The 230,686-nt window shown below is 53.8% G+C and carries 197 protein-coding genes, 2 tRNA genes and 8 pseudogenes (1 of these 207 cut by a window edge); 101 read left to right on the top strand and 106 right to left on the bottom strand.

Annotation, left to right across the window (positions count from 1 at the left end):
* The first annotated feature begins 317 nt into the window (after positions 1-317).
* The 3 genes from glmS (at position 318) to D9980_RS20015 (ending at position 4,468) form a co-directional block, all read left to right on the top strand.
* Positions 318-2,147 carry a glutamine--fructose-6-phosphate transaminase (isomerizing) gene (gene glmS / locus D9980_RS20025; RefSeq protein WP_121608256.1) on the top strand — a complete coding sequence of 610 codons (1,830 nt, stop codon included), beginning with the start codon at positions 318-320 and terminating at the stop codon, positions 2,145-2,147.
* 121 nt (positions 2,148-2,268) lie between these two features.
* Positions 2,269-3,387 (top strand): carbamoyl-phosphate synthase large subunit, encoded by a 1,119-nt coding sequence (locus tag D9980_RS20020; RefSeq protein ID WP_121608255.1) that lies wholly within the window; start codon positions 2,269-2,271, stop codon positions 3,385-3,387.
* 1 nt (position 3,388) lies between these two features.
* Positions 3,389-4,468 carry a GNAT family N-acetyltransferase gene (locus D9980_RS20015; RefSeq protein ID WP_162304301.1) on the top strand — a complete coding sequence of 360 codons (1,080 nt, stop codon included), beginning with the start codon at positions 3,389-3,391 and terminating at the stop codon, positions 4,466-4,468.
* A gap of 99 nt (positions 4,469-4,567) precedes the next feature.
* Here D9980_RS20015 and D9980_RS20010 read toward each other — a convergent pair whose 3' ends face one another.
* Positions 4,568-4,882, bottom strand: a complete 315-nt coding sequence (locus D9980_RS20010; RefSeq protein WP_121608253.1) for a DNA-binding transcriptional regulator — start codon at positions 4,880-4,882, stop codon at positions 4,568-4,570.
* On the bottom strand, positions 4,879-5,220 hold the full coding sequence (locus D9980_RS20005; protein ID WP_121608252.1) for a toxin: 342 nt from the start codon (positions 5,218-5,220) through the stop codon (positions 4,879-4,881). The genes D9980_RS20010 and D9980_RS20005 overlap by 4 nt, the downstream gene beginning before the upstream one ends.
* A 365-nt stretch (positions 5,221-5,585) precedes the next feature.
* Between D9980_RS20005 and pstS the strand changes: the two genes are divergently transcribed.
* The 9 genes and pseudogenes from pstS (at position 5,586) to D9980_RS19960 (ending at position 13,441) form a co-directional block, all read left to right on the top strand.
* Positions 5,586-6,626 (top strand): phosphate ABC transporter substrate-binding protein PstS, encoded by a 1,041-nt coding sequence (gene pstS, locus D9980_RS20000; RefSeq protein ID WP_121608251.1) that lies wholly within the window; start codon positions 5,586-5,588, stop codon positions 6,624-6,626.
* Positions 6,627-6,716: 90 nt separating this feature from the next.
* The gene (pstC, locus tag D9980_RS19995; RefSeq protein WP_121608250.1) at positions 6,717-7,673 is read left to right on the top strand and encodes a phosphate ABC transporter permease PstC; all 957 of its coding nucleotides are present in this window, start codon (positions 6,717-6,719) and stop codon (positions 7,671-7,673) included.
* 1 nt (position 7,674) lies between these two features.
* Entirely contained in the window at positions 7,675-8,565 is an 891-nt protein-coding gene (gene pstA / locus D9980_RS19990) for a phosphate ABC transporter permease PstA (RefSeq protein WP_024484695.1), read from the top strand.
* A 53-nt stretch (positions 8,566-8,618) separates the two neighbouring features.
* Positions 8,619-9,389 (top strand): phosphate ABC transporter ATP-binding protein PstB, encoded by a 771-nt coding sequence (gene pstB / locus D9980_RS19985; RefSeq protein ID WP_370454353.1) that lies wholly within the window; start codon positions 8,619-8,621, stop codon positions 9,387-9,389.
* A 12-nt stretch (positions 9,390-9,401) separates the two neighbouring features.
* Positions 9,402-10,133: a phosphate signaling complex protein PhoU gene (phoU, locus tag D9980_RS19980; RefSeq protein WP_024484696.1), complete on the top strand. Its 732-nt coding sequence runs from the start codon at positions 9,402-9,404 to the stop codon at positions 10,131-10,133.
* A 167-nt stretch (positions 10,134-10,300) separates the two neighbouring features.
* Complete coding sequence (locus tag D9980_RS19975) at positions 10,301-11,131, top strand: ABC transporter substrate-binding protein (RefSeq protein WP_121608249.1); 831 nt, start codon at positions 10,301-10,303, stop codon at positions 11,129-11,131.
* A gap of 68 nt (positions 11,132-11,199) precedes the next feature.
* Positions 11,200-11,924, top strand: a pseudogene (locus tag D9980_RS19970) (amino acid ABC transporter permease).
* A 1-nt stretch (position 11,925) separates the two neighbouring features.
* Positions 11,926-12,666 carry an amino acid ABC transporter permease gene (locus D9980_RS19965; protein ID WP_024527369.1) on the top strand — a complete coding sequence of 247 codons (741 nt, stop codon included), beginning with the start codon at positions 11,926-11,928 and terminating at the stop codon, positions 12,664-12,666.
* 214 nt (positions 12,667-12,880) lie between these two features.
* A complete protein-coding gene (locus D9980_RS19960; protein ID WP_024484700.1) occupies positions 12,881-13,441 on the top strand; it encodes a DUF1440 domain-containing protein in 561 nt (186 codons plus the stop codon).
* 92 nt (positions 13,442-13,533) lie between these two features.
* On the opposite strand, the gene D9980_RS19955 is transcribed toward D9980_RS19960, so the two are convergent.
* The 4 genes from D9980_RS19955 to D9980_RS19940 are packed head-to-tail and all read right to left on the bottom strand — an operon-like array spanning position 13,534 to position 17,927.
* On the bottom strand, positions 13,534-14,979 hold the full coding sequence (locus D9980_RS19955; protein WP_121608248.1) for an NAD-dependent succinate-semialdehyde dehydrogenase: 1,446 nt from the start codon (positions 14,977-14,979) through the stop codon (positions 13,534-13,536).
* Positions 14,976-16,022 (bottom strand): aldo/keto reductase, encoded by a 1,047-nt coding sequence (locus D9980_RS19950; RefSeq protein WP_024527366.1) that lies wholly within the window; start codon positions 16,020-16,022, stop codon positions 14,976-14,978. The genes D9980_RS19955 and D9980_RS19950 overlap by 4 nt, the downstream gene beginning before the upstream one ends.
* 10 nt (positions 16,023-16,032) lie before the next feature.
* Entirely contained in the window at positions 16,033-16,536 is a 504-nt protein-coding gene (gene fae / locus D9980_RS19945; protein WP_121608247.1) for a formaldehyde-activating enzyme, read from the bottom strand.
* Positions 16,537-16,565: 29 nt separating this feature from the next.
* The gene (locus tag D9980_RS19940) at positions 16,566-17,927 is read right to left on the bottom strand and encodes an MFS transporter (RefSeq protein ID WP_074030819.1); all 1,362 of its coding nucleotides are present in this window, start codon (positions 17,925-17,927) and stop codon (positions 16,566-16,568) included.
* Positions 17,928-18,171: 244 nt separating this feature from the next.
* Between D9980_RS19940 and D9980_RS19935 the strand changes: the two genes are divergently transcribed.
* Positions 18,172-19,059 (top strand): LysR substrate-binding domain-containing protein, encoded by an 888-nt coding sequence (locus tag D9980_RS19935; RefSeq protein ID WP_162304300.1) that lies wholly within the window; start codon positions 18,172-18,174, stop codon positions 19,057-19,059.
* Here the strand turns inward: D9980_RS19935 and yieH are convergent.
* Positions 19,049-19,714 (bottom strand): 6-phosphogluconate phosphatase, encoded by a 666-nt coding sequence (gene yieH / locus D9980_RS19930; RefSeq protein ID WP_121608245.1) that lies wholly within the window; start codon positions 19,712-19,714, stop codon positions 19,049-19,051. The two genes, D9980_RS19935 and yieH, sit on opposite strands and share 11 nt — an antisense overlap.
* A gap of 212 nt (positions 19,715-19,926) precedes the next feature.
* On the opposite strand from yieH, the gene D9980_RS19925 reads away from it, so the two are divergent.
* Positions 19,927-21,264, top strand: a complete 1,338-nt coding sequence (locus D9980_RS19925; protein WP_121608244.1) for an NCS2 family permease — start codon at positions 19,927-19,929, stop codon at positions 21,262-21,264.
* An 85-nt stretch (positions 21,265-21,349) separates the two neighbouring features.
* Here the strand turns inward: D9980_RS19925 and D9980_RS19920 are convergent, their stop codons facing one another.
* The 8 genes and pseudogenes from D9980_RS19920 to rpmH form a co-directional block, all read right to left on the bottom strand.
* A complete protein-coding gene (locus tag D9980_RS19920) occupies positions 21,350-22,402 on the bottom strand; it encodes a hypothetical protein (RefSeq protein ID WP_121608243.1) in 1,053 nt (350 codons plus the stop codon).
* A 92-nt stretch (positions 22,403-22,494) separates the two neighbouring features.
* Positions 22,495-23,060, bottom strand: a pseudogene (locus D9980_RS19915) (NADPH-dependent FMN reductase).
* A gap of 187 nt (positions 23,061-23,247) precedes the next feature.
* Positions 23,248-23,967: a 4'-phosphopantetheinyl transferase superfamily protein gene (locus D9980_RS19910; RefSeq protein ID WP_121608242.1), complete on the bottom strand. Its 720-nt coding sequence runs from the start codon at positions 23,965-23,967 to the stop codon at positions 23,248-23,250.
* A 255-nt stretch (positions 23,968-24,222) separates the two neighbouring features.
* Positions 24,223-25,587, bottom strand: coding sequence for a tRNA uridine-5-carboxymethylaminomethyl(34) synthesis GTPase MnmE (gene mnmE, locus D9980_RS19905; RefSeq protein WP_121608241.1), 1,365 nt, complete (start codon positions 25,585-25,587; stop codon positions 24,223-24,225).
* Between the two features lie 113 nt (positions 25,588-25,700).
* Positions 25,701-27,341 (bottom strand): membrane protein insertase YidC, encoded by a 1,641-nt coding sequence (yidC, locus tag D9980_RS19900; protein ID WP_121608240.1) that lies wholly within the window; start codon positions 27,339-27,341, stop codon positions 25,701-25,703.
* A gap of 2 nt (positions 27,342-27,343) precedes the next feature.
* Positions 27,344-27,601 (bottom strand): membrane protein insertion efficiency factor YidD, encoded by a 258-nt coding sequence (yidD, locus tag D9980_RS19895; RefSeq protein WP_025120915.1) that lies wholly within the window; start codon positions 27,599-27,601, stop codon positions 27,344-27,346.
* Positions 27,565-27,924, bottom strand: coding sequence for a ribonuclease P protein component (gene rnpA / locus D9980_RS19890; protein WP_004950547.1), 360 nt, complete (start codon positions 27,922-27,924; stop codon positions 27,565-27,567). The genes yidD and rnpA overlap by 37 nt, the downstream gene beginning before the upstream one ends.
* Positions 27,925-27,942: 18 nt before the next feature.
* Entirely contained in the window at positions 27,943-28,083 is a 141-nt protein-coding gene (gene rpmH / locus D9980_RS19885) for a 50S ribosomal protein L34 (protein ID WP_004093983.1), read from the bottom strand.
* A gap of 684 nt (positions 28,084-28,767) precedes the next feature.
* Between rpmH and dnaA the strand changes: the two genes are divergently transcribed.
* From dnaA to D9980_RS19850, 7 genes are all read left to right on the top strand, one after another.
* A complete protein-coding gene (dnaA, locus tag D9980_RS19880) occupies positions 28,768-30,162 on the top strand; it encodes a chromosomal replication initiator protein DnaA (RefSeq protein ID WP_021181394.1) in 1,395 nt (464 codons plus the stop codon).
* 5 nt (positions 30,163-30,167) lie between these two features.
* On the top strand, positions 30,168-31,268 hold the full coding sequence (dnaN, locus tag D9980_RS19875) for a DNA polymerase III subunit beta (protein WP_021181393.1): 1,101 nt from the start codon (positions 30,168-30,170) through the stop codon (positions 31,266-31,268).
* A gap of 155 nt (positions 31,269-31,423) precedes the next feature.
* Entirely contained in the window at positions 31,424-32,509 is a 1,086-nt protein-coding gene (recF, locus tag D9980_RS19870; protein ID WP_024483312.1) for a DNA replication/repair protein RecF, read from the top strand.
* Between the two features lie 18 nt (positions 32,510-32,527).
* Complete coding sequence (gyrB, locus tag D9980_RS19865; RefSeq protein ID WP_121608239.1) at positions 32,528-34,942, top strand: DNA topoisomerase (ATP-hydrolyzing) subunit B; 2,415 nt, start codon at positions 32,528-32,530, stop codon at positions 34,940-34,942.
* Between the two features lie 125 nt (positions 34,943-35,067).
* The gene (gene yidA, locus D9980_RS19860) at positions 35,068-35,883 is read left to right on the top strand and encodes a sugar-phosphatase (RefSeq protein ID WP_121608238.1); all 816 of its coding nucleotides are present in this window, start codon (positions 35,068-35,070) and stop codon (positions 35,881-35,883) included.
* A gap of 330 nt (positions 35,884-36,213) precedes the next feature.
* A complete protein-coding gene (locus D9980_RS19855) occupies positions 36,214-36,954 on the top strand; it encodes a phosphatase PAP2 family protein (protein ID WP_121608237.1) in 741 nt (246 codons plus the stop codon).
* A gap of 75 nt (positions 36,955-37,029) precedes the next feature.
* Positions 37,030-38,310, top strand: a complete 1,281-nt coding sequence (locus tag D9980_RS19850) for a DUF3748 domain-containing protein (RefSeq protein WP_121608236.1) — start codon at positions 37,030-37,032, stop codon at positions 38,308-38,310.
* Here the strand turns inward: D9980_RS19850 and D9980_RS19845 are convergent, their stop codons facing one another.
* Positions 38,311-38,670 (bottom strand): YceK/YidQ family lipoprotein, encoded by a 360-nt coding sequence (locus D9980_RS19845; protein ID WP_121608235.1) that lies wholly within the window; start codon positions 38,668-38,670, stop codon positions 38,311-38,313.
* A gap of 307 nt (positions 38,671-38,977) precedes the next feature.
* On the opposite strand from D9980_RS19845, the gene ibpA reads away from it, so the two are divergent.
* The 3 genes from ibpA to D9980_RS19830 all read left to right on the top strand — a co-directional run bounded on the left by ibpA (position 38,978) and on the right by D9980_RS19830 (position 41,844).
* Entirely contained in the window at positions 38,978-39,391 is a 414-nt protein-coding gene (ibpA, locus tag D9980_RS19840) for a small heat shock chaperone IbpA (protein ID WP_024483306.1), read from the top strand.
* Positions 39,392-39,589: 198 nt separating this feature from the next.
* A complete protein-coding gene (ibpB, locus tag D9980_RS19835; RefSeq protein ID WP_024483305.1) occupies positions 39,590-40,018 on the top strand; it encodes a small heat shock chaperone IbpB in 429 nt (142 codons plus the stop codon).
* Positions 40,019-40,185: 167 nt separating this feature from the next.
* Complete coding sequence (locus D9980_RS19830) at positions 40,186-41,844, top strand: putative transporter (RefSeq protein ID WP_121608234.1); 1,659 nt, start codon at positions 40,186-40,188, stop codon at positions 41,842-41,844.
* A 151-nt stretch (positions 41,845-41,995) separates the two neighbouring features.
* On the opposite strand, the gene D9980_RS19825 is transcribed toward D9980_RS19830, so the two are convergent.
* The gene (locus tag D9980_RS19825) at positions 41,996-43,246 is read right to left on the bottom strand and encodes a valine--pyruvate transaminase (protein WP_121609056.1); all 1,251 of its coding nucleotides are present in this window, start codon (positions 43,244-43,246) and stop codon (positions 41,996-41,998) included.
* Between the two features lie 134 nt (positions 43,247-43,380).
* Positions 43,381-45,447, bottom strand: a complete 2,067-nt coding sequence (locus D9980_RS19820; RefSeq protein ID WP_121608233.1) for an alpha-amylase — start codon at positions 45,445-45,447, stop codon at positions 43,381-43,383.
* A 186-nt stretch (positions 45,448-45,633) separates the two neighbouring features.
* Between D9980_RS19820 and D9980_RS26880 the strand changes: the two genes are divergently transcribed.
* Complete coding sequence (locus D9980_RS26880; protein ID WP_158645272.1) at positions 45,634-45,804, top strand: hypothetical protein; 171 nt, start codon at positions 45,634-45,636, stop codon at positions 45,802-45,804.
* Between the two features lie 34 nt (positions 45,805-45,838).
* On the opposite strand, the gene ghrB is transcribed toward D9980_RS26880, so the two are convergent.
* From ghrB to D9980_RS19750, 14 genes are all read right to left on the bottom strand, one after another.
* Positions 45,839-46,813 (bottom strand): glyoxylate/hydroxypyruvate reductase GhrB, encoded by a 975-nt coding sequence (gene ghrB, locus D9980_RS19815; RefSeq protein ID WP_024483301.1) that lies wholly within the window; start codon positions 46,811-46,813, stop codon positions 45,839-45,841.
* An 81-nt stretch (positions 46,814-46,894) separates the two neighbouring features.
* Positions 46,895-48,163 (bottom strand): MFS transporter, encoded by a 1,269-nt coding sequence (locus tag D9980_RS19810; RefSeq protein ID WP_024483300.1) that lies wholly within the window; start codon positions 48,161-48,163, stop codon positions 46,895-46,897.
* Between the two features lie 122 nt (positions 48,164-48,285).
* Positions 48,286-49,233 carry a sugar kinase gene (locus D9980_RS19805; RefSeq protein ID WP_370454276.1) on the bottom strand — a complete coding sequence of 316 codons (948 nt, stop codon included), beginning with the start codon at positions 49,231-49,233 and terminating at the stop codon, positions 48,286-48,288.
* On the bottom strand, positions 49,230-49,988 hold the full coding sequence (locus tag D9980_RS19800; protein WP_121608231.1) for a sugar phosphate isomerase/epimerase: 759 nt from the start codon (positions 49,986-49,988) through the stop codon (positions 49,230-49,232). The genes D9980_RS19805 and D9980_RS19800 overlap by 4 nt, the downstream gene beginning before the upstream one ends.
* Positions 49,989-50,144: 156 nt before the next feature.
* Positions 50,145-51,179 carry a LacI family DNA-binding transcriptional regulator gene (locus D9980_RS19795; RefSeq protein ID WP_121608230.1) on the bottom strand — a complete coding sequence of 345 codons (1,035 nt, stop codon included), beginning with the start codon at positions 51,177-51,179 and terminating at the stop codon, positions 50,145-50,147.
* A 70-nt stretch (positions 51,180-51,249) separates the two neighbouring features.
* Positions 51,250-52,521, bottom strand: coding sequence for an MFS transporter (locus tag D9980_RS19790; protein WP_121608229.1), 1,272 nt, complete (start codon positions 52,519-52,521; stop codon positions 51,250-51,252).
* A gap of 82 nt (positions 52,522-52,603) precedes the next feature.
* Entirely contained in the window at positions 52,604-54,730 is a 2,127-nt protein-coding gene (locus D9980_RS19785; RefSeq protein WP_121608228.1) for an alpha-galactosidase, read from the bottom strand.
* Positions 54,731-54,859: 129 nt separating this feature from the next.
* Positions 54,860-55,867, bottom strand: coding sequence for a substrate-binding domain-containing protein (locus D9980_RS19780; RefSeq protein WP_121608227.1), 1,008 nt, complete (start codon positions 55,865-55,867; stop codon positions 54,860-54,862).
* A gap of 115 nt (positions 55,868-55,982) precedes the next feature.
* Positions 55,983-56,645 carry an OmpA family lipoprotein gene (locus tag D9980_RS19775; protein WP_121608226.1) on the bottom strand — a complete coding sequence of 221 codons (663 nt, stop codon included), beginning with the start codon at positions 56,643-56,645 and terminating at the stop codon, positions 55,983-55,985.
* A gap of 279 nt (positions 56,646-56,924) precedes the next feature.
* Entirely contained in the window at positions 56,925-58,364 is a 1,440-nt protein-coding gene (locus D9980_RS19770; protein WP_121608225.1) for a 6-phospho-beta-glucosidase, read from the bottom strand.
* A gap of 23 nt (positions 58,365-58,387) precedes the next feature.
* Complete coding sequence (locus D9980_RS19765; protein ID WP_024483291.1) at positions 58,388-59,896, bottom strand: PTS transporter subunit EIIC; 1,509 nt, start codon at positions 59,894-59,896, stop codon at positions 58,388-58,390.
* A 176-nt stretch (positions 59,897-60,072) separates the two neighbouring features.
* Positions 60,073-60,804, bottom strand: a complete 732-nt coding sequence (locus tag D9980_RS19760) for a MurR/RpiR family transcriptional regulator (protein ID WP_059199249.1) — start codon at positions 60,802-60,804, stop codon at positions 60,073-60,075.
* A gap of 76 nt (positions 60,805-60,880) precedes the next feature.
* A complete protein-coding gene (locus D9980_RS19755; protein WP_121608224.1) occupies positions 60,881-61,327 on the bottom strand; it encodes an N-acetyltransferase in 447 nt (148 codons plus the stop codon).
* Positions 61,324-61,896 (bottom strand): DNA-3-methyladenine glycosylase I, encoded by a 573-nt coding sequence (locus tag D9980_RS19750; RefSeq protein ID WP_121608223.1) that lies wholly within the window; start codon positions 61,894-61,896, stop codon positions 61,324-61,326. The genes D9980_RS19755 and D9980_RS19750 overlap by 4 nt, the downstream gene beginning before the upstream one ends.
* Positions 61,897-62,137: 241 nt before the next feature.
* On the opposite strand from D9980_RS19750, the gene D9980_RS19745 reads away from it, so the two are divergent.
* The 10 genes from D9980_RS19745 to D9980_RS19700 all read left to right on the top strand — a co-directional run bounded on the left by D9980_RS19745 (position 62,138) and on the right by D9980_RS19700 (position 75,116).
* On the top strand, positions 62,138-64,126 hold the full coding sequence (locus D9980_RS19745) for an autotransporter outer membrane beta-barrel domain-containing protein (protein WP_121608222.1): 1,989 nt from the start codon (positions 62,138-62,140) through the stop codon (positions 64,124-64,126).
* Between the two features lie 812 nt (positions 64,127-64,938).
* Positions 64,939-65,682: a LuxR family transcriptional regulator gene (locus tag D9980_RS19740; RefSeq protein WP_121608221.1), complete on the top strand. Its 744-nt coding sequence runs from the start codon at positions 64,939-64,941 to the stop codon at positions 65,680-65,682.
* Between the two features lie 283 nt (positions 65,683-65,965).
* A complete protein-coding gene (gene glyQ, locus D9980_RS19735; RefSeq protein ID WP_024483285.1) occupies positions 65,966-66,874 on the top strand; it encodes a glycine--tRNA ligase subunit alpha in 909 nt (302 codons plus the stop codon).
* An 8-nt stretch (positions 66,875-66,882) separates the two neighbouring features.
* Entirely contained in the window at positions 66,883-68,952 is a 2,070-nt protein-coding gene (gene glyS / locus D9980_RS19730) for a glycine--tRNA ligase subunit beta (RefSeq protein ID WP_024483284.1), read from the top strand.
* Between the two features lie 197 nt (positions 68,953-69,149).
* Positions 69,150-69,869: a DUF3053 domain-containing protein gene (locus D9980_RS19725; RefSeq protein ID WP_024483283.1), complete on the top strand. Its 720-nt coding sequence runs from the start codon at positions 69,150-69,152 to the stop codon at positions 69,867-69,869.
* 268 nt (positions 69,870-70,137) lie between these two features.
* Positions 70,138-70,416, top strand: coding sequence for a type II toxin-antitoxin system RelE/ParE family toxin (locus tag D9980_RS19720; RefSeq protein ID WP_024483282.1), 279 nt, complete (start codon positions 70,138-70,140; stop codon positions 70,414-70,416).
* Positions 70,416-70,700 carry a HigA family addiction module antitoxin gene (locus D9980_RS19715; protein ID WP_121608220.1) on the top strand — a complete coding sequence of 95 codons (285 nt, stop codon included), beginning with the start codon at positions 70,416-70,418 and terminating at the stop codon, positions 70,698-70,700. Before D9980_RS19720 ends, D9980_RS19715 begins: the two co-directional genes overlap by 1 nt.
* Positions 70,701-71,266: 566 nt before the next feature.
* Positions 71,267-73,183 carry a PTS mannitol transporter subunit IICBA gene (locus tag D9980_RS19710; protein ID WP_024483280.1) on the top strand — a complete coding sequence of 639 codons (1,917 nt, stop codon included), beginning with the start codon at positions 71,267-71,269 and terminating at the stop codon, positions 73,181-73,183.
* 62 nt (positions 73,184-73,245) lie between these two features.
* Positions 73,246-74,394, top strand: a complete 1,149-nt coding sequence (locus tag D9980_RS19705) for a mannitol-1-phosphate 5-dehydrogenase (RefSeq protein ID WP_121608219.1) — start codon at positions 73,246-73,248, stop codon at positions 74,392-74,394.
* A 164-nt stretch (positions 74,395-74,558) separates the two neighbouring features.
* The gene (locus tag D9980_RS19700) at positions 74,559-75,116 is read left to right on the top strand and encodes an MltR family transcriptional regulator (protein WP_024483278.1); all 558 of its coding nucleotides are present in this window, start codon (positions 74,559-74,561) and stop codon (positions 75,114-75,116) included.
* On the opposite strand, the gene D9980_RS19695 is transcribed toward D9980_RS19700, so the two are convergent.
* The gene (locus tag D9980_RS19695) at positions 75,113-75,721 is read right to left on the bottom strand and encodes a LysE family translocator (protein WP_024483277.1); all 609 of its coding nucleotides are present in this window, start codon (positions 75,719-75,721) and stop codon (positions 75,113-75,115) included. The two genes, D9980_RS19700 and D9980_RS19695, sit on opposite strands and share 4 nt — an antisense overlap.
* Positions 75,722-75,858: 137 nt before the next feature.
* On the opposite strand from D9980_RS19695, the gene D9980_RS19690 reads away from it, so the two are divergent.
* A complete protein-coding gene (locus tag D9980_RS19690; protein WP_024483276.1) occupies positions 75,859-77,328 on the top strand; it encodes a PLP-dependent aminotransferase family protein in 1,470 nt (489 codons plus the stop codon).
* Positions 77,329-77,395: 67 nt separating this feature from the next.
* A complete protein-coding gene (locus D9980_RS19685; protein ID WP_024483275.1) occupies positions 77,396-77,758 on the top strand; it encodes a YibL family ribosome-associated protein in 363 nt (120 codons plus the stop codon).
* Between the two features lie 463 nt (positions 77,759-78,221).
* Here the strand turns inward: D9980_RS19685 and D9980_RS19680 are convergent, their stop codons facing one another.
* The 5 genes from D9980_RS19680 to fdhD form a co-directional block, all read right to left on the bottom strand.
* The gene (locus tag D9980_RS19680; protein WP_121608218.1) at positions 78,222-79,001 is read right to left on the bottom strand and encodes a class I SAM-dependent methyltransferase; all 780 of its coding nucleotides are present in this window, start codon (positions 78,999-79,001) and stop codon (positions 78,222-78,224) included.
* 49 nt (positions 79,002-79,050) lie between these two features.
* Positions 79,051-79,722, bottom strand: coding sequence for a 6-hydroxyaminopurine reductase (gene yiiM, locus D9980_RS19675; RefSeq protein ID WP_024483273.1), 672 nt, complete (start codon positions 79,720-79,722; stop codon positions 79,051-79,053).
* A gap of 100 nt (positions 79,723-79,822) precedes the next feature.
* Positions 79,823-81,745 (bottom strand): methyl-accepting chemotaxis protein, encoded by a 1,923-nt coding sequence (locus D9980_RS19670; RefSeq protein ID WP_121608217.1) that lies wholly within the window; start codon positions 81,743-81,745, stop codon positions 79,823-79,825.
* A gap of 322 nt (positions 81,746-82,067) precedes the next feature.
* Complete coding sequence (gene sodA, locus D9980_RS19665; RefSeq protein ID WP_121608216.1) at positions 82,068-82,691, bottom strand: superoxide dismutase [Mn]; 624 nt, start codon at positions 82,689-82,691, stop codon at positions 82,068-82,070.
* A gap of 128 nt (positions 82,692-82,819) precedes the next feature.
* The gene (fdhD, locus tag D9980_RS19660) at positions 82,820-83,614 is read right to left on the bottom strand and encodes a formate dehydrogenase accessory sulfurtransferase FdhD (protein WP_370454275.1); all 795 of its coding nucleotides are present in this window, start codon (positions 83,612-83,614) and stop codon (positions 82,820-82,822) included.
* Between the two features lie 206 nt (positions 83,615-83,820).
* On the opposite strand from fdhD, the gene fdnG reads away from it, so the two are divergent.
* From fdnG to D9980_RS19620, 8 genes are all read left to right on the top strand, one after another.
* Positions 83,821-86,868 (top strand): formate dehydrogenase-N subunit alpha, encoded by a 3,048-nt coding sequence (gene fdnG, locus D9980_RS19655; protein ID WP_121608214.1) that lies wholly within the window; start codon positions 83,821-83,823, stop codon positions 86,866-86,868.
* Between the two features lie 12 nt (positions 86,869-86,880).
* Positions 86,881-87,792, top strand: a complete 912-nt coding sequence (fdxH, locus tag D9980_RS19650) for a formate dehydrogenase subunit beta (protein WP_024483267.1) — start codon at positions 86,881-86,883, stop codon at positions 87,790-87,792.
* Positions 87,789-88,427 (top strand): formate dehydrogenase cytochrome b556 subunit, encoded by a 639-nt coding sequence (gene fdoI, locus D9980_RS19645; RefSeq protein WP_021181336.1) that lies wholly within the window; start codon positions 87,789-87,791, stop codon positions 88,425-88,427. The genes fdxH and fdoI overlap by 4 nt, the downstream gene beginning before the upstream one ends.
* Positions 88,424-89,353, top strand: coding sequence for a formate dehydrogenase accessory protein FdhE (fdhE, locus tag D9980_RS19640; protein WP_115160056.1), 930 nt, complete (start codon positions 88,424-88,426; stop codon positions 89,351-89,353). Before fdoI ends, fdhE begins: the two co-directional genes overlap by 4 nt.
* 408 nt (positions 89,354-89,761) lie before the next feature.
* The gene (locus tag D9980_RS19635; protein WP_121608213.1) at positions 89,762-90,412 is read left to right on the top strand and encodes a DcrB-related protein; all 651 of its coding nucleotides are present in this window, start codon (positions 89,762-89,764) and stop codon (positions 90,410-90,412) included.
* A gap of 71 nt (positions 90,413-90,483) precedes the next feature.
* Positions 90,484-91,875, top strand: coding sequence for an L-seryl-tRNA(Sec) selenium transferase (selA, locus tag D9980_RS19630; protein ID WP_121608212.1), 1,392 nt, complete (start codon positions 90,484-90,486; stop codon positions 91,873-91,875).
* Positions 91,872-93,713, top strand: coding sequence for a selenocysteine-specific translation elongation factor (gene selB, locus D9980_RS19625; protein ID WP_121608211.1), 1,842 nt, complete (start codon positions 91,872-91,874; stop codon positions 93,711-93,713). Before selA ends, selB begins: the two co-directional genes overlap by 4 nt.
* A gap of 219 nt (positions 93,714-93,932) precedes the next feature.
* Positions 93,933-95,471: an aldehyde dehydrogenase family protein gene (locus D9980_RS19620; RefSeq protein ID WP_121608210.1), complete on the top strand. Its 1,539-nt coding sequence runs from the start codon at positions 93,933-93,935 to the stop codon at positions 95,469-95,471.
* 144 nt (positions 95,472-95,615) lie between these two features.
* On the opposite strand, the gene D9980_RS19615 is transcribed toward D9980_RS19620, so the two are convergent.
* On the bottom strand, positions 95,616-96,848 hold the full coding sequence (locus D9980_RS19615) for an MFS transporter (protein ID WP_121609055.1): 1,233 nt from the start codon (positions 96,846-96,848) through the stop codon (positions 95,616-95,618).
* Positions 96,849-97,202: 354 nt separating this feature from the next.
* Between D9980_RS19615 and D9980_RS19610 the strand changes: the two genes are divergently transcribed.
* Positions 97,203-98,195, top strand: a complete 993-nt coding sequence (locus D9980_RS19610; protein WP_121608209.1) for an acyltransferase — start codon at positions 97,203-97,205, stop codon at positions 98,193-98,195.
* Here D9980_RS19610 and D9980_RS19605 read toward each other — a convergent pair.
* Positions 98,192-99,109, bottom strand: a complete 918-nt coding sequence (locus tag D9980_RS19605) for a GlxA family transcriptional regulator (protein WP_121608208.1) — start codon at positions 99,107-99,109, stop codon at positions 98,192-98,194. The two genes, D9980_RS19610 and D9980_RS19605, sit on opposite strands and share 4 nt — an antisense overlap.
* Positions 99,110-99,598: 489 nt before the next feature.
* On the bottom strand, positions 99,599-100,156 hold the full coding sequence (locus D9980_RS19600; RefSeq protein WP_121608207.1) for an isochorismatase family protein: 558 nt from the start codon (positions 100,154-100,156) through the stop codon (positions 99,599-99,601).
* Positions 100,157-100,401: 245 nt separating this feature from the next.
* On the opposite strand from D9980_RS19600, the gene D9980_RS19595 reads away from it, so the two are divergent.
* Positions 100,402-100,944 carry a CS1 type fimbrial major subunit gene (locus D9980_RS19595; protein ID WP_121608206.1) on the top strand — a complete coding sequence of 181 codons (543 nt, stop codon included), beginning with the start codon at positions 100,402-100,404 and terminating at the stop codon, positions 100,942-100,944.
* 99 nt (positions 100,945-101,043) lie between these two features.
* Here the strand turns inward: D9980_RS19595 and xylB are convergent, their stop codons facing one another.
* Positions 101,044-102,495 carry a xylulokinase gene (gene xylB / locus D9980_RS19590; protein ID WP_121608205.1) on the bottom strand — a complete coding sequence of 484 codons (1,452 nt, stop codon included), beginning with the start codon at positions 102,493-102,495 and terminating at the stop codon, positions 101,044-101,046.
* A gap of 51 nt (positions 102,496-102,546) precedes the next feature.
* The gene (gene xylA / locus D9980_RS19585) at positions 102,547-103,866 is read right to left on the bottom strand and encodes a xylose isomerase (RefSeq protein WP_074030879.1); all 1,320 of its coding nucleotides are present in this window, start codon (positions 103,864-103,866) and stop codon (positions 102,547-102,549) included.
* A gap of 376 nt (positions 103,867-104,242) precedes the next feature.
* Here xylA and xylF point away from each other — a divergent pair, with 376 nt between their 5' ends.
* From xylF to D9980_RS19545, 8 genes and pseudogenes are all read left to right on the top strand, one after another.
* A complete protein-coding gene (xylF, locus tag D9980_RS19580; protein ID WP_121608204.1) occupies positions 104,243-105,238 on the top strand; it encodes a D-xylose ABC transporter substrate-binding protein in 996 nt (331 codons plus the stop codon).
* A 28-nt stretch (positions 105,239-105,266) separates the two neighbouring features.
* Positions 105,267-106,808 (top strand): xylose ABC transporter ATP-binding protein, encoded by a 1,542-nt coding sequence (locus D9980_RS19575; protein WP_024483254.1) that lies wholly within the window; start codon positions 105,267-105,269, stop codon positions 106,806-106,808.
* Positions 106,786-107,970, top strand: a complete 1,185-nt coding sequence (gene xylH, locus D9980_RS19570; protein WP_024483253.1) for a xylose ABC transporter permease XylH — start codon at positions 106,786-106,788, stop codon at positions 107,968-107,970. The genes D9980_RS19575 and xylH overlap by 23 nt, the downstream gene beginning before the upstream one ends.
* A gap of 51 nt (positions 107,971-108,021) precedes the next feature.
* Positions 108,022-109,199 (top strand): annotated as a pseudogene (gene xylR / locus D9980_RS19565) (D-xylose utilization transcriptional activator XylR).
* 174 nt (positions 109,200-109,373) lie between these two features.
* Entirely contained in the window at positions 109,374-110,711 is a 1,338-nt protein-coding gene (locus D9980_RS19560; RefSeq protein ID WP_121608203.1) for an esterase-like activity of phytase family protein, read from the top strand.
* 260 nt (positions 110,712-110,971) lie between these two features.
* Positions 110,972-111,661 (top strand): helix-turn-helix transcriptional regulator, encoded by a 690-nt coding sequence (locus D9980_RS19555; protein ID WP_162304298.1) that lies wholly within the window; start codon positions 110,972-110,974, stop codon positions 111,659-111,661.
* Positions 111,662-112,027: 366 nt separating this feature from the next.
* Positions 112,028-114,250 carry an Orn/Lys/Arg decarboxylase N-terminal domain-containing protein gene (locus D9980_RS19550; protein WP_202913965.1) on the top strand — a complete coding sequence of 741 codons (2,223 nt, stop codon included), beginning with the start codon at positions 112,028-112,030 and terminating at the stop codon, positions 114,248-114,250.
* Positions 114,251-114,330: 80 nt separating this feature from the next.
* Positions 114,331-115,590, top strand: coding sequence for an amino acid permease (locus D9980_RS19545; protein WP_238393654.1), 1,260 nt, complete (start codon positions 114,331-114,333; stop codon positions 115,588-115,590).
* 459 nt (positions 115,591-116,049) lie between these two features.
* Here D9980_RS19545 and D9980_RS19540 read toward each other — a convergent pair whose 3' ends face one another.
* The 3 genes from D9980_RS19540 to D9980_RS19535 form a co-directional block, all read right to left on the bottom strand.
* Positions 116,050-117,006, bottom strand: a complete 957-nt coding sequence (locus D9980_RS19540) for an Rpn family recombination-promoting nuclease/putative transposase (RefSeq protein ID WP_121609054.1) — start codon at positions 117,004-117,006, stop codon at positions 116,050-116,052.
* A 10-nt stretch (positions 117,007-117,016) separates the two neighbouring features.
* Positions 117,017-117,181: a hypothetical protein gene (locus D9980_RS26735; RefSeq protein WP_162304297.1), complete on the bottom strand. Its 165-nt coding sequence runs from the start codon at positions 117,179-117,181 to the stop codon at positions 117,017-117,019.
* A 506-nt stretch (positions 117,182-117,687) separates the two neighbouring features.
* Positions 117,688-118,272, bottom strand: coding sequence for a DJ-1/PfpI family protein (locus D9980_RS19535; RefSeq protein ID WP_021181316.1), 585 nt, complete (start codon positions 118,270-118,272; stop codon positions 117,688-117,690).
* A gap of 174 nt (positions 118,273-118,446) precedes the next feature.
* On the opposite strand from D9980_RS19535, the gene D9980_RS26730 reads away from it, so the two are divergent.
* Positions 118,447-118,541, top strand: a tRNA-Sec gene (locus D9980_RS26730).
* A gap of 334 nt (positions 118,542-118,875) precedes the next feature.
* Positions 118,876-119,709, top strand: a complete 834-nt coding sequence (locus tag D9980_RS19525) for a DUF5677 domain-containing protein (protein ID WP_121608200.1) — start codon at positions 118,876-118,878, stop codon at positions 119,707-119,709.
* 281 nt (positions 119,710-119,990) lie between these two features.
* On the opposite strand, the gene D9980_RS19520 is transcribed toward D9980_RS19525, so the two are convergent.
* The 7 genes from D9980_RS19520 to D9980_RS19490 all read right to left on the bottom strand — a co-directional run bounded on the left by D9980_RS19520 (position 119,991) and on the right by D9980_RS19490 (position 131,765).
* Positions 119,991-121,556: a DNA cytosine methyltransferase gene (locus D9980_RS19520; RefSeq protein WP_238393653.1), complete on the bottom strand. Its 1,566-nt coding sequence runs from the start codon at positions 121,554-121,556 to the stop codon at positions 119,991-119,993.
* A 205-nt stretch (positions 121,557-121,761) separates the two neighbouring features.
* Entirely contained in the window at positions 121,762-123,723 is a 1,962-nt protein-coding gene (gene drmB / locus D9980_RS19515) for a DUF1998 domain-containing protein (RefSeq protein WP_162304296.1), read from the bottom strand.
* Complete coding sequence (locus D9980_RS19510) at positions 123,713-126,649, bottom strand: helicase-related protein (protein ID WP_162304295.1); 2,937 nt, start codon at positions 126,647-126,649, stop codon at positions 123,713-123,715. Before D9980_RS19510 ends, drmB begins: the two co-directional genes overlap by 11 nt.
* A 215-nt stretch (positions 126,650-126,864) precedes the next feature.
* Positions 126,865-127,407 (bottom strand): hypothetical protein, encoded by a 543-nt coding sequence (locus D9980_RS19505; RefSeq protein ID WP_121608196.1) that lies wholly within the window; start codon positions 127,405-127,407, stop codon positions 126,865-126,867.
* Positions 127,400-129,121 carry a nuclease-related domain-containing DEAD/DEAH box helicase gene (locus D9980_RS19500; protein ID WP_121608195.1) on the bottom strand — a complete coding sequence of 574 codons (1,722 nt, stop codon included), beginning with the start codon at positions 129,119-129,121 and terminating at the stop codon, positions 127,400-127,402. Before D9980_RS19500 ends, D9980_RS19505 begins: the two co-directional genes overlap by 8 nt.
* Positions 129,112-130,728 (bottom strand): hypothetical protein, encoded by a 1,617-nt coding sequence (locus tag D9980_RS19495; protein WP_162304294.1) that lies wholly within the window; start codon positions 130,726-130,728, stop codon positions 129,112-129,114. The genes D9980_RS19500 and D9980_RS19495 overlap by 10 nt, the downstream gene beginning before the upstream one ends.
* Positions 130,725-131,765: a hypothetical protein gene (locus D9980_RS19490; protein ID WP_121608193.1), complete on the bottom strand. Its 1,041-nt coding sequence runs from the start codon at positions 131,763-131,765 to the stop codon at positions 130,725-130,727. Before D9980_RS19490 ends, D9980_RS19495 begins: the two co-directional genes overlap by 4 nt.
* 430 nt (positions 131,766-132,195) lie before the next feature.
* Between D9980_RS19490 and D9980_RS19485 the strand changes: the two genes are divergently transcribed.
* The 4 genes from D9980_RS19485 (at position 132,196) to D9980_RS19475 (ending at position 134,812) form a co-directional block, all read left to right on the top strand.
* On the top strand, positions 132,196-132,654 hold the full coding sequence (locus D9980_RS19485; RefSeq protein WP_121608192.1) for a very short patch repair endonuclease: 459 nt from the start codon (positions 132,196-132,198) through the stop codon (positions 132,652-132,654).
* Positions 132,655-133,210: 556 nt separating this feature from the next.
* Positions 133,211-133,507, top strand: a complete 297-nt coding sequence (locus tag D9980_RS27350) for a hypothetical protein (RefSeq protein WP_370454274.1) — start codon at positions 133,211-133,213, stop codon at positions 133,505-133,507.
* Positions 133,482-133,790 carry a DUF4942 domain-containing protein gene (locus D9980_RS27345; RefSeq protein WP_370454273.1) on the top strand — a complete coding sequence of 103 codons (309 nt, stop codon included), beginning with the start codon at positions 133,482-133,484 and terminating at the stop codon, positions 133,788-133,790. Before D9980_RS27350 ends, D9980_RS27345 begins: the two co-directional genes overlap by 26 nt.
* Before the next feature lie 152 nt (positions 133,791-133,942).
* Positions 133,943-134,812, top strand: coding sequence for a hypothetical protein (locus D9980_RS19475; RefSeq protein ID WP_121608191.1), 870 nt, complete (start codon positions 133,943-133,945; stop codon positions 134,810-134,812).
* A gap of 281 nt (positions 134,813-135,093) precedes the next feature.
* Here the strand turns inward: D9980_RS19475 and D9980_RS19470 are convergent.
* From D9980_RS19470 to D9980_RS19380, 19 genes and pseudogenes are all read right to left on the bottom strand, one after another.
* Positions 135,094-135,292: pseudogene (locus D9980_RS19470) on the bottom strand (integrase core domain-containing protein); the annotation flags it as partial.
* 151 nt (positions 135,293-135,443) lie between these two features.
* A complete protein-coding gene (locus D9980_RS19465; RefSeq protein WP_121608190.1) occupies positions 135,444-136,070 on the bottom strand; it encodes a DNA-binding protein in 627 nt (208 codons plus the stop codon).
* Positions 136,071-137,014: 944 nt separating this feature from the next.
* Positions 137,015-137,101: a hypothetical protein gene (locus D9980_RS27340; RefSeq protein ID WP_370454351.1), complete on the bottom strand. Its 87-nt coding sequence runs from the start codon at positions 137,099-137,101 to the stop codon at positions 137,015-137,017.
* Positions 137,102-137,287: 186 nt separating this feature from the next.
* Entirely contained in the window at positions 137,288-137,611 is a 324-nt protein-coding gene (locus tag D9980_RS19455; RefSeq protein ID WP_121608189.1) for a hypothetical protein, read from the bottom strand.
* Positions 137,612-137,781: 170 nt separating this feature from the next.
* Positions 137,782-138,099: a hypothetical protein gene (locus D9980_RS19450; RefSeq protein WP_121608188.1), complete on the bottom strand. Its 318-nt coding sequence runs from the start codon at positions 138,097-138,099 to the stop codon at positions 137,782-137,784.
* 218 nt (positions 138,100-138,317) lie between these two features.
* Positions 138,318-138,632 (bottom strand): hypothetical protein, encoded by a 315-nt coding sequence (locus D9980_RS19445; RefSeq protein ID WP_121608187.1) that lies wholly within the window; start codon positions 138,630-138,632, stop codon positions 138,318-138,320.
* 249 nt (positions 138,633-138,881) lie between these two features.
* Positions 138,882-139,232 (bottom strand): hypothetical protein, encoded by a 351-nt coding sequence (locus D9980_RS19440; protein ID WP_121608186.1) that lies wholly within the window; start codon positions 139,230-139,232, stop codon positions 138,882-138,884.
* Positions 139,233-139,469: 237 nt separating this feature from the next.
* Positions 139,470-139,823: a hypothetical protein gene (locus tag D9980_RS19435; protein ID WP_121608185.1), complete on the bottom strand. Its 354-nt coding sequence runs from the start codon at positions 139,821-139,823 to the stop codon at positions 139,470-139,472.
* Between the two features lie 3 nt (positions 139,824-139,826).
* The gene (locus D9980_RS27095; RefSeq protein WP_238393741.1) at positions 139,827-140,261 is read right to left on the bottom strand and encodes a hypothetical protein; all 435 of its coding nucleotides are present in this window, start codon (positions 140,259-140,261) and stop codon (positions 139,827-139,829) included.
* 3 nt (positions 140,262-140,264) lie between these two features.
* Positions 140,265-140,449 (bottom strand): annotated as a pseudogene (locus D9980_RS27090) (RHS repeat-associated core domain-containing protein); the annotation flags it as partial.
* 80 nt (positions 140,450-140,529) lie between these two features.
* Positions 140,530-141,012, bottom strand: a complete 483-nt coding sequence (locus D9980_RS19425) for a pentapeptide repeat-containing protein (protein ID WP_121608184.1) — start codon at positions 141,010-141,012, stop codon at positions 140,530-140,532.
* Positions 141,012-145,877 (bottom strand): RHS repeat-associated core domain-containing protein, encoded by a 4,866-nt coding sequence (locus D9980_RS19420; protein WP_121608183.1) that lies wholly within the window; start codon positions 145,875-145,877, stop codon positions 141,012-141,014. The genes D9980_RS19425 and D9980_RS19420 overlap by 1 nt, the downstream gene beginning before the upstream one ends.
* A gap of 10 nt (positions 145,878-145,887) precedes the next feature.
* A complete protein-coding gene (locus tag D9980_RS19415; RefSeq protein WP_162304293.1) occupies positions 145,888-146,673 on the bottom strand; it encodes a DUF4123 domain-containing protein in 786 nt (261 codons plus the stop codon).
* Between the two features lie 113 nt (positions 146,674-146,786).
* Positions 146,787-149,081, bottom strand: a complete 2,295-nt coding sequence (gene tssI / locus D9980_RS19410) for a type VI secretion system tip protein TssI/VgrG (RefSeq protein WP_121608181.1) — start codon at positions 149,079-149,081, stop codon at positions 146,787-146,789.
* A 20-nt stretch (positions 149,082-149,101) separates the two neighbouring features.
* The gene (gene tssF / locus D9980_RS19405; RefSeq protein WP_121608180.1) at positions 149,102-150,847 is read right to left on the bottom strand and encodes a type VI secretion system baseplate subunit TssF; all 1,746 of its coding nucleotides are present in this window, start codon (positions 150,845-150,847) and stop codon (positions 149,102-149,104) included.
* An 18-nt stretch (positions 150,848-150,865) separates the two neighbouring features.
* Positions 150,866-151,894 carry a type VI secretion system baseplate subunit TssG gene (gene tssG, locus D9980_RS19400; protein WP_059199175.1) on the bottom strand — a complete coding sequence of 343 codons (1,029 nt, stop codon included), beginning with the start codon at positions 151,892-151,894 and terminating at the stop codon, positions 150,866-150,868.
* A pseudogene (gene tssF, locus D9980_RS19390) lies at positions 151,891-153,632 on the bottom strand (type VI secretion system baseplate subunit TssF). The gene tssG and the pseudogene tssF (D9980_RS19390) overlap by 4 nt, the downstream one beginning before the upstream one ends.
* Before the next feature lie 24 nt (positions 153,633-153,656).
* Positions 153,657-155,117, bottom strand: coding sequence for a type VI secretion system contractile sheath large subunit (gene tssC, locus D9980_RS19385; protein WP_162304292.1), 1,461 nt, complete (start codon positions 155,115-155,117; stop codon positions 153,657-153,659).
* Positions 155,118-155,207: 90 nt separating this feature from the next.
* Entirely contained in the window at positions 155,208-155,471 is a 264-nt protein-coding gene (locus D9980_RS19380; protein WP_024484455.1) for a PAAR domain-containing protein, read from the bottom strand.
* Positions 155,472-155,760: 289 nt separating this feature from the next.
* On the opposite strand from D9980_RS19380, the gene D9980_RS19375 reads away from it, so the two are divergent.
* Positions 155,761-156,798: a virulence RhuM family protein gene (locus D9980_RS19375; RefSeq protein WP_121608176.1), complete on the top strand. Its 1,038-nt coding sequence runs from the start codon at positions 155,761-155,763 to the stop codon at positions 156,796-156,798.
* A 126-nt stretch (positions 156,799-156,924) separates the two neighbouring features.
* Here D9980_RS19375 and D9980_RS19370 read toward each other — a convergent pair whose 3' ends face one another.
* The 5 genes from D9980_RS19370 to D9980_RS19350 all read right to left on the bottom strand — a co-directional run bounded on the left by D9980_RS19370 (position 156,925) and on the right by D9980_RS19350 (position 162,473).
* On the bottom strand, positions 156,925-158,184 hold the full coding sequence (locus D9980_RS19370) for an MFS transporter (protein ID WP_121608175.1): 1,260 nt from the start codon (positions 158,182-158,184) through the stop codon (positions 156,925-156,927).
* A gap of 100 nt (positions 158,185-158,284) precedes the next feature.
* Positions 158,285-159,256 carry a sugar phosphate isomerase/epimerase gene (locus tag D9980_RS19365; protein WP_121608174.1) on the bottom strand — a complete coding sequence of 324 codons (972 nt, stop codon included), beginning with the start codon at positions 159,254-159,256 and terminating at the stop codon, positions 158,285-158,287.
* An 8-nt stretch (positions 159,257-159,264) separates the two neighbouring features.
* Positions 159,265-159,972, bottom strand: a complete 708-nt coding sequence (locus D9980_RS19360; protein ID WP_121608173.1) for a GntR family transcriptional regulator — start codon at positions 159,970-159,972, stop codon at positions 159,265-159,267.
* Positions 159,973-160,188: 216 nt separating this feature from the next.
* Positions 160,189-160,782 carry a response regulator transcription factor gene (locus tag D9980_RS19355; protein WP_121608172.1) on the bottom strand — a complete coding sequence of 198 codons (594 nt, stop codon included), beginning with the start codon at positions 160,780-160,782 and terminating at the stop codon, positions 160,189-160,191.
* 14 nt (positions 160,783-160,796) lie between these two features.
* Positions 160,797-162,473, bottom strand: coding sequence for a PglL family O-oligosaccharyltransferase (locus tag D9980_RS19350; protein ID WP_238393652.1), 1,677 nt, complete (start codon positions 162,471-162,473; stop codon positions 160,797-160,799).
* Between the two features lie 590 nt (positions 162,474-163,063).
* Here D9980_RS19350 and D9980_RS19340 point away from each other — a divergent pair.
* The 8 genes from D9980_RS19340 (at position 163,064) to D9980_RS19305 (ending at position 170,035) form a co-directional block, all read left to right on the top strand.
* Positions 163,064-163,618, top strand: coding sequence for a fimbrial protein (locus D9980_RS19340; protein WP_121608169.1), 555 nt, complete (start codon positions 163,064-163,066; stop codon positions 163,616-163,618).
* 174 nt (positions 163,619-163,792) lie between these two features.
* Entirely contained in the window at positions 163,793-164,230 is a 438-nt protein-coding gene (locus D9980_RS19335; RefSeq protein WP_121608168.1) for a fimbrial protein, read from the top strand.
* Positions 164,231-164,337: 107 nt separating this feature from the next.
* On the top strand, positions 164,338-166,869 hold the full coding sequence (locus D9980_RS19330; protein ID WP_121608167.1) for an outer membrane usher protein: 2,532 nt from the start codon (positions 164,338-164,340) through the stop codon (positions 166,867-166,869).
* A gap of 163 nt (positions 166,870-167,032) precedes the next feature.
* Complete coding sequence (locus tag D9980_RS19325) at positions 167,033-167,782, top strand: fimbria/pilus periplasmic chaperone (protein ID WP_121608166.1); 750 nt, start codon at positions 167,033-167,035, stop codon at positions 167,780-167,782.
* Positions 167,783-167,817: 35 nt separating this feature from the next.
* Positions 167,818-168,456, top strand: a complete 639-nt coding sequence (locus D9980_RS19320; RefSeq protein WP_121608165.1) for a fimbrial protein — start codon at positions 167,818-167,820, stop codon at positions 168,454-168,456.
* On the top strand, positions 168,449-168,970 hold the full coding sequence (locus D9980_RS19315; protein WP_121608164.1) for a fimbrial protein: 522 nt from the start codon (positions 168,449-168,451) through the stop codon (positions 168,968-168,970). Before D9980_RS19320 ends, D9980_RS19315 begins: the two co-directional genes overlap by 8 nt.
* Before the next feature lie 13 nt (positions 168,971-168,983).
* Positions 168,984-169,472, top strand: coding sequence for a fimbrial protein (locus D9980_RS19310; protein WP_121608163.1), 489 nt, complete (start codon positions 168,984-168,986; stop codon positions 169,470-169,472).
* A 14-nt stretch (positions 169,473-169,486) separates the two neighbouring features.
* On the top strand, positions 169,487-170,035 hold the full coding sequence (locus D9980_RS19305) for a fimbrial protein (RefSeq protein WP_121609053.1): 549 nt from the start codon (positions 169,487-169,489) through the stop codon (positions 170,033-170,035).
* A 1,273-nt stretch (positions 170,036-171,308) separates the two neighbouring features.
* On the opposite strand, the gene D9980_RS19295 is transcribed toward D9980_RS19305, so the two are convergent.
* Complete coding sequence (locus D9980_RS19295) at positions 171,309-171,698, bottom strand: winged helix-turn-helix domain-containing protein (protein ID WP_162304291.1); 390 nt, start codon at positions 171,696-171,698, stop codon at positions 171,309-171,311.
* Between the two features lie 476 nt (positions 171,699-172,174).
* Between D9980_RS19295 and D9980_RS19290 the strand changes: the two genes are divergently transcribed.
* Positions 172,175-172,987: a transcriptional regulator gene (locus tag D9980_RS19290; RefSeq protein ID WP_121608160.1), complete on the top strand. Its 813-nt coding sequence runs from the start codon at positions 172,175-172,177 to the stop codon at positions 172,985-172,987.
* Positions 172,977-173,420, top strand: a complete 444-nt coding sequence (locus D9980_RS19285) for a hypothetical protein (RefSeq protein WP_121608159.1) — start codon at positions 172,977-172,979, stop codon at positions 173,418-173,420. Before D9980_RS19290 ends, D9980_RS19285 begins: the two co-directional genes overlap by 11 nt.
* 84 nt (positions 173,421-173,504) lie before the next feature.
* Here the strand turns inward: D9980_RS19285 and D9980_RS19280 are convergent, their stop codons facing one another.
* The 7 genes from D9980_RS19280 to D9980_RS19250 form a co-directional block, all read right to left on the bottom strand.
* Complete coding sequence (locus D9980_RS19280; protein ID WP_238393651.1) at positions 173,505-174,383, bottom strand: adhesin; 879 nt, start codon at positions 174,381-174,383, stop codon at positions 173,505-173,507.
* Positions 174,384-174,607: 224 nt separating this feature from the next.
* A complete protein-coding gene (locus tag D9980_RS19275) occupies positions 174,608-177,199 on the bottom strand; it encodes a fimbria/pilus outer membrane usher protein (protein ID WP_121608157.1) in 2,592 nt (863 codons plus the stop codon).
* A 61-nt stretch (positions 177,200-177,260) separates the two neighbouring features.
* A complete protein-coding gene (locus tag D9980_RS19270) occupies positions 177,261-177,995 on the bottom strand; it encodes a molecular chaperone (protein ID WP_121608156.1) in 735 nt (244 codons plus the stop codon).
* On the bottom strand, positions 177,992-178,711 hold the full coding sequence (locus D9980_RS19265; RefSeq protein ID WP_121608155.1) for a molecular chaperone: 720 nt from the start codon (positions 178,709-178,711) through the stop codon (positions 177,992-177,994). The genes D9980_RS19270 and D9980_RS19265 overlap by 4 nt, the downstream gene beginning before the upstream one ends.
* A gap of 7 nt (positions 178,712-178,718) precedes the next feature.
* A complete protein-coding gene (locus tag D9980_RS19260; RefSeq protein ID WP_162304290.1) occupies positions 178,719-179,279 on the bottom strand; it encodes a fimbrial protein in 561 nt (186 codons plus the stop codon).
* A complete protein-coding gene (locus D9980_RS19255; RefSeq protein WP_121608153.1) occupies positions 179,254-179,979 on the bottom strand; it encodes a molecular chaperone in 726 nt (241 codons plus the stop codon). The genes D9980_RS19260 and D9980_RS19255 overlap by 26 nt, the downstream gene beginning before the upstream one ends.
* Positions 179,980-180,023: 44 nt before the next feature.
* Complete coding sequence (locus D9980_RS19250; RefSeq protein WP_121608152.1) at positions 180,024-180,572, bottom strand: fimbrial protein; 549 nt, start codon at positions 180,570-180,572, stop codon at positions 180,024-180,026.
* A 770-nt stretch (positions 180,573-181,342) separates the two neighbouring features.
* On the opposite strand from D9980_RS19250, the gene D9980_RS19245 reads away from it, so the two are divergent.
* Positions 181,343-181,624, top strand: a complete 282-nt coding sequence (locus tag D9980_RS19245; RefSeq protein ID WP_121608151.1) for a FaeA/PapI family transcriptional regulator — start codon at positions 181,343-181,345, stop codon at positions 181,622-181,624.
* Between the two features lie 56 nt (positions 181,625-181,680).
* Positions 181,681-182,259, top strand: a complete 579-nt coding sequence (locus D9980_RS19240; RefSeq protein WP_121608150.1) for a LuxR C-terminal-related transcriptional regulator — start codon at positions 181,681-181,683, stop codon at positions 182,257-182,259.
* Between the two features lie 1,468 nt (positions 182,260-183,727).
* Here D9980_RS19240 and D9980_RS19230 read toward each other — a convergent pair.
* The 12 genes from D9980_RS19230 to D9980_RS19175 all read right to left on the bottom strand — a co-directional run bounded on the left by D9980_RS19230 (position 183,728) and on the right by D9980_RS19175 (position 195,865).
* A complete protein-coding gene (locus tag D9980_RS19230; protein WP_121608148.1) occupies positions 183,728-185,227 on the bottom strand; it encodes a helix-hairpin-helix domain-containing protein in 1,500 nt (499 codons plus the stop codon).
* A gap of 30 nt (positions 185,228-185,257) precedes the next feature.
* Entirely contained in the window at positions 185,258-186,859 is a 1,602-nt protein-coding gene (locus D9980_RS19225) for a PP2C family serine/threonine-protein phosphatase (RefSeq protein ID WP_121608147.1), read from the bottom strand.
* On the bottom strand, positions 186,859-187,899 hold the full coding sequence (locus tag D9980_RS19220; RefSeq protein ID WP_121608146.1) for a TerY-C metal binding domain-containing protein: 1,041 nt from the start codon (positions 187,897-187,899) through the stop codon (positions 186,859-186,861). Before D9980_RS19220 ends, D9980_RS19225 begins: the two co-directional genes overlap by 1 nt.
* 239 nt (positions 187,900-188,138) lie before the next feature.
* Positions 188,139-188,777 (bottom strand): VWA domain-containing protein, encoded by a 639-nt coding sequence (locus D9980_RS19215; protein ID WP_021807360.1) that lies wholly within the window; start codon positions 188,775-188,777, stop codon positions 188,139-188,141.
* Complete coding sequence (locus D9980_RS19210) at positions 188,774-189,418, bottom strand: TerD family protein (RefSeq protein ID WP_024484436.1); 645 nt, start codon at positions 189,416-189,418, stop codon at positions 188,774-188,776. Before D9980_RS19210 ends, D9980_RS19215 begins: the two co-directional genes overlap by 4 nt.
* A 20-nt stretch (positions 189,419-189,438) precedes the next feature.
* On the bottom strand, positions 189,439-190,077 hold the full coding sequence (locus tag D9980_RS19205; protein WP_021807361.1) for a VWA domain-containing protein: 639 nt from the start codon (positions 190,075-190,077) through the stop codon (positions 189,439-189,441).
* Between the two features lie 304 nt (positions 190,078-190,381).
* Positions 190,382-190,855: an HTH domain-containing protein gene (locus D9980_RS19200; RefSeq protein WP_024485080.1), complete on the bottom strand. Its 474-nt coding sequence runs from the start codon at positions 190,853-190,855 to the stop codon at positions 190,382-190,384.
* A 2-nt stretch (positions 190,856-190,857) separates the two neighbouring features.
* Positions 190,858-191,820 carry an HpcH/HpaI aldolase/citrate lyase family protein gene (locus D9980_RS19195; protein WP_121608145.1) on the bottom strand — a complete coding sequence of 321 codons (963 nt, stop codon included), beginning with the start codon at positions 191,818-191,820 and terminating at the stop codon, positions 190,858-190,860.
* Entirely contained in the window at positions 191,820-192,899 is a 1,080-nt protein-coding gene (locus D9980_RS19190) for a cysteine protease StiP family protein (protein ID WP_024485078.1), read from the bottom strand. Before D9980_RS19190 ends, D9980_RS19195 begins: the two co-directional genes overlap by 1 nt.
* Position 192,900: 1 nt before the next feature.
* Positions 192,901-193,674 carry a hypothetical protein gene (locus D9980_RS19185; RefSeq protein WP_024485077.1) on the bottom strand — a complete coding sequence of 258 codons (774 nt, stop codon included), beginning with the start codon at positions 193,672-193,674 and terminating at the stop codon, positions 192,901-192,903.
* Positions 193,667-194,797 (bottom strand): phosphoribosyltransferase domain-containing protein, encoded by a 1,131-nt coding sequence (locus D9980_RS19180; RefSeq protein WP_024485076.1) that lies wholly within the window; start codon positions 194,795-194,797, stop codon positions 193,667-193,669. Before D9980_RS19180 ends, D9980_RS19185 begins: the two co-directional genes overlap by 8 nt.
* Before the next feature lie 3 nt (positions 194,798-194,800).
* Positions 194,801-195,865 carry an ATP-grasp domain-containing protein gene (locus D9980_RS19175; RefSeq protein WP_121609052.1) on the bottom strand — a complete coding sequence of 355 codons (1,065 nt, stop codon included), beginning with the start codon at positions 195,863-195,865 and terminating at the stop codon, positions 194,801-194,803.
* A gap of 325 nt (positions 195,866-196,190) precedes the next feature.
* Here D9980_RS19175 and D9980_RS19170 point away from each other — a divergent pair, with 325 nt between their 5' ends.
* The 7 genes from D9980_RS19170 (at position 196,191) to D9980_RS19140 (ending at position 202,204) form a co-directional block, all read left to right on the top strand.
* Positions 196,191-196,778: a TerD family protein gene (locus tag D9980_RS19170; protein WP_021181601.1), complete on the top strand. Its 588-nt coding sequence runs from the start codon at positions 196,191-196,193 to the stop codon at positions 196,776-196,778.
* Positions 196,778-197,944: a TerD family protein gene (locus tag D9980_RS19165; protein WP_121608144.1), complete on the top strand. Its 1,167-nt coding sequence runs from the start codon at positions 196,778-196,780 to the stop codon at positions 197,942-197,944. Before D9980_RS19170 ends, D9980_RS19165 begins: the two co-directional genes overlap by 1 nt.
* A 23-nt stretch (positions 197,945-197,967) precedes the next feature.
* Positions 197,968-198,423 carry a tellurite resistance TerB family protein gene (locus tag D9980_RS19160; protein ID WP_121608143.1) on the top strand — a complete coding sequence of 152 codons (456 nt, stop codon included), beginning with the start codon at positions 197,968-197,970 and terminating at the stop codon, positions 198,421-198,423.
* Positions 198,424-198,446: 23 nt separating this feature from the next.
* The gene (locus tag D9980_RS19155) at positions 198,447-199,490 is read left to right on the top strand and encodes a TerC/Alx family metal homeostasis membrane protein (protein WP_121608142.1); all 1,044 of its coding nucleotides are present in this window, start codon (positions 198,447-198,449) and stop codon (positions 199,488-199,490) included.
* 57 nt (positions 199,491-199,547) lie between these two features.
* Positions 199,548-200,126 carry a tellurium resistance membrane protein TerD gene (gene terD / locus D9980_RS19150; RefSeq protein WP_021807715.1) on the top strand — a complete coding sequence of 193 codons (579 nt, stop codon included), beginning with the start codon at positions 199,548-199,550 and terminating at the stop codon, positions 200,124-200,126.
* A gap of 72 nt (positions 200,127-200,198) precedes the next feature.
* Positions 200,199-200,774 carry a TerD family protein gene (locus D9980_RS19145; protein ID WP_021807716.1) on the top strand — a complete coding sequence of 192 codons (576 nt, stop codon included), beginning with the start codon at positions 200,199-200,201 and terminating at the stop codon, positions 200,772-200,774.
* A 185-nt stretch (positions 200,775-200,959) separates the two neighbouring features.
* Positions 200,960-202,204 carry a VWA domain-containing protein gene (locus D9980_RS19140; RefSeq protein WP_121608141.1) on the top strand — a complete coding sequence of 415 codons (1,245 nt, stop codon included), beginning with the start codon at positions 200,960-200,962 and terminating at the stop codon, positions 202,202-202,204.
* A gap of 414 nt (positions 202,205-202,618) precedes the next feature.
* On the opposite strand, the gene D9980_RS19135 is transcribed toward D9980_RS19140, so the two are convergent.
* The 3 genes from D9980_RS19135 to D9980_RS19125 all read right to left on the bottom strand — a co-directional run bounded on the left by D9980_RS19135 (position 202,619) and on the right by D9980_RS19125 (position 204,211).
* A complete protein-coding gene (locus tag D9980_RS19135) occupies positions 202,619-203,311 on the bottom strand; it encodes an HAD family hydrolase (protein WP_024485069.1) in 693 nt (230 codons plus the stop codon).
* A 148-nt stretch (positions 203,312-203,459) separates the two neighbouring features.
* Positions 203,460-203,942 carry a GNAT family N-acetyltransferase gene (locus D9980_RS19130; RefSeq protein WP_121608140.1) on the bottom strand — a complete coding sequence of 161 codons (483 nt, stop codon included), beginning with the start codon at positions 203,940-203,942 and terminating at the stop codon, positions 203,460-203,462.
* The gene (locus D9980_RS19125) at positions 203,933-204,211 is read right to left on the bottom strand and encodes a DUF1778 domain-containing protein (protein ID WP_059199145.1); all 279 of its coding nucleotides are present in this window, start codon (positions 204,209-204,211) and stop codon (positions 203,933-203,935) included. The genes D9980_RS19130 and D9980_RS19125 overlap by 10 nt, the downstream gene beginning before the upstream one ends.
* Positions 204,212-204,429: 218 nt before the next feature.
* Here D9980_RS19125 and D9980_RS19120 point away from each other — a divergent pair, with 218 nt between their 5' ends.
* From D9980_RS19120 to D9980_RS19110, 3 genes are all read left to right on the top strand, one after another.
* The gene (locus tag D9980_RS19120; protein WP_121608139.1) at positions 204,430-205,464 is read left to right on the top strand and encodes a YeeE/YedE family protein; all 1,035 of its coding nucleotides are present in this window, start codon (positions 204,430-204,432) and stop codon (positions 205,462-205,464) included.
* A 5-nt stretch (positions 205,465-205,469) separates the two neighbouring features.
* Positions 205,470-205,697 (top strand): sulfurtransferase TusA family protein, encoded by a 228-nt coding sequence (locus D9980_RS19115; RefSeq protein ID WP_121608138.1) that lies wholly within the window; start codon positions 205,470-205,472, stop codon positions 205,695-205,697.
* A gap of 192 nt (positions 205,698-205,889) precedes the next feature.
* Positions 205,890-206,126, top strand: a complete 237-nt coding sequence (locus D9980_RS19110; RefSeq protein WP_021181593.1) for a DUF4282 domain-containing protein — start codon at positions 205,890-205,892, stop codon at positions 206,124-206,126.
* A gap of 65 nt (positions 206,127-206,191) precedes the next feature.
* On the opposite strand, the gene D9980_RS19105 is transcribed toward D9980_RS19110, so the two are convergent.
* Positions 206,192-206,941 (bottom strand): NAD(P)-dependent oxidoreductase, encoded by a 750-nt coding sequence (locus D9980_RS19105; protein ID WP_121608137.1) that lies wholly within the window; start codon positions 206,939-206,941, stop codon positions 206,192-206,194.
* Between the two features lie 631 nt (positions 206,942-207,572).
* Between D9980_RS19105 and bglF the strand changes: the two are divergent.
* Together bglF and D9980_RS19095 are read left to right on the top strand one after the other, a co-directional pair.
* A pseudogene (gene bglF / locus D9980_RS19100) lies at positions 207,573-209,449 on the top strand (PTS beta-glucoside transporter subunit IIABC).
* 23 nt (positions 209,450-209,472) lie between these two features.
* Entirely contained in the window at positions 209,473-210,873 is a 1,401-nt protein-coding gene (locus tag D9980_RS19095) for a glycoside hydrolase family 1 protein (RefSeq protein ID WP_121608136.1), read from the top strand.
* Between the two features lie 663 nt (positions 210,874-211,536).
* Here D9980_RS19095 and D9980_RS19090 read toward each other — a convergent pair.
* A complete protein-coding gene (locus tag D9980_RS19090; protein ID WP_121608135.1) occupies positions 211,537-212,136 on the bottom strand; it encodes an HD domain-containing protein in 600 nt (199 codons plus the stop codon).
* Positions 212,137-212,266: 130 nt separating this feature from the next.
* Here D9980_RS19090 and D9980_RS19085 point away from each other — a divergent pair, with 130 nt between their 5' ends.
* The 3 genes from D9980_RS19085 to D9980_RS19075 all read left to right on the top strand — a co-directional run bounded on the left by D9980_RS19085 (position 212,267) and on the right by D9980_RS19075 (position 214,811).
* Positions 212,267-212,692 carry an organic hydroperoxide resistance protein gene (locus tag D9980_RS19085; RefSeq protein ID WP_024486966.1) on the top strand — a complete coding sequence of 142 codons (426 nt, stop codon included), beginning with the start codon at positions 212,267-212,269 and terminating at the stop codon, positions 212,690-212,692.
* 222 nt (positions 212,693-212,914) lie between these two features.
* The gene (gene eptB / locus D9980_RS19080; RefSeq protein ID WP_121608134.1) at positions 212,915-214,609 is read left to right on the top strand and encodes a kdo(2)-lipid A phosphoethanolamine 7''-transferase; all 1,695 of its coding nucleotides are present in this window, start codon (positions 212,915-212,917) and stop codon (positions 214,607-214,609) included.
* Between the two features lie 125 nt (positions 214,610-214,734).
* A tRNA-Pro gene (locus D9980_RS19075) sits at positions 214,735-214,811 on the top strand.
* A 296-nt stretch (positions 214,812-215,107) separates the two neighbouring features.
* Here the strand turns inward: D9980_RS19075 and D9980_RS19070 are convergent.
* From D9980_RS19070 to D9980_RS19055, 4 genes are all read right to left on the bottom strand, one after another.
* Positions 215,108-215,455, bottom strand: a complete 348-nt coding sequence (locus tag D9980_RS19070; RefSeq protein ID WP_121608133.1) for a glycosyl transferase family 1 — start codon at positions 215,453-215,455, stop codon at positions 215,108-215,110.
* Positions 215,456-215,457: 2 nt separating this feature from the next.
* Positions 215,458-215,748 (bottom strand): DUF6516 family protein, encoded by a 291-nt coding sequence (locus D9980_RS19065; RefSeq protein WP_237734096.1) that lies wholly within the window; start codon positions 215,746-215,748, stop codon positions 215,458-215,460.
* Positions 215,749-215,987: 239 nt separating this feature from the next.
* Entirely contained in the window at positions 215,988-216,455 is a 468-nt protein-coding gene (locus D9980_RS19060; RefSeq protein ID WP_121608132.1) for a hypothetical protein, read from the bottom strand.
* A 1-nt stretch (position 216,456) separates the two neighbouring features.
* Positions 216,457-217,194 carry a winged helix-turn-helix domain-containing protein gene (locus D9980_RS19055; protein ID WP_121608131.1) on the bottom strand — a complete coding sequence of 246 codons (738 nt, stop codon included), beginning with the start codon at positions 217,192-217,194 and terminating at the stop codon, positions 216,457-216,459.
* A gap of 383 nt (positions 217,195-217,577) precedes the next feature.
* On the opposite strand from D9980_RS19055, the gene D9980_RS19050 reads away from it, so the two are divergent.
* The 12 genes and pseudogenes from D9980_RS19050 to dppC form a co-directional block, all read left to right on the top strand.
* Positions 217,578-218,105, top strand: a complete 528-nt coding sequence (locus D9980_RS19050; protein WP_121608130.1) for a fimbrial protein — start codon at positions 217,578-217,580, stop codon at positions 218,103-218,105.
* A 91-nt stretch (positions 218,106-218,196) separates the two neighbouring features.
* A complete protein-coding gene (locus D9980_RS19045; protein WP_237734095.1) occupies positions 218,197-218,739 on the top strand; it encodes a fimbrial protein in 543 nt (180 codons plus the stop codon).
* 54 nt (positions 218,740-218,793) lie between these two features.
* Positions 218,794-221,321, top strand: a pseudogene (locus D9980_RS19040) (outer membrane usher protein).
* Positions 221,322-221,393: 72 nt separating this feature from the next.
* Positions 221,394-222,143: a fimbria/pilus periplasmic chaperone gene (locus D9980_RS19035; RefSeq protein WP_121609049.1), complete on the top strand. Its 750-nt coding sequence runs from the start codon at positions 221,394-221,396 to the stop codon at positions 222,141-222,143.
* Between the two features lie 177 nt (positions 222,144-222,320).
* Positions 222,321-222,821 carry a fimbrial protein gene (locus D9980_RS19030; protein ID WP_121608129.1) on the top strand — a complete coding sequence of 167 codons (501 nt, stop codon included), beginning with the start codon at positions 222,321-222,323 and terminating at the stop codon, positions 222,819-222,821.
* A gap of 12 nt (positions 222,822-222,833) precedes the next feature.
* Positions 222,834-223,334: a fimbrial protein gene (locus tag D9980_RS19025; protein WP_121608128.1), complete on the top strand. Its 501-nt coding sequence runs from the start codon at positions 222,834-222,836 to the stop codon at positions 223,332-223,334.
* Between the two features lie 10 nt (positions 223,335-223,344).
* Positions 223,345-223,920 (top strand): fimbrial protein, encoded by a 576-nt coding sequence (locus D9980_RS19020; RefSeq protein ID WP_121608127.1) that lies wholly within the window; start codon positions 223,345-223,347, stop codon positions 223,918-223,920.
* 65 nt (positions 223,921-223,985) lie between these two features.
* Positions 223,986-225,398 (top strand): reverse transcriptase domain-containing protein, encoded by a 1,413-nt coding sequence (locus D9980_RS27085; RefSeq protein WP_370454350.1) that lies wholly within the window; start codon positions 223,986-223,988, stop codon positions 225,396-225,398.
* 373 nt (positions 225,399-225,771) lie between these two features.
* Positions 225,772-226,374, top strand: coding sequence for a helix-turn-helix transcriptional regulator (locus tag D9980_RS19010; protein WP_121608126.1), 603 nt, complete (start codon positions 225,772-225,774; stop codon positions 226,372-226,374).
* A 569-nt stretch (positions 226,375-226,943) separates the two neighbouring features.
* The gene (gene dppA / locus D9980_RS19005) at positions 226,944-228,551 is read left to right on the top strand and encodes a dipeptide ABC transporter periplasmic-binding protein DppA (RefSeq protein WP_065684908.1); all 1,608 of its coding nucleotides are present in this window, start codon (positions 226,944-226,946) and stop codon (positions 228,549-228,551) included.
* A 286-nt stretch (positions 228,552-228,837) separates the two neighbouring features.
* Positions 228,838-229,857 (top strand): dipeptide ABC transporter permease DppB, encoded by a 1,020-nt coding sequence (gene dppB / locus D9980_RS19000; protein WP_065684907.1) that lies wholly within the window; start codon positions 228,838-228,840, stop codon positions 229,855-229,857.
* Positions 229,858-229,868: 11 nt separating this feature from the next.
* A protein-coding gene (gene dppC, locus D9980_RS18995) for a dipeptide ABC transporter permease DppC (protein WP_121608125.1) crosses the window boundary here: on the top strand, positions 229,869-230,686 show its 5' portion. 85 nt of this gene lie beyond the right edge of the window; the window shows 818 of its 903 coding nt (coding positions 1-818); its start codon is at positions 229,869-229,871; its stop codon lies off the right edge, out of view.

Here is a 230,686-nt window from a genome sequence, read left to right as displayed (position 1 = left end):
AGGGAGCTATTTCGGTGTTGTGGGCGGGTTCTGAAATTAATCTGTGGTCCTGCGTAGGGGCGCTGCATGCTGCGCCCGTTTTAACGAATTAGGTATTGCAGTCGGATACGGAAGTTAAGATGTGGCACGTTTAGTCCCCTCACCCTGTGGGTTAGGGTTTGGGCACTAGTGTTTTGCTCTGTACTTTCGCTAAAGAGCACAGAGCAAAACATAATAATCCCCATTCTCTACAGGCTCGGGGAAGCACGGTAAAACCGGCAAAAATCAGGTCGAGACATCGAAAGCGCCCGCAAGGCGTTTAATTAGGAATACAACAGATGTGTGGAATTGTAGGTGCAGTAGCGCAACGTGATATCGCCGAGATCCTGCTGGAAGGTTTACGTCGCCTGGAATACCGGGGCTATGACTCAGCGGGTCTTGCCGTGGTGGATAACGAAGGTAACGTCAGCCGTTTACGTCGTGTCGGCAAGGTACAAAAACTGGCTGAAGCGGCAGAGCAACAGGATCTGCATGGTGGTACCGGGATTGCCCATACCCGCTGGGCGACGCACGGTGAACCTTCAGAGGCGAACGCGCATCCTCATGTTTCAGATTACATCGCGGTAGTGCATAACGGCATTATCGAAAACTACGAACCGCTGCGCGAACAGCTGATTGCGCGTGGTTATCACTTCAGTTCTGAAACCGATACCGAGGTGATTGCTCATCTGGTGCATTGGGAACAGAAGCAGGGCGGTACGCTGCTGGAAGTGGTTCAGCGTGTGATCCCGCAGCTGCGTGGCGCTTATGGCACCGTGGTGATGGACAGCCGCGATCCGAGCGTATTGGTGGCTGCTCGTTCAGGTAGCCCGCTGGTGATTGGCCGTGGCGTGGGCGAGAACTTCATTGCTTCCGACCAACTGGCCCTGCTGCCGGTAACCCGCCGCTTTATCTTCCTGGAAGAAGGCGACGTGGTAGAAGTGACCCGCCGCACCGTCAGCATTTTTGACAAGCAGGGTAATGCGATTGAGCGCCCAGAGATCGAATCTCAGGTGCAATACGACGCCGGTGACAAAGGCGCATACCGTCATTACATGCAAAAAGAGATTTTTGAGCAGCCGATGGCGCTGAAAAACACCCTTGAGGGGCGTTTCAGCCATGGCAAGATCGACCTGAGTGAGCTTGGCCCGCACGCTGATGAACTGCTGTCAAAAGTGCAGCACGTGCAGATCATCGCCTGTGGGACTTCTTATCACTCGGGGATGGTGGCTCGTTACTGGTTCGAGTCGCTGGCCGGTGTGCCTTGTGACGTCGAGATCGCCTCTGAGTTCCGTTATCGCAAGTCAGCGGTACGTCCAGGCAGCCTGATCATCACCCTGTCTCAATCTGGTGAGACCGCCGATACGCTGGCAGCACTGCGCTTGTCCAAAGAGCTGGGATACTTGGGCTCCCTGGCCGTGTGCAACGTGGCGGGTTCTTCGCTGGTGCGTGAATCCGATCTGGCGCTGATGACCAAGGCCGGTACCGAAATCGGCGTTGCCTCCACTAAAGCCTTTACCACACAGCTTGCTGTGCTGTTGATGCTGGTGGCGCGTCTTGGCCGGCTGAAAGGGATGGCGGAAAGCGTAGAGCATGACATTGTGCATGGTCTGCAAGCCCTGCCTGCGCGTATCGAGCAGATGCTGTCACTGGACAAGAGTATCGAAGCGCTGGCGGAAGGTTTCTCTGACAAGCATCACGCACTGTTCCTTGGCCGTGGCGATCAATACCCGATCGCGATGGAAGGGGCGCTGAAGCTCAAAGAGATTTCCTATATCCACGCAGAGGCGTACGCAGCCGGTGAGCTTAAGCACGGCCCGCTGGCGTTGATCGATGCCGACATGCCGGTAATCGTGGTTGCGCCTAACAACGAGCTGTTGGAGAAGCTTAAATCCAATATCGAAGAGGTGCGTGCCCGTGGTGGTCAGCTGTATGTGTTCGCCGATCAGGATGCCGGCTTCGTCAGCAGCGAAGGGATGACCATCATCCCACTGCCGCACGTGGAAGAAATCGTTGCACCGATCTTCTACACCGTGCCGTTGCAGCTTTTGTCCTATTACGTCGCTCTGATCAAAGGCACCGATGTGGATCAGCCACGTAACCTGGCGAAATCCGTCACCGTAGAATAATCGTTAACATTCCTGCTATGAATACCGTGTTGGGTTACTCAACACGGTATTTTTTAGCCCCAGTTTTACCATTAACGCTATGATTGGCGGGTGATGCTACAGGGAAGGGAATGCGTAGATAATGAATATTTTGATTACAGGGGCACGGGCTCCGGTGGCGATAGAGTGGGCGCGTATTGCGTTGCGCAGCGGGCACCGCGTCTGGTTGGCGGATAGCCTGAAGTGGCCGCTGGGCCGCTTTTTACAAGGGATTGAAGGTTATCTACGGCTTCCCTCCCCGCGCCAGGACCTTGCCGGTTATCAACAGCAGCTGCAAGGTTATCTCGATCAACATGACATTGGGCTGCTTATCCCCACCTGTGAAGAGATTTTCTACCTCTCTCAGGCGTTTGCTGCGTATATCGGGCCTACCGAGTGGCTGATGCCTGAACGGCGGTTGCTATTTGAACTGCATCATAAGTACCAAAGCCTGAGCCTGTTAACGGGATTAGGTGAGGTGCGGACTCCTGTGACCCGATTACTGACCTCCTGCTCGCAAATTGCCGACGATCCCCTGACCATTTTGAAACCGGTTTTTTCACGCTTTGGTCGCCAAGTGATCCGCACGCCGAAACCGGGTGTATTGAACGATCGACAGCTCAACGAGCATATCCCCTGGGTGCAGCAGCAGAAATTAGACGGCGTGGCGTTGTGCAACTATGCCGTTTTTGAGCACGGCAGGCTAATCGTGCATCAGGCTTATCAACCCAAATACTGCTTCAATCAGGCTGCTGGCAGCTACTTTGTTCCCTATCAGGATCGGCGGCTGGACGATTTTGTCCGTCAGTTTGGGGAAAAAACCAGCTTTCATGGCCAGGTGGCGTTCGATTTTATCGAACAGGACGGGGTGATTTTTGTTATTGAGTGTAATCCCAGGGCCACCAGCGGCCTGCATTTGCTGGGGGCTCAGATGTCCATCGCTGCCGATGGGCAATTGCAATACCTGCCAGCGCCGCCCAAGGCGGGGCATGTGGGCGTGATCGTACTGTTATTTTTTGCCTGGCAGGCTTGGCGCGATAAGCAGTTGGCGACGCTATGGCAGGATTTTCGCCAAGCGCCTAATTTGCTCAACGATCATCGTTGGCCGATAAGTGCCGGAGCCCAGTGGTGTGCATTGTTGGAAATGGGGTACCGCAGCTTGCGTTATCGGCGGCCCCTCACCGATGCCAGCACCTTTGATATCGAGTGGGATGGTTATTAGCATGGAGCAGGTTAATCAGTGGCAGCGCCTGCAAGTGACCCTGTTGCAACAGCCAGGCATGATCGCCAATCTCCAGACGTCGATGACCGAGTATCAACAGGATGGCTTCTGGATACCGGCGACGGTCAATGATTACGTGCCCGGTAATTGCTATGTGGTTTCCCCGCTGGCGCTGATCGTCGATTACGCGCGGGATGAAATTATCAAAATCGATAACGGTGCGTTGCGGGCGCTGTGCAACGGGCTGACGCTGTTGCTGAAATGGCCCTTAGTGCAGGCGCACGTCGATCGGCTCCAGGTGCTTAATAATCAGTGTCTTTCCACCAATATGACCAGCAGCCACTGGCAAACCTTGGATACCGACGCATTGCGGCAACAGGCATTACAGCGCTATCCCCAGCATGCTTTGATGGTCCGTTCGCTCAATGGGCAGCAGACCCCCGAGCTGTTGGCGCAGCTCTCCCAGCAAGGTTGGCTGCCTATCGTCAGCCGTCAGGTTTATTGCCTGGACGATCCTATTCGCTGGTGGGGTAAAATCAACGCGCGCCGGGATGACAAACTGCTGCATCAGGTGAGATGGGAGTTCAAACGGCTGTCGGCCGATGATCCCGAGCAGATGCAGTGTGCCGAACGCCTCTATAACCAGCTCTACCTGGAAAAATACAGCCGCCAGAATGTGCAGTTTACCACCGGTTATTTATCTCAGGCCTCGCAGCTTGGCGTGTTGCAACTGTACGGTTTGTTCCACCAGCAGCAAATGGTGGGGGTGTTGGGAATGGTTCAGTTGGAACAGACGGTAACGGTGCCGATCGTCGGCTATCGGACGGAATTACCCGCATCATTGGCCTTATATCGTCGTCTGATCGCCTTTGCGTTACGCTACGCCATGGATCGTAAGCTGTTTCTCAATTTGAGTTCTGGCGCGCCAGATTTTAAGCGGGTTCGCGGTTGCCAACCGGTGATTGAATACAGCATGGTTTATGTCCGGCACTTGAACGTTTATCAGCGTGGCGTGTGGGCGCTGATTTCCTGGCTTTCCCGCAAGGTCTATCAGCCGTTATTGAGGCATTATCAGTTATGAGGGGCATTACGCTTGGAAAATCCGGTGGTGCCGTTCAAAAAGCACACCGGATTTATTATGACTGGATCGGGGTAATGGTTAGCCTCTGTTTGATGTTTATTACAAGGCAGCTAACGTATCGAGCGTCATTGGGTCTTTTTCAACCATACGGATCAAAAGAAGTGCCTGTTTGTTGGGTTTGGCTCTGCCCTGCTCCCAGTTTTGATAAGTAGTGACACCGGTATGCAAGTAATCCGCAAAAACGGCTTGTGAAAGACGCAGTTTTTCACGTATTGCTTTTAACTCGTCTGGTGACATAGATATGTTTTTTTTCAGTGATACGGCGTGGGTTTTAAGCGTGATTTTACCCTCATTGTAATCACTCCAGTCTTTCATTCCCTGGGTCAGTTCTTCAAAAAGGCTGAGTTCGCTCATAAGGTGCCCCCTTGTTTCAAAATTTCCAACATCTTACGCAGCATCTCGCGCTCGTTGCGGCTAAGGTCATCTTTTTTGTCTTTGTCGTAAATGACAAAAAGCAAAAAGTGAGACTTTTCAAGCCACCAATAATAGATCACCCGCAAGCCACCTCGTTTACCTTTTCCACGACGGTGATCCGCAAATCTGACCTTCCTTAACCCGCCAGTGTGCTGGATAACATCACCGCAGAATGGATTAATAAGCAGCATCTGCTGGAATGTCTTGAATTCATCATCGGAAAGATAATCAGCACGCTTCGCTTCAAAAATACTTAACTCAACAAATATAGCATCCATAACCAGATATCTCCCTACTACTTGGGGATATTCTACCCCCAAGTTGGGTATACATCAAAGGATGATATGCTGGTTTTTTTGCCGCTTTAGGCAATATGACAAGCGTGTAAAAAACAGCGAAAACCGCTCATATTCAGAGAGATAGTGCAGCAACAGGCAGATTTTTGTAGATTGTTTTTTGTCTAAAAGTGACGTCATCTAACTGATTTTAATCAACTAAATATCAATCACCCTCCGCTGTAATATAACTGTCATATTTCGTACATTTAACTGTCACCAAACTGTCCTATTTTCCCTCCTGCAGCAATACTTACTCTGATGAAAACGACCCAAGGTCGATTTTGAATATCCCATTAGGAGGGATTATGAAACTGATGCGTACCACCGTCGCCAGTATTGTGGCAGCGACTTTCTCTTTGGCCTCTGTGTCCGCCTTCGCTGCTGCTAGCCTGACCGGTGCAGGTGCGACATTCCCCGCTCCGGTGTATGCCAAGTGGGCAGATTCTTATCAGAAAGAAACCGGCAACAAGGTTAACTATCAGGGGATCGGTTCCTCTGGTGGTGTGAAGCAAATCATCGCCAACACCGTTGACTTTGGTGCTTCTGATGCCCCGCTGTCCGATGAAAAACTGGCTGCGGACGGCCTGTTCCAGTTCCCTACCGTGATCGGTGGCGTGGTACTGGCGGTGAATATTCCGGGCATCAAATCCGGTGAGCTGACTCTGGATGGTCAAACCCTGGGTGATATCTACCTGGGCAACATCAAAAAATGGAATGACCCGGCGATCGTTAAACTGAACCCGGGCGTCAAGCTGCCGGATCAGGCTATCGCCGTGGTACGTCGTGCTGATGGTTCCGGGACTTCTTTCGTCTTCACCAGCTATCTGGCCAAGGCTAACGCGCAGTGGAAAGAGAAAATTGGTGCAGGCTCAACCGTTAACTGGCCAACCGGCCTGGGTGGTAAGGGCAATGACGGCATCGCCGCGTTCGTTCAGCGTCTGCCTGGCTCTATCGGCTATGTGGAATACGCTTACGCCAAGCAGAACAACCTGGCCTACACTAAATTAGTGTCTGCCGATGGCAAAGCGGTTAGCCCAACCGAAGAGAGCTTCAGCGCCGCAGCCAAAGGTGTGGATTGGAGCAAAACCTTCGCGCAGGACCTGACCAACCAGAAAGGCGACAACGTCTGGCCAATCACCTCCACCACCTTCATCCTGGTGCACAAAGAGCAGAAGAAGCCTGAGCAGGGCGCAGAAGTGCTGAAGTTCTTTGACTGGGCTTACAAGACTGGTGCCGCACAGGCCAGCGATCTGGATTACGCCGCCTTGCCTGCCGAAGTGGTTGAGCAAATCCGTGCTGCCTGGAAGACCAACATCAAAGACAGCTCCGGTAAGGCCTTGTTCTAACAACGCAGGGGGTGCGGAAGACCGCGCCTCAACCTGACTGTCGGGGCCTGGCGTGCCGGGCCCTCCAAGCTTTAAACAGAAGAGTAATCTATGGCTGAGTACAAGCCGACCATTAAAGCACCGGGTAAAAACGGTGACATCATCTTCAGCGCGCTGGTCAGACTGGCGGCGCTGATTACCCTATTGTTGCTGGGCGGCATCATCGTTTCGCTGATTATCGCCTCCTGGCCAAGCATGCAGAAGTTTGGTTTTGCCTTCCTGTGGACCAAGGAGTGGGATGCGCCAGCCGAACAGTTTGGTGCGCTGGTACCGATCTACGGCACGGTCGTCACCTCGGTGATTGCATTGATTATCGCCGTGCCGGTCAGTTTTGGTATTGCCCTGTTCCTGACCGAGTTGGCCCCTAACTGGCTCAAGCGCCCATTGGGGATCGCGATAGAGCTGTTAGCGGCGATCCCGAGCATCGTTTACGGCATGTGGGGCCTGTTCGTATTTGCCCCGTTGTTCGCCCAATATTTCCAGACCCCCGTGGGGGAAGTGTTATCCGGGATCCCGATCGTCGGTGAGCTGTTCTCCGGCCCGGCATTTGGTATCGGTATCCTGGCTGCCGGGGTGATCCTGGCCATCATGATTATTCCTTACATTGCGGCGGTAATGCGCGATGTGTTCGAACAAACCCCGGTGATGATGAAAGAGTCGGCCTATGGTATCGGCTGCACTACCTGGGAAGTGATCTGGCGCATCGTGCTGCCGTTCACCAAAAACGGCGTGATCGGCGGTGTGATGCTTGGCCTGGGACGCGCCCTGGGGGAAACCATGGCGGTGACCTTTATTATCGGTAACACCTACCAGCTCGATAGCTTCTCGCTGTTTATGCCGGGCAACAGCATCACCTCGGCGCTGGCTAACGAATTCGCCGAAGCGGAATCCGGGCTACATACCTCTGCGTTAATGCAGCTTGGGCTGATCCTGTTTGTGATCACCTTTATCGTCTTGGCGCTGTCGAAGTTGATGGTGATGCGCCTGGCCAAGCGTGAGGGTCGCTAACATGGCAACGATGGATATGCAAAACCCGGTAGCACTGGCGGAAAGCCGCCGTAAAATGCAGGCCTGGCGTCGGCAGAAAAACCGTCTGGCGCTGTTCCTGTCGATGGCGACTATGGTCTTTGGCCTGTTCTGGCTGGTGTGGATCCTGTTCTCGACCATCACCAAGGGCATCGACGGCATGTCGCTGGCGCTGTTTACTGAAATGACGCCGCCGCCGAATACCGCGGGTGGTGGTCTGGCTAACGCCATCGCCGGTAGCGGCTTGTTGATCCTGTGGGCGACCATCTTCGGCACCCCGCTGGGTATCATGGCGGGGATCTATCTGGCGGAATACGGCCGTAAATCCTGGCTGGCGGAAGTGATCCGCTTTATCAACGATATTCTGTTATCCGCACCGTCGATCGTCGTAGGCCTGTTCGTCTACACCGTGGTGGTGGCCAAGATGGAGCACTTCTCCGGTTGGGCTGGGATTATTGCACTGGCTCTGTTGCAGATCCCGATCGTGATCCGCACCACCGAAAACATGCTCAAGCTGGTACCGGACACGCTGCGTGAAGCGGCCTATGCGTTGGGGACACCGAAATGGCGCATGATTTCCGCCATTACGCTGAAGGCGTCGGTCTCCGGCATTATCACCGGCGTGCTGTTGGCGATTGCGCGTATCGCCGGGGAAACCGCCCCGTTGCTGTTTACCTCGCTGTCGAATCAGTTCTGGAGCACCGACCTGATGCAGCCGATCGCCAACCTGCCGGTCACCATTTTCAAATTTGCCATGAGCCCGTTTGCCGAATGGCAACAGCTGGCCTGGGCCGGGGTGTTGTTGATCACCCTGTGCGTACTGTTACTGAATATCCTGGCGCGTGTGATTTTCGCCAAGAAAAAGCATTCATAAAAATTTAGGTGCCGCTCAGGCGATACCGTGAAAAGAGAGAAGTCTTGATGAGTATGGTTGACTCTACTTCCAGCAGCAAAATTCAGGTACGCGATCTGAACTTTTACTACGGCAAATTCCATGCGCTGAAAAACATCACGCTGGATATCGCCAAGAACAAGGTGACCGCGTTTATTGGCCCGTCTGGCTGCGGTAAATCGACGCTGCTGCGGACCTTCAACAAGATGTACCAGCTCTACCCCGAGCAGCGTGCCGAAGGCGATATCCTGCTGGATGGGCAAAACATCCTGACGGATAACCAGGACATCGCGCTGCTGCGTGCCAAGGTGGGCATGGTGTTCCAAAAGCCAACGCCGTTCCCGATGTCGATTTACGACAACATCGCCTTCGGTGTGCGCCTGTTCGAGAAATTGTCCCGTGCCGATATGGACGAGCGTGTCCAATGGGCGCTGACCAAGGCGGCACTGTGGAACGAGACCAAGGACAAGCTGCACCAAAGCGGTTACAGCCTGTCTGGTGGCCAGCAGCAACGCCTGTGCATTGCGCGCGGCATTGCCATTCGCCCGGAAGTGCTGTTGCTGGATGAGCCTTGCTCGGCGCTGGATCCGATTTCCACCGGCAAGATTGAAGAGCTGATCAGCGAGCTGAAGTCTGACTATACCGTGGTGATCGTGACCCACAATATGCAGCAGGCGGCGCGTTGTTCCGACTCCACCGCATTTATGTATCTGGGTGAGTTGATCGAGTTCAGCGATACTGACACTCTGTTTACCGCGCCACAGAAAAAGCAGACTGAAGACTACATTACTGGCCGCTATGGTTGATTAGGATGCATCATGGATAACCTGAATTTAAACAAACACATTTCCGGCCAGTTCAACGCTGAACTTGAGCACATCCGCACCCAGGTGCTGACCATGGGCGGGCTGGTGGAGCAACAGCTGACCGACGCCATTACCGCGATGCATAACCAGGACGGTGAACTGGCCAAACGGGTGATCGAGGGTGATGCCAAGGTCAATATGATGGAAGTGGCGATCGACGAGGCCTGCGTGCGCATCATTGCCAAACGCCAGCCGACCGCCAGCGACCTGCGCCTGGTGATGGCGATCATCAAGACCATTTCCGAGCTGGAACGCATCGGCGACGTAGCGGACAAGATCTGTCGCACCGCCCTGGAGAAATTCTCGCACCAGCATCAGCCATTGCTGGTCAGCCTGGAGTCACTGGGCCGCCACACCGTGCAGATGCTGCATGACGTGTTGGATGCCTTTGCGCGTATGGATCTGGATGAAGCGATCCGGATTTACCGCGAAGACAAGAAGGTCGATCAGGAATATGAAGGCATCGTGCGTCAGCTGATGACCTACATGATGGAAGATACGCGCACCATTCCAAGCGTGCTGACGGCGCTATTCTGTGCCCGCTCTATCGAGCGTATCGGCGATCGCTGCCAGAATATTTGCGAATTCATCTTCTACTTCGTCAAAGGCCAGGATTTCCGCCATATCGGTGGCGATGCGCTGGACAAGCTGTTGTCAGACGGTAAAGACGAGAAAAAAGCGTAATTCAACCAGTGATTTATCCCAGAAGGCGCTGAAAATGGCGCCTTTATGCCATTTAAAAACCGTAAAGTTAAAAAGGTTATAACTATAGCGTTTAATATTATTTCCTGACCTAAGCGAGGCTTGCTAGCTTATCAGCCAGCGGGACATCAATCACTTGGGAGCCTTTCATGAAACAGCGCGTCTTAGTCTTATCTCTGTTAGCCAGCCTTGCCACCGGCGTGGCACATGCCGATAAACTCGATGATATTCAAAAAGCCGGCGTGGTGCGTATTGCGGTATTCGATAGCAACCCACCGTTTGGTTATGTCGATCCGCAAAGCAAAAAGCTGGTGGGTTATGACGTGGACGTGGCCGAAGCCATCGGTAAGGCGCTGGGCGTCAAGGTTGAACTGCGCGCCACCAACCCGGCTAACCGTATTCCTTTGCTGGTGTCCAAAAAGGTTGATCTGATCGCGGCCAACTTCACCATCACCGACGAGCGTGCCAAAGAGGTGAATTTCAGCGTGCCGTATTTTGCTACCGGCCAGAAATTCATTGCGCATAAAGGCGTGCTGAAAACTCCTGAAGATATCAAGAAGCTGCGCATCGGCGCGGATAAAGGCACGGTGCAGGAAATTACCCTGCGTGAGCACTACCCAACGGCCAAGGTGATCTCTTACGACGATACCCCATTGGCGTTTGTCGCCCTGCGTAACGGTAACGTTCAGGCCATCACCCAGGACGATGCCAAGCTGGTTGGCCTGCTGGGCAACCTGCCCGCCGCGCAAAAAGCCGACTTTGAAATCTCTCCGTTCAGCATCACCAAAGAATATCAGGGCGTTGGTATCCCGAAAGGCGAAGATCGCCTCACGGCTACCGTTAACGATACCTTGATCAAACTGGAAAAAGACGGCGATGCGGTGAAGATTTACGATCGCTGGTTCGGTCCGGAAACCAAAACCGCCCAACCGCGTGGCGATTTCAAGATCGGCCCGTTGGATCAGCAACCTAAAGCCTAATCTCCCTTCTCCCTCTCCCCGTTTTTGAACCGTGACGGAGAGGGTTGGGGTGAGGGGAAGTACCTCGCATGAATCTGCAACAACTCTCAGACTGGCTGTTGGCGCCGCAGTATCTGAGCTGGCTATGGAATGGCTTCTTGATGACCCTATGGCTGTCGGCCTGTGCCGGGCTGGCGGCAACGCTGCTGGGTTTTGGCCTGGCGGCGATGCGGGACAGCAGCCTGCGCCCGTTAAGCTGGCTGGCGGTGGCCTACAGCGCGCTATTTCGCAATACACCTTTGCTGGTGCAACTGTTCTTCTGGTATTTCGCCGCCGGGCAAATCCTGCCCTCCTTCGCCATGCAATGGCTGAATACCCCCATCAATTAGGCTTTCTTGAGTGGCCCTCGTTTGAATTCCTGGCGGGCTTCTTCGGCCTGACGCTTTATTCCACCGCGTTTATTGCCGAAGAGATCCGCTCCGGTATCCGTGGCGTCGCCAGTGGACAAAAGTATGCAGCCTACGCGCTAGGGCTGACCGGCTGGCAATCGATGCGTTATGTGGTGTTGCCCCAGGCGCTGAAAATCGCTTTCCCGCCGCTGCTGGGGCAGTACATGAACGTGATTAAGAACTCATCGCTGACCATGGCGATCGGCCTGGCTGAGCTGTCTTACGCTTCGCGCCAGGTGGAAACCGAAACTCTGCGGACCTTCCAGGCGTTTGGTGTGGCAACGGTGTTGTATATCGCCATCATTGCCCTGCTGGAAGGCTGGGGCATGTGGCGTCAACAGCGTAAACCGCTGGGGGGGCACTAAGATGGACTTTACCGTTATCCAGGAAAATCTGGGTTACCTGCTGTGGGGCACCTTCCCGGATGGGCCTTTGGGCGGCGCTGCGTTGACGTTGGCGATCAGCCTGATGGCCGGGCTGGCGTCGGCAATTCTGGGTACGCTGCTGGGTGTCGCGCTGGCGATGTCGCGTGGGGTGCTGGCTGGGTTATTGGCGATGGTGCTCGGTTTTTTCCGCGCCATCCCGGTGATCATGCTGATTTTCTGGACTTACTTCCTGCTGCCAATCGTGTTTGGCGTCGATATCCCGGAAATTACCACCGTGGTGTGCGCGCTGGCGCTGATCGCCTCGGCCTATCTGGCCCATGCGGTAAAAGCGGGCATCGTGGCTATCGGTGCGGGGCAGTGGCAGGCGGGGCTATCGCTCGGTTTAAACCGTTGGCAGGTGCTGCGGATGATCGTCTTGCCGCAGGCGCTGCGCATGATGGTGCCTTCGTTTATCAACCAGTGGATCTCGCTGATTAAAGACACTTCGCTGGCGTACATCGTCGGCGTGGGTGAGTTGACCTTCCTGGCTACTCAGGTCAATAACCGCAGCATGGTTTACCCGATGGAGGTGTTCCTGTTTGTGGCACTGGTTTATTTCATCTTCTGCCTGACGCTGGACGTGCTGGCGAACGGGCTGAACAAACGCCTTAGCCCGCAGACCAAAGCGCTAAAACGCAGCTGGCGCTGGTGGCGTAATCGCCCGCCGCTACCGGCTAGTTAATCAGGTTACAGTAGGAATGGTTGCCCCTATCTATACCCTGGCTAATTAATTAGCATGGTGTGGGGGCTTGATGTCTTATGGTTACTAATGATTTTTTATCGTTTTACGTTAAATTTATGATTGTGATCAATGCATTGTGTTTTTATCATGCAGCTCGAGTTATTTAGAGTATAAATAAGAGTGATTTATATATTTCCATTGGATGGTTATCATTATGAAAATTAGTGCGTTATTTATTAGAACGGAACCAAGTCGGCGGCGGTATGGCGTTGCCTTGTTTGTTGGCATTATTGGCGGGATCCTCTCTGCTTTTGTCAAGTGGGGGGCAGAGGTTCCGCTACCGCCAAGAACCCTGAGTGATGGTCGGGCTGAATTTAACCCGCCTTATCTTTTTTTAAGAGATTATCTTGGGATAGATCCAACCGGTACGGTATATACCTTTTCTGAGCATATTATTAATCCGGTTATGGTTACGCACGTCATATTTTCGCTGGTCTTTGCTATCGGTTACTGCTTGGTTGCCGAGGTTTTTCCAAAGATCAAACTTTGGCAGGGGGTGTTGGCGGGTATCATTGCCACCGTTGCCGTGCATGGCATTAGTTTCCCTCTGCTTGGTTTGACTCCCCCGCTTTCAATGTTGCCATTTGATGAGTACCTTTCTGAAATTTTGGGGCATATATTTTGGTTTTGGGTGATTGAGATAGTTCGTCGGGACTTACGTAACAGAATTACCCATGAGCCTGACGCCGAAGTCCCGCTGGGATCTTATCGTTAATCGCTAAAGTTCAGCGGGGTATTCTCTCCGCTGAATATCAACGAACTCGATCAATTCCCTCTCCCTTGGGAGAGGGGTAGGGTTAGGGGCATTTACAACAATTGCCCCAGATTAACGTATTTGGTTTCCAGATACTCATCCAGACCAATATCCGCCCCTTCGCGGCCTAGCCCAGATTCTTTCACTCCGCCAAAAGGCGCGACCTCGGTAGAAATAATCCCTTCATTCACGCCAACCATGCCGCTTTCCAGCGCCTTGGTCACGCGGAAGGCTCGCGCCAGATCACGCGTATACAGATAGGCCGCCAGCCCAAACGGCGTAGCATTGGCACGGCTGATGGCGTCATCCTCGTCGCTAAAGCGGAAGCAGGCGGCCAGCGGGCCAAAGGTTTCTTCCTGCGCCAGACGCATCCGCTCGGTGGCGTTGGCCAGCACGGTAGGCTGGAAGAAGGAGCCGCCGAGCGCATGGCGTTCACCACCGCACACCAGTTTTGCACCCAGCTTCAGGGCGTCCTGCACGTGTGCCTCCACTTTCTCAACCGCTTTCAGATGGATCAGCGGTCCCTGCTGAGCGCCAGGCGTCATGCCCGGAGCCACTTTTAGTGACCGTGCGGCATCGGCCAATTTCTCGACAAAGCGATCGTAAATGCCGTCTTGCACGTAGAAGCGGTTGACGCAGACGCAGGTTTGCCCGCTGTTGCGGAATTTGGCCGCCATGGCCCCGGCGACTGCCGCATCGAGATCGGCATCGTCAAATACTATGAACGGCGCGTTGCCGCCCAGTTCCAGCGACAGCTTTTTCACCGTATCTGCCGCCTGGCGCATCAACAGCTTGCCGACCGGGGTTGAGCCGGTGAAGGAGACTTTGCGCACCAATGGGCTGGTCATCAGCGTTTCACCAATAGCGGCGGTATCTCCGGTGACCGCGTTAATCACCCCGGCAGGAACCCCTGCCTGTTCAGCCATTACAATCAGGGCGAAAGCGGAAAGCGGGGTTTCGTTGGCAGGTTTGATCACCGCAGTACAACCCGCAGCCAATGCAGGGCCAAGCTTGCGTGTCAGCATCGCCAGAGGGAAATTCCACGGAGTGATCGCCGCGATCACCCCAACAGGCTCCTTAAACGTGAGGATTTGATTGCCACTCTTGGTTGCCTGAATAGTCTTGCCGTAGGCGCGTTTACCTTCTTCGGCGAACCATTCGATAAAGCTTGCGGCGTAGGCCACTTCGCCGTTGGCCTCGCTCAACACCTTACCTTGCTCGGTGACCATCAATTCCGCCAGTTGATCTTTATGCTGCACGATCAGTTGAAACCAGCGTTGCAGGATTTCTGCCCGCGCCTTGGCCGTTTGAGCGCGCCATGCCGGGAGTGCAGCGGCGGCTGCTGCAATGGCGGCCTGCGTTTCAGTGCGGCCTGCCAGCGCAATATCGGTAACCTTTTCGCCGGTGGCCGGATTATTGACCGGGTAAGTGCTGGCAGCCGTTTGCCAACTGCCGTTGCAGTACCAGCCGGTACGTAGCAATGAAGCATAAGCCGTCATGCGATATTCCTTGTCTCTAGGTTATCTACTGCAAAAAAACCGCGCGCCGCACGGCTTTCACGCGTAATACGCTTGCCTGCGGTGTAGTCGTTAATCACATCGCAAGGGGTATAGTTGCGCTCCAGCTCGTAGCGTTCATCTTCACTGAGATGGGTATCCAGTGCCGCCACGGCGCTGTCGATCTGTTGTGTTGAGTCCGCTCCAACCAGCATACAGTCGACCCCGGGATGGTTGATGACCCAGGCCTGGGCAATCTGGGCGGCTGGGACTCCGCGCTGCTGGGCAACCTGGCTTACCGACTGTGCCACGTTAAACGAGGTGGCATCGGCATACATTTCCTGGGTGAAGAAGTCGGTTTTGTTGCGCACGGAGTTGAAGTCGCAGCTCAATAACCCCCTGGCTAATGGGCTGAAGACCGATACCCCCAGCCCCTGATCGCGGCAGAACGGGATCATTTCACGCTCTTCCTCGCGGTAAGCGCAGTTGAGTTGCAATTGCATATTGATCGGTTTGGCGTAGCCGTTGCGTTCGCAGCACCACAGGATTTTGGCCAACTGCCAGGTATACATGGTCGATACGCCGACATAACGCGCCTTGCCGGAACGCACGATATCGTTCATTGCCGCCCAGGTTTCTTCGATCGGTGTTGTCACGTCGAAGTAGTGCAGCATGTAGATATCCACATAGTCGGTGCCCAGGCGACGCAGGCTGGCGTCGATGCTCTCCATGATATGTTTGCGGGAATGCCCCTGATTGTTGAAACCAGCGCCAATCGGATAGCCCACTTTGGTGGTCAGCACCAGTTCGTCGCGGTTGGCAATGCGCCTGATCACCCGTCCTACCACCTCTTCCCCGGCACCGCTGGAGTAGAAGTCAGCCAGATCGATAAAGTTGATGCCGCTTTCCAACGCGTGGCGGATCAACGGCTCGCTTTGCGCTTCATCGAAAATCCACGGTTTCCACTGTTTGCTACCCATATTCATGGTGCCGAGGCACAGGCGAGAGACTTTCAGGCCACACTGGCCCAGATTGATGTATTCCATGGCGCTCTCCTCATGCCTTAGGGGTGTAGAAAGGGTTGCCTAACTGCGGCAGGGCTTGGGTCAGTTGGCTGCGCGTTGGCAATTTTTCCATCGCTGTACGAATTGCCTGGGTACAGGCACGATAGTTATTGCGATAAACCTCGTCGATATCGTTACAGCCTGGGTTCACCCAGTTGGCGGTGACGATGCACCACTCATCCTCCGCCTGTGCAGGCAAAATGCCCTCCAGCAGCGCCTCGGTCACCGCTTTGGCAATGGCGGCCTGCGAGGCTCCCCAGGTGGCATTGCCATGCAGCTCACCGCCGATCTCCGCTTTATTGACGTACAGCGTCATCGGCTTGGCAGGCACATTGGGTTTGATCACCACCATAAAAGGACAATGTCCTTGGCTGGGGGAGGCCAGGCTTGAGGCGAATGCCTGGCCGACTACGCCATTACGAGGGCCGATCATGATATTGATATGCGAGGCATTGACGCCGTTACCTTCAAACCCTTCACCGATATACATTTCCACAAAAATCTCCTGTTCTCATCAAGATGGTGTTATTTAGCCGGAACGGCGAAAGCGTTGTCTGCCTGTGATACCGGGCCTTGCGCAGCATCAACCAGCGTCAGGCCTTTGGTTTCTGGTGCCCAGGCGATGGAAACGATGGCGCCAATAATCAATATCAACGCCAGGATGGCGGTAGTGGTTGGCATGCCGTAATGCACGATGGCCAGGGGCAGCAGGCCAGTACCGATAGCCGAACCCAGACGGCTCATCGAGGTGGCGAAGCCGACACCCATTGAACGTACTTCTGTAGGGAAGCTTTCGGCGGGGAAAACGCCCACCAGGTTGCTTACCGCGGACATCACTAGCGTAAAGGCGGCAAAGCAGGCGATCAGCCAGGCCGTTTGGCTGGCAGGAATAATGCTCAGCATCACCAGACAGGCGGCGAGGAAGATAAAGGAGCCAATCAGGAAGCCACGGCGTGAGCAAACCACCGTCAGCACAATCCCCAACAACGCCCCGACGATCAGCAGGCCGTTCAGCAACAGGTCGGTAGAGAAGCTGTTATCCAACCCCATCACCTGGAGAATGGAGGGCAGGAAGGTATAGATGGCGAAATAGGGGATCACCAGACAGACGAAGAACAGGCTGTTAAAGGCGGTGCGGCGGCGGTATTTAGGGCCAAAGAGCGACAGAAAACGCTGTTTGGACATCACCGGGGCCTCATCGATCAGCAAGACATTCGGGCCGAAGTATTTATGCACGATCGCCATGGCCTGTTCGCGCCGGCCCTTACCCATCAACCAGCGTGGGGATTCCGGCGTGCCGATGCGCATCAACAGAATGGCCAAAGCGGGGATGGCTGAAGAAGACAGCAGCCAGCGCCAGGCATCCGGCCCTAATGCCGTCAGGAAGTGGCCTGCGAAACCGGCGGCCACGTAGCCGAAAGTCCAGATCACGCTGAATGAACCGAGTAACACGCCCCGGTGTTTACGGGGAGAAAACTCGGCCAGCATGGTGTGCCCTACCGAGAAATCTCCCCCAAGCCCGATCCCTACCATTACCCGTAGCAGGAACAGCTGTTCTGGCGTGGTGGCGAAGAATTGCAGTGCCGAGGCGAGGGTAATAATCACAAAGCTGAAACTGAAGATTTTCTGGCGGCCGATGTAGTCGGAGATCCACCCTAGAACCAGGCTACCCATAAACAGCCCGATCAGCGCCGAGCTGCCGAGCATGCCCTCCCAGAATGGAGTAAGGCCCATTTGCGGTTTGATCTGGGCCAGTGCGAAGCCGATCACGCCCAGCACATAGCCGTCGGTGAAGTGAGCGCCGAAGGTCAGCCCGGCGATTTTGATATGGAACCGATTTAACGGGACGTCATCCATGCGGATCTGTTGTTGTGTTAAATGCTGCATCTACCTGTCCTCCTGTTGGAGCGGTGCTTGTAGGGATGTTGTTGGTTTTTTGTTTTTATGACGTTAACAATGTGGCAGCGAGCGAGGCGCTAGGCGAGTGCGTTTTAGTCATACCCCTCAGCAGAAAATGCATGTGATCTGCCTCTGGTTTTAGGTAAATAAACGCTGCGCACCCTGAGGTAATGCAGCAAATTGACAACATGTTATTAACATTGTGAGTGTTTGATGCCGAGGTAAATGGACGGTGAGAAAACTTCCATCTCTCAGTATGTTACGAGTATTCGAGGAAACCTGCCGGACGCTGAGTTTCAGCAAGGCCGCCGACGCTCTGTTTATCACTCAGAGCGCGGCTAGCCGTCAGATGAAGCAGTTGGAGGAGTTTCTTGGCAAGCTGCTGTTTGTGCGCAGCCACAGCGGTCTGGCATTGACGCAAGATGCCATGCTGCTGCTGCCGGTGGTGCGGCAATCGTTGGATATTCTGGAGGAGGGCGTGCGCCACGTGCAACTGCATAATCCCTTGCAGCATCTGCGCTTGCAGATTGCACCGACCTTCGCCACCCGTTGGCTTGCCCCGCGTCTGGTCACGCTGCGCCAGCGTAATAGCCAGTTGCAGATTGCCCTGATCAGCGAAACCCGGCAGAAATACTGTGATTTTGACTGTGCGGTTCGTTTTGGCCAGGCTTCGGAAGGTGTTGATGGCGAATGGCTGTGTCATGAGCAACTGGTGCTGGTGGGCAGCCCATTGTTGATGATCAATGGCGTGTTCCCTCCGCTCAATACCCAGCCGCAGCTGCATATTCTTGATGGTGATAGCCGGATGGACACCTGGCAACGCTGGTTGGCAGCGGCAGGGCGCAGTGAGGTGCAAGAACTTGGCGGATTGGAGTTCAGCACCCAGGATCAGGTGATCAACGCTTGTATTACCGGCGCGGGCTATGCGGTGCTGGATAAGATGATGATCCGCAATGAATTGAACAGTGGATTGCTGATACTACTCTCGCCGCTGGAGCTGAAAAGTACCAACGGCTACTGGTTGGAGATCCCGCCAGGTAAGCGGGAATTACCTCGCGTACAGTATTTTCATGATTGGTTGCGGGCCGAGATTGGCCGGGTAGACGCGGTTAACGGGTAAGCTGCCAGCCCCGCTGTTGCCACAGCGCAGGCAGCTGTGCCAGATCGTCAAACGTCGTCACCAACGGGTGATCGATCGGTTGATTATGAGGATCGGCGCAGAAGTAGAACACCGGAATGCCAGCCGCGATCCCCGCCTGGGCACCGGCAACGGAATCATCCACCAAAATACAGCGCTCTACGGGCACCTGCATCTGTTGTGCTGCATGGAATACGATGGCCGGATCGGGTTTCCAGCGTTGAATATCGTAGCCGCTGAACAACCGGTCATCAAAATAGGACAGCATGTCGGTTAACCCTAGCGAATGCTGCATTTTGCTCACCGGGCCGTTAGAAACGGTGCACATCGGGGCATTCATTTGTGCCAGCAGCTCGCGTGCACCGGCAATCGGCTGTAGCTCGGCATCAAACAGACGGGCCACTTCCTGGCGAAAAATCGGCTCCAGATCGCTGGCGGGTAAATTGACCCCCTGCTCGGCGTTAACCCGCTCAATGATTTCGTAGAGCTTGATCCCTTTGTACTTTTTAAAGACCTCTTCCAGCGCCAGCTCAATACCGTAGTGGGCAAACATATGCACATAGGCCTTGCTGCATAACACTTCGCTGTCTACCAGCGTGCCATCGCAATCAAATAAAACACATTCAACCTGATTCATTGGGGTAAGCGCCCTCGGTTAAGTCATGACTGCTGTTACTTTAACCGGATCGCAGCGGGTTGTCCCCCTTTGGCAATCAATCTCAATAAATACAACTTGTTGGCCGTTTTAGCCGTAAAGATGGCGAAAAAAACCTGTGAGCGAGGTCAAAACCCGGACTTTTTGTTATAGGATAGCCAGCGACAGTCCTAATCCCTCTTCGGAATTCTATAATGAGCAAACAAGACCTCAGCCTTGATGCCAATCAGGGCTTGCTTGAGCGCGTGTTTAAACTCAAGCAGCACGGCACCACGGTACGTACGGAAACGATTGCCGGCATCACCACCTTTTTAACCATGGTGTATATCGTGTTCGTTAACCCGCAGATCCTGGGCGCGGCGGGCATGGACACTCAGGCGGTGTTTGTCACCACCTGCCTGGTTGCCGCGTTGGGCAGTATCCTGATGGGCTTGCTGGCTAACCTGCCGGTGGCGCTGGCTCCGGCGATGGGCCTTAACGCGTTCTTCGCGTTTGTGGTGGTCGGCGCGATGGGTATTTCATGGCAGGTTGGTATGGGCGCTATTTTCTGGGGCGCAATCGGTTTCCTGTTGCTGACCATTTTCCGTATCCGCTATTGGATGATTGCCAACATCCCGCTAAGCCTGCGCGTGGGCATCACCAGCGGTATCGGCCTGTTTATCGCCATGATGGGGCTGAAAAACGCCGGTATCGTGGTTGCCAACCCGGATACGTTGGTAGCGGTAGGCAATCTGACCTCCCACAGCGTACTGCTGGGAGCCTTGGGCTTCTTTATTATCGCGGTGCTGGCTTCGCGTAATATCCATGCGGCGGTACTGGTTTCCATCGTGGTGACTACGCTGATCGGCTGGGCGTTGGGCGACGTGAAGTATGGCGGCGTATTTTCCCTACCGCCGGACGTCACCTCCGTGGTCGGCCAGGTGGATATCGCCGGGGCGCTGAATATTGGCCTGGCAGGTGTGATCTTCTCCTTTATGCTGGTTAACCTGTTTGACTCCTCGGGGACGCTGATCGGTGTGACCGATAAGGCTGGTTTGACGGATGAAAGCGGCAAGTTCCCGCGTATGAAGCAGGCGCTGTATGTGGACAGCATCACCTCGGTCGCCGGTGCTTTTGCGGGTACCTCTTCGGTCACTGCCTATATTGAAAGCTCCTCTGGGGTGGCTGTTGGTGGGCGTACTGGCCTGACTGCCGTGGTGGTAGGTATTCTCTTCCTGCTGGTGATTTTCCTGTCACCGCTGGCGGGAATGGTGCCAACCTATGCTGCTGCGGGCGCGCTGATTTATGTGGGGGTGCTGATGACCTCCAGCCTGGCGCGGGTGAAGTGGGAAGATATGACCGAAGCGGTTCCGGCCTTTGTGACCGCCGCCATGATGCCTTTCAGCTTCTCGATCACCGAAGGGATTGCCCTGGGCTTTATCTCTTACTGCATTATGAAGCTGGGCACCGGCCGCTGGCGTGAAATGAGCCCCTGCGTGATCGTGGTGGCGCTGCTGTTTGTACTGAAAATTGCGTTCGTTGACGGGCATTAATCATCTTCGGTAATTAAAAGGGGCATTCAGCCCCTTTCAGATCGATGATAAAGGTTAAACGGGCGCAGCATGCTGCGCCTCTACGTTATGCGCCCGGTGAGGCATCCTGCTCTCTACCCATTACCCAGCGTAAAGGCCGGTTATACCGCGTCTGCCAGCCACCGATATTATCTTCCCCCTCGGCAAAATTGGCGATCTCGACCTCATTTTTGCCTCTGAACAAGTCAGCAAAATCAAGCGCCAGCGCCCGATCGTTGAAATTCTGCCGATCGTAATAGGCAATCATGATACGTTTGCTTTCTGCCAGTGAATGCTTAGCCGGGAGGAGGCGACCCTTCGGGGCAATCAGCAGCGCTCCGGAATAAAACTGCGGGTAATTGGCCATCAGGTTAGCCGCGTGTAGCGCCCCCTGCCCACGGGCGGTCAGGTAAACCTGTTGGAGATTAAGCTTCAGCTTGGGGCCCAGGTTTTCCAGGGTGCGTTGAATGGCGTTCTGGGTGCTGGTAGAGCTGTAGTTAGACCAGCGAAAGCTCCCTTCCTCCAGCATCTGCGTGCCGTTTAGCTCAATATAGGCCACCCCGGCCTCGGCAAACAGCAATCGATCCTCTGGGATGATAGTGGCGGCTTTCCCGTAGGGATGTAGGTAGACGATGGTTGGCCAGCCTCCTGCCGGGGGCTCGCCACTCGGCACGGCATAGTGAGGTTTACCTTCAAACTTTGCGGCGTGTTGCTGATAGCGCGCTTTGGTGGTTGCCAGAATTGAACGGTAGGTGTCACTTTGCTGAATACTGCTGAACGAGTCGTCTTCCAGCAGGTTGTAGTAATACCACAACCCTCGCTTGGCGCTAAGTTGCAGATAACGTTCGGCTAGCTCGGTCTGGCCCTGTTCGGCCGAGGAGGCAGCCAGTTGAAAGGGGGCCCAGATATTACGGCCATCTTCACGCATCAGCGTCAGGTATAACGACGTGGCGCCGGCTTTTTTATCCTCCTGATTGTAGGAAGAGCGAGGTAATGGTTTACTCAGCGGGCTATGGATAGGCAGTTCTAGCGGCTCTTCTCCCTCAGGATAGAGCATGGGTGCAGCAAACAATGGACTGGTGGCAAAAGCCAAAAAGATGGCTAAAATAAAAAAAGGCATGATTTTATAACTTTGTTTTTCAATAATATTAATGAGAAAACGATTACAAACGGCGCCTTCGACAGTGTTATCTCTGGGCGCCGCCTGGCAGCTTATTTTACGCGGCGGATATAGTCGCTGAATGCGGACAACTGGCCGGTCAGGAAATCCCGCGTGCCTTGGTCTACCAGTTCACCCGCCTGCTCATCAACCTTATTCTGTATCACTCCCCCATAAACTCAGGTTTGTTGATCACCATGGCATCCAGGAACACCAGGATCTGGCGTAGGTGATATTGGCAACGTGCGCCGCCAATCGGCCCCATTGAGCTGGTCTGGATCGCCACCGGTTTGCCGGCCAGCGGTTGGTTAGGCAAACGGGACAGCCAGTCGATGGCGTTTTTCAGGCCACCTGGCACGGAGTAGTTATATTCTGGCGTTACGATGATCACGCCGTCAGCCTGGCGGATTTGTTCGGCAATGGCTTCTACCGTGGCCGGGAAACCCTCTTCTTGCTGGTGGTCTGCATCGTACAGTGGGATATCGCGGATGGAGGGAAGGGCTTCGATAGTGACACCCTGAGGAGCTAACTGAGGTAAAGCGCGTGCAACTATGGCGTTATAAGAGCCTTTACGTAGGCTCCCCAGTAGCGTGACGATCTTTAGTGCTTGCTCTGACATTTTGATTCTCCCTTTTCTGATGAACAGACTCAGCTTAGAACAACCAGCAGATAATAGGGCAAATAGGTGATGTATCCTAGGCAGAGTCTAAGTCTTTATCTGTTTTTACAATTCAAAGCAGTAAATCATGCGTTAAGAAAAGTTTTGTTTTGTATATTCCCCGAAGACAGACGTTAAATCGGTGCTTTCAACGTGTAACAGAAGCGAGGCTGGTCAATTTCAAAAAGTGTGTGGAGGGAGGTGGGTTACGTGATGAAATTTCGTCGCATTTCTGTAAGCCCTGGCTTTCGTCATATTGCCAGCAGATCAGCCTATCCAAGCCAGGCTGATGGGCGCAGGCCCAGCTGAGATACTCCCCTGCATCACTCATGACGTTCACGTTGGGCAGGGTATTGCAGCGTAATTGGCCGGAAAAAGGGTGCAAATTCAGCAAACCCTGGCCGCTGTTACCCAAGCCGGCCAGTTTCAGCACGCATTGGCGGATGCTCCACAGCTGGGTTTCGGCTTCCAAGCGGTCGTTCTGCGCCGCAATCCACGCGTTCTCCGTGGTGCTGGAGTATTGATGAAGCAGGTTGTGGCTCCGTGCGCGCATCACCTCAATATCCAACCCGACCTTGCCCTCCAGGCTCAGTAGCACGCCTACGGTATTGCCAGCATAGGCGAGGCTGAAGTCAGGTAGATGATGATCGGCAAAGCAGGGGCGCCCGGTCGGTGCCGTAGCAATGGGGGGAAGTACCGGGATACCATACAAATAAAATATCATTTCGGCCAACAGGATCCGGCCTTGTAAAAAACGCCGACGGCGCTTGACGGAGAAGCGGGCAGTTCTTTCGATCAGGTCTTCAGGGAGCCGATGGGTATCTAAACGCTCTGCAACCGCATCCCATCGGATAAAATGACAAGCCATTGTTCACTCCATGACCGAGGCTCATAAAAAAACTGGGGGGTTAGAGTAAGCATTACGTTAAGATTTTTCATTAAGAATTCGCATGATCTTTTTCTTAATTATTCTTCTGTTGAATGAAAAAGCAGCGGAGTGGCAGGAGTACGGTGCGGGGGCTCGTGGGGCAGGCTTTTGCGGATGTAAAAATAAAGCCAAACATTAACAGTGAGTTAATGTTTGGCTTTGGACGCTGAAGAGGTCGTGTATCTGAACGTTGGGTTACTTACCAATACAGAAGCTGGAGAAGATGCGCCCGAGTAGGTCATCGGAGGTAAACTCCCCGGTGATTTCGCTCAATGCCTGCTGTGCCAACCGCAGTTCTTCGGCCAGCAGTTCCCCCGCGTAAGCGCTCACTAACTGTTCTTTACCCTGCACCAGATGCTGTGCCGCCTGCTCCAGTGCTTGCAAGTGGCGGCGGCGGGCCAGGAAGCCGCCTTCCATATTGCTAGTGAAGCCCATGCTCTGCTTCAGATGTTCGCGCAGCAGGTCGATCCCCTCACCGGTACGCGCCGACAGGCGAATAAGTGAGTGACCATTTACTTCGCTCAGGCCCAATGTCTCGCCGGTAATGTCGGCTTTGTTGCGCACGACGGTGATCGGCAAGGTACTTGGCAGGCGTGCCATAAACTCTGGCCAGATCTCGGCGGGTTCGGTGGCGGCGGTGGTGGTGCCATCCACCATAAACAGCACACGATCCGCCTGTTCGATCTCGTTCCAGGCACGTTCGATGCCGATACGCTCAACTTCGTCGCTGGCTTCCCGCAGCCCGGCGGTATCGATGATGTGCAGTGGCATGCCATCGATATGAATATGTTCGCGCAATACATCGCGCGTGGTGCCTGCAATGTCGGTGACGATGGCCGCTTCACGCCCTGCCAGCTCATTGAGCAGGCTGGATTTCCCGGCGTTGGGCCGCCCGGCGATCACTACCTTCATCCCTTCACGCAGCAGGCTGCCTTGACGCGCCTCGGCCCGCACGCCGTCCAGATCGGCCATCACGCCGTTCAGTTGGGCTTCTATTTTGCCATCCGAAAGGAAGTCGATCTCCTCATCCGGGAAGTCTATCGCCGCTTCTACATAGATGCGCAGGTGAGTGAGCGCTTCCACAAGCTGATGGATACGGAGGGAAAAAGCGCCTTGCAACGAGTTCATGGCTGAACGGGCTGCCTGTTCGGAACTGGCATCGATCAGATCGGCAATGGCTTCGGCCTGGGCCAAATCCAGCTTGTCATTGAGGAAAGCGCGCTCCGAGAACTCCCCTGGGCGGGCAATCCGCACGTCTGGCAGCGCCAACACGCGTTTGAGCAGCAGATCGAGGATCACTGGCCCACCGTGGCCCTGCAGTTCCAGCACGTCCTCACCGGTAAAGGAATTGGGGCCGGGGAACCACAGTGCGATCCCCTGATCCAGCGTGCTGCCTTCGGCGTCACGGAACGGCAGATAATCGGCATAACGTGGCTTAGGCAGTTTACCGAGTACCGCCAGGGCAACGTCCTTGGCTCCGCGGCCTGAAATGCGCAGGATGCCGACACCGCCGCGTCCGGGCGGAGTAGCAAGAGCAGCGATGGTATCGGTGGTGTTCATAGCGGTTTATCTCTCTGACAATATGCAAAAAGGCGGTCTAATGACCGCCTCTACTGGCAACGTGACTGATGTCGTAGGGGCATAAGCCCCTACGGGTGTTGCCTAACTCAATACTAGACTTTCTTCTTGTCGCGGCTGTGCAGACCACGTTTTTCCAGCCCGCGGTAAATCAGCTGCTGCTGGACGATGGTCACCAGGTTACTGACGATATAGTACAGCACCAGACCAGACGGGAACCACAGGAAGAACACTGTGAAGATCACCGGCATAAAGGTCATGATTTTCTGCTGCATCGGGTCAGTCACGGTGGTTGGTGACATCTTCTGGATGAAGTACATGGTCACACCCATCAGCACTGGCAGGATGTAGTACGGGTCTTGCGCCGACAGGTCATGGATCCACCAGATGAATGGCGCATGACGCAGCTCAACCGAGCCCATCAGCATGTAGTACAAGGCCAGGAAGATTGGCATCTGGATAACCAGTGGCAAGCAACCCCCTAACGGGTTCACCTTCTCAGCTTTGTACAGCGCCATCATTTCCTGGCTCATACGCTGCTTGTCATCACCGATACGTTCACGCATCGCCTGCAGTTTTGGCTGCAGCATACGCATTTTGGCCATCGAGGTGTACTGCGCTTTGGTCAGCGGGTACATGATGCCGCGCACGATGAAGGTGATGATGATGATCGAGAAGCCCCAGTTGCCAATGAAACTGTGAATGAACTTCAGCAGTTTGAACAGCGGTTGGGAGATGAACCACAGCCAGCCGTAATCGACGGTCAGATCCAGATGCGGTGCCAGTTGGGCCATCTGATCTTGCAGCTCCGGGCCAACCCACAGGGTAGCATTCAGCTGCTTCTCAGCGCCTGGTTGCACAATCACTGGCTCAGCTTTAAAGCCGATGGCAGACAGGTTGGTACCTGGCTTGGAGGTATAGAAAGTGTTGACGCCCTGAGTCTGCGGCACCCACGCGGTGGCGAAGTACTGTTGCAACATCGCAATCCAGCCGCCTTGGGTGGTGACGTTCAGATTCTCATCTTTGTCGAACGCATACTTTTGGTATTTGTCTTCACTGGAAGAGTAAGCCGCACCACGGAAGGTGTGCAGTGCAAAGTTGTTGCTGCCGGTGTCACGATGCTTAGGCAAGTCGGTGGTCTGCTTCAACTGGCCAAACAGGGTCAGCTCCAGCGGAGTCGCGCTTTTGTTGACGATGGAGTAGTCCACGCCAACGGCATAATGGTTACGCTTGAGCACAAAGGTCTTGGTGAAGACCGAACCGTCTTTGCCGGTAAAGGTCAGCGGAATACGCAGTTCATCCTGGCCATCAGCCAGCGTGAAGGTATCCTGCGCCGCCTCAAACAGAGGACGCTCGCCGTTTGCCGGGTTATCCGGGCCGTCTCTGCCTGTCAGGCCGCTTTGTGCCTGGTAGACGAATGACGGGGTGGATTCCAGCAGCGTAAATGGAGTCGATGAACCCAGGGTATCCGGGTAGGCCAACAGTTTAGCCTGCTCGATATCGCCACCACGGGTATTGATGCTCAGCGACAGCACGTCAGTGTTAACGGTGATCAGTTTACCCTGGCCACTGCCTGGTACAGCTGAACTTGCGGCATCACCGGTTGCTGGGTTCGCAGTCTGTTGCGTGGTCTGGGTGGCTACTGGTTGCGGAGCGTTGTCCACTTGCCAGGCCTGCCAGATCATGAAAGACACGAACAGCAGAGCGATGAGGAGAAGATTGCGTTGCGAATCCATCGTTAGTGTTCTCTGTTATCGTCGGTTTTCGGCGGCACGGGATCATCGCCACCTGGGTTCAAAGGGTGGCATTTTAATACGCGTTTCAATGTCAACCAACTGCCTTTTAACATGCCAAACCTGCGTAATGCCTCAATTGCGTAATGAGAACATGTCGGCTGGAAGCGACAACGTGGCCCAAGCAGCGGGCTGAGTACGAGCTGATACGCCCGAACCAGCCCGATCAGGATGCGGGAGCCTGGCGACAGTGGCGACGCCATAATTTTTCCAAAGCTTCCGTCAGTGCACGATTATCCAAATCCGCTATCCCTTTTTTGGCCACCACCACAAAATCCATCGCCGGTAACTCGTGCTGACGTAAACGGAAGCTTTCGCGGGTTAGGCGTTTGATCCGGTTGCGTTCATGCGCGCGTTTGACGTGTTTTTTGGCGACGGTAAGACCGATGCGGGGATGCCCCAGCTGGTTCAGGCGGCCGAGGATGGTGATTTGCGGCGTGCCAGCCCGTTGTGGCTGCTGGAAGACGAAAGTGAAATGAGTGGGAGTTAACAAACGTAACTCCCTAGGAAAAGCGAGCTTAACCACTCAGCGGGTTAGCTTTTATTACTTAGAAACAGTCAGACGAGTACGGCCTTTCGCACGACGGCGGGCCAGAACTTGACGACCATTCTTGGTGGCCATACGAGCACGGAAACCGTGGCTACGGTTACGCTTCAGTACGGACGGTTGGAAAGTGCGTTTCATAGCGATTTCTACCTAAACTTAAATGAAATACTGATAAGTCAAATGCGTTTGGCTACTCGGCGTGAAGATGACCGACGCCTCAATCGCAATACATAAAGAGGCGGGATTGTAATAATTGTACAGTCCTGAGTCAATTCACATCGCGCTAGCCTACCTGGTTGTCTGCCAATTCGGAGTAAAATCCGGTGTTGGCCCGTGGTCACCGCAGAATCCTGTCTTGGCTAAATGACTCACCATTAAGGAACCAGGTATCACACGTGGGCGAAGATTATACGGACTCGGGGGTAAATCACAAGGATCTCCGTACGATCCTGCGTGTTTTCTGCAAGGATCCGCGTGGATAACCAGGTATAACCTGTGAAAGGTGCTAAAACCCAGCCCCACAGGCTCAGATCTCATCGGTGTCGATCCTGTGTTGATTAAAAACTAGCCACTCTTCACGGGCTGTGGATAAAATGGATCTAATCTGTGATGAAGGGGAGGATCTCTTGCGCAGATTGCGCTATGATCCGTCATTCCGATCGCGATCCCAAAACAGGATCGTTAAGGGCATAAACCGTGAAAGGCGGTTCGCATACCCTACAGGTTTTTCAGCCAATACCGGGCGTGTGTCAAAAATCATGAGTTATAAAAAAGTAGCCTGATTCTTTTCTTTTTATTGATCTTGTTCGAGTGGAGTCCGCCGTGTCACTTTCGCTTTGGCAGCAGTGTCTTGCCCGATTGCAGGATGAGTTACCTGCCACAGAATTTAGTATGTGGATACGCCCATTGCAGGCGGAACTGAGTGACAATACCCTGGCGCTGTATGCGCCCAATCGCTTTGTGCTGGATTGGGTTCGCGATAAGTACTTAAACAATATCAATGGCCTGTTGAATGATTTCTGCGGTACGGATGCGCCGCTGTTGCGTTTTGAGGTGGGCAGCAAGCCACTGACACAAACCCTCAGCCAGCCCGTGATGGCCAGCGTCAACAGCGCTCCGGTAGCCCCGGTGGTGCGCACGGCTGCGCCGTCCCGCCCAAGCTGGGACAACGCGGCACCGCCGCCTGAGCTGTCCTATCGTTCCAACGTCAACCCCAAGCACACCTTCGATAACTTCGTTGAGGGTAAGTCTAACCAGCTGGCTCGTGCTGCGGCGCGGCAGGTGGCAGACAATCCGGGGGGCGCTTATAACCCACTGTTCCTGTATGGCGGTACCGGCCTGGGTAAAACGCACCTGTTGCATGCGGTAGGCAACGGCATCATGGCGCGTAAGGCCAATGCCAAAGTGGTCTATATGCACTCGGAACGCTTTGTGCAGGACATGGTCAAGGCGCTGCAAAATAACGCCATTGAAGAATTCAAACGCTACTACCGCTCGGTGGATGCGTTGCTGATCGATGATATTCAATTCTTTGCCAACAAAGAGCGTTCACAGGAAGAGTTCTTCCATACCTTTAACGCGCTGTTGGAAGGTAATCAACAGATCATCCTGACCTCGGATCGCTATCCAAAAGAGATCAACGGGGTGGAAGATCGTTTGAAATCCCGCTTCGGCTGGGGCCTGACGGTGGCGATCGAGCCGCCGGAGCTGGAAACCCGCGTGGCGATCCTGATGAAAAAGGCCGACGAGAACGATATCCGTCTGCCGGGCGAAGTGGCGTTCTTTATCGCCAAACGCCTGCGTTCCAACGTGCGTGAGCTCGAAGGGGCGCTGAACCGGGTGATCGCCAACGCCAACTTTACTGGCCGCGCCATCACCATCGATTTCGTGCGTGAAGCGCTGCGGGATCTGCTGGCGTTGCAGGAAAAGCTGGTCACCATCGACAATATCCAGAAGACGGTGGCCGAGTACTACAAAATCAAAATCGCGGACCTGCTGTCTAAACGGCGTTCGCGCTCGGTTGCCCGCCCGCGCCAGATGGCGATGGCATTGGCAAAAGAGCTCACCAACCACAGCCTGCCAGAAATCGGCGATGCGTTTGGTGGCCGCGACCATACTACGGTGTTGCACGCCTGCCGGAAGATCGAGCAGCTGCGTGAGGAAAGTCACGACATCAAAGAAGATTTCTCCAATTTAATCAGAACATTGTCGTCATAGCCCATATGAAATTTATCGTTGAACGTGAGCATCTGCTAAAACCGCTGCAACAGGTGAGCAGCCCACTGGGTGGCCGCCCGACGCTGCCAATTCTGGGTAACCTGCTGCTGCAGGTGACGGAAGGTTCCCTGTTGCTGACAGGTACCGATCTGGAGATGGAGATGGTGGCCCGCGTTGCCCTGTCTCAGCCCCATGAAGCGGGCGCGACGACCGTCCCCGCGCGTAAATTCTTTGATATCTGCCGTGGCCTGCCGGAAGGGGCGGAGATTACGGTGATCCTCGAAGGCGACCGTATGCTGGTGCGTTCTGGCCGCAGCCGCTTCTCGCTGTCCACGCTGCCGGCGATAGACTTCCCGAATCTGGATGATTGGCAGAGCGAGGTGGAGTTCACCTTGCCGCAGGCGACGCTAAAGCGCCTGATTGAAGCCACCCAGTTTTCGATGGCTCATCAGGATGTGCGCTATTACCTGAACGGTATGCTGTTTGAAACCGAAGGGGAAGAGCTGCGCACCGTCGCCACCGACGGCCACCGCCTGGCGGTGTGTTCAATGCCGATTGGCCAACAGTTGCCTACCCATTCGGTGATCGTGCCGCGTAAAGGGGTGATGGAACTGGTCCGCTTGCTGGACGGTGGTGATACGCCGCTACGGGTGCAGATTGGCAGCAACAACATCCGCGCCCACGTCGGTGACTTTATCTTCACCTCCAAGCTGGTTGACGGCCGTTTCCCTGATTATCGCCGCGTATTGCCGAAGAACCCGGACAAAACGCTGGAAGCGGGCTGTGACCTGCTCAAGCAGGCGTTTGCCCGTGCGGCCATTCTGTCGAACGAAAAGTTCCGCGGCGTGCGCCTGTACGTCAGCCAGAACCAGCTCAAGATCACCGCCAACAACCCGGAACAGGAAGAGGCGGAAGAGATCCTCGATGTCAGCTATGATGGCACCGAGATGGAAATTGGTTTCAACGTCAGCTATGTGCTGGACGTGCTGAACGCGCTCAAGTGTGAAGATGTGCGCCTGCTGCTGACCGATTCCGTCTCCAGCGTGCAGATCGAGGACGGTGCCAGTAAGTCTGCCGCCTACGTCGTCATGCCAATGCGACTGTAGAAATTATCGGGCTATCTTACTTGCCCCTTTGCGATTGGGCAGTGCTCGCAATCCTCACGTACTTTAAGTACGCTGCGGTTGCTGTGCGCTGGCCGCACGCAAATGACCTGCGACGATAACGCCCTGGATTGTTAGATGATTAAGACAACTACAGTATGGCTCTGACGCGCTTACTGATTAAAGATTTCCGCAATATCGAAGCTGCCGATCTGGCGCCTGCGCCGGGGTTTAACTTCCTGGTGGGGGCCAACGGCAGCGGCAAGACCAGCGTACTGGAGGCGGTTTATACCCTTGGTCATGGGCGCGCGTTTCGCAGCTTGCAGGCCGGGCGAGTGATCCGCCACGATCAGCCGGAGTTTGTGTTGCATGGCCGGATCGAAGGCAGCGGGCGCGAATTATCGGTAGGATTGAGTAAGAGCCGTCAGGGTGACAGCAAAGTGCGCATCGATGGCAGTGATGGTCATAAGGTGGCAGAGCTGGCACAGCTACTGCCCATGCAGTTGATCACCCCCGAAGGTTTTACCCTGCTTAATGGCGGGCCGAAGTATCGGCGTGCCTTCCTAGACTGGGGTTGTTTTCACAACGAACCCGGTTTTTTCACCGCCTGGAGCAACCTGAAAAGGTTACTGAAGCAGCGCAATGCCGCGCTGCGCCAGGTCAGTCGCTATGCGCAGATCCGCGCCTGGGATCAGGAACTGATCCCGTTGGCCGAGCGTATCAGCGAGTGGCGGGCAGCTTACAGCGACGCAATTGCCGCGGATATCACCGCGACCTGCGCGCAGTTTTTGCCCGAATTTGCCCTGAGTTTCTCTTTCCAGCGCGGCTGGGACAAAGAGAGCGACTACGGAGAGCTGCTGGAGCGCCAGTTTGAGCGCGACAGGGCGTTAACCTATACCGCGGTGGGGCCGCATAAAGCGGACTTCCGCATTCGTGCCGAAGGCACGCCGGTAGAGGATTTGTTATCGCGCGGTCAGCTTAAACTGCTGATGTGCGCATTGCGCTTGGCGCAGGGTGAGTTTCTCACCCGTCAGAGCGGGCGGCGTTGCCTGTATCTGATTGATGATTTTGCCTCCGAGCTGGACACCGGCCGTCGCCGGTTGCTGGCCGATCGCCTGAAAGCCACCCAGGCTCAGGTTTTTGTCAGTGCGGTAAGCGCTGAACAAGTAACCGACATGATGGGTGAAAAGGGCAAGATGTTCCGCGTGGAACAAGGTAAAATAGAGGTTCAACCACAGGACTAAAATGAGCGAGAAACGTTGATGTCGAATTCTTATGACTCCTCAAGTATCAAGGTATTAAAAGGGCTGGATGCGGTACGTAAGCGTCCGGGCATGTATATCGGTGATACTGATGACGGCACCGGTCTGCACCACATGGTATTCGAGGTCGTGGACAACGCTATCGACGAAGCACTCGCTGGCCACTGTAGCGACATTCAGGTGACGATCCACGCCGACAACTCCGTCTCGGTGCAGGATGATGGCCGTGGTATCCCAACCGGTATCCACGAAGAGGAAGGGGTGTCTGCGGCACAGGTCATCATGACCGTACTGCACGCCGGCGGTAAGTTTGACGACAACTCCTATAAGGTTTCCGGCGGTCTGCACGGCGTAGGCGTTTCGGTTGTTAACGCCCTGTCAGAAAAGCTGGAGCTGGTGATCCGCCGCGAAGGCAAGGTCCATGAGCAAACCTACAAGCATGGCGAACCACAGGCCCCGCTGAAAGTCGTCGGTGAAACCGATCAGACCGGTACCACCCTGCGCTTCTGGCCGAGCTTCCAGACCTTTACCAATAACATCGAGTTTGAGTACGACATCCTGGCCAAGCGCCTGCGTGAACTGTCGTTCCTCAACTCGGGCGTTTCTATTCGCCTGAAAGACAAGCGCAACGACAGAGAAGACCACTTCCATTACGAAGGCGGTATCCGTGCGTTTGTGGAATACCTGAACAAGAACAAAACGCCGATCCACCCAACGGTGTTCTACTTCTCAACCGTGAAAGACGATATCGGTGTTGAAGTAGCGCTGCAGTGGAACGATGGTTTCCAGGAAAACATCTACTGCTTCACCAACAACATCCCGCAGCGTGATGGGGGGACTCACCTGGCTGGCTTCCGTGCCGCGATGACCCGTACCCTGAACACCTACATGGATAAAGAAGGCTACAGCAAGAAGTCCAAAATCAGCGCCACCGGTGACGATGCGCGTGAAGGTCTGATTGCCGTGGTTTCGGTGAAAGTGCCCGATCCTAAATTCTCTTCCCAGACCAAAGACAAGCTGGTGTCTTCGGAAGTGAAAACGGCGGTCGAATCGCTGATGAACGAGAAGCTGGTGGATTACCTGATGGAAAACCCAGCGGATGCCAAGATCGTGGTTGGTAAAATCATCGATGCGGCCCGTGCTCGTGAAGCGGCGCGTAAAGCGCGTGAAATGACCCGCCGTAAAGGCGCGCTGGATTTGGCTGGCTTGCCAGGCAAACTGGCGGACTGTCAAGAACGTGACCCGGCGTTGTCCGAACTCTACCTGGTGGAAGGGGACTCTGCGGGCGGCTCAGCCAAGCAGGGCCGTAACCGTAAGAACCAGGCGATCTTGCCGCTGAAAGGGAAAATCCTCAACGTTGAGAAAGCCCGCTTCGACAAGATGCTGTCCTCACAGGAAGTTGCCACGCTGATCACCGCGCTGGGCTGCGGCATTGGCCGTGACGAATACAACCCGGACAAACTGCGTTATCACAGCATCATTATCATGACCGATGCCGACGTCGACGGCTCGCACATCCGTACGCTGCTGTTGACCTTCTTCTATCGTCAGATGCCGGAAATCATCGAGCGTGGCCATGTGTATATTGCCCAGCCGCCGCTGTACAAGGTGAAAAAAGGCAAGCAGGAGCAGTACATCAAAGACGACGAAGCGATGGATCAGTATCAGATCTCCATCGCCCTCGACGGCGCGACCCTGCACACCAACGGTTCTGCACCAGCCTTGGCGGGTGAGCCGTTAGAGAAGCTGGTGGCTGAACATTACGCCGTGCAGAAGCAGATTGGCCGGATGGAACGCCGTTACCCGCGTGCGTTGCTGAACAACCTGATCTACCAGCCAACCTTGAACGAAGACGATCTGGGTGACCGCGCCAAGGTGGAAAGCTGGATCGAATCGCTGGTGAAATTGCTCAACGATAACGAGCAGCACGGTAGCAGCTACAGTTCTGTGCTGGTTGAAAACCGTGAACGCCAGATGTTTGAACCGGTGCTGCGTATCCGTACCCATGGTGTTGATACAGACTACCCGCTGGACTTTGAATTTATCCGCGGTGGTGAATACCGCAGGCTCTGTGCGCTGGGCGAAAAACTGCGCGGCCTGCTGGAAGAAGATGCCTATATCGAACGTGGCGAACGTCGCCAGCCGGTAGACAGCTTCGAACAGGCGTTGGAGTGGCTGGTGAAAGAGTCGCGCCGTGGCCTGTCGATCCAGCGCTATAAAGGGCTGGGCGAAATGAACCCGGACCAGCTGTGGGAAACCACTATGGATCCCGATCAGCGGCGTATGCTGCGCGTAGCGGTGAAAGACGCTATTGCGGCAGATCAGCTGTTCACCACCCTGATGGGCGATGCGGTTGAACCACGCCGTGCCTTTATCGAAGAAAACGCCCTGAAAGCGGCGAATATCGATATCTAACGCCTTATTTGGCTATTAAAAATCCGCGCCGGTTCGCCCGCGCGGATTTTTTTATGCCGTTTTTAGCACTAACAAGGCAAGCTGAAACGCGTTAGCATGAGAAAAAACCACTGGGAGACGCTCGAATGGCTATTGAACTGATTGCAATTGATATGGACGGCACGCTGCTCAATCCGCAGCACCAGATTACGCCAGCGGTAAAGCAGGCGCTGACCGCCGCGCGCGCTAAAGGCGTGCATGTGGTGCTGGCTACCGGGCGGCCTTATGTTGGCGTGCAGGACTACCTGCGTCAGTTGGATATTCAGGGTGAGGGCGATTTCTGCATCACCTATAACGGTGCCCTGGTGCTGAAGGCGACGGACGGGACCTGCGTGCTGCAAGAAACGCTCGGTTTTGACGATTACCTCTATTTTGAGCAGTTGGCACGGGAGCTTGGCGTTCATTATCAGGCGTTTGATTTCGATACCCTCTACACGCCGAATAAAGACATTGGCAAATATACCGTCCATGAATCCCAAATGACCGGTATCCCACTGAAATACCGCAGCGTGGAAGAGATGGATCGCACCATACGCTTCCCGAAGGTGATGATGATTGATGAGCCTGCCTTGCTGGATACCGCGATAGCCCGCTTGCCCGCAGAAGCCTGGGATCGCTACACCATTATGAAAAGCGCCCCTTACTTCCTGGAGATCCTGCATAAGAATGTTGATAAGGGCGCGGGCGTCAGAATGCTGGCCGAACATTTAGGCATCAAGCAGGAAAACGTGATGGCGCTAGGCGATCAGGCTAATGATATTGCGATGATCGAGTATGCCGGGATGGGTGTGGCGATGGGCAATGCTATTGCAGAATTAAAGGAAATTGCCCAGCACGTGACCGGCACCAATACCGAAGACGGCGTCGCACTGGCAATTGAGAAGTTTGTGCTGAACGTTTAATGCCTGCCAGCCCCCTTCCCTGGGGGCTTAAGCTGCTTCCAAGTAAATCATGTATTAACGCCTCATGGCTGATGACCCGCGGGTGTTATTTCTTTACTGAAATAACTAAGTCGCTCCTAAAAGAATATTTCTAGTGAGTTCATGTTTTATTAATATAAATGTTCTCGTTAATTAATTGCATTAATTCAAATGGTATAAATAAAAATTATTTTTGCGATCTGTATTTTTTATTGTATTTTAAATGACGAAATAGCTATTTATCACTTCATGTTTCATTTTAGCTTGTTCACTATATTGTAAAACAACTAATAAAGTTCGTTAGGAGATAATATGAAAAAAATTATAATTTCATCATTGGCTTATATTGCCTTAACGCAATTATCCTTTGCCGCCAGAGACGTGACGACGACACCGGATTTCTACTATCTTAAGGAAGCACAGTCGATTGATAGCCTCTCCTTATTGCCCCCGCCACCGGCCGTTGACAGCATCGATTTTCTCAATGACAAGGCTCAGTATGACGCCGGTAAGTTGCTGAGGGATACGCCAAGAGGCAAGCAAGCTTATAATGATGCGCAGATTTACGGCGATGGTATACCACTGGCATTTTTCAGCGCCTTCGGCATGGAAATAACACGGAAGAAAACGCCAGAGTTATATCGCCTGGTAACGAAAATGCGTGAGGATACCGGTGATTTGGCGACCCGCAGCGCCAAGGAGCATTATATGCGGACCCGGCCTTTTGCATTTTATCATCAGGCGACCTGCCGCCCGGAAGAAGAAAGTGTGCTATCAACCAACGGTTCCTACCCGTCCGGCCATACGAGTATCGGTTGGGCTACCGCACTCGTGCTGGCGGAGATCAATCCTGTGCGCCAGGGGGAGATCCTCAAACGGGGCTATGAGATGGGGCAAAGCCGCGTGATCTGCGGCTATCATTGGCAGAGTGACGTTACCGCCGGGCGCCTGGTGGGGGCGGCCATTGTGGCGCGTTTACACGCCGAGCCAGCGTTTGTCGACCAGTTACAAAAAGCCAAGGCTGAATACCTGCGATTAGCAAAAGCGCCTTAAACCTGGGTGATGTGAAACGAATGGGTCGATCGGGTACTATGGCGGTTCTATGCCAGCCGGTATACAGGAGCCGCCATGAGCCATCAGGAACGACAGCTGACTTTTGATCCGCGAGGTCATCAGCTCACCAACATTAACGTCTGGACACCGTGCAGCCAATGGCTGGCGTATGATGTACGGCCAAGCGGTGTGTCCTTTACCGGGCTGAGCATTGAGCGGGTGAACGTTGCCAGCGGTCAGGTGGAAGTGGTTTATCGGGCGCAGCATGGTGCCCATGTTGGTGTGGTAACGGTGAGCCCGGATGCACCAGCGCGCTATGTGTTCATCCATGGGCCGGAACACCCAGACAGCTTCTGGCATTATGACTTCCACCATCGCCGTGGCGTGATCGTCAGCGAGCCGGATCGTGAATTGGCGATCACCCTAGACGCATTGGACATTACCGCCCCCTATACCCCAGGCGCGCTGCGTGGTGGCACCCACGTGCATGTCTTTAGCCCAGATGCCAGCCGCCTGAGCTTCACCTATAACGACCATGTGATGCACGAACTCGATCCGGCACTGGATTTGCGTAACGTTGGTGTAGCGGTGCCGCTGCAAGGGGTGAATCCGCCCAAGCAGCACCCGCGTGAATATGACGGTAGCCATTACTGTGTACTGGTCAGCGCAACCACGCCAACCCCGCAGCCGGGCAGCGATCAAATCAATCGGGCTTACGAAGAGGGCTGGGTGGGTAAGCAAGGTTACAGCAAACCTGATGGCAGCCGCCAGCGTTGGGCGTTGGCGTTTATCGGCGATACCCTCTCGCCGCAGGGGGAAAAGCTGCCGGAAGTGTTTGTGGTGGATTTGCCGGAAAACGATGCCGACTATGCCAAAGCCGGGGAGGCTCCCTTGCAGGGAACGGCAACAACCTTACCTGCCCCTCCGTTGGGGGTTCAACAACGGCGGTTAACCTATACCGGCCACCGTAACTATCCTGGGGTTGCCACCACGCCACGCCATTGGTTGCGGAGTTCGCCAGACGGCAGTGCCATCGCCTTCCTGATGCAAGACGATCGGGGCATAGTGCAACTGTGGACTGTTTCCCCAAATGGCGGGGAGGCGAATCAGGTGACACAAGCGGATCACAGCATCCAGTCGGCCTTCAGTTGGCATCCGCAGGGGGGCAAGATTGCGCTGGTGTGTGATAACAGTGTGATGCTGTGCGATATCGCCAACGGCAATATGCAGCGCCTGACCAAACGGACTGCGCAGCCACCACTGGGGGACGCCGTGGTGTTCTCACCGGACGGCAAACAGGTGGCCTTTATGCGTGAAGTCGCCGGATTTAACCAGATTTTTGTGGTGGCGGTTTAACTACAGCCCGGCCGGTGCTGGCGAAGTTGCCATGCCCTGGCCTGGATTGCCGCTGGCAGCCAGATTTCGTTCTTCATCATGCTGGATACGGGCTTTGGGTGAGGCTGCCGCTTTATCGCTGCCTGAACGCAGGTAGTCGTAAGGCAGCAAAATGGTGTCCATCGCCGCCGACAGGGGCAGGTCGATTGCCAGCAGGGGCATCATGGCCCAACTGGTATCTTCGCTCTTCATCATATCGACATTGGCGCGCGTACCGGAGTAATAACCCTGGTCGGCCCCGGTGTGGCTGGCTACGCTGGAGCAACCGTTAGTGGTCAACAGTAGGCAACCGGTCGCTATCATTTTTTTAATTGGTTTCATTCGTCCATCCTGAGGGGGGTATACATCCCCTGAAATTTGCTGATTTATAACATCCAGCCAAAGCATTGAAAGGTGCAACATTCCGCACTGTGGCGGCTATCTCACTTTGAGTGTATGTGATAAACAAATTTTCGCCGTTTCCATTGGCAATTATTTAATCATCACCAGTTGAAATGTGGAAAGCAAACCCCATCTTCTTTACAAGGCCAAATTAAGAATTTGCCGTAAGGGAATTCAAGCCTTATAGCCTGTCCATGATGGAAGGCTTCATTATCAACCTCGCTGAAGTGCCTTAGGAGGCTGTTTTATGCGCAACTTTGATCTTTCCCCGCTGTACCGTTCCGCGATCGGTTTTGATCGCCTGTTCAACGCCCTTGAGGCTGGCCAAAGCCAGGGTAACGGTGGCTATCCGCCGTACAACGTTGAGCTGGTTGATGAAAATCATTACCGCATTGCCATCGCGGTGGCCGGGTTTGCCGAGCAGGAACTGGAGATCACCACGCAAGACAATCTGTTGATTGTGCGCGGGGCTCACACCCACGAACCTGCTGAGAGAACCTATTTATATCAAGGTATTGCCGAGCGTAACTTTGAACGCAAATTCCAGCTGGCCGAGCATATTCAAATTAGAGGCGCCAAACTGGAAAACGGCCTGCTGTATATCGATCTGGAACGTATCGTGCCGGAAACGTTAAAGCCGCGTCGGATCGAAATTAAGTAATTTTGTTTTATCACCGTGCCTGCCGTTAGGGGGCAATGTTTGATTTACCCTATGAATTTCAAGCCGCAGCTAGGCGACCAGCTTGCTCATCCCCAGGAGCTTACTTTTCGTAAGTGACTGGGGTGAGCAAGTGCAGATAACAACGCTGTGGCTTGAAAGGCGACGGGTAAAAACCTCGCTTCTTGGAAGGAGAGTATTATGCGTAACTACGATTTATCCCCACTTCTGCGTCAATGGATCGGTTTTGACAAGCTGGCCAGCTCAATGGGAGGCCAGGAGCCACAAGGGTTCCCGCCCTATAACATTGAGAAAAGCGACGACAATCACTATCGCATTTCCCTGGCGTTAGCCGGGTTCAAACAGAGCGAACTGGATATTGAAGTGGAAGGCCCGCGCCTGACCGTGCGTGGCAACCCCACACCGCCGGAAAAACAGGTGGAGTATCTGCATCAGGGGCTGGTGTGCAAAGAGTTCAGCCTGACCTTTACCCTGGCAGAGCACCTGCAGGTGGCCGAAGCCAAATTTGAAAACGGCCTGCTGCACATCGATCTGGTACGCCACGTGCCGGAAGCCTTGCAGCCACAACGTATCAGCATCGGTAGCACTCCGGAGCTGGAAGCCAAATAACCGGCTGAAAAAAAACAAAAACTTGCGGGGGAGGTCCATTCGGGCCTCCCCCGTTGCATTCTGTGGCATACCCCACATTACCCCCCCGCACCTTATGTCAGAATCCCTATTAATTGCAGGCATTTAATCGCATAGAGATTGTTAAACTTTGGGTAAGGATGTGACGTATGAGTGATATCGCCCTGACCGTCAGCATGTTGGCGTTGGTGGCTATTCTCGGGTTATGGATTGGCAACTGGAAAGTGTATGGCGTGGGTTTAGGGATAGGCGGCGTCTTGTTCGGTGGCATCATCGTCGGGCACTTTGCACAGACTTACCAGATCACTCTCAACGGCGACATGCTGCACTTTATTCAGGAGTTCGGTCTGATCCTGTTTGTGTACACCATCGGTATTCAGGTTGGCCCTGGTTTCTTCTCGTCCCTGCGCGTTTCCGGCCTCAAGCTCAATGGCTTCGCCATTTTGCTGGTGCTGGTAGGCGGCGTGGTGGCGGCGATTGTCCATAAGCTGTTTGCCGTACCGCTGCCAATCATTCTCGGCGTGTTCTCCGGCGCGGTGACCAACACCCCGGCGCTTGGTGCCGGGCAGCAGATACTCACCGATCTGGGTTCCGATCCGGAGCTGGTTAACCGCATGGGGATGGGCTATGCAATGGCTTACCCATTCGGTATCTGCGGCATTCTGCTGGTGATGTGGCTGATCCGGCTGTTCTTCCGCATCAATATCGATAAGGAAGCGCAGGAGTTTGAGGATAGCCTGGGGAGTAACCGCGAACTGCTGCAGACCATGAACGTGGCGGTACGTAACCCCAATCTGCAAGGCATGGCTATCAAGAATGTGCCGCTGCTCAACAATGACGACATCATCTGCTCGCGCCTCAAGCGCGGCGATTTACTGATGGTGCCCGCCCCGCACGAAACGCTGGAACTGGGAGATTTTCTGCACCTGGTCGGCAAGCGCGAAAAGCTGGAAAACGCCCGGTTGGTGATTGGCGAGGAAGTCGACGTTTCGCTCTCCACCCGTGGGACTTCACTGCAAGTGGTTCGTGCGGTAGTGACCAACGAAAAGGTGTTGGGGAAAAAAATCCGCGATCTGGAGCTGAAGCAAAAATATGAAGTGGTGGTCTCGCGCCTCAACCGTGCCGGGGTCGAGCTGGTGGCAGGCAGCAATGTTACGCTGCAGTTCGGGGATATCCTCAACCTGGTGGGGCGACCAGAATCGATCGAAGCGGTGGCGGCGATTGTCGGTAACGCCCAGCAGAAGCTGCAACAGGTGCAGATGCTGCCGGTATTTATCGGTATTGGCCTTGGGGTGTTGTTGGGATCTATCCCGCTGTTTGTCCCCGGTTTCCCGGCGGCGTTGCGGTTGGGGCTGGCCGGTGGTCCGCTGGTGGTGGCCCTGATCCTGGGGCGTATCGGCAGCATCGGCAAGCTGTACTGGTTTATGCCGCCCAGTGCCAACCTGGCGCTGCGTGAACTGGGGATAGTACTGTTCCTGGCCGTGGTTGGCCTGAAGTCTGGTGGGAACTTTATTGATACCCTGCTGCATGGCGATGGGCTGGCGTGGGTCGGTTACGGTGCGTTAATCACCTCGATCCCGCTGATCAGCGTGGGTATTCTGGCGAGGGTGGTGGGTAAGATGAACTACCTGACGCTCTCCGGCATGCTGGCTGGCTCAATGACCGACCCACCGGCGCTGGCCTTTGCCAACGGCCTGCACCCCACCAGCGGCGCTGCAGCGCTCTCATATGCCACGGTCTACCCGTTGGCAATGTTCCTGCGCATCATGTCACCGCAGCTGCTGGCGGTGCTGTTCTGGGCGATGTAGAAACCTCACAGGGCTCACAACGTAGGGGCGCAGCATGCTGCGCCCATCTTTTTAATCAATGAGTTAGGTGGGAGTGTTCGATTCCTGTAAATTCCAACGGGCGCAGCATGCAGCGCCCCTACGGTCGATCATGTGTGATCCCAACCCTTAGCTATGCTTCCTGGTGCGCGCGCTCAACTTCTTCGGCCAGGATCATCACGCCACGCTCAATATCTTCCGGATTAGGCACATAGTTCATGCGCATACATTGGTGCGTATGCGGCCATTCATGCTCCAGCCCCGGGAAGAAGTAGTGGCCAGGTACCATCAATACGCCACGCTTTTTCAGCCGTTGATAAAGCAGCTCGGTGGTGATGGGCAGATCCTTGAACCACAGCCAGAGGAAGATAGCCCCTTCCGGCTTATGGATCAGGCAGCGCTCTGGCGACAGGTAACGGCGAATAATGCCGATGGTCTGCTCGACCCGCTGCTTGTAGAACGGGCGGATCACCTCGTTGGATAAACGCAGCAGATCGCCACGCTCAATCATCTCCGTGGCCAGCGCCGGGCCAATGCTGCCTGGGGACAGGCTGATGATGCCGTTCATATTGGTCAGCGCGCTGATGACCTTCTCGTCGGCAATCACGATGCCACAGCGTGAGCCAGGCAGGCCCAGCTTGGACAGGCTCATGCACAGGATGATGTTCGGGTTCCACAACGGCGTGGCTTCGCTGAAGATAATGCCGGGGAACGGCACGCCGTAAGCGTTATCGATCACCAGTGGGATATCACGCTGCTGCGCCAACAGATCGAGCTTCATCAGCTCTTCGTCGGTGATCACGTTGCCGGTCGGGTTGGTAGGGCGCGATACGCAGATCATGCCGATGTCGTCACCGATGTTCAGATGCTCAAAATCGACGTGATACTTGAACTGGCCATCTGGCAGCAGCTCGATATTGGGTTTGGCAGAGACAAACAGCCCTTCATCCAGTCCGGAATCAGCATAGCCAATATATTCTGGCGCCAGCGGGAACAGCACGCGGCGGCGGGTGCCGTCGGCGTAGCGGCCAGCGAACAGGTTAAACAAGTAGAAAAACGCGCTCTGGCTGCCATTTGTCAGTGCAATATTCTGTGGTTCGATCTGCCAGCCAAGCTCTTCTTGCAGCATGGTAGCCAGCGCTTTCAGCAGGGCGTCTTTGCCTTGTGGGCCGTCGTAGTTGCACAGTGCTTCAGTCAGCTTGCCCTGATCGAGCATCTCCTGGCACAGCTGTTTGAAGTAGCTGGCCATCTCTGGGATTTGCGCCGGGTTACCGCCGCCAAGCATGATGGCACCTGGCGTGCGCAGGCCTTCATTCAGATCGTCCATCAAGCGGGTGATGCCCGCGTAACGGGTAAATTTGTCGCCGAAAAGTGAAAAATTCATAGCTGCTGCAATATAGTTGTAAGCGGGTAGACGCCCACCATACCGCCAGATAAAAGCGGGTGCAATGCGGCTGATATCTTGCCCGCCGGGCATAGATGTTGCTCAGCGGGCTTTTTACAGCATAACGCGCTGAATTATTGTGACCGATCGCCAGCCCACACCACCATCACCTTATCGCCCCCATATTGGCGACTAAAGGCATAGTAATGAGGCGTTTGCTGGGATTGCTGCGTACCGGCACCGATTGCCGGGTGGCGCTCGCGGAACTGGCCTAGCCGCTGCCAATGTGCCAACAACGGCGCTTTGGCTCCTTGCAGTTCACCCCAGTTCATATCCGAGCGCGTGCCTTGTAAAGGATCGGAGCCGGTTGGGCCAAACGGCCGGCCGCTCTCATCACCGTAATAAATCTGTACCGCGCCCGGGGCTAATAACAGCAGGTCTGCTGCTCGCTGCTGCAAAGGTAACGAACCTTTGGCATCGCTGGCGAAGAACAGGCGAGTGTCGTGCGAGGAAATATAGCTCAGCACGTTGAAGCCTTGCAGCTTATCCGCCATCTGCTGATAGGTGGCATCGATATTGGAGAAGCAGCCCAGTGCCTGCGAGGCCTGATCCTGAAAATCGAAGTTGATCATTGCATCGAAGCCGTGCTGGTAATAGTCGCTTTTCATCACCCCGTGACCCCAGGCTTCACCGGTCATCCAGAACGGCGCGTTATCCAGCGCCTGCTTGGGATTAGCCGCTTTCCACTCTGCCAGCGCGTTGGTGGCACGCTGCTTTAGCAGGTCCAGCGTGGGTTTATCGACGTGCTTGGCGGTATCAACGCGGAAACCGTCAATGCCGTAGTCGCGCACCCATTGGCTGAGCCAGACCGTTAGATAATCGCGGGTGGTGGCTCCTGGGATTTCGCGCGCGGCGGTATCAGGTTTATGGCGGAAGAACAGCGGTAGGCCGCTGGCTCCTGGCGCTTCAGTTTTGATGTCCGGAAGGAAAGCCAGTGACATGGTCAGATCGTCAAAGCCCGGTGAGTCATAATCGCCGATATCGGTGCGGATCCAGTTTTTCCCCCACCATTGGCTCCAGCCTGCTTTATCGCTGAAGTTGATGTAGTCGTTAAAGCTGTGCCAGCTCTGGCCAGGCCCTGGTTGCCAATCGCCCCAGTTTTTGCCGAGGGTTTTTGCGGCTTCGTCTCCCTTCAGGTACAGCGAGCCGAACTGAAACTGCTGCATATCGGCCAGCGTGGCATAGCCGACGTGATTGACTACCACGTCAAACAGGATGCGGATCCCACGTTGGTGTGCTTGCTCCACCAGATCACGCAGATCCTGCTCATTGCCCATATTGGCATCAAGCTTGGTCCAGTCCTGATGGTAGTAACCGTGATAGGCATAATGCGGGAAATCCCCTTTGGTTCCGCCGCCGACCCAGCCGTGGATCTGCTCCAACGGGGAACTGATCCACAAGGCATTGACCCCCAGCTGTTGCAGATAATCCAGTTTTTTCGTCAACCCGGCGAGGTCGCCGCCGTGGAAGGTGCCGATCTCCTGCATGCCATCGCCGTGGCGGCCATAGCTGTGATCGTTGGCTGGGTTGCCGTTTTCAAAGCGATCGGTCAGCACAAAATAGACCGTGGCGTTGTGCCAGTTGAAAGCCGCCTGTGGCGGCGTATTGGCTGACTCCAGCAATAGCAGCCCCCCGCTGTTGGCCGCAGGTTGCAGGGTGACCTGGCCCTGAACCACCGTGGCGGTCTGGCCCGAGTAAAAATCGCGCACCGTTTCGCCTTCGGCAAAGGTATCCTTCACCGCGATCGTGATCGGCTGGCCATCCCAGCGTTGGCAGGTGCGGGCCACGGCGGCGACGGTTTTTTCCGGTTCGGCCTTCAGGCTGAGCTGCAAGGTGGGTGTGCCGCTGCGGGTGTCGATCCGCACCTGATAATCGCCATCGCGAAATAGCCGCCAACTGACCGGCTCGCTATCGCTACAGGGTTGCAGCGACAACGTCTGGTTCAGCTTAACCGTGTCGCTGGGCTGCCAGCACTGTTGGTTCTGATAAAGCCGCAGCGGCAGTTGGCCTTTGGCCAGGGTTGCCTGGCTGGTAAATAAACCGCTGGTGGATTCGCTGAAGGCCGGGAAGCTTTGCAGCGTCCAGTTGGCCAGCGCTGCGGGTGAAAGCAGCATCAGCAGGGGAAGGGTCAGGCGTTTCATGGCTCTCCTTACTCGTGGCAGGAAGCGTTATTATCGTAGGGTAGCCTAGTGTGCTGTATGGAGAAAAAATCGCCTCCTCCCAGGGTAAGAATTTGGGGCGGAGGGGGAAGGGGGAGAGGTTTGACTATGCGCTGTTGGTTTTTTAATCTGCACTGCGAGGTGAACATTAACCAATGAGGTAAGCCTATGCGTATTGCATCAGTCCAACGTTTCGACGAACAACTTATAGAAATTCAAAAGGCTATTAATGAGGCAGAAAAGGGTGATTTCATATCTGAAGTTGAGATGACTGCTCGTTTTAGCAGGATGGGGGCGATAGTTAGTGATGACATGGAGAATATGGATCAGCTTGATTAGATGCCAGTTGGTAAAAGCTGGCATCTAATCAGGATTACTTGTTCAGCAACTGCGGGTTAACGCAGTTTTCTGTGACCGTACCGGTCAAGGCGGCAATCAGGTTATCCACGGCGCACTCGGCCATGCCGTAGCGAGTCTCATGGGTGGCGGAACCGATATGCGGCAAAGCGACCACGTTGGCCATTTTCAGCAGCGGCGAATCGACCGCGACCGGCTCTTGCTCGAACACATCCAATCCAGCGGCATGAATGGTGCCGTCTTGTAAGGCTTCAATCAGCGCTTGCTCATCTACCACCGGGCCACGCCCCGCGTTGATCAAAATCCCGCTCTGCTTCATCTTCGCCAGCTGTTCGCGGCCAATCAGATGGAAGGTTTGCTCAGTGAGCGGCAGCGTAATGCACAGGAAGTCCGACTCGGCCAGCAGCGTATCAAGATCGCAACGGCGGGCATTGAAGCGTTGCTCTGCTTCTTCATGGGTGCGGCGTGCGTTGTACAGCACCGGCATGCCAAAGCCGAAGTGCGCACGCTGTGCCAGTGCCAGGCCGATGCGGCCCATGCCGAGGATGCCGATGGTTTTATGATGCACGTCAACGCCGTACCAGTCAGGCCCGATGCTGCCCTGCCATTCCCCTGCCTTGACCCGCTCGGCCACCTCGACCACCCGGCGTGCGGTGGCCAACACCAGGCTCATGATGGTATCGGCCACGGTTTCGGTCAGGACGGTTGGGGTATGCATCAACAGCACCCGGTGGGCGTTGAGTGCTTCAACGTCAAAGTTGTCGTAACCGACGGAGACGGTGGATGCCGCACGCAGTTTGGGGGCGCGTTGCAAAAAGGCTTCGTCAATCTTGCCGCCGGAACCGAGGATGCCTTCGGCCTGTTGTAGCGCCTGATCGAAGGCGGCGTTGTCCAGTTGCAGACCGTCAAAGGCATGAACGGTAAAGTGCTGGTCCAGCTTGGCACGCAGGTCGGCAGGAATACTTTTGTACAACACGATTGCAGGCTTCATCAAATAACTCCATCTGGTGAACGAGATGTTCAACATAACATATTGCAGGAGAGTGAAGGGCTGAGCCCCTCACTCGCAAGATTAGGCCACCTGGGGCTGAGCTTCATTACGTGCAGGCTTGACGATCAGCGTCAGCCCCACCGAGGCCAGCAGCGCGATAGCCATAAACATATAAGAGGCTGCCGGGCTGCCGGTCGCCCCGTTGAGGTAGCCGACAAACCAGGAACCGAAGAAGGAGCCCAGTGCGCCCATGCTGTTAATCAGCGCCATGGCCCCCCCGGCGACGTTTCTTGGCAGCATCTCCGGAATGATGGCGAAAAACGGACCGTAAGGCGCATACATAGCCGCTCCGGCGACCACCAGCAGGCCATAGGAGATCCAGAAGTGGTTCGGGCCAATGGCGTAGGAGGCGAAGAAGGCCAGCGCGCCGATCAGCAACAGCGGCCAGACAAACAGCTTGCGGTTCTGCATCTTGTCCGACGCCCAGGAAACCACGATCATCGCAATGGTGGCGGCCAGATAAGGTACCGATGACAGCCAGCCCGCTTCAACCATCCCCATCTGCATACCGCTGCGCAGGATCGAAGGCAGCCACAGTACAAAGCCATACACGCCGATGCTCCAGGCAAAATATTGCATGCACAGCAGGATCACGTTGCGCGAGCGGAAGGCTTCGCCGTAGTTGCGTACCGCCTTGATGCCTTTCTGCTCCTCGGCCAGTTGTTGTTGCAACGCCAGCTTTTCCTGATCGCTCAGCCAGCCGACCTGTGAGGGTTTGTCTTTGACCAGCACCCACCAGCAGAATGCCCAGATGACCGCAGGAACCCCTTCGATGATAAACATTTCACGCCAGCCAAAGGCGTGGATCAGGTAGCCGGAAACTACCGACATCCACAGCACCGTGACCGGGTTGCCGAGGATCAGGAAGGTGTTGGCGCGGGAGCGTTCAGACTTGGTAAACCAGTTGCTGATATATATCAGCATCGCGGGCATCACCGCCGCCTCTACCACACCAAGGATAAAGCGGATCGCTGCCAGCATCGGGATATTGCTGACCATACCGGTCAGCGAGGCGCAGCCACCCCACAGGATCAAACACCAGAAAATCAGCTTCTTGACGCTGCGGCGTTCGGCGTAGATGGCGCCGGGGATTTGGAAGAAGAAATAGCCGAGGAAAAACAGGGCACCCAGCAGGGATGACATCCCTTTGGTGATGCCAAGATCGTCATTAATCCCGGCGGCAGAGGCAAAGCTAAAGTTGGCACGATCCAGATAGGCCAGGCTGTAGGTGATAAACACGATGGGCATGATGTACCACCAGCGTTTGGCCGCAATAGTTGCTTTAGTCATGTGCAGAACCCTTCAGTGGAGTCTTCTCACCAGCGGTGGCTTGCAGCTATCCGCTGGGGCTTGTGCTCTCCCGGCGTGCCTCGGTTGTAGGGACAGAGGTGGACGCTCATTGGAGCAAATGATTATTCCGCCAGTGCGGCGCGGGTTGGCAGCCCTTCGCTGTCGCCGATGGCCTGGATGGCCAGCGAACCGATCTTGTTGCCGCGTTGTACCGCCTGGAGCAGCGTTTTGCCTTCCAGCAGGGCGCTCAGCGTCCCTACCGCGAAACCGTCTCCGGCACCGACGGTATCTACCACGTTGGTGACTTTGACCGCGGGTACCGCAGCCTGGTCGCCTGCGGCGGTTTTAAACCAGGCACCCTCTGGCCCTGTTTTGATGATCACGGCCTGTACGCCGCGCTCCAGATAGAAATCGGCGATGCCTTCTGCGGTGGATTGCCCGGTCAGGATCTGGCCCTCTTTTAACCCTGGCAGCACCCAGTCGGCCGCGCAGGCCAGTTTGTTGAGCTGTTCGATCATCAGCTCCCGGCTAGACCACAGCACTGGGCGCAGGTTGGGGTCGAATGAGATGGTTTTGCCTTGGGCGCGCATCTCTGCAGCGGCGAAATGGCACAGCTCCAGCGACTCGGCAGACAGGGCGGCGGCTACCCCGCTCAGGTGCAGGTGGCGGGCCCCGGCGAAATAGTCGCGATCAAAGTCGGCGGTGGAAAGATGGCTGGCGGCGGAGCCTTTGCGGAAATACTCCACACTGGGATCGGTTCCATCGGTATTTTTAGATTTCAGCTGAAAACCGGTTGGATAGCGGCCATCAACGGTGACCCGCTGGGCATTAACTCCTTCTTTCGCCAACTGTTGCAGGGTAAAGCGGCCAAACGAGTCGTTACCTATCCGGCTGACCCAGCCGACGTTCAGACCCAGGCGGGCCAGCCCGATCGCCACGTTCAGTTCGGCACCGGCGATGCGTTTGGTAAAGCTTTCAACCTCGGCCAGATCGCCAGCTTGCGCTGCGACAAACATCGCCATGGCTTCACCCAGCGTGACGACATCTAAAGAATTTTGCGTGCTCATCATGCCTGCTCCCCGCGTAACATATCCACGTAATGGCGGGTTACCGCCTCCAGATCGCTGCCCTGTAGTGGGAACTCAATGCCGCGTGGCACGTCCTGCGGCAAGCGGGCCAGCACTTCACGCCAGCTACCGTCGGTGTCATCCAGGGCGATGGCGCGCCAGCCGCGTGGGCCAAGGGTTGCGGCTTTAACATGAATATAGCCGACGTGTGCGGCCAGCAGATTGGCGGCGGCCAGGGCGTCTTGCCCCACCCAATGCCAGTTGGCCATGTCGAACGTCATGCCGACCGGCAACTGGCTCGCTTCCACCGCATGGAAAAAGGCGTTCATCAATGACAGGATGCCGCAGTCTGGCGTTTGATCGTTCTCGACCACCAGTTGGGTTGCGGATTGCCCCAGCGCGATTTTTAACTCGGTAAAATCAAAGCCAGGCTGGTAGTGGCCTAAGGCCAGCTTGAGACGGCTGGCTTGCAGGATCTTCGCCTCCGCCAAAAAGGCGGGTAGATTTGGGTTCAGGGTATGCTGTGGCGTAAACAGTGACTCAGGAGCGGAATAGACGGCGGCCAGTTGGTGTTGCTGAAGGGCTTTTGCCAGGGTGGGTAAAGCGTCCAGTTCCTGTGGGGAAAGCAGTTCACGGCGGATTTCCACGCCGTCTGCGCCTGCTTGGGCGATCAGGGGTAACAACGCCGCCTGGCCACCTAGCTGCTGTACCTTGTCGTTGCCGTAGGCGCTGGTTACTACAATAATCTGTTGCTTCATCTTTTGGCTCCTGAGGTGAACTATCACCACCGCTACTGTTGTTGCAACGGTAAATGGAACCGGTTCCATTGAAAAGCAGCAGCATGCAGAACTATGATCGCAATCACGGAGTTGGCTGAAAAATAGTCGCTTGAGGACTGATGGTTCGAGTATGGCCTAACGCTGGGTGGAGCCACGAACGATCAGCTCACCGGAGAATAGCTGCTCGCTAACGGGGGCATCGAGGCCCTGGATACGCTGCACCAGCAGCTCCAACGCGGCATGTCCTATCTGGTAGGTGGGCTGTTTCAGGGTAGTGATCCCCACTCCGGCCAGTTCGGCCCAATCCAGTTCGTCAAACCCCAGCAGGCCAATATCGTTGCCCCACTGCATGCCCAGGTGGCGCATAGCGCGCGCAACTTGCAGCGTTAAGGCACCGTTGGCCGAGATCACCGCTTTACGCATGCCGCGATGGCGGGTGTTGAAGGTCTGTAATACCGTTGCCAGCTTTTCGGCGTCGTTGAGCGGAGTTTCGGCCTGCTCGGCGGATAAATCGGGATGTTTGGCCATGGTCTGGCGAAAAGCGTGCAGACGCTCAAGCCGGGTATTCACGGTGCCAATCGGCTCACTGAGGAACAGGATCGCCTCAAACCCCTGTTGTAACAGATGCTCCGTCGCGGTGGCGGTGGCCTCGTGGTTATTCAGGCCCACCACATCGCAGGCGAAATCGGGAATTTTACGGTCAATAAGCACCATCGGCAGCATCGACTGTTGCAGCATGGAGAGCGCGTCTTCACGCATCCCTACGGCGTTCACCACAATCCCTTCCACCCGGTAGCTGCTCAGCAACTGTAGATAGTGTTGTTCCTGATTGATCTCGTTATTGGTGTTACAGACCAGCAGGGTAAAGCCATGCTGGCGGCAGGCGGCTTCGATACCGCGCATCACGTCGACGGAATAGGGATTGGTGATATCGGCGATGATCAGGCCGATCAGCCGCGTTTGTCCGCCCTTCAGGCTTCGAGCCATCTGGCTTGGGCGATAGTCGAGCTGCTGGATCGCGATGTCGATACGTTGCTTGAGGGCGTCGGAGAGCAGGTGCTTTTCACCATTGAGATAGCGCGACACGCTGGTTTTGCCGGTTTGGGCGTGTTTTGCCACATCACTGATGGTGGCGCGCCCTGAGGCACGCGTTGCTTTATCACTGCTCACAGCCAATCTCCCCTGCGGTTCAATGCCAAGGAGACTAACACACCAAGCCTAAAGCCGGGAATGACCCATGTCAGGAGGTGGCCTCCTGCGCTTTGGCCTGCGGCTGGATTTTCTTGTCGGGGCTGCTGAGGGTGAAGACAGAAATCAGCGTGACCCCCAAGGCAAGGCTGCCGAGGATCAGGTAAGTGTCGGCGAACCCCATACGGTCATACAGGCTACCTGCAAAGGCAGAGAGGAAGATGGCGGCCCCCTGTTTGGCAAACTGGAAACCAATCAGATAGATCGTGGCGGAAAGGCGGGTATCAAAGTTGGCGGTGATGTACTTGAAGGAACCGACCAGCAGGAAAGGCACTTCCAGCGCGTGCAGCATTTTCAGCATGATGACTTCCAGTGCCGTTGTGGCAAAGGCGGAGCCAATGATGCGTATGGACATGATGGTACCGGCCAGCAGCAGCGTATTTTTCGCCCCGATGCGGTTAATAATCCACGGCGAGCAGAACATGATCAGCGCATTGGCCAATTCTCCGGCGGTGGTCGCATAACCGAAGACTTCGGTACCGCGCTGGGGCGAGCTGAAGAAGGTTTTGAAGAAGTTGGCAAACTGTTGATCGAACACGTCATAGACGCAGGCGACGCCGACCACATACAGGATGAACATCCACATCTTCGGCATCCTGAACAGCTCTGCCACCATCCTCAGATTGAACTGGCTCTGATTGGCACCCAGCTTGTCCATGACAATGGCGTTAGGATTTTCGCGTGGGTTGGCCAGTATCAGCAGTAGCATCAGTAATACTGCGGCCCCAGATCCCATCCAGAAGACGATATCCGGATTGATATTGAATAACACCCCGGCGGTAGACGCACAGATCCCCCAGCCGAAACAGCCAAACATCCGCGCCTTGCCGTATTCGAAGGCACTTTTGCGGCTGACTCGTTCGATATAAGCCTCAACGGCTCCTGCGCCTCCTGAAAAAGCAAATCCGATATAGGCCCCGCCCACCATGGCTCCGAGCAAGACGTTCATTTTCAACAACGGTGCAAAGACGTAGAGGAAGAAGGGGGCAAAGAAAAACAGCAACAGGGTAATCACCCAAAGCAGATGTTTTTTCAGCCCGAGCTTATCGGAAATAATGCCAAAAATGGGTTGGAATAGAATGGCAAACAGAGACAGGCAGGAAAATACCAGGCCAGTTTCGGTTTTATTCAGCCCGATAACCTCAGACAGCCAGATCGGCAGAAACGGAAAGCAGGTGGCCATAATGAAAAAGTAGAGGAAAAAGAAAGCGCCAAATATCCAGAAGTTACGGTTATTTTTATAGGTACAGACGGTGGCGTTCATGGTGATTGTCCTTCCACGACGAGCTTTGGGTGTGCAGCGGCTCGCCGGGGTGAGCGCTGCACCTGCAAATCTATGGGATAGCTCAGAGCTGTTCCAGGCCGATCAGCATGGCGCTTTCCGGATCCAGTACCGGTAACGCCAGGCCAACCTGTGCCAGCCATTCCCCGCTAACGTCGCAGGGCTGTTTCATCCAGGCGGGTAACTGGCGCATGGTATGGCCGCCCTGCTGTTGGTGAATCAGCGGCGGGGTATCCAGCAGGGTGATCCGATAACGTGCATCCGGCCTCAACCCTGGAATGCGCAAATTACCCGGCAACTGGTGATCCGGCATCGCCAACTGGCTGACCAGAATGACTGCTCGCTCCTGTCCTGGGGCAACCACGCCATTAATCTGGGTGCTTGGGTCGTGATGATCGATACGGATAACATCGCCGCTATGTAGCAGTGGCCGGAGAGATTTGTGCAACGCCACATAGCGGACGAAGCCAAGCTGTTCGGCGTCACCTTCTTTGACCGGGTCGAGTTCGATACCCATGTGACCGAACAGCGCCGTCAGGCCGCGAAAACCGATGCTGTGCTGACGTTCGGTGGCGTGACACTGTCGGTTGCCGATGTGTGAGCCCATCACTTCCGGTGGGAAGAAATAGCTCATGCCACGCTGAATGGTTTGACGTTCCAGCGCATCGTTGTTGTCGGAGGCCCAGAAGCGGTGGCAGCGTTGCAGGACCTCATAATCGATACGGCCCCCACCGGAGGCGCAGGATTCAAATTCCACCTGCGGGAAGCGTTCCCTCAAGCTATCCAACAGGCGATAGAATTGCTCGGTCTGGGCTGTCAGCGAGGCGCGGCCAAGGTGTGCGGGTTGCACGATCTCGCGGTTCATGTCCCACTTGATGTAGTCGATATCATGATTGCTCAGTAGCCAGTTCATGCGCTCCAGCAGGTATTCGAAGACCTGTGGGTTGCACAAATCGAGCACGTACTGAAAACGCCCGGTAGGTTGCTGATAGCCCGGTAAACCTAACACCCAGTCGGGGTGAGCCCGGAACAGATCGGAATCTGGATTGATCATCTCTGGCTCCACCCAGATACCGAATTCCATGCCTAGTTGTTTAACATGCTCGATCACCGGAGCCAGCCCGTTCGGGTATTTTTTTTCGTCCAGATACCAGTCGCCAAGTGCCGCGCGATCGTGGTCGCGGCCACGGAACCAACCGTCATCAATGATAAAGCGTTCTACGCCAAGTCCGGCCGACTTGGTGGCCATCTGCATGATGTACTCGGGCTGGTGGTCGAAATAGATGCCCTCCCAGGTATTGAGATGCACGGGACGTGGCTTGTGTTCAGGGAAGTGCAGGATATTCTGGCGGACATAACGGTGAAACTGCTGGCTGAGCGCATTCAGACCCGTGCGAGAGCTGGCAGCATACAGCCAAGGCGTACTTAGACTGGCCCCGCCTTCCAGCTCCTGCTCGCCTGGCAGATACAGGGCCTCTGCCTGCAACAGGCGGCGGCCATCGGTTTTTACATCGGCACGCAGACGATGATTGCCGCTCCAGCCGAGATGGATACCCCAGACCTCCCCCTGTTGTTCGCTGAAGCCACGGCTACCTACCATCATGCCAGGGAAGTATTCATGAGAGCTGCGCCCTCGGCGGTTTTCCTGCAGGTACCCACCATGCTCCAGGGTGACTCGGTGCGGTTGGAACTCGCGGATCCAGCGGCCATGGAACGCCATCACTTCACCAGCACGCTCTGGCAATGGCAGTGTCAACGCCAAGCGGTTAACCCAGTAACGATCAGCATGGTGATTGATCAACGTATGGCGCATCTTTAGCACGCCGCTGGCGCTGTCCAATTGCAGTTCGCTGCGTAGTTGCAACCCAGCCTGTGGGTCTTCTGCCAGGATCAGTAACTGATTGTCCTGATGCGTGATTTCGCTGGTGGTGAACACGGGGGACCAATCGTAGCCGTCGCGATGGCCTTCCACTCCCGGCGAGCCAAACAGACCGCGTCCAGATTCTGCCGCCAGCGTCAGCGGCGTATCGACATCCAGCCTGCCGTTGGGCACCGCCCGGCTCAGCGTCAGGATATCTTCCGGCATAAACCCGCTTAAGTGGGGGCCCCAATAGAGAATTTCGGCAAACGGCTGGCAACGAACAATGACGTCGGTCATGGGGCTGGTTAACCGCACAATGGTGGGTTCCATGTTTTGACTCCTTTACGATCTTTGGCTCAACTCAGTGGCGTCATCATTGATCCGAAACGTTTCGGATTAAAACCTAAACGTTTCGGATCTGTGATCTGGTCGGGCAAAAAACGTCGTTGTTTTAAACGATCAGGAGGTCAGGGGGAGTTCGTCAGGATTGGGTTTTAACACCGGTTGCCACAGTACCTGTAATTTTTGCAACGGTTCACCACGGATCAGGCCAAGGGTCATTTGTGCGATCTGTTGGCCCACTTCCGCGCGGGTGGCTTGGACGATGGCGGCTACAGGCAGGTCGAGCAGGCTTTCCGCTGGTAATCCGTCATACACCACCAGAGAAACCCCACCGGGGCCGAGTTTATCGGCATCACGTAGCGCCATTGCTGCCCCCTCGCCGTGACCGTTGCAGTCGGTAATGATTGCCGTCGGCGGATCGGCCAACGCCAATAACGCTTGAGTTGTCAGATAACCCGCACGACGGCTTGGCGTGATACTGCACAGATAATCATCACGTTGTGGCAGTTGGTGGCTGGCCAATCCATCCAGATAACCTTGGCGGCGCTGGCTGATAAACGATTGCTGGTTATTTTCGCCCAGATAGGCAATTTTCCGGTGGCCGAGCGCCACCAGATAGTCCACGGCCATCTGGCTGCCAGCGCGGTTATCAAAGTCAAACCAGGCGTAATCTTTCACCAGCTGGCTGCGGCCGAGCGCCAGAAAGGGGAAGTTAAGCCGCTGTAACTCCTGTAGACGCGGATCGTTGTCTAGCGTATGGGCGACAATCAACGCATCAACACGTTTGCTGGCAATCAGGCGAGTAAAGGCATGATGGGGCGCATCATCTGCCACCAGCAGCAGGTCGATCTCGTGGCGTACCAACTCATTGCTGATACAACCGATCATTTCCATCAAGGTAGAGTTACTTAACGTATAGTTATTGAAGGGGAAAACCAGCCCAACGGCGTCGATTTTGCCCATTTTCAAACGGCGCGCCAGGGTATTGGGGCGATAACCCAAACGCTCTGCCTCAGCCTCTACCCGTTGGCGCGTATCTTGGGCCACGTCGCCGTAGCCATTCAGGGCGCGACTTACGGTGGTAACGGAGAGATCCAATGCTTTGGCAATCGCTTTCAGGGACATATTTCACTCTACAGAAGGTGTTGGGATGCCGGGCGAGAGTAACACAGGCAGAGGAACCGGCGGGAGAGGTGAGGGCAGGAAATGCGAACTGGCGGGGCCAAAGCCCCGCACGGGATTACTGCAGCGGGCTGAGGGTGATCTCAACGCGGCGGTTTTGCGCCTTGCCTGCGGTGGTGCTGTTGGAGGCAATCGGGTTATCCGGGCCGGCACCGATTGAACGGATGCGGTTGGCGACGACCCCTTGGGTGATCAGCGCGCTGGCCACACCGTCAGCACGTTGCTGAGACAGCGTCATATTATGCGCGCGAGCCCCGGTGTTGTCGGTGTAACCCACCACGTTGACGGCGGTTTTTTCATACTCTTTCAGCACCATCGCTACGCCGGTCAGGGTGTTGGCTCCTGCCGGTTTCAGCGTGCTGCTGTCAGTATCGAAGGTCACGTTGTTTGGCATATTCAGCACGATATTATCGCCCTGACGGGTAACGCTAACGCCGGTGCCTTTCATTTTGTCGCGCAGTTTGGCTTCCTGCACGTCCATGTAGTATCCGGCTCCACCGCCCAATGCGGCACCGGCTGCGGCGCCGATCAGCGCGCCTTTACCACGGTCTTTTTTCGATGACGAGATCATGCCGATACCGGCACCCAGGGCTGCGCCAACGCCAGCGCCAATACCGGACTTGCCGGCTTCTGACTCCCCGGTGTAAGGGTTGGTGGTACAAGCCGATAGCGTCATGGCAACGGCTACCGCACCAGCAATTATCGCAATGCGTTTTTTCATTGTTAGTTCCTTTAAAAGCAGGGATATCTGCGTGCGCTACTCCAAACTGGAGGCGCTAAATCGTCGGCATTCAGCCGCGAGCCCCAAACGGGCCGCGCAACTATGACGTACCTTTTGGCCAGCAGTTCCGATAAAAATCGTGACAAATTATAAACCTGTAAGCCAGGCAGGAAGGTAGCCGCCAAATCGCCGCTTGGGAACCAGAACAAACTGAATTAATGCAAGATTGGTTGATCTTTAGGACAAAGGGGCGAAGAGTTTCGCCCCGATAAGATGCCGTTAGGCTAACGTTTCGCCATTGCTGGCGATCACGCGGCGATACCAGTCGAAGCTCTGTTTCTTCGAGCGGGCAAAGGTGCCGCTGCCGTCGTCGTGCTTATCTACGTAGATAAAACCGTAGCGCTTACTGTATTGCCCGGTGGTGAAGGACACGCAGTCGATACAGCCCCAGGGGGTAAAGCCCATCAGCTCAACGCCGTCCTCGATCACCGCTTTTTTCATCTGCTCGATGTGCGAACGCAGATAGGCGATGCGGTAATCGTCGTGGATCTGGCCATCGGCCTCGGGCTTATCCAGCGCACCGAAGCCGTTCTCGACGATAAACAGCGGCTTCTGGTAGCGTTCATAGAGGATGTTGAGCGTATAGCGCAGCCCCACCGGATCGATCTGCCAGCCCCAGTCGGATGCTTTCACATAAGGATTCGGCACGCTGCCTTCAAAACCGGCCAGCGCCGTGCCCGTGCCGATGGAGTCCGCCTGCACCGCGTTACTCATGTAGTAGCTCAGGCCGATATAGTCTGCACAGCCTTCACGCAGGATCTGCTCATCTTCCGGCTGCATCTGGATATGGTAACCCTTGCGCTCCCATTCATGCAGAATGTAGGACGGGTAATAGCCGCGCATATGCACATCGCCAAACAGGAAGCGTTCACGCATCGCCTCTTGCGCATACATCACATCATCCGGATTACACGAGAACGGATACAGCGGTACCATGGCGATCATGCAGCCAATCTGCAGGGCCGGGTTGATGGCATGCCCCAGTTTGACCACCTGTGCGCTGGCGACAAACTGATGGTGCAGCACCTGGTACATGCACTCTTCCGGGTTCGGTTCCTGGGTGAAAATCACCCCTGAACAGCAGTAGCCGAACAGCGGGGTCTTCCAGTTGCGCTGGTTGTTGATCTCGTTGAAGGTCATCCAGTACTTCACTTTGTGCTGGTAACGGGAGATGACCACTTCGCTAAAGCGCACAAAGAAATCGACCACCTTGCGATTCTTCCAGCCGCCATACTCTTTCACCAGATGCCATGGCATCTCGAAATGGGAAAGGGTGATCACCGGCTCAATGCCGTATTTCAGCAACTCGTCAAACAGGTTGTCGTAGAACTGTAATCCTTCCTCGTTCGGCTCCAGCTCATCCCCTAGCGGGAAGATGCGCGACCAGGCAATTGAGGTGCGGAAGCACTTGAAGCCCATTTCGGCAAACAGCGCGATATCGCCTTGATAACGGTGGTAGAAGTCCACCGCGTCGTGGTTGGCGTAGAGGTAGCCTGGTTCAATGCCGTCGGTGATCACGCGATCGACGCCGTGGGCACCGCTGGACAACACATCGACGATGCTTGGGCCTTTACCGCCCTGATCCCAGCCGCCTTCAACCTGGTGCGCCGCGACTGCGCCGCCCCACAGGAAATCATCCGGTAACTGTTTTTTCATAATATTGCTTCTCTTGGTAGATAAATTTAGGCCATTTCAGGCTTGTTGAGCGGTGCCGTTGGCGCAGGCTGTTCTTCTTTGAAGCCGACGATATAGGTTAGTACCGCACCGAGCACAAATGCCACGCAGATGGACAACAGGAAGCCAAGGAACTGCGGCATATGGCCTTCTTTAAAGAACACCGGCAGCACGGCAATCCCCGGTAGGCAATAGCTCCATGACACCGCGTTGAAGGCTCCGGCAATCGAACCGCCGACCGCACCGGCGACACAGCCGCAAATCATTGGGCGTTTCAGACGCAACGCTACGCCGTAGATGGCGGGTTCCGTGATGCCAAACAGGGCGGTCATGCCCGCAGACAGCGAAACGCGCTTCATCTCCGGGTCTTTGGATTTCAAATAGACGCCCAGCACGGCACCCGCCATGGCAAACACCGGCGAGGCTTGCAGGCCGGTAAAGGTGTCATAACCCAGTGTGGCATAGTTCCCCACGGTGACCGGCGTGATCCCCCAGTGTACGCCCAGCGTGACCAACGGCATCCACAGTGCGCCTACCACCGCTCCGGCAATGGAAGGGCTGAGGTGATACAGCGTGTTATAGACGCCACCGATGGCCCCGCCAATCATGTTACCGATCGGGCCAAAGGCCAGCAGCGTCAGCGGCACCATGATCGCGATACAGAACATCGGCGTGAACAGGTTGCGGATCACCAGCGGCAGGATGCGTTCAAAGAAACGCTGCACATAAGACATGATCCAGACCATCAGGATGATCGGGATCACCGAGGCGGTGTAGCTGAGATACTGCACCGGCATGCCCAGGAAGGTGAGGGGATCGGCATTAATCGGGATACCGGCCACCTCGGCCAGCACCCTGGCAATCTGTGGGTTATTGACGGCTTCCTGCATCAAAGCCTGCATGGCCGGATCGGCAGAGTTCACCAACAGGATTTTATTGGCGGTGAGCATGTTCATATAGTCTGGAGAGACCAGTGCACAGGCCGCGATCACCGCAGTGAACGGATTGACGTTGAATTTTTTCGCGGCGGTGAAGGCTACCATCACCGGCAGGAAGGTGAAGCCGGTCCAGGAAACGAAGTTCAGAATACGATAGGTGCCGCTGGCCGGATCCATCCAGCCCAAGGCAGCAAACAGCGAAATGAGCCCCTGCAACACCCCGCAGGCTGCCAGCGGATACAGGAAGGGGGCGAAGATGCTGGAGATTATGTCCATCAGGCGGCTGACGATGCCGACGTTCGGCGCGCTGACCGCCACGTTCTCATCCATATTGACCAGTTTGAGCACTTCCCGATAGGCATCGCCGACGTGGTTGCCAATCACCACCTGCAATTGCCCACTGGATTCGATAACGGTAATAACGCCTTTGACGCGTTTCAGCGTGTCTTTATCGGCCTGGCTAGTATCTTTTAAAATAAATCGCAAACGTGTGGCGCAATGTGTGACATTAATCACATTATTATCGCCGCCAATCAGGCGTACGATCTCTTTTGCCGAGTCAGCATAATTAATTGCCATCAACGTAACTCCATCTGTGGGGTACAGAAATATCGGGCTTTATTATCGGTCGAAGGTGATTTCTAAATGGATAGTAGCAAACGGCAAGGGAATGTCACGATATAACAAAATTGCAGAATAGTGACTTGTCACATGTAAAAAACAGGGTGTTATTTAGCGTGACTCAGCTAATAAAATTAATGGCCGAGACTTTTAGCCAGCTTTTTCCCTATCGCTTCCAACATATACATCACCGGTACCTGGGTAGTGATATCGTATTCGCTGGCAATGCGGATTTGCGGCATGTGGTAAGAGAGGTTAAAGTCCGCCATGCGCGCCAGCGAAGAGGTTTCGCTATTGGTAATGCTGACGATCTTACAGTTATGCAGGCTAAATTGGCTGGCCAGTTTAAGAATTTCCGGCGTTTCTCCGGAAACAGATAAAATAATGGCTACCGCGTTTTTATACATATCACTGCTGATGGGATAATAAGGGTCATCGATATAATTACTGAATTTACCGACGTTAGAGAAAAAACGAGCGCCGTATTTACCTAATGTGCCGGATGTTCCTGCTCCGACAAAGATGATCCGTTCCGCGTTGGCAATGTGTGCTGCCGCATCCGTAATTAACTGTTCAAACTCTTCATTGTTAATACTCTTGAAGAAACTGACAATTTCACTGACGCCAGAGGTTAGCAGCAGTTTGTCTTCCTGTTCCAGATAGAGTTTAAAGCGAATGCGGAATTCCGAATAGCCGCTGAAATTCATTTTCTTACAAAAGCGTAATACCGTGGTGGTGGAGACCTTGGCACCGTCCGCCAGCTCGCGAATGGTCATATACATAACCTTGTCCTTATTTTTGATGACGTAGTTGTACACCATCAATTCAAGACCGTTGAGCTTGGATAAGGCGATATGGGTAAACATGCTGGATCTCGTTGACAAGGTTGGCTGCCAAAGTACCAGAAGCGGGCAGGGATGACAAAGCCCGCCCGCCACTTCTTCAGGGGTAGCGCAGTTCGGCGGCGGCCCAGTTCATGATCAGCGTATGGGCCTGGGTCTCCTGATTGAACTGGCGTTGTATTTCACTGAACCCAAGCTTGCGGTAAAAGGCGCAGGCCCGCAGATTCTGCTCGTATACCTCCAGGCTCAGCCAGCCGTGCTGTTGCTGTACTTGCTCCATCAGTGCGGCTCCGACGCCTTGGCCGTGGAAGCGCTCATCGACAAACAGCGCGCCTACAAAGCGTTCATCCAGCACGCTGATAAAACCGGCGATCTGCTGGTGGTGCAGATAAACCCAGGTTTTGGCGCGCGGCAGATAGCTTTCACGCACCAACTGGGCGGTTTGCTGCCAATAATCGGCCGCGATAAACGGATGGGCCTGGGTGGTGCTTGCCAGCCACAGCGTCATCAGCGGCTCGATATCGGCCGGAACGGCGGTGCGGATCATGCCTGGCGCTGCTTTGGGTGGCAGAAGCAACCGGTAAGATGATCGTTCACCAGGCCGCTGGCCTGCATAAAGGCATAGCAGGTGGTTGAGCCGATAAATTTAAAGCCGCGTTTTTTCAACGCTTTGGACAGGGCATCGGACTGTTCGGTTTTGGCGGGGACTTCGCCAAGCGCCTGCCAGTGATTGAGCAGAGGCTTGCCGGCGACGAACTGCCAGATAAAGGTGACAAAATCCTCTCCGGCGGTTTCCATCGCCAGATAGGCCTTGGCATTGTTGATAATGGCCTCGATCTTGCCGCGATGGCGGATGATGCCGCTGTCTTGCATCAGCGTTGCCACGTCTTGTTCGGTCATGGCTGCGATGCGCTGCGGATCGAAATTGTGGAAGGCGCGGCGATAGTTTTCACGTTTTTTCAGCACGGTGATCCAGGAAAGACCCGCCTGCTGGCCTTCCAGGCACAGCATTTCGAACAGCTCGCGTGCGTCGGTGGTGGGTACGCCCCATTCCTGGTCATGATACTCAAGATATAGCGGATCGGCGGTAACCCAACCGCAACGTTCGTTGGCCATACGAAGATTCCTTATGCTGTATTTATTTACAGGTAATCATCGCCGCAAGCGGCCTGCTTGGCAACCCTTTGAGCGATTTATCGTCGGTAAGCTTGACGTTATGTGAATCCACGCAATATTTACTACATAGCCTTGGTGATAAAGGCTAACAATAAGAATTGGATATGAGTCACATAGGTTCGACCGTAGGGGCGCTGCATGCTGCGCCCGGTTTACTATTTTGACTCTCAGGAGTCTATTTATGCCTCTGAAAAGACAGGGCAAGCACACCCCAACGGTGCTTGCTGTGGCGTTAGCTTTTTGCCTCAGTGCTACGGCACAGGCTTACGATCAACTTTACGTGTTTGGCGACAGCCTGAGTGATACCGGCAATAACGGCCGCTTCACTTATGACAGTAACCAACATCAGCTGTATGACGAAATACTGGGCCAGCGCATCGGTGCCGCGCTGGTGGCATCCGATAACGGTGGCTACAACTATGCTGCCGGTGGTGGTGTGGCCGTTCCGGCGCTAAACCCGGCGGACAACACCGAGGATCAGCTACAAAGCTATCTTGCGAGGGTTAACGGCAGGGCCGACGGCGACGGTTTGTATATTCACTGGATTGGCGGCAACGATCTGGCCGCCGCGGCGATGAATGTGGCAACTGCACCAGAGGTGGCCTATACCAGCGCCTTGGCTGCGGCGACGCAGGTGCACGCTTTACTGAACGCCGGTGCCGGGACGGTGATAGTGCCAACGGTACCGAATATCGGCTCAACCCCGCAATTGATGGAGCTGATTATCCAGCAGGCGCTGGGGCCGGTGCAGGGCGCGGCCATACTGGCGGCGTACGGCAAGCTTAATACTATCGCCACGCCGGATAACGCTTCGCGCCAGCAGGCGATCCATCAGGCTTTAGGTGCCGCTGCACAGCAGGCCAGCAGCAATCCTCTGGTGCAGCAGGCCATTGCTGCCCAACTGAGCGCGGCTTTTGACAGTTTCAGCGCCCAGGCGGCACAGCTTACCGATTTTTATAACCAGAGCGAAGATCGCCTGTTGGCTCAGGGCGGCGGTAATATCGTGCGCGTTGATGTCAACAAACTGTTCAGCGAGGCGATCGCCAATCCGGGCCAGTTTGGTTTTACCAACACTGCCGGTATGGCCTGCCCAGCGGGAGTTTCTTCGGCAGTATGCAGTTCGTCCATGCCAGGCTTTAACAGCGATCAGGCTTATCTGTTTGCCGATCATTTCCACCCCAGCCCGCAGGCTCACCAACTGATCGCCGATTATATTCAGGCGGTATTGGATGGCCCGGCGCAGGCAGTGGCACTCAACCAGGCAACCGCCGCCTTCGCGCGTGATAGCCGTGCTACCCTGGACAGCCGTTTTCAGCAGTTACGCACCAACAGTAATCCGCAGGGGTCGTTGGGCGTATTCGGCGGCTATGCTGGGCAACGTTATGATTATTCAGCCAACATGGTTGCCGGAGATGGTGACGCCACCACGCATAACCTAACGCTGGGCGTGGATTACCAACTGACGGATGAGTGGCTGATAGGGGCGCTGATCTCGGGTTCTAACGATAATCAACAGCCTTCCAGCCGTTACGATTATAAGGCGCGTGGCGTGCTGCTGTCGGCCTTCAGCTCCCTGACGCTGTTTGAGCAAGGATGGGTCAATGCTGATTTGCACTATGCCAGCGTGAATTACGACGACATTAACCGCAGTATGCAGCTGGGTTCGCTAACCCGTACAGAAACCGGTGATACCGATGGTAAGCAGTGGGGCGCACGCGTTACTGCGGGGTATGACTTCCCGATCGCTTCGTACCTCACCACCGGGCCGATGGCCCAGTTTGCCTGGGATTACAGCAATGTCTCCGGTTATAGCGAGAATGGCGACAACAGTACGGCCATGCGTTTCAACGATCAGACCTATCATTCGCAGATCGGCGCTGTAGGATGGCGATTGGATAGTCAGCTCGGGGTAGTTAATCCGTACGCGGAGGTGAGCTATCAGCACCAGTTCGGTGATGGCGTTTACCGGGCAGGCGGTGGATTGAAATCGACCGAGACCTCATTCACCCGCGACAGCGCCAGCCAGGATAAAAACTGGATGGATATCACCTTGGGGGCGAATATGCCACTGAGCGATCGGGTGGCGGCGTTTGCGACAGTTTCGCAAACCAGCGGCTTGAGCAGTGGCGAGCAATTTATGTACAACGTGGGGGTCAGTGCGCGTTTTTGAAGAATGGATTTAATCTTAATTGCCCGGTGCCAGACGGTTTGGTGCCGGGAAGAATAGGGGAGAGCAGCGCTTACCATAATTACGGGACAGTGCCTGATATGCGGGGCTGTCAGCCCTGTTCGCCATCGTCTTGCCTAAGCCCTTCACCGAAAAAGTACAGTGTCTGACTGTACTTTAGTATAACTATCATTTGCCCCTAAAAGACTTTATCGTTACGGCATAAGAACAAAAGATTTAAATAAAAAAAACTGATCCCGTTTAAAGGATCAGGAGCCAATTCGGCCAACACCAGGGAAATTTTGTTGTCATTATTATAAATAACAGGTCGTCTGTCAATTGTTCTCTCGCTCGTTAATCAACGAGTGGGAGCGCTTTTGCGTGCCTGAAATATATAAAAAACGTATCAATCCCAGACCCTATCATTAGTTTTTTAGCTTTAACCCAGTATCAACAATCAGAAAGTCAGTTATTATCAGATATGACGTGGTTTTTTTGCCGAATGTTAACATTTTTGGCAAAAAAGCACCCAATTGAAAACACTTCAGCAACTAAAAATTTATCACGCAGACTGTTGTAAACCCGTTATTAACGCAGTGAAAAATCAGGCTTTGATGTCTTGGGGTGAGTGTGGTTAAAAAATCATAGTTATTTCATTAAATATATCAAGCAGTAAAATCATCACGGTGTTATTGATTAAAAAGCTCACGGAATTTTTTTACTCACTATTATTTTTCTGTTTTTTTTATGATAAAATATTACTTCTATGCTGTGCTCTGAAATTTGTAACGGAAATTTCAATAAGGAGACTTTGTGTGTCGAGTTTATTCTTTAATAATGAATTTATTAACTCAGTCATAAAGAGTTATTTGGAAGCGAACTTACGAGAGTATAACAGCATAAAGTACGCTTATGCGATCATGAGCAAAATAAACCCTGCTAATTTCACCATCATTTCCAACAAAACAGAATGGTTTGAGTTTTATACCGCAAATAACTACCAGTTTATCGATCCGGTATTGATTTCCACATCCCGCCGAGTGACACCTTTCGTCTGGGATGAAAATATTAAGAACGGCTCCGGGTTAAAACACCCCAATATTTTTGATATGGCCAAGAACTATAATGTCATCAATGGCTATACGTTTGTGTTGCACGATCACAACAATAATCTGGTGGTGCTGTCTCTTATTATGGATGACGCCTGTGACGAAAATATAGAAGAGATTATCAAAGAGAACCAACATAAACTGCAAATGCTGTTAATCACCGTGCATGATAAATTAACCACACTCTATCACGAACTGAATAACACCAGCGATGATGACCAAATCAACCAAAAAGAGCTATTCTCCAAGCGCGAGAATGAGGTGATTTACTGGGCCAGCATGGGGAAATCCTATCAGGAAATCGCGCTGATTTTGGGGATCAAGCTCACCACCGTAAAATATCATATCGGCAACGTGGTCAAAAAATTAGGCGTTACCAACGCCAAACATGCCATCAGGCTTGGCGTTGAGCTGAAGCTCATCAGGCCGGTGTTTTCCGAGCGGGAATGAGAGTGACCAAGAGCCTCCGGCTTGAACGTATCGATGATCAATGTCGGATGGTGTAGCAGTATTAAACATCACTGCTTAGGCCGACTCTATTCATTGAGGCTTATCACCGGGCTAAATCTCGTTCAGGCAACAACTATCGACTCGATCCCTTCCTAACTGGCCGCGCAGCGCGATTTTTTCACGAAGATTGACACTTGCTGCGGGATTCTGGCTGTATATCTTACGGTCAACGGGTATACTGGCCCATTCTGTTAAATCCACTTGTATCGCGTGCGAAATCAACATGCAAAAGTTTGATACCAAGACCTTTCAGGGTCTGATCCTGACACTACAGGACTATTGGGCGCGCCAGGGCTGCACCATCGTGCAACCGCTGGACATGGAAGTTGGCGCGGGGACATCCCACCCGATGACCTGCCTGCGTGCACTGGGCCCGGAGCCAATGGCCACCGCCTATGTGCAACCTTCACGTCGCCCAACCGACGGCCGTTACGGGGAAAACCCGAACCGCCTGCAGCATTACTACCAATTCCAGGTGGTGATTAAGCCATCGCCAGAAAACATTCAGGAACTCTACCTGGGTTCCTTGAAGGAACTGGGTCTGGATCCGACCATCCACGATATCCGCTTTGTGGAAGACAACTGGGAAAACCCGACGCTCGGCGCCTGGGGTCTGGGTTGGGAAGTATGGTTAAACGGCATGGAAGTCACGCAGTTTACCTATTTCCAGCAGGTTGGCGGTATGGAGTGCAAACCGGTTACCGGTGAGATCACCTACGGTCTGGAACGCCTGGCGATGTATATCCAGGGCGTGGACAGCGTCTACGATCTGGTGTGGAGCAATGGCCCATTGGGCGTTACCACCTACGGCGACGTGTTCCATCAGAACGAAGTGGAGCAGTCCACCTACAACTTCGAATACGCCGATGTTGATTTCCTGTTCTCCTGCTTCGAGCAGTATGAGAAGGAAGCACAAACGCTGCTGGCATTGGAGAAACCGCTGCCGCTGCCGGCTTATGAACGTATCCTCAAGGCTGCTCATACCTTCAACCTGTTGGATGCACGCAAGGCGATCTCGGTTACCGAGCGTCAGCGCTATATTCTGCGTATTCGCACGCTGACCAAAGCCGTTGCCGAGGCCTACTACGCTTCCCGCGAAGCGCTGGGCTTCCCAATGTGTAACAAGAAGTAGAGGCAGCTATGACACAACAGACTTTCCTGGTGGAAATCGGCACGGAAGAGCTGCCGCCGAAGGCTCTTCGCTCACTGGCAGAAGCCTTTGCTGCCAACTTTACCGCTGAGCTGGACAACGCTGGCCTGGAACATGGCGAAGTGAAGTGGTTTGCCGCTCCGCGCCGCCTGGCGTTGAAAGTGGCGGATCTGAGTGCTGCGCAGGCCGATCGTGAAGTTGAAAAACGCGGTCCAGCCATTGCCCAGGCGTTCGATGCCGAAGGCAAACCAAGCAAAGCGGCCGAAGGTTGGGCGCGTGGCTGTGGTATTACCGTCGATCAGGCCGAGCGTCTGGTGACCGATAAAGGCGAATGGCTGCTGTATCGCGCCCATGTGCCAGGCCAATCTGCCCAGCAACTGCTGGCCGGTATGGTGAGCACCGCGCTGTCCAAGCTGCCAATCCCGAAACTGATGCGCTGGGGCGATAAAGAAACCCAGTTCGTCCGCCCTGTGCATACCGTGACCCTGCTGCTGGGTGCAGAACTGATCCCTGGCACCGTGCTGGGTATCGACTCTGCCCGCACTATTCGCGGCCACCGCTTTATGGGTGAAGCCGAATTCACCATCGATAACGCCGATCAATACCCGCAGATCCTGTTGGAACGCGGCAAAGTGGTGGCGGATTATCAAACCCGTAAATCCTTGATCAAGCGTGATGCCGAGTTGGCTGCGCAGCAGATTGGCGGTAAAGCCGATCTGAGCGAGAGCCTGCTGGAAGAGGTTACCTCGTTGGTCGAATGGCCAGTGGTGCTGACCGCCAAGTTCGAAGAGAAGTTCCTGGCGGTGCCGGCGGAAGCGCTGGTGTACACCATGAAGGGCGATCAGAAGTATTTCCCGGTGTATGACGCCGCGGGCAAACTGCTGCCGAACTTTATCTTCGTCGCCAATATCGAATCGAAAGATCCGCAGCAAATCATCTCTGGTAACGAGAAGGTGGTGCGCCCGCGTCTGGCAGATGCCGAATTCTTCTTCAATACCGACCGCAAGCAACGCCTGGAAGACAACCTGCCGCGTCTGGAAACCGTGCTGTTCCAACAGCAACTGGGCACCCTGCGCGCCAAGACCGACCGTATCCAGGCCATGGCGGGCTGGATTGCTGGCCAGATCGGGGCAGACGTCAACCACGCTACGCGTGCGGGGCTACTGTCGAAGTGCGATCTGATGACCAACATGGTGTTCGAATTCACCGACACCCAAGGCGTCATGGGCATGCACTATGCGCGCCACGACGGTGAAGCCGAAGACGTTGCAGTCGCGTTGAACGAACAGTACCAACCACGTTTTGCCGGTGATGAACTGCCGCAATCGTTGGTGGCCTGCTCGTTGGCGATTGCCGACAAGATGGACACCCTGGCCGGGATCTTCGGCATCGGGCAACATCCAAAAGGCGATAAAGACCCGTTCGCGCTGCGCCGTGCTGCGCTGGGCGTGCTGCGTATTATCGTTGAGAAAAACCTGCCGCTGGATCTGCAAACCCTCACCGAAGAGGCCGTCCGCCTGTATGGTGACAAGCTGACCAACGCCAAGGTGGTGGATGAGGTTGTCGACTTTATGCTGGGCCGTTTCCGTGCCTGGTATCAGGAAGAAGGCCATGCGGTGGATACCATCCAGGCCGTATTGGCACGTCGCCCAACCAAGCCAGCCGACTTCGATGCGCGGGTAAAAGCGGTGACGCATTTCCGTACGCTGGAAGCTGCAGCGGCATTGGCGGCTGCCAACAAGCGTGTTTCCAATATCCTGGCCAAATCCAACGATACGCTGCTGGACCACGTCCACGCTTCGGTATTGAAAGAACCGGCCGAGCTGAAGTTGGCAACCCACTTGGTGGTGCTGCGCGATAAGCTGGAGCCGTTCTTCGCCGAAGGCCGCTACCAGGAAGCGCTGGTAGAACTGGCCGCACTGCGTGAAACCGTGGATGCGTTCTTCGACGGCGTGATGGTGATGGCCGAAGATGAAGCGGTGCGTGTGAACCGCCTGACGCTGCTGAGCAAGCTGCGTGAACTGTTCCTGCAGGTCGCGGATATCTCCGTACTGCAATAATGGTGTAAAGCCCAAGAAAAAGCGCCTGCGGGCGCTTTTTCTTCTCTGATGGCGGCCGCGCAACGGTGAGTTATTCTGAGTACCTCGTATAATCACATTTCGTATCGCTGGCAGTTGATCTATTCTTTAGACGCACGGAGGGCGGCAGACGGCATGGAATCTGATAAAAGACACGTTTATAACAGGAGTTATGTCACATGGCTGTAGGGATCCAGAGCAGAAGTTTCGCGCGTTGGCTGGCACCGGTGTTGGCATTGTTGGTGGTTATGCAACTGACCGCCTGCGGCGATAAAGAGCCGGAGCAGCGCAAGGCATTCGTTGATTACTTACAGAATACGGTCATGCGCAGTGGCGTACATATCCCGACGTTGAGCGAAGATCAGAAACAGAAATTCGGTGCTTATACCGGCGATTACGCCATTCTGGTGGGCTTTTCCCAGCAATTGACGAAGTCGGTGGACGCCAGCCTGACCCCGGCGCTGGAGCAGGTTAATCAGATCCGCACCGCGCAGGACTACATGAGCAAGCGCGATAGCCTGCAACAGTCGATCGGCGCATTAAACCTGCTGGGCCAGCAGATCCAGACTGCCAAGGCGCAGGCGGATACTGCTCGTGTGGCGCTGAAACAGCCGGACGATCTGAAAGCGGTATACAACCAGGTGTATGACAAGATTGTTACCGCACCGGCCAATGCGCTGATGCCAGCGATCCCAACCACCGCCGGTTTTGTCCAAGATCTGGTACAGGTAGGGGATTTCCTGCAGGCCCAGGGCAATCAGGTCAGCTTCAACAACGGCGGTGTGCAGTTCCGTACCCAGCAGCAGGCGACGCAGTACAACACCATGATGTCCAATCTGGTGGCCAAGCAGCAGGACTTGCTGAACGCACAGAAAACAGTGCTGGCGGTAATGCAGTAGCGTTAAGCAATATTCAGATTGGCAATGTTGCTGGAACTGTAGGGGGTCGAACTTGTTCGGCCCTTTTTAATTTACTGATATATAATATATTTATCGCCTCACCTCTCGATGGTTTAATCTTTCCTCAAGTCTATTAACCGAATACCAAGCTTCATGCATGCTGTCTGGCGCTGCGATCCCACCTCTTCACGGATATTAGGGTGTTGCGTAATACGAAACAGGTTGTATAATGTTTCGTGTTGCGCAACGAGGGTGATGGAGCATTCTTATGATTAAGAGTTTTAAGCACAAGGGATTGCGACAGTTTTTTGAGAAAGGCTCTACGGCTGGCATCAATACTCAACAGATCGGTAAAATTCGTCTGAGGCTTGGTGTAATTGATGCAGCAAAGGACATCAGTGATATCAACCGCCCTGGCTATCAACTTCACCCATTGTCGGGTGACCGTGCCGGGCAGTGGTCAATAACCGTAACAGGCAACTGGCGCATCACGTTTGAATTTATCGACGGTGATGCTTATATCGTCAACTATGAGGATTATCACTAATGGCTATGCATAACCCCCCGCATCCGGGCGAGATCATCGCTGAAACGCTGGAAGAACTGGGTGTTGGTATCCGCGTATTTGCCAGGGCGTTGATGGTGGCACCCTCCACCGCACAGCGCTTGGTCGCAGGGAATGCGGCTGTTAGCCCTGAGATGGCGGTGAAGTTGTCCATAGTGCTGGGCAGTTCCCCTGAATTCTGGCTAAACCTGCAGGATAATTACAGCCTGTGGATCGCCAAAAAAGCAGTCGATACTTCGCAGCTAAAGCGTTTGGTTGCCGCTTGACCTCTACCGCCATGCCGGTAGGGTTATTTCTGCCGGGCGGTGGATGCGTTCACTGGCCCGGCATTGTTTGGCGGAGCAACTGCCTTGAACGCTCACCAAAATACTCCCACGCACTTCTGTACTACACTTCACTTATTCATCACATCTCTTAATGTAGTTTTCTTTCATCCACGCCATGGTTATTTCCCGACGGAGTGGATGCTCACAGGGAAGATGTCATTTCAGGCCACGGCCCGGTGGTCGGATGTAAAATAAATTGTGATTCTTGTCACATTTCAAAAACAAACAGCAAGGTTTAAAGTGTGACGATGGTCACGTTTTTGGTGCATTTGGCCGGTATATCTTCTCGTTGTATTTTTTTTACACCGCATAAGTGTGATGTATATCACTAAATACACCGGGGTATAGGGGCAATGTTAGTGATGGTGATCACAAAAATTCCGTGAAGTTCGCGTAGTAAAAAGAGCGTGGTAGAGTCCGTTTCGCAAACAGCATCAACAGGGCTAGAACGTTACAACAATTATCGCGCGCTCTTATTGTCAGCGCGTAACAATAGGGGTGTGTTTATGTTTTCACCAGACATCAAGGTTAAAGTGCAAAACTTTGGCCGTTTCCTGAGTAATATGGTGATGCCCAACATTGGCGCATTCATCGCCTGGGGTATCATCACTGCGCTATTCATTCCTACCGGCTGGCTGCCAAACGAGACGTTAGCCAAGCTGGTTGGGCCAATGATCACCTACCTGCTGCCACTGCTGATCGGTTATACCGGCGGTAAACTGGTGGGCGGCGAGCGTGGCGGCGTGGTCGGTGCCATCACCACCATGGGCGTGATCGTCGGTGCAGACATGCCGATGTTCCTCGGTTCCATGATTGCAGGCCCGTTGGGCGGCTGGGCGATCAAGCACTTTGACCGTTGGGTTGACGGCAAGATCAAAAGCGGCTTCGAGATGTTGGTCAACAACTTCTCCGCAGGCATCATCGGTATGCTGTTGGCAATCCTGGCCTTTATGGGTATCGGGCCATTGGTCGAAGCGATATCTAAAGTGCTGGCGGCTGGCGTGCATATCATGGTGGTCAACAACCTGCTGCCATTGACCTCGATCTTCGTTGAACCGGCGAAAATCCTGTTCCTGAACAACGCCATCAACCACGGTATCTTCTCACCGCTGGGCATCCAGCAGGCGACGGAAACCGGTAAATCGATCTTCTTCCTGATCGAAGCCAACCCAGGCCCAGGTTTGGGCGTGCTGATGGCCTATATGTTCTTCGGCCGTGGTAGTGCCAAGCAGTCTGCTGGCGGTGCGGCGATCATCCACTTCCTGGGTGGTATCCACGAAATCTACTTCCCATACGTGCTGATGAATCCACGCCTGATCCTGGCGGTTATTCTGGGCGGTATGACCGGCGTATTCACCCTGACCCTGCTGAACGGCGGCCTGGTATCTCCTGCTTCCCCTGGCTCTATCCTGGCGGTGCTGGCGATGACGCCAAAAGGCGCCTACTTCGCTAACCTGGCGGCGGTATTTGCGGCGTTCGTGGTCTCCTTCGTGGTTTCAGCCTTCCTGTTGAAAACCTCAAAAGTGAAAGAGGAAGACGATCTGGAAGAAGCGACCCGCCGTATCCAGGACATGAAAGCCCAGTCTAAAGGCGGTGCCGCGGTAAACGCAGCCGTAGACGGCGATCTGAGCACCGTGCGTAAAATCATCGTGGCTTGCGATGCGGGTATGGGTTCCAGCGCCATGGGTGCTGGCGTGCTACGCAAGAAAGTGGCGGACGCGGGGCTGAAGAATATCTCCGTAACTAACAGCGCGATCAACAGCCTGCCGGAAGATGTGGATCTGGTGATCACTCACCGCGATCTGACCGAGCGTGCGATGCGCCATGCGCCGCAGGCCCAGCACATCTCGCTGACCAACTTCCTGGACAGCCATCTGTACAGCGATCTGACCGCTCGCCTGGTGGCCGCTAACAAGACCAGCGAAACCCAGCAGAAGGTTATCTCCACCCTGGATGACAGCTTTGACGCCAGCGAACAGAACCTGTTTAAACTGGGTGAAAGCAACGTGTTCCTCGGCTTGCAGGCCATTGATAAAGAGCAGGCCATTCGCTTTGCCGGTGAGCAACTGGTGAAGGGCGGCTATGTCGAGCCAGAGTATGTTCCGGCCATGTTGGAACGTGAAAAGCTGACTTCTACCTACCTGGGCGAATCCATTGCCGTGCCGCATGGCACCATTGAAGCCAAAGACCGCGTGCTGCGTACCGGCGTGGTGTTCTGCCAGTATCCGCAGGGCGTACGTTTCGGTGACGAAGAGGATGAGGTGGCGCGTCTGGTTATCGGTATCGCGGCGCGTAACAACGAGCATATCCAGGTGATCACCAGCCTGACCAATGCGTTGGATGATGAAACCGTCATCGAGCGGCTGGCGAATACCACCAGCGTCCAGGAAGTGTTGGATTTGCTGGGCGGCAAGAAGGCCTGATAACAGAATTATTTTAAAGGGTGCAGCTTGCTGCACCTTTCTACATTAAGAAAGGGTGGAATATGAAAGCATTACACTTCGGAGCCGGCAATATTGGCCGTGGCTTTATTGGCAAACTGCTTGCCGACGCGCACGCCGAACTGACTTTTGCTGACGTTAACCAGACGGTGCTGGACGCGTTGAACCAACGCAAAAGCTACCAGGTACATGTGGTGGGTGAGCAAGCGCGCGTTGAAGAGGTGAATAACGTCAGTGCCGTTAACAGCGGAAGCGAAGAGGCGGTGGCCCTGATTGCCCAGGCCGATATCGTCACGACCGCCGTTGGTCCGCAGATCCTCGCCAGAATTGCCGGGACTATCGCCAAAGGCCTGATCCTGCGCCATCAGCAAGGCAATACTCAACCGCTGAATATCATCGCCTGTGAAAACATGGTGCGTGGTACCAGCCAGCTCAAACAGCACGTGTTCGACGCGCTGCCACAGGATGAACAGACCTGGGTTGAGCAGCATATCGGTTTTGTTGATTCCGCCGTAGACCGTATCGTGCCGCCAGCCGAGGCGGGCAGCAACGATCCCCTGGAAGTGACGGTAGAAACCTTCAGCGAGTGGATCGTCGATCAGACCCAATTCAAGGGGCAACCGCCAGCCATCGCCGGCATGGAACTGACCGACAACCTGATGGCATTTGTTGAACGTAAGCTGTTTACCCTCAATACCGGCCATGCGATCACCGCCTACCTGGGCCAGCGCGCCAAGCTGTTGACCATTCGTGATGCGATCCTCGATCCGGTCATCCGCCAGGTGGTCAAAGGGGCGATGGAAGAGAGTGGTGCGGTGCTGATCAAGCGCTACGGTTTTGACGCCGACAAGCATGCTGCCTATATCAACAAAATCCTGTCACGCTTCGAAAACCCGTATCTGCACGATGACGTAGAGCGAGTGGGCCGTCAGCCGCTGCGCAAACTGAGCGCGGGCGATCGCCTGATCAAGCCGCTGTTGGGCACGTTGGAATACGGCTTGCCGCACGCCAACCTGATCAAGGGGATCGCCGCCGCCATGAGCTACCGCAGCGAGCAGGATCCACAGGCACAAGAACTGGTAGACTTGCTGACAAAACTGGGTCCAAAAGCCGCGCTGGCGCAAATTTCCGGTTTACCGGCCGACAGCAAGGTTGTGGAAGAGGCGGTTGCTGTGTATAACGCCTTGCAGTAAACGCTGTGATATCAAATCAGTGTAAGCAAACCCATTCCCTTTCCCCACGGATAAGGGGTAGGGTGAGGGGGCAAGGCGTCTTTGCCCCCCATTCGGGCTCACTCCCTGCGGTTAACGGGGAGCGCCCGAGTGATCACACCACCCACGCGATTCGAAAAGCGAAGATGATCGAGACACAGGCATTCGAAAACAAGGTTCTGGAAAAGCTGAACGCTGGCAAGACGGTGCGCAGTTTTCTGATCGCAGCGGTCGAGCTGCTGGCAGAAGCGCTTAACGTCCTGGTGGTGCAGGTCTTCCGTAAAGATGACTATGCGGTGAAATATGCCGTCGAACCTCTGTTGTCCGGTGCCGGGCCGCTTGGTGAACTTTCGGTTCGTCTGAAGCTGATGTACGGGCTGGGGGTGATTTCCCGCCACGAATACGAAGATGCCGAACTGCTGATGGCGATGCGTGAAGAGCTGAACCACGACGGTTCGGAATATCGCTTTATTGATGATGAGATACTCGGCCCCTTCGGGGAGCTCCACTGCGTCAGCGCTTTGCCGCCGGTCCCCACTTTTCTACAGCCCGGCGAGGCGGATGAATCGTTGATCGCCATGCAACACCAGCGTTACCAGCAGATGGTGCGTTCCACCATGGTGCTGTCGATTACCGAGCTGCTGGCGGAAATTGGCGCCAAGCAGCCCTCCCGGCTCTCCCCGCTCGGTGCTCAAAAGCCTTAAGCCATCAGCGTCCGCCACTCGTCAAACAGCAGCCATAACGCGGTTGCTGCCATTAAGCCCGCCATCACACCGTTAAATAACCGCAGTTTCCAGGTCACACGCAGAGCGTGGCGTAACCGATCGCCCATCAACGCCCAAATCAAGATGCAGGGGATATTCACCGCGGTGAAGCCTGCGATGGTTAACAACGTTTGATGCAGCGACGCTCCCTCATGAGGCGTGAACAGGATTGCCACGTTGATGGCCATCAGCCAGGCTTTCGGGTTCACCGCCTGGAACAAGGCTCCGCCGATAAAGTGCATTGGCCGCGCCTGCTGTTTAGCATCCGGTGAGGCCGCCTTATACAGTTTCCACGATAGCCACAGCAGGTACGCACAGCCCATTACCGCCAGCGGAAAGCGGATGGTATCGGCCCAGTTCAGGATCAGCGCCAGCAATAGCGTGGTGAGGGCTAACTGTGTTGCGCAGCCCAGGCTGATACCAAACACCATCGGCAGGGTACGCCGCAGGCCGAAATTGACGCCGGACGAAGCCAGCAGCAGGTTATTGGGGCCAGGGGTAATCGACATCACAGTCACGTAACTGATAAAAGCAGAGTCCAGCATAAGGTTTTCCATACATGATTGGGGGTGATCACCAGCATAAGGGCTGTGGGGGTGATGGTGACAGAACCAGAAATCAGTTATTGTCATGGTTACAGTTGCGCTAATTTCTAACTGTACCCATTGCCTGGAGAGAAATTGTGACCCTGCTCGACGAGATCCCGGAAACCCGCTACCTGCAACTGGCGGAGACATTGGCGGCCGCTATCCACCGTGGCACTTTACCGCCCGGTAGCCGCCTGCCTTCGGTGCGCAGCTGCGCACAGAGCCACAGCGTCAGCATCAATACCGTGGTGGCAGCCTATCGCCAGTTGGAAGACCGGGGGCTGATCGAGGCACGGCCACAGTCTGGCTTTTACGTGCGGGCGACCTTGCCTGCGTTGAAAACGGCGTCGGCACCCAGCAACCGGGTTGAACAACCAGCGGATGATGTGCTGGCCCTGATCGATACGGTTTTCGCCGCCCAACAGAACCCGGCCTTCACCAATTTGTCGCTTGCTTGCCCGCAAACCGTGGATTTTTATCCCGGTGGCAAGCTGGGGCGGATGTTGTCATCGCAGTTACGCCGCCAGCCCAATCTGATAGGCCAATACGCCTTGCCGCCGGGTAGCCTGCGGTTGCGCCAGCAGATTGCCCGGCGCTCGATGACGTTGGGCATGTTGCTGGAGCCGAGTGACATCACGCTGACGCACGGTTGCATGGAAGCCTTGCAGCTGGCGCTCAGGGTGACCACCAAGCCGGGCGACTGCGTGGGGTTGGAGTCGCCGACCTATTTTTACCTGTTGCCGCTGCTTGCCAGCCTGGGGCTGAAAGCGTTGGAGATCCCCACCGACCCCCAGCATGGCCTGTCGCTGGATGCGCTGGAGTTGCTGCTGCAGGAGAAACGGCTGAATGCGGTCATCGCCATGCCGACGATACAGAATCCGCTGGGCTGCACCATGCCGCTGGCGTCGAAAAAACGGCTGGCACGCCTGATGAACGATCATCAAGTGCCACTGATCGAGGATGGGCTGTATGCCGAGCTGCAATTTGGCAGCGCGCTCAGTCCAGCGGTGAAGGCGTTCGATAGCGATGGTTGGGTGCTGTTTTGCTCCAGCTTCACCAAAACGCTGGCACCGGATTTCCGCATCGGCTGGGTGGTCGGCGGGCGGTTCAGTGAGGCGCTGCGCAAGCTGAAGGCGGTGTCTTCGATGTCGGAGTCGCATTTGCTGTCAGAGACGCTGGCCATGTTCCTGGAGGCGGGGGGATACGATCATCATCTGCGCAATTTGCGCAAACGCTATGCGGCGCAGGTGGAAGAGGCCAGAGCGCTGATTGCCCGCCATTTCCCGCGTGGGACAAGGGCTACCCAACCTGCCGGTGGGTTTGTATTCTGGGTGGAGTTCCCAACAGGGGTGGACACGGTAGCGCTGTTCCATCAGTTGCTGGATGAGCAGATCTGTCTGACGCCGGGTACGCTATATTCTCCAAGTGGGCGTTATCATAATGGGCTGCGGCTCTCATGCTGCTATCCATTTAACGCCCGTTATACCCAGGCGCTGGCGCGGGTGGGGGCAAAAGCCTGCGAGATGAGCGGCCTGCCTGCGGGAATTGCGCAAGGTGAGGAGTAACCTGCCGTGCATTTTGCTACACTAGCGAAATATTTTTTACGCCATAGAACAAAACAGGCCAGAGACGATGAAAGAGAAAGAAAAAGCCGAGATTAAGCGCCTGAGCGATTTGCTGGACGCACTGAACCACAAAGACACCGTGGTGATCCAGCAGGGTAACACCGACCTGATTGCGCAACATCTCAAAGAAAAAGAGAAGCTGAAGACCGAGATTGAGCGCCTGAAAAACGTGCGCGTGGAAAAACTGAGTGCGGAAGCGCAAAAGTTGAGCCAGCTGCCATTCAGCCGTGAGATCACCAAGAAAGAGCAGGCGGATATGGGCACGCTGAAGAAAAGCGCCCGTGGCCTGATCGTGGTACATCCAATGACCGCTCTTGGCCGCGAGATGGGCCTGAAAGTGGTTACCGGTTACGCCAAAAAAGCGTTCTGATTTCCCCCTCACCCCAACCCACTCCCACAGGGAGAGGGAGCTGTCCCGAGCGCGTAGTTAGTCCGCGTAACTTCGGAAAGTAGGGGGGCAAAACAAGAAAGGCAAGGTATTACGCAAAGCAATTAACGAACTCGATCGGTCCCCTCTCCTTCGGAGCGGATAGCTCCTGCTCTGTAGAGAGAACGGTGGTAATCTCAGCAACCGCGATCGCCTCCTCAACCAAGGTGAATCAGCCGGTGCTGATGAAGAGTCACGATACTTTCAGCCTAACTCGATCAGTCCCCTCAGCCCTGTGGGAGCGGATAGCACCTGCTCTGTTGAGAGAACGGTGGTAATCTCAGCAACCGCGATCGCCTCCTCAACCAAGGTGAATCAGCCGGCTCTGATGAAGAGTCACGATACTTTCAGCCTAACTCGATCGGTCCCCTCTCCCTGTGGGAGAGGGTTAGGGTGAGGGGCATGCTCAGGCCTTGGTCGTAGAGAACGCGCAGGTCTGGTAAGGCACCGTGAGCGTTTCCTTCCCCCGCAGCTCCTCTTCCTCTGCCACCAACTGGCGGATCTGTTCGATCACCTGTTCCTGCTGCCGTTGCGGCAACGCGGCGATAAAGCTGGTGGATCGCACACGGTTATAAATCACATCCTCCGGCGCTCCGCTATGCCCCAGCATAAACACCTGCTCCTGTAGCTGGGCAAAACCCGGGTAAGGAAACAGCCTGCGCCATTCACCGGTATAAAAACGTGGCGCATCCCCTTCGTGGCGATCGACTATCTGATTGAGTTTGCGTACCCAGCCAACCCGCGCATCGCGCATATTCCACACCAGGCCAAGCTTGCCGCCGGGTTTCAGCACGCGCTGAATTTCCGCCAACGCCTGACGCGTAGCAAACCAGTGAAAGGACTGCGCGCACACCACGGCATCCACCGATTCATCCGGCAACGGGAGAGATTCGGCGGTACCTGCCAGCGTTTTCACCTGAGGAAATGCTGCCGCCAGTTTTTCCAGCATCTGCGCCACCGGTTCAACGGCGATGACGTTGGCACCGGTCTCCAGCAGGCGCGGAGTGAACTTGCCGGTGCCAGCACCCAGATCGATAACGGTCTTACCGGGCTGTAGATCGAGTACCTCACGCAGCCAATCGGCGATCTCCGCCGGATAATCCGGGCGGCCTAAAACGTAGCGATCCGCATTGGCCTGATAACCAGCCGCAGCCGCGTGATGAATGGAATGAGGTGATGTAGCCATAGCGCAACTCCCTAATCCAGGTCGATGGATGTCTTCTGCCTGGCGCCGGTTAACGGCCAAGCAGACGGCGGTTGAGGTCTTCGATTTTGCCGCTGGTGATGCGCGTCAGCATAGTTTTGCTCCAGCTGGCCGACAGACCCGCGACCGACAGTAAACGACGGTATTGTTCTTCATCGAACGGCATGTGCCAGGCGATGCCGATCGCTTGTGCGACGGAAACATCGCTATTACGGGTCACCAGTTCCAGCGGTTGGTCGCCACTGACGGCTCCGGCCGACACCACGCGGTACAGCCAGCCACAGCGGCCGGTTTGCTGCATCAGCACCGAAATATCGTCGATAGCGAAATGGTAGTTGAGCTTGAAACACGGAGAGCGCGGTTGGGTTACCTGGATCAGCGCTTCGCCCCAGCGGAAAATATCCCCCATAAACACGTTATGTTCGGTCAGGCCGAGAGTAGAAATATTCTCACCAAAGGCTGGCGCGCAGAACTGTTCAGCTTGAGTGGGGAACTGTTCACGCCAGTGGTCGTAATGCTCGCGCGGGTAGTGGCAAAGGGCGCGGTCAGGCCCGCCATGGTAGCTTTTTTCTGCCTGCTCATCGCCTGCCAGACCCAAGGGGGTAAGCTTCAGCGTGCCCTCCACCAGGCGTTTGGCGATAGCGCTGGGGCGGCCACCTTCATAAGGTTGAATCGAACCGAGATAGACGTCTGGGTGGTGCATGCTAGCCTCCATTCACGCTAGTTAATGCCGTCTAGCATAGCCTGAGTCGAGGGGGAGGAACAGAATAACCCGCCCGGAGATCACCGGGCGGGCGGAGGGGTTAGAAGGTCGTCCAGTTGTCTTCGGCGCTGGTGCTCGGTTTAGCCATCGATGGCGATTTGAGCTGGGTGGCTTTCGCCTCCACTGGCGCAGCCTTATCCGCCAGACGGAATACCGAGACGCTTTGCAGCAGCATCTCGGCCTGCTCTTCCAGCGAATCGGCGGCGGCGGCAGACTCTTCCACCAGCGCGGCGTTTTGCTGCGTGGTGTGATCCATTTCCACGATGGCCTGGCCAATCTGCGCGATGCCTCTGGTCTGTTCGTCGGAGGCGGCAGCTATTTCCGCCATGATATCGCGCACGTGAGTGACCGAGCGGACGATTTGTTCCATGGTGTTGCCGGTGTCTTCCACCAGAGCGGTACCGCTCTGTACCCGGCTGACCGACTCGGTGATCAGCCCTTCGATTTCTTTCGCCGCCTGGGCACTACGCTGAGCCAGATTACGCACCTCGCTGGCGACAACCGAGAAACCACGCCCTTGCTCGCCTGCCCGGGCGGCCTCTACGGCGGCGTTCAGGGCCAGGATATTGGTCTGGAAGGCAATGCCGTTGATCAGGGTGGTAATTTCGGCGATCCGCTGCGAACTGTTGGAAATATCCCGCATGGTACTAACGACGTTGTTAACCAGTTTGCCGCCCTGCTGTGCGGTTTGTGAGGCATCGGTCGCCAGCTGGTTGGCGTGATGGGCGTTGTCGGCATTCTGCTTCACCGTAGCGGTGAGCTGTTCCATACTGGCGGCGGTTTCTTCCACCGCGGCAGCCTGCTGTTCGGTACGTGAAGAGAGATCGGTATTGCCCGCAGCGATTTCCCCAGCGGCGGTGGAGACCTGGCTGACCCCCATCTGGATTTTCTCAATCATATCGCGCAGGTTCTGGCTCATGGCGGCGACGGCGTTAAGCAACTGGCCCAGCTCATCGCGGCGAGTGCTGGTTTGCGCCTGGCGTAGATCACCTTTGGCAATGCGTTCTGCCAGCATCAATGTGCTGTGCAGCGGGCGGGTGATTTGTAACGTGATACGCCATGATATCAGCAGGCCTGCAAGAATGGCGATCGCCGTGGTGATCCCCATCTGCCACTGTGCGGTATTGATATTGTTATGGGTCTGCGTCAACTCATCCTTCATGAAATTGTTAACCAGCGTGCCGATCTCGTCAGCGTAGCCGCCGAGCTGTTTACTGATCTTGATCTCATTCTCAACGGCGGGCAGGTAGGCCGCGATGTGGTCTTTATACTCGTCAAGCACGCTCAACAGAGGTTGGAGCAACGGGCGCTGTGACTCATTCAGGCGTTGGCTGAGCGTGTTGGCGGCATTGCGGGCGTCATCGATAGCGCTGAGCAATGGGGTTTCAGAATCGCGATTGGGTTGCAGCACCAGGCCACGGGCATAGTAGCGGATCTGGGTCAGCTTCTGGTTCAACTGGGTAAACGCCAGTTGCAGATCGGTAGCACCCAGTTGGCGTTCAACCTGGCTCAGGCTGTCTTGCACTTCAGACATGTTCCAACTGGCTCGCACCGCGTCTTTATCCACCACGGCTTTGGCAAACATTTTCTGTTGTTGCTCATAGTTACCCAGCAACACCACCAAGAGCTCCAGATCCTTGCGGCTTTGCTCATCCCAATTCAGGTTTTGCGCGTGGCTGGCCAGCTGCAACGCGTTCTCGATATGTTTGCGGTTACGTTCAAGGTAGTCGGTATTGTAATTTTGGCTAAACATGGCGCGGGTGTATTTAGCCTGACTGATTTCGCCCGTCAGCTGATAGCTGAAATCGATGCGGTCGCTGCGTGATTCGATAAGATTGAGGTAGGTTATCCCGGTGCCAGCGATAACGATCGCCAGTATCAACATCAGAGAGAATCCGAGTCCGAGTTTTTTACCTACGGTGAGATGAACGATTTTTCCTGCCAAAGCTTTCAATGCCGCCATGATTTATCCCTCTTTAGGCGTTAGACAATTGAACAAAGCATCGGCAACGGGCGGTTAAACTTTAGCGGCAAATAGGCAAAAAGATACCCGCATCAGCGGGCATCATCAGAGATATCCCCGTCGTCTTTCAAGCTGCAGCGTTGTTACCTGCACATAGCTATTCGGCCCATCCATGGACCTCACCCCTTCGGGGCCGCTGTGTACAGCGTTCAAATCTGTTCCCGACAGATTTGTCACCCCAGTCACTTACTAAAAGTAAGCTCCTGGGGATGAGTAAGCTTGTCGCCTAGCTGCAACTCGAAATCCATAGGGGAACGCCAAATTATTTCTTGGCTTCGGCGAAGCGTTTGGCCGCTTCGTCCCAGTTCACTACGTTCCAGAATGCCTTGATGTAGTCAGGGCGACGGTTCTGGAATTTCAGGTAGTAAGCGTGTTCCCACACGTCCAGGCCAACGATTGGCAAGCCTGAAGCGCCGGAGACGGCTTCGCCCATCAGCGGGCTGTCCTGGTTAGCGGTAGATACCACGGCCAGTTTGTCGCCTTTCAGCACCAGCCAAGCCCAGCCAGAACCGAAACGGGTGGCGGCGGCTTTCTCGAACTCTTCCTGGAATTTCTCTACGCTGCCGAAATCGCGCTCGATAGCGGCTTTCAGATCGCCACCCAGCGTGGTGCCGATTTTCAGGCCTTTCCAGAACAGGCTGTGGTTAGCGTGGCCGCCTGCGTTGTTGCGCATAAAGGTGCGCTTGTCTGCAGGGACTTTATCCAGATCCTGGATCAGCTCTTCTACGCTCAGCGAAGCCAGCTCAGGGTACGCTTCCAGCACGGTGTTGGCGTTGTTGACGTAGGTCTGGTGGTGTTTGGTGTGATGGATTTCCATCGTCTGCTTGTCGAAATGCGGTTCTAGTGCGTCGTATGCGTAAGGCAGGGATGGCAGTGAATAACTCATGATCATCATCTCCAGTAGTGTAGGGCGGCGCAAAATGTGAGCACCGCGTAAGCAGTATGATGCATTATAATTAATTAAATGATATTGAAAATGATTATCAATGCCCTACAGACTGTGTGGTTTAGGGGTTAATCAGTAATACGCTGCGGATGAGTAAACACCGTTGCCCGGCCTGGCTTGCTAAAGCCAACCAATGTCAGGTTGCTGCGCTCGGCGATTTCCACTGCCAGTGAGGTAGCGGCAGAAACCACGAACAGGATTTCGGCACCGCACATGGCGGATTTTTGCACCATCTCGTAGCTGGCCCGGCTGGAAACCAGGATTGCCCCTTGCTGCCAGCCCTGTTTGGCGCGTATGCCGATCATCTTGTCTAGCGCCACATGGCGGCCAACGTCCTCGCAGCCCCCCAGCAGTTCACCTTGTGGTGAGATCCAGCCAGCGGCATGGGTGCAACCCGTCAACTGGCCGACGTTCTGCACCTGGCGCAACTGGCTGAGGGCGCGATCGAGATTGGCCAAAGAGAAGGTCTGGGTAAAGGGCAATGGTGTGACCGGCCGGAAGATATCCGCCAGCTGTTCAATGCCACAAACGCCGCAGCCTGTGCGGCCCGCCATCGCCCGGCGGCGCTCCTTCAGCCCGGCAAAACGGCGGCTGGAAAGCTCGATTTGTACTTCCATGCCGTTGCAGGTGGGATTAACCTCTATACTGAAGATATCCCGTGGCGAGTCGATAATCCCTTCCGAGAGGGAAAAACCGAGGGCGAACGCCTCCAGATCCTTTGGCGTACACATCATCACCACGTGAGAAATACCGTTATACACCAGCGCGACCGGCACCTCTTCGGCGAGCCAATCTTGCTCTGTGGTGGTCAGTTGCCCGCGCTGGTACACCGGAGCCTGGATCAGGCCCGTGAGCTCGTTCACATTTGTGGGCTGCTCTTGGTTAATTTTGTTCACTTTCCTGGCACCTGTTTGTAACAACCCTACGCCTGCTATGGTATTATTGCGGCGCCGTTGCGGCCCATTTGGCCAATACCCACATAAGAATAGTGATTTTAGCGCTTCCCGCTTTGAGGGGGAAAGCGTCATTTGAAACAATGTGACAACACGAGAGAGAAAGGAGACCCCCCATGCAGGTCAGCAGAAGGCAGTTCTTTAAGATCTGCGCTGGCGGTATGGCAGGAACCACGGTAGCCGCACTGGGCTTTAGCCCGGCGGTGGCATTGGCGGAAACCCGGCAGTACAAGTTGCTGCGCGCCCGTGAAACCCGTAATACCTGCACGTATTGTTCCGTCGGCTGTGGGCTGTTGATGTACAGCCTTGGTGATGGCGCCAAAAACGCCAAAGAGAGCATCTTCCATATCGAAGGGGATCCAGACCACCCGGTAAACCGTGGTGCACTGTGCCCGAAAGGGGCAGGTCTGGTGGATTTCATCCACAGCGAAAGCCGTCTCCAATACCCTGAATATCGCGCTCCAGGCTCAGACAAGTGGCAACGCATCAGTTGGGACGACGCCTTCACCCGCATCGCCAAACTGATGAAAGAAGACCGCGATGCCAACTTCGAAGCTACCAACGCCGCTGGCGTAACGGTAAACCGTTGGCTCTCTACCGGGATGCTGTGTGCTTCAGCCTCCAGCAACGAAACCGGTATGCTGACCCAAAAATTTAGTCGCGCTCTCGGCATGCTTGCCGTAGATAACCAGGCGCGTGTCTGACACGGACCAACGGTAGCAAGTCTTGCTCCAACATTTGGTCGCGGTGCGATGACCAACCACTGGGTTGATATCAAGAACGCCGACTTAGTTATTGTCATGGGTGGTAATGCGGCAGAAGCGCATCCAGTGGGATTCCGCTGGGCGATGGAAGCCAAAATTCATAATAAAGCCAAGCTGATCGTCATCGATCCGCGCTTTACCCGTACTGCATCCGTGGCGGATTTCTACACGCCTATCCGTTCAGGTACCGACATTGCCTTCCTGTCGGGCGTCTTGCTGTACCTGATCACCAATAACAAGATTAACCGCGAATACGTGGACGCCTACACCAACGCTAGCCTGCTGGTGCGGGAAGACTTCGCCTTCGACGACGGCCTGTTCAGCGGCTACGACGCGGAAAATCGCAAATACGATAAAACCACCTGGAACTACCAACTCGACGAGAACGGCTTCGCCAAGCGTGATACTACGCTACAGGATCCGAACTGCGTGTGGAACCTGCTGAAAAAGCACATCAGCCGTTATACGCCAGAGGTGGTAACCAACATCTGCGGCACGCCAACCGAAGACTTCCTCAAGGTGTGCGAATATATCGCCGAAACCAGCGCCAACGACAAGACGGCCTCGTTCCTCTACGCCCTGGGCTGGACACAGCACTCGGTCGGTGCGCAGAACATCCGCACCATGGCGATGATCCAGTTGCTGCTTGGCAATATGGGCATGGCAGGTGGTGGTGTGAACGCCCTGCGTGGCCACTCCAATATCCAGGGTCTGACCGATCTGGGTCTGCTGTCACAAAGCCTGCCGGGCTACATGACGCTGCCTTCCGAGAAGCAGGCCGATCTGGAGACCTACCTGAAAGCCAACACGCCGAAGGCGCTGCTGCCGGGCCAGGTCAACTACTGGAGCAACTACCCGAAATTCTTCGTCAGCATGATGAAGAGCTTCTACGGCGACAAAGCGCAGAAAGATAACAGCTGGGGCTTTGACTGGTTGCCGAAGTGGGACAAAGGCTACGACGTTCTGCAGTATTTCGAGATGATGTCGCAGGGGAAAGTGAATGGCTATATCTGCCAGGGCTTTAACCCGGTTGCCTCATTCCCGAACAAGAACAAAGTGGTGGCCTCGCTGGCCAAGCTGAAGTTCCTGGTCACCATCGACCCGTTGAACACCGAAACCGCCAACTTCTGGCAGAACCACGATGAGTTCAACGACGTTGACCCATCGAAGATCCAGACCGAAGTGTTCCGCCTGCCGTCCACCTGCTTTGCCGAAGAGAACGGTTCAATCGTTAACTCCGGCCGCTGGCTGCAATGGCACTGGAAAGGGGCCGATGCCCCAGGGGAAGCGCTGAACGACGGTGAAATTCTGGCGGGGCTGCTGACGCGTCTGCGCGAAATGTACACCCGTGACGGCGGTGCGGTCCCTGAGCAGTTGCTGAACATGTCCTGGGATTACCTGACCCCGGAAAATCCGAAGCCAGAAGAAGTGGCGATGGAGAGCAACGGCCGGGCGCTGGCGGATGTCCTCGATCCAGACGGCAAAGTGTTGGCGAAGAAAGGCGAACTGCTCAGTACCTTCGCGCACCTGCGTGATGATGGCACCACGGCAAGTGGCTGCTGGATCTTCGCAGGCAGTTGGACGCCAGCGGGCAACCAGATGGCGCGCCGTGATAACGCCGATCCTTCTGGCCTTGGCAACACGCTGGGCTGGGCCTGGGCATGGCCGCTGAACCGCCGCATTCTGTATAACCGTGCGTCTGCGGATCCAGCGGGTAAACCGTGGGATGCCAAACGCCAGTTGCTGGAGTGGGATGGTGCCAAGTGGGGCGGGGTTGATATCCCGGACTACAGCGCCGCCGCACCGGGCAGCGACGTCGGGCCGTTTATCATGCAGCCGGAAGGCATGGGCCGCCTGTTTGCCCTCGACAAACTGGCGGAAGGGCCGTTCCCTGAACACTACGAGCCGTTTGAAACGCCGCTCGGTACCAACCCGTTGCACCCGAACGTGGTGTCCAACCCGGCTGCGCGCGTGTTCAAAGACGATCTGGCCGCGATGGGCAAATCCGACAAGTTCCCATATGTCGGTACCACCTATCGTCTGACCGAACATTTCCACTACTGGACCAAGCATGCGTTGATCAACGCTATCGCTCAGCCAGAGCAGTTCATCGAAATTGGCGAGAAGCTGGCCGAGAAGAAAGGCATCAAGCAGGGTGATACGGTCAAAGTCAGCTCCAACCGTGGCTATATCAAGGCCAAGGCGGTGGTGACCAAACGTATTCGTACTCTGCAGGTGAACGGCCAGGACGTCGACACCATCGGCATCCCGATCCACTGGGGTTACGAAGGGGTGGCGAAGAAAGGCTTTATCGCCAACACGCTGACGCCGTTTGTCGGCGACGCCAATACGCAAACGCCAGAGTTCAAGGCGTTCCTGGTTAACGTGGAAAAGGTGTAACGGAGACGAATTATGGCAATGCAATCTCAAGACATCATTCGTAAATCCGCCACCAATGGCTTCACCCCGGCACCGCGTGCGCGCGATCACCAGGAAGAAGTGGCCAAGCTGATCGATGTCACTACCTGTATCGGCTGCAAAGCCTGCCAGGTAGCCTGTTCTGAATGGAACGATATCCGCGATGAAGTGGGGCATAACGTCGGGGTTTACGATAACCCCGCCGATCTGACCGCCAAATCGTGGACGGTGATGCGCTTCTCGGAAGTTGAGGAGCACGGCAAGCTGGAGTGGCTGATCCGCAAGGATGGCTGCATGCACTGTGCCGATCCGGGCTGCCTGAAGGCTTGTCCGGCGGAAGGGGCCATCATCCAGTACGCTAACGGCATCGTCGATTTCCAGTCCGAACATTGCATCGGCTGTGGCTACTGCATCGCTGGTTGCCCGTTCGACGTGCCACGCATGAACGCGGAAGACAATCGGGTGTACAAATGTACCCTGTGCGTCGATCGCGTTGGCGTTGGCCAGGAACCGGCCTGTGTGAAAACCTGTCCGACCGGGGCGATCCACTTCGGCACCAAAGAAGCGATGAAAAATGTCGCGGCGGAACGTGTCGATGAACTGAAAACTCGTGGCTACCAGAATGCCGGTCTGTACGATCCGGCTGGCGTGGGCGGCACTCACGTGATGTATGTACTGCATCACGCCGATAAACCGCAGCTGTATCACGGTTTACCGGATAACCCGACCATCAGCCCGGCGGTGACCTTCTGGAAAGGGGTCTGGAAGCCGTTGGCTGCCATCGGGTTTGCTGCCACCTTCGCAGCCAGTATCTTCCACTACGTTGGCGTGGGGCCAAACCGCGTTGAAGAAGAGGAAGAGCAGGATCCGAAGGACGAGCATCATGATGAGGAGACGCGCAAATGAGGAAGGAAAAGCCAATTCAGCGCTACAGCGCGCCGGAGCGGATTAACCACTGGATTGTGGCGTTCTGCTTTATTTTTGCCGCCATCAGCGGGCTGGGATTCCTGTTCCCGTCCTTTAACTGGCTGATGAATATCTTTGGTACGCCACAGCTGGCACGCATCCTTCACCCCTTCACCGGGGTGTTGATGTTCGTCGCGTTCCTGCTGATGTTCCTGCGCTACTGGAAGCACAACCTGATCAACCGGGAAGATATCGTTTGGGCGAAAAACATCCACAAAATCGCCATGAATGAGGAAGTGGGTGACACTGGGCGTTATAATTTCGGTCAGAAGTGCGTATTCTGGGCGGCGATCATCAGTCTGGTGCTGTTGCTGGCCAGTGGTATCGTTATCTGGCGGCCATACTTTGCCCCCTCCTTCTCCATTCCGCTGATCCGCATCGCGTTGGTGGTGCATTCGTTGGCAGCGGTGGGGTTGATCATCGTGATTATGGTGCACATTTACGCCGCGTTGTGGGTAAAAGGCACCATTACCGCGATGGTGGAAGGTTGGGTGCCGGCTGCCTGGGCCAAGAAGCATCACCCGCGCTGGTACCGTGAGGTCCGCGAGAAACAACAGGAAGACAAACCCAGATGAGTATCCGCATCGTTCCTAAAGAGCAGTTAGGGGCACAGCGTGAAAAGTCTTCAACGGCGGAAACTATTCCGCCGTTACTTTTCGCCAACTTGAAGAGCCTTTATACCCGCCGAGCCGAACGTCTGCAGCAACTGGCCGCAGACCATCCGCTGGGTGACTATCTCAATTTTGCCGCCAGCATTGCGCAAGCGCAGAACAACGCCTGCCACGATAATCCGCTGGAGCTGGATCTCGGCGAAACGCTGACCCAGAGCGCCGCCAGCGGCAAGCCGCCGTTGGACATCAGCGTCTATCCACGCAGCGAACACTGGCACAAGCTGCTGGCATCGCTGATCGCAGAACTGCGCCCGCAGGCACCGGAACACGTGCTGGCGGTGTTGGATAACCTGGAGAAATCCTCGTCCCATGAGCTGGAGCTGTTGGCCAGCGCCCTGCTGAAAGGCGAGTTTGCCAAAGTAGGCAGCGACAAAGCCCCGTTCCTTTGGGCGGCGCTGTCGTTGTACTGGACGCAGATGGCCAGCCAGATCCCTGGCAAGGCCCGGGCCGAGTACGGCGAACATCGCCAGTTCTGCCCGGTTTGCGGCAGTATCCCGGTTTCCAGCGTGGTGCATCTTGGTACCGTGAACGGCCTGCGCTATCTGCATTGCAACCTGTGCGAGAGCGAATGGCACGTGGTGCGGGTGAAATGCAGCAACTGCGAACAAACCGGCGATCTTAACTACTGGTCACTGGAAAGTGAGCAGGCCGCGGTGAAAGCGGAAAGCTGTGGCGACTGCGGCACCTACCTGAAGATCCTTTATCAGGAGAAGGACCCGAAGGTCGAGGCGGTGGCCGACGATCTGGCTTCGCTTATCCTCGATGCCAAGATGGAAGAGGAAGGCTTTGCGCGCAGCAGTATCAACCCGTTCCTGTTCCCTGGGGAATGATGACAGTTGGGCTTATTCGTTCGCCCCTTGCCACTGTAATTGCCTAACTCAACTCCATCACTTTTGCAGCACCCTCTCCCTGTGGGCTGAGGAATCCCCAGAAAAATTGAGACCGGAAATAGGCTGCTTTTCACCCAAAAACGGGATGAAAAACAGCCTAAAGCAGGAGAAAAGAAGTCGTTCACAATTCTCTCACTGCCAATTTACGAACAAAATGGAACAAATTGCTCGTAAAACACTCGTTCTAATTCTCTGAAACCACTAAGAAAAAATTAGTGGGGATTCCTCAGCCCTGTGGGAGAGGGTTGGGGTGAGGGGGCCGCAGCGACTTTCGGATTAGACATCTGGCAAACCGGGAGGCGAGTTGCTACCGTTACGTCAAGACGCGTAACGCGAAAGGAAGACATGATGTTGAAGACCCTTGCCAAAGGCGCGGCGTTGGCCGTGCTGCTTACCGGGCTGGTAGCCTGCGATAACCAGGACAGCAAAAAGCCGGAAGTCCCCGCCCCCGAGCCAAAGCCGGTCGTGACACAACCCGTAACGCCAGCTCCAGCGCCACCGGCGGAAGAACCCAAGCCCGCCCCTGGCCTGAACGTCTCGCTGCAAAAAGGCCAAATCACCTTTGAACTGCCGCCGGGTTTCAGTGATCAGACCAAGCTTAGCGGCATCATCAACGACGACAAGTCGACCATTCAGCTGTTCCTCGACAGCAAATCACGCCAGCGCACCGTTGCTTCGGAAGTGATCCCGCCACCAGACATGAAGATCAATACCAGCGATGCGATGCTCAAAGAGCTGACGCAAAGCATCATTACCGAGCTGTCTGACCGTTATCAGAACATCAAGAAAACCAAAGAAGAGAACTTCACCGTCGGTAAGCAGAAGTTCCATCGTCTGGATACTGAACAGACGGTCAACGGGCAAAAACTGGTTTCCACCATCGTGTTGACGGTGTTCAATAAACGGGTCGTGACGTTGCAGCTGTTAACGCCAGCTAAAACACCGGATCTACATCATGCCCTGGTACAGCGAATTATTGATACCATGCAGGTTAAATAACCTGACTGGTTTAGCTCGGCACGCCAATAAGCCAGTTTGCCGATAACCGGACACTGAAAAATCGAGTGACCATGAGCACTGAATCCCAGCACCTATACAGCCAGTTACCTGCCATCGACCGCCTGCTGCGCGACCCTGCGGTTGAACCCGCCGTCGGCAGACACGGCCAGACGCTTATCAGCGAACTGTTGCGCCAGATGCAGGCACAGGCGCGTGAAGCCATCAAGACGCAGCAACAACTGCCTGCCTGGTGTCAGGACTGGCCGCAGGCGCTACAGGCACGCCTGGAACAACAGCAGCGCCCGGCGTTGCAACCGGTGTTTAACCTCAGCGGTACCGTGCTGCACACCAACTTAGGGCGAGCGCTATTGGCGCAACCGGCAGTTGATGCGGTGGTCAGTGCCATGAGCAGTGCCGTGACGTTGGAATACGATTTGGATGGCGCAGGCCGTGGGCATCGCGATCGGGCCATCGCGGATTTGCTCTGCCAGCTCACCGGGGCGGAAGATGCCTGCATCGTCAACAATAACGCGGCAGCGGTGCTATTGATGCTGGCGGCAGTGGCACCGGGCCAGCAGGTGGTGGTATCACGTGGCGAACTGGTGGAGATTGGTGGCGCGTTCCGCATCCCGGACGTCATGCGCCAGGCGGGCTGCCAACTGGTGGAGGTTGGCACCACCAACCGTACACATCTGAAAGATTATCGTGCCGCCATCAACGAGCAAACCGGCCTGTTGATGAAGGTACACACCAGTAATTACAGCATTCAAGGGTTTACCGCTGCGGTCGATGAAAGCGAACTGGCGGTGTTGGGCCACGAACAGGGCATTCCTGTGGCAACCGATTTGGGCAGTGGCTCGCTGATCGACATGGCGCAATACGGCTTGCCCGCCGAACCGATGCCGCAACGCCTGATTGCCGCCGGTGTCGATCTGGTGACCTTCTCCGGTGATAAATTGCTGGGCGGGCCGCAGGCCGGGATTATCGTCGGTAAAAAAGATCTCATTGCCCGTTTGCAACAGCACCCACTCAAGCGCGCCCTGCGCGTCGGTAAAATCACGCTGGCGGCGCTGGAAGCCACGCTGCGGTTGTATCAACAGCCGGAGTTACTGGCAGAACATTTACCTACCTTGCGCTTACTGACCCGCCCACAGCAACAGATGCAGGAAACAGCCGAGCGTTTGCAGAGCCAGTTGGCTCTGAGGTTTGCTGGCCGCTTCGAGCTGCGTAGCGAGCCGTGCTGGTCACAGATTGGCAGCGGTTCGTTGCCGGTAGATCGCCTGCCGAGCTACGCGTTGACCTTTGCTCCACTTGATGGCCGGGGCGCTACGTTAGAAGGCTTGGCCCAGCAGTGGCGTAGCTTGCCGCAGCCGGTCATTGGCCGTATCAACGACGGCAAACTGTGGCTCGATCTGCGTTGCCTGGAACAGGAGGGCGCACTGGTTGAGGCGCTGAGCGCATGATTATCGCCACCGCTGGCCATGTCGACCACGGCAAAACCACCCTGCTACAGGCGATCACCGGCATCAATGCCGATCGTCTGCCGGAGGAACAACGCCGTGGCATGACCATCGATCTTGGTTATGCCTATTGGCCGCAGCCAGATGGCCGCGTGCTGGGGTTTATCGACGTTCCCGGCCATGAAAAATTCCTCGCTAATATGCTGGCGGGCATTGGCGGCATCGACCATGCGCTGCTGGTGGTGGCCTGCGACGATGGCGTAATGGCACAAACCCGCGAGCACCTGGCGATCCTGCGCCTGAGCGGCAGAGCGCAGTTGACGGTGGCACTAACCAAAGCTGACCGTGTGGATCCTGCCCGAATCGCCGAAGTGCAAACCCAGGTGTTGGCCGAATTGGCGCAGCAAGGCTGGCATGATGTGCCGGTGTTTGTTACTGCGGCGGCCCTGGGGGAAGGTATTGATGAGCTGCGCCAGCATCTGTTGGCGCTGCAACCCGGTGAGCACTTACTATCCCGTCGTTTTCGGCTGGCAGTGGATCGCGCCTTCAGCGTCAAAGGTGCCGGGCTGGTAGTGACCGGGACGGCGCTGGGCGGCAGCGTCGCGGTAGGCGATACGCTGTGGCTGACCGGTGCGGATGTGCCGGTGCGGGTGCGCGGCTTGCATGCGCAGAATCAGACGACAGAACAGGCGGTTGCCGGGCAGCGCATTGCGCTGAATATCAGCGGTGACGTCAGCAAAGACCAGCTAACGCGCGGCGACTGGCTGTTGGCGCAACAACCGCCAGCGGCGGCAGAGCGTATTCTGGTGGCGATAGAGGCCGATGCGCCGATCCAGCACTGGCAGTCGCTACATATTCACCATGCCGCCAGCCATATCACCGGGCGCATTGCGCTACTGGCCGATAACCTGGCGGAGCTGATCCTCGATCGTCCGCTGTGGCTGGTGGAAAACGATCGGTTGGTACTGCGGGATATCAGCGCGCGCCAAACGCTGGGGGCTGCATGCGTGCTGGGGCTTTCCTCGCCGAAACGGGGCAAGCGTCAGCCGGAGTATCTGGCCTGGCTGGCAGCGCTGGCTCAGGCATCCAGCGATGGGCAGGTGCTGGATTTGCGTTTGCCGGGCGGCGCACTGGATTTGGCCGCTTTTGCCTGGGCACGACAGCTGACGGATGAGGGCCTACAGGAACTGCTGGCAGGTTATGCCCTGATGATCTCCGGCGAGATGGCGTTGGCCCCAGCCAACGTGCAAGCGCATGAGCAGCGTCTGTTGCAGGTGTTGGCCGAATATCATCAGCAACATGCCGATCAGCTAGGCCTGGGGCGCGCTCGTCTGCGCCGTATGGCGTTACCGGCGTTGCATGAGCCGCTGGTATTTATGATGATCGATCGGCTGCTGGCGGCGGGTTTGCTGCGCAATACGCGCGGTTGGCTGCATCTGCCAGACCACGGTTTGGCATTCAGCAGCGAGCAACAGGCGCTGTGGAGCCGTATTGAGCCGCTGTTTGGTGAAGAGCCCTGGTGGGTGCGCGATCTGGCCGCCTCGTTGGGCGAAGAGGAAAACAGCGTTCGCGCCGCGTTGCGCAAGGCGGCACAGCTTGGCTACGTCACCGCCGTGGTGGTCGATCGCTACTACCTCAGCCAGCGTATCGAACAGTTTGCCGCGATGATCCGCGAGCTGGACGCCACGCAAGGCAGCACCAATGCCGGTGACTTCCGCGATCGGCTGGGGGTGGGCCGCAAGCTGGCGATCCAGGTATTGGAATTCTTCGATCGCAGCGGCTTTACCCGGCGTAAGGGGAACCAGCATCTGCTGCGGGATCGCGGGCTGTTTGGCGGTTGAAATTATGGGTGCATATTGTTGCACCCAGTTTAAAAGATTGTGACACCCCTCATGCGTTTGAGCATTGTTTCGCCATTTCTCCTCATAAACCCCTATCATTCCGGCTAGAGATAGTTCACCGCTTCTTAAGTTTGATCACTGGATCTGCGGCCATGGTGCCGTGAACCTGCTTACCGTCTACGGGCGGTAAGGTTGCAGCCACGTTAAAAGGAGATACAAATGGCGAATACCACTACGGCAAGTCACCTCACGCCTGAAAACACCGGGTTTCCTCTCAAGCTGAAAAAACGTTACGACAACTTTATCGGGGGTGCCTGGGTGGCGCCGGTACAGGGCGAGTATTACACCAACCTGACGCCGATCACCGGCCAGACGCTGTGCGAAGTAGCCAGCTCCTCCTTCCAGGATATCGAGTTGGCGCTGGATGCGGCCCACGATGCCAAAGGGGCTTGGGGGAAAATGTCGGTGCAGGCGCGTGCCAACCTGCTTAACCGGGTCGCCGATCGCATGGAGCAGAATATCGATCTGCTGGCGGCGGCAGAAACCTGGGATAACGGTAAACCGATCCGCGAAACCGCCAATGCCGACGTTCCGTTGGCTATCGACCATTTCCGTTACTTTGCTGCCTGCGTACGGGCGCAAGAAGGCGGCATCAGTGAGATCGACTCAGAGACGGTGGCCTATCACTTCCACGAACCGCTGGGCGTGGTGGCACAAATCATTCCGTGGAACTTCCCGCTGCTGATGGCCTGCTGGAAGATGGCTCCGGCGCTGGCGGCAGGTAACTGCATCGTGCTGAAACCGGCCAAGCTGACGCCGCTATCGGTGCTGATGCTGATGGAACTGATCCAAGATATCCTGCCGCCAGGGGTGATCAACGTGGTCAACGGCGCAGGCGGCGAGATCGGGGAATATCTGGCCACCTCCAAACGTATCGCCAAAGTGGCCTTTACCGGTTCGACCGAAGTGGGCCGCCAAATCATGGGCTACGCTACCCAGAACATCATTCCGGTGACGCTGGAGCTGGGCGGCAAGTCACCCAACATCTTCTTTGCCGACGTGATGGATAAAGAGGACTCGTTCTTCGACAAGGCGCTGGAAGGCTTTGCGCTGTTTGCCTTCAACCAGGGGGAAGTCTGTACCTGTCCGAGCCGGGCGCTGGTGCAGGAATCGATCTACGAGCGCTTTATGGAGCGGGCGATCAAACGGGTGGAGAGCATCCGCAGCGGCAACCCGCTGGACGCCAGCACCCAAATGGGGGCGCAGGTTTCCGAAGGGCAGATGAAGACCATCCTTAACTACATCGAAATCGGCAAGCAGGAAGGTGCCAAGGTGCTGACCGGTGGCCGACGCAAGGCGCTGGATGGCGGGTTGTCGCAGGGGTACTACATGGAACCCACCATTCTGTTCGGTAAGAACAGCATGCGGGTATTCCAGGAAGAGATTTTTGGCCCGGTGCTGGCGGTGACCACTTTCAAGGATATGGATGAAGCGCTGGCGCTGGCCAATGATACCGATTTTGGCCTGGGGGCCGGGGTGTGGAGCCGCAACGGCAACATTGCCTACCAGATGGGGCGCAACATTCAGGCGGGCCGCGTCTGGACCAACTGCTACCATGCCTACCCGGCACATGCGGCATTCGGCGGCTACAAACAGTCGGGGATCGGGCGGGAAACCCATAAGATGATGTTGGAGCACTATCAGCAGACCAAATGCCTGCTGGTGAGCTACTCCGAGAAACCGATGGGGCTGTTCTGACCCGCCTGACTAACGTCAACCAGCTTGAAACGTTGGGGCGCTGCATGCTGCGCCCGTTCAGATAATCAAAGGATTAGCTCTGGACGAATACGTTAATTATTTAAGTTTAATCAGTAAGTTAAGTGGGCGCAGCATGCGGCGCCCCTACGTAGCGAGAGTGGCACCACCACGGTGTTTGCTGAGGAACATCGCCGTCAGCGTCAGCCAGCACAGGCCACTGACCAGATTGAACAGGCTGAATAATCCGTTACCGCCCCAAACGTAGGCCACCTTGGCCAGCTCGATCCCGATGGTAAACACCGACATGCTTAGCATGCCCATCACGGCCGAAACGGCACCTTTGCTCACGTTGCTGGAAAACAGCGTCAGGCGATACAGACCGGCGTTCGCCAAACCAATGCCGTAAGCATAGAGGCTCAACCCGGCGGTCATCCACAGGTAGGCGTGGGCGGAAAATACCGTGGCCAGCGCGGCGAGCAGCAGGCCCAGCAGCATCGGCCATGCGCCCAGCTTGATCGGGCGCTCAATACTGAGTTTGCCGGTGATGCGAGCCAGCGTCAGGTTGCCGAGGATCAGCGCGCCAAATACCGGGATCTGCAACAGGCCATAGTCCAGCGCCGAGAGCGACTCACCCTTAATCAGGATCACCGGAGACTGGGCAATCCAGGCCAACAGCGGCAGGCTGGCAAAGCCGATAGCCAATGAGCCACAGATAAAGCGCCGATTGATCAGCACCTGGCGATAGTCCCGCCACAGGTTGGCCGCCGAGAAGGCTTCCCCTTGCAGCGTGGCGGTTTCAGGCATGGCTTTCCACAGGCCAACAAAGGCAATCGCGGCCAGGGCGGCAAACAACACAAACATGCTCTGCCAGGAGGCAACGTGAACCCAGGCGGCCCCGGCCAACGGCCCCAGCAGCGGGGCGATCAACGCCACGTTAGCCATCAGCGCAGTGATCTTGATACATGTCGCCTCTTCAAAGGACTCCTGAATGGTGGCGTAGCCCACCGCACCGATAAAGCACAGGCCAATCCCTTGCAGGAAGCGCATCACGATAAACTGTTCGATATTGGTGACCAGCAGAATGGCCAGGCAGGTGACGATAAAGAACAGCACCCCGGCCAGCATCACCGGGCGGCGGCCACGGCGATCTGACAGCGGGCCAAGCAGCCACTGCAGGAAAATACCGCCAGCCAGATAGGCGGTCATTGAGGTGGGCACCCACTCCACGCCGGCGTTGAAGTCGGCCACGACCGCCAGCATACCGGGCTGGATCATATCGTTGGCGATATAGGTCGCGAATTCGAACAGCACCAGACAAAGTGGGAATAAAAGCGCCTGTCGGCCTAGAAGTGCCGCAGGGGGTAATGATGTTTTCATTTTTATATTACTGATAGCAAAGAAGAAATAAGGAACTGTCAGGGCGGGGATGCGCAAACTGAGCGAGTTGTGGCGGCTATTTTGCCGCCAATTGTTCACCTTGGCAATCATAAGGTGATTTTAGGCTCATTCTTAATAGCGCGTTTAAGCGTTGTGCTGCGACCCCCTGAGCTATAACCTCTGATTAACATTTCTCTATACCCGTCGTCTTTCAAACTGCAGCGTTGTTACCTGCACTATCTCACCCCAGTCACTTACTAAAGTAAGCTCCTGGGGATGAGATAGCTGGGCGCCTAGCTGCAGCTCGAAATCCATAGGGTATATGACAGAATTATAGGCAACTGACGGGCAGCAATGAGCAATAAAATTGGTTGGATAGATAACTTGCGTGCGCTGGCGTGCATGATGGTGGTGATGATCCACGCTACCACCTACTACGTCGCCAACGGTGTGGCAGTGGGCGAACATAACTGGGATATGGCTAACGTATTGAACTCGATTTCACGGGCTTCGGTGCCGCTGTTCTTTATGATTTCCGGCTTTCTGTTTTTTGGTGAGCGCAGTGCCAACCAAAAACACTTTATCCGCATTACCTGCTGTATTTTGTTCTACAGCGCCATTGCCCTGATTTATATTGCCTGCTTTACCCGCATCGGCTTTTGGCCCTCGTTGCGCGCCATCCTGCAAAAGCCGGTGTTTTATCACCTGTGGTTCTTTTACGCCATTGCGGTGGTCTACCTGCTTTCGCCGCTGATCAGCGTCAAACCGGTCTCTGGCCGCTATCTGGCCGGGGTGATTGTCATTCTGGCGATTATCGCCAACCCTAATACCAGCAAGCTGACCCTGGATAATGTCCAGCTACTGCCGGTGAACCTGTACATCTATGGCGATACCTTCTATTACCTGCTGTATGCCTTGGCAGGGCGAGCAATTGGCATGATGGCGACCCAACGGCGCGGTATGAGCCTGTTGGCGGTGCTCTGCTTTGTCGCTAGCGTGGTCCTGATTATCCGTGGCACCAAAAGCCAGATGTTTATCAACGGCAGCTTTGCCGATACGTTTTATATGTACACCGGCCCCTTGGTATTTGTGGCGGCGGTCTCGCTGCTGGTGTGGTGTAAACACTGCCTGCCGAACCCAATCGGCTGGTTAGGCGTGATCTCCCGTCATTCGCTGGCGATCTACGGTTTTCACGCCCTGATCGTTAACGTGATGCGTAACCGCCACTGGGAGTTTCCGGCCTACCCGCTGCTGGATATCTTCTGGGTGTTTGGCATGGCGCTTGGCGTGAGCCTGCTGCTGTCGATGGGGTTACAGAAAGTGGATACCCGGCGGCTGGTGTCTTAAGCCTGCCAGCGCTGCTGTGCCCGCCGCAGTTGGCGGCCAGAGGAGAAGCCCGCGGTTAGCGCGGCTTTTTCCAGGCCGTAGCCCTGCTGCAGCCGTTGCTGTGCGACCGCCAGCCGCAGCTGTTCATGGTATTCCCGCACGCTGAGGCCGATATGCAGACGGAACAGCCGGGCCAGATGGCGGCTGCTGACGTGGGCTTTCTCCGCCACCTGGGGGACCGACCACTCGGCCTCCGGCTCAGCGGCCATGACATCCTGAGCCCGATGCACGGCAGGATGCAGATGATTGCGATAGCGTAACCACGGGGAAAGCTGCGGATCGTCGCCAGAGCGGCGGAAATAAACCACCATCTCACGGGCAACCTCCAGCGCACGGTCAGCCCCACAGTATTGATTGACCAGGTGCAGCGCCAGATCGATACCGGCGGTAATGCCCGCGCTGGTAAACACCCCACGATCCTCAACGAAAATACGGTTTTCCTTCACCTGCGCGGCGGGTGCCTTCTGGCGCAGACGGTCGATTACGGCGTGGTGAGTGGTGCAATGATAGCCGTCGAGCAAGCCTGCCTGGGCGGCTAACAGCGCACCGGAGCAGACGCAAACCAGGTCAATCTGCCGCTGGGCCAAAGCCGGGCGCAAAGTTTGAAGCCAATTGCGGGCTAGAGCCGCTTCCTCGGTAGCAAAGTAATGCGATGAGTCCGCCACTCCTGGTATCACCAGAATATCCCCTTCGTTCCACTGTTGCGGCAAGAGGGCTAGCTGGCCGATCGTCATGCCGATAGAACAGGTTACTTGCGGCACTGGGCTGACATAGTGCAGCTGGAACTGCCCGGCAAGCCGCAATACCTCTGCCGGGCCGCTGACATCCAGTAACAGCACGTTGGGGAGCATCAGAAAGTAAACGGCCTTGGGCATAACACCATCCTGTTAGGCAAAGAAATGCGTAGTCATGTGTATGGTGTGAGGTATGGCTTTGGTTCAGTGATCGCCCCTCACCCTAACCCTCTCCCACAGGGAGAGGGGACCTAACGTGCCACAATTTTACTCCTGCTCCGGACCTCAGCGTCGAGGGATTTAGCGCGCCACAATTCACAATTTTACTCTCGCGCGGGAACTCAGCTTTGTGGGACTTAACTTGCTACAAGCTAACTCCTGTACCTAATTAGCACACCGTACCTGCTCCCTCTCCCTGTGGGAGAGGGGACCGAACGTGCCACAACTTTACTCCCGTTCCTGACTTCTACTCCGAGAAATTTAACGGGCTACAGGTTAACTCCCGTACCTGAATACAACACCGTACCAGCTCCCTCTCCCTGTGGGAGAGGGTTGGGGTGAGGGGAAAACACAGTGGCCGGATGACTGACAAAACGCTAGCCCCAAAAAAATCAGCAACAGGTTCGGGCATTAGCTTTGAGCATGTAAAAGTTGCGCCAATGCTTCATCGACGCTGGCAATGGTGGCAAAGCGATCGACCAGCACGGTTTCAGTATGCCGCTTTAGCTGCTCGGGGGTAAAGAGGCTGCCGTCCGGATGATGCATCGGGAAAGTGAGCGTGGCTTCGGTCACAAACGTCACTTTATAGCCCAGATCCGAGGCGACGCGGGTGGTGGTTTCACAGCATTGCTCGGTGCGAATGCCGCTGATAATCAGATGGTCGACCTGGCGTTCGCGCAGCCAGGCATCCAGGCTAGATTCGGTCAGCGCATTATGCACTCGCTTTTGCACCGTAACGTCAGCCTGATGGCTCAGAAACGGCAGGCGTTTCACGTAGCCAGACGCCAAAGAGAACGGCCCTTCAGGCGAGACATGGAACACGTCGACCAGCGGCACCCCTTGCTGCTGGCAACCTGTGATCAGGCGCGTCAGCGCCTGTTGAAACGCCGGCAGGTCGTCTTCCTGCCAGAACGGACGATGCTGAAAGGATTGTTGAACATCGATGATCAATAGTGCGCTACGTGACATTTTCGGCCCTCCTCAGTTTGGTGTAAGACCATACTGCGCTTGCGGTAGGCTAGAAAGAAGGTCAAAAACGGCCATCATGATGACAACAACGGACGGGATGAAGTTTGCGGGCAGTTACCGATAATAATCCCGGTGAACGCGGTATTGATTACTATAATTGATTGACCGTCCTTTGGCTGGAACGAGGAGGGTAAGAAGGCAAGGCCAAGACCCCACCGTTAACTTATCTGAATGGGCAATCAAACATGAAAAAACGCCAGTTGGCAGTAATTATCGCGGGTGGACTGCTGTTTTTTTCAGGGATGAGTCAGGCACAAGAACACAACGCTTCGGTCACCAAAACCATCACCATCACCGCCACTATCGGAGACAGTATTTTTGTTTCTCGCCCGCAGGGTGGGGATTGGTATCAGACGGTGGATTTAGCGGCCACCGATGGCACACAGCAATCGTTCGCCAGCAGCATACCGGTACAGGTTTGGAGCACTACGCCGCAGTTCAATGTGTCGCTGGTTCATCCACTTGAGATCGCCCGCACCGATTCGGCTTATAAAATGGATGGGGTGAAGGTTAAGTTTGCCGGTGAAGGCAGCAATGGCAAAGATCTTGGTGCTAGTGGCGCGGCACAAACCTTCAATCAGAAAGTGAAGGTGGGCAATGGCTATCAAAGCGTTTATCAGTTGAAGGTGAACGCTAATGCGCCTAAGAGCAACGGCAATGCCGACACCCAAGGTTTGTATACCGGGGAAATGGTGATGCTGTTTGAGATCGCGGCCAGCTCGATTTAACCCTTAATTTTTAGCTACTTAAAGCCCAATGCTAACGGGAGCAGCCAAGTACATACATAGGTGTTGGATATGTATGTACCTGGCAGGGGCGTTGGTGGATTACATCAGCGGCTGCAGGCAGCGGTAAAGTTCGCGGAAGGTGTGGCGCTGAGCGACATAATATTGATGTCGTTCCGCATCCGGCTCATGCACCTGCTCTAACGGCAATTCAGGTAGTAGGGTGCTCAAAGGTACCCCAGGGTTCAGCGCAATCTGCGCCAGACGCGCGGCACCCAATGCCGGGCCAACGTCGCCGCCGGTGCGATATTCCAGCCGATGACCGCTGATATCTGCCAGCATTTGGCGCCAGAACGGGCTGCGTGCGCCACCGCCAATCAAGGTGATAGCCGTGGGTTGCAGACCGCTGGCATGCAGCACGTCCATGCCATCCGCCAGTGCAAAACTCACCCCTTCCAATACCGCTCGTGCGAGATCGTTCGGCCCATGTTGATGAGTGAAGCCCCAGAAGGCCCCTTTGGCATTCGGGTTGTTGTGCGGCGTACGTTCGCCGGAAAGATAGGGCAAGAACCACAGCGGCGTTTCAGCAGGAGCAGCCTGCTCAACGTTACGCAGCAGGGTGGCAACACTGTCGACATTGGTTAACTGGCAGGCCCAGTCCAGGCAGGACGCCGCGCTGAGCATCACTGACATCAGGTGCCAGGTCTGCGGCAGCGCATGGCAGAAGCTGTGCACCGCGCTGGCCGGGTTACTGAGGAAACCGTCGCTGACGGCGAAGTAGACGCCAGAGGTACCCAGTGACAGCATCGCCTGCCCGGCCTGATACAGCCCAACGCCGATCGCCCCGGCGGCATTGTCACCCCCGCCAGCCACCACCGGCACCGGCGCCATCCCCCAGCGTTGGGCCAGTTCGCTATGCACTTGCCCGGTGATCTGGTTGCCCTCAAACAGCGTAGGCATCTGCTCACGCGTTAGCTCGCAGGCATCAAGCATGGCATCGCTCCAGTCACGTTTGGCAACGTCTAGCCACATTGTCCCTGCGGCATCGGACATATCGCTGGCAAACTCGCCGGTAATGCACCAGCGCAGGTAATCCTTGGGCAATAACACCTTATCTATCTGACGAAAAATCTGCGGCTCATGCTCCTTGACCCACAACAGCTTGGGGGCGGTGAAGCCGGGCATCATCAGATTGCCGGTGATTTCACGTGAGTTGGGTACGGTTTGTTCTAGTGCCTGGCATTGCGCAAAGCTGCGGCCATCGTTCCACAGGATGGCCGGGCGTAATACCCGCTGCTGTTTATCCAATAAGGTTGCGCCATGCATTTGCCCGGTCAGGCCAATGGCTTTGACCTGTTGCAGACTATGCTGTTTGGCCAATGACAACATGGCACGGTCGGTGGCTTGCCACCAATCTTGCGGGTCTTGTTCAGACCATAGGGGATGGGGGCGTGAGATGGGCAGTGGTTCACTCTGGCTGGCCAGCAGTTGGCCTTGCTCGCCTAGCAGGATGACTTTCACGCCGGAAGTACCGAGATCGATTCCAATGTACATGAGCACGGATCCTTTGAAGCGCGGTGAGCGGACCCACCGCGCCGTAGAGAGTTAGCCGAACAGGTAGCGGTTGACCAGATTCTCCAGCTTTTCCTGATGCCCGCTGGCATGTTGTGGGGCCAGCACCTGTTGCTCGGCGTGCTGTGCCAGCGCTTCGAGCGACAGTTTCCCTTGCAGGATCTGTTGGCCCAGCTCGCCGTTCCAACCGGCATAGCGTTTGGCAACCTGCTGATGTAGCTGGCCATCCTCGATCATGCGGGCGGCCACTTTCAGCGCCAGCGCCATGGTGTCCATAGCGCCGATATGGCCGTAGAACAGATCATATTTGTCGGTACTTTGGCGGCGCACCTTGGAATCGAAGTTCAGCCCGCCGGTAGTGAAGCCGCCGGCCTTGAGGATTTCGAACATCACCAGCGCGTTTTCTTCCACGCTGTTCGGGAACTGATCGGTATCCCAACCTAGCTGTGGATCGCCCCGGTTGGCATCGACCGAGCCGAAAATCCCCAGCGCGATGGCGGTGGCGATCTCGTGGTGGAACGAATGCCCGGCCAGCGTAGCGTGGTTGGCCTCGATGTTCACCTTGATCTCTTTTTCCAGGCCGAACTGTTTAAGGAAACCGTAAACGGTGGCGACGTCGTAATCGTACTGATGCTTGGTCGGCTCCTGGGGTTTGGGCTCGATCAGCAGCGTTCCCTGGAAGCCGATCTTATGTTTGTGCTCCACCACCATCTGCATAAAGCGGCCAATCTGTTCACGCTCCTGACGCAGATCGGTATTGAGCAAGGTTTCATAGCCTTCGCGACCGCCCCACAACACATAGTTTTCACCGCCCAACTTGTGGGTGGCATTCATGGCCGTGAACACCTGAGTTGCTGCCCAACTGAAAACTTCCGGATCCGGGTTGGTCGCTGCCCCGGCACCGTAACGCGGATGGGTGAAGCAGTTGGCGGTACCCCACAGCAGCTTCACGCCGCTGCTTTGCTGTTTCTCTGCCAGCACGTCGGTCATGACCGCAAAGTTGTTCAGGTACTCTTTTAGCGTGGCCCCTTCCGGCGATACGTCGATATCGTGGAAGCAGTAATAAGGCACGTTCAGCTTATGGAAAAACTCGAATGCCACATCGGCCTTGCGTTTAGCCAGCTCCAGCGCTTCGCCCGGCTGTTGCCAAGGGCGATCGAAGGCCCCAATGCCGAACATGTCTGCCCCGTTCCAGCAGAAGGTGTGCCAGTAGCAGGCGGCGAAGCGCAGGTGATCGGCCATACGCTTGCCGAGGATGATTTCATCGGGGTTGTAGTGGCGGAAAGCCAACGGGTTATTGCTGCTGGTGCCTTCGTAACGAACCTGTTCTAGCTGATCAAAATAGGATTGCATGAGTGACTCCTTGGTAACGGTGCCCGGTTAAAAGGATGCGGGATGCACTCATCTTCGGAGTAAGTGGCGGAATGCTCAATTACGTTATTTCACTCTTAAATTCACAGAATTATTAAATGTGCGCGGGATCTCATAATTCAACGAAGGGCCGGTTTTACTGGCCGCAGGTTATTTCACAGGTTTAAAACATGACCGCCATCATAAAATCAACATTAAACCAAAAACCGTAATTCACTGGTGAAAATCTGTAATTGCTGAACACCGCATAAGCGACAACAATCCACTGGAAGTTTCGTGTTTTATCTCGTCACCTTTCAATTTTGCCGTTTGAAAGCGTACGGATAACTATTTCCCTACACAACTCAAGGGTTATAAAATGAAATTCAAACCACTCTTGCTTTCTGCTTGCGCACTGCTGCTACTGGCCAGCCAACCGGGCTACAGCCAACAGATTAAAATCGGGATGGCCATCGACGACCTGCGTCTGGAGCGTTGGCAAAAAGACCGCGATATTTTTGTCAAGAAAGCCAACGCCCTGGGGGCCGATGTGTTTGTTCAGTCGGCCAACGGCAATGAAGAAACCCAAATGGCGCAGATCGAGAATATGATCAACCGCGGCGTCGATGTCCTGGTGATCATCCCTTATAACGGCCAGGTGCTGAGCAACGTGATCCGCGAGGCGAAACGTGAAGGCATCAAGGTCCTGGCCTATGACCGCATGATCAACAATGCCGATATCGATTTCTACATCTCGTTTGATAATGAGAAAGTGGGTGAGATGCAGGCGGAAAGCCTGGTGCAGCGCGTGCCGCAGGGCAACTACTTTCTGATGGGCGGCTCGCCGGTGGATAATAACGCCAAGCTGTTCCGCAAGGGGCAGATGACCGTGCTGCAACCGCTGATCGACAGCGGCAAGATCAAAGTGGTGGGCGATCAGTGGGCCGACGGCTGGCTGCCGGAAAACGCGCTGAAGATTATGGAAAACGCTCTGACGGCCAATAATAACCATATCGATGCGGTCGTGGCCTCCAACGATGCTACCGCCGGTGGAGCCATTCAGGCACTGGCTGCGCAAGGGCTGGCGGGCAAGGTGGCGATCTCTGGCCAGGACGCCGATCTGGCAGCGGTAAAACGCATCGTGGCAGGCACCCAGACCATGACGGTCTATAAACCGATCAGCAAGCTGGCCGACGAAGCGGCGGATATCGCCGTGCAGCTGGGCAAAGCGGAACAACCCAAGTCCAATGCCAAATTAAATAATGGCAGTAAAGAGGTTTCGGCCTGGCTATTAACCCCGGTACAGGTGGATAAAACGAATATCGAGAGTACGATTATTGCCGATGGTTTCCATAAGCAATCGGACCTTAATTAATGACCATGCCATCTGGGGGGAATGAATAATGCCCTGCCTATTAGAAATGCGAAATATCACTAAACAATTCGGCGCAGTGAAAGCCGTGGATAATGTCAGCCTGCACTTGGAGGCAGGGCAGGTATTATCCTTGTGCGGTGAAAATGGCTCAGGAAAATCCACCTTGATGAAAGTGCTGTGCGGAATATATCCGCACGGCAGTTATCAGGGCGATATTTATTTTTCGGGCGAGATCGTTACGGCGAAAACCATTCGCGACACCGAGCAGAAAGGCATCGCCATCATTCACCAGGAATTGGCCCTGGTGAAGCAGATGACGGTGCTGGAGAACCTGTTTCTCGGCAACGAGTGGGGCCGCTATGGGGTGATGGATTACGACAACATGTACCTGCGCTGCCAGCGCATGCTGGCGCAGGTCAAGCTGGAGGTTGACCCCAATACCCGCGTGGGTGAACTGGGGTTGGGCCAACAGCAACTGGTAGAGATCGCCAAGGCCTTGAACAAACAGGTGCGCCTGCTGGTACTCGATGAACCCACCGCCTCATTGACCGAAAGTGAAACCGCCACGTTGCTGGCGATCATTGCGGATCTGCGCGATCACGGGATCGCCTGTATCTATATTTCGCACAAGCTCAACGAGGTGAAAGCGATCTCGGACTTTATCTGCGTGATCCGCGATGGCAAGCACATTGGCACCCGGCCTGCGGCGGAGATGAGTGAGGACGATATCATCGCCATGATGGTTGGCCGTGAACTGACCGAGCTGTATCCGCAGGAACCCCATACCATCGGTGAGGTGGTCCTGCAGGTGGAAAACCTCACTGCCTGGCACCCGGTCAACCGGCATATCCGCCGGGCCGATAATGTGTCTTTTACTTTGCGGCGTGGGGAGATCCTCGGCGTGGCCGGGCTGGTTGGCTCCGGGCGTACCGAAACCATGCAGTGCCTGTTTGGCGCCTATGCGGGGCGTTGGCAGGGCAATATCACCATCGCAGGGCAGGCCGCCACCATCACCAACTGCCGCGAGGCAATGCGATATGGCATCGCCATGGTGCCAGAAGACCGCAAGCGCGACGGCATCGTGCCGGTGATGGGCGTGGGGGCCAACATCACGTTGGCGGCGTTGGGGGATTTCAGTGGCGCATTGACGGTGCTGGATGATGCGCAGGAGCAGGCGACTATCCAACAATCGCTGGCACGGTTACGGGTAAAAACGTCTTCTGCGGAGCTGGCTATTGCCCGTCTCAGCGGGGGTAACCAGCAGAAAGCCATCCTGGCGAAGTGCCTGTTGCTGAACCCGCAAATCCTCATTCTGGATGAGCCAACGCGCGGCATTGATATCGGTGCCAAGCAAGAGATTTACAAATTAATCAATCAATTGGCACAGCGGGGGCTCGCGGTGATTGTGGTGTCCTCCGAATTGCCGGAGGTGCTGGGGTTAAGCGATCGGGTATTGGTGATGCACCAGGGGCAGATTAAAGCCGATCTGGTGAACCGCGATCTGACCCAGGAACAGGTAATGGAAGCGGCCTTAAGGAGTGAAACACATGTTGAAAAGCACGCAATCTGAAGCCAGCCTGCCGCCAGTGGGGGCGAAAAAGCCGCCGTTCGGGCTGAAAACCGTCAACCTGCAGGTGTTCGTGATGCTGGCGGCGATCGCCGTCATCATGCTGTTCTTTACCTTTACCACCGAAGGGGCCTATCTCAGCGCCCGTAATATCTCCAACCTGCTGCGCCAGACGGCGATCACCGGCATTCTGGCGGTGGGCATGGTGTTCGTGATTATTTCGGCGGAGATCGACCTTTCCGTTGGCTCAATGATGGGGCTGTTGGGGGGCGTGGCGGCGATATTTGACGTCTGGTTCGGCTGGCCGCTGCCGTTGACCATTGCGGTCACGCTGTTGGCGGGGCTGTTACTGGGGGCGTGGAATGGCTGGTGGGTAGCCTATCGTAAAGTCCCTTCGTTTATCGTCACTCTGGCGGGGATGTTGGCGTTTCGCGGCATTCTGATCGGCATTACCAATGGCACCACCGTGTCACCTACCAGCAATGCCATGTCACAGATTGGCCAGAGCTACCTGCCCAACGGAGTGGGGTTTAGCATTGGCGCTATCGGCCTGATGCTGTTTGTGGCCTGGCAGTGGCGGCGGCGTAGTAGACGTACGCAACTGGGCTTGCCGGTGGCGGCAGCGAGCGGCGATGTCACCCGGCAGAGCATTATGGCAATCCTGGTATTAGGGGCAATATACCTGCTGAACGACTATCGTGGGGTGCCAACGCCGGTGCTGATCCTGACCGCATTGATGCTGGCTGGGATCTTTATGGCGTCGCGTACCGCCTTTGGCCGTCGCATTTATGCCATCGGCGGTAATATCGATGCCGCGCGGCTTTCCGGGGTTAACGTTGAGCGTACCAAGCTGGCGGTGTTTGCCATCAACGGCCTGATGGTGGCGATTGCCGGGCTGATCCTCAGTTCGCGCCTGGGGGCCGGTTCGCCTTCTGCCGGTAACATTGCCGAGCTGGATGCTATCGCCGCCTGCGTGATCGGTGGCACCAGCCTGGCGGGGGGGATCGGTAGCGTGGCGGGAGCGGTGATGGGGGCGTTTATCATGGCCTCATTGGATAACGGCATGAGTATGTTGGACGTGCCGACGTTCTGGCAATATATCGTCAAAGGCGCGATCCTGCTGCTGGCGGTGTGGATGGATTCCGCGACCAAACGCCGTGTCTAGGCGCGGCTTCACACTTGTAGCTGTGACCGTATTTATTACTGGGGAGCCCCCATGTTTAAGAAGCGCTACCGTATTACGCTGCTGTTCAACGCCAATAAAGTGTATGACCGCCAGGTAGTGGAGGGCGTTGGGGAGTATTTACAGGCGTCGCAAAGCGATTGGGATATCTTTATCGAAGAGGATTTTCGCTGCCGAATCGATAATATCAAGGACTGGCTGGGGGACGGCGTGATCGCCGATTTCGACGATCGGAATATTGAGCAGCTGTTGCGCAACGTCCAGGTGCCGCTGGTTGGCGTCGGGGGCTCTTATCATCGGGAGGCGGATTACCCGCCAGTGCATTACATCGCCACCGATAACCATGCGCTGGTGGAAGCAGCGTTTATGCACCTGAAAGAAAAAGGGCTGAACCGCTTTGCGTTCTATGGCCTGCCGGTGGAGGGGGTAAGCGCTGGGCGCAGGAGCGTGAACAGGCTTTCCGCCAGTTGGTGGCGGCGGAACAGTATCAAGGGGTGGTGTATCAAGGGATGGAAACCGCGCCGGAGAACTGGCAATACGCCCAGAACCGCCTGGCTGACTGGGTGCAGACCTTGCCCCAGCAGACCGGGATTATAGCCGTTACCGATGCGCGGGCGCGCCACCTGTTACAGGTGTGCGAGCACCTGGATATTCCAGTGCCGGAAAAGCTCTGTGTGATTGGCATCGATAACGAAGAGTTGACGCGTTACCTCTCACGCGTGGCGTTGTCGTCGGTGGTGCAGGGGACACGCCAGATGGGCTATCGTGCCGCCAAGCTGTTGCATCAACTGCTTGATCAGCGCGAACTGCCGCTACAGCGTATTCTAGTGCCGCCGGTGAAGGTGATTGAACGGCGGTCCACCGATTTCCGTTCACTGCGCGACCCAGCGGTGATCCAGGCCATGCACTATATCCGTTACCATGCCTGCAAGGGGATCAAGGTGGAGCAGGTACTGGATGCGGTGGGAATGTCCCGTTCCAATCTGGAAAAACGCTTCAAGGATGAAACCGGCCAGACGATCCATAACGCCATCCACCAAGAGAAGCTCGATCGCGCCCGCAATTTACTCACCGCGACTTCGTTACCCATCAACGAAATTTCCCAGATGTGTGGCTACCCATCGTTGCAATACTTCTATTCGGTGTTCAAGAAAGGCTATGACATGACGCCCAAAGAGTGCCGCGATCGTTTTGGGGAGGTCGGCTATTGAACGTCCCGCTGGCTCAAAACGTAGGGGCGCTGCATGCTGCGCCCACCTGGTATTAGGGAGGGGCTGACAAGGTGTCACGCGGCACATAATATTTCTGTCATTACGGCTCCCTATAGTGGCGTTGCTTTTTACCTTTGGGCAAAACCATAACCAGGGAATTCACAATATGCATAAATTACCCCCCGCCTGGCACTGTTGGCCAGTTGCTTGGCATTCAGCACCACGCTATGGGCGCAGGCTCAGGAAGTTCCCGCCGTGCTGGCCGGGCACGCCGTATTACCGGTGAAGTCCAGCGTCACGGCTCCCCAGGATGCGCCAACCGATCTGCAACAGAGCGGTAAATACACCAGCGGCAAACGCATCACCGAACTGGGCAGCGTAGCGGGAAAATCTGCCGATCGGCTGACCGGCATCGGGCTACCCATCAATGGCCAGCCGTTGCAGGGGCATTCCGGTATCAAATACATGCCGGATGGCACCTACTGGGTGCTGACCGATAACGGCTTTGGCAGTAAAGCCAACTCGCAAGACGCCATGCTGTATCTCAACCATTACCGTATCGATTTCAAGGAAGGCACGGTAACGCCGCTAAAAACGCTGTTCCTGCACGATCCCGATAAAAAGGTCCCGTTCCATATCGTCAATGAAAGCACCGACAAGCGTTACCTGACCGGCAGCGATTTCGACCCGGAAAGCTTCCAGTTTGCCGACGATGCCCTATGGATCGGCGATGAATTTGGCCCTTACCTGATTAAAGCGGATCTGAACGGCAAGGTGCTGGCGGTGTTTGATACCCAGGTTGACGGCAAGGTAGTGAAATCGCCGGATAACCCGACGCTGACGCTGCCAGGTGCGCCGGACGGCAAGCAGAACTTCCAGGTCGCGCGCTCCAAGGGCTTTGAAGGAATGGCTGTATCACCGGATGGCAGCAAGCTGTATCCCCTGCTGGAAGGGGCGCTGTGGGACGGCGAACAGTTTGAGAACGTGGCGGGCAAACGCTACCTGCGGGTGCTGGAGTTTGACGTCAAACAGCAGGCATGGACAGGCCGTAGCTGGCAGTACGTGTTGGAAGATAATCAGAACGCCATCGGTGATTTCAATATGATCGACGCCAATCATGGGCTGGTGATCGAACGTGATAATGGTGAAGGCACCGCCGATAAAGCCTGTGCGGCAGGCGCGCCAACGGATAACTGCTTCAGCCAGATCGCCAAATTCAAACGGGTCTACAAAATAGCGTTTTCCGACGCCAATGTCGGCAAACCGGTAGAAAAAATGGCGTATATCGATTTGCTGAACATTCAGGATCCGCAGAAGCTGGCGCGCAAACCGCTGAATAACGGCGTGCTGACCTTCCCGTTCTTCACTATCGAGAATGTCGACGTGGTGGATGGCAGCCATATCATCGTGGGGAACGACAATAACTTCCCGTTCTCTTCCAGCCGCGAACCCAACGTGGCGGATGATAACGAATTTATTTTGCTGGATGTGAAAGCCCTACTACAGCCGTAAAATTCTCATTTATCGCTAAGTCTTCTCCTAATTTGGTGGAGGCTTTTTTATTCCGATGATGAAGAAATACGTTAAGTGACCCCGTTTTTGGGGGAGCATAGTAGATATAGAACACGGTCATTTTCAGGTAAGCATATTAATAAAACGTTACTTTCAATCTTGCCGCTTCAGGTTGGCTTTCTGGTAGTCTGCTCTGGGCGTTTTACACTATGTCGCCATTTGCATTGCGAATAATGGCACCAAGGATTGAAGGTGGGAAAATGTCTCGTGTCAGTACCGAAAGTATTATTGCGAAATTAAATTCGTTAGCTATTGCTATTCCTTTGGAGATCTTGATTGCGTGGGAGTCTAGTGATGAGGCCTGGTGTTTAAAGGACGTGCATAAAAAACCTGTGTATGCCAATGCCAGATATGGCCTATTGCTAAAACCGGAAGGAAATGGGAGACCTTCTGCACTAGCCCCTTTTAAGCCCTTTATCTCCATCCATGACCAACGCGTTATCGATGAGATGAGGAAGATTGAGGCTGTAGGGATCCTCCCTATCGATAGCAAACGCATATTCAGCGTGTTTTATTGTGAACGCATGCCCTACTACGACAAACAGGCTCACTGCTCCGGTATTATCAGCCATATCAAACCCCTGCACTCCATCACGCCGCGTTTTTTTATCTCTGGTGATGGTATCGGTAAATTAACCGTTGCTTGCCCCTCCGAGATTTTATCCGCTAAGGAATGGGTCGTGGCTTTTCTGTTGTTACAAGGCATGGCGGAGAAAGAGATTGCCGGTATTCTCAACAGAACGCAGAGAACGGTAAAGTTCCATAAAAGTAACATTCTGGCGAAAGTCCATTGTGAAACCACACGGGAATTTATATTTTTTGCCAGAAAGAAACAATGGCAATTCTATATTCCACCATTATTTTCTAAACCCTGTTATATCATCCGCTAATCATCTCTCTACAAAACAGGAGACTGCTGATAAACCCTCGCCGGGCTTACAACGTAGGGGCGCTGCATGCTGCGCCCGTCTCGATAATCAATGGGTTAGTAGAGACTGGTATAGATAGATCCCGACCAATTCAGCAATATTGCCACTTTGTCATCAATATAAACTGTACCTTTGGTACAGTTTATTGTTTGCACTTCAAGAGTATGCTCGCTTTCATCATCTGGCATCCCAGTTGATATCTCAATGACATGGAAGAGAAGAGGTCATACAATGAGTTATGCAAGTAATCTTGATTTTCCCATATTAATTGTTTCTGTACGCGATAATAAAATACAGGTCGATGATAGCTATCATGCGATTAAGGAGGTGCTGGCATTAAATAACTACCATTTTATCCACGCTGAAACCAATGAAACGGCTCTGGCGATGGCCAGAAAAGAAGCGGGTATCGGTTGTATCATTATTAATGAGTGTGATGGGACTAACCTGGGTGAGGGTTCTCCCATTATCAAGGAGATTATTCGCGTGATCCGCGCTAAAAACAGCCGGGTGCCCATCTTCTTTTCGTCAAGTGTGCCTTTGTTAGGGCGTTTATCGACGGAGGTGATTCAAGAGATCCATGAGTACATCAATATCAGCGAAGATACACCCAAGTTTATTGCTGGCCGCATTCATCTGGCTATACGCCAGTATATTGAGAACCTTCTGCCGCCTTACTTCGCCGCGCTAAAAAGTTACGCGTTAGACAGCCCTTACTATTGGGATTGCCCGGGGCATCAAGGAGGGGTTGCCTATCTTAAGCACCCGGTAGGCCGTGAGTTTATCAATTACTTTGGTGAAAACCTGATGCGGGCAGACATCGGCATCTCTACGCCAGAAATGGGGGACTGGCTTGAACATAAGGGAGCGCCGGGCGAATCGGAAACGCGAGCTGCCAAACTGTTTGGCGCGGACAAAACCTTCTATGTGACAGGCGGATCTTCCCAATCTAACCAGATAGTGGGCCACTCAATTGATTTAAAAGATAAAATCATCCTGGTTGACCGCAATTGCCACAAGTCCGTCAACCATGAGCTGACCATCACCCAGGCTAAACCCGTCTATTTCCAGCCTGCGCGTAATGGGCTCGGCATTATTGGCTTGATCTCTCCCGATCAGTTTGAGGCCAGCGCGATCCGGCAAAAAATCGATGACAGCGTGCTGGCTTATCAGGCGGAAGACCGCTGCCCCGCTTATGCCATCATCACTAACTGCACTTACGACGGTCTGATTTATGACGTCACTGCCGTCACCCAAAAGCTGGCCAAGTCGGTACCCCGGATCAAATTTGACGAAGCCTGGTATGCCTATGCGAAATTCCACCCCCTGTATCAGGGGCGGTTCGCCATGGATGTCCCCGAAGATAAAGACAACGGCCCAACGCTGTATGCCGTGCAATCGACACACAAGATGCTGGCGGCCTTTTCTTCGGCCTCGATGATACATATCCGCAATTCCAAACGTGCCCCGGTGGATTACGACATTTTCAATCAGGCTTTTATGATGCACGGCACCACGTCACCGTTCTATCCGATCATTGCCTCGATGGATGTGGCGACCGCCATGATGGAGGGGCAAGCCGGTAAGACATTGGTCGATGAAGCTATTCACGACGCTATCAGCTTCCGCAAGACGCTGGTGACCGTCGCAGACAAGCTCAAAGCGGAAAAAAGTGACAAGGGATGGTTCTTCGATGTCTGGCAGCCGAGCACGTTGCTGCAGGAGGGCAAAAAGGTTCCCTTCACCCAGGTTGCCGACGAGGTGCTAGCCAACGATCCCACCTGCTGGCAGCTGCGAGCGGGAGAGGCATGGCACGGCTTCGGCGACTTGCCGGAGGGTTATGCGATGTTGGATCCCATCAAGGTCACCATTACCTGCCCTGGGCTGAACGCGCAAGGAAAGATGAATGTTTTCGGTATCCCCGCGCCGGTAGTGGCAAAATTCCTGGATACCCAGCGTATTATCCCGGCCCGCAACGGTGACTACACCATTCTGGTGTTATTTGCATTGGGTTCTACCCAGGGCAAATGGAATACCCTGATCGATATGCTGATGATATTTAAACATCACTATGACGAGAATACCCCGCTTACCTCGGTGCTTCCGCAGGTTGCGGCCAGCTCTCCCGCCTATCGCAACATGGGCATCGGTGATTTATGCCGCTCGATCCATCAGGCCAATATCGAACTGAAAATTGCCGAGCTTTTGGAGCTTGCCTGTTCTGCAGAGGCCATTCCCGTTCTTACCCCCTCCCAGGCCTACCAATGCCTGATCTCCGACCAAACCGAGCAGGTCAAGGCTGCCGACATAAGCAACCGCACGCTGGGCGTGATGATAACCCCTTACCCACCTGGCATTCCGCTCATCATGCCGGGTGAAAAGGTGACATCAGAATCACGGGCCATCGTCGATTACCTGGTGGCCTTGCAGACCTTCGGCCAGCGCTTCCCCGGCTTTGAACATGAACTGCAGGGTGTGGAAGTGGATGAGAACGGCACTTATTGGGTGCGGTGCATAAAAGAAACGCCTGCCAGCGCTTCCATACGTTAATCGGCCCGCGCTTTATCCCCATGGGTGCGATCCGCACCCTCTTCAAGATGTGTATCAACGCAATAATGATGGGAAATATCATGGCTTCTGTTAATACTGCCTCCGTGAAAAAAATGGGGTTGGTCGCCCTGACGTTGGTGACCGCCTCTAACATGATGGGATCCGGGGTCTTTATGCTGCCAACCAATCTGGCAGGCATCGGGTCTATCTCTTTATTTGGTTGGGTGATTACCATTGTCGGCGTGATTGCCCTGGCTTTGGTGTTTGCCAAGAACAGCATGGTGACACCGCGTGATGGCGGCATTATTGCCTATGCCAGCGACGCGTTTGGGCCATTTATTGGCTTTCAGACCACCATCTGTTACTGGATCAGCGCCTGGGTGGGTAACGTGGCGCTGCTGGTGGCGGGTGTGGGTTACCTGAGTTATTTCTTCCCCATCCTCAAAGATCCGCTTGTCAGCTCGATCACCGCCATTGTTATCCTCTGGGGGTTTATCGCTCTGGCTTCTTTGGGGGCAAGGATTGCCGGGCGCTCCCAATCATTCACCGCCTGCTGCATGCTGGTGGTGGTATTGGGCATCGGTTTTATTGGCTGGTTCTGGTTCAAACCCGCGTTGTTCACCGAAGTTTATAATGGCACCAAGGGTAGCGACGCTTCGGCGATCCTCTCCGCCGCGTCTTTGGCTTTGTGGGGCTTTCTGGGTGTGGAATCCGCAGTGGTGTCCAGCGGACAGGTGGAAAACCCCGAATCCACCGTGCCCAAGGCGACGGTATTGGGGTTGCTGATTGCCGCCGTGTGTTATGTCACCAGCTGTTCGGTGATTATGGGGTTGGTGCCGCATAGTGAATTGGTGAATTCCGCCGCCCCCTTTGCCGACGCCGCCCGTTATATGTTTGGCGAATTTGCCGGGGAAGTGGTTTCCGCACTGAGCATAGTCGCCTGTTTCGGCTCGATCTCTGGCTGGCTGATCTTGCAGTCTGAAGCCCCAAAAGCTGGCGCGAAGCAGGGGCTATTCCCGAAATTCTTTGCCGTGGTGAACAAAAACGATGTACCGATGAAGGGGCTGATTTTTACCGGCGTGCTGATGACTGCGGTATTACTGTTCACGGCTTCGCCTAATCTGGCAAAACAGTTTCAGGTGATCGTGCTGATGTCGGTGTTCGCCTCTTTACTGCCCTATATCTATGCGCTGGTCGCGCTACCGATCATCATGGTGGCCAAATCTATGAATAAGGGCGGGGGCTTCATTTTCTACTGCACGTTGGCGGTAATTGGCATTCTCTACAGTCTGTTTGCCCTGTTCGGATCGGGAGGCAATGCCATGTTCTGGGGGTATTGATGATGATGCTCACCATCCCGCTATATGCACTGGTTGCCGCAAAACGCAGCAAAAGCGGGATCAAAACGTTGTACCTGGATAGCGAGGAGTAGCCGTAAAAACAGAAAGCGCGGTAACAATGAAGGCGCTACTGCAACAGTGAATAGCTCTTTTATCTCAAAGCCTTCTCCTTGGTGGGGAGGCTTTTTATGACGGTGAAAAATAAAATACAGCGAATCACCCCTTTTCGGGAGATATAAGACCCTGCCAGTATTAGTTTTTCATTTTAATTAAACGCGTTACGTTCAATTTTGTGTAATATCCTGGCGGTGAGACTACACGGCAATTCTTCATACCGCCGTTATTTGCCAAACCTTGCTATATCATCAGGTAATAGTCCCACCATAAAATAGTCCCTTTGCGACTATTCAGACTACTGGCAAGGTCCGACAGTAAGGCTAGAACATTGTTCTAATAAGATTAGTGGCGGATCTGTGCCAGCTCGTCTTCAGTCAGACCGGTCATTTTCATGACAGTGTTGCGATCGAGACCGTTCTGCAGCATGGTACGGGCAATTTTCAGCGTAGCATCGCGCTCGCCTTCTGAATGCCCTTCCTGCCGACCAAGCTGAATGCCCTTCTCGATACCCTTCTCAATACCCTTCTCAATGCCCTTCTGTTCAAGCTGTTGTGCGATGGTCATCAGTGTGTCCCCATGTTGCGGCACTCGCTGTGCCAGTTGGCGTACAAAGGCTTCGGCGTCTGACGTTTCGCCCGCCTGTACAATATAGTGTACCAGCGATACTACCTGTGATGAAGAGAGATATCCGGCCAGTAGGATGGGAGCGAGCCTATCCACCAGTTCCGCCAGATCCCGATGATGAATGTGCTTCTGCAGTAGTGTCAGAGCCGCCATGCTGCGATGGCCTGCGATTTCGTCATCAGGGATGACGGTGACATCGACAAGCGGAAAAGCAGCGCTGTAAAGTTTACCGGCCAGCTCTGGGTTAGCAAACTCATCCAGCCACCGGGTGGAATAGGGATATGGGCTGCGCTTACCGGTATAGAATAGCATCGGTATTACCAGAGGTAGCTTTTTGTGGCCCGCCTCCAGATGGCGCTGCATGGCCGCTACTGCGTACCTGATGAGCCTGAAAGCCATGTGCTGATCCGGGGTGGACTGGTGTTCGATGAGCACGTGGACATAACCGTCATCCCCAGCAGTGGTTTTCAGGCTGTAGAGCACGTCGCGGAAGTACTGGCGGAGGTTATCTTCCACAAAGGAGCCTGATTCCAGTTTCAGGGTGTTAAGATCGCAGATGGCACGCAGCTCTGCCGGGAGGTGTAGTTCCATGAAATCACGGGCAACCTCGGGCTGGGTCAGGAACTGTCTGAATGTGGCATCGTGTGGCGTTGGCGTGTTGTTTTTCTTTTTCATCATAATCATTTCACTCCGATACTGATTTTAAGCTGACGTTATTATTTTTCGCATGTCTCTCCATTGATTTATCTGAGGCAAGCTCCGGCGAACCTGTATTCAGGACATTTATTAATTCACCGATGTTTTTATTAAGATATGAAATTAATTCAGATTTTGTTTGTGGCATACCCATAAAGAATTCCCTCTCTTTTTTATCATAGATCCCGTGAAGGCATTGCATGGTGTAATTATGGACTACCTACCACTACAGGGGAACAAGTATTAGTAATGTCACGGTTCTTTCAACCAACTATGCACCTACGGTCGAATATATTTTCCAAAAAAAATTCAGAAGAATAGCCATGTTGTCATCAATCTGAATAATTTTCGCCAAAGGTGCAGCTTATTCCTGCATTTCTTTTTCGTGGTTAAAAAATGATGGGCCGGTTAGAGGGGATTTTTACCAGCGTGCAGATGATCGTGGTATTACTGACCACGGCTTCGCCTAATCTGGTAAAACAGTTACAGGTCATTGTTATGCGTTGGTTGCCGCTAAATGTAGCAAAAGCGGGATCAAAACGTTGTACTTGGATAGCGAGGAGTAGCCGTAAAAAACAGAAAGCGCGGTAACAATTTTCGCTTTCGGCATCGGAGCCGGAAAACGCAAACTGTGCCGCGCCTAGTTAGCAGCAGTAGCGATTAATGCACTGCCTGTGGGGCTTGCCAGTTTTCGTGATAGATATGTACGGCTTGCTCTTGCGTGGTAGTGCGATCGCCGGTCAGGCGGTAGGCCACGGTGAAGGCAAAATCAAACGCGGCCCCCAACCCTTGGCCACTGATCAGATTGCCATCTTCCACAACCCTTTCAGCCACGTAGGTACCATCTTCGATCTCCTGATGCAGATCGCCAGAACAGACATAACGGCGGCCTTGCAGCAGTTTGTTGGCAGCCAGCACGCGAGCAGCGGCAGAACACAGCGGGCAGATCAGCTTGGCAGCACGATCGTGGCGGCGGATAAACTCCACGACCAGCTCGTTTTCCGCCATTGCGGCAGTAGCCTGCGGCCCACCGGGGATCACCACGGCATCGTACAGTTGGTCCATGCGGCGTTCCAACAGAGCATCGGCAAACATACGTATCTGGTGATAGCTGCGCAGCTCCAGCCTATCCTGGCAGGACAGCAGCTCTACCTCTATCTCCATACGACGTAACACGTCGATCACGATAACCGCCTCGGCCTCTTCAAATCCTTCGCTCAGCAGGACGGCAACTTTCTTGGTCATAGCATCTCCAGCAATGTACGGGTTAATAACCCGGGCTCGGCTAGGGTAGCAGATTAAAGGCGGGAGTTTTGTGCGGGAGAGCAAGTGTACGAAAGGGATCGCGGAAACATGAATTCCCTCTTAGCAGCTAGGGGGATTCGCGCTATAATCTGCGACTTGCTTCCTAGTTCTAGAGGAAGATCCTCGTCCCCGGTGGGGCGGCTGGACTTCAAATCCAGTTGGGGCCGCCAGCGGTCCTGGGCAGGTTCGACTCCTGTGATCTTCCGCCATTCAGTATCTCCCAGATTCTCCTGAGCTCAACTAAAACCCCGTATATGCTGGATTAAGACTAGGAGTCTACCCACATCAAGTGATGTTTGAGCTGGTAGTAAATTTGTTCTTATCACTGAACACTATCATGAGGTGCTTATGCATTGGTATAGAGGAGTCATCAGGGGGCGTAACCACGCGTATTTTTTATCATAGGCGAGTACTATGATGAGAGGCGATTGATGGTGTAGTGAAGGGTATAATATCTGGACGCGAATCAGGAGGCAGCTGATAGTCTGTTGTTTTTGTTAAGATAAAAATTCGTTAGGCTAGTTTTATGAAATAGGGGATACTATGTATACGGATGACATATTTGCTATTCAATCTGAATGGTCAAAAAAATCAATGTTGTTAATGAGAGAACTTCTACCATTAATGACCCCAGTCGCTTTATTTGACCAATGGACCAAGGAAGAGAAAAGTACGATTGGTTATTTACTTGCTGCATCAGCAAGGTCAACAGAAAGTCTATTTTTATTAACTTCATATGGGCAACTTTGGGATGCAGAAATGGTGCAAAGGGCTATCTTTGAAGCATCGTTAAAATTTGTTTTTCTTCTTGAGTCTAGAGAAACATTTAAAGACCGGTTTAATGATTACTCAACTGCCCTATACGAGATATCCCTACTTAAGGATGATAATAAGGTTTTGGATGTATTAAGCCTTCTACAGAAGCCTGATGATAGACAGTGGTTCCCTTTACGGGAGCGCTTGCTTGCTGACGAAGAAAGGAAAAGAATTAATGAAAAATATGATAAAAATTACCGTAGATCCCTTGAAACTCGATGGGGGTTTACTGGTATTATAGGAAGCTTGGCCCGTAGCGAAAAGCTATTTCATGGCTTAAGCGGCTTATCATATGGGTACTCTGTATCAAGCCATGTTCTACATGCGGATTATTTAGGCGTGACATTGCCGATTGAAAGAGATAGTAGAGATCATGAGCATCGTTCTGCCGTACATTTAGCTCATTTGAATAGACATATTTCAGATGCCTTTTCGTGCCTAATAATGCGACTATATGCTGGGTATCGATTTGTTGGAATTGATACAGACCCTATTAAAGACGCTGTTAAAAAAATAGATGCTCTATGTATACCATTTCGTAAAAATATAACAGATGGATAGATGTAGAGTATGGTTAAAATAGTGTTATTTGATTGGTTGTAAAACTATGCGTTGATAAAGGCATGTTAGGTTGGTTATTGAAGTTTAGTGTTTCTTTATTTAAATTTAGTTGAGGGCTGGTGAATGTTAATTGTCGTGATTAAATAATTATTGGTGTTTTTGTTTATGGAATACACTAGGTTCGTATGTTAGATAATAATTTTTCGCCACCGAATATCTCGGTGGCGTTAGTCGATGGATGGGAAAGAGTGAATCTTGAGTTGAATATCACTCTAAACTCTCTAATTTATAATTTTGGCGACAATTTCAGCAATTTTTATTGCCAAGAATGGAGGAACAGCATTTCCAACTTGGTGATATTGCTGTGTTCTGCCCCCTTGGAAAAAATAGTTATCTGGGAATGTTTGCAACCTAGCAGCTTCCCTTACAGTTAAACTTCTGCACTGTGATGGGTCATAATGGATGAAATAGTGGCCATCTTTTGATATGTGACTTGTGATTGTTGTCGATGGACTACCTGCAACCTGCACTCTAAATCGATCTGAAAACTTACCTGTTTCCCAATTTTTATGGGCAGGAGCAAGTCCGTCTAAATTAAACTCTTTGTGACCTTTGGGAGAACGTTTATGGATCGACGCAAAGCATGCGGCATAACCATAACGAGCCAGATCATCGATCCGGTGCCCACGAGCTTCATGGTTTAGCCAAACGTTCAAGCGAGGCTCCAAAAACCATTTATCTAGGTAATCATGGTTAGTTTGACCTGTGTAACGATAATGACTCTTAGGCATTCTTGTGGCACCAGTTCCTGTAAAAGAACCAATTTCTTCTGATGCTTTTATCAAACTACTTGATAAAATCTCGCCAGTTTCGGGAAGCTCAGAAGCATGCTTTGCAAGTAAGCGTAGCTGCTCTCTAACTAGGTTTTCCCATTGTTCGCTCGTATCCTTCTGTCTGCTCAACAAACTTCTTAGCTTTGGAAGTTTACCAATTGCCTCTTTGACACTCACTGTGGGCTGAGTTGAAAGTTTCGGTAGGTTTTCCCTGTAACGATCTTCACGTATTCCTAACAAAATGACTCTATGGCGGGCTTGAGGTATACCATACTCTTCAGCTTGGATGATGTACTTTGTAGCATCCAGTAAGTTTGGATCATCTCCATCACAAAATTCCTGTTCGCTTACCAACGAAACGATTCTATAGCGCTGGCCTTTTGAAGAGGAGTAGAGTGCAGCACTAGGGTTGGCTAAATCTTTCAAAATCTGGTTGAATATTTTTTCACCATTTATTTTGGACGAAAGAATTCCCTTCACATTTTCCATCACAAAAATATCAGGTTGGTAGCTCTGGATAATTCGGAGATACTCACGATAGAGGAAGTGACGGTGATCCTCCTCTGGTTTGTAATCGGCAATTCCTTTGTTTCTGGCCCTACCTACAAGTGAGTAGGCTTGACAAGGTGGACCGCCTATCAAAACCCAAGGCTGGTCAGCACCATGTTTTTCCTGCATTTTTTGAATGGCTTCATCAAGAGCTGCATTTCCGTTTGGACTACCGATTTCAATGCACATTGCTTCTTTGCCAGCTAACTCCCAGAGATCTTTCGTCTCAGTACTGAATGGTGTGTCTGCGTCGCCATTACAAAAGCGATAATAGTCATCGAGATTGTCTGGTCTATTGTTAGTCAGCAATCTATAAAATGCTCTGAGACGGAGAGTTTGGTGAGCGATCGGATCTTTTTCAGCTGAAACGGCGATTTGAAAAGCATCGCCATGTTCAAATGATGAAAAACCTTCCCCTAATCCTCCCGGTCCGGCAAATAGGTCTACTACAGGAATCGGCAACAAAATGCTACTCGTGGTATATATCGGTGGATTTAATGTTGTCCAGGATACCAGGAAGAGAAGCAGACGGGAAGAAATCTATGGATATCGTTGTGATCGTAAGGCTCATTCCCACATGATGTCCTATGACGTTATAAGGTTTATCCGTAACTGTCCCAAAAGTGACGTACTGCTCTCCTATTGTCAGGAGAGCAGATTAACATCCAGATCAAATTTCAACCGTTGGAGGGACCATTCCCACAGCGTTGGCGGTGTTTATTAGGTCGGATAGGAACCCATAATCCGGTATCTGTGGCGTCCCGATGACCATGGCACGGTCCAATCCGCTGTTAACTGTCTCGCAGGCTGTTTCTGGCAATAGCACACAGGCATGGCAGGCTGCCTTATTAACCCGTCGCGAACCATTACCGCCCAGATCCTCGGAACATACAGGATCGGAGGAACACCAAGACGTCCGAGAGAGGGCCCTGAGAACCATAGGCTCGAATAGCTCAGGCCGTCCAATGCGAACCAGTCCTCCAAGACTTCCTTCCGAGTCTCCGGCGGCAGTATAGATGAGGAAGGCCGCCATTGGTGCTTCTGGATCGTTCGACACGAAGATGCGCTCTTTCAACGCAGCTGACGAGTAACCGCACTCGAATACCATCTGATTGATCATTACATGTGCTAAGGTATGAACCAGAAGGTACCGGGCTGCCCATTGCGGTGTCCACTGACTGCTCTGGGTCGGTGGCATTAGGTTCGTCTCATTCGCCATGCGTTCTACAAAAGCTTGGTCCAGTCGGTCTGTCAGCCATTTTTTGTTATTCGTGAGCCATTGACGGATTGCATCCTCATTCAGCTCGACAAAAATACCCTCGCCGTAATTCTTGATAGCAGGCAACCACTGGTAAGCTGGTTCTGGTGGATGCAGGAAAAGCTGGTTCATTGCAGATAGCGGCATTGTCGCGAGTGGGTCCACCGTTCGTATCAAGCGATCAAATCCACAGAAAACACGTGTTTCTCGCAATTTTTCGACTAGGTTGACCCGCTCGAACCAAGGTCTCAATCCTGGTGGAACCAGGCTTGGAATGACCCTTAGTTCATCGTCGACTCCTTGTCCTACTTCATTGCGCAGTACGTTGTACTCGGCTCGCCTGAATATCTGCGATTCGGATTCTGTCATAACTGGCTGGGGGCCTCCGCCTACTAGTGGGGTCCCATGGCTGAGAGAGTCCATAGCCTTCATGATCAACTCATCATCAGGAAGGCTGGGGTAATGTGGTTTCAGGGTATTGCGGAGCTTATCCATAGCATACGTGTGGGCACCAGCTTGGAAAAGCATCTTTATGACACTTAGGTCCATATCGTCACGCCGCAATACTTTTTGTATGTCAGCAATAGTCTGTTCGCTGGTTAAGTCCGGCAGGTAGATCGAGGACAGGATCTTACCGAAATAAATGTTCGACTGGTTTATCAGCATTGCTACCGGGGGCTCTTGGCACTGCTGGGTTGAGCATCCCAGCCAAGGGCGTTCACCGCTGCAGCTAATTCCTGCAGATTTAAGCCCAGACGCATTGATTTTTTGGCTAGTCTGATCGCGTTCCATACTCATTGATCCAGCCAGAGTTTTCCATTCTTTACAGACCGAGCAGGAGACCTTCACGGACCGCAGGTCCGGTCCGCCTGAATCATGAAGAACAAGCCCGCCGTCTCCTAGGCAGGTACACCCGCACCAAGCTTTCCATGGAAAATCCGCAATATGCCCGTGGCTGCAAACGCTGATAAAGCGTACTGGTCGCCATTGCGCTTTTTCACCCTTTTCGAGCGGTACAAGTTTTCTGGTGTCAAGATTGAAACGGTGCATCTTTCCGCTAAAGCTGTCGACATACCAAGTAGGAAAGCGGTGAGTCTGAATCTCCAGTCTTGAGAGACCAGGGTTCTGGCCGTCAACACAATATTCCGGTGGTTGACGGAATTGTGGAACCTGGAGTAGTGCGGACAGCCGAGGCTCGTCAATTACATGCTTGCGTATGGCAGTTTCATCTACCTCCCAGTTACCTCGCTCATTTGTCTGCTTGTGCCAGAAATCTAGGCCACAGACGATGTTCGGAATACCATTCTTGTCAGTATAAATACTTCCAGGACCAAAGGGTGCAATCAGCTGCCCTAGTCGAATTTCACTTGCCATGTTCCGTATGCTCCAAATAGTTGCTGCTGATTGCTGCCCGGGCAGTGCCATCGACATTGCGCATGCTGCTGAGAACCCGCACCCCCTTTCGTTTCTGTTCTTGGGTTGCGAACTCGCCAGACCACAACATCAAGTATTCTCCGTCTTTTTTTTGTGGGTACGCCCACCACTCCTGTGGATTGCTCTGCCATTTCCTTTTGAGGTCGCGGTGAACTTTACGCATGGCTTCGCGCACTCGGTCCAATTCGTCCGGCTGAGTCTTCATTATGACCTCGCAACGTTCCAGCAATAGTTCAAGGGCATCATCCAGGTGGTCTGCATATTCGCCGAAAGCCTCGCCAGGTGATCGGGCGTTATGGTATTGCCGAGCCCAGACCAGCAGGACGCCTGCCAAGGCACGTTCCACTGCCTCGACCGAAAAAGGTGTGGCGGAGGTTGGTTCGACGCGTTCGTAGAGACGGCGGTGATAACTATAGAACTGCTCGAAATGCGAGCGGTCACGACTCTTCCCCGGATTGAACATGCTCAGAATCAGGCCTGGGCGATCTTCCCAGCGTCGGCCGACTCGCCCTGTCACCTGGATGTACTGCGCAGTTGATTTGGGCTGACCGACGACAGCCATCAGCGCCAGCCGGTCGATATCCACCCCAACCTCTATGATATTGGAGGCTAGGCAAGCATCAAGGCTGTTCTTGGCATCCCAGTTCAATGCCAGCCGATCCATCAAATCCACCAGTTGTGACTGGCTTTGACGGCTTGTCAATTCTTCGACGGCATTGAGGTAGCGTTGTGGGTTGCCCTTGAGCCCATAACGCAGCGAGTAATCCTTGATACGTGCTGCGATGTCTGATTGGAAGAGGGTTTGGGCACCTCCTAGCTCGCGAATACTGTTGTAAAATGCCAGCAAAGTCCACCAAGGATCTTTCTTGTCGTCCTCAAACATCCAGGCGCGAAACAACACTGCCGAAAATGCCCGAACCTGCGCAGTCAGAAATGATCGGTAACCTGTGGCATGAACGCCAAGATAAATTCGACCCTCTGCAAGCTGTCCGTCGTCTTTCCTAGCGTAGCGTCCGAAGAATGAGTCTCCCATTTCAAGCCCGGGGCTGGGGAATAGTTGCAGTTTCTCGCGTGCGTATACAGTGTTTACCTGATCCGTTGCACCACGGATGGTAGCGGTTGAAGCGATGATCTTGGGCCGGATCTGGTACCGGTCATTTTCTACAGTACAAAGTTGTTCAATCACTCCTTCGTACAGTCCGTAAATCGTACCTAGTGGCCCGGAAATAAGATGAAATTCATCTTGAATTATCAGTCCCGGAGGGCGTCTAACACGGGTTACCTCGCCCTCTGTGCCATGCTGCAAACCAAAAAGTGCACCCGTTTCCGGCTTCCAAGCCATCATTGCGAATTTGTCTACCGTGCCGATGAACATGGATGGCGGGTCTTTGTAGATGGCCTCGTCGATCACCTCGACAGGAAGCCTACCATGTTCGCCGCCAAATTCGCAGCAAGCATCGGAGCACTTCAGGTAAGGCTGCTTTCCGGAATTTTCCAGCCCTGCCAAGTTGCTACCTGTGTTTTTGCTACGACGACCAGTAGCTACCTGATCTAGGCGGCCAATCGTGCTTCGGCACCAAGGGCACTCGGTAAGGACTAACGGATTACCTGCCACGTCGTCGCGGTCATATTTACGAATGGCTTCCTTGGCGCCCTTCCAGGTATTCGGCGAACCACTACCCCCAATCCACAATCCCAGTGTGAAGCTTTTTTCCCCTAACTGGGGGCGGGCAGGCTCATCTTTACGATGTACCCTGATCTGCTCCATCGCGCAAATCAGGCTGGCAGCACGCTGGAATTGCTGAGTGGTCAACATCCGCAGGGTATAACGCATGAAAACGTTGGTGCCGTCACGGCTCAAGCTGTCGTCAGGCTTCGCAATCAAGCGCTGATGGAACATGTAAAAGGCTGCCACTGCGAGATAGGCTTCAGTCTTGCCTCCCCCTGTGGGAAACCAGATCAGGTCGACAATGTCTTGGTCATCACAACCTCCGTCAACCAACCCAGCGATGCTCATCAGCAAAAAAGCTGCCTGGAAGGCGCGCCAGTTGCCAATATGCCGTTTCTCTAAACCGTCGTTCCAGACTTGCCACGGGGTGCGGGGTTGGCCACCCACTGGCTCTGCTGCTGCCACATAACCGTCAAGGTGGACCAAAGGCCGATGTGCGATCTGCTTGGAGGCTATCTGCTGGAGCATCATTGCGTGGTTGGTCAGACGGAACGCCTCCAGCGCGTCTTTGTCTTTCTGTAGGATGGTAATACCGTTGCGGATACGGACAAGGCACTGCCGGCAGCCATCGAGATGGCGGTCGGCCACCTCACGCAAATCGGAATTAAGACATGAACTATCCGCCGCACGCGCTTCAATCCACGCCGCATACTCTCTAGCAAGGCGATCTAGCGCCTCCCAGCCTACGCCGTCCCCAGAAAAGGATGGTAATCCCGCTAGTTCGCGCATTGACAGGGCCACCTGTTTGCCATCCCTGTCCCTGATATCAGGTGTCATGCTCGGTAGCTCCACTGCCGGCATAACATCTGCAAAGACTGCATCCGGCGGTGCTCCTTCCACATGATCCCATCCGGCCGCACAACCATGCCCTATAGCCCAAGTCGCCTCGTCACGGTAAAGCAGTGAGAGCGTCTGCTCGTCATCATCGAGTTGCCAGAACGGCCTGACACCTTCTGGGTAATGGCTAAAGGCTGCACCGCCTTGCACGCGGACTTCGAAGCATGTTTGAAAAAGCACACTGCGGATCTGTTCTTCCCTACGGGACATGGTGCTGGCATCTAGCAAGTTTCGCAGTACGCAGGTGATGATCCACTTACCAAACATTCGTCGAGGAAATACTTGGAGTTGCAGGGTCATTCCTCCCGGAAGAGTCAAATTCCTCGACTCGGTTTTGCCAGACTGAAGGCTGGCTAGGCAAAACCGTTCATGAGTGTCCTCAGTCGTAGCCGGCACACGACGCCAGGCCTCGGTTCGAAGTTCACGCCCCTCCTTGTTGGTGACTTTAATACAGGGCTCGTACCGACCATTGACTGGAAACGCAGCCGCCTCTGGCAACTGCCATGAGAACTTTTTCATTGGGGTAGTGATACTACAAATTCGCCTTCCCTCTCCTCAAGACAGAAACTGAGGCCCATGACCGACGGCTGGTTCATATCGTCGCTGCTGACTTCGAAATCATCGGCGTCTGTCTCCCCATGGGTCTCGTTACCCGAATCGTAACCAATTGATGGCTGATCATCTGGATCAGAGACCACCGCTTGTATGGTTTCAACTGATGCAGTTGCATCTGGCTGGTGGCTAGCCGTTTCATTTCCTGGTAGTTCAGTATTGCCTGATTTATCAATCATGACCCCACTCAAATCGTTGCGCGGATGCAACAAGCCTGCACCATAACGTTGCATAGGGGTTTCGCCGCGGTAGTGGACAATTTCCTGCGGAGTCATACTGTTATTGTATTGATAGTACAGAGTAGCATCTGCTTCCTCAGTCAGTCGGAAGCAGCCCTGTGAATCAAGATTAACCATGGTGGCTGGCTGAGCCACCTCCAAGGGACGTGCGGGACCGACAAGTTCACCGCGCAGAAATTCAATTTCTGCGGCTCGTTCTTTATTCATGTTCTTTACCTGCACCTTTGATCCATTCGGCTAGCTGTGAGGCTCCCGATGCATGACAAAAAAGATAGAGTTTTTCTTGAGCTCGAGTAATTCCTGTGTAGAAGCGACTTCGATCGAACTCATAGCTGGAAGGAACTATATCCGTGATGATGATTACCTTGCTCTCAAGGCCCTTGTAGGCAGGAACAGTGGAAAAACGAATTCCCTTAACACCCGCATTCCCGACGGCAACGAAGGAACGGTTGCAGGATTCGCGAAGCAGTGGCAGTACCGAATGCTGTTTGGCCCCAAAGGAAAGTACCGTTATATCCTCCTCGCGAAATCCACCCGCCAAAGCCGAATTTATACATGTTTTGATTTTATGAACTTGATCTGTAGCGTCTTGGTACAATTCCAGGTTCCAAGTATGCAGGCCGCCACCTTGACGTAAATATCCTGAGTAGGTACTCCGGTCAGCCTTGGAGAGCGTCATTGCGACCTGGCCGATGGCCTTGTAGTTCCGGCAGTTTTCTGTAAGTAACCAGCGGGCTGAATAGTTCCGCACGGCGGTAAGGGGAATTTCGACCGCCGCAGCACCAGTAAGGACTTGGTTGCGGAAGTCACCCAACATCAGGAAGCGGCCTCCATCTAAGTCACCATCTAGTAGTAGGCGTATACAGTCCAGCAGGCCTGGGCGCCCGAGTATGTCCTGCGCCTCGTCAATGACTAGGTAGTCGAACTGGGCATCATGTGCGCATGCAGGATCTGTTAGGTAGTCTTGGATCTCTAGCACTACGCTGTCCCAGAATTCATCATCAGGATTTTTCGGCATGCTGATTCCAGCAAGAGACATCAACACGCTCAGGGCGGAGCCCCCGATCAAGAGAGGATTTTGGTCAGCCTCAAGTTGGCTGGCAGCCCATTGACCGATCAGCCTGTTGAAGCACAAGTAGCCGACACGAAGACCTTGGGAGGCCTTTAGTCTGGCAACTCCAAGGCCTATAAGTGACTTGCCGGTTCCGGCTCCACCTTCAACCAGCACTCGAGGGTTGTAGGCCGTTAAACGCAGAACAGGCTGTTGCTGCACACGTAGTAGCTTCTCAAGTTCTTCCTCGCGGAAACGGATTTCAGCCTCTTTCTCTGGTCGACGTGTGCGAATGGGGAAGCAGAAATTAACGAAATTATCTACTTGCAGCTCTGGGATTGGCTTCGTCAACGGGTTAATTAACGGGTCTGCATCGATGATCCGCATAGCCATGGCCTTCAATGCTTCACACAACTCATCACTCGTAGTACAAGCCTTGAACCGGCGTCGGTCCATAACTTCATAAGGCTGGATCGACAGGTTGGGAGGTACGGTAAAATCCGCCTGCGGGAATATACAACAGTGAACCACTGGAACCTGAGAAAAGTTAGCCAGCCGCTCGACCAGCCGACGCCTCAGGACAAAGCGTGCGTTTTGGGCCTGACGGAATGGCGACTTGGTAATACTAGTTGGATACCAGTGGTCACCGTCGAAACCGATTTCGCGATGCGACTTGACCTCCACACAAAGAATGCCGACTTCGGGTATCACTACAACAAAGTCGAGTTCAGTGCGGAGATTGTGGTTACTTGGTGCCAGATCCAGCGAGTGGATGACGGTCCAGCCACACTTAGCACTTTCGAGTTTTCGATACAGCATAACCTCGCCAGGAGGAGCTGATTCATCGATAAATCCAGGGATCATTCGCATAGATGGTCGCCCCCATAAACTATTCGATATTGCTCGGCTATTGGTAGTTTCAGCGTTTTTTCCAACAGCTCTGCTGGTGCAGCAAAGTCCGGTGAGAGGCTAATCACGGGTTTGAATGCCACACTGCCAATCAGCCCACTTTTTGACTGAAGCGGGTGACGAAATACATCATCCAATGAAATCATGCTGCGGATGTCGGGCAATTCTTTTCGTAGTTCTACGAGCAATTGTTCGTTGACGATGGCATGTTCCACGGACCCATGTTGAATCGCGATTACGCGTGAGGCCTCGACCTCTGCCCAGGCCCGACGCCAGCCTGGAATAGTTTTACCATTAGCCACCAACGGAGGAATGAGTTCCGGAGCAAGTACCTTTGTCAGCAATGCCTCAAAATGCTTCTTGAGCTGTGGTGCATGAATCACCGTGCCATTCATTGCTATCCATTTCTGGACCGCACGAGATAGGTCCAGAAGGTCGATTCCAGCTTGCCGCATTTTCTGAATACACACGTTGGGGTGTAGTCTCCAGGTATCGGCCAGCGCCCTTTTCCATAGAACAGCAAGAGGGGCCTTGGTAGCATCGACGCTGATCTCACCGAGGTCAGCATCAGCATCGTGGATCAGTAGGTAATCACCAGCCTCTACATCACCGATTTGTCGGTAGCCAATCATCTCAGGGCCGGTGCCATCAGGATTGAATACCAGCAAGCGAGAATTAGGGCGTAACAGTACGCCATATTCAGCAGGAAACTCCACAAGCACACATCGCTGCAGGGTTTTTCGGGCAGTCACTTTCTTGTCAAGAAATATAAGCTCATCCACTAGAGCCGCATTATCCTCCTGAACGACCAAGGTCAAGGGGGGCCCGGTGACAGTGGTCCGTATTGTGCGTAAGTTGTCCAGATAGCTATGGGTAGATAGCACTGGGTCGTCGGCAAACCCTTCCTCATCAGACAATCCTTCCCAGACAAAGCGGATCAGACGGTGGTATGACGGCGACGTGATCAATGCGGTTGGCACTTTAGCTAAACCGCTTGTGCGCAATGGTCCGAATCGGATCAGAGCATCGGCTGGGGGACTCTTACGGTATTCTGAAAGAGTGCTAATGAATACATCGTCATTGAGATCGACTACCCCCTCGAGTAGATCCCGAAAAAGATTGCGTTCCTTTTGATGGCACCAGATTTTTATACGGTCCATTGGATATTCGCAGATAAGGTCAACAAACAGCCGGATGAATTCTGTATTAAGCACAGAGCCTTCCTCGGAGTAACTGGCAATCAGCTCTTTCAGCCGCTCGACGGTCTGTACAACCTGTCCCCCCCACTGCCGGCGAACTCGCCCATAGTCGTCAAGGCCGCAGCGCAGGAATAGGGTGTTGTCAGGCATCAAGGGGGACGTCAAGCACTTCTGTATTTCGAAGCGAAGGATCAGTGCTGACTCATTCTGGAACGAATCTCCATCTGCTTGGTAAATCGATGAAAACAATGCCTGCATATGGTAGCGGATCGAAAAAAAAAGCGGAGATTTACCAATATAGATCTCTTGAATCAGCGGATTTTTCTCGAGGAACTGTAAACGTGCGGTAGTCGAAACAAACATACTCATGCCCTCCGTTGCAGTACGCGCAGCAGCATTCCTGCTGGCATGTCGCCTGGCAGGAAGTGGTTGGTGTCTATGTCGGTGTAGTAGCGAATTTTGTTGCTCATCCAGTCTTTTAGCTGGAGGATGGTCTCAGTAGACGCATCACGGCTACATACGCCAATAATATCGCTGTCACTAAACAATTTTTCTGCACAGAGCAGAGCAAATATGCCATCTGCCACAATAAGTTTAGCTGGGTACATGGATTTGTATTGCTGTGTGCGCTCGTTTAGGAAACTCAGGCGCTGTATGTATTTTCGCTCTTTGTGATGCAGGGTCAATAAATCTCCCAGCGGAAGCCTACGGTCAGCTATGCTGAATCCCGACCCATATAACTTCTGCATATAGCGAGAGTCACGTTCAGCTCCACTCCCGACAAGCACTAGACCTTCATAGGAGCGGCTTAGGTTTTCCTCCACGATACGCCCTGCGCAGCCTGGAAGTTCACTATAGTCGGAGATTTTCAGTATATTTCCCCCCTGAGCCAACTGTGGCAAGGGGTAATCGCGCAATTGCCAGTCGGTTGCACGATTTCGCATGAGGTAGCGGTGGCAAGCACCGTTCTGGTTAGAGATACTTTTGCCCTTTCGTTTGATGACAGAGCGGTGTCTGGCATCTTCGAGAACAATGGCATCTACGTCCCCATCATTATTATGGGCAACGAAACGCCAGCGGGTATCATCAATAACGTAGCGTAGGTCCCAATCTGATCCTTCGTTAGGACCCTTGTAGGGCATACGGGCACTCACACGCTTGCGGCAAGCTTGTAGAAGAAGATCAAAGTATGTATCTACGTGGTTAGCCGTTGTACGCTCAAGATCATTGCGGAGGGCGCCTAAGGCAATAAGGCCCGCTGCGCAAGACTCACATGGCATCGACAACAGGCCGATCCTGCGAGTATTACTGCCGCTGCTTAAGCTCCACTGATAACCTAAAGTTAGAGCGGTAGCAGCCCATGCAGGGGCCTCATCATAAAGCATATCCACTTCAAAATATTGCATCTAAGCGATCCTGAGGTTACAAGCATCCTAAGCAGCATAGAAGCTTGATTGAATCATACCGACAGAGAAATTAGAACCTCGAATACGACATAATGTTAATTTATATGAACGTATTCCGTTTGCAACGGCGTCCATTGTTCTGATTCTGACGAGGGTCACAACTTTATAACTCGTTTTCTTGCAAACTGAGAGTCAATAGCCCTTATGTAATCTTCCGAATTACGACTTATTTCTTTGGTAGGTTCTAAGCTCTGTTTACGATTCAGGTTTAGCTAGTACTGACCATGTTAAAATGATGACAAACCTTCACTTATTTTTCCCTGTCTGGCTAAAAGATCTAGTACATAGATCGGTAACAAAATGCTGCCTATGGTATATGTCGGTGGGTTAGCAGTATCCGGGAAAATAGGAAGAGAGTAGAAAGCAATCTATGGATATCGTTGATCGTAAAGCTCGTTCCCGCATGATGTCCGGTATCAAAGGGAAGGATACGCAACCGGAGTTGATCATACGGGGGTTTTTGCATGCACAAGGTTTCAGGTACCGATTGCATGTAAGCAGCCTGCCCGGCAAACCTGATATAGTCTTGCTACGATACAAATTGTGCATTTTTGTACATGGCTGTTTTTGGCATCGGCATGATGGCTGCCGGTATGCGACGAAACCAAAAACCCGAACAGAATTCTGGATGAAAAAATTTGCAGCCAACAGGCAACGTGACATTCAGGTCAAGATGCAACTACATGCTTCAGGGTGGCGTGTATTTGAAATCTGGGAGTGTGGCTTCAGAAAACGAAATGATGATTCTATCAGCTGGTTACCAGAGTACATCAAAGGCGATATCGTGACGCTAAGTTGGCCAGACTATGTCTGTAGTGGAGATAGATAATTGACCGCTGAGTCGAAGATGAACCGCTTACACGGTTTTACTCCATCGATGAGCCCACCGGACTTTCCTAGATAGTTAAATTCTAACTATATGTACTGAGTTGTGCCACATTCCTACCCGTTTGCCATGTCGCTGTGACGCAGTTTTTGCAGTGCGGCGCTATGCCTTTATTACACATGTCTTCGTACCATTCGCTCATAATTTCTGCTTCGAAGAGAGACGTTCGTCCAGTCGTCCTTAAATGTTTGCGTGTCAAATGTTCGCTGACCTGCAGGTAACACTTGCGGGAAGTATACATCCAGGTTTGTCATACACTTCAGCGGTCTATCAAACGGAACAGTCACCCGTTGCAGAGTGATAACCAGCCCTGATAGGAATGGAGCATCTTGTTTCAACTTTCCCCAGCCGCGAAGATGTGGGCATTTTTGTTTTTGAGGAACCTGATTAAATCTCATTTGTTAAATACGGCTAGCAAGCCCCTGAGGTTCTTACTGGCCACGCTGAACTCATCTGTTAACCTGATATTTAACAGTTAATCACTGGCCGTGAGGTTGTGTTGAAGCAGATTGAATCGCTGATGACTCAACTGCCGGAGATTGGCAGTCTGATATTCAGCTTCGGTGGCGGTAAACTGGAAGATTGGGCAGTGCAACCTAGGCACCGTTACAGATGCCATCTCACTCTGGAACATGATAAGGGCCTGGCTGCTATCACTCATCATATCGATCGCAAGCTATGGCAAGAACAGATGAATCGTTCTGGAATGCTGACGCTGATGGATGCGCAAGCCCGTAAGCAATTTGGTCAGTCACAACCAGTGGGGATTTATGCTGAACCACAGTTACCAGCGTGACCAACTGGCGGATTTGGAACGAGTATTACACTTGTTGGATGCTAAACCGCTGCCAGATAACCGAGGGGATATCACTAGCCGGTTATATGAGCACATTTGTGCCAATAGGCTGGTGGCTAAGAATTACCAAGATGATTACCTAAGCGTCCGGTACTTTATGAAAGAGTCGGCGCATATCGTATTCAGGAAACCTGAATTAATTGATGGCATGAATGATATTTTCGATAAGCATTACTCAGGGGTATTAGTTGCAGTGCAGGCTAAAAATCACATAGCATTTTAAATATCAATTGATTGGTTTTTTAGGTGGATGCACAGACATGTAAGAATATTATTTCAAGTTATTTAATTGATCTGGGTCGATTTGTAAAGTATAACAACCATGATGGTTGGCATATTTTTAATCTATTAAAATTATATTTAGAGGTAACTTAAATGGAATTTTTAAAAATTGAGAGCAATACAGATATTATTGATAACCTGAATTTATTTATAAACCGAGACTATGATAAGCACTCAATGCTTAGAATCATGGAGTTGTATAAATTAAGGGACTGTGTAATGTTCTTTCTTGAGGAGCAGGAAAAACTATCGCCTCCTCCGATAGATGGTAAAATTTATCGCTCACATTCTATTTACTCTTGTGTTCTTCATAGTATTGATTTATTGCTTTATAATTTCATGAATGATGAGTCCTTGGTTGTTCTGAATGGTCGGGAACCCTTGAAGCTTACGATGGGGGTGTGTATAAAAGGATTGGCGCACGGTAAATATAATTTTCCACGGAGAGATGATGCTATAAAAGAAATTAGAGATTTGTATATTAATAGAAATAATGAAATGATTGGTAGTATGATTCTAGACTTTTCTGTGGCCACATTCTCTGCCCTAGAAATGTTTCTCTCTGAAGTTTATTATCTTAAGGCTAAAAAAGAAAAACTGGCTAAAGATAAGAAGAAATATCGGGGTAATGTTCCTGCAAACGAAAAAATTAATACGGTGCTAAATCTTTGTATGCATGCTACAAATCCGATTGCAAAAGAGGAGAGGGAGAAGTTTAAAAAATGTATTGATGTTCTTAGAGATATACGAAACACAATCCATACATTAGGTATCTACACAAAAGATAAAGACGTAACATATACAATTGATGGGGCATCTGTATATCTGCGTAAGTCCAAACCTGTCACCACTGATGATCATAGATTTAATTTTTTAATGTGTAAAGAGATCGTGAGTGTATATAGAAGGATTTCTGATATTTTGGGTACTAGTCAAATAAGTTATATCGAAGTGATAATTTGATTTTTCAGGGTTATAAGGTAGATAATCTACGTAATTTAAAATGTTAGATGGTGTAATGAAAATCTGCAGATATGTAATAGTATCTGCAGTATGTTTTTTTGAATGACATGTTTTTTAAAATTATTTTTTGCATTTTTCATCAACTGAAGAAGTTAAAATTTTGTACGTTAATTTTTTTTCATTAGTTAATGAAATTTCAATATTAAATGGTTAATCCAAGGGTTAAATACAATACATTAGATGATAATATCGAATTTATTATTTCTAATTCCACCATTTCGTTAGTTGGATGCAAACTCCAGCGGTGTTAGGTAATTCGGTGCTGAATGTATAGTCCTGACGCTATTCATTAATGATTTTTCTGGCATGAATGATGTCGCTGAACCAGTGCTCATTCAGACATTTATCACGAAAGCAATCGTTAAGACTCACGATAAATTCGTTCTGAGTCGGCTTACTAGGTTGGAGCAACCGCAATTCACCTTAGGCCCCTGATCTGCCTTGTATGCCCCACTCTCCACAAGCAAAATCATTTGGGGGCACAACAGGGGGCACCAACCAAAATCCAACACGATAAAACTAAGTAAATTCAATAGCGCTAGCTATCAAATGCGACTCCTGTGATCGCGTATCAGACGCCGCGGTATACCGGGATGGGGCGGAGGGTAGCGGTGAGACTGTCCCATGCTTGAACCTCTGAAGTCACAATACGCATCCCCTTTTTTCTGAGTACCGCCACGTCGGCTGCGATTCGCTGCATACCGAACCAAAACAGACCATCCAGCGCCGTTACCGCGAGTCCGTTCTCAAGCGCCTTTTTAAGCCGCTCGCGCGGCATTTTTATCTCCCTGGCTATCTCCCGGTAAGGCTCTGCGGTTTCGCCTGACGATACTTCCCTGCGAATGCGGGTTGACAGACGGTATTGAAATTCATCCGGTACCTTACTTAAATCTGACTTCACGCTGTAAACACAGCCAAAACGCTTGCCGTTGAACACTGCGCTTTTCTGACTGAGTTGCAGTTCATCACGCAGCTCGGCAATCAGTTGTGGGGCACGTACCAACAGCAGACGAAAAGGCAGTTCAAAGCTGGTGACATAATCCACATTCAGCAATGCGATGCGCAGACGCTCGATACTTCCAGCCCGCACCTGGCGGCATTCTTTGAGGACTTCAGCCCATTGCTGCGCAATACGCGGCGTTTCATTAACTTCCGCGAAGCTATATTTTTCAATCTGGTAATCAATACGTTCGACCATGTTGGTTTCCCTTCGCCTACCCGTCGGTCACTTTATCAACGGTCTACGATAATCGGAAGCCAATTTGTTGTTGGTAGGAAGTGGGTGTCATGTTGCCAGGTCTCCCGTGAACCGTCCTGATGGACCACGGTGACGACTCCGGGTTACTCATCTCACAAAAACGCTGGCCAAGGTTAGGCAGGTTGTTCCAGTGGTGCATCGTGAGGGCCTGTTTGCCTTCCTCCTGCCATTCTCAGTAAAATTCGGCCCTGCTGGCCAACTGCCGTAGGCTGAACACATGTTCGTCGCGATACTGTAATAGTCACCATAATATCATTTGCAATACTCAGCATACTCTTTACCAAGGGAGGATTTTTTTCACAATTAATTTCATCAACCAAGTTAGATGAATGATTTGGGGAAATAAAGATAAGAGCAAGGAATGCAACAATAAAATCAGGAAATATCTTGGGTGGCTATTTCCGGATTTTTTAATCATCAATATTCCTCTATACATTTATCACCAATAACTGAATCTATATTTAATGGAACAAAAACATTTTTGATGACTTTATATTGACTCAGTTTTTCAGTATTTTTCTATTGAAACTTGATACATTTATCAATGACGTAAACTCCTTATTGTTTTCATGTAACCATTCCTTAGGGCTTGCAATGTAATTGTCTGTAGTGGTTAATTTATCTGCATAGAGACCAGAGTAATTAAAATAAACTCCAAAGTAGGAACTATCATGCTCTGCACATATGATGTCCCATTTTTTCTAGCAGTTCCTTCAACTCTTCTTTGGTTTTATCACTGCCGTATTTTAAATAATATGATTTTTTCATATATTATCCACCATGTTTGCCAGGCATTCTAATTCCTTTTCCTGTGATATTCTCAGGAAGTGAAAAAACCATAACATTTACTGGTTTGTTACCGGTATGTTAGGCCCATATTGGGGCTAATTCAGCCTCCTAGTCAGCCCAATTGAGTCAGGCATGTTAACCGTGGTGTCCGGCGAGTAATAAAGATGTCGGTAATAGTACAGTCCGCTCTCCGTGTCGAAGTACTGCCCCTGAAAACGTAGCGACTACGGAACAGAATCCACGAGCACTACCGCCAGATTGCCGAGATGTGGTATATAACATCTCAGGCAATCCAACAATTAAATATCAAATAAACATCATATTTTCGATGCCAAATACGGTTAATTTACACTTGAAAAATATAAGAATCAACCATCATGCTTTCTCTTTCGAATAAGCACATCATAATACTCTGGTGTATGGGTCAAAGTTTGCATATCCTCATAATGACCTCGACATCTAATATCTATGTAATCATCAGGAACTTCAACCACCGTAGCTATAAAACCACTTTTAACATTCCCAAAGCATATGTACGCCTCCTCATTATCTTCTATTTCCTTTATGAGTGACGCTTGTTCATTAGCATTTCCATTTTGCTTCCATTTACCAAAAACATCAAAATTATCGACTATCGGATTAATCATTTCCCCAATACAAACCCCTCTCCAATATATCATGTTATTATTCATTCCTATATCCTTCAAAAACCTTATCACCGTAGGCCCTCTGGGGTTTCCCCTTTCCACCGACCTGTTATCTCTATAGTATCAGTGCCTATTAAAGCGTTAAAGGAATAGGATAACTTGCCAATTGCCATCCTTTCCTCTACTACAATAGTTTCTTCACCTATTAAATTTCACTATTCTTTTTGATTTTTAAAAAATAGCGACTCGTAATAAGATGGATCATGAACTACAGTGTTAATTTCTTTATAAGAACCGAAAACTGTAACCTCAAGGTCCTCTTCTGGGATTGTATATACAACCCCAACCATTCCACTATCCGCATCTCCAATGCATACAAATGCTTCTTCGCCCTTGCTTATTTCATCAAAAAATAGGTTCAGTGATTCATTTTCTTCAGGACGCCACTCTCCATAAAAATAAAAGTTATCCGTCTTGGCTTTGACTAAAACCCCTACTTTCTCTCTATTCCAGAAAACAGTTAAATTGCTCACCCCAGGTCTCTTTATCTATATTTAAAGTTGTTTTTTATAAAACATTTTTTTAAATCTGAGATTACCCCTTCTATTTATTAACCATCACGAGGTAAGCTCATAGTCATTTAGGCTGCCGGAAAGCTCCTGTTTTAGAACTTTCCGGCTTTCACTCAATTCCAAACACTAACTATTTGAACAATGAATCTATAATGATCTATATTTTACAATCCAGTTGTTTAATTTTCTTGGTTGCCATAAAAAAGTGACTCATAGTATTTAGAATTATGCACAACAGTACTAATATCTTTATAAGAACCAAAAACGGTATAATCCAAACTAGTTTCAGGGGCTTCACGTACGACTCCTACCATACCGCTCTCTGCGCTACCAACACATACATAAGCTTCCTCATTTTCATCTAATTCTTGCAAAAATCTTCCAACCCCCTCTTCATACAGTGGTTTCCATTTACCATAGTAATAGAAGTTATCACATTTCACATCGGTTAAAACACCTATTGGGAACTGATTCCAAAAAACAATATCTTTCATTTTGTCATTTCCTATCTATGATTTCAAAACCTGACTTGCTCGTGCTGCTATCTTCCTGGAATATATACAAGCATTTAATACTAAACACTTTCTTCGACCAACTTTGGCTGAATTCCCAACTGATCATTAATATTTCCAAGATCGATATCTTACGACATCAGTTTGAGCTGGTGTTTTTTATGACAACCTAAAAATAAAACCGAAAGGAATTTTATATTCTCTCTCTGTTTTTATTTTTCGAAATCAACCCTAATAAAAAGGTAACGTACCCCCTTCTTTCATAAAATATTCCAAGCATTTTACAAACTTATGCCTTTTTTTTGTTTTTACAATTCCAATAACCTCAATATTTATAATTTTTCCTTTTTTATCATATTCGTTATTTTGCATGACTAAAACAAAGTCTCCGTTAGGAGCTCCTACTGGCTCATACCTGGAGTCAAAGCTTAGCCTCATCAACTTACTATAACCACTAATTAACACTGAGGAATAAAAGTAATCAATGTACTCATCTACAGGGTCTATGTTGAAAAAATTATTAATGCTAATGGCCCATCCTGTAGGAACCCTGATCGGCTGAAGGTCAATGTTCTCTTTCATCACTCCTTGGCTCCTAGGATATATTTACTAACTTGGTATAAAGTTGTAAGAAAACGATGAATAACTGGAGCGACTGTATTGGGCAACTCGAACCTAACCCAATCCATTAGTTTTCCAGTATTATATCTGACAGCCTCATTGGTTTTTTTATAAAACACAAACCTAGTTCTGTCACTCTTGGGATATAACAATAAAACCCGGAAGGTTATATAAATACTCTTTCCGGGATTTTAATTATCAATCTTCCTCTACACATTTATCACTAATAACAGAGCTTACATTTAATTGAGCAAAAACATTCTTAATGAATTTATATCGACTCAGTTTTTCAGTGTTTTTTCCATTGAAAATTGATATATTTATCAATGATATAAGTTCCTTGTTGTCTTCATATAACCATTCTTGAGAGCTCGCAATGTAATTGTCGGTAATGGTTAATTTATCTGCATAGAGACCAGAGTAATTAAAGTAAACTCCAAAATAGGAACTATCATGCTCTACACATGTGATATCCCATTTCTTTTCAAGCAGTTCCTTTAGTTCTTCTTTTGTTTTATCACTTCCGTATTTCAAATAATATGACTTTTTCATTCGTTATCCACCATGTTTGCCAGGTATTCTAATTCCTTTCCCTTTGAGCTTGATGTTTTCAGGGGATGAAAATATCATAACATTTACTGGCCTATTACCTGACATTCTAGAAAGTTTCTGGAGTGTATCATCAATACCTAATTCCTTAGCCATATCACTACCCATATCAATAGGTCCAGTTCTACCTCCTTTACCAATTCCCAATGACTCTGCCTTTTTATACAAATCAGGTTGTGAGATGGCAACATCAAAATCACTAATACGTCCAAGATCAAACGGTTTTCCGGTTGAAAAGCTGACGCCTGACACAGAACTTCCTTGCATATAAGACACCGCACCTGGATATCCCGATTTGCTTAGTCCTCCTTGCAGACCTTCACCAAACTGCTTGAATTGACCAAAGCTTTTAAATCCATGTGGTATTCCTTTACATGGCACATCTGCCAACCCCAGCGGATCAACCCACCCGGTAGGGTTAGGCACGTACTTGTCTGGTTCAGCCCACCCGCCAACCCTATTGGGTCAGGGGTGATAAACGGGGCCGTCTCCGGTGAGTAGTAACGATACCGGTTATAGTGCAACCCGCTTTCAGCATCGAAGTACTGCCCCTGAAAACGCAGCGGTTGCGGCACAGATTCAATGAACGCTACCGCCTGATTGCCGGAAGTGCGATAGGGCGCACTCCCGGTAATCTGGCTTTAAATTTTTATTTAATCAATAATGCACCTTTGCTTTCAGGATCGAAGTTATCAGGCCATATTGTAAGCCTATTATAAGTAGCTTGATTAAAGCTAGCTGTTTCAATTCTTGATGATGATAAGTTAGCCCCACTCAACTTTGCGTTGTTAAAGTTAACACAAAATAAGTCAGCCTCAGATAAATTTGCGTTAATCATATTTGAACCAAGAAAAAAAGCCCCCATCAATTTTGCATTTGATAAATTGCAATTAATGAGTGATGCATTTAAAAAATTAGCATTCATTAACAATGAATTGGAAAAGTCAGAAAAATCAAGAACGCAGTTGGAGAAATTAGCACTTCGTAAATTGGCGCTTTTAAAATTGGCTTGGCGTAGTATATAGCCCTCAAAAACAGCCGTGTGTAAAGATGCGCTAGAGAAATCGAAACCCTCTAAACTAGATGCATTGATAACTTTAACTTCTCCAGATTCAAATTTAATAATAAACATTAATTATTGCCCCAATCAGTTGGATCAACTATTGTTTCATGCATTGGCTTGACTCTAGGTATATTACTTGGAGACAATGTCCCCGCACCTATTTCAGGAAGGACTCCAACGACCTTTCCTGCAACATATCGATGGTTACCCTCAACGATTACATTACCATCAACTTTGATCGGAGGTGCAATGTCTCCTTTCAATAATCGGTCAACATAGCGTTGAACAGCAGGAAGTGAAACCATTCCCTGTACTGTTTGGAGCGAATCTCCTTTTAAAGCTGTGTGAATAACTTCAGGTGTAACGTCGGCACCACGTGTGATCTTAGGGATATCAGGCTCACCCGTCTTCACCCCAGCCGGTATATCTGAGTCCGGAGGGCACCCCCTCTTCACACTAGTCAACCCCAGCGGATCCACCCACCCAGTAGGGTTAGGCACATACTGCGTCTGGTTCAGCCCACCGGCCAGCCCAATAGGGTCAGGGGTGATAAACCTTGCGGTCTCCGGTGAGTAATAACGATGCCGGTTATAGTGCAACCCGCTTTCTGCATCGAAGTACTGCCCCTGAAAACGCAGTGGTTGCGGCACAGATTCAACGAACGCTACCGCCAGATTGCCGTAGGCGCGGTACGCCGCGCTCCAGGCAATCTGTCCTTTGCCGTTGACCAGTTCCTGCGGGGTGCCCAGGTGGTCATTCAGGTAGTAGTAAATCTCCGACTTGCGTCCTTTGCCCAGTAACTGCGCCAACGGCACAAAGCTGCCGGGGCTGTACAGGTAGCTTTTATAGGTCGCCAGGTGCGCCGGTTTTGGGTCATCCGCTGTGAAGATATTATCATCGTCGGCGCATTCTGCCACCATCCGCTCACCCTGCCAGAAGAACCGGGTTATGGCATTAGGCCGTTGGGCTAGTAGGTCCTGCTTTTGGATGCGTCGACCAAAGGCATCATAGGTATAGGCAAAGTGGGTTTTCTGCCCCTGGCGTTGTTCAATGAACTCCACCAGCCGGTGCTGGCAGTCATAACGGAACTCCCGCACCCACAGTGGCTTGGTGCTGCGCACTTCACGTGTCAGGTTGCCAAATTCGTCATACTCGAACCGCACATCGCCTTTCTGCTTTAGCAGGTTGCCACGCACTTGTATTCCATGGGAGGCAGCATCGTTCCCCAATACGTTACCCGCTGTATCGTGCGTAAACTGTTCACTGATACCCCGCCAGCGCAGCGCCTGCGGCAAGGCTTCGGGGTAGGCTATCGGGTGGTGCAGCGCTTCGGTCAGGCGATGTTGCTTATCGTAGCGGTATTCCCGGTTGCCTTTGTGCGGGTCGAGGATCTGCGTCAGGTTGCCTGCCGGGTCGTACTCGTAGCGGCGCTGCATCACCGGCGTCACGTCTGGGGCATCACCCTCCATTTCTGCTTGTACCACGGCGGTAGCGCGTTGATGGCGCAGGCGTTGCTGCCCGTCATAATCAAACTCGCTTACCACTTCGCCGGTAATGCGCCGGGTTTCCCGCTCGCCGCGATACTGGTGTTCACTCAGTATGCGGCCATTCAGGTCAATGCGTGAGACCTGCCCCTGCTGGTAGTGGTACGCCAGCAGGTTGCCGTCGGGCAGGCGTTGGCGTGTCAGGTTACCCGCGCTGTCGTAGCCGTAAAACAGGCTGGCAAAGCCCTGATACTCCTCCGTCAGACGACCAATTTCATCGTAACCATATGCCAGCGGCCAATGCCCGTCGTCCACCAGCCGTAAGCGGTTAAAGGTGTCGTAGGCGTAGCTGACTTCCTTACCGTCTGGCAACACTTTGCGAACTAGCCTCCCGGCAGCATCCCGCTCGTAGCGGGTCACCAGCGCGGTCTGTTCACTCTGGCTGGTGCCGTACTCGGTGCGCTGGGTCAGGTGCCCGTTCAGGTCGTAGTCATAAAGGAAGTGGCGTCCGTCAACGGTGTGTTCTTCACTCACCAACCCGTTGGGGTGATAAGCCAACCGATGGTGTTCACCGTTCTGGTTGATGATGTCGCTGACTAAACTCTTCGGACTGTCATAACGGTATTCCACCTGGCTGAGGTCGGGATATATCACCCGGCTCACTAAACGGGAATTTGGATAGTATTCGTATTGGGTGGTCAGCCCCTTTTCATCACGCTCGCTGGTCACCTTGCCGTAGGCGTTGTACCGATAGTGGCGCACTGTGCCGTCAGGCGCGTGAATAGCCTCCAGCCGGTTGGCGGCATTCCAGGTATAACGGATGCCGTTGACCCCCGCCTCGTCCAGCGGGCTGTCGCTGTGCCGGATCACCTGCCCCAGCAGGTTGTAACGATAATAGTGGGTCAGCCCGTTGCGCTGATGGTGTTCTAGCACTTGGCCAAACGCATCGCGAACGAAGCGCTCGCGGCTGCCGTCCGGGTATTGCACCTCGTTGAGTGCCCCTTGTGCAGACCACAGGTAGTGGCAGGTATTGCCCAACGCATCGGTTTCTTCCGTCAGGTTGCCCTGAGTATCGTAGCGATACCGTTCACGGATCTTGTCCTCCTGATCGAGGCTCCAGGTGGTTTTCTCTACTACTCGGCCCCGCGAATAACGGTATTGGGTCTCTTGCCCGTCAGGAGTTCGCACCCAGGTGCACTGCAGTTCACCGTTATAGCCATATTCGGTGCGGTTGCCCAACGGATCGGTTTCACTCAGCAGCTCACCGCGTTCACCGTATTCATTGAGGTGGGTCGCGCCGTCTGGGTCGACCTTCTTTATCAGGCGGCGAAAGCGGGTGTCATGTTGCCAGGTCTCCCGTGAACCGTCCTGATGGACCAGGGTGACGGCCCCGGGTTGCTCATCCCACAGAAAACGTTGGTCAAGGTTCGGCAGGTTGCTCCAATGGCGCACAGCACGGGCCTGTTTGCCTTCCCCTTGCCATTCCCAATAAAACTCGGCCCCGCCGGCCAACTGCCGTAGGCTGAACACATAGTCATCACGATACTGATAACGCTCGGCTTCCCCGGCCGCATTGATAGCGGTACTCAGTTGCCCCCGCTCATCGTACTCATAGGTCATCAGCGGATGGAGAGCCTCTTCCCGACCCGATTCTGGGGTCAGGCTCAGCTGCGTCAGGCGCCAGCCCTGAGGCAGCTCCTGATAGCTGAACTGCAAGGCTGCACCAGCCGGATGTTCCAGCCGAACAGGTAAGCCATCGTGATATTGCAGGGTCAACCGCAACTGGCGGTGTGAAAGGCCGGTGATAAGCCCGGTCGTCTTGCCCGGCAGCCGCTGCACATGCAGCACCCAGCCTTCCATGCTACCGGCCATCAGGCAGTAGCTATCAGGTTCCTCGTCCAGATAGGCGGCGGCCCCGGCTACATAGTTAAGCCCACTTGGGGAAACTTCGGTAGGTAACGGCAGAATGGTGGTGAGGGTCTGGTGATCGGTCCAGTGCAGTTCATCACCGATAAACTCCACCTGATGTTGCAGGCTGTGGCTCCAGCCAAAACCAAACACCGATGTGCGTTCGACCGCGGTGGTGCGGTACTGACGCTGGAAGATAAAGGGTGTCAGGCCAATCAGTTGCCCATCGTCCAAGGTGAGCAGTTCTTCTCCGTTGATCAGCGAGACTGGACAGCCGCTGCCGGGGGTGCACTGCGAGTTCACCGTGGACTTGCCTGCCCCGTCAGTCGCTGGATTGTTATGCACAGTTCCTGAATTATCAACCATTTGAGTATGGTTTGTCGGCCCCAAGTGGTTTCCCCGATCCTGTTTCAGACCGGCATTGGTCTGTCGCTTGAGGTTCGGCTGGCGGGTCTTTTCAAAGAAAAACTTAGCCAGTTTCTCGGTTGCTCGCAGGATAGTCATGAGCCCATCCCAGATGAGTTTCCCAACATTACCCAGTTTTTTTAGCGCCGCCCCCACTTTATAGACCAGGAACGCGACCCCTAACCCTCCGGTCACCAGGGACAGTACGGCTCCGATAACCAGGCCAATAAGGCTATCGCTGATCAGCGATCCTCCTGCCTCCACCACCGGTCGCAGCAATGTGCCCCACGGGTACATGTACACTTGTAGCTCCACCGAGCGCATAAGCAGATACAACGCAGCTTCGTCATTAAACAGCGCCAGCAACTCACGCGTCATCTGCATGCTGCCCGCCAGCAGCTTTTCCAAGTCTTGCTCATCCAGTTCGGGAATGAGATCTTTGTACTTGCTGGCTTCCGCATAGATTTTCTGGCCGTACTCTTTTGCATTGGTCGCCACATGGTAGGCCAGCTTGATATCATCCCACATGGAGAACAACCCAGCGTACATTCCCTTTTTTAGGGCTCCCCACAACTCCTCAGCAAGCTTATCTTTTTGCCATTGTGGTTTGTACGTAAGCCATCGCGTCGATAAGATGCTGTGCATATCCAGCATCAAGTTATCATAGGCTTGCAGCATCTGGTCGTTGTGCTGTTCAAGCTGGTTGTCCGTGGCAATAACACGGTATTTTTTGCCAGCGGTAAGATCAGGAAAGAGCGCCACACCTTGTTCATCGGTTTGCTTCGTCCCCACCAAGGTATACTTATTCTTACCGGTATTCTCATAGACTTCGATAGTCACATCGGGGATGGGCAGTTCAAACGTGGATTCATAGGCGAGGGCCACTCTGATCTCACCATTTTTCGGGCAGGTAACCACACTGCTCTCGAAACTACGCTCATCTTCAGAGGCCACGGTTTTGTTATTGTTGAGCCGTAGGGTCTTTTCCATCTCCAGCGTCGGCCCACCGATTAGGCCGGAAAGCTTGCTGGCGACGGCCCACTCCTTGACAGCCTGCCGATAATCTTTGGTCAGCAGGGTCTTGTTTTTGAAGCCCAGCAAGGCATTGTCAATACTCGCAATATATTCGGTCGTCATAGTCCATTACTCACGGTCGAAAAGAGGAAACGTTGAAGGTGATCACCTCAAACGGATTGGTACGGCAGCTCAGCGCATCTACCAGGGCCTGGGATAGCCGTGCGGTTCGCTTCTTCGGATCTGGCGTCTGTTGCCAGACCTGTGGGTAAAGTCGCAGCGCTATCTGGCGCAGAACCGGTTCTGGCACGGCTTGATAGAGTTCAAACTCATTCTCGCGCAGCCAGGTCAGCTGGTTGGCGATCAGCGGTTCTGGATCTTCATCCAGCAATGCATCTACCATCCCTTGGGGCACCAGCCACCAGGGGCTAATCTGGGCCTGCGCAGAAGGATCCACTGGGCAGGTAAAACCCTCGCCGTTCACCCAGTAATCGGAGAACACCGGCAGGATAGTGCGCCACTCATCGCCAAAGTAGCGCAGGTAAGCTGGCAGATAACGCCCATCCCAATAGCGGAAAAACACCGCTTTGCCGCTGGGCATGATCACCTGCGTCAAACCGGCAAGGTGGGTCGCCAGGGCAGCCTGCGGCAACGGCGAACGTGCCAGCCAGCCCCAGTTGCGTAAAGGGGTTTCTGCCACCCAGCGTAAGAATGGGCTGCCTTCGTTTAGCTGCACCAGCACCGGCATCACTTCAAACCAGTTAGCATAGGGCGTATTGGCGTAAAGCCCGTGCGGCGTGCGGCTACCGTCCTCACGGTAATAGGCTTTGATGCCTTGCGCACCATGGGTATTGGCCAGGATGGCATACAACGGTGTACCCGCCGTGTTTTTTACCCAGTCCTGTACACGATTTGACATGGTCATCTTCTCCTTGATTAAAGAACGGCCTTAAACTGGCTGCGCCAGGCCAGCTAGCGTGCCGAAGAGGACGATATCCATTCCTCCCGAGAACAAAAAAACGGATCTTTTGCTCATGACTTTTTGCCCATCTTTTTGAATAGTTCTTCTACATCAGCAGATTGCGAACTTTTGAGCCGATCGCCGAGCATATTCAAATAGTCTTTACCTGTGGCACCAGACAGGTTGCCTGCGTTAACCATTGAGGTCAGCCCGCTGATAGGCAGCGAGCCAACGTTAGGCAACGCTTGAGAAACACCGCCTGCCGAGGCCCAGCCACTGCCGGGCATCCCTTGAGAGACACTGGCCGTTGCCGGCATCGCTCCACCGGATTGCTGTACAAAGCCGCTGCTTGCACCTTGGGCACTCGGCTTGGCAGGGGCCTCATCTATCGGGCAACCTCCGGCTTTACATTTCTCACACTCTTCGCAATAAGGAGCATCACTGCTAAGCACACCCTGCTGGATCAGCGTGGGGGCCGCCAACAACGGCACCACACCCGGCATCTTCAGGTTGACGCCCTGTCCGCTGCCCGCAGAGCCACTGCCCACCTGCAACGATGAAGACGTGAAAATGGCCCCCGGTGCCAGTTTGATAAAGCTCCCCCCTGCCTTGAGCGTCAACTCACTGCCCGCCGAGAGGGTGATTTTGGCCCCGGCTTCTACCGACACTTCTTGCCCAGCTTTCACCACATAGGCGCTGCCAACCTGCAAATGGGATTCGCCGTCGGCCAGTTCGGACTTTTTGCCGCTGGTGTGGAGCGTGAGTTCGCCCTTGATGCGGCTTTCCCGGTTGCCCTCGATTTCGCTCAGGCTGTTGCCGCCAATCTTGCTGCTCTGGTTGGCGCGAATGTCCCAGTGCGCATCGTTGTTGACCAGGGCCTTGAGGTCTTTCTGCGCATGAATATAAATCTCCTCGCTGCCCGCCTCATCCTCAAACGACAGTTCGTTAAAGCCCTCTGCCTTGTGCGATTTGGTGCGCCAGACCGATTTGGTCTTGTTGGCGGGCAGCGGGTAGGGCGGTTTGTTCAGGCCGTTGTAGTAACGCCCGCTCACCACCGGGCGATCGATATCGCCGTTGAGGTAGCTGATCAGCACTTCCTGACCAATCCTTGGCAGCGTCACCGAGCCAAAGCCGTCTCCCGCCCACTGGTTGGAGACCGGCACCCAGCAGGAGGCCTTTTCATCCGCTGGGTCGTAACGGTTCCAGTGGAAATGCACCCGCACCCAGCCCAGTTCGTTGACGTACAGCTCCTCGCCCTTTGGCCCGACGATCGTGGCCACCTCGTCCCCGTCGGCCAACGGTTTGTAACGGTAGCTTGGCCGCCAGTCGATATTCCCCGGCGCAAAGGTCAGCGAGTTGGTGAAGGTGGTGCCGCTGCCGTTACTCTCTTCTTCCAGCGCGGCAGGCTGCTCCCCACGGTGGCTGACGGAGATCACCTGCCAGCGATCGTTACGCGCCTGCACCGGGTGGCCCTGCAAGGTAAAAATCGTGCCCGGCATCAGCCGGATGCTGTTGGTTTCTGCTGCGCCCTGTTGTGTGCCCGCTTGCATGGCTTCCAGCCGTACGGTGCTGAGCTGCGGCCCGGTCTGGTCATCCTGATAACGGCCATAGCTCTCAAATACCGAGTACTGGGTGGCTTCGCCGCCCAATGCAGGGTCGCTCTGCTTAAACTGCAGAGGATGGTCGGGCCGCCGGTGTTCGCGGTCCTTGAGCACGCTTTCCCGTGACTGCATGAACGCCCCCAGGGTCAGCCGATGGGCGATGTCGCCCTGGGTTGGCGACTGGATATGCGGGTTGAAGGTCAACGGGATACCTTCCGTCATGCTCAGATGTGAATCGCCATACACCAGTTCGTTATCTTCAAACCAAAAGCTGATCCCCACCTCGGCCATCAGCCGCAGGATGAAGTCCAGGTCGCTTTCGCGCTTCTGGGTCACGTACTCACGCGGTGGATAGGTCTGCTGGATATGGCTCTGGTAAGGGATGCGGTGTTCATCCAATACCTGATTGACGATGTCTGGCACCGACAGGAAATGGAAGATCCGGCTGTCCTGTTTCAGGCTCAGTACCCAGACATCCGGGCGGATCACCGCCTGATAGTAGGTGCGGCGAAAACCGCTTTCTCCCTGAGTCAGGCTGGCGATCAGCCCAGGGATCGTGCGCTGTTCCTTGCCACTGACGGTGACGGTCAACGCCCCCGGCTGCAGCAACTGTGCTTCCAGTTCGATGTCTGACCGGGTACTGACCAGGTTCACCGTCAGGGTAAACAGGGTCGACAACCCTTCTTCCAGGGTAAAACCGGCCACGTCAAAGGTGTCCGGAGGCAGTTCACCGAGTTGGCTGCTGAAAAATAATCCGCTGTCCATCGTTCACTCCTTGTGGTGTCTCACATCATGGCTCGTTGGCCGCGCGCCAGGGGCAATGCCCAGCGCCGCTGTGAAGGTTCGGTTATCACATCCAGCAGCAGGAAGCTGTTGGTGGTCAGGCAATGGGTAAAGAAGACGCTCAGCGCCGCCGCAAAGGTGTAGGCTTCGCCGGGGCTGTCGAACGCCTGGTCATCGAGCGTCAGGGTCATCTGTAAACCGCGCCGCAGCCGTTCCCCCATCAGGGTATTCACCGGTTCGGTCTTGACGGCGGTGATGCCCTCCACCGCCCGGCGAATGTGCCGGACCTGGGGCAGGTTGTGTCGGGCGTGCAGGCAGAAATCGTCGATCGCCCGCTGCACCGTTTCCCGGTGGTTGAGAAGCGCGGGGCTGAACGACAGGCAGGCCATCAGCCGCCAATGGTGATGGCTGTCCACCACCGCCGGGTAAGGAGTCGAAAAGCGGGTGACGGTAGTGACGTCCAAGGTGTCGGTCACCGCCATGCCGAGTAGGAAAGGGGAGCCAAGCGGTAACGTGGGAGATTGCGCCGAGGTGGTGAGCAGATCGCAGACCACGGCCCGGCAAGGGGGCTCGGTCAGCGGCTCCCCGGCACTGTTGCACAGCACCAGTTCATGCTGCATCCGCCCCAGGACATCACCGCTGACCCGGACGGTGTAAAACAGCGCCAACCCGGCGTCGGGTGCATAACGCGATCCCGGCGTCAGTTCGCTGTCGGGCTGGAATTGCACCCGTCGGCCCCGCCGCAGGGTATCCGGCTCTTCCAGCATGCTGACGCCGGTGATGGCATACACCCAGCGATCGTCGGCATACGGCAGCGGGTAAACGCTCTGCCCGGGTAGCAGCCGTATGGGGGCGCTTTTCTGTGCCGCCAGGCTGATCACCGGGACGCAGTGCAGCATAAAGGCCGACGCCAGTTGGGCCTGGGTGAGTGGGATCTCCCCGTTGAACGTGAGGATGACGGTAAAGGTGCGGCTGTTCCCCAACGTCAGCCCTGAGTGCATCGGGCCAAAATCCAGCGTCAGGAAATCATTCACATGGGGCAGGTACAGGTATTCGGCCAGGCTCTGCAGCGCCCAGGTGGTTTCCCCTTCGTGCGGCAGAATGCGGTTATCCGCAGTGGGCCGTGGGGAGGACAACACCGTCTCCAGCACCCATTGTCGTCCTTCCACCTGTAGCACGGGCCGGTCCTGATGTTGTTCACACCACAGGGTCAGCGTCGCCGCCACCTGTGGATCGTCACCCAGAAATAGCGACAGCGGCTGGGTTGGCCAAGTGTCACCCGGCCCCTGATACTGAAACGTCAGGCGGATCTCGCTGTGGGAGTTGGTGACCAGCAACTGCCGGTCAATCAGGGCCAGCGGCTGCAGCGTCAAGGCATGGCAGGTCTGGAACACCTGCGTACGTCCGTCGGACAACAGGGAGAGCGATTCTCCCGCGGGCAAGGTTAACGGCGCATCCAGCGTGCTGGCTTTGGCGCTGACGTTCACCACGCCACAGGCCGGAATAGGCCGCAAGGGGAAGGGCCAGGTACGCGCAAGATGCCCCTGCGTGACCTCGGGGAAGCCGTCTTCCAGCCGTTGACGCAGCCCGGCATTCAGCATTGCCGCCCCCTGGATCAGGCATTCCACATCCGGATCGCCCGCATGGCGGCCCAGTTGCCCGGCCAGTGCGGGTTTTTCCTGCCCTACTTTGTCTGCCAGCGCACGCAGGTAGGCATGTTCCTCTCTGAGATGATCGGTAAAGTTCATATCAATCCTTGACGTTGGCTACCTGCGCACAGGCAACAGGGTGTAGGGTTTCTCTTCGGGTTGCCCCACAAAGGTGGTCCACCCCAACTGGGTCCGCTGTGTGTCGCCGAGCTTCAGTCCCCCCGCCTGATGCCGTGCCAGCGTCAGGCGCAGATCCCAGACCAGCGGTTCGCGCAGGATGTACTCGACAAAATTGACCAGCAGGCGATGCTGCTTACCGTCAGGTAAAAACGACAGGTACTGTTCCTGCGTGAGTTCATTGATCGACAGCTGAAATTTGACGCTGCGATCGCGCATCCGGCTACCGATCACAAAGTTGCCCCCCAGTAGCGAACGGGGTTGATGGCGTTGCCCGCGTACGGCGGTGACCTGCCCCAGGCGATTTTGCTGCTCGTCACTCAACGTCATGACGTGGGGCATGCAAGACTGCACCGTCACGTCCGGGAGTGAAAAGAAGTGGCCGACCAGGCGAGCGATCACCTCCGGCGAACGACCCGGTGAGGCCAAAAGACCGGCGTAGGCCAGCATGGCTTCGGCATTGATGCCCAACTGCTCTCGCGTCTGCGGATGGCCCAGGCCTATCAGGGCAAAAATACGCCCCGAGGTGGCATCGCGGCCCCCCGGTTTAAAGGTGATCTCATAGCGGTATTTGCGCCAAATCTGGTGCGCCAACGACAGGGGCCGATGGTTGAACACCGCCAGAAAATCGTTGAGCCGCGTCTCTCCCTGCGCCGTGCTCCCGGCAATGTCATCCAGATAGTAATAGGGCAGGGGCGACTGGCTGCCTTGCAGGCCCAGAAAGCTCACCTCCAGGCGCAGCGGCCCACCTGGTTCATGTTGCAACGCCACCACATCGCTGGCGGCAAAGCCCAACCCGGCAGCGGCGGTAAAGCGCAACGCTTCCCGGTTCGGCGGTAGGCCGAGCGTGCGGGCCGGATCGATGCCTGCCAGCCGGTTCAGCCCTTCCACCAGGCGGTAGAAGTCATACTGGCTAACGTTATCGGCGATAACCTGGAGCTGCTGCTCCTGCTCTGCACTGGGGATCATAGAAAGCGGTAAGACTCCTGATTATCTTGGTTAACCACGGTGAGGGTATGGAAATGGTTGACGCTGGCACGCTGGGCCAGGAACCGTGCCAGTACCCGGCCATACAGATAGAGCTCGCCTTCCGAGTCAAACGCCCCTTGGAGCCGCACCGTAAGCACCGAGGCCAGGCCATCGATCGGCACACCGTCGATATGACGTTCAGCCGGGCGTACGTTCAGGCTGAGTAACCCCGCTCTGCGCCGCCGGGAGACGCCTGCCGCCAGTTCACTGTGCCAGGCGGGCAGATCGCAGGCGCTCAGCACCTGCCGCAGCGCCGTCAGCGTCAGCAGTGAGCGGCTGTTCAATGAGAGATTACGCAGCAGGGCCGCCTGCAAGGTGGCATCCAACCTTGGGCTAAGGGGCACCGACGGGCGGGTGATATTGTGTACGCGCACCCCCGGTGGGCAGCCGGTGGCCGGTTGGCGGAGTTCTCCTACTTTCAGGTGCAACGGCAAGCGGCGGTGGCTGCACGTCAGCCGGACGGACACCGATTCCGGCGGCAGGTTGTCCAGGTTTTCACCGTGGCGGATCAACGCCAGGTGATGGTTCAAGCCCCCCACGGGCGACGATGTGACCCGCACGTGGTAATACCCCGCGTCTTGTTGCTGGCTGAAGCGTTCAAACGGCGCATAGCGGCGGGGGTATCACTCAGGGCTGATACACCGGTCACTTCATCTATCGAGAACACGTCGTAATCCTCGGGATGGCGCACGCTGGGGAATAACGGCAGCTCTGACTGCGTGCCATCGAGGCTGACCCCGTCAGCGTAATGGCTAAACAGGTTGATGGCGGGCGTGCAATGCAGGCGCACCGTCTGGCGGTTGATAACCAGGGCGGACGGTAAAGGCCGGGAGAAGGTGAACCGCAGGGTAAAGCCGTGAGAGGCTGATAGCGGAGGTAGGCTAGGGAAGCCCGTCACGTCCATAAATAAAAAGGCGTTGGGGAAACAGGCATGCTCCTGCAACAGGCGATAGCCGGGATCGGCATTCTGTGGCCACGGCAGCAGCGCCTCTTCGTCGTTGAAACCGACCGGGGTGAGCGCCAGTTCAGGCAGCGGCCACGTCTTTCCCCCCACTTCCAGCGTGGCGTGGCTCAGGTATTCACTCAGCCACAAATGCAGCTGTTGCCCGGTGTGCAGGTCTTCCCCCAGATACAGCCGCAGGCCGTTCAGGCTAGTGAGTTCAAGGGGCCGATCCGCCGTGGTGACCAGTTGCAGGCACAGGCTGTCATGGCCGTGCCGTTGCTCGCGGCTTACCGCCTGCACCTGTAACGGCCACAGCCGGGTATCACGGCAGGTGCGGAAATGGCACCGTAGCGTTTCCTTACCGGTTGTCACCGGCAGCGGGATACTGACCACCGTGGCCCCCTTGGCGATCTGGGGGCAAGCCTGCGCGGGATCCGACAGGTAATCCTGCTGCCATTCCAGCACGGTCATGCTGGGAGTGGGCCGCAGAAAATAGGGCCACAGCAGGGCCAGCATATGGTGGGTGAGGTTCGGTAGCTGGTCTGCCAACTGCCCCTCTAACTGCCCGGTCATCCAGGCCATGCCCTCCAATTGTCGCTCCACATCGGGATCGTGGTTGGGTGCGGTCAGGAAGGAAACCAGCGGGGCATGTGTTTGTTGCAGCACCTCGGCAGCCTGGTGTAGCGCTTTGCGCCGACGGGCTGGAGGGAATTGCCGATGTTTATCCCGGTTCATGCTGAAGACATCCTGTCTTGGAGGTTATTTATCCAGGCGCCCGGTCAAGGCGAGGACGAAGTTGGAGCCCATGTGTTTAAAATGCGGCTGCACATGCAGCTGTGTCAGATACCAGCCGGGATCATTCGCGACTTCCTGCACCTCAATGCGTGCAGCGCGTAACGGGCGGCGGCTGCGTACGCTGGCTGGTGGGTTCTCCTGATCGGAGACAAAGCGTTTTAACCAGTTGTTGAGCTGATGCTGCAGGTCGCCCCGATTGCGCCAGCTACCCAGCCGTTCACGCTGCAGCACTTTGATGGTATGCGCCAGCCGGGTGATGATAAACAGGTAAGGCAGTTGCGCCCCCAGTTGGTCATTGACCCGGGCGTTCATCCCCTCAGGCGTGAGGTCGGTATATTGCGGCGACTGGATTGAGTTGGCCGAATAAAACACCACGTCCTGCCCTTGCTTGCGCACCCCAAGCGGAATAAACCCGGCCATCGACAAGCGGTACTGCCACTGGTCCGACAGCAGCGTCTCGGTTGGGATCTTTTCTTGCCAACGCCCCAGCGCCGCATAGTAGCGAGCGGGCAGGTTACGGAACGCTCCGCCGCTCTCCGCCCCGATAATATTTGGGCACCAGCGATAACGGGCAAAGCTGCCCGCCAGGCAGAGCGCCAGTAAAAAGGCGCTGTTGCCCCACAGCAGGTGCTGATGTATTGCAATCTGTTCCTGATAGACAAATTGCCGGACCTGCTGTGACGCCGGGGTATAAGGCTCGCGCTGCAAGAATCGGCACACGGTCAGCCCCAGATAGCGGGCATCCGGGGTAGCCCGGAGTGCCTGCCAGCGCAGATGTGTCGGTGCAGCCATGACCGCATCCAAATCAAGAATGGCGGGCAGGTCGGCCAATGAATCAACGCCGAAGAAGGTGGCGTCTGCCGCCGAAAGAAACGGCGCGTGCGCCATGGCGCTGACCACGCTGAGGTAGTGCAGCAGTTTGATATCGGCGGCACCGGGGGTGAAATCATAGCAGCCAATCACCGCCGCTACCGGCACCCCACCAAATTGGCCGTAGCCTGCCGAATAGACATGCTGGTAATAGCCCGAGGAGGTAATGTCTGGGGAGAATTCGAAATCCGCCAGCAGCTCTTCCTGAGTGGCATGGAGCAGCGTCAGCTGAATGTTCTCGTGAAACGGAATGTTATCGACCAGCAGGGCCAGCCCGCGCCAGGTCGATTCCAGGCGCTGAAACGCCGGAGCATGCAGGATGGCATCCATCTGGGCACTCAGGCGCCGATCCAGTTCCCGCAGCAGGCGATCAATCAGCAGAATGTTGAGGGTGACGCCACGGCCTTGTTCCGGCAGGGCGCGCAGCAACAGCGCGATATCCGCGTGGCTCACCGCATATTCACTGCCATGCAGCGTTGCAAGTAGCCCAGCGGCGAGTGAGGTGCGCGGTGGGGAAATGTCTGAATCGGTCTGTAGCGTATCTAACGTAGCCACGGCATCCTTGCTCCCTGGTAAAGAGTCTTGTCCATTATTTTGCGACTCTGCCGGTTCTGGCGGAGTGATTAGCGCTGAACGACGTTGCCGTCAGGCATTACATTCATGTTGTGAAGCAATAAGGGCGGCCCCGCAGGCGGTTTTCATGCCTTCCAGCGCCACAGGCACCCCACCGACCAGTGCGGTTTCTGCGCCAGTGACAATGGGAAAAACCCCTTTGCATAGCGGGCAGGAAACCAAATGCCCCACCAGTGCTACGTTTGTTCCGCAGAACTGCATCACAGACGATCCCTGTAACACGACTCCACCATGAGAGGTTTTGTCGCCTTGTAAAATCACGGCTTTCCCTGCCATACGCCCACCATAGTTAGTATTTTCTTAATAGATTACAGGATGTATACATTTGAAAGAAGTCGAAATATAACGGCGAGTAATGAATCTGTGAGCCGCATAGGGATAAAGGGGGATCTTTTAGCATCAATCTGGGGGTATTGATAAAGCGTTCATTGCATGGCCTTAACCAGGACGAGGTCAGCGGTTGTTTCTGCGTAACTGCACGCAAAATAAACGCCATTCGTGTAATGAGCTCCAACAGGTATCTCTGGCATACTAAGCGGACACAGCATTATAAAGCGGAGGCGGCATGGCAGATAAACACTTAACCCAATCCCCGGCAGGCGAATTTGTGATGTTTGCCAGTGATGACGGCGAGGTGCGCGTTGAATGCCGCTTTGAGCACGAAACATTGTGGCTGCCTCAAGCGACCATTGCGAACCTTTACCAGGTCACTCCGCAAGCCATTACGCAACACATCAAAGCGATCTACGAAGAAGGTGAACTTGTACAAAACGCAACCTGTAAGTCTTACTTACAAGTTCAACAGGAAGGGAACCGTAGGGTAAGCCGCAATATGCTTCACTATAGCCTGCCCGTGATCCTTGCGGTCGGTTATCGTGTTCGTTCTTCTCGGGGCACCCAATTCCGTCAGTGGGCCACCCAAACTCTCCAGGAATACCTGATCAAAGGCTTCGTTATGGATGACGAGCGGCTGAAAAATCCGCCCGTTGGCACATCGGCTGTGCCTGACTATTTCGACGAGATGCTGGAACGCATCCGCGATATCCGCGCCAGCGAGCGCCGGGTTTATTTGCGGGTGCGGGAGATCTTTGCGCTAGCCGCCGACTACCAGCCCTCACTCAAAGAGACCTCGCAGTTTTTTCAAACTATCCAGAACAAGCTACATTTTGCCTGTACCGGCCATACCGCTGCCGAACTTATCCATCAGCGTGCCGATGCCAGCCAGCCTCATATGGGGTTGAACAGCTATAAAGGTGAAGAGGTGCGTAAAAGCGATGTGACGGTGGCGAAAAACTACCTCAATCAGGACGAAGTCAGCGAGCTCAACCGAGTGGTCAATATGTGGCTGGATTTTGCCGAAGACCAGGCCCGGCGTCGCCAGCAGGTATTCCTGCGGGACTGGCAGGAAAAGCTCGATCAGTTCCTGCAATTTAACGACCGTGATGTGTTACAGGGCGCAGGTAGTGTCAGCAAGAAAGAGGCAGATGAAAAAGCGCATGCCGAGTACGTCCAGTTTGCCGAGCAGCAGCGCCGCTTAAAAGAGGCCGAAGGGGAAAAGGATATTGATGGTTTACTGCAGTGGAAAATCGACGCTAAAAAGTAGCTCTGGATGCCACAGACTTTACACCTGCACCTGAACACAGCGCTGGACGGCTCCCTCTCCTTTTGGGAGAGGGTTGGGGTGAGGGGAAGTACTTATTGCGCAACCAATTGATTTAAAATTGATAAGTTACGCAGATGGTAACGCTTCAGGCTGGCGTTTTTGACGAATATTCTTGATCAGCAGAGCCGAAACGCAAATCCCGGCACAGGCAAACACCGCCATTAAACCAAAGACAATCTGGTAGCCCACGATCCCCGGGTTGGCGTCCAACACGTGGCCATACAGGCTGTAGCAAAACATGGCTGGCGCATAACCAATGAAGCTACCCAGCGCCATCGCTGCACCGGTGTTTTTCTCACTGATCCCTGCTTCACCAATGGGGGCAAAGAACACCGCCCGTTGGGTAAATATCACTGCACCGAACACCAAGGTACACATCATGCCTAAATAAACCGGCATCTGTTCATGAGGCAGGACAATCAGCACTAGCAAGAAAATCGCGCTGATAATAAAGGTATAAAATAGATATTTGCTCGGCGATTGCAAAACCTTGTCGGCAATTAAACCGCCGATCGGCCCACCCACCATCTTCAAGCAGTATTGATTAATGATCCCATAAGCGCCAACCAGCGCGATAGGCAATGCATAGATATTACTTAAGAACGGAATAAAGAAGGTGAGGCCACAATACACGGCGTAAACACAGAACACGCTAAAGGCGATGAGCCACACCGTTTTATTCTTTAATATACTGCCGAAGCCGGCTTTTTCCGTTTTGTCCTGCTCCTCTTTAGTCACGGGTTCCTCCGCGTTGCCTTTCATGGCAAAGAAAAGGATAACGCCCACCAGAATGGCAATGGAGGAGTAAAACAGAATACCTGCCTTAAACCCTAAGTAGCCGCCACCGAACCAGGCGAAAACGGCCAGCGCACTGAAGGCAATCACCGTATCGACAATGCCGCGCCCGGTTTCGAAGAAGCCGAACAGCCGCCCTTGCTGAGTATTGTCACCCAGCAAACTGACCGACTTCAACAGCACCGGCCAGTTGAGCATATCGCAGGTGACACCAAACAGCGCCCAGACAAACAGTATGCCCCAGTAGCCCGGCATGGTAGATAAATAAACGCCCAATAACCCTGTCGCAATCAATGAGAAAGACATGGTAAACCGGCGGGGTAAACGATCGGAAATATAGATAGATAAAAAGAAACCTATGGTGGTGACGATGGAGTTAACCGACATCGCATTACCAATTTCACCATTGGTAAGATGGAAGTACTCTTGCATCGGAACATAAAAGGCATCTTTTAATGAAGGCAGTTTATAAATGGTCCCGCCGCATAGAACTAACAGACTAAATATAGTCCACTTCTTTTTTGTTAGCATAGTTCCACCTCACCACTGGATATCGTGGTGTTATTGACAGTTGTAGATAGCGTCATCCCATCTCAAATGAGATGCTTCGCCCTGGTTGGTAAAATTTAAATTATTTCAATACGGCTAATGCATCCTGTTTTAATTCACTGAGGATTTCACGGACGTAATTTATTTGCTGTAATGCGTCGCTTAGCTCTTTATCCAGTCTTAGGTCTATATCTTGCTCGGGAAGCGGGGTTTCGCTCATTTCTCGCCAAGGTATCCACGGATTGTGATCTTCACCGTCAAAGCGGAACGGTGGCGCATAGTAATCCACTTCTTCCTCCAGGCCATAAGCCATAACCTGCGGTTGGTTTTCACCCAGGCAAATAAGCTGCAACAGCAACTCCTTGAATGGCAAATGCCCTTGTCCTGAGATGCAGGCTTTATGGCCTAACCCGTTAACTTCGTGGGTGATCACTGCATCTTTAATATGCACCTGCGTGATTTGGCTGGCCATCGCGGCCAAGGCAGGGAGAGGCTCTTCGTTGGCGTTGATCATATTGGCAAAATCAAACAGTAGCGAAAGCTGGGGGAAATCCGCTTTGGCCAGCAGGCTCATCAACTCGTGGCTTTTCAAATCTTCATGCTGTTCGAGCGTAAAGCTGAGGCCGCTATGCTGGTAGTTCTGTTTAATATACTGAATATCTTGTGCAATTTTTACCATCACGTCATCCAGATGCCCTTCATAACGGGGATAGAACCTGACAGATGTTGCACCAGATTTGAGGGCAACAGCCACCGCCTGATCGAGGGTTTTGGCATCGGAGGCGCTGGTTTCGATATGCACATCCAGCCCTAGCTGGCGTGCCTTGTCACCAAAACGGCTCAACTGCTCATCGCTCGCGCAGCCTAAAGATTGGCTCTCACCGTCAAGCACGTGGATCTTCACGCCCTGCAACCGTTGCTGGCTGGCAATATCCAACAGATCCTCAGGTAATATCTTTTCCATTCTCATATTCAGATGGAATGCGTAGGCATGCAGATACAGTGGAATATCCGCTACACGCTGCAAAATCTTGTTCGCTTGTAAACGATCCATGATGTTCCCTATAGGTCGATAAAAAATTCCACGGACTCAAAACGCCAATGCTCGATATCGATCTGCACGATGCGGTTTTGTTCATCGGCGCGATATTTTTTTACCCGTATGGAAGGGGTACCCACAGTACCGCCCATCCCTTGGCTGGCTCCGCCCGAAAGGCGGGTAGGTTTAAATTCCAGATGCCGGGTGTGCGTTTTTTTGGCAAAGGTTGTCGCCCAGACTTCCGCAAACGAGCGCTCACCCAGTTCATCGATAAAACCAGGTGCAACCTGCGTATTGATATAGGTTTCGTGGTAGAACACCTTGTGGCTATCCAATGCCCCCCAGCCGCAGATCTTGTAAAGTTCAGCGCCTTCTTCAACTTCAAGCAGGGACAAAATCTCCGGTGGCGCAGTGCGAACGCACTCTTTTGCCAGATAGCCCCAGGAAGGCAAACGCCCTTGTTCCATTGCGGCCTGTTTGAAGCTGGTGGAGCTATTAGGGCTGTAATTAAAGCGCGGCAACGCAACAAACCAGCCGCGACGATCCTTACGAAAGATCTTCGATTCGCCTTCCAGAAACAGTAGCGCCTGGCGCAACGTCATGCGCTTAATCCCCAGCAGCTCTTCCAGTTCGCGCTCAGAAGGCAGCTTGCTCCCTGGGGCGACAACCCCTTGGCTCAGCCACTCATTGAGCCGGTGCTTCGCCAGTTCTACGGTTGAGGTGTTTTCCATGAATTAACCCATTTGGTTTAAACCAGATTGCAGGCAACGTTACTCTCAGTCCGCAATGATGACAATGGGCGCGCTGTGGGCTAGCGATTGAATTGTGAACTCTCTCGCAGAATCCAGGGGATTTGTCGTTATAAACGTTATTCGTGTCATGAGTGGCGGCGGGTCTCGTCGTCTCTGCCCATGGGTTGACGGTTGCGCACAAGCGGTGGGAAGCCGTCACGCGGTGTAACGTGAGATAGGGTTGTGCAGCAGCCAGTTGTGTAAATCAGAGGTCCGTTTAAGCTGCAATTTGCCCATTGCGGCTCGCTTATGGCCGCTTACCGTTTTTTCATGCAGCTGCATGTTGTTGGCTATCTTGCTGGCCCGCATTCCTTTGGCAACGTAATACATCACTTCTTTCTGGCGCGGTGTCAGTAAGGCCATTGGGTTTTCAATAGCAGCCAGCTCTTCATGGCTATAGGAGGCCTTTTTACTGATGGCCTCATCAACCAGTGCTAGCAAGGCGGCACAAGATTGGTGCCGATTAAACCTACGTTGAATCAGGCGATTGAAAAGGAAGTTTTTCTCCCCGGATGTGACGATGATTAAGCGGGAGGAAAGATATCGTTCAGTCAGCAGGTTGCTAGGTAGGCGATAATGAGTATTGCTTGGCGTCCAGAAGATCAAATCGGCCATCGGGTACGACAGTGGGTTATTGGTAAAATGTAACTTAATGCCTTTGGCGAGAAAATGTTCCGTTAAGAGCTTTTCTAGCCCGGCAGAAAAAAATTGATCCAGGTCGTTGATCAGGACTTGCAGTATCGGTGTCATAAAACAGCTTCCGGTTATTGAGGAATAAAAGGGGTAATAAAACGCGTATCGTCAGGAAACAGGCTATGAGCCTCTTGGCGTAACCTGCTGTGGGTTATCGCATCCTGCTGGTATTGCGCGATGGCCAGCCAGGAAGCGTAAACATTGTTGTCGACTCGTCGGGAAAGGTAGTTTTGTGCCCAGCGTACATAGCCGTTGAGCAGGGCAGGATCGCGGGTTTGGTTAAAGGCCAGCAGAGCGTGCGTCTGTTGGTCGTAGTGCCAGCGTTCGCTATTCACCCACAGATCATATTTCATCGCCGCGCGGGCCGGTTCAATGTCTGCCAGGTGGTTACGTTCAACGGAAGTTAAAGCCAGGTTGGCATTCAATCCGCACCCCGCCAGCAGCAGGGTCGCTGCGGAAAGTGCCGGGATCATGCCGCTAAGCAAGGCGCTGGTGGGCGCTGAAAGTGAACGGCGTTCTGTTACTCCGCTGGTCAGCCGATCCAACTGTGCCAACAGCAGTAAAAAGATCGCCCAATGTGCGGTGGAAAGGGTAAACGGATATTCGGTTTGGGTGTGCAGCAATATTGGCAGCAGTACGCAGATCAGCGCCCGTGCCAGGGTAACTCGCTGTGGGTTTGCGTGCCTTGCTGGCCGACATACTCGCCACACCAATTTTGCACCGGCATAAATCAGTATCAGCACCCCGATTAATGCAACGACACCGCCTTCTGCCCACCACAACAGCAGCTCATTGTGAGGATGGGTCACGACACCCAGGCCCTGAGTGGAGAATCCCTGTGCCAACCGATAATGCTGGAAGCTATATTCGAAGCCGCCGTATCCCCAGCCCAGCCAGGGTTTCTCGCTAATCATGTCCAGGGTTGTGCTTAGCATTGTCAGCCGGGCGTGGTTTGAGCCTGCATGTACTACATCTGCAATGTTGCCGCTTAGCTGGAAAGCAATGGCCAAAGCGACGCTCAGCATGATGATGCCTACGGCGACGAGAGTCTGTGCCCGGGCCGTTTTCCAGCCCAGCAGCAGTAGCAGTACGCTGGAGATTCCGCCGCCAAGCCAGCCGATCCTCGATTGTAGCCAGACCAAGAGCGCTGGAAATACCAATAGCAGGAGCCCTAAGGCATATTGCCGGAGGCGCTCAGCTTTTTTGCAGGGTAAAGCAAAGCCCGGCAGCAAAAATAGCAATAACGCCAGTGCCAGGCCGGTAGCGATAAAGCTGGCCAGCACATTTACTTGCTGGAATACGCCATAAGGCCGTCCGATGAGCTGTGGGTACGCAAACCATTCAGGTACGGCATCCGGCACCACCAATTGCAGTAACGCAATAACGGTCTGGAAAACAGTGGCGGTCAGGATGGCGTACAGTAGCCAAGGTTGCCAGCGGTACAGCGGCGAGCACTGTTGCAAAGAGAGATAAAATACCGCGCCACCGGCCAGCGCAAACCAGCGTGAAAAAGCAACGTCCCACCATTGGGGGGAGGTATAGAGCAAAGGCACGGCCAAAATGACGATGGCCAGCAGCAGCCAGCGGGTGGTTGCAGTAAGAGAAATGATTTTCTTAGCCGGCAGCGTTAGCCAAATTGTGGTGACGGCGGCGGCCATCACGCCCCAGGTAATAATATTTTGCGGCAGCTTTAAACCACTCCCACCCATATTAGGTAGATATAGCGGCATGATAAGTAGTAGCCACAATAAGGCTATGCCTATTGGCAGTAGCTGTCGGGACTGATGTTTTGCTAATGGCATAAGATACTGCATGCTAATTGATGAACCTCATTAGAACGCTATTCTGCACGGGCAGTTATTGAATAACACTCTGTTTTTACTTGAATAAATGACCATTTCCGAGAACAATGTCATCACAACGGGTGGGGTGGCGTTTTTTGTGTATTATCCAACGATTATGTCGCAAATCAACATAAATCAGATCAAAATATCAATAATGAATTACATGCTAGTTTTATACTCTGTTTTGTGGTGGTTTTTTAGATTATTTATTTTTGCGCGTGACTTTATTTAAACCACCTTGGGCTTTTATGGCGAAATTGACCTGGATCTATTTTTGCGCTTTTCATCAGACTATTCTGTTTGTAATAATATGTTCCGACGCAAGGGGCTTCTGCATAATCAATCGCGAATGCCAAGTCGACATTTTGTTTTAACTGTTATTGTTCTCTCAATAATAGCGTTAAGCAATAAATAAACGTTGAGAGCTGTGTGACTATATATTCAATATATTCGCATTGGATGCTCTCACCATTAAGCATTTAAAGGAATATGGAATGAAATTGAACAAGATTGTTCTCGCTGTCTCTTTGACCTTCGGGATCGCCTCTTTCGCTCATGCAGCTGCTGATGTTGCTTATAAAGACCAGGGGCATGGTACTGTCACCTTCACCGGTTCTATTATTGATGCACCATGCTCTATCGATCCGGACACTATCGACCAAACCGTTAACCTGGGTCAGGTATCGAACGTGGCACTGGAGGACGATGGCAACACAGGTACTTCTACACCTAAGTTCTTCGAAATTCGCCTGGAAAAATGCAACATCAGTGGTGATGCAAGTAAATCAGTTACCGCTAAATTCACCGGCGCCAAAGGCGTTCCAGATGGTTCGCTGGGTATTTCTGGTAGTGCCAAAGGTGCCAGCATCATCATGACAGACGGCGATGGCCATCTGATTAAACTGGGTGATGCGACTGCAACGCAAACGCTGCAAAATGGCAAGAATACCTTATTGTTCTCCGCCTACCTGCAAGGTGACGGTGCTTCTGCAACCATCACTCCGGGTGACTTCAAGAGCGTAGCTAACTTTACCTTGGCTTATCAGTGATATAGCAATAGGTTGTGCATGTGGGGCTGCCCACATGCATGCCTTCCCGGCAGCCATTTGCGAGTACTGTTTATGTCAATAAAAGCAGTCGGTTACACTCTATTTTTACTGTTGAGTCTGTGTAGCGCGGGCCAGGGATGGGCCAAGGACCCACAGGGCTGGGGAAGAGTGAATATGGTGGGGGCGATTATTGAAACCGCCTGCGCGATAGACATCAGCAGCCGTGATCAAACCATCAATATGGGCGTGGTGCCAATCGGCCAAATTGCCCGCGATGGTCAGGGAGTCATACGGCCCTTTTCTATTCGCTTGGTGAACTGCATCCTGACGCGTAACGATAAAACATTACCAGACTGGCGCCGCTTTCAAATCACCTTTGATGGGCATGCGGACGCTGGGTTATTTAGCATATCCGGCTCAGCCAGAGGCCTGGCACTACAAATTTCAGACGGTCAGGGAAATATCGCCACGCCGGGCGCACCATTGCCCTTAGGCGAGATTAGACCCAGTGAGATGTTATTAAATTATTCTTTACGCTTGGTGAGTAATCGCCAGGTATTACGTGCCGGTGAGTACAATTCGACGGTGAAATTTAAAATGGATTATTACTGATCCACCTCCACCGGTTCTCCACTGATGATGGGTAAATTTATTGCGTAGTCATTATTTAAAATAATGGAAATAGCGCTTAATGGAATAATATAAAAGGTCTGAAAATAATGGCGTTATCTTATTTTAAGGCATTGCCTTCGCGTCCGCGTACCCTGGGATTAATCATCAGCACTATCATTGGTGGCGCTACGGTCTCCGCGCAAGCTAATGAATTCAGTTTTAACACCGACGTATTAGACGTTAACGATCGCAGTAATATCGATTTAGACCAGTTTTCCCGTAGTGGTTACATCATGCCGGGCGACTACATGATGGCAGTGCAGATTAATAAGCAAGAGTTGCTGGAGCAACCCGTGACTTTTTATGCACCGGATAACGATCCGAAAGGCAGTGAAGCCTGCGTTACGCCGGAACTGGTTGAGCAATTGGGTTTAAAGCCAGAGATGAAGAACAAGCTGGCCTGGTGGCATCAGGAGCAATGCCTGGTACCCGAAAGCCTGCCAGGGATGAGTACCAAAGGGGATTTGGGGGCGGCCAAGCTGTATGTGAGCGTTCCACAGGTCTACCTGGAATACACCGCCGATAACTGGGATCCGCCATCGCGCTGGGATGAGGGCATCCCCGGGTTGCTGCTGGACTATAACGTCAATGCTCAGACCCAGCGGCAACAGCAGAGCGGCACGCAGAGCTATAACCTCAGCGGCAACGGTACGACGGGCGCCAACCTCGGTGCCTGGCGGTTACGTGCAGACTGGCAGGCTCGCTTCAATCATCAGACCGGTTCCGAGCAAACGTCACAGAATAGCTGGAACTGGAGCCGTTTTTACGCCTACCGGGCGATCCCACGGTTGGGTGCCCAGTTGACGATAGGGGAGAACTACCTTATCTCCGACATTTTTGACAGTTTCCGGTTTAGCGGTGTCAGTTTGACCACCGACGACAACATGCTGCCGCCGAACCTGCGCGGCTATGCGCCGGAAGTTACCGGTATCGCGAAAACCAACGCCAAAGTGGTGATCAGCCAGCAGGGGCGGGTATTGCAAGAGACTCAGGTGGCGGCGGGCCCGTTCCGTATTCAGGACATCAATGGCGCGGTCTCCGGCCAGTTGGATATCCGGGTAGAGGAACAGGATGGCAGCGTGCAGGCGTTCACGATGGATACCGCCAATGTGCCCTATCTGACGCGCCCGGGCACCGTGCGCTACAAGCTCGCCACCGGGCGGCCGAACGATTGGCGTCACCATGTCAATGGCCCGCTGTTTGCTACCGGCGAGTTTTCCTGGGGTGTCAGCAACGGCTGGTCGCTTTACGGCGGCGGGGTAGCTGGGGGTGACTATAACGCCTTGGCGCTGGGGATTGGCCGTGACCTGCTGATGTTTGGTGCGCTGTCGTTTGACGCCACCCAGTCCCGCGCCCGTTTGCCGTTTAGCGATGAAACGCTAAGCGGTGGTTCTTACCGCGTGAGCTATTCCAAACGCTTTGATGATTACGATAGCCAGGTCACCTTCGCCGGTTATCGCTTCTCAGAGCAGAACTACATGAGCATGAGTGAATATCTGGATGCTCGTACTTACGGCACGCGCTCGCAGAACAGCAAGGAGATGTACACCATCACCTTTAACCAGCAGTTCCGCAGTTTAGGGCTGAGCGCCTATCTGGACTATCAACACCAGACCTACTGGGATCGGCCGGATAACGATCGCTACAACCTGGCGCTGGAGCGTAATTTCGATATCGGCCGATTCAGGAACCTGAGCGTTTCAGTCAACGCTTATCGTAATAAGTACAACGGGGTGAATGACGATGGCATGTATTTGCGGCTCTCAGTGCCTTGGGGTAATCGTGGCTCCCTTAACTACAACAGCAGTTGGAACCGCAACGACAACAGCCAACAGGTGGGGTATTTCGAACCGGTAAACGATCACGACAGCTATCAACTGAGTGCGGGCACCTCACGCGGCGGGGCGACGGCGAGTGGCTATTACAACCACCAGGGCGATATCGCTCAGATGGGCGCCAATGCCAGCTATCAGGCCGGGCGTTACTCCTCGTTGGGGCTGTCGTTCCAGGGCGGCGCTACCGCGACTGCGAAAGGTGCTGCGTTGCACCGAGCTGGCAGACTGGGCGGTACCCGAATGCTGCTGGACACCGACGGTGTAGCCGGAATTCCGATCCAAGGCTATGGGGCCAGCACTCTGTCCAACCGTTTTGGCAAGGTGGTGGTCTCCGACGTGGGCAGCTATTACCGCAATCGGGTGAGCATCGATTTGAACAACCTGCCGGATACCGCAGAAGCCACCCATTCGGTGGTACAGGCGACCTTAACTGAAGGTGCGATCGGCTACCGGCACTTCGAGGTGATCTCCGGTGAAAAAGCCATGGCGGTGATCCGCCTGGCGGACGGTTCTACCCCACCGTTTGGCGCCACGGTGCTGAACCATAAACAGCAGGAAGTGGGCATCGTCAACGACGGCGGCAGCATTTACCTGAGCGGCATCAACGCCGGTGAGGTAATGACCGTGCACTGGGGCGGGCGGGCGCAGTGTGAGCTGACGTTGCCGGGCACAATCCCCAACAGCGGCCTGACCGACCTACTGCTGCCATGCCGCCTGCTGGATGTGAGTGAGGATGGAGCCTGACGGTAAATGCTAGCGCGCTCTTGCCGAATTGAAGTGATAAACGGCTCTGACAGCGGGCGCCGATCTGACCCCCTTCTCCCTTTGGGAGAGGGGGAGGGAAAAACGCCGCTGCTGCATAACGCGAACAATCGAAATTGACCATTTTTTGCATGAGAACCACCCAATGAAATTGACCATAACAGCACCACTGATTACCGGCGTACTGCTTAGCGCCCTGACGGCCCAGTCCGCCCAGGCGGCCATCGCTTTGGACCGTACCCGGGTGATTTATGACGGCAGTCAAAAATCCCTCAGCCTGAACATCAGCAACGAGAACAAGCAACTGCCTTACCTGGCACAGGGCTGGATTGAAGATGCACAGGGTAACAAGATCACCACTCCGTTAACCGTTCTGCCGCCAGTGCAACGTGTGGAGCCGGGTGCCAATAGCCAGGTAAAAGTGCAGGGGCTGCCAGCCGCCAACCTGTTGGCGCAGGATCGGGAATCGCTGTTCTATTTCAACCTGCGCGAGATACCCCCACGCACCGACAAGCCCAATACGCTACAGATCGCGCTGCAAACGCGCATCAAACTGTTCTACCGCCCCAAAGCGCTGATGACCGCTTCTGGCGATACGCCGTGGCAGGAAAAAATCACTCTGAGCAAACAAGGGGATAGCTACGTGGTGCATAACCCGACGCCGTACTTCGTCACCCTGGTGGATGGCAGGAGCAAGGTGAAGGGCGAGTCACTGAAAGACTTTGAACCGCTGATGGTGGAGCCAAAGGGCAAAGGCACTCTTAAGGCTAGCGCCAGTGCATTGGGCAATAGCCCGGTGCTGACCTACATCAATGATTACGGCGGTCGCCCGCAGTTGCAGTTCACCTGCAGTGGCGGCAACTGTACCGCCACACCGGTAAAAGACAGCCACTGACGACGCAACGCAATGACGTGGAAAAGGAGTGAGAGATGCAACATAAAACAGGGAAAGGCTTTCGCCGCTGGTTATCACGCCATGAACGTCAGTATCTGTTAGCTCGGGGGATCTTGGTGCTGATGGTGCCGCTGGTGATTGGCGTGGAAGCGCGGGCGGCGGACAACTGGCAGGTCGAGGGGGCCAATGGCGTATTGCGTGTGCACGGAGCCTTAACCGAAAGCGCTTGCCGGTTGGATATGACCTCTGCCTGGCAGGAAATTGAGCTGGGCGAGACTGGCACCGGGCGGTTGCGCAACATTGGCGACCACGGGGCCCCAGTGGTGGTGCGGCTCCGCTTACAGGACTGTCTGCCGGGCCCGGCTCGCACTTTGGATGCTCGCACTGGCAACCGGCTGTGGAGCGCCAACCAGCCTGCGGTTACCGTCAGCTTTAGCGCTGTGGCGGATGCAGACAACCCCCAGTTGGTGAAGGTGCAGGGTGCTGGTGGGCTGGGGTTGCGGTTGACCGATGTGTGGGGGCGTGATGTGCGTCTGGGCAGCCGTGGCGCACCGCTATTGCTGACGCCGGGGCAGAACGAACTTACTTACAACATTACTCCCGAGCGCACCCGGGCGTCATTACAGGCCGGCGCTTACTGGGCGCAGATGAGTTTTGGGCTGAGCTATGACTAGTACTTTGAGTGGTATTGCCCAACGGAGGGGCCTCGCGCGGCTGTGCCTGAGTTGCGCTCTGCTGCTACCCGGCACGTTGGCACAGGCGATCACTATGGTAACGGTCACCGTCACGGTGGTGGCACCGCCGCCCTGCGTAATCAATGGCGGGGGAACCCTTGAAGTAGAGTTTGGCAATGATGTGCTGACCACTCGGGTGGACGGTAACAACTATCGGCGGCCAGTCCCTTACAGCGTGCAGTGCAGCGGCAATACCAACAATGCCATGACCTTGGAACTGCAGGGTTCGGGGGCGGCGTTTGGCGGCTCTAACGTGCTGCGAACTGACAAGGCTGATTTGGGTATCGCGCTGTTTATTACCGATGCCAATGTACCGCTGCCGCTAAATACCAGGATCAGGTTTACTTATCCGGCGATACCGACGTTGAGCGCGGTGCCGACCAAACGCGCTGGCAGCACACTGACCGCAGGCGCATTTTCGGCAGGGGCCACCCTAAAAGTGGATTACCAATAACAGGAGCACTGCGATGACGTGTGATTTACCCATAAAGGCATTGCTGCTGCTGGGGGCCTTGCTCAGTTCACCGCTGTGGGCCGCGGACAATCTGTTGTTCAGCGGCACCCTGATTGAGCCGCCGCCCTGCAAGATTAACGACGGCGGGACGGTCGATGTCGATTTTGGTGAGCGGGTCGGAGTTAAAAAGGTCGACGGGGTTAACTACCTTAAGGCTATGGCCTATCGCATCAGCTGTGAGCCGGGGGCCAGCGGGCTGGACATGACCTTGACCCTGAGCGGGCAGCCGACCGGCTATGACACGGCGGCGGTCCGAACCAATCTGGCGGATCTGGGCATTCGGGTGTTGCAAAACGGCAAGCCGTTTACCCTGAACCAGCCAATCGGCATTGACCCGAATAACCCGCCGCTGCTTGAGGCGGTGCCGGTAAAAACCCCGGGGGCCACGCTAAAAGAAGGGGCGTTTGTCGCTACGGCAACGTTACAGGCGAATTATCAATGAGGGGGGCGGAACGGATGCAAGGGAATAACGGCCGCCGTCGGTATTGGCTAAATACCGCTTGGGCTGGGGTAGCACTGCTGCTCAGCCCGCTGGTGATGGGGGAGGACAACGTGCGTTTTCATGGCGCATTAGTGGCTGAGCCCTGCGTGATCCCGCCGGGGGAAGAGAATATTCAGCTGGATTTCGGCACGGTGATCGACAAATACCTGTACCTGAACCAGCGTACCCACGGGCAGCAGTTTACGCTGCATTTGGCGGAGTGCGATCTCAGCCTGGGCACGACGGTACGGGTACGTTTCAGCGGTAATGAGAACCCGAACTTACCCGGGTTGTTGGCACTGGCTGGCGGTAGCCAGGCTTCCGGCATTGCCATCGGTATGGAAACCCCCGAAGGCGAGCCGTTGCCGCTGAACCAGAGCGGGCAGAAATACCCGTTAGCCAAGGACGACAACCTGCTCATCTTCAAAGCCTATGTGCAGGGTGAGCCTGAGGCGATAGCCAATGAAACCATTGAACGCGGGCCGTTCAGCGCGGTAGCGACTTTTAGTTTGGAATATGAATAGGCGTTACAAAAGCCGGTTTGAGGGAATTGAACATGGATTTAACTGATTGGGGGGATGGTTTACCCCCACGGACACCACCATAGCGCCCAGAGCGTTAGAGAACCATCGAGCAAAACGAACGCGGCTTTACGAGCAAGCCAAAGCTAAGGGACTGACTCCGTCAGCGATCGAGGCAAAGGTGCGGGCGTATGAGGCTCGGTGGAAAATTTGGGCAAACAGTCAATTGCAAGCGGCTGAATCCAGCTGGCATTGATTATTTGCTGTTGCACTTACTGATTACTGCGCGCGCAGTATGTGGAGTATATAACACACATGACAGAACGAATGTTAATCTCTATTATCGTCGCAACCGGCATGTTGACCTCGATGAGCGGCTCGGGAATGTCGTACACAACCTACGGGAAAATAACCGGCCCCGTCGGCTCTATGTATGGGGTTGATATTGATTATGCCTGGCCAACAGAAGAACCTGGCAACAACGTACTTCGATGTTACACCGGCAAATGCTACCTCGGTGTGGCGGTATTATACGACCCCGGAATCGGGTTCGTATACAACCCCTCAGCCCAAACTGTCGGGATGTTGACGTACCGAGATCGTGAAACTCTGTCTTCGGTTCGCTCACGGTTCATATCCCGATTCGGTATTTCCGGCCATTACAACATATCCAACTGGTCTGACGCTATGAACCGGCCCTACTTTGATACTGCTCACGCATGTTTCCAGTATTGGCCGTACAACCGGGATGGTACAAATACCTTAGGGGTGAACCTCCCCGATACCGCGTGCGGGAGCATAGCCCCACCTGACGTCACGTGTGAAAGCCTTCCGTCCATGGTGTTTGACTTCGGCGTCGTACGGTCTGGTGCAACGTCTGGATTACAATTGACACAACAACAGACGGTGCAATGTACCAACGCGACTAACGTCACACTCAAACTACTCTCGGATATAAAGCTTTCGCGAACGTTAACGGCTAACATGTCTGTCAACGGACGTACGCTCGACCCTACGGGGGTATCCCTGGAAATAAACGGTAATACCATACCTCTAGACTTTGTCGTGACGATCAACGGGAACGAAAACACTGGGGGCGAATATACAGCGAGCAGTGTATTGATCATGGAATACCGTTAGGGTTTTGGTCTGGATTGTACACAGGTGGGGGGACATGCATAGCGCTGTCCCAATGAGTTCTTTAAATGGGTACAGATAAATAGCAGAGGTGCTAGTATTTTAAGTATACGGATATGCATGGGCTTTCAATGGCGGCTCAGAGAGCTGCCCGATCGTTATAAATGCCTATAGACGAATTTCGTGGAATGTCTTGTTGCTCAATGAGTTTAGTGTTTATACATAAGCCATAGTTATGAATGGTAATGACAGTATTATTAGGAAACCCATTTTTTTCTAATATTTCTCGGGTCCGTCGCACCAGTTGGCGATAGTTACTCTCGTTTGCATCGTTTTTATCAATACCCCAGATATAATGGATGATGGTCTGCTTTTCCTGAATCTCATTGATCAGGCATAATAGCAGTTTGGCCTGGTTCTTACTCAGCTTTACCGCCTTTTGGCTATTATTTAATTTTAATGTTCTGTTTTCAATAATCAGGCTGTAATTTTTAAGTTTACTTTTTTCTTTGATTAACGTTTCCATCATGGCTTTCCTTGGGTGTGCAAAATCCCGCATGAAAATAAAGGGCTTTCATGGCAATAGGCGTAAGGCTTTTTTTTCAGGTTATTAACCTGGTTGTTAAGGCGTGATTTACACCCACAAAAATAAAGGTTATTGACGCCGTTAGGCTTGTGTTTCGTCAGTCTGCTCGCTCGGCTTTCGATAGGATAAATCTTAACATTCGGTAAATTGCCCTTTCTATATATACTTAATTTGAAGGGTTATATAAAATTTTATGCTGCATTTTTTATTTAATTAAGTTTTTATTCCGTTAATGGCGATGGTGGATTCGTTGGTTTACGCTGAAGGAGAGCTTCACACAGTATGTTGCTGAGATTTTTCCTGTAAGATTGCGCGCTGTTTTTCAAGCCGATGGAGGAGTGAAGAAAGAAGTGAGGAGGGATGAGCCCGTACAGGGGCGGTTGTCACGTAGATAAGTTCAGTTTTTTTGGGGAGAGGATATGGAGTGCATCATTAACGGGATTGTAAAATACAATTCTGATGATGGGACCTTGCTGAGTCCAGATAATGCGATTGATATGATCAAGCTCACCCGGGTGGTCAATGAGCTGTTGCTGTTGTTAATTAACAATAATCATAGCCTGTTAAGCCGGGAGACGTTGCTCAGAGAGTTATGGGAAAAAAGAGGCTTGAACGCTTCCGGTAATAACCTGAGTAACTATGTCTCTATACTCAGGAAGACGTTGGCGAAATGTGGTTGCCCGGGCTTGATCACCACCGTCCCCAAGCACGGTTTTTTGTTTGAGGCCGATATTACCCTGTTGGCGAAAACTGAAGAGCAACGGCCAGCGCCTGCGTTAGCAGAACCACAACCACCATTGGTGTTACCCGCTCCGGGCGTGGTGGCAGAGCAGCCGCCCGTTGCCCGCTCTTGGCTAAAAGGAAAAATGGCACTGTCGGCGGGCGGGATAATGCTGGTGGCATTTTTGATCCTGCCGAGTGTTTATGACCAATGGAGAATGAAATCATCACGCACGGAGGTGTTTACACTGGGGCAATGCAAGTTTTATCTCACCGATGATGTCACCCGTGGGTTAGATAAAGCCCGTATCATTGCGAACCTTAAAATGATTGTGAGTAATGAAAAGCTAAACTGCTTACAAAAAGCCAATGTCTATTATTTTGCCGAGAAAAAGGGGGATGCGTCTGGGAGAGTGATGATGAACGACCTGTTAACCTATTGCCCGTACGATGGTAAAGCACCCTGCGATAATTACTATATGTCCAAATATGAAAACGAAAATGAAAACTAAGCTCTTGGTATTGGCCATGGTAATGATGGTGGCTTGGGCCGTATATGCCGTTTGGCAACGCACCCTGCAGGACCGTGTTTTTGAATGTCGGGCGCAGTTGCACACCAAAATCGCTGGCTATAGCTGCGACAGAAACAGCGTTTTTGATGTGTTTATCTCTATGCACGGTAATGGGGAGGGGTATTTGTTGATATCCGGCACCTATGCCTGCCCAAATGCATCGCCAAAGTTGGCGGACGGTATCGTGGATTTTAGTTACAAAAAAGAGGCGGGTTATTACGCTATCCATATGGGAGAAAGGAATCCTGAACTTATCAATATTTTCAAGGTGTTAAAATACGACGACATCAAATTGAAAATCAACAGAGTGAATACCTGGGACTATATCCTTTCTTTGCCCAATCAAACGCTGATGATCTGCACAGAGGATTGAGCAAGGTGCAGGGTAGGTAGACGTCAGCTTCAATACGCTGGACGGCTGGAAAACTACCCCACCGTCAGCAGCGCCAAATGCGGCTCAGTTAAACGTCACCAGCATTTCTGTAGAGGCAGTGACCGCACCGAATGGCACGTTACTGCCTCCCGAACACAGCCGCCAGGTGAGCTGATTGGTCAAGGTTTTGCTGCTTTCCGCATTGGTGATACTGCCCAGTTTTATGAGGGAGTTATCAAAGCGTAAGCCGGTTGTGGCCTTACAGTCGCCACTGCCTGTCACCCCGTTATCAATTTCTCCGGTGATATAGCCTCCCCCCTGGTTTAATGCCAGCCGTGAGGGTGCACTGTTGTACAGGCCGCTGATGGCGCGGAACTGCAGATTGATATTGGCATTTATCTGGTCAGTAGGCTGCCCGCAGGTGGCAACCAGTTGCACGGGCTTCACCGCCAGTTCCGCATTGGCCTGGGTATTGCGAATGACCGATCCGAAGTTGATGGCCGTCGGGGTATTCACGCTACATTCCAGCGTAGAGATGCGCAGGGAAATATTGGTGGGCAGTATAGAGACGGTTCTATCCCCCGAGGGAGTGGTAGAAAAGCTGCCAAAATACATCGGTGGAATCGAGCCCTCACCAGCTCGTTGGGTACCGTCCGCCACCAGTACCCAGGAACCTGAGAGCGTTGCCGTACGAGAGCCCGAACTCGAGTAAAATGCCGTATTTATCGACATGGCAGGGGGCAGGCACCATGTATAGTTTGGTGGCGAGGTAATATTCCCTTGTGACGTTGAGGAGCCTCTGGTTTCCGGCTGGCCAATGGTGCCAGTCAACTTCCCCTGAGAATTGTTACTTAGGGTATAAGTGGCGCTACCCGAGGCCCGAGGCATCAATCCGACTCCAGGTACCCCGGTCAGTGGGAAGGCCAAATAGCCACCAATGTTTTTCAATTCATTTGAAGCCATACACCGGGTCGATGATCTAGAGACTGACAAGAGTCCGTATATGGGATTCAGTTGTGGATGATCGAGAGGGCCACTTAATGTCGCGTTAAACGGCATGCCCTCCCATAGGATCCCCGTGCCCTTGCCGATAGTGATGGTTTCCGCCAGAACGGGGGCAGCAAGGGGCATCATTAACGCCATGCTGGCGATACCGCATGATGCTGTCTTTATTAATCGTTGTTTCATCACTGTCCTTCCTCACATTGCACATTCAGCATGCGCACCGGATTGTTTGCTGATACTGCTGCCTTGCTCAGGTTGAAGTGGGCCAGGCACTGCTGTGCAGCCCCACGGCCCCACACCGCGCGCAATTTTCCCTGTTCCGGCAACCCGCTCAGGTACACCTGGCCGGCATCACCCACGATGCCGCTGTTGATCTCCGCCCCTTCCCCGGCCAGTGTCACGAGCGTGCCGAAGGGTACCGGCACGCCAGCCTGGGTCAGGGTTATCAGCGCCTGATAGCCGGTGCGTGGAGTAAACGTAGCCGCTACCACCGCCCCTTTGGTGGGATAGACATTGGTGCTGCTCTGCGGCAGGTCGACATCTTCCGGCAGCGTCGACGGGTTCAGGCTCACCGTGTTGTTCTGGTAAGGCGACAGGTACGGCACCACCGCATACCCGCGGCTGTCGGTACGGACTCCGCCGTTCATTACGCTCACCCCGGCAGCGCCCGGTGCGCGAACCACGGCTACTGAAGTGCCCAGTTGCTGGCTCAGCGTCACCCCGTTGGGGTGGACTACCAGCCCCCCGTTACCACTCACATTCAGCGAGTTATAGCGGCTGCTGTGGCTGTACCCGGCGCTGACCATGCCCTGGCTCCCCTGCCAACCCAGATTCAGGTTGCTGGTGCTACCCCCGTTGCCACTCTGGTTGTTGTTACTCCACCCCTGCATCAGGCTGTAGGAAAGGCGGTCTTCCGCCGCCGAGCCGCTCACCCCCACCTGTTGCCGCACACGGCCTTCACTGTCGTGCGTCATCTGGTAGCTGGCGTAGCTGCGATTGAGGGCAGGCTGTGCGCTGAACAGGCTGAACGGTACCTGCATATTGAACGCCAGCTGGCGGTTCTGCGGCCAATCCCCGTCGGATTTTATCCGGTCAACGCTGTAGGCCAGGCCATAGCTCACGCCGTGCCAACTGCCGGTGTAACCCGCCGACAGGGTGTTGTTCACCTGCTCATCGCCCCAGTAATCACTGCGCGCACCCGACAGGTACAGCGATCCAAAATCCCCCAGTTGCTGGGTTACCCGCACCTGGAAATCCGAACGCTGTCGGGCCAGTGCCCAGGGCACCTGGCCTTCACTGAGCTGATAACCGCTGTTGTTGAAGTCGGCAAAGTTGTAATAGTGCCGGGTGGAGTAACGATAAGCCGTCAGATCCACCGAGGTGCCCGTGCTGAGCAGGCTTTTGGCATAACGTACCCGGTATGACTGGCCGCTCTGTCTTTCGTCATACATGCGGGCCGATGAGAGGGTCACGTCTGCCGACATGGCGCCGAAATCCCCCAGCGAAATCCCGCTGCCCGCCACCGCCGAGGCGTATTTCTCCGCTATCAGCCCGCCGCCGTACAACGTGATGTCATGGGGCAGCCCGTAAATCAGGGTGCCCAACGCAAAATGGGCCTCTCTGGAGCCGGTGGTGATGCCACCGTTGTAGCGCCCAGCGGTCAGTTCGTATTTCAGCCCACCTGGGCGTTGCATCACCGGCAGAGCAGAGAAGGCCTGGGTCCAGGTACGTACGCTGCCATCCGCTTCGGTTACCGTGACCGTCAGGTCTCCCCCTTGGCCGGTCTGGTACAGGTCATTAATCCGAAACGGCCCCGGGGCGACATACGACTGGTACACCACGTTACCGTTCTGGCTGACGGTAACCCGTGCGTTGCTCTGCGCAATGCCGCTGATCACCGGGGCAAATCCCCGCAGGCTGAGCGGCAGCATGTCTTCGCTGGAGCTCAATTTCACCCCGCGAAACGGAATGCTGTCGAAAACGTCATTGCCGGTGTTGTTCTCCCCAGCCAGCACATCCGAACGCCAGGCCTGGATATCGCGTTGCAGATAGGTATTTGAGAAACGGGTTTGCTGGTTGCGTTGCGTGTCGCCATAGCCAGTGCGGCTGTGATTGTAGGTGTAGGTCATGTCACTGCGCAGGCGCCAGGCCTGCCAGTTCAATCCGCTGTGCAGCCCCAGGAACAGGTTGCTCTGTTCGCTGGTGGATTGGCCCGATTGTCCGTCTTGGCGGCTGCGCCCGCCGTTGAGGGTATAGTTGAGTAAAAAAGCGCTCATGCCCTGGTCCCATAGCGCAGGGTTAACCACGCTGCTGGCGTCCGGCTTCATCGCTACCTGGGGAATGCTGAGTTCCAGGCGCTGTTGCTGAAAATCAAAGTGCACCCGGGCATCAGGGATCAGGGTGGCCAGGTCACTGACGGGCTTGTCGACCGGCAACCCGCCAAAAGTGGGCAATGCGGGGGTATTGATCCCCATCTCCGCCAGGAAGGCCGGGGTCAATTCCGGGCTGACCTGGCCCTTGTCACCCGGGGTGAACACGACGCGGTATTGGCCACGTTCGCTACGGTTGACCAGCACCGTCACCAGATAAGTTCCCGGAGGGGTCTGTCCGGCGCTTTCAAACGCACTCAGGTCGGTGACGGCTTCCAGGCCACCACCCAGCGACAACAGCGCTGGGTCAAAGTAGTCGCGGCCCCAGGCTGGAGACGTGCCTGCAATCAATGCGCTGCCCACCAGGAGTGGGGAAAGAGCAAGGGCAAGAGGGTGAATTTTCATGGTTATCCTATCCGTCTGAAAGAACGTGGCTCCCCGTAACGCGCCAGGAAGGGAGAAATCGTCAATCCTGTTGGGCAACCGGGGTATCCCAGCCATCTTCATCAATCAGCTGCCAGCTGACTTTCCCGCTCGCGGTGGCGGGCAGGGTGTAAGACTGCTTGCCGAAAGGCGGCACCATCAGGCGCAGAGCCGGTTTGTCCAACGCCACATTCCCCACCGCCAGGCGGGAGAAGGTGAGCCAGTAGGGGGTCGGGTTGGTTGCTGTCAATTGGTCGCCTGCCCGGCTGAAGGTCAGCTTCGGGGCCATGTCTGCCACGGCGCGTTTCACCAATCCCGCCGGGCGGTAAAACAGTTTGATATTGCTCACGACTGTCATCACCATCTGCTCAGCGTCGGGCTGTTGGGTGGGCAGCGCCTTCATGGAGATAAAAAACACCGATTCGCGGTCGTTAGGCAGCGGCATATCGTTGCGCCGGATACGCAGCGCCAGTTCACCGTTCGCTTCCAGGCGAGCCAGCGGCGGCGTGACAATAAACGGCATCACCGGGGTGCCATGCCAGTTCAGATCGACGTCCCCGGTGGCCGGATCGACCGGGCGGATCCATGACTGCATCAGGTACGGCGCCGGGCTTTTGTTGTAGGTAGTCAACGTTACGCCCTGCTTTTCGCCCTCCGGGTAAATCACCCGCAGTACGTAAAAAGAAATCCCCGGCGAGGCGTTGTCCTGAGCCTGTGCCAGGCCCATTTTGTTGACCAACAGGCATAGGCCCATCAGAAGATAAATCGGGTACTTCATGGTGTAGTCTCCGTGGAGGCTGAGCCTGTCTGCTGGCAGGACTTGGAGAGCCCACCATGGTCGGTGAGTGTCTGCCAGGCCACCTTATTCACCGGCCCGTCAACGGCCAGGGTGATACTGCTGTGCGGAGGCACCATCGCCGGTTGTTGGTCTAGCGCCACGGTATGTCCGTCAACGGCCAGCATCCCCAGAGTCTGAAAATACCCGGTGGGATTGATGGCCCGCACGCCGTGTGCTTCACGCTTGAACGTCAGCAGGCAAGGGGTGTTGTCCGCGGGTAACGCCAACCCTTGCGGGCGATAAAACAGCTTGATCACGAAACGTACCCCTACCGACAACCGATCGGCCGCCGTTACGGGCTCAGCCTGTGCAGGAATGGCCGAGATAGAGAGATAAAACAGGGATTCCTGGTCGGTGGGCAGCGTGGCACCCTGCGGCAATAGTCGTAGCAGTTGGCGGCTATCGCCTTGCAGCGAGAACAGCGGTGGCGTAACGATAAACGGCGCGGGGGTCGGATCGTCCAGGCTGTTTTGCACTCGGGCCTGGACCAGATAAGCCTGTTGCCCGCTATTGCTGACGGTGAGGGTTTGCGCTTTATCCGCGGAAGAAAAAATAACGCGTGTCTGCCCCAGGCTGATGCCGCCGCTCCCGGCCTGTGCAGACAGGCTCAAAGTGAGCAACAGGCTTGCTAGCACCTGATGAAATCGCTGTGTCATCGGGCCCTCACTGATAGAGAAACGTAAACATCAGCGTGGCCGTCACGTCACCGGTCGCGACCGTGGCACACCCGGTGCTGCCGCCACAACTGGCACCGGCATAAAAGGTGAACGTCTGGTTGACCGGTATCTGTCCGGGGTTCGCCAGTGAAATCACGCTGTTGTTTTTGACTTCGGGCTGGCTGTAGTCCGGCACGGTGGCACTCTGGATCACCAAGATCCCGGTATTCGCCGCCGATCCGGCATTGCGAAACAGCCATTTGCTGTCTTGGGTGGTGCCGGAGCCGGTGATAGTCACGACAGGTTTAAGGCTGCCACCCGCGGAACCGGTGCAATCCTGCACGGATAGGGTAAAGGGCTGTGGAGCAACCAGCTGGTTTGGGCGCAGCTGGGATTTAGCGATGACACCCAAAGGCAGAGTGCTTCTATCCAGGCTGAGCGTGCAGGTGCCATTGGTCAGCACGGCGGAGAAATCCAGCGTTACGGCCTGCACCGGGGCGGATACCGCTCCACCACCTGCCAGCACTACAGCCAGCGCGGCCTTAAGGTAACGTTGCGCTGAACGCATCGGTGCCTCCGGTATCATTAATGGTCTGCCACTGCACCCGCTTGCCGGTTGCCAACGGTGTTTTAACCGGCCAGATATGGTTGCCGAAAGGGGGGAGCATGAGTGCAGCCGGCGTGTCCAAGGCCAGTTGTTGCCCCCCCACCTTCAAGTCGGCCAGGCTGACAAAATAGGGAGAGGGATTGGTCACCTTCAGCCCGCCAGCCACGCGGGAGAACTGCAACTCTTTTTGGGCGGCGGCAGAGGAAACGCTCAGGCTCGCAGGCCGGTAGAACAGCTTGATAATGTTGCCCACGCCGAAACGCAACTGGGCCTGCACGTCATTACGTTGTTGAGCCGGATCCCTTTGCGTACTGGCCGGGATCGCGGTGGCATGCAAATAAAACACCGACTCCCGATCGTCAGGTAGCGGCTGGCCGGTAAAGGCGATACGTAACTGATTGGTGCTTTGAGGTTCCAGACGGAACAGCGGTGGCGTCACGGTGAACGGGGCCGCGGTCTGTGCATCCTGTTTACCGCTGATAGCCGTTTGTACCAGGTACGGTTCGTGGTTAAGGGTGTTGCGTACCGCGACGTTGATACTGCTGGCCCCTTCAGGATAAATCAGACGGGTGGCATTAATGCCAAACCCGGCGGACCAGCCTGCCAACGGTGCACCCAGCAGGGCCACTAGCAGCGAAAACAGGGAGATAAAGCGCGTCATATTGCGGATCCTGAAAAGGCGGGCCATCGGCCCGCTGGAACACATCAGTTGTAGGCAAAGCTGAACAGGATTGGGGCGCTAACCATACCGATATCTGGCGTGAGGGACGTAGAGGCCAAACCAGCCTGCAGGCTCAAGGATTTCGCGTTGAAATCGCCCGCTTCCGGGGTCTCACCTGCTTTGGCTACCGATAATTTCTGGCCGGCGGTAATGTAGGTGGTTGGTGAGGTCACTTCACTTAACATGATGCCGGTATTGGTGCCGGTGCTGTTAAAGATGTTCGGGTTGCCCCCTAGTGTCTGGCCGGTGACGATCAGGCTTGCCTGATCGCCTGCTGCTGCCGGGGTTTCACAGTTGCTCAGGCCCACGGTGAAGGTTTTTATACTCTGGGTCACCGGGGTGGCGACTGCGGTGATTGCGGTTTTGGAATAGTTACCCAGGTCCAGGCTAGCGTTGGAGAGAGAAACGTCACAGGTCGCTGCGACAACGTTGGCGGTAATGGTCATCTGGGCGTTAGATGCGGCCTGAGCCACGCCAGATCCTGCCAACAGAGCTGCAACAACCGGGGCCAGAGTAAAAATAGACTTACGCATAATGAATTCCTTATTTACGTATTAAAAAAGTGAATAAAATCATTTCGTAGCGGATTATTAGCCACGAGCCATCATTTATCTGAACAGTCCGAGCAGACAAAGCACCTTCAATAAGATCATCACTACTGATACCGTCAGTTTTTTAAGAAGTGAGCAAAGCATCCTGATGCTATTTCCATGCGTTTTTTAAGCCAAGACTATGCCCTAATAGATTGAGAGAGGTTGGCTATCCATCAAGCATGAAAGACTTGTTGTGCTGCTGTCTTTCCATCATGGAATACACAGTTTGGCTGAGCTGGAAATGGAGGGTTTTCCGCACTCTATAATTATCTAAATCGAAAACAAAACCTTTCATTTTGATTTTTCATTAAGATTAATCTCTCAGTGGTAATGATATATTTTTAGGATACTTCCCGGTCGCTCATTGAAGCCGGGATTATTACGGCCAACCTTATTTTTTAAAAGTTTTTTTGATGAATAAAGAGATTTTGCAATAATTGCCTTGGCAGGTGGTTTTTATGGCTAAATTGCGAGTTATTATCGTATGTATCATTATGTTTCCGGTATATTATATCGCAAATTTAATTTAGTCAGATTTAAAACTCGTTATTGTACCGTTTATGAATGCTTTCATCCGATGTGGTATTAAATACACTCAGAAAGCCAAGCAAACAGGACCTGCATGCCGTTTGCCGCTTTGATCAGTGGGCTTTGGCCTGTAACACGGGCTTATTCATCACGAACGCTCGTAAGAGAAAAGGTTTAACCTAATGAAATATAAGAAACATAATGCAGCCTTCGACAAGGTTCTGACGGCGTTGCAGGTGTTGAGCCGTGTTGATTGCTGCCCTCCCGATACATTGCCACCTAGAGATAAATGGCCCAAGACCCGGGATATTGCCGATTACTGTGATACCAACATTTATGTGTCCCGCTACTACCTGATGAAACTGGTAAAGAAAAAGAAGGCGCATGTCTCATCGGTGCCAGACCAAAAGAGCTTACGCTGGTGTATTGCAACACCTACCCGGGGTGGGGATATATCCCAATGATGTATCACATCATCAACGGTGTCATTTAAAAAGAATCAGGCAGTTAAGGTGTCAATATGAACTCACGCATCGTTATTGCTCTGTGGGGCAAAAATCTCTATTTCTTACAAGGTATTCGCCACCTTTTTGAACGGTATTTTTATCTCCGGGGAGTATCCCCTCTATTTGTTCATGCAGATTGCAATGATATTATTCATCTGAAAGTTGCGGATCTGATTGTCAGCAGCAATGCCAGCTGGAGGGGAGAAGGGTATCAACGCTACCAAATCTTCCTAATACGGAACAAAAATACAGAAGGGGTCACCTATCAACAGGGAGAAATCGGCCTGAATGATAAACCCGAGGCGGTGATGCAACTGCTGGATAGGCTGTTCGACGTGCGGCTCAATAATAATGCCCCCTGCGTACCTGACTACGAAAAGATCACTCGGCGAGAGCGAGAAGTCTTGCAGGCGATAGCAGCAGGCTTATCGCCTACACAGATCGCCAGAAAGTTGCAGATCAGCACCAAGACCGTCAGCGCCCATAAGCAGGCATCCATGCGAAAATTGGGATTCCAGCGCAGTCACGATCTGTACCATTGGTTGTGGCAAGGGAGCCCGGACATATCGAGGAGCACAGTGGGAGAGGGATGATGCTACTCTGAATGCTCCCAGCCCTAAAGGGCTAGGCTTCCCTCTTCCCAGGCAGCAACCGTCTGTCTAATAAACAAGGTATTAGTTGCATACCTGTTTTTGATTCAAAATTAAAAAGCGAATTAACTCTATTAATATCCCCTTATCAGGTTTTTGTTGTGTTTTTTTTTGTTTTTTAGAGTAAAGAAATAATAATTAATATTATTTGGTGTTATGTTCTGATTTTTGGTTTTTTGGGGTATATTTTCGGGCATAGACATGTTCGTAGGTTTCCACATCTCCTTGGTGCTGCCAAAGGTACAGGAAAATGTAGTCTTCAGTTGTCGTCGATTAGTATTCCCCTTGCGTTGAGATCACCGCAAACGACGGTATATGCAGCCGAAGAGATGTGGTTAGTGCGTGCCAGGATATTGCACTAGATGAAAATTTGATAATCAACCTTTACATCCAATTAGCGCTGGATAGGATAAAGTAAGAAACATGATGAGATTGCTCTTGGTTTCACTACCCTTGGTTTGTGCCTTGTATTGCCCCCTTGGTCTGGGCTTCACCGTTCTCAATAGTACCTCCGATGACGTTGACAATGGCACTGGTACTACAGCATCCACCATCCAATTGTTAGGGGGGTTCACTGACCAAGCTCCTTATGGGTCTGGACAGATCGTCGTATACGGGTGCTACAGGCAATCTTTCCCCAATCCGTGCTCTGGGAATGCCAGCAGGGTTGGCAACTTCTATTGGTACACTGGTAGGTCTGAAACTCCTGAGGCTATAACCGCTTGGCTAAACAGAGATCGGCCCCAGCTTACCAGTTCGAATCCGACTGGCTACAAAAAACAAATCTGTATAGGCCGAGGGCGGAAGGACGTAGAGGTTAATCCGGCGGCTTACTGCACATGGGTCGACGGTATAGCCCCTGGGGGGTCATGCACGGTCGCGAACCAGATTTTGATTGACCATGGCCCGATTAACGTCGGCAAACTCAACGGCCAGCGTGCAGAGAGTACGATTAACGTAGTCTGTTCCGGGACCGCCGGGTCTGGGTACACTCTATCCCTGATGGGGGAGGCCCAAAATGGTGATGGTAGGATCCACCCCGATCTTCTATCCCGCATGTACATTGACGAGACCTATGTTGCCGTCAACGGGGTAGGTTTCGTGGCGAAGCCGGCAGCCAGTCGGTCGTTCACCTTATCGAGTGTTCTAATTGACCGTGGGATTGCCACCGGCGGTGTGTACCAGTGGTCAGGTGTGCTAGTGCTGAACCTGATCTAGGATATTACTGTCTCTATGGGAGTGTAGTGATGCGATGGACGCCAGCTTAACCTTTCTTTTCTGGGGGCAAACCCTCACTTCTATGGGAGCCAGCGCCTTTAGCCGTCGTTAAGGGATAGCTATTATTGCAGTGCGAGGTGTGCATTACCTGTAATGCTACACTCCGCACTTATCAAATCACTGACATCTGCCGTTAGTTTTCCACCAACTGCACCACTACCAGCCTGCCGCCTTCTTCGGTGGAAAGCACAAACTGAACCCCATCGTTCAGTGCCAGCTTGTCACCGATCGCCACCGGGGTTTTATCCGGCAAGGAGAGCAGCCCGCTGATGCCTTCATTCACCAGCCACCACTGATCGTTATGGAACACGAAATAGCCTACGCGTTTTTTCTGCGCGTCTGGCGTACGTTCGTTGGGGGCGATCAGGCGGTTAACGTGCCAGGCATAAATCGACTGGCCGCTCCATACCATCAGGCGATGATCGTCGGGGCGGAAGCTCCCGGCTTTACGCGAGGAATAAAGGTTCAGGATCGGCAGCTTACCCTTGAACGGTGTGCCGCAATACGGACAGGCCGGGCGGTTTTTACCGGAGAACACATACCATTTCTGTTCGCAGGCAGCGTTTTGACACGGCTGGATCAGATCGACCGTTTTCACCAGCGCCGTTTCCCACTCATCGGCGGTTGGCCGCCTGGTGGGTTCGTGCAGGCCTTCAATAAACGCCCTTTCAAACAGCGGCGTCAGGTAGGGGCCCATAATGGTGTAGGGCACTTTCTGCGGATCGGCCCAAGGCAGCGAAGAAGGGCTGACCTGGTTGAGTTTGACCGCATTGCTGTGATCGGTCGGGTGTTCAATAAACAGCGCCCTCTCACCCATCGCCAGCGATTCGTCGCGCATCTCGTCGTCCATGTCATGGATCTTGCCGCCGCGCAGCGGGTGGCGGAAGAACAGATACATGTAGATCAGCACGGATAACGCATGCCTGTCGGTGGCGATGCTTGGCAGTATGCGCTGCGGATCTTCTTTCGGCAGATGGCTGGTTTTCACCACTTCCGGAGCAATAAAGTCCGGCGTGCCGACCACGTCTGGGGGATATTTGCCTGGTACCACCAGTCCGTCGACGTCAATGATGCAGGCGTGGCCCTGCTCGGGGTCGATCAGCACGTTTTTATAGCTCAGATCGCTATGGCACAGGCCAGCGGCGTGCATACGCCGGACTGCCCGGGTCAGCAGCAAGCAGACCTTCAGGTAATTCAGGGTGTTGCCGCGTTCTCGCGGATCCAGAAACTTGTTCTGGTTATTGGCGCTGGCGAACCATTTACCTTCCTTCTCGCGGCCTTTAATCCCCAGGAAGTCGTTATTCTTGGAGCCGTACTTAAAGAAGAAGTGGCTCTGGTAGGTAGGCACTACGATGCCGATTTTGCCGTCGTGTTCCACTATGCTGGTGGGCCAACAAAACAGCCCTTGCCAGTAATCGCCACCGGCTTGCTCAAAGATGTTCTGCCGGTAGCGGCCAGTGATCATCTCGATGCGTTCTTTCGCCTGCTCGTTCTGCGGCTTCTTATAGAACGCCACTACGTATGACTTATCCGGTGAAAAGTAGACGTCCTTCATGGAGCCGGAGCCGATGATCTCATCGACATACTGGATGGTTTCGCCATCCCTGGTGGTACAGGTAACAATATTTGCCATTTTACTCACCCGCTATGTAGTCCAATCCATTCACCACGCCACGATAAGGGTCCGATCGTCGTGATTGCCCGGGGAGAAGAAGTTCAGCCATTCGGCCAGCCGCTCTGCGGGCTGCGAGGGATCGTTCAGGCAGGGCGTCAGCTCCGCGATCAGGTCATCCCACTTCTGGCTATTTTGCAGGCCATTATCCGTTTCAAAGCGGGGATCGGAGACGCCGTCTGTCATCAGCACCAGATGAGAGACCTCAGTCCATTTACCGATGCTGATGCGCTTACTGAAGTTCGCATCGTTCACGGCATCGGCATCCAGGAAACGCGTTTGGCCCGCATACTCACCGCTGTCTGGCGTGCCCAGTACGCGCACTTTGCCCACCGGCCCGTAGGCCGCAATGGCACCGTCGCCCAACCAGAATGAGGCGGCGAACAGCTCGGCCCCGGTACGGAAGGAAACGGTGACCAGCAGCGTGGTCGAATAGGATTTGGCGCTCTCTTCGGCCCGGATGGATTCATTGCTGATATTGTTGACGGCCATGATCGCGGCCTGGCGGAACAGGCGATTAAACGCTTCCCAGACTATCCGTTGATCGTCAGTTCCCCAGTTTTCAACGCAGGCTTTGAGTTCCAGCCCTTTGTCGCTATTCAACAGGGTAGTCAGGTAGTCGCCCACGGTTTGAGTCGCGATGCGCGAGCCCTCGCGCGAGTTTTTAGCGCTACCGGCTCCGTCTGCCACCAACATGATGTTCCAGCCGGTGTCGCTATTGCTGGCGATGTAAAAGTCATCATCCCGGAAGGTGCCCGCATGCTCATGGGAGCGCCCTCTGCGGCTGGCTGCCACGATGTTCACGCCAGGCCCCTGGATCAACTGATGGGCGACATGCGGTTTGAAATAGCGCGAATCGGCAGGCGGCTCGAGGATTTTCCACAGGCTGCGCGGGTCGGGGTTAACGATAAAAGGCACTTGGGTGGAGCATTGCGGCGCAGTAGGGCAAGACCAGGTGACCGTGATGTCAAAATCGCCGCTTTCGGTGGCGGTTCCTGCCAGTGAAGAGGTCGCCGGATCAAAGGTGATACCGATATCTTTGGAGAACGCGACGGCCAGCACTTCGGCGGTCGTTCCATCATCCAGCACGATATCGATTTCAGAATGGAAGGGAACGCCGGTACGGGCATTAGCCACGTTGATTTTTGCCTGCGGCTGAATGTTCTGCGGCGTGCTAATCGGGGTAGCGGTGCCGGACGGGATCTGGCCTGGCTTCAGGTTTTCTTTGGCGGTTTCTTCAGGCAATGTGGCATCTCCTTGCACTTCCAGCGGCTCAAACGGTGCTTTTTGCCAGCCGTCTGGTGTTGGCTGGTCTGCGGTTTCTGGGGCGGCAACAGGGATGTCATCGCTCTTGGTGAGGACCACTTTAGGTTCGTCGGCCAAGGTATCGTCATTGGCAACCAGCGGCGGAGCTTCTGTTGTCTCAACCGTTGCGGGGGTCTTGGCAGTCACTTTGGTGATGAGGTTGGTCAGCAAGGTGCCGATCTCATCATCGGCTTGCAGGCTGGCAAGCTGGGCGTCATCCGTCGTTGCGCCCGTTTCTGCCAGGATCAGCATGAGTACGTTCTGGCGCAGTTTCTCCACGTCTTGCATCAGCCTTTCCCTCGCGTCACGTCGAAATCAGAGTCGCCGCCGTTTTCCCTGAACGTCAGCCCCTTCTCGCACCACGGGCAGATAACGTCATCGGGCCCGTTGACGCACAACAGCTTGCCGCAGGTACACATTGCAAACGCGCTGGCATTGCCGCAGTACGGGCAACCCGGCACGCCGTGCAGTTCGCTGGTATTGACCTGAATGGCGGATGCCGATTCGTCGCTCCAGGTAAAATAATCCTCATCGATCGGGAAGCAGCCGTTGAGGTTGAAGCCGTTGATATTGAGCTTGAAATCCAGCGAGGAGAGGTTGATGGCCGGGCGTTCGTATTTCATCAGATAAGGGCGGCGTGACTTGCTGCAACGGCCCGTCAGGGTGACGCAGTTTTCGTCGTAGGCTCTGGCAATATCGTCTTTGGCCAGCCGTACAATGTGATCGGTGTGGGTGAGCAGCGGAGGTGCATCTTCCCCCACGCTGCGGCTGTGCGCAGAGACAGACGCGGTGATCCACTTAATGAACTGGGCGAAATCCCCTTCCTGACTGTCGGTGAACAGTAGAACGTTGTCGGTCAGCTGCCGCAGGATGTTCATATCCGCCGAAGGGCCAAGGCCGATGGCGATCAGGTTGACCTTATTGGCGTAGTTTTCTTTCCAGCGCCTGATTTCGGGGGCGGTATCGTCCGTAGGGCGACCATCGGTGAGTAAGTACACCACCGGTTTCCAGTCGCCTTTGCGTTCCTGGGTGGTTTTTCTGACCTGTTGATCCAACTGACGGGTGAGTTCCCGCAATGCCGCGCCCAGGTTGGTACCGCCGCCGATCGGCAGGCGAGGGGGATAAAACGACACCACCTCCACCAGCGGTACGATGGTTTTTGCCACCCCGGCGAAGGCAATCACCGATATCCAGGCGGTCTCAAGCGCGTGGGGATCCTTTTTCAGGTCGCTGACGATCCTTTGCAGGCCATCATTCATTTTCTTCAGGCTTTCCCCGATCATGGACTCTGAGCAGTCCAAGACCAGGAAGATGGGCAGTCTTCTCATGGTTAAAAACCTCGTCAGGCGGATGCGTCTTGCAATGCGCGTCATGGGGCAATGAAAAAACAGGCAAAGCTCCGGGTAGAGGCTTTGTCTCAGATTGATGACAAACTGGCAACGTTGCTGAATTTGTAGGAGTTGCGCTGTGTGACCCTTGCTAACTCATTGATTATACAAACGGGCGCAGCATGCAGCGCCCCTACGTTGTGAGTCCAGTGACCGCAGTCTCAAGCTTTGCCTGTTGGCTACAGAACCAGCTGTATTTCCGGTGGTGGTGGCGGGAGGTTATCCTGCCCGGCGTTAACACCCGCACTGGAACTGCCTGACGCGACGCTGGCCGACACCCATTTGAAGAAGCCGGAAAATGCCGTTGAATCCAGAGTTTCGAGAGCCACAACCTGAGAGGTCAGTTGCTTGAGGTGTTCATGTTTGGCCTTCGGTCCGACCGCACAGGCGATAATGGAGCCGAAGGAACGTTTTTTGACTTCTTTGATCGCCTCGCCATAGGCATAGCTGTCTGACGGGGTGCCATCGGTCATCAGGAATACCAGCGGCCGCCAGTCGCCTTTCTGGTCGCCATCGGAGCGGTGGATATCCCGATCGACACATTTGATCAGGCACTCAAGCGCGGCCCCGGTGAAGGTGCCACCCGCGCTGGGGACGACAATGTCGGAGAACTGGAACTCTTCCAATGAGGTTAGCGGGATAAACTCCCGGGCTTCGTTATCAAAGGTGATGATGGAGATATGCACGCTTTCCAGCGCATATGGATCCTGGCGCAGCGCGCTCATCATTGACTGAATGCCCACGTTAACGGCATGGATAGATTCCCCGCGCATCGACCCGGAGGTATCAATCAGCAGGTAAACGGGTAATCTTCTCATTGTAGGTAGTTCTTCAAGTGGGACACGAAGGAGTCGGACTCGGAAGGTTCGCCAATGGCGTTCAGCTTCCAGCCGGTGCTTTCACGCACCAACTCGGCAAACAGCATGGAGCGCTGACCATCAAAGGCGGCCCCGCCCGAAAGATCGAAACGTGCCATCTCAACGTTTTTGGCATCCACCGCACGGATAAAGGCGTTTTGTACCTTGCCGAAGTGCTGTTTCAGCTCCTGGCCGTTATAAATCTGCACGATGAAAACGATTTTTTCGTACTTGGGATCGAGGGAGTTCAACTGGGCGATAATCTGCTCGTCATCACCATCGCCCGCGCCGGTGCGGTTATCGCCGGTCAGCCAGATGTGGCCAGACTTATGGCGCAGGCTGTTGAAGAAAATGATGTCCCCGTTAACCAGCGAAGGCCGGCCGTTTTCCACATCGCCCAGATCGGCGACTTTGCCTTGGGCATTACACAGGAAGGCGATGACGTCGAGATCATACTCCGGCTCTTTCTTGCCAAACAGACCACCCAGCAAACCTTTCTTCTCTTCATTGATATCCCAGCCGAGCCCAATGGTGACTGAGGAAAGGTCGTGTTCGTTTTTACGCAGGCTGACGCTTTGTCCTTTACGCAAACTGACTGACATAAAATCTCCTTGAAAATGTTTTATAGAACAACGTTAACTTCGGGTGGTGGTGGCGGTAAATCGTCCAGGCCAATAACTTCCTTTTTACCTGACTCGACTTTCTGGCTGCCGACGGAAATGCTGGCCGACACCCATTTAAAGAAGGCTTTGATCGAGGTGGAGTCCGCCGTATCCAGCTGGAGCACGATCTCGGTGATTTCTTGTAGTACTTTGGTTTCGGCACTGTGGCCAGCGGCACAGGCAACGACCACGCCGGTTCTGGCGGCTTTAAAGTCGCTGACGCCTTTGCGCCAGTCATCCGTTGGCGAGCCATCGGTCATGATGAACACCAGCGGGCGCCAATCACCTTTGGTCTCGGCGGTGGTTTTCTGCACTTCGTTGCTGATGCTGGTGGCGACCAGTGAGAGGGCCTCACCCAGCGCGGTGGTGCCGCTGGCCACCAGTTCTGGCAGCTTGAAGCTCAGCAGATCGGTGAGGGGCACTGCCTGGCGTGCGGAGGAATCAAAGGTAATGACGGAAACATAGGCGGTTTCAAGGGCGTAGGGATCTTGTCGCAGGGTGGAGAGCAGCGTTTGCACCCCATTTTTGACCGCTTCAATGGGTTCGCCCGTCATGGAGCCCGAAGTATCAAGTAACAGATAGACCGGAAGTCTTCTCATCGTATTCCCTTATTGAGTGCCGAGTTTACATAATAAGTGTTCTGGTCGTTATCTCAACAGAAATACCCACGTTTGCAGGAGTGGATTTGTTGATTTTGCGATCGCTTTATCCCCTCACCCCGACCCTCTCCCACAGGGAGAGGGAGCCCGCGCGGAGTTGTGGTTGGGGCGGGAGTTGATCTTTAACTTGGAAGTAAAGAGGAAATTCGATCGGTCCCCTTATCCAAGGTGCGTTACCGAGCTTTCAGATCTACTCGATCGGTCCCCTCTCCCTGTGGGAGAGGGTTAGGGTGAGGGGACGGTATTACGGCTTCTGCTTGCTGGCCTGAATGCTGCGCACCAGGTCGTCGATACAGCGCTCAACAACCATATCCACCGCTTCGCTGCGGGTCGTTTCCGTCACTCTGGATAAGCGATCGATTTTGCGTAGCACCGACATTTTCAATGACAGCGACACGGCTTTCTTCTTCTCTTTATCCAGATAGACCCGGCTGACGGTTTCGCTGGTCTTCAGCTCCGAGTTAGCCGCCAGCGCATCTTGCATACGGCGAAACGTCTTCTTGTCTAAATGCCCAGATGCAGTCAACTGATAGGAGTGAGTGGCCTTGCGGTATTTGATCTCCGCCTCGTAGGATTCCCTCAATTCCTTAAGCACGCGTGTCAGGGTTGGCCCCGAGCAGTCTAACTCAGTGATGATCTTGTCTGCGGATACGGGTTTACCCGCACTGAGTAAAATGGCCAGCTTATAGATCCGTGCCTGTCGCGTATTGAGTTGCATGATTAATGACTGCCTGCGTTGATGCTAAACCGGTGGCTTTCCTGAGATGACTCGTTGGCAATTCCATATACCTGAGCGCGCGCCAGGATTTCTGACGCCCAGCGGCGATGGGTTGCGGGTTCGCACATGGTTCCCTGCGATTTAAACACCGCCTGTGAGGAGTTAAGGATCCGCAGCGCATCGGTATGATCGTTGGCCTGCACCATCAACGCCTTTTCGATCTTGCCGATCTGATTCGGGTGGATCGCCGTCTTGCCGACCAGCCCATGGGCGATATCGAGCGCCAATTCCTTATCCATAATCTGATGATCGTCAATATGCTCGCAAACCGGTGCCGTCAGGGCAAAGTCACGTGGGGAAAACACGGCAACCAACATTTTGATCACGTAGCCCATCGGGCCGTCATACAACGTCAGGTTGCGCGGCCTTCTGAGTGCCACCACGTTCATCAGATCGTTGCCACCGATACGCAGGGCGATGATGCGCCGATAGCACGGGTGGTGATGCAGGGTATTGGCTAACTCACGCATTTGCACCACATCAAACACTTCTTCTGTCTCGAGCGTGGGCATCATACACAGGTGCGAGTCCTGCATCATGTTCCACCAGTAAGGCAGCGAAGCCAGTGTGAATTTGGGCAGCACAAAGCCGTCCACCGCGCTGAAATCCATGCTCGCCAGCAGCTGTTTACCCATTTCTTTATGGCGAGGCCGTACGAACACCAGCGGCCAGTGGTCATTGCCCTCCGCGGCCTTGGCCTTGGCCTGGGCCAACGTCTGGGTGAGTTCGCGCAGGTTGTCCAGCGCCTGGGGAATATCTTCGTCGCTGACCGCGTCTTCCAGGCAGACGATCAGCGAGCGTAAACCGGCGATCTTGTCATTGAGGATCGTCTCGGCGATATCGGTTCTGGTGGCGGGCATATAGAGTGAAGCACCCAGCCGCCAAGGGGAAAGTCGTTGGTTCATTAGAGCACCTTCTTGATAATGGTTACCGCACGGTACTGCCCGATCTCATCACCGACTTCGGTAATGGTCAGCCCCTTTTCGCGTGCCAGATAGACCAGCAGCGCGACGTCGGGATCGTCTACCGCACGGACCAAGACGTGATCCGGTACTCTGCGTAGCACAGCGCGCGTAGCCTCTGCGATCCCTGGTTTAATTCGGTTAATGCTGGCAACCTGATATTTTTCGGCGAGGTGGTTAACCACCTGCTCACTTTGTTGTTTCAGGTAAGCCTTTCTCTCTGCATCCTGTGTGCAGGGCTCAAGCGCCGCTGTGTCTAGCGTTGCGCGATACTGTGCCACGGTATCCACCAGCAGACGGCTGCATTCAAACTGGGCGAGATGATCGCATTGTACACAGCCGTGCAGGCCTTCATTTGACCAGATGGAGCGTGAGATCATGCCGGAAACCGGCGCGCCCATAATGCCAAACGGGATCAGCCAGTCGTCGTCGCTGGCGGCCAGCCACGAACACCCACAGGGATCGGCAAGCACTACCAGGCGGGGCTGGGCAGGATAGCCGGGCCGGTTGTTGAGGGAGCGGATCAGTTCGCCGGTAATGGCTCCCTTGCCCGTCCAGCCATCGACAAAGACGATCCCTTCGGTACCGTGGCGTGCCTCGATCCAGTCGAGTGCCACCGAGTCGATGCCCCGGTCGCGGATGATACTGATGCCGTAGTGATACGACTCTTTGCCCATGGCCCGCAGCGTTTGCTGGAGCATCACCCCTAGAGGAACACCGGCACGCACCAGGCTGGCCAGAACTATCGGCGTATCGCCAAACCGTTCAATCAGCGCAAGGGCCAGCATCGAGACTTCTTTTGCCAGGCGTCCTGCACCCTGATCGAGTGCGCGGGCAAACAGGTCGAGGTGTGAAGGGGTCGGCTCCGGTTCCTGGCTCAACATCTCCGAGTAGTGACGGGCACCGGACTGGATCAGTTGTTCTTTCTGATCGACCGGCGTCATTTCCATTTCTACCGGTTGCAGCAGAAAGTGAACGTCCTCGGGCAGGTATGAGCCGGAAAAGGGCACAAAATCAGACATATTACTGCTCTCCGAAAATATGGCGGGAGATCGCTTCGGCGAACTGGCTCTGGCGCGGCAGGCCAAACCAGGTGCAAAGCTTCATAAAACGATGATCGCTGAGGCTGTCGCCCAACCCGATAACCGGGAACACGCCGCGCTCAAGGCGCAGTTTTTCCAGCAGGAAGGTGACGGCCAGCCCTTTCTCTACCACGGTCGGCAACCAGGCCACGTTGTTGCTGTTACGGTGGACGTAATAGCCTTCAGTGGGGAATAGCTGCTCAATCTCATCGGCGATGGCGTAAAGCTCGTCCAGGCGGGTGCTATCGCGGTGCTTCATCACCAGATAGACCGGCGTGTCGCCGTATTCATAGTTGATACGCGCCCAGCCATTGATGTTGCGTTCGGCCATCAGCTCGGTGATCTTGCGTTGCATTGCCAGCAGGTTAGCAGCATAAGGTTGCAGTTTTTCCAGCATCAACGCTTGCCATGCCGCGTCCGCTTGCCCTTGTGGGTTGAGGATCACCGCACCGTGCGTGGTAACCGCCCATGACTTGAACGGGATACTCACCCGGGCAATCTCTTCGGTTCCACGTGCGGTTACCGGGATTAGCTCCGCATGCTCCAGCATCCAGTCCACCAGCATCGACTGCTCTTCGGTCATAAAGCTGCGTGGCTCAAGGCTACGATCCAATGCGCCGGTGCGATACGGGGCCAGGTCGAGTTCATCGACCATCTTGCGGCGTGTCTGGAACAGGGTGTCGTCCAGATCGGAGAAAATGACCGGCTTATTCATAGCTTACGACCTCAACGCTAGGGGCGACCTGTTTTAACGCCTCAATTAACGCGGGATCAACGCTTGCCGCGGGGGTTTCGATGCACAACAGGATCCGGTCAAACTGCTGGTGGGCCACGTTGTAGACAAAGTTGGGGATGCCCAGCCCATAGTTATCGCCAAAGGCGATGGCGGACTGGATAGCGAACCCGGTGGCAATCGGCGAACGGGTGGTGGAGCTGAATTTAACCTCGGCCCCCTGTTTTTCCAGGCGTTCAGCCAACAGGAAGGGCTCCCAGACAAACTCGCTGCTGCCCAGCACCAGCAATTTCTCCCCCGGATGCGTCTGAATATCGCGCCCCAGATCCGCACTTGGCGATGAGATGCCCAAACGGCCCCAGCTTTGTTTACCGGTGATCGGCACGCTGCCGGTGGCGGTAACGTTGACGGCTGGCATCACCGGCACCGGAGCATCGGGATTTTTTTCCCAGTGCCAGTCACCCTGAACCAGTGACACATACTGGATAGGGATTGGGCTGCGTTGGGCGAGGGCGTCGCCGCTCCAGTCGGTCAGAGTAACGGTGATGGCGCGTGCAATGTTGTGTAACCCGGCATCCTGCTGTAACGCCTGGAGCAGGTTGATGAAGGTGTTGCCGGTGGTGGCCTCATCGTCGATCAGCACGACGGTTTTGGCTTCCAGTACGCGTCGGCGCAGCTCGGCATCCTGGGGCAGATAAAGCAGGTGGTCGGTGGCGTGGCTGTGATTTTCTTTGAATTCGCACAGCAGCTCGCCCCCTTCTACTGGGTGACGGGTGGAGGTGAGGTATACCGGGTCGCTAACGCTGCCCCGGACTTCGTCAAACACGCCAGCACCGAAGCCGACGGCGGTTTCCGCCATGCCGATAAACAGCACCGGGCCTTGATCACAGGCCGGGAACAGCGCGGCCAATTGCTGATAGACGGCGCGCATGACGCTCGGCTTCACCGGAATATGGCGGCCCAGCACCTTGCTGACGAACAGAAACGCGCGTTTCGGGTTACGCCTTTCGGCTACGTCAAACAGATCATCCAGCGCGATCGTGCCGCCCGTTGGGGTTACTTTCAGCGTGCCGCAGGACAGCGTGCGGGAATAGGTATTTAGCATGGGTTAGTCCTTCACCAGCAGGTTGTCGAGCTCGGGGTGATATCTGACGACATCGGTAATAGAACGGACGATCGCTGGGGAGAATGCAGATTTAGCCTCATCAATCACTTGCTGCTGGCTCATGACGCCTAGCTTATACAGGGCGAACAGGCCCGGCAGATTGACGCCGCTGAAACGGGTATAGCCGATACCGCCAGACGGGCGCAGGTTGATTTCCAGCAGCACCGGACGCCCGCTGGTGTCGTTGCGGGTTTGCACGTTGACCAGGCCATCGGCCTGCATCGCGGTGGCACAGGCAATAGCCAGTTCAAACGCTTCGCCGTGGTTTTCCAGATATTGCAGCGCCCCTTCTTTTCTACGTGCGACGGCAGCCAGCACGGTGCCCCGATCAACCAACATGTCGACGGAGTATTCAGGGCCAGGCAGGTAAGGCATTAGCACCAGCGGCTCAAACTCGCCAGCGTCCGCCAAAGCACTGAGGTAGCGCTGTGGATTCACTTTGCGGTTTTCCGGATGGGTAAAGGCGGCCATCGGGCCCACGCTTTCATCAAAACGCCAAAATCCCATGCCATAAATACCCTTCACCGGTTTGACGCACAGCTGCGCGCCAGAGAAAGGGGAACGGCTAATCAGATCGCGCAGCTCTGCCACCGACTCAATGCGCAGAGAGGGGACGACCGGCAACCCATGCCGCTCCATGGCCTGGGCAAATGCCACTTTGTCGTCGGCCAGCTCAAACATGGCCTGGCTGGTGGCACCGGTGGTCAGTGTGACACCGGCAGCCTCGATCTGTTGGCGATGAGCTTCGAACCACTGTGTGTTGCGGCCCGTGTGGATGGCGTTGATACCGCACTGTTTCACCGTAGACAGAATAAAGGGTAGCCGCTGTTCGTCCTCTTTCGGTTCGAACAAGGCGACGTCTGCCTGGGAGAGGATCTCGTTACGTTCATTACGGTGTGAGGCAACCACCGTCACGGCAGTTTGCTTGGCTTTCACCAATGAAACGATGCCCTGAATAATATCCCGCTGGGAAGATAAACCTTCCATAAGCCACATTTTGAGTGTCATTTTTTGATTTTTACCGTTCAAGGCTTGATGGTTAAAAGGATCGCTGTGGGTTGAGGCCACCCGATGGCGATGTCAATCATAACATGATGTCAGTCTAGAAGTGAAAACATACGTTGAAAAGTGGCGTAAAATGAATTTTTTAGCCAAAAGGTTACCCTGTGTGATAAAAAATAAATTCATTAAAAATATAGATTTAACTAAAGTTAGCTCGATGATCAGCAAAAATGGGGTTGTGCATGAACACCATCATGATATGATTTTCTACTCATGGAATTTGGTGTAAAAAAATCACTGTTTTCAATACCAACTTGAAGGAACTTAAACCATGGTGTCATTAACCAAGAACCAGACCGTTTCGCTCAGCAAGCAGTCATCTGCCATCAACCAGCTGCACTTCGGCCTGGGGTGGGATCCGATCAAGAAGAAAGGCGGTCTGCTGAGCAAAATGTTCGGCGGCGGCAGTGATGCCATCGATCTCGATGCTGGCTGCGTATTGTTGGACAAAGATGGCAATACCCTCGACACCATCTGGTTCCGCCAGCTTAAGTCTCGCTGCGGCGCAGTGGTGCACAGCGGCGACAACCTGACCGGTGAAGGCGATGGCGATGACGAAGTCATCCTGGTCGAGCTGGCAAAACTGCCTGCTCAGGTGGAATACCTGGCCTTTACCGTCAACAGCTTCCGTGGGCAGTCGTTCAACGATGTGGAAAACGCGTTTTGCCGCGTGGTCGATCAGGCCAAAAAGGAACTGGCGCGTTATGAGCTGAAAGAGCAGGGCGCTCATACCGGCATCGTGATTGCTTCACTTCGTCGTAACAATGGCCAATGGGATTTTACCGCGCATGGCAAAGCCTGCAGCGGCAGAACCATTGATGACATGCATGCAGACATCAAAGCTACCGTGGTGCGCTAATGAATATGACTCCGGGGGCCAATGCCCCAGTTCCATCTAAATTATTAACGGTGCGCGTGCTGTCCGGCGCATCGGTCGATGCCTCCGCTTTCCGTCTGTATGCCGATGGCAAAGTGAAGGGCGACGCGGACATGATCTTTTATGGTCAGCCCAAGAGCGATGACGCCACGGTTGCCCTGACCCAAGAAGGTCATAACTCCAACTTCGCGGTTGACGTCAGCCGCTTGCACCCAGACGTGCAGAAAGTCGCCTTTACGGTGACCTGTGAAGGGGCTCAAACCGTCGCTGGCCTGCAACGTTTGCTGGTCCAGATTGAAGCGGATAACGAAGTGCTGCTGGTGGGCACCGTTGAGCTGAATGGCCGCCAGGAAGCCGCCTTGATCCTGGGTGAGCTCTATCGTCGCAACAGCGAATGGAAGTTCCGCTTTATCGCTCAGGGCTTCAACGGCGGGCTGAAACCGCTGGCTGAGCATTTTGGTGTGGATGTGTCGGATGCTCCTGCCCCGGCAGCGGCTCCTGCGCCAACGCCTGCACCGGCCCCAACACCGGAGCCAGCCAAAATCAGCCTGAGCAAAGTGTCGTTAACCAAAGAAAAACCGGCTATCAGCCTGACCAAGCGGGATAACTTTGGGGAAATCCGTATCAACCTGAACTGGCATCGCGGCAGCGGCCCGACGGGTTTACGGGCGATGTTCAGTTCGAACAAGGGCGTCGATCTCGATCTCGGGGCGTTTGTTGAAATGGCCAACGGGGAAAAAACGGTGATCCAGGCGCTCGGTAAGCGTTTTGGTGACTACAACCGCGAGCCGTTTGTCCAACTGCAAGGCGATGACCGCACCGGTGATATCTCGGATGGCGAATGGCTGCATATCAACGGGCGCGAATGGAAACATATTCGCGAAGTGCTGGTGTTTGCCTTTATCTACGAAGGGGTCGCGAGCTGGGATAAGACGGATGGCGTGGTGACGTTGCACGTGCCAGACCAGCCACCGATTGAAACCCGCATGTCGGAAGGCCAGAACAATCGCAACATGTGTGCCATTGCGCGTCTGGTTAACGAGAACGGTAGCATCAAGGTTGAGCGTGTTAACCGCTTCTTTAACGGTCACAGTGACATGGATCAGGCTTTCGGCTGGGGTTTCAGCTGGAGAGCAGGGTCAAAGTAATCAATTTCACAGAGGATTCCACCATGAGTTTTTTCAACAAGGTTAAAGGGGCATTCAATGCCAGCCGCGACGAGCTGACCAAGCAGGTTAGCCGCTTCAAGAACAAAAAGTTCATGCAGGGTACCGTGGCCGTGTGCGCACGTATCGCCGTGGCCAGCGACGGCGTCAGCTCTGATGAAAAACAGAAGATGATTGGGTTCCTCCAGGCATCTGATGAGCTGAAAGTGTTCGAGACTTCTGAAGTCATCGAATTCTTTAACAAACTGATCGCCAGCTTTGAGTTCGATGTCGAAATCGGCAAGGGCGAAACCATGAAGTACATCCTGGCGCTGAAAGATCAGCCGGAAGCGGCCCAACTGGCCATCCGTGTGGGTATCGCCGTAGCCAAAAGCGACGGTGACTTCGACCAGGATGAGCAAAAAGCGGTACGTGAAATCGTGGCTGCTCTGGGCTTTGATGCGGCCGAATTCGGTCTTTAATGTAATATCTTCAGAAGGTTAATATGGTATCCACGCACATCGGCTTCCCGACCGAAACCGTCATTGTTTTCATTGTATTGGCTGTCGGGGCCATTTTTATCGACTTGTTTATGCACCGCGATGACAAGCCTATTTCGCTGAAGAGCGCAGCCCTATGGTCTGTGTTCTGGGTTGCCATTGCGATGGCCTTTGCCGGTTTCCTGTATATCCACCACGGTGCCGAAGTGGCCAGCCTGTTTGTCACCGGTTATGCCTTAGAGAAAGTGCTGTCGGTTGATAACCTGTTTGTCATGATGGCGATCTTCTCCTGGTTCGCCGTGCCGGATCGCTATCGTCACCGCGTGCTCTACTGGGGCATTATCGGGGCTATCGTGTTCCGCGGCATCTTCGTTGCCATCGGTACCGGTTTGCTCAGCCTCGGGCCATACGTTGAAATTGTCTTTGCGCTGATCGTGGCCTGGACGGCGGTGATGATGTTGCGCAGCGGCGATGACGGTGATGAGATCGAAGACTACTCGCAACACCTGGCGTACCGCATGGTTAAACGGTTCTTCCCGATTTGGCCGAAACTGCGGGGCCACGATTTCCTGTTAAGCCAGAAAGAAGTTGATGAAGAGTTGGCTAAACCGGAAAACAAGGATGTGACCATTGGCCGTGGTGCCAAAGCCTGGCGCTATGCGACACCGCTGATGCTGTGTGTGGCCGTGGTTGAGCTGTCCGACGTGATGTTTGCGTTTGACTCGGTACCGGCCATCATCGCCGTGAGCCGTGAGCCGCTGATTGTCTACAGCGCCATGATGTTCGCCATCCTCGGCCTGCGTACGTTGTATTTTGTGCTGGAAGCCCTGAAGCAGTACCTGACGCATCTGGAAAAAGCCGTTATTGTGTTGCTGTTCTTCATTGCGGTGAAACTGGGTCTTAATGCCACCGACCACATCTGGCATCATGGGTACAGCATTTCAGCCACGGCGAGCCTGTTTGTCGTGCTGGGCGTTCTTGCGGTGGGTATTATCGCGAGCGTCATGTTCCCAGGCAAACCCGACGCCGAGGAGAAAAAGGAGAGCTGATCTCCTATCCAGCTGAAATCAATTCGCATGAGTTTAATTTTTTGAGAGGTTAGAACAATGAGTGTTTCTTTATCTAAAGGCGGTAATGTTTCCCTGAGTAAAGCAGCCCCAACCATGAAGAATGTGTTGATTGGTCTGGGTTGGGACGCACGCTCCACCGATGGTCAAGACTTTGACCTGGATGCCTCTGCATTCCTGCTGGCCGCAAACGGGAAAGTGCGCGGTGATGCTGACTTCATTTTTTATAACAACCTGACTTCTTCTGACGGTTCCGTTACCCATACCGGTGACAACCGTACGGGTGAAGGTGACGGCGATGACGAATCTCTGAAAATCAAACTGGATATGATCCCAGCTGATGTCGACAAAATCGTGTTTGTGGTCACTATCCACGATGCACAGGCTCGTCGTCAGAGCTTCGGCCAGGTATCCGGTGCCTTTATCCGTTTGGTGAACGATGACAACCAGACTGAAGTGGCCCGTTACGACCTGACAGAAGATGCGTCCACCGAAACCGCCATGCTGTTTGGTGAGCTGTATCGCAACAACGCCGAGTGGAAATTCCGCGCGGTAGGTCAGGGTTATGCCGGTGGCTTGGCTTCCGTGTGTGCTCAGTACGGCATCAACGCGTCCTGATCGACAAGCTAGTTAATATGACGGGCAGTACACCACTGCCCGTATCATCCCCTACAAAGCAGGAGCTTTAAAATGGCAGTTTCTCTCGTAAAAGGCGGTAACGTATCCCTGACCAAAGAAGCACCAACCATGAACATTGCCATGGCTGGCTTAGGTTGGGATGCACGTGTCACCGATGGCCAAGGGTTTGACCTGGACGCCTCCGTATTTATGGTTGGTGATGACGGTAAGGTGCTGGGCGACAGCAGCTTTATCTTCTTCAACAACAAGAAGAGTGCCTGTGGTTCCGTTGAGCACCAGGGCGACAACCGCACCGGTGAAGGCGATGGCGATGATGAGCAGGTCAAAATTGAGCTGAGCAAAGTGCCTGCGGAAGTCAAGAAACTGGTTTTCGCCGTCACCATCTATGATGCCGAAGCGCGTAAACAGAATTTCGGCATGGTCAGCAACAGCTACATGCGTATCTTCAACAACGATAACGGCACCGAAATCGCCCGCTTTGACCTGTCTGAAGATGCTTCTACCGAAACCGCGATGGTATTCGGCGAGCTGTATCGCAACGGCGCTGAGTGGAAGTTCAAGGCAGTAGGTCAAGGCTTTGCCGGTGGCCTGTCCGCTCTGGCTTCACAGCATGGCGTGAATATCTAAGACACTGAATTAGCTCCCTCTCCTGGCGCGTGCGTCACTTTGGATGAGGGGGCGCTCAAGTTTTGCTGAGATGATCTTTATTCTTCCAGCAGAGCAGGGGCTTTCAGCTCCCTCTCCCTGTGGGAGAGGGTTGGGGTGAGGGGCTCCCCGTTATGGAAAAGCTATTTTAACAGGAGGTTATCCTGATGATTTTACAGTCCGGCCAGAATCTGGTGGTCAATGGCACCCAGCTCAACCTGACCCTGCAGTACCCCGCCAACCCTGGTTTTAAGAGTGAGCCTGACACCGCGGTATTCCTGCTGAATGCCGAGGGCAAAGTCCGTGGCGATGCCGATTTTATCTTCTTCAATCAAACCGCTACCCCCAACCGCAGCGTCGTTTTACAAACCACCCACCAAAGCAGCTCTCTCTCGTTAGATCTCAGTAAAATTGACGCCGATGTCAGCAAGATTGCCATCACTTTGGTAATTGATGGTTTGGACGCGATTTCTGGGCTGCAACACCTGAAAATGGATGCGCAGAACGTTGCCCAATACAGCGTAGAAACCCCAGGTCGTCAGGAGAAGGCGCTGATTGTCGCCGAAATTTATCGCCATGCCGGTAATTGGAAGCTGCGCGCGTTGGGGCAAGGGTTTAACGGTGGCCTGGAGCCGCTGGCGTTAAACTATGGTGTTGATGTGGCTCAGCCAGCCGCGCCTGCTACTCCGCCGCCGACCGTCAGCCTGGAGAAAAAACTGCAGGACAAAGCACCGCATTTGGTGAGCCTGGCGAAGAACGTCACCGTCAGCCTGGCTAAATTCAATCTGCAGTCGGTAAAGGCCAAGGTTGCGTTTGTGCTGGATGCTTCAGGATCGATGACCGGGCAGTTCAAAAAGGGCAATGTGCAGGCGGTACTGGATCGCATCGCCGTGCTGGCCGTGCAGTTTGATGATGACGGCTCGATGGACGTCTGGGGCTTTGCCGAAAAACACGCAAAATATCCCGATGTGACGCTGGATAATCTTGATGGCTATATCAAGGCGATCCAGGGCAGCGGCAAGCGCTCAATGTGGGAGATCCTGCCAAAGCTGGGCGGCACCAATAATGAGCCGCCGGTGATGGAGGAGCTGATCGATACGTTTAAGCATAGCGATATGCCGGTGTATGTGGTGTTTATTACCGACGGTGGCATCAGTAAAACGCGCCAGATCAAAGAGGCGATCAAGCGCTCGGCCAACTATCCGATTTTCTGGAAGTTTGTCGGCCTGGGTGGCTCGAACTACGGCGTGCTGGAAAAGCTGGATACCTTCACCGATCGTCGGGTGGATAACACCAACTTCTTTGCGATTGATGATTTTGCCACGATGAAAGAAGACCGTTTGTACGATCTGCTGCTGGAAGAGTTTAAAGACTGGTATGACGCGGCCAAGGCGGACCGGATTATTGTTTAACTTGGTAATTCTAGTTAGTTAAGCAAAAGACTAGCGTACGGTGATGACCCCTCACCCTAACCCTCTCCCACAGGGAGAGGGAACCGATCGAGTTCGATTTTGGTTGCAGAAACCTACCTGACCACCGCACTGAATCAGCTCTCTTTTATCGATCACGTCACCCTACCAGCTATTTTTTTGCGTAGAGAGTAGGTCGATAACGGTACCTGACTGTTGCTCATAACCAGCTCCCTCTCCCAAGGGGACCGATTGAGTTCGCTGATTTCTCTATGTCATTCCTTGTCTTTCCTTTCCTACACCCAATTTTACGAAGTAGCACAAGCCTACCAACGATGCAGGACAGCTCCCTCTCCCTGTGGGAGAGGGTTGGGGTGAGGGGCAAATAGGGATCGCTGGAGCTGGGAATTCTTACGCTTACTGATCGGTCTTGCTGATAACGTTTGGCTCCGCCACGCGCAGCCTTTTGACCGCAGAGCGGCGCTTTGACCAGGCCGGATGGAAATGCCGCCAGTGAGCATCCTGAGCCGCAGCCAACAGTTCGTAGTCCCCACGGGTATCGCCCCAGGCTCTGAGATGATAGTTCCCCATCGGGCCATAAATACTTTCCAGGCGTTCAACCTTCTGCCCACAGCGGCAGTTATGGCCGGTGATGCGCCCGGTGAGCTTCCCGTCGACCACTTCCAACTGAGTACCAATCAGCTTGATGCCCAAACGATCGGCAAACGGCTGTAGCACCAGGGCCGGTGAAGCGGAACAAATCGTGACTTCAGCGCCGGAACTGACCTCCATGGCAACCGCAATCAGCCCGGAAGGGCGCATCAGCTTGGTCCAATAGGCCGAACAAAAAGCCTCCGCCTGCTGACGGAACCAGTGCTCATCTACCCCGGTCAGGAAAACCTTAATCAGGGTTTCTTTTAGCTCGTCGCGGGTGAGTTTTTTGCGCATATGCTTAAACGCAGGCTGTGCCAGCTGCAGCAAGCGCCGTGCAAAGACACGCCGCCCAAAAGCGAAACGCAGAAATGGGATAAAACTGTCGTGGTGAGTCAGCGTTCCGTCAAAATCAAAAACCGACAAAACTTGCGTTGTACGACTTGCCTCTGTATCCATCTTTAAATCATACCTCTACTGTGCAATACCGGGCGTTCTCCCAATCTGGTGGATGATAGCAGAACTCCCCCGCAGGCTGAATTTTTGCCAACGCTAGACTATAGAACCCAAAAGCTATACGAATGATGCCGATAAAGGTATTTTGGCACTAAAGCTTTATTGGGTAAAACAGCATCAGTGGGTGTTCAGGGGAGGGGGAGAAGGCGAACTTGATGTAGAAGTTTCGCACCTCTTCATTCAATGCATGAACGATTAACGCTCTCACGCCAACTTGTTGAGCAATATTCTTTGTCCGAAATATCGCGTCTTTTAACAATGCGACCCCTAGACCCTTACCTGAGTACGCCTGATCGATAGCAAGTCTGCCAAGAACGATAACTGGAAGTGACTCTGGCGCATTGCGTCTGTAAGCTCCGGGGGCGGTATTCCTCTGAACGCTACCAGTTGCTAGGCAATAGTATCCAATGACCCTATGGGTTTCCTCTGCGCAAATAACATAAACGCGGGAAATTCCTGCGCTATGATTTTTAAGCGCTTTCTTTCTCAGCCACTCATTAAGCATCGGCTCTGAACTGCAAAAGTCAGCGAGGTTATGCCCGGATGACAAGGGCTCGGGAGCTTTCATTCCCATGGCGATTTGCGGCTCATCAGGTCGTTAATACGGGCCTGGCGTTCAGCGGTGATAGGCGCATCCAGTTCGGTCAGAAACGCATCATATTGTTCGTCGTCTAAAATAAACAAACGCTGGTCCAGTAGGATGTCCTGCGCCTCGCGGCAAGCCACTTCAAGCATGAAATCGGTACGCGACTTCGACAAGAGACTTGCAGCCATGTCGATCAGGTCGCGTTGAGACGCTTTTGCCCGAATATTGATCGGGGCTTCTCTAGTTTCAGGTTTCATCGTCGTATCCGTGTAGTAAAGTGATATACAATTATACACTGTGTATGCAAAAACGCTACACACGCAGTGGTAGAGCATTGGGATCTAAAATCCAATAATTCGATCGCGCCCTCAATATCCCTTCTGTTTGTATGACTTCTCGATTTCTAGCGCGTAAAATGCCTGCGCCCTACCCAGGGCACGCTGTTTACAAAGCCATAAAAAGGAGTTTTTCCCTTATGACAGGTCTGTTTCTGGGGTTCCTTCTTGGATTTATCATGCAACGCGGGCGCTTTTGTATGGCCGGCGGTCTGAGAGACCTCTATCTGTTCCGCGATGGGCGCATGACCCTCGCTATCCTCATTATCATCACCCTGCAAAGCATCGGTTTGTTCGCCTTCGTTGCCCTCGGCTGGGCCAAGCTCCCCGGTGGGGATTTCCGCTGGCTGGCGACGCTGGTCGGTGGCGTTACCTTCGGTATCGGCATGGGGCTGGCAGGCTCCTGCTCCACAGGTGCTTACTACCGCGCTGCCGAGGGGCTGGCTGGCAGCATGATTGCTGTTGTCGGTTTTGTTGTTGCCAGTTGGTATATTCGCCAGCCGGGCGGCAAACAGCTGTTTGCTCCCATCAGCGCCCCTGCCTTACCGGATGCTTCGCTGATGCAGACATTCGGCATGTCTCCCTGGCCTGCGGTAGCGCTGTTAACCGTGCTGACGGTCGTGCTGGTCTGGCGCTACCTGAAACGTAAATCCTTTCCCGTTCCGCAACCCAAACCGCGCAAACAGGGCATTGCCCACTGGCTGTTCGAAGCACGCTGGCACCCCTTCGTCAGCGCGGTGTTGATCGGCGTGATCGCGCTGCTGGCATGGCCTTCCAGCTTGGAATCGGGTCGGGTTGGCGGTTTAGGCATCAGCGGCCCCAGTGCGCAGCTGTTTTCGTTAATCACCGAGGGTAAAACCGGCTTCTTCGGTTGGGCGGGTTATCTGCTGATCGGGATTTTTTCCGGGGCGCTGGTGGCTGCTTGGGGAAGTCAGGAGTTGCGGCTACGTTCACCCGGCCTCCCGACAATGATCAAAAGTCTGTTTGGGGGAGGGGTGATGGGGATCGGCAGCGGGCTGGCTGGGGGCTGTATGCTGGGTAATACCATCGTCAATACCGCCTGGTTCTCCTGGCAGGGCTGGCTGTTTATTCCGTGCATCCTGTTGGGCAGTTGGGTGGTCAGTTATTTCACTATTATTCTTCCGAATCAATCGATTAAAACAAAAGAGGCTTGAGGACTATGAAAACGATCACTCTGGATACTACCGGTAAACTTTGCCCGTTCCCGCTGATGGAAGCCAAAAAGCACATTGAGCAATTGGGTTCAGGTGACCTGCTGGTGATTGAATATGACTGCGCTCAGGCCACGGAAAACCTGCCGCGCTGGGCGGTTGAGACAGGACACAGCGTGACGGATTTCCAGCAGACCGGTGATGCCCGCTGGCAGATTAGTATTCAGAAGGGGTAGAGTTATCTGTTCTAACTTGGGAGTTTTTTCCGGGTTAGAGCCGGCTTGAGCATCGCTACGTCTTTAAACGTAGGGAAAACAATCCATCATGTATTCTTACCTTTTGTCATCTTTGGCCAGTATACTTAATTCCAGCTTGAGGGCGCTTTGCCGCTCAGGAACGGTCAACCTTAACGAATGAAGGGATACACAATGAAAAACATTTTCTTTTTTGATGCGATGCTGACGCCGAAAATCATTACCGGCGTTTATTGGCTTTGCCTGTTGGGCATCCTGGTCGGTGGCATCGGGTCGATGTTCTATGGTGAGTTCTTCCGTGGTCTGCTGGGCATGATCATTGGCGGTGTCTTTACCCGTGTCTGTTTTGAAATGGTGATCATCGCCTTCAAAAATAACGAGTACCTACGCAAGATTGCTGAAAAGCCGTAATGTGGTGAACGGCAGACCTTCCCTCACCGGGCTCGTAGCGTAGGGGCGCAGCGTACTGTGCCCGCTCAGCTAAACCCGAGCAGGGTAAACGCATCGTCCTCGGGGTAGTAATCCAGCAGTCGCGTGGTCTCCTCTAACGACAGTCGCTTATAGCGGTTGTTAGAGATGCCATGCACCACCGCATGCTGCACGTGGGTAACGCGGATGCAGCGATCGAGCAGGTCGGCGGCATCCCGGTGGCTCAGGAAGGCGCTCATATCCCGCGCGCTGATCTGCTGGCCTGCTTCCAACGTCGTGAAGTTGGCAATCCGCACCGACAGTGCAGAAAGCCCCTCCTGATTGGCAAAATAGGCGGCGATCCCTTCGCCAAACGCCTTGCTGGCCCCGTACATATTCTTTGGCTTCGGCGCATCGTCCGGGCGCACCTGATAATCCAACGGATAACCTTCTACCGCTTGTGCACTGCTGGCAAACACCACGCGTTGGCAGCCTGCGTCTTTCGCCGCGCGGAAGATGTTGAACGTGCCAAGGATGTTGTTGTTCATCAGTGAAGAACAGAAATCGGCATCCGCGGAGGGATCGGCGGCCAAATGTAGCACGGTATCGATGTTGGCGCAGGCTGCCCGGCAAGCCTCGATATTGGTGATATCGAACGTCAGTACCTCGTCATTGGACCGCAAATGAGAGATCAGGCCAGCTTCTTTTTCTGCCAGGCGAAAGTCGTAACGGTGGCCAGTAAACTGCCTGAACGCTGTCGCCACTCGGCCACCGGCACCAGTAATTAACACCCGCCCAAGTTCTGTACGTAATGCCATGGCTACTGCTTTCCCTAAAACAAATTTTCTGGAGACTAGTAATAATACTCCGAGCTATGTTTGTCCATCTTTTAGTTAGTAATTCTGATGTGTTTGCTAGATTGATTAAGAATTCACTTAGTATTTAATCGGGTTTTGAGAGGGTTTTGCGGCTAATCAAAAATGAGTATAATGATAAATTCAATGAAACAAATAGCTCGAAATTAAATCGTAATTCAATGTTATTTAATGGTTTTAGCCTTAATAGATTATTTTTTGTTGCGTTTTATGACGTATCTTTACTGTAAATTACACCCTGGCAATAGGTTAAAGTACGTAATGTTTTTTGTGGCTAGCTAGCGGTGCAAAAACGTTGGGGGGATGGCAGGGAATTTTGTCTACCGGATCACACTTCGGCAACTTTGTGGCGGAAAGCCTTGCCGCACTGAAAAACAGAATGTTACCGTCATAGCTCAACCGATTTAGGGTTGTCACTGCTTTGGCAGGCAAAACCTAAACCTCGAGTTTCTGTTTCCCCACGTTGGGATCAGAGGCCGCGAGGTTTAGGTTTTTTTTTGCGCTGAATTCCTCCACGACGATTGGCCATCGCCGTGGCTGGGGAGCAGCAAGGTTAAGCGTTAAGGATGCAACCATGAAATATCAGGAATTAGCCAGTGAGATCTTGGCCGGCGTCGGTGGCCGCGACAATGTGAAAAGCCTGGTGCATTGCGCCACCCGTCTGCGTTTTAAACTGCAAGAACACGGCAAGGCGGATGCGGAGGCGCTGAAGAAAAACCCGGGCGTCATTATGGTCGTGGAAAGCGGTGGCCAGTTTCAGGTGGTAGTAGGTAACCACGTCGGGGAGGTTTATAACGCCTTGAATGTGCAGCTTGGCGCAGATGAGGAAACGTCTGCCAACGCACAAGAAGAAAAAAAGGAGAATCTGCTCAGCCGCTTTATCGATGTGGTTTCCGGCATTTTTACCCCGTTGCTCGGCGTGATGGCGGCTTCGGGATCCTCAAGGGCTTTCTGGCGTTGAGCTTGGCCTGTGGTTGGCTGTTGGAGAGTAGCGGCACCTACAAGTTGCTGTTTGCGTCGAGTGACGCGCTGTTCTATTTCTTACCGATCATGCTGGGTTACACCGCCGGTAAGAAATTTGGCGGTAACGTTTTTGTCACCATGGCTATTGGTGGGGCGTTGACGCATCCGTTGATGATGGGGGCTTTTGAGGCGGCTCAGCTTCCGGGTGCCCAGCCGGAGTATTTCCTCGGTATCCCTATCACCTTTATCAACTACAGCTCGTCGGTCATTCCGATCATTTTTGCCGCCTGGGTGTCCTGCCGCCTGGAGCCGCTATTTAACCGCGTGTTGCACAGTGCATTGCGTAATTTCGTGACGCCGTTGATGTGCCTGGTGATCACCGTGCCGCTCACCTTCCTGCTGATTGGCCCGGCGGCTACCTGGCTGAGTCTGATGCTGGCCAACGGCTATCAGGCGATCTATGCCTTCAACCCGATCGTGGCCGGTGCCTTTATGGGCGCGGCCTGGCAGGTCTGTGTGATCTTCGGCCTGCATTGGGGGCTGATACCGCTGATGCTCAACAATATGAGCGTGTTTGGCCGTGACACCCTGTCTCCACTGCTGCTGCCTGCGGTGATGGGGCAAGTGGGGGCCACGTTGGGTGTGATGTTGCGTACCCGCGATGCCAAGCTGCGGGTGATGGCGGGTTCTGCCGTTACCGCCGGTATCTTCGGTATTACCGAGCCTGCGGTGTACGGGGTCACGCTGCCAAACAAACGGCCATTTATTTTCGGCTGTATCGGCGGAGCGCTGGGCGGAGCGGTGATCGGTTACTTCCACACGGCAACCTACTCGTTTGGTTTGGTCAGTATTTTCACCTTTGCCCAGATCATTCCGGCGGGCGGCTTTGATGCGACGGTCCTGGGGGCGATTGCCGGTACCTTAGTGTCGTTTGTGTTTGCGGCCATTGCCAGCTATCTGTTCGGCATCGTACCGCCAGCGGAACAACCGGCTGAAGCGGCACCAGCCCTAGCTCCACAGGCACCGCTCAACCGCAAGCAGCAGGTGACCAGCCCGATTGCTGGCGACATCATCCCGTTGGAACAGGTTCGGGATGCCACCTTTGCCAGCGGCCTGCTGGGTAAAGGCGTGGCCATTATGCCTCACCAGGGCCGAGTGGTGGCCCCAGTCAATGGATGTGTGGTATCGCTATTCAAAACCAAGCACGCCATCGGCATCGAATCGGATGAGGGCGCCGAAGTGCTCATCCACGTGGGTATCGATACCGTCAAGCTTAACGGTCTGCATTTTACCGCCCATATCAAAGAGGGCGATCGCGTTAAACAGGGCGATTTGCTGATCGAGTTTGACCAGGAGGCGATCCGCGCCGCGGGCTTTGATACCACCACCCCGATCATCATCAGCAACAGCGACGACTATGTCGATGTGCTTACCAGCGGCCAAAGCCCGGTGCAGGAACAGGCACCGCTGCTGACACTATTACGTTAATCAGGTTTATTGAGGAGAAAGCGATGAGTTGCAAATTTCCACAGCATTTTCTATGGGGCGGCGCGGTCGCGGCAAATCAGGTAGAAGGCGCGTATCTGGAAGATGGCAAAGGCCTTTCGACGTCAGATCTGCAACCCCAAGGGATCTTTGGCGGGCTGACGCCGCGCGTTGCCGGAGACTGCGGTATCAAGGATGTGGCGATCGATTTCTACCACCGTTACCCTGAAGATATCGCGTTGTTTGCCGAGATGGGCTTCAAGTGCCTGCGTACCTCGATCGCCTGGACGCGTATCTTCCCGCAAGGGGACGAAGAAGTGCCGAATGAAGCCGGGCTGGCATTTTACGATCGGCTGTTCGACGAGATGGCAAAATACGGCATTCAGCCGTTGATCACCTTGTCGCATTACGAAATGCCCTATGCATTGACGCAAAAGTATGGCGGTTGGGGCAATCGCCAACTTATTGAGTTCTTCGAGCGTTACGCCCGCACGGTGTTCGAGCGTTACAAGCACAAGGTCAAACACTGGCTGACCTTTAATGAGATCAACATGTCGCTGCATGCGCCGTTCACCGGCGTGGGTCTGCCGGAAGACAGCAGCAAAAGCGAGATTTACCAGGCGATCCACCATCAACTGGTAGCCAGCGCCAAGGCGGTAAAAGCCTGCCATGAGATCGTGCCGGACGGTAAGATCGGTAATATGTTGCTGGGCGGTATTCTTTATCCGCTGAGCTGCAAGCCGGAAGACCTGTTGGAAACCCAGCGCCAGAACCGCGACTGGATGTTCTTCGGTGATGTACAGGTGCGCGGTGCGTACCCGGCCTATATGAAGCGCTTCTTCCGTGAGAACGACATTCAGGTGACGATCACCGAGGAAGACAAGCAGGCGCTGCGCGAAACCGTCGACTTTATCTCGTTCAGTTACTATATGAGTGGCTGCGTGACCACCGACGAAGAAAAGAACCAGACCGCCCGGGCCAATATCCTCAACATGGTGCCTAACCCGCATCTGGCAAGCTCGGAATGGGGCTGGCAGATTGACCCGGTGGGGCTGCGCTATCTGCTCAACGTGCTGTATGACCGCTATCAGAAACCGTTGTTTATCGTTGAGAACGGCCTGGGGGCGAAAGACCGCATCGAGGCCGACGGCAGCATCAACGACGATTACCGCATTGACTATATCAACGACCATCTGGTGCAGGTTGCGGAAGCGATCGACGATGGAGTTGAGGTGATGGGTTATACCAGTTGGGGGCCGATCGATCTGGTCAGTGCTTCCAAAGCGGAGATGGCGAAGCGCTACGGCTTTATTTATGTCGATCGCGATGATGCAGGTAACGGCAGCCTGGAGCGCCGCCGCAAGAAGAGTTTCTACTGGTATCGCGATGTGATCCACAGCAACGGCAGCAGCTTGAAGATCAAGTAATTACTCAGGGAAATAGGCCCCTCACCCCAACCCTCTCCCACAGGGAGAGGGAGCTGCCCCGGTGTTGCGGTCGGGTGCTGCGATCGTTTTGCCCTGCCTAAAAGGGAGCTGATTGGGTGCAATGGCCAGGTAATTTCTGTAACTGATAGTCACTCGAACGGTCTCCTCCCACAGGGAGAGGGAGCTGCCACGGTGTTGCGGTCGGGTACTGCGATCGCTTTGTCCTGCCTAAAAGGGAGTTGATTGGGTGCAATGGCCAGTTAATTTCTGTAACTGATAGTCAACTCGAACGGTCTCCTCCCACAGGGAGCTGTCTCTTATACACAACTCGGCATCTTACTGTTTTTTATGGGAATTATTTCAAGCGAATCAATAGGGCACTCGGAAAAATTCTCTTTAAAATCAGCCTGCTATGTTTCTCAAATTACGGCCATTTGACCGCAACTTGAGATGTGTATAAGAGACAGCACAGGGAGAGGGAGCTGCCACGGTGTTGCGGTCGGGTGCTGTGATCGCTTTGTCCTGCCTAAAAGGGAGCTGATTGGCGGCAATGGCCAGGTAATTTCTGTAACTGATAGTCAACTCGATCGGTCCCCTCTCCCTGTGGGAGAGGGCTAGGGTGAGGGGCCATCACAGTGCTTATGTCTCCCTCCTATCTCAAGTTTACGTCACCTCGTTTGCCTGATATCGCTGCCGGGCATGGTCAAACCAACGGGCAGGGACGTTATGCGGTGGCATTTGCAACGCCTGCAAACCCTGTTCGATGATATAGCTAGCCTGCCGCCACAGCTGTGGATCGCCTTCGGTCAGCACTTCCAGCAGGCGCTGTTTTTCTACCAGGTAGGTTTTGGCGAAGTGACTATCGTATTGCAACAGGGAACGGGTGTTGTCGATCAAATCGGCCAGCTTGATGGTTTTGGCCTGTGGGGAGGCGCTGGCGCTGTGGCGACGATCGCGGTTCTTGCGTTGATAGCGATTTTCCGCGCTGCCGATGCTGACGTTGGTCAGCATAGCGACCAGGCTGGCAACCTGCGGGCCAAAATGGCTTTCGATATCGGCCAGCGTAGAGAGGGTATCTTCCACTGTGTCATGCAGCCAGGCCGCAGCCAGCATTTCTTCGCTGTGCGGCACGCTGCTGACAATCTCCATCACTGCCTGTGGATGCACAATATACGGGTCGTTCGTGTATTTGCGGCGCTGATCGATCGCTCCATGCGCTTTGGTGGCATAGCGGCGGGCGCGTTCGGCCAATGTGTCAGTCATGCTTTGATTTCCCTGCGGCATCCGATAGATAGAACTTAGCATACCGTGCTTAACGTCAGTTGTGCGAGCCTGGGCTCCGCGCAGAATGGTCTACACTGGATCGGGTCACCAACCCGAAAAGGAACGATCTATGTCTATTGAGAAAGTGGTTTATCGCGCCCATGCCAAGGCAACCGGTGGCCGAGACGGTCGTGCAACCTCATCCGACGGCGTGTTGGACGTGAAATTAGGCGTGCCGAAAGAGATGGGCGGAGCCGGTGGGGAGGTTACCAACCCTGAGCAACTGTTTGCTGCGGGCTATTCGGCCTGTTTCCTGGGGGCACTGAAGTTTGTCGCCTCGAAAGAAAAAGTGAAAATCCCTGCTGAAGCCTCCATCGAGGGCACCGTCGGTATCGGTGAGATCCCCAACGGTTTTGGCATTGAGGTTCAGCTGGATATCAGCCTGCCGGGCGTTGAGCGTAGCGTCGCGGAAGACTTGGTGAAGAAAGCCCATGTGGTCTGCCCCTATTCCAATGCTACGCGCGGCAATATCGATGTAACCCTTAACATTAAATAATGTTTCCTGCCAAAAGCCGGTGAAAGAGGGGGACAATGCTCCCCCATTCACAAGTCCTGTCTCCCCGCTATTTTTCTCACAAAATTGGCAAAAAATGCTCGTTTGGTGCGATTTTTCTTGATTCTGTTCTGCAGAATGATGCTTATTGCCCATCGGCTGAACCTGAGGGCATATCGACTGTCTGATGGTTTCAGAACTTGAAGCCCGGAGCCACTGCGTTACATGAACAAAGTTAAATCGCTATCACAGCAGAATTTATCGTTATTGTTAGCGATCTATATCGGCATCTTTTTAAACCTTTCCGTTTTCTATCGTCGTTTTGATTCCTTTGCGCACGGCATTCAGGGGATCAAGGTGGTTTCTGCGCTGACGGAAGTCATCGCCATTGTCCTGTTCACCTTCTTTATCATGCGGCTGGTATCCCTGGGGGGCCGGCTGTTTTACCGCATCGTCGCCTCTTTGCTGGTATTGATCTCCGTCGCTGCCAGTTACTACATGACGTTCTTCAACGTGGTGATTGGCTATGGGATTGTCGTTTCGGTGATGACCACCGATATCGATCTCTCCAAAGAGGTGGTCGGGCTGAATTTTGTGCTGTGGATGATTGTGGTCAGCGCTTTACCGCTGCTGTGCATCTGGAGCAATAACCTGCGCGACACCCTGATTGAACAAATGAAAACGCCAGGGCAGCGGATTAAGCCACTGCTGATCATGTTGGCGGTGGTTGCGCTGGTGTGGCTGCCGTTGCGTACCCTGGATAAAGAGCAAAGCGCCCAGGAAAAGATCACCAATATCGATCTGCCGAGCTATGGTGGGGTGGTTGCGCACTCTTATCTGCCTTCCAACTGGCTTTCGGCGCTGGGGCTGTTTGCCTACACCCGTTATGATGAAAGCTCGGACGCAGCCAACATGTTCGATCCCAGCAAGAACTTTACCTATGTTGCCCCAGAGGGCATCGATGACACCTACGTGGTGTTTATCATCGGTGAAACCACCCGCTGGGATCATATGGGCATTCTGGGCTATGAGCGTGATACCACGCCTAAGCTGTCGCAGGAGAAAAACCTGGTGGCGTTCCGGGGAGAATCTTGTGATACCTCCACCAAGCTTTCGTTACGCTGTATGTTCGTGCGTGAGCATGGCACCTCGGATAACCCGCAGCGAACCCTGAAAGAGCAGAATATCTTTGCCGTACTGAAAGAGCTGGGCTTCAGTTCCGAGCTGTTCGCGATGCAGAGCGAGGTGTGGTTCTACAATAATACCGATGTGGATAACTACTCATTCCGTGAAATGATCGCCTCAGAGAAGCGTAACGACGGTAAATCGGTGGACGATATGCTGTTGGTGGATGAGATGAAAGAGTCGCTGGCTCGCCATCCCGACGGCAAGCATCTGGTGATCCTGCATACCAAAGGGTCGCATTACCTCTATTCACAGCGCTACCCGCGCAGCTTTGCTCGTTATCAGCCGGAATGCATGGGCGTGGATGAGTTCTGCTCCAAAGAGCGCTTGATTAACGCCTATGACAACTCGGTGCTGTACACTGATACCTTTATCGACAGCGTGATTGACCAGGTGCGCGATAAGAAGGCTATCGTGTTTTACGCGGCCGACCATGGCGAATCCATTGGTGAAAACTCGCATCTGCATGGTACGCCACGTGAAATGGCCCCGCCGGAGCAGTTCCGTGTGCCGATGATCGTCTGGGCTTCTGATAAATACCTCGAAGACCCGCAGCATAAGAGTGCGTTTGAGCAGTTACAGACCCAACAGCGGGTTGGCCAGCCGCACCGTCACGTAGAGCTGTTTGACTCTATCCTCGGCTGCCTGGGTTATACCTCGCCGGACGGTGGTATTGTTGAGAGCAATAACTGGTGTCACCTTCCGCAGAGTAAAGCGGACGCCAAAGCGCTGTAAACCGAGCCAGAAAGGCCGTATCCGCTCAGATACTGGCCTGTTTGGCGCTTTTAGCGCCACTTGGTATGCGGGGGTGAAAAAGAGATTGACGCGTATACGGCCCAGCAGTAAGATGCGCCCCGCATCGGCGAGTAGCGCAGCTTGGTAGCGCAACTGGTTTGGGACCAGTGGGTCGGAGGTTCGAATCCTCTCTCGCCGACCACATTCAAGAAAGCCCGCTTTTTTAAGCGGGCTTTTTTACGTCTGGCGTTTACGAGGATGAGAACCTCCGCGGAGGTCGACAAATCTGTCGGGAACAGATATGCATATCGCGCCAGCGATACCCCGTAGGGGCGAGTATCATGGACGATACGAGTGAATCCTCTCTCGCCGACCACATTCAAGAAAGCCCACTTTTTTAAGCGGGCTTTCTTACGTCTGGCGTTTATGAGGATGAGAGCGGGCGCAGCATGCAGCGCCCCTACATGGTGAGCCGGTGGAGATTTGTCAGTAGTTTTTTTAGGCTGCCTTGCCAATGACAAAATCGAAATGGATTTGGTCGTAGGGGAATATCACCCCGGCTGTACCCTTATCAACGATGCCGCAAGCCAACAACGCCTGAAGATCCGTATGCACAGCTTTAACATCCCGCTCAACGCGACGAGCAACCTCTCTGATTGAGAGTTCCCCGGTCCCGGTCATGCAGTGCAAGATATGCATTTTTTTGGGCGAGAGTGTCTTCCATAACGAATCCCAATCCAGAAAAGTAATGTAACTCCCCTGGTACTGTTTATCGCCTTCCAAGGCGGCTTCCATAGAGCGTTGCGCTTCCTCAAGAGAAGCGACTCGGATGGTGACTGTATTCAACTTTAGTCTCCTCTTAGCTGTGCAACCTCATCGAAGAAACTGCGTATCAGCGCTTTTGGGCTGGTGAAATTGATGGGATGTTGTTTTTCATCCAGATGTTTATGATCGCCTTTGCCTGCCTCGTTGTCATAGCGTAAGCGGCAGATGCCGTCTTTCACATAGGCGAATCGGTACTTATAGTGATGAGCACTGGCTCTGACTGCGGGTTCGACAAACCAAATAACCATCTGTACAAACTCGGTTTCCGTCAGCGCGATCCTGTCCTGAAAGATGAGTTGAGAAGGCAATTTCATCTCCCTCCTGTTGTTCAAAATAACAACACATTCAAGTGTTGTCAACGATGACAACACTTGGGAATATGACAAAGATGTTGTCCATATCTAGCTAGGTATCAATAGTGTTAGGGCCAGCAGAGCCTGGCAAGAGGGCTAGTTTGATGGTGCGAGTTCTCTCGCAAAGTCGGGGCTAGCAACGAGAGAATGTAGTGAATAGTTCCCCGCCACCTAGGGCTTTGGAGGGCGGCGGGGATAAATTAGCTATTGGTGCAAAGAAACATTGGGAATCCGCGCCCTCTGATTAGAAAAACATCGTCATCGAGCTTATGGAAAGTCATGTAATAGACAGAGGTTCTATTCCGAAGGTCACCCCATGAGTTATCCGGTGTGTTGTCATCATATTTTTTTACTGTTTTATTATACTCGACCGTATAGGTTCCATTTTTGTCGGTTTCATTATAGATGAAAAAGTTATCATTATCGATGGTGTATTTTTTGCCCTCTATCTCCATTTTTCCAAAAGCGCTTTGAAATCCTGAATTATCATCGTAAAAGAAAACGTTAACTTTTTGAAATATTTTTGTGTTTTTTGCTTGTAAATGTAACTGAATATTATAATTACATGTAAATAACAAACCCCTGGTCTTTATTTTTTTCTCATAACTATAAGCAGCAATTGCTATAGTTAATAGGATTGCCACCATTAACATGGCATTTCTGTTCATTTTAATCATTCCTGATGTTGAAGCATTTTGTATTTTTTTTGATTTTAGTGTTAAGACATACACCAATAAAGACATAATCATCTATTGATTTTATATCACTGTAGTATATGTTGTAGCCATTCTTTTTACACTCTTCCTTAAGGTTGGTTTTTTCAAATATATTTTCGAATACTTTCTCTTTGAGCTGTACTACTGGACTATCTAATGAGTAAATATTACATTTATCAATCACGTTGATTAAGGAGGGAGTGGATGTCTTTATTTCTATACCTTTCGATTCTACAAGGATGTAGTAAAAAATCACTAATGCGGCAATGCAGAATGCGACAAAAAAACTGACCAATTTTGGATGGTTTACTGATGTCGGCTTTATTTCCTTACTTTCTTTTTTCTCTGTTTTTATTTCTTTAGGTAAACAATCAACGCTGCACTTAAACTTGAATCCCACCTTCGGGATAGTGATAATCACTTGCTCTGTGATGCCAAGGCTTGATATCGCTTTCCTTAGCTCACTCACCGCACTGTAAAGGTTGTTGTTTGATGGTGTTAACCCAAAATCCTCCCAAATATGTTTCAGCAAATAATCTCGGGTTAAATCACTACCAAAGTTTTTTATCAGCTCCATTAACAGTCGTGAGGCTTGATTAGACAAAACCAATGAGGTTTGCTCCTCTTGCGCCAATGATAGCTCTTTTGATTCTGGTGAATATTTAATCACCTTATTGATGATGTAAAACATAATGAATACTCATTAAGTGTGTTGAAAATGGCTTTTTATATGTATTTTTTAGGGTAGTCAAATTATTAAGAATAATCTTAATTTATAGATGGAATACTTAAATCTGACAATATCTATCAGCCTTTGTTTATTTGATGCTTAAGCTTAGATAGTTCTAAATAATTGGAGTAAAAATCTAAATAATCGCATATTTTTAAAACAAATATCTAATTTTTGTTTTGGTGGTAGATTTATCCACATCGGCAGACTTGAGGCTGCTTGTGTTTTACTGGCCTTGCCAAAGACACGAAGGAAGCTGTTTTAGGGGGCTGGCGATAAACACATGGATCTCGCATCCATTGAAAACTGAAATTTATGGAATTTTCATTTTAAGGATTTTTTGCATGAAACTGAACAAGATCATGATGGTAGCAGTAGTGGCTTTGGGTATGTCTTCTTTGGCGCATGCCGCAGTGAAAGACCAGGGGCACGGTAAAATCACCTTTAACGGTTCGATTATTGATGCTCCATGCTCCATCACGCAAAAGTCTGCCGAACAGACGATTGAACTGGGTCAGATTTCTAAAGTTGCCCTGAAGGACGGCGGCAAATCTAGCTCGCATGCTTTCACCATTGATCTGGAGAACTGCGAAATCAGTACCGGTCCTGATGCTAAGAATAAAGTGAGCGTCTCCTTCAATGGTAACGTCGGCTCGGTTAAAAACCGTCTGGGTACTGGGCGTGGTGCCAGCATCGTTATTGAAGATGTTAACGGCCCGATTGAGCTGACTAAGGCAACGGCTCTCCAGGAGCTGCAAAATGGCGATAATACCCTGAACTTCAGTGCTTACCTGCAGGGTGATGGTGCTTCTGCCGCTGTTACCGAAGGCAAATTCGAGACGGTTGCCAACTTCACTTTAGCCTACCAGTAATCGGCTACGTCATTATAGGCATAATCTGTTTGGGCATGCGGAGGTATCCGCATGCCTTTTTGGAGGACGATAGCGTCAAGGATAGTTTGCCATGTGGAATGTAACCCCTATTATCGCCGTGTTTTCTTACCTATTTATTACGGTACCTTTCTCTTCTTTGGCTGCACATTCTGCCTTGGGATGGGGACGTGTAAATATGCAAGGATCCATTATTGATACTGCCTGTGCTATTGCGGTAGAGAGCCAAGACCAAACTATTGAGATTGATGCGATCTCTGTAGAGGATATTGTTCGTGATGGTCAGGGGCGGGGTAAAAATTTTTACATTAAATTGAGTGATTGTGAGTTGGAGCGCTTTGGCCGTCAATTACCTGACTTGAAGAATTTTCAGGTGACCTTTGATGGAGATAGCGAGGGTGGGCTATTTACCGTGCAAGGAACGGCATCCGGTGTGGCTCTGAAAATTAGTGACCTCGGTGGCAATATTGCCAGGCCGGGAAAACCCTTGCCATTGGAAACCATTAATCCTCAGAGCATGGTGTTGAGTTATGCCGTAAATCTGGTAGCCAATAACCATATTTTAACATCTGGTGAATACTTCTCTGCCATTCGCTTTAAATTGGATTATTTCTAAACGCTATTAAGACATTGCCACAGGAATAAGGCATTAATAAAAAAGGTTAGGGATATGGGATTGTCACCTGTAGAGAAGCTGACACGTCTTCAGGCACTCAGCGTCTGTATTTCTTTGGCGTGGAGCACGGCTTCGACCGTGGCATACGCCGCCGAGGAAATTCAGTTCAATACGGATGTACTGGATGTGCATGACCGCAAAAACATCGATCTGAGCCACTTCTCCCGCGGCGGTTATATCATGCCGGGTATCTACGGTATGTCGGTGCATATCAATAAAAACGATCTACCGGAACAAGCGATATCGTTTTACCCGCCGGAAGGGGATCCGAATGACAGCCGGGCCTGTGTCGGTAAGGCTTTGGTGGCTCAGTTAGGGTTGAAGGCGGGCGTGGCCAAGGACTTGCGCTGGTGGCATCAGGGGGAGTGTCTGGATGAATCCAGTCTGAAAGGTATGGAAGTGCGTGGCGATTTATCCACCTCAACCCTGTATCTGAATATCCCTCAGGCCTATCTGGAGTATACCGCCGATAACTGGGATCCGCCGTCACGCTGGGAAGAGGGGCTCCCAGGTCTATTGCTGGATTATAACCTCAATACGCAGACGCAAAAGCAACTTAAGCAAGGGACGAGCAGCTACAGCCTGAGCGGTAACGGTATTGCCGGGGCCAACCTGGGGTCCTGGCGTTTACGGGCAGACTGGCAGACCAACCTTACTCATCAGGCGGGGGCTGGCCGCCCTACGAACAGGCAGTTGGACTGGAGCCGTTATTACGCCTACCGCGCCATTGCTGCGTTGCGTTCCAAGCTGACTCTCGGCGAGAGTTATCTGGAATCAGGCATGTTCGACAGCTTTCGCTTTAGCGGGATAAGTCTGGTGTCGGATGACAACATGCTGCCGCCAAACCTGAGGGGTTATGCGCCAGAAGTGGTTGGGGTCGCCAGAACCAATGCCAAGGTCACAATCCGTCAGCAGGAGCGAGTACTGTACGAAACCCAGGTGGCTGCGGGGCCGTTCCGTATCCAGGATGTCAACGATGCGGTAACCGGTGAGCTGAACGTGCGAGTGGAAGAACAGGACGGCAGCGTGCAGGAGTTTGTTCTGAACACCGCCAGTATCCCCTACCTGACGCGTCCGGGAGCGATACGATTCAAACTGGCGATGGGTAAGCCTTCAGACTGGCAGCACCATTCGCGTGGCCCGCTATTTGGTACCGGGGAGTTTTCCTGGGGGGTGAGTAATGGTTGGTCGCTGTATGGCGGCGCACTGGCAGGCGGGGATTATAACTCCCTGTCGGTGGGTATCGGTCGTGACTTAATGGCATTCGGGGCATTGTCGTTTGATGCAACCCAATCAAGGGCGCGTCTGCCTCAACAAGGTGGTACGTTCAGTGGTGGATCTTACCGCCTGAGCTATTCGAAGAGCTTCGACGAGTACGACAGCCAGATTGCCTTTGCCGGCTACCGCTTCTCTGAGCAGGACTTTATGAGCATGAGCGAGTACCTGGACGCGCGTGACTATGGCCAACGTACCCGCAACGGCAAGGAGATGTATACCATCACCTTCAACAAGCAGTTCCGTGAATGGGGTCTGAGCAGCTATCTCAACTATAGCCACCAAACCTATTGGGATCGGCCTGCTAACGATAGGTATAGCCTGTCGCTATCGCGTTATTTCGATATTGGCAAGCTGCGCAATGTCAGCCTGTCACTCACGGCGTATCGCAATCAATACAATGGTTCCAATGATGATGGCGCTTATTTGTCGCTGTCACTGCCGTGGGGCAACAGCTCGACGTTGAGTTACAACACGACGGTGAGCCGCGATGAGTCCACGCATCGGGTGGGATATTACGAGCGGCTGGATGAACACAATAACTACCAATTGAATATTGGCGCTTCGCGCAGTGGGACCACCCTCAGCGGCTACTACAACCGTGAGGGGATATTGCCCGCATGAGCGCCAATGCCAGTTATCAGCAGGATAGCTTCAGCGCTTTCGGCATGACGATGCAGGGCGGGATGACAATGACGGCCGAGGGCGGTGCGCTGCACCGCGCCGGGAGGCAGGGAGGGACCCGGATGCTGATTGACACCAACGGCGTGGCGGATGTGCCGGTGCGCGGCTATGGCAGCACCAGCCGGACCAACCTCTGGGGTAAGGCGGTGATAGGCGATGTGAACAGTTACTACCGTAACAAGGCCAGCATCGATCTGAACCAACTGGGTGATAACGCGGAAGCGACAACGTCGGTGGTACAGGCAACGCTGACCGAAGGGGCGATTGGCTATCGTCGGTTTGATGTGATTGCTGGCGAAAAAGCGATGGCGATACTCAAACTGGCTGACGGGAGTGAACCGCCGTTTGGGGCCACGGTGATGAACGCACGGCGGCAAGAAACCGGGATAGTCAACGATGGCGGCAGCGTCTACCTGAGTGGTATCAACGCCGGGGAAAGCATGACGGTGCACTGGGGCGGGGAGCTACAGTGCGAGGTGCAGATGCCTGCCCTGCTGCCTAGCGATATGTTGATGAACACCTTGCTACTGCCTTGCCGCCCGGTCAGTTCGTCAGCAGATTAAGGGGCGCTCCCCTTGTAACCTTTTAACAAGGCCGCTAAGGCTGGGAAACAGATAATGCAAAGTAAGCAAACGATGAAACGGTCTCTTGGCCTTACGCTCAAGAGTGCAGCCCTGTTGGGGGTACTGGCTACACAGCAGGCCAAGGCGGCTATCGCGCTGGATCGCACGCGGGTGATATTTGATGGCGGCCAGAAGTCGGTGAGCCTGAACGTCAGTAACCAGAACAAGCAGTTGCCGTATCTGGCGCAGGGCTGGATTGAGGATGAGCAGGGCAACAAAATCCAGAGCCCACTCACGGTGCTGCCGCCGGTGCAACGTATCGAGCCAGGCAAGCCGAGCCAGGTAAAAATCCAGGCGCTGCCAGCGTCCAAGTTGCTGGCACAGGACAAGGAAACCCTTTACTACTTCAACCTGCGTGAAATCCCGCCGAAGAGCAGCAAAGCGAACACGTTGCAGATTGCGCTGCAGACGCGCATCAAGCTGTTCTACCGCCCGGCGGGAATTACGATGGACACAAACGCTGCGCCGCCGCAGGAGCAGATGACGCTGAGCAAACAGGGTGACAAGTATATGGTCAACAACCCGACGCCGTATTACGTCACGATCGTGGATGCCAACAGCAAAAAAGACGGGGCCGGGGTAAAAGGCTTCGAGCCAATGATGGTGCCGCCAAAGAGCAACCTGCCGTTGACGGTGAGTGCGGCGGCGGTGGGCAACAGCCCGGTACTGACCTACGTCAACGACTACGGTGGCCGGCCGCAGCTGAGTTTTAGCTGCAACGGCAGCAGTTGCACCGTGGTACCGGAGAAGAAAGGCGGTTGAATCGCGCTCTTACCACCATGATGGGCAGGAGGAGAGACTGGAGGAGACATGAATGGAAAGGGTGAGAACAACGAGTGCCAACACCGTCACTCCTGAACATACGCCAGCCGCTTTGGTGACGGGCAGTAACTTGGCAGTGGTGGATTTTCATCTTGGTGATGACTGATGGAGCGAGTCATGGATAACAGGAGCTTTGTGCGTTGGAATAGGCTCGTCGGTCTTGGTGGTTTGCTGGTGGCTATGCCGCTGATGCTCTGCGCGGCGACCAGTACTGTGACGATTAAGGTGACGGTGTTGAAGCCTCCCTCCTGCACCATTAACGATAACCGACCCATTGAGGTGGAATTCGGTGACGTGATGACGACCATGGTGGACGGCGACAACTACCTTATGCCGGTGCATTACACGCTGAGCTGTACGGATGCTACCTCCAACGCGATGAAACTGCAGTTACAAGGAAGTGGGGCCAGCTTTGATGGCTCGGTGCTGAAAACCACCAAGACGGGGCTGGGGATCAAGCTGCAACGGGGCAGCAATAAACTGGCAATCAACAACTGGGTGAACTTTACCTACCCTAACCAACCGGAACTATGGGCCATTCCGGTCAAGCAGAGTGGGGCTACCTTGACGGGTGGCGAATTCACCGCGGGTGCGACGATGAAAGTGGATTACCAGTAACGGGAGCAGAGTATGAGCATAACGATAAGAGTCCTGTTACTGACCTGCGGCCTGATGGGCGTTGTCGTCACGGCACAGGCAAAGGATAACGAGGCGGACATGACGTTCCACGGCACGCTGATAACACCGCCGCCGTGCACCATCAACGACGACAACCGGATAGAGGTTAACTTCGGCGAACGGGTGGGCATCAACAAGGTGGATGGAGTGAACTACCGCCAGATGATGAACTACCAGATAACCTGTCAGGAGGCTGCCAGTGGTAACTGGGCGCTGACGCTGAGTCTGAGCGGCAGTGCGGCAGGGTTCGATAGTGAGGCGCTGCTGACAGACAAGGCGAACCTGGGCATCCGGGTCTACCAGAATGACCAGCCGTTTACGCCAAACAGCACGCTGAAGATAGATCTGACTAACCCGCCGCGTCTGGAGGCGGTGCCGGTGAAGAAAGATGGGGGCACACTGATCGAAGGGGCCTTCGAGGCCTGGGCAACGCTGCGTGCCGATTACCAATGAGGAGAGCGACATGAAAGGTAAATCGGACAAGCATCAGCGTTCGGAACATCCACGTTCCCGGGTGGCCGCCTTGTTGTTGGCGCAGGCACTGATTGCCGTGCCATTGCCGACCCTGGCCGCGGGTGACAAAAACGTGCATCTGTACGGCGCCCTGGTGGCGGAGCCCTGTGTGGTGCAGCCGGGTGATGAAGAAATCAATCTGGATTTTGGCTCGGTTATCGACAAGGACCTGTACCTGAACACCCGCACTGTGGGGCAGTCGTTCGAGATACACCTGGTGGAATGTGACCTGACGCTGGGCAAGACGGTGAGAGTGACCTTTACCGGCACCGAAAACAGCGCCTTGCCGGGACTGCTGGCTATCGACGGCAGCAGTGAGGCCATGGGGATAGCGATAGGGTTGGAGACAGCGCAGGCCAAACCGCTGCCGCTTAATAAGGCGAGCGATAAACTCCTGCTACAAGAGGGGAGCAACATTATTGCGCTGAAAGCCTATGTGCAGGGCGAGCCGAATGCCATCAGGAACCACGGTATCGAACGCGGGCCGTTCAGTGCGGTGGCGACCTTCAATCTGGAATATGAGTAAGAGCAGTCAAATAGGAAGTGACAGACAAGGAGAGAAGAAAGCGCGGTGCTGGACTGGGATAAGGCATACCTTTAGAGGATACAGTCTGCAGAGACCTGCGCCTGCAATGGCTTCATTACAGCATTGAGGATGGCGGCGAGATAGTTACGCCGGAAAAAGGAATTTGTCGTGGCAGTGCGCTGAGCCCGCTTATTGGCGGCAGTTTATTGCGACATGTTGACAGTTATTTTGCGACGTGTGAGGAGATATTTTATACCCGGTATATGGATGACTTTATTTTCTTCACTAAAACGCGTTGGCATTTACGCAAAGCAATTAAGCGACTTCATGAATTTTTTGATTTGGGTGGGTTCGAAACACACCCGGATAAAACGCAACTGGGGAGAATTGAACATGGCTTCGACTGGCTGGGATTATGGTATTCCCCGCTGGGGCCCAGAATAGCCCCGAGTGCAATAGAGAACCATCGGGAACGTATTGCGCGGCTTTATGAGCAAGCACGTAGGCGGAAACTGTCGAAGGCAGAGACCGAGATACGGGCGCGGGTTGACGTTGCGCTTTGCCTCCGGCCGCGGCCCCTCGCACCACCATCACCAAAAAGGACCCATATGCCTATTCGCTGTGAACGCCACCATTTAATTCTTCTTCTGGCCATTAGTGTGTCGAGCGCTACAACTCACGCGTACACCGCTAGTGGTGGCCCTCACTCGCTAGTGCCTAACCCCACTGGTACATCAATGGGGTTCGAATACGACTGGTCAATCAATGGTGACCCTGGGGGAAACCCGGGAACCATCACATGTACGGGTACTACACGATGTCAAGTATCCTTCTTCCCCTACACAGGGCTCGGTCAGGCAGTTGGTCAGAATGAAGCACTATGTGACAGCGGGGGTTATTGTGGGAGTGCGAACATTTGGCCTGACAAGATAACCGTGGACAACGGGACGACGTGGGCGCAGGCCTATGAGTGGTTCATCGCTCACCATGGCCGGTCTGGGCACATCCGTAGGTTGCACGTCTTTTCGACAACCGCCTCGGGGTACGACCATATCGTGTGGGACAAGATTTGTATTACGTTTGGGGCGAAGAGCCACCTATGGTCCCCTGTCGTTCCCGCACCCGGTGCTGTATGTCAAGGCGGGGGAAGGGAGCCCGAGCTTTCGTGTATCGTCAATCTTCCACGGATGCTTGATCTCGGTTCCGTGAACACAGGGACCTCCTACGCCTCGGGTACCGCCTACGGTGATGTGCAATGCTCTCGATCCGCCGACGTGACCGCTAGTCTTTTGAATCGTCCCCAGATCGATGGGAATGATGTGGCGATAGACATCAATTACAGATCTATGGGGAGTTCGGCCGTGACGATCGGCACGGGGGTGGATGTACCTCTAATGATCAAAGCGACTGTACGCGGCACCCTGAGTAACGCCGGGAGCTACTCATCTGATGCGGTACTACAAATCTCATATCAGTGAATTTGGCCTAGGCATCGATGTGAACAATGGTCGAGGGCGGTCACGAACGTAGGACTAACGGGGGAAAATATGCCCCGTTAGTCCTGATACGCTGTCGATCAAACCGCTACCGCCAAATAAGGAATTTAAATCTAACAAAGTTTGCCATTGTCTGTTTTTTTGAATTATAAATACGTAAAAATACCGCTGTTATTGTTGCTGCTGCTTTATTCCTATTGCGGATTTGGTTGGGGTTTTATCGCGCTGAGGCGTTATTGTTACCGCTTCTTGATATATATTACTGTTAAGTGTTTTTGGTGTTAATCATACGCAGCCTGCCTAACCCGACGCCTGAAAATAACCCTGTTTCTGGTTCAAATTATAAGGAAATAAAATGAAGCCAAATATTGTTATTGCTGTCCAGGATGCCAATCGTTATTTCGCACAGGGTATCCAACATATTTTGCAGGACTATTTTCTGGCGAAAGGCTATACGTGGCGTTTTGTACCGGTTACGCTAGGGATAGCGATCGACCTGATGGTATGTGCCAAACCCTTTGGTGGGGCGGCCAGGCTCAATGCTTGCAGGGAAAATCCGGGGGAGCGGCTGATCGGGACGATTTTTATCCGGGATACGGCGGTTGAGAATGTAAAAAACCAGCCTCAAGGCGCGGTATTAAGCCGCCAGGCAAGGCCTGATGCCGTGCTGCGCTTGGTCGAGGAGATGTTTGAGCAGGCAAGTCAGTCATCTTTAGTAGCCAATACGGAAAGAGTGTGTCGCAGTTTGCACCTGACCCCACGCGAGCGTGAGGTTCTGCAAGGGATCTCATGGGAATTAACCCCCGAAAAGATCGCCAGCAAACTGTCACTTAGCGTCAAGACCGTCAGCACCCATAAACTCACGGCGATGCGCAAGCTGGGTTTCAGGCGTAACAGTGAATTGTATCACTGGCTACGCAATGGCGGCCTGGAATTTAACCCACGGACTCTCTTTTGACGATAACTCAAACCGGCAACAGTGGTGTCTGGAGGGGGAAAACCCGGTGGCAACTCCCCCACGTACAACCCCTCCACCCAGCTCACTCTTTCGGGTAGTGCCCCAGCATTTCCTCCTGTCTTTTACCGGGATCACAAAAATAACCGCTCAGATATTCATCATTCAGCAATAATCTTTTTTGGTTTTTTATTGGAGGTTAATGCTGGCTAGGTCGTTAACGCTGGTTCATGACGCCAAGATTTAACCCGTAGCACAAGTTTTAATGCTGTAAATGTTGCTGAAAGGTTTTTTTTATGTTTGCTTGCTGTTTCTCACAGTCTATGTAAATCCCTACTGGTTATATTGACGGCACCCCAAACAGTTGGCAATTTGGTACCCTCAGGGATAAGAGTGAGAGGTGTATGAGTGGAATTCACTCGCTCAAACGCCCTGCCGTGATGCGTTCCATCCGGCATTCTCGCGCTTTTATTCCTCCTGCCTTCGGGCACTGACCGCACAGGCCGCGTAACAAAAAATATTAGGCTCTGGCGGTAATACACACACACCACATCACATACGGAGCACTAGCGATGACAAGTTCCTTGGGTAAATCAGGGATTCTGAAATTCGGTATCGGCCTGATTGCGCTGACCGTTGCGGCCAGCGTGCAGGCAAAGACGCTGGTTTACTGTTCTGAGGGTTCTCCTGAAGGGTTCAACCCGCAGTTGTTCACCTCCGGCACCACCTATGATGCCAGCTCAGTGCCAATCTATAACCGTCTGGTTGAGTTCAAACTGGGCACCACCGAACTGGAACCCGGCCTGGCAGAGAAGTGGGACGTCAGCGAAGACGGTAAAACCTATACCTTCCACCTGCGCAAAGGCGTGAAGTGGCAGGACAGCAAAGATTTCAAACCTACCCGTGAACTGAATGCCGACGATGTGGTGTTCTCCTTCATGCGTCAGCTTGATCCAAACCACCCTTACCACAAGGTTTCTGGCGGCAGCTATGAATACTTCCAGGGTATGGGTATGCAGGACCTGATCAGCAAAGTCGAGAAAGTGGACGACAACACCGTACGCTTCACGCTGACCCGTCCAGAAGCGCCATTCCTGGCTGACCTGGGCATGGATTTCGCTTCCATCCTGTCTGCAGAATATGCCGACAAGATGATGAAAGCCGGTACGCCAGAGAAAGTGGACCTGAACCCTGTGGGTACCGGGCCGTTCCAACTGCTGCAGTACCAGAAAGACTCCAAAATCCTCTACAAGGCCTTTGACGGTTTCTGGGGCACCAAACCGAAGATCGATCGCCTGGTGTTCTCCATCACGCCAGACGCCTCTGTGCGTTACGCCAAACTGCAGAAAAACGAGTGCCAGGTCATGCCGTACCCGAACCCGGCAGACATCGCTCGTATGAAGCAGGACAAAACCATCAACCTGATGGAACAGCCTGGCCTGAACGTTGGCTACCTGTCGTTCAACACCGAGAAGAAGCCGCTGGATAACGTGAAGGTGCGTCAGGCACTGACCATGGCGGTGAACAAGCAGGCCATCGTGGATGCGGTGTATCAGGGGGCGGGTCAACCTGCCAAGAACCTGATCCCACCAACCATGTGGGGCTATAACGACGAGATCAAAGATTACGCTTACGATCCGGTCAAGGCCAAAGAGCTGCTGAAAGAAGCGGGCATGCCAGATGGCTTCTCCATCGATCTGTGGGCGATGCCGGTACAGCGTCCGTATAACCCGAACGCACGTCGTATGGCTGAGATGATCCAGTCCGACTGGGCGAAAATTGGCGTCAATGCCAAGATCGTCACCTACGAGTGGGGCGAGTACCTCAAGCGTGCCAAAGACGGTGAGCATCAGACGGTGATGATGGGTTGGACCGGTGACAATGGGGATCCAGACAACTTCTTCGCCACGCTGTTCAGCTGTGCGGCCGCCAAAGATGGTTCCAACTATTCCCGTTGGTGCTACAAGCCGTTTGAGGATCTGATCCAACCGGCCCGTGCCGAAGCAGACCACGATAAACGCGTCGCACTCTACAAGCAGGCTCAGGTAGTCATGCACGATCAGGCCCCGGCGCTGATTGTTGCCCACTCCACCGTTTACGAGCCAGTGCGTAAAGAAGTGAAGGGCTATGTGGTCGATCCGCTTGGTAAACATCACTTTGAGAACGTTTCTCTGGACTAAGCCTACCAAGGCGAGTTGAAGGACTGGGATATACCCGTCGTCTTTCAAGCTGCAGCGTTGTTACCTGCACTCACTCACCCCAGTCACTTACTGAAGTAAGCTCCTGGGGATGAGTGAGCTTGGTGCCTAGCTGCAACTTGAAATTCATAGGGTATACAAAATGCAGGGGCGCAATACGTTGCGCCCCTGCATTCCCGTCCCCAGAAGAATGTCGTGAAGCGTGTGAGTTTTAATAAGCCTGGCGGACGATGAGCTGCCGGGCACTTTAATACAGAGAGTTCGGGATATGTTGCAGTTCATACTCCGACGTTTGGGGTTAGTTATCCCAACGTTTATCGGCATAACGTTGCTGACTTTTGCATTCGTCCATATGATCCCCGGCGATCCGGTGACCATTATGGCCGGGGAACGCGGGATCTCCGCAGAGCGCCATGCCCAACTCATGGCAGAGATGGGGCTGGATAAACCGCTCTATCAACAATACTTCCATTACGTCACCAACGTGCTGCATGGCGATTTGGGGACGTCCCTCAAGAGCCGTATCTCCGTGTGGGAAGAGTTTGTGCCGCGCTTTAAGGCCACCCTGGAACTGGGCCTGTGCGCGATGCTCTTCGCGGTGATTGTCGGTATCCCGGTGGGGGTACTGGCTGCCGTCAGGCGAGGTTCGGTGTTTGACCATACCGCCGTGGGTATCTCCCTGACCGGTTATTCCATGCCGATCTTCTGGTGGGGCATGATGCTGATCATGCTGGTTTCGGTACAGCTCAACCTCACGCCCGTATCGGGGCGAATAAGCGATACGGTGTTCCTCGATGACAGCCTGCCGCTGACCGGCTTTATGCTGATCGACACCCTGATCTGGGGTGAGCCGGGTGATTTCATCGACGCCGTGATGCATATGATCCTGCCCGCCATCGTATTGGGCACCATCCCGCTGGCGGTTATCGTGCGTATGACTCGCTCCTCCATGCTGGAAGTGCTGGGTGAAGACTATATCCGTACCGCGCGCGCCAAGGGTGTGAGCCGTATGCGGGTGATCGTGGTACACGCATTGCGTAACGCCTTGCTGCCGGTGGTGACGGTGATCGGCCTACAGGTTGGCACCATGCTGGCCGGGGCGATCCTGACCGAAACCATCTTCTCCTGGCCGGGGCTTGGCCGCTGGCTGATGGATGCGTTGCAACGCCGTGATTACCCGGTTGTTCAGGGCGGCGTATTGCTGGTCGCCTGTATGATTATTCTGGTTAACCTGCTGGTAGACGTGCTCTACGGCGTGGTCAACCCGCGTATTCGCCACAAGAAATAAGGGGCGCTCTAATGTCTCAAATTACCGAGTCTGTAGTGAAAGGTGCGCCGAAGCCAATGACCCCATTCCAGGAGTTTTGGCACTATTTCAAGCGCAACAAAGGGGCCGTGGTTGGCCTGGTTTATATCGTTATCATGCTGGTGGTTGCAGTGGGGGCGGGGTTCCTGGCTCCACATGCGCCTGCCGAACAGTTCCGTGATGCCCTGCTTAGGCCGCCGGTCTGGGAGACGGGTGGCAGCTGGAAGTTTATTCTGGGTACCGACGATGTCGGCCGTGATGTGCTGTCGCGTCTGATGTACGGTGCGAGGCTCTCGCTGTTGGTCGGCTGCCTGGTGGTGGTGCTTTCGCTGGTGATGGGCGTGGTATTCGGCCTGTTGGCCGGTTATTTCGGCGGCGTAGTCGATGCCATCATCATGCGCGTGGTCGATATCATGCTGGCACTGCCAAGCCTGCTGTTGGCGTTGGTGCTGGTGGCGGTGTTTGGGCCCTCGATCGTTAACGCCTCGCTGGCGCTGACCTTCGTTGCTTTGCCGCACTATGTCCGCTTGACCCGCGCTGCGGTGCTGGTGGAAGTGAACCGCGATTACGTGACGGCTTCCCGCGTGGCGGGGGCTGGGGCGACGCGTCAGATGTTCGTCAATATCCTGCCAAACTGCCTGGCACCGCTGATCGTGCAGGCTTCTCTCGGTTTCTCGAACGCCATTCTGGATATGGCCGCTCTCGGCTTCCTGGGTATGGGTGCGCAACCGCCAACGCCGGAGTGGGGCACCATGCTCTCCGACGTACTGCAGTTCGCGCAAAGTGCCTGGTGGGTTGTGACCTTCCCAGG

This window comes from Serratia sp. 3ACOL1 (assembly GCF_003668775.1).
GTDB lineage: Bacteria > Pseudomonadota > Gammaproteobacteria > Enterobacterales > Enterobacteriaceae > Chania > Chania fonticola.
This window is presented reverse-complemented; position numbering and strand designations above follow the sequence as displayed.

Bases quoted from the DNA above. Each gene is read 5' to 3' on its own strand.
- D9980_RS19715 (WP_121608220.1), top strand. From the start codon at position 70,416: ATGGCTATGCATAACCCCCCGCATCCGGGCGAGATCATCGCTGAAACG.
- D9980_RS19600 (WP_121608207.1), bottom strand. From the start codon at position 100,156: ATGTCACGTAGCGCACTATTGATCATCGATGTTCAACAATCCTTTCAG.
- D9980_RS19055 (WP_121608131.1), bottom strand. From the start codon at position 217,194: ATGTTTTACATCATCAATAAGGTGATTAAATATTCACCAGAATCAAAA.
- ibpB (WP_024483305.1), top strand. From the start codon at position 39,590: ATGCGTAACTACGATTTATCCCCACTTCTGCGTCAATGGATCGGTTTT.
- D9980_RS19435 (WP_121608185.1), bottom strand. From the start codon at position 139,823: ATGAAAAAGTCATATTATTTGAAATACGGAAGTGATAAAACAAAAGAA.
- tssF (WP_121608180.1), bottom strand. From the start codon at position 150,847: ATGAACTTTACCGATCATCTCAGAGAGGAACATGCCTACCTGCGTGCG.
- D9980_RS19185 (WP_024485077.1), bottom strand. From the start codon at position 193,674: ATGAATAAGCCGGTCATTTTCTCCGATCTGGACGACACCCTGTTCCAG.
- D9980_RS19750 (WP_121608223.1), bottom strand. From the start codon at position 61,896: ATGGCCAACGAACGTTGCGGTTGGGTTACCGCCGATCCGCTATATCTT.
- D9980_RS19820 (WP_121608233.1), bottom strand. From the start codon at position 45,447: ATGAAACGCCTGACCCTTCCCCTGCTGATGCTGCTTTCACCCGCAGCG.
- xylB (WP_121608205.1), bottom strand. From the start codon at position 102,495: ATGTACATTGGAATCGATCTCGGTACTTCCGGCGTGAAAGTCATCCTG.
- D9980_RS19030 (WP_121608129.1), top strand. From the start codon at position 222,321: ATGGATAACAGGAGCTTTGTGCGTTGGAATAGGCTCGTCGGTCTTGGT.
- D9980_RS19725 (WP_024483283.1), top strand. From the start codon at position 69,150: ATGGCTGTAGGGATCCAGAGCAGAAGTTTCGCGCGTTGGCTGGCACCG.
- D9980_RS19020 (WP_121608127.1), top strand. From the start codon at position 223,345: ATGAAAGGTAAATCGGACAAGCATCAGCGTTCGGAACATCCACGTTCC.
- D9980_RS26735 (WP_162304297.1), bottom strand. From the start codon at position 117,181: ATGGGTATGCCACAAACAAAATCTGAATTAATTTCATATCTTAATAAA.
- D9980_RS20010 (WP_121608253.1), bottom strand. From the start codon at position 4,882: ATGAGCGAACTCAGCCTTTTTGAAGAACTGACCCAGGGAATGAAAGAC.
- yidC (WP_121608240.1), bottom strand. From the start codon at position 27,341: ATGGATTCGCAACGCAATCTTCTCCTCATCGCTCTGCTGTTCGTGTCT.
- D9980_RS19215 (WP_021807360.1), bottom strand. From the start codon at position 188,777: ATGAGAAGATTACCCGTTTACCTGCTGATTGATACCTCCGGGTCGATG.
- D9980_RS19285 (WP_121608159.1), top strand. From the start codon at position 172,977: ATGAAAACTAAGCTCTTGGTATTGGCCATGGTAATGATGGTGGCTTGG.
- D9980_RS19950 (WP_024527366.1), bottom strand. From the start codon at position 16,022: ATGGAATACATCAATCTGGGCCAGTGTGGCCTGAAAGTCTCTCGCCTG.
- glmS (WP_121608256.1), top strand. From the start codon at position 318: ATGTGTGGAATTGTAGGTGCAGTAGCGCAACGTGATATCGCCGAGATC.
- D9980_RS19610 (WP_121608209.1), top strand. From the start codon at position 97,203: ATGAGCAATAAAATTGGTTGGATAGATAACTTGCGTGCGCTGGCGTGC.
- D9980_RS19065 (WP_237734096.1), bottom strand. From the start codon at position 215,748: ATGAAATTGCCTTCTCAACTCATCTTTCAGGACAGGATCGCGCTGACG.
- D9980_RS19325 (WP_121608166.1), top strand. From the start codon at position 167,033: ATGAAATTGACCATAACAGCACCACTGATTACCGGCGTACTGCTTAGC.
- D9980_RS19135 (WP_024485069.1), bottom strand. From the start codon at position 203,311: ATGGATACAGAGGCAAGTCGTACAACGCAAGTTTTGTCGGTTTTTGAT.
- D9980_RS19780 (WP_121608227.1), bottom strand. From the start codon at position 55,867: ATGTCCCTGAAAGCGATTGCCAAAGCATTGGATCTCTCCGTTACCACC.
- D9980_RS19115 (WP_121608138.1), top strand. From the start codon at position 205,470: ATGAAAACGATCACTCTGGATACTACCGGTAAACTTTGCCCGTTCCCG.
- D9980_RS19365 (WP_121608174.1), bottom strand. From the start codon at position 159,256: ATGGATCGTTTACAAGCGAACAAGATTTTGCAGCGTGTAGCGGATATT.
- D9980_RS19375 (WP_121608176.1), top strand. From the start codon at position 155,761: ATGGCAGATAAACACTTAACCCAATCCCCGGCAGGCGAATTTGTGATG.
- pstA (WP_024484695.1), top strand. From the start codon at position 7,675: ATGGCAACGATGGATATGCAAAACCCGGTAGCACTGGCGGAAAGCCGC.
- D9980_RS20015 (WP_162304301.1), top strand. From the start codon at position 3,389: ATGGAGCAGGTTAATCAGTGGCAGCGCCTGCAAGTGACCCTGTTGCAA.
- D9980_RS19125 (WP_059199145.1), bottom strand. From the start codon at position 204,211: ATGAAACCTGAAACTAGAGAAGCCCCGATCAATATTCGGGCAAAAGCG.
- D9980_RS19910 (WP_121608242.1), bottom strand. From the start codon at position 23,967: ATGGCTTGTCATTTTATCCGATGGGATGCGGTTGCAGAGCGTTTAGAT.
- D9980_RS19485 (WP_121608192.1), top strand. From the start codon at position 132,196: ATGGATATCGTTGATCGTAAAGCTCGTTCCCGCATGATGTCCGGTATC.
- D9980_RS19260 (WP_162304290.1), bottom strand. From the start codon at position 179,279: ATGCGTTCAGCGCAACGTTACCTTAAGGCCGCGCTGGCTGTAGTGCTG.
- pstC (WP_121608250.1), top strand. From the start codon at position 6,717: ATGGCTGAGTACAAGCCGACCATTAAAGCACCGGGTAAAAACGGTGAC.
- D9980_RS19190 (WP_024485078.1), bottom strand. From the start codon at position 192,899: ATGTCTGATTTTGTGCCCTTTTCCGGCTCATACCTGCCCGAGGACGTT.
- D9980_RS19960 (WP_024484700.1), top strand. From the start codon at position 12,881: ATGAAAATTAGTGCGTTATTTATTAGAACGGAACCAAGTCGGCGGCGG.
- D9980_RS19105 (WP_121608137.1), bottom strand. From the start codon at position 206,941: ATGGCATTACGTACAGAACTTGGGCGGGTGTTAATTACTGGTGCCGGT.
- D9980_RS19090 (WP_121608135.1), bottom strand. From the start codon at position 212,136: ATGACTGACACATTGGCCGAACGCGCCCGCCGCTATGCCACCAAAGCG.
- D9980_RS19540 (WP_121609054.1), bottom strand. From the start codon at position 117,006: ATGAAAAAGAAAAACAACACGCCAACGCCACACGATGCCACATTCAGA.
- sodA (WP_121608216.1), bottom strand. From the start codon at position 82,691: ATGAGTTATTCACTGCCATCCCTGCCTTACGCATACGACGCACTAGAA.
- D9980_RS19175 (WP_121609052.1), bottom strand. From the start codon at position 195,865: ATGACACTCAAAATGTGGCTTATGGAAGGTTTATCTTCCCAGCGGGAT.
- rpmH (WP_004093983.1), bottom strand. From the start codon at position 28,083: ATGAAACGCACTTTCCAACCGTCCGTACTGAAGCGTAACCGTAGCCAC.
- D9980_RS19605 (WP_121608208.1), bottom strand. From the start codon at position 99,109: ATGCCCAAGGCCGTTTACTTTCTGATGCTCCCCAACGTGCTGTTACTG.
- D9980_RS19045 (WP_237734095.1), top strand. From the start codon at position 218,197: ATGTGGAATGTAACCCCTATTATCGCCGTGTTTTCTTACCTATTTATT.
- yidD (WP_025120915.1), bottom strand. From the start codon at position 27,601: ATGGCGTCGCCACTGTCGCCAGGCTCCCGCATCCTGATCGGGCTGGTT.
- D9980_RS19205 (WP_021807361.1), bottom strand. From the start codon at position 190,077: ATGAGAAGACTTCCGGTCTATCTGTTACTTGATACTTCGGGCTCCATG.
- dnaN (WP_021181393.1), top strand. From the start codon at position 30,168: ATGAAATTTATCGTTGAACGTGAGCATCTGCTAAAACCGCTGCAACAG.
- D9980_RS19775 (WP_121608226.1), bottom strand. From the start codon at position 56,645: ATGAAAAAACGCATTGCGATAATTGCTGGTGCGGTAGCCGTTGCCATG.
- D9980_RS19425 (WP_121608184.1), bottom strand. From the start codon at position 141,012: ATGTTTATTATTAAATTTGAATCTGGAGAAGTTAAAGTTATCAATGCA.
- D9980_RS19790 (WP_121608229.1), bottom strand. From the start codon at position 52,521: ATGAACGCCACCGTCTGTACCTATAAAAATAACCGTAACTTCTGGATA.
- drmB (WP_162304296.1), bottom strand. From the start codon at position 123,723: ATGGCAAGTGAAATTCGACTAGGGCAGCTGATTGCACCCTTTGGTCCT.
- glyS (WP_024483284.1), top strand. From the start codon at position 66,883: ATGACACAACAGACTTTCCTGGTGGAAATCGGCACGGAAGAGCTGCCG.
- phoU (WP_024484696.1), top strand. From the start codon at position 9,402: ATGGATAACCTGAATTTAAACAAACACATTTCCGGCCAGTTCAACGCT.
- D9980_RS19120 (WP_121608139.1), top strand. From the start codon at position 204,430: ATGACAGGTCTGTTTCTGGGGTTCCTTCTTGGATTTATCATGCAACGC.
- D9980_RS19265 (WP_121608155.1), bottom strand. From the start codon at position 178,711: ATGACACAGCGATTTCATCAGGTGCTAGCAAGCCTGTTGCTCACTTTG.
- D9980_RS19800 (WP_121608231.1), bottom strand. From the start codon at position 49,988: ATGAAGCAACAGATTATTGTAGTAACCAGCGCCTACGGCAACGACAAG.
- D9980_RS19355 (WP_121608172.1), bottom strand. From the start codon at position 160,782: ATGACACCGATACTGCAAGTCCTGATCAACGACCTGGATCAATTTTTT.
- eptB (WP_121608134.1), top strand. From the start codon at position 212,915: ATGAACAAAGTTAAATCGCTATCACAGCAGAATTTATCGTTATTGTTA.
- glyQ (WP_024483285.1), top strand. From the start codon at position 65,966: ATGCAAAAGTTTGATACCAAGACCTTTCAGGGTCTGATCCTGACACTA.
- D9980_RS19850 (WP_121608236.1), top strand. From the start codon at position 37,030: ATGAGCCATCAGGAACGACAGCTGACTTTTGATCCGCGAGGTCATCAG.
- D9980_RS19760 (WP_059199249.1), bottom strand. From the start codon at position 60,804: ATGTTTACCCATATCGCCTTATCCAAGCTCAACGGTCTTGAATTGATG.
- D9980_RS19445 (WP_121608187.1), bottom strand. From the start codon at position 138,632: ATGAAAGATATTGTTTTTTGGAATCAGTTCCCAATAGGTGTTTTAACC.
- D9980_RS19420 (WP_121608183.1), bottom strand. From the start codon at position 145,877: ATGACGACCGAATATATTGCGAGTATTGACAATGCCTTGCTGGGCTTC.
- D9980_RS19455 (WP_121608189.1), bottom strand. From the start codon at position 137,611: ATGAATAATAACATGATATATTGGAGAGGGGTTTGTATTGGGGAAATG.
- D9980_RS19695 (WP_024483277.1), bottom strand. From the start codon at position 75,721: ATGCTGGACTCTGCTTTTATCAGTTACGTGACTGTGATGTCGATTACC.
- D9980_RS19465 (WP_121608190.1), bottom strand. From the start codon at position 136,070: ATGGTCGAACGTATTGATTACCAGATTGAAAAATATAGCTTCGCGGAA.
- D9980_RS19360 (WP_121608173.1), bottom strand. From the start codon at position 159,972: ATGGAAAACACCTCAACCGTAGAACTGGCGAAGCACCGGCTCAATGAG.
- D9980_RS19140 (WP_121608141.1), top strand. From the start codon at position 200,960: ATGATTTTACAGTCCGGCCAGAATCTGGTGGTCAATGGCACCCAGCTC.
- D9980_RS19575 (WP_024483254.1), top strand. From the start codon at position 105,267: ATGCCCTGCCTATTAGAAATGCGAAATATCACTAAACAATTCGGCGCA.
- D9980_RS19255 (WP_121608153.1), bottom strand. From the start codon at position 179,979: ATGACGCGCTTTATCTCCCTGTTTTCGCTGCTAGTGGCCCTGCTGGGT.
- D9980_RS19200 (WP_024485080.1), bottom strand. From the start codon at position 190,855: ATGCAACTCAATACGCGACAGGCACGGATCTATAAGCTGGCCATTTTA.
- D9980_RS19475 (WP_121608191.1), top strand. From the start codon at position 133,943: ATGGAATTTTTAAAAATTGAGAGCAATACAGATATTATTGATAACCTG.
- D9980_RS19755 (WP_121608224.1), bottom strand. From the start codon at position 61,327: ATGATCCGCACCGCCGTTCCGGCCGATATCGAGCCGCTGATGACGCTG.
- D9980_RS19245 (WP_121608151.1), top strand. From the start codon at position 181,343: ATGAAATATAAGAAACATAATGCAGCCTTCGACAAGGTTCTGACGGCG.
- D9980_RS19615 (WP_121609055.1), bottom strand. From the start codon at position 96,848: ATGAAAACATCATTACCCCCTGCGGCACTTCTAGGCCGACAGGCGCTT.
- fdxH (WP_024483267.1), top strand. From the start codon at position 86,881: ATGGCAATGCAATCTCAAGACATCATTCGTAAATCCGCCACCAATGGC.
- tssI (WP_121608181.1), bottom strand. From the start codon at position 149,081: ATGGACAGCGGATTATTTTTCAGCAGCCAACTCGGTGAACTGCCTCCG.
- D9980_RS19785 (WP_121608228.1), bottom strand. From the start codon at position 54,730: ATGGAACCCACCATTGTGCGGTTAACCAGCCCCATGACCGACGTCATT.
- selA (WP_121608212.1), top strand. From the start codon at position 90,484: ATGAGCACTGAATCCCAGCACCTATACAGCCAGTTACCTGCCATCGAC.
- D9980_RS20005 (WP_121608252.1), bottom strand. From the start codon at position 5,220: ATGGATGCTATATTTGTTGAGTTAAGTATTTTTGAAGCGAAGCGTGCT.
- ghrB (WP_024483301.1), bottom strand. From the start codon at position 46,813: ATGAAGCCTGCAATCGTGTTGTACAAAAGTATTCCTGCCGACCTGCGT.
- D9980_RS19975 (WP_121608249.1), top strand. From the start codon at position 10,301: ATGAAACAGCGCGTCTTAGTCTTATCTCTGTTAGCCAGCCTTGCCACC.
- D9980_RS19825 (WP_121609056.1), bottom strand. From the start codon at position 43,246: ATGAATTTTTCACTTTTCGGCGACAAATTTACCCGTTACGCGGGCATC.
- D9980_RS19240 (WP_121608150.1), top strand. From the start codon at position 181,681: ATGAACTCACGCATCGTTATTGCTCTGTGGGGCAAAAATCTCTATTTC.
- D9980_RS19680 (WP_121608218.1), bottom strand. From the start codon at position 79,001: ATGGCTACATCACCTCATTCCATTCATCACGCGGCTGCGGCTGGTTAT.
- D9980_RS26880 (WP_158645272.1), top strand. From the start codon at position 45,634: ATGCGTATTGCATCAGTCCAACGTTTCGACGAACAACTTATAGAAATT.
- D9980_RS19340 (WP_121608169.1), top strand. From the start codon at position 163,064: ATGAAATTGAACAAGATTGTTCTCGCTGTCTCTTTGACCTTCGGGATC.
- D9980_RS19290 (WP_121608160.1), top strand. From the start codon at position 172,175: ATGGAGTGCATCATTAACGGGATTGTAAAATACAATTCTGATGATGGG.
- D9980_RS19965 (WP_024527369.1), top strand. From the start codon at position 11,926: ATGGACTTTACCGTTATCCAGGAAAATCTGGGTTACCTGCTGTGGGGC.
- D9980_RS19545 (WP_238393654.1), top strand. From the start codon at position 114,331: ATGGCTTCTGTTAATACTGCCTCCGTGAAAAAAATGGGGTTGGTCGCC.
- D9980_RS19310 (WP_121608163.1), top strand. From the start codon at position 168,984: ATGACGTGTGATTTACCCATAAAGGCATTGCTGCTGCTGGGGGCCTTG.
- D9980_RS19810 (WP_024483300.1), bottom strand. From the start codon at position 48,163: ATGACTAAAGCAACTATTGCGGCCAAACGCTGGTGGTACATCATGCCC.
- D9980_RS19230 (WP_121608148.1), bottom strand. From the start codon at position 185,227: ATGGCAAATATTGTTACCTGTACCACCAGGGATGGCGAAACCATCCAG.
- D9980_RS19765 (WP_024483291.1), bottom strand. From the start codon at position 59,896: ATGGCAATTAATTATGCTGACTCGGCAAAAGAGATCGTACGCCTGATT.
- D9980_RS19280 (WP_238393651.1), bottom strand. From the start codon at position 174,383: ATGGCTTCAAATGAATTGAAAAACATTGGTGGCTATTTGGCCTTCCCA.
- fdoI (WP_021181336.1), top strand. From the start codon at position 87,789: ATGAGGAAGGAAAAGCCAATTCAGCGCTACAGCGCGCCGGAGCGGATT.
- D9980_RS19295 (WP_162304291.1), bottom strand. From the start codon at position 171,698: ATGATGGAAACGTTAATCAAAGAAAAAAGTAAACTTAAAAATTACAGC.
- D9980_RS19330 (WP_121608167.1), top strand. From the start codon at position 164,338: ATGGCGTTATCTTATTTTAAGGCATTGCCTTCGCGTCCGCGTACCCTG.
- D9980_RS19500 (WP_121608195.1), bottom strand. From the start codon at position 129,121: ATGCGAATGATCCCTGGATTTATCGATGAATCAGCTCCTCCTGGCGAG.
- D9980_RS19830 (WP_121608234.1), top strand. From the start codon at position 40,186: ATGAGTGATATCGCCCTGACCGTCAGCATGTTGGCGTTGGTGGCTATT.
- D9980_RS19010 (WP_121608126.1), top strand. From the start codon at position 225,772: ATGAAGCCAAATATTGTTATTGCTGTCCAGGATGCCAATCGTTATTTC.
- D9980_RS19525 (WP_121608200.1), top strand. From the start codon at position 118,876: ATGTATACGGATGACATATTTGCTATTCAATCTGAATGGTCAAAAAAA.
- D9980_RS19145 (WP_021807716.1), top strand. From the start codon at position 200,199: ATGGCAGTTTCTCTCGTAAAAGGCGGTAACGTATCCCTGACCAAAGAA.
- pstB (WP_370454353.1), top strand. From the start codon at position 8,619: ATGGTTGACTCTACTTCCAGCAGCAAAATTCAGGTACGCGATCTGAAC.
- D9980_RS19170 (WP_021181601.1), top strand. From the start codon at position 196,191: ATGGTGTCATTAACCAAGAACCAGACCGTTTCGCTCAGCAAGCAGTCA.
- D9980_RS19925 (WP_121608244.1), top strand. From the start codon at position 19,927: ATGAGCAAACAAGACCTCAGCCTTGATGCCAATCAGGGCTTGCTTGAG.
- D9980_RS19505 (WP_121608196.1), bottom strand. From the start codon at position 127,407: ATGAATAAAGAACGAGCCGCAGAAATTGAATTTCTGCGCGGTGAACTT.
- D9980_RS19745 (WP_121608222.1), top strand. From the start codon at position 62,138: ATGCCTCTGAAAAGACAGGGCAAGCACACCCCAACGGTGCTTGCTGTG.
- D9980_RS19595 (WP_121608206.1), top strand. From the start codon at position 100,402: ATGAAAAAACGCCAGTTGGCAGTAATTATCGCGGGTGGACTGCTGTTT.
- D9980_RS19220 (WP_121608146.1), bottom strand. From the start codon at position 187,899: ATGAGAAGACTGCCCATCTTCCTGGTCTTGGACTGCTCAGAGTCCATG.
- D9980_RS19270 (WP_121608156.1), bottom strand. From the start codon at position 177,995: ATGAAGTACCCGATTTATCTTCTGATGGGCCTATGCCTGTTGGTCAAC.
- D9980_RS19050 (WP_121608130.1), top strand. From the start codon at position 217,578: ATGAAACTGAACAAGATCATGATGGTAGCAGTAGTGGCTTTGGGTATG.
- ibpA (WP_024483306.1), top strand. From the start codon at position 38,978: ATGCGCAACTTTGATCTTTCCCCGCTGTACCGTTCCGCGATCGGTTTT.
- D9980_RS19955 (WP_121608248.1), bottom strand. From the start codon at position 14,979: ATGACGGCTTATGCTTCATTGCTACGTACCGGCTGGTACTGCAACGGC.
- yieH (WP_121608245.1), bottom strand. From the start codon at position 19,714: ATGAATCAGGTTGAATGTGTTTTATTTGATTGCGATGGCACGCTGGTA.
- D9980_RS19085 (WP_024486966.1), top strand. From the start codon at position 212,267: ATGTCTATTGAGAAAGTGGTTTATCGCGCCCATGCCAAGGCAACCGGT.
- recF (WP_024483312.1), top strand. From the start codon at position 31,424: ATGGCTCTGACGCGCTTACTGATTAAAGATTTCCGCAATATCGAAGCT.
- D9980_RS19335 (WP_121608168.1), top strand. From the start codon at position 163,793: ATGGTGGGGGCGATTATTGAAACCGCCTGCGCGATAGACATCAGCAGC.
- selB (WP_121608211.1), top strand. From the start codon at position 91,872: ATGATTATCGCCACCGCTGGCCATGTCGACCACGGCAAAACCACCCTG.
- D9980_RS19165 (WP_121608144.1), top strand. From the start codon at position 196,778: ATGAATATGACTCCGGGGGCCAATGCCCCAGTTCCATCTAAATTATTA.
- D9980_RS19490 (WP_121608193.1), bottom strand. From the start codon at position 131,765: ATGCAATATTTTGAAGTGGATATGCTTTATGATGAGGCCCCTGCATGG.
- D9980_RS19305 (WP_121609053.1), top strand. From the start codon at position 169,487: ATGCAAGGGAATAACGGCCGCCGTCGGTATTGGCTAAATACCGCTTGG.
- D9980_RS19210 (WP_024484436.1), bottom strand. From the start codon at position 189,418: ATGTCAGTCAGTTTGCGTAAAGGACAAAGCGTCAGCCTGCGTAAAAAC.
- D9980_RS19380 (WP_024484455.1), bottom strand. From the start codon at position 155,471: ATGGCAGGGAAAGCCGTGATTTTACAAGGCGACAAAACCTCTCATGGT.
- D9980_RS19110 (WP_021181593.1), top strand. From the start codon at position 205,890: ATGAAAAACATTTTCTTTTTTGATGCGATGCTGACGCCGAAAATCATT.
- D9980_RS19440 (WP_121608186.1), bottom strand. From the start codon at position 139,232: ATGAAAGAGAACATTGACCTTCAGCCGATCAGGGTTCCTACAGGATGG.
- mnmE (WP_121608241.1), bottom strand. From the start codon at position 25,587: ATGAACACCACCGATACCATCGCTGCTCTTGCTACTCCGCCCGGACGC.
- D9980_RS19705 (WP_121608219.1), top strand. From the start codon at position 73,246: ATGAAAGCATTACACTTCGGAGCCGGCAATATTGGCCGTGGCTTTATT.
- D9980_RS19845 (WP_121608235.1), bottom strand. From the start codon at position 38,670: ATGAAACCAATTAAAAAAATGATAGCGACCGGTTGCCTACTGTTGACC.
- D9980_RS19700 (WP_024483278.1), top strand. From the start codon at position 74,559: ATGATCGAGACACAGGCATTCGAAAACAAGGTTCTGGAAAAGCTGAAC.
- D9980_RS19160 (WP_121608143.1), top strand. From the start codon at position 197,968: ATGAGTTTTTTCAACAAGGTTAAAGGGGCATTCAATGCCAGCCGCGAC.
- yidA (WP_121608238.1), top strand. From the start codon at position 35,068: ATGGCTATTGAACTGATTGCAATTGATATGGACGGCACGCTGCTCAAT.
- D9980_RS19370 (WP_121608175.1), bottom strand. From the start codon at position 158,184: ATGCTAACAAAAAAGAAGTGGACTATATTTAGTCTGTTAGTTCTATGC.
- D9980_RS19130 (WP_121608140.1), bottom strand. From the start codon at position 203,942: ATGGGAATGAAAGCTCCCGAGCCCTTGTCATCCGGGCATAACCTCGCT.
- xylH (WP_024483253.1), top strand. From the start codon at position 106,786: ATGTTGAAAAGCACGCAATCTGAAGCCAGCCTGCCGCCAGTGGGGGCG.
- D9980_RS19855 (WP_121608237.1), top strand. From the start codon at position 36,214: ATGAAAAAAATTATAATTTCATCATTGGCTTATATTGCCTTAACGCAA.
- D9980_RS19095 (WP_121608136.1), top strand. From the start codon at position 209,473: ATGAGTTGCAAATTTCCACAGCATTTTCTATGGGGCGGCGCGGTCGCG.
- xylF (WP_121608204.1), top strand. From the start codon at position 104,243: ATGAAATTCAAACCACTCTTGCTTTCTGCTTGCGCACTGCTGCTACTG.
- D9980_RS19635 (WP_121608213.1), top strand. From the start codon at position 89,762: ATGTTGAAGACCCTTGCCAAAGGCGCGGCGTTGGCCGTGCTGCTTACC.
- D9980_RS19155 (WP_121608142.1), top strand. From the start codon at position 198,447: ATGGTATCCACGCACATCGGCTTCCCGACCGAAACCGTCATTGTTTTC.
- D9980_RS19510 (WP_162304295.1), bottom strand. From the start codon at position 126,649: ATGACCCTGCAACTCCAAGTATTTCCTCGACGAATGTTTGGTAAGTGG.
- terD (WP_021807715.1), top strand. From the start codon at position 199,548: ATGAGTGTTTCTTTATCTAAAGGCGGTAATGTTTCCCTGAGTAAAGCA.
- xylA (WP_074030879.1), bottom strand. From the start codon at position 103,866: ATGCAATCCTATTTTGATCAGCTAGAACAGGTTCGTTACGAAGGCACC.
- D9980_RS19415 (WP_162304293.1), bottom strand. From the start codon at position 146,673: ATGTCAAATCGTGTACAGGACTGGGTAAAAAACACGGCGGGTACACCG.
- D9980_RS19315 (WP_121608164.1), top strand. From the start codon at position 168,449: ATGACTAGTACTTTGAGTGGTATTGCCCAACGGAGGGGCCTCGCGCGG.
- D9980_RS19670 (WP_121608217.1), bottom strand. From the start codon at position 81,745: ATGGCGGCATTGAAAGCTTTGGCAGGAAAAATCGTTCATCTCACCGTA.
- D9980_RS19060 (WP_121608132.1), bottom strand. From the start codon at position 216,455: ATGAACAGAAATGCCATGTTAATGGTGGCAATCCTATTAACTATAGCA.
- yiiM (WP_024483273.1), bottom strand. From the start codon at position 79,722: ATGCACCACCCAGACGTCTATCTCGGTTCGATTCAACCTTATGAAGGT.
- D9980_RS19685 (WP_024483275.1), top strand. From the start codon at position 77,396: ATGAAAGAGAAAGAAAAAGCCGAGATTAAGCGCCTGAGCGATTTGCTG.
- D9980_RS19250 (WP_121608152.1), bottom strand. From the start codon at position 180,572: ATGCGTAAGTCTATTTTTACTCTGGCCCCGGTTGTTGCAGCTCTGTTG.
- D9980_RS19555 (WP_162304298.1), top strand. From the start codon at position 110,972: ATGTCTCGTGTCAGTACCGAAAGTATTATTGCGAAATTAAATTCGTTA.
- tssG (WP_059199175.1), bottom strand. From the start codon at position 151,894: ATGATCCCCAGTGCAGAGCAGGAGCAGCAGCTCCAGGTTATCGCCGAT.
- fdhE (WP_115160056.1), top strand. From the start codon at position 88,424: ATGAGTATCCGCATCGTTCCTAAAGAGCAGTTAGGGGCACAGCGTGAA.
- D9980_RS19025 (WP_121608128.1), top strand. From the start codon at position 222,834: ATGAGCATAACGATAAGAGTCCTGTTACTGACCTGCGGCCTGATGGGC.
- D9980_RS19720 (WP_024483282.1), top strand. From the start codon at position 70,138: ATGATTAAGAGTTTTAAGCACAAGGGATTGCGACAGTTTTTTGAGAAA.
- D9980_RS19495 (WP_162304294.1), bottom strand. From the start codon at position 130,728: ATGAGTATGTTTGTTTCGACTACCGCACGTTTACAGTTCCTCGAGAAA.
- dppA (WP_065684908.1), top strand. From the start codon at position 226,944: ATGACAAGTTCCTTGGGTAAATCAGGGATTCTGAAATTCGGTATCGGC.
- D9980_RS19195 (WP_121608145.1), bottom strand. From the start codon at position 191,820: ATGAACCAACGACTTTCCCCTTGGCGGCTGGGTGCTTCACTCTATATG.
- D9980_RS20020 (WP_121608255.1), top strand. From the start codon at position 2,269: ATGAATATTTTGATTACAGGGGCACGGGCTCCGGTGGCGATAGAGTGG.
- D9980_RS19940 (WP_074030819.1), bottom strand. From the start codon at position 17,927: ATGCAGCATTTAACACAACAACAGATCCGCATGGATGACGTCCCGTTA.
- D9980_RS19920 (WP_121608243.1), bottom strand. From the start codon at position 22,402: ATGCCTTTTTTTATTTTAGCCATCTTTTTGGCTTTTGCCACCAGTCCA.
- D9980_RS19035 (WP_121609049.1), top strand. From the start codon at position 221,394: ATGAAACGGTCTCTTGGCCTTACGCTCAAGAGTGCAGCCCTGTTGGGG.
- D9980_RS27345 (WP_370454273.1), top strand. From the start codon at position 133,482: ATGCTGAACCACAGTTACCAGCGTGACCAACTGGCGGATTTGGAACGA.
- dppB (WP_065684907.1), top strand. From the start codon at position 228,838: ATGTTGCAGTTCATACTCCGACGTTTGGGGTTAGTTATCCCAACGTTT.
- D9980_RS19180 (WP_024485076.1), bottom strand. From the start codon at position 194,797: ATGCTAAATACCTATTCCCGCACGCTGTCCTGCGGCACGCTGAAAGTA.
- D9980_RS19320 (WP_121608165.1), top strand. From the start codon at position 167,818: ATGCAACATAAAACAGGGAAAGGCTTTCGCCGCTGGTTATCACGCCAT.
- D9980_RS19710 (WP_024483280.1), top strand. From the start codon at position 71,267: ATGTTTTCACCAGACATCAAGGTTAAAGTGCAAAACTTTGGCCGTTTC.
- D9980_RS19805 (WP_370454276.1), bottom strand. From the start codon at position 49,233: ATGATGAGCACGCAAAATTCTTTAGATGTCGTCACGCTGGGTGAAGCC.
- gyrB (WP_121608239.1), top strand. From the start codon at position 32,528: ATGTCGAATTCTTATGACTCCTCAAGTATCAAGGTATTAAAAGGGCTG.
- pstS (WP_121608251.1), top strand. From the start codon at position 5,586: ATGAAACTGATGCGTACCACCGTCGCCAGTATTGTGGCAGCGACTTTC.
- D9980_RS19620 (WP_121608210.1), top strand. From the start codon at position 93,933: ATGGCGAATACCACTACGGCAAGTCACCTCACGCCTGAAAACACCGGG.
- D9980_RS19225 (WP_121608147.1), bottom strand. From the start codon at position 186,859: ATGCAAGACGTGGAGAAACTGCGCCAGAACGTACTCATGCTGATCCTG.
- D9980_RS19275 (WP_121608157.1), bottom strand. From the start codon at position 177,199: ATGAAAATTCACCCTCTTGCCCTTGCTCTTTCCCCACTCCTGGTGGGC.
- D9980_RS19535 (WP_021181316.1), bottom strand. From the start codon at position 118,272: ATGACCAAGAAAGTTGCCGTCCTGCTGAGCGAAGGATTTGAAGAGGCC.